The following is a 230,686-nucleotide window of genomic DNA, read 5'->3' as shown; positions in this document are numbered from 1 at the left end:
GATCCGCTCGGCTGCCAACTCGCCGGAAAACGCTTCGAGCCCGCTCATCAGTTCGAAGGTCTCGCGCAACTCCGCCTCGGACATCTTCGACACCGACGCCCCGCGGTTCGGCCAGATCTCGATCAACCCTTCCGCGGCGAGCACCTTCAGTGCTTCCCGCAACGGCGTGCGCGAAATGCCGAGCGTCTCGCACAACTCGCGCTCGTTGAGCTTTTTGCCCGGCTCCAGCACGCCTTCCACGATAAAGCGCCTGATGTGATCGACGACGGTGTCGTGCAGCCGCTGCCGCTCCACCTTTGGCATGAGCGGGGCGCTAGGGGTGTCCGTTTCGAAATCCGAATTTTGCATACAAAAACCCTTATACCCGTTTCAAGCGATTTTATAGGAACCTGATGCCAGAGAAGTTAGCGGGTAAACACCGGTATCTGTAGCGTAGGTTTGCCTTGGGTTTGTCACCGATCTGCTGATATAGTTTTTTGAATGCAAAATTCAATTGGAGAAGACTCATGCTGAAGCTCGACTTTCATCCTGCCGGCCGTCACTTCCTGCAGATTCCGGGGCCGAGCCCCGTGCCGGACCGCATTCTTCGAGCGATGAGCTACCCGACCATCGATCACCGGGGCCCGGAATTCGGCGCGCTCGGCCTGAAGGTGCTCGACGGCATCAAAAAGATCTTCAAGACCCAGCAACCGGTGGTGATCTATCCGGCTTCGGGCACGGGTGCGTGGGAAGCCGCGTTGTCCAACACGCTGAGCCCCGGCGACCACGTCCTGATGTTCGAGACAGGCCATTTCGCGACGCTGTGGAAAAAGATGGCGGAGAGCCTTGGGCTCAAGCCGGAGTTTCTCGGTCTGCCGGGTATCGAAGGCTGGCGCCGTGGCGTGCAACCGCAGTTGATCGAAGCGCGTCTGCGTGAAGACACGCAGCACACGATCAAGGCCGTCTGCGTGGTGCACAACGAAACCTCGACGGGTGTCACGTCCGATATCGCCGCCGTACGCCGCGCGATCGATGCCGCCGGACACCCCGCATTGCTGCTGGTCGACACCATCTCGGGTCTGGCCTGCGCCGACTATCGCCATGACGAATGGGGCGTGGACGTCACCGTGTCGGGCTCGCAAAAGGGCTTGATGCTGCCGCCCGGCATCAGCTTCAACGCGGTTTCGCCAAAAGCCATCGCTGCGAGCAAGCAGGCAAAGCTGCCGCGCAGCTTCTGGGACTGGACCGAGATCATTGAAATGAACAAGTCCGGCTACTGGCCGTACACGCCGAACACGAACCTGCTGTACGGCTTGTCGGAAGCGCTCGACATGATTCTGGGCGAAGGACTGGACAACGTCTTCGCGCGTCACGAACGCCTCGCCGAAGCGAGCCGCCGTGCCGTGCGGGCGTGGGGTCTCGAGATCCAGTGCGCCGATCCCGCCGTGTATAGCCCCGTGCTGACGGGCGTGATGATGCCCGAGGGGATCGACGCCGACGCCGTGCGCAAAACCATCTACGAACGCTTCGACATGTCGCTCGGAACGGGTCTCGGCAAGATGAAAGGCCGCATGTTCCGCATCGGTCATCTGGGCGACTGCAACGACCTTACCTTGCTGGCGACGCTGGCCGGCTGCGAAATGGGTCTGAAACTGGCGGGTGTGCCGGTTGCCGCAAGCGGTTTGCCGGCGGCAATGGAGTGGCTCGCCAGCCAGGCGCCGCGTGCAGGATTGAAGGTCGCGGCCTGAGCCCAGGGGATCAACGTCGCAGCACGCCGTTCCAGGCGCGCGGTCGATACCAGCAACGGAGACGGACGATGAAGCGGTTCCGAGTGACCAGTGCGAGCAGTATCGTTTTAGTAATGCTGTGCATCATGTATTTCATTACCTACCTTGACCGGGTCAACGTCAGTACCGCAGCGGCCGGCTTTGGTAAGGAGTTCCAGCTTTCCCATACGCAGATCGGCCTCGTCTTTTCGGCCTTCGCTTATCCGTACCTCGTGTTTCAGATTATCGGCGGCTGGGTGAGCGACCGGTTCGGCGCACGGCGCACGTTGATCTGCTGCGGCGCGGTGTGGGCGCTGGCCACCATCCTGACGGGCCTGGCCGGGGGCCTGACTTCGTTGCTCGCAGCGCGGTTGTTGCTGGGTTTCGGGGAAGGCGCGACGTTTCCGGCCGCGACCGCGGCCATGGCGCGCTGGGTCGCCAAAGAAAAGCGCGGCTTCGCACAAGGCATCACGCACGCGGCCTCGCGTATCGGCAATGCGGTGGCGCCCGGTGCGATCGTGCTCGTAATGGCGACCTGGGGCTGGCGTCAATCGTTCTACATCTGCGGCGTGCTGAGCCTGGTGTGGGTGATCGTCTGGGCCGTCACCTTTACAGAACATCCGAAGGACCATCCGCGCATCACGACTGACGAACTCGAGGTGCTGCCGCTACCCAAGCCAAAGACGGCGAACATCCCGTGGAAAGCCCTGTTTCGCCGCATGGCGCCGGTCACGATTGTGTACTTCTGCTACGGCTGGACCTTGTGGCTCTTTCTGAGCTGGATTCCGCAGTACTTTCTGCATAGCTACCACCTCGATCTGCAAAAGTCGGCCATCTTCGCCTCGACGGTGTTTTTCGCGGGCGTGCTCGGTGACACGCTTGGCGGCATCGTGACAGACCGGATATTCAGGCGCACTGGAAGTCTGAAACGTGCACGCAGCTGGATGGTGTCCGTCTGCATGCTGTTGACGCTCGCCGTGCTGGTGCCGTTGATGTTCGCGCACAATCTGTATGTCTCCATGGCGTGCCTGTCGGCGGGCTTCTTCTTCGCGGAGATGACGATTGGACCCATGTGGGCCATTCCGATGGACATCGCACCCGAATACTCCGGGACCGCCAGCGGCATGATGAATACCGGTTCGGCTCTGGCGGCGATCATCTCGCCGGTCGTCGGCGGCTTTCTGATTGACCGTTTCGGCAGTTGGGAATTGCCGTTTGTCGGCAGCATGCTATTGATGGGCATTGGCGTCGTCCTCGCCTTCCGCATGCAACCGGAAAGCCGATTCGAAGTGAGCGCGACGCCGGGCACGCAGCCGGCACCTGGCCTCAAGGTGTAAGGGCCCCACTACGCGCAATTTTCAACCACAGAACCGATAACAACGTAACGATGACCTCATCCGACATGTCCCCCTTGAGCCAGCGTCTAGTCGACGCGCGGGCCCGTCACGTGACGCTCGACACCTTGCCGCCGGAACAGGTACCGGCTGACGCCGACGCCGCCTATGCGATCCAGCACGAGATTCTGCGTGTGTCGGGCGCGCAGATTGGTGGCTGGAAGATCGGCGCGAAGTCGGAAACGGGACCGATCCAGGGCGCGCCGCTGCCGGCCGCCGATGTCCATGCCGACGGCGCGAAACTGGCGCGTGATGCATTCGCGCCGCTGGCGCTCGAACTGGAGATTGCGTTTCGCTTTGGCCGCCGCTTCGAGCCGGCCAGCGCGCCATACAGCGAAGCTGAAGTGCTGGCTGGAATCGGATCGTTTGGCACAACCATTGAAGTCGTCGCGAGCCGCTACGCGGCATGGCCGAACGTCGACAAACTCGCGCAACTCGCCGACCTGCAGAATAACGGTGCACTCGTCGTTGGTGAATTCGCGCCTTACCGTGCCGACTTTCCGTTTGTCGCGCCGTCGCTGCGCTTCAGTTTCGAGGGGCGCGACGTCGTGCTCGCCGCCGCGGCCAACCCGGCCGGCGATCCGCGCCGGCTGCTCACGTGGCTCGTCAATCACTCCGCCGTGCATCGAGGCGTGGCCGTTACGCCGGAGATGGTAGTGACGGCCGGTTCGTACACCGGCATGTTTTTCCCGCAGAGCGCAGGCACGGCAAGTGGCCGGATCGAAGGGCTTGCGCCCGTGAGTGTGACGCTCTACTAAAGATTTCTTCGGGCCGACGATATGACGAATGCCGCTTCCCCCTTGCTCGTCAAACCCATTCATCTGGTGCCGTCCAGCGCACGCATGACGACGCCGCTCGCGAGGCGCCTGCGCGAAGCCTTGCATGGCGACGTGCTGTTCGATGCAGCGAGCCGCGGACGTTATGCCACGGATGCGTCGATCTACCAGATCACGCCGATTGGCGTCGTCGTGCCGCGTGACCAGGAAGACCTGCGCCTCACGCTCGAAGTCGCGCGCAGCGAGAAGGTGCCCTTGCTCGCGCGTGGAGCGGGCACGAGCCAGTGCGGGCAAACCGTCGGCGAGGCGCTGGTGATCGACACCAGCAAGTGGCTGAACAATATCGTCGCGTTCGATGCACAAGCGCTGACTGTGACGGTGGAACCCGGCGTCGTGCTGGATCATCTCAACGCCTGGCTCAAGCCGCATGGGCTGTGGTTCCCGGTGGATGTATCGACGGCGGCGCAATGCACGATCGGCGGGATGGCCGGCAACAATTCGTGCGGCTCGCGCTCGATCGAGTACGGCAACATGGTGCACAACGTCGAGGCCATCGAGGCGATCCTCGCCGATGGCAGCGAGGCGCGCTTCGGGTCGCTGCGCGACGCGCCGCAAGGGGCGCGTCTGCAGCAGATCGTCGAAGGCGTGCAGCGCATCGCGCTGCGTGAGCGCGACGAGATTGTCGCGCGCGTGCCGAAGGTGCTGCGGCGCGTGGCGGGCTACAACATCGACGTGTTCGATTGCCAGAATCCGCGTGCGTATACCGATGACGGCGTCGCCAACCTCGCGCACCTGCTGGTCGGCTCGGAAGGCACGCTGGCGTTCAGCCGCCAGTTGACGCTGAAGCTCGCGCCGTTGCCCGCGCACAAGGCGCTTGGCGTGGTCAACTTTCCGACCTTCTGGCAGGCCATGGATTTGACGCAGCACATCGTCAAGCTCAAGCCCGTGGCAGTGGAACTGGTCGACCGCACGATGATCGACCTGGCAATCAGCAATCCGGCGTTTCGTCCGGTCATCGAAAAGGCGCTGGTGGGCCGTCCGGAAGCGATCCTGCTGGTGGAATTCGCCGGCGAGAGCCGCGACGCGCAAGTCGCCGGTCTGAAGCAACTGACCGAACTGATGGCGGATCTCGGCTTGCCGGAATCGGTCGTGCAGATGCCGGACGCGAACGAGCAGAAAGCCTTGTGGGAGGTCCGCAAGGCGGGCCTCAACATCATGATGAGCATGAAGGGCGACGGCAAGCCGGTGTCCTTCATCGAAGACTGCGCGGTGCCGCTCGAACATCTGGCCGAATACACGAGCAAGCTGACCGAAGTGTTCCACCGTCACGGCACGGAGGGCACGTGGTATGCGCATGCGAGCGTCGGCACGCTGCACGTGCGGCCGATTCTGGATATGCGGCGCGACGGCGCGCTCAAGATGCGTGCGATCGCGGAAGAAGCGGCGGCGCTCGTGCAGGAGTACAAGGGTGCGTATTCCGGCGAGCACGGCGATGGGCTGTGCCGCGGCGAATGGGTGGCATGGCAATACGGGCCGCGTCTGAACCAGGCGTTCAGCGAGATCAAGGCGCTGTTCGATCCGGACAATCGCTTCAACCCCGACAAGATCGTGCGACCGCCGAAGATGGACGACGCCGGCAATTTCCGCTTTGCGCCGGGCTATCGCGAGCGCGCGATTCAGACGGCGCTCGACTGGTCCGCATGGAACGTCGAACGTCATCCGCGTACCGGCGAAGAGAGCTTGCCGGGAAGCGGCAGTGACCTGTCCGGCGGCCTCGCCAGGGCCGTCGAGATGTGCAACAACAATGGCCATTGCCGAAAATTCGACGCGGGTACGATGTGTCCGAGTTACCGCGTGACGAAGGACGAGCAGCACGTGACACGTGGCCGGGCCAATACATTGCGTCTCGCGATCTCAGGACAACTCGGCGAGGAAGGGCTGGCGAGCGACGACGTCAAAGACACGCTCGATCTGTGCGTGTCGTGTAAGGGCTGCAAGCGCGATTGTCCGACGGGCGTCGATATGGCGAAGTTCAAGATCGAGGCACGCGCGGCGCGTGTCAAGCGGCAGGGTCTGAGCGTGCGGGACCGGCTGGTGGCATTCATGCCGCGCTATGCACCATTCGCGAGCAAGGTGCCCGGTTTGATGGCGCTGGCCGACAACGTGCCAGTGCTGTCCACGTGGTTCAAGCAGACCGTGGGCTTCGCCCCGCAACGGACGCTGCCGCGCTTCAGCAAGTCGTTCCTCGCGAGCGCGGTAGCAACGGGCACGCGGGAGTCCGCCGGCTCGGCAAAATCGCGCTCGAATGCCGATGGTGCCGTGAAGGAAGTGTTGTTGTTCGTCGATACGTTCAACAACCACATGGAGCCGGAGAATGCGCGTGCTGCGCAGCAGGTGCTGGAGGCGGCGGGCTATGCCGTGCACTTCAATACGCGCGAAGGCGAGCGGCCAGTCTGTTGCGGCCGCACGTTCCTCGCTGCGGGTCTGGTGGACGAAGCGAAACACGAAGCCCGGCGCATGCTGGACATGTTCCGGCCATTTGTCGAACGCGGTGTGCCGATTGTCGGGCTCGAACCGTCGTGTCTGCTGTCGTTGCGCGACGAGTTTCTCCACTATGGCTTCGGCGAGGAAGCGCAGCGGCTTTCGAAGTCGGCATTCCTGTTCGAGGAGTTTCTGGTGCGCGAGCAGAAGGCCGGGCGTCTGACGCTGGAACTCAAGCCGCTTCCTGCGGAAAAAGCCCTCGTGCACGGCCATTGCCATCAGAAGGCCTTCGATGCCTTCACGCCCGTGCAAACCGTCCTGAAGTGGATTCCTGAACTGGAGGTGTCGACGGTCGAATCATCCTGTTGCGGGATGGCCGGCAGTTTCGGTTACGAAGCCGAGCACTACGAGACCTCGCAGGCGATGGCGGAGTTATCGTTGCTGCCGGCGGTCCGCAAGATCGGCGCCGACACGGTGATGGTGGCCGACGGCACCAGTTGCCGGCATCAGATTCTTGATGGCGCCGGCGTGGATGCGGTGCACGTGGCCCGTGTGCTGGCGATGGCGTTGAAGTAACCGCAGCCTTATGCCGCCACGCCGATGGCCTGACGGTACTGCATCGGCGCCACGCCCACCGCTTCGCGGAAGCGGTGGCTGAAGTGGCTCGCGTTGGCATAGCCGCAACGCGCCGCCACCTGGGCGAGCGGCAGCGTGGTGGTGCGCAACAGCAGGCGCGCCCGCTCGACCCGCTGCTGGGCAATCCACGCAGCCGGCGGCAGACCGAACGAGGTGCGGAACATCCGCGCCAGGTGGTACTCCGACAGACAGGCCGTCTCGGCCAGATCGCCGAGCGTCAGCGGCTGGGTCAAATGCGCGTCGATATAGTCGCGCAACCGGCGGCGCGTCGCGACCGACAGGCCGCCCTTTAGCGCGGGGTCCATGCGACTCACCCCTTGCGAGCGCAGTAGCAGGCTCAAGACTTCGTGCGCCGTTTCGTTGGTCCGCAACAGGCCGTCGGCGTCATCCCAGCTTTGGTGGGTCAAGGACTGGCACAGGGTGGCAATGCGGGCGTCTTCGAAATAGGTGCGGTCGGCCAGCGTCACTTCACGCGGTTCCCGGTCGAGTTCCCGCACGGCGCGCTGCGTGAAGTGCTCCGGCAAGAAATACAGGTGCATGAAATGCATCTGACCGCGCACCCACCAGCGCGATTGATGGTCGCCGGGCAGCGCGCAAAGCCGCGTGGGCGCGCCATACAGCCCCGGCATTTTCTGGCGCTCGGTGCGATAACCGCCGTCGATATAGCACGACAGCGTGTGATGACCGGGATTGTCGTAGACGGTTTCGGCCTCTTCGGTCTCGCGGGTCCACTCCGCTATGGCCAGCTGGTCGCCGAGCCAGGCGAAGCGTTGCAGCGTCGCATTGGCGTCGCGCAGCGTGTGACACACCGAGTGAAGGCCAAATGGCGTCTCGGCGGGGTCGATCACGGTGCTGGGCAGACTGGTGTTCACGGCTAGAGAAGGGCGAATGATATGGCGTCCAGTATAGAGCGTGCGGTGCCGCCGCCGCTCGCCCCAGCAAAGAAGTGCGCAATCCTGGACAAGTGAAGGGCGGTTCGCAGGCGCACAGTCGGGCAGTCGAATCCCCGAATTTCATTCCCGCAAGTCTTGCCATGAACCTGTTTCTCTACGCTTTAACCGTCCTGATCTGGGGCAGCACGTGGATCGCCATCAAATGGCAACTCGGGGTGGTGCCGCCGCCGGTGTCGATCGCCTGGCGTTTTGGGCTCGCCGCGCTCATCCTGTTTGCCCTGCTGCGCATCATGCGCCGGCCGATCTGGCCGCCGCGTGCCGCGTGGCGATTCCTGGTGGCGCAGGGGCTGGCGTTGTTCTGCTGCAACTTTCTGTGCTTCTACTACGCCGAGCAGGTTGTGCCGAGTGGTCTGGTGGCGGTGATTTTCTCGATCGCCCCGCTGCTGAATTCGATCAACGGCCGGCTGTTCATGGGACGTCCGCTGCAACCCACGGTTATCCTGGGCGCGTTGCTGGGTCTCTTGGGCATTCTATGTCTGTTCGTGCCGCAGATGGCCGGGCACCTTGGCGACAATGCCGCGTGGCTGGGAATGGGGATCGCGTTCCTCGGTACCTTGTGCTTTTCCACGGGCAGCCTGCTGTCGAGCCGGATGCAATCGATGGGCCTGCACCCGCTCGTCACCAATAGCTGGGCCATGCTGATCGGCGCCAGCATCCTGACCGTGGGGAGCGCCTTGGCCGGCCTGTCGTTCAGAGTCGAACCCGATGTACGGTATCTGGGCGCGCTCGCCTATCTGGCCGTGTTCGGTTCGGTGATCGGCTTCACGGCTTACCTGATGCTGGTCGGACGCATGGGGCCGGAGCGAGCCGCCTATTGCACTGTGCTGTTTCCGATTGTCGCGCTGGCGATATCGACGGTGTTCGAGGGCTATCACTGGACCTTACTGGCCGTCATTGGCCTCGTGCTGGTGGTGGCCGGCAATCTGGTGGCGTTCGATCTGACGCGGCGTGTCTTTGCGCGGAAAATTTTGCCCAACACGTAATATTTGAAAAGATATGCCGGGAAACAGTCCGTAATTTCAATTCAATTGATGCATCTAGAATTGAGATTTCTATTGCCATTCTAAAACGAATTTTTATCGATTAATTTCCACGAAAAATATGCGAGGATGAGTCGCCTTCGCAAGGAAATGATCGTGAAACTGTCTTCTCGCTTCGGCGCGGCCCTGCTCGTTGTTCAAGGCATCTGGCCCTGTGTTGCGCTTGCTCAGGCGCAGCTGACCTATACCACTTCGTGGATCGGCAATAGTTCTGGATTCGGTAACGGAAAATGGATGCAGCAGGATATTCAATCCATCTATGTCGCGGCGAATGGCACGGTTTATACCAATTCGCCATGGGATGAAAGCGGTAGTGAAATCGCTTCCTATCAGAACGGTAATAAGCTCGCGGTAGCCGGCAATACGCACGGCTGGGGCGCCGCTGGCGGCGATGCGGTCGCCAGCAACGACACGTATCTATACGCTGCGATGTCAATTGGCAACGAAAGCAACGCGCTGGTGGGCGCGGACTATCCGCCGCAGAATCAGACGTGGTTCGGCATCACCCGGCGTCTGGTGTCGAACATTGCGCTCGGTGCGCCGTTCGCCTCCGGCATCGGCAACAGCGCGAATGTCACCAAAGACAGTTTTCTACGCGTCGAGGCGGTGACGGCGGGCATCGACGCGGGCATTCGCGGACTTGCCGCCACCGACAGCGAAGTCTACGTAGCCGATACCTACGGCAACCGCATCGTCGTGCTCGACGCGCAAACCATGCGGCAAGTGCGTTCATGGAGCGTGCCGGCACCGGGCCGCATCGTCATCGATACTGACTCGACGCTTTGGGTCATCAGCGGTTTCGATTCGGCGAGCGGTGCGAGTGTCGTGCACTGTTCGAACACCGGCGCGCCGCTGGCGGGGGTCCTGCCGTTGCCGGCCGGCACGATCCCTACCGCGCTTGCCATTGCCCCGTCGGGGCAGATTCTCGTGGCGGACAATAGCCCCTCGCAACAGATCCTCGTGTTCGACAAGATCGGTGGCGGTCAGACGCGACTCGACACGGCGCTCGGCACGCGCGCGGGCCTCTTTCATACGGTTGAAGGCACGCCCGGGAACTGGCGCTTCAACGGCATCACCGGCGTGGGTTTTGATCAGAGCGGCAACTTGTACGTAGGACAGAACGGCGAAGGACCGCGGCCGATCGGTTCAGCGACAGTCGGCGAAGGCGCGGTGCTCGAAAGCTATGGATTCGTTTCGCGGCAACTCAACTGGCGTCTGTATGGGCTGACCTTCGTCGACAGCGGCGACTTCGATCCGGCCAACACCGCTAGCGTGTTTAGTGGTTCGAAACGCTTCTCGCTCGATTACAGCCAGCCCGCCGGGAAGGAATGGTCGTACGCGGGCTTTACGCTGAACCGCTTCGCTTACCCGAACGACCCCTCGTTCCATCTGACTCGCGGCGTGCGCGGCGAGCCGATGGTCCGCCGGATCAATGGCCAGCCGTATCTGTACACGCTCGATCCATACTCGCACTATTTGAGCGTGTATCGCTTCAACACGGACCACGGCGAAGTCGCCATTCCTTCTGGCTTGCTGGCCGAGAATCCGATCCCCGGCACGTGGCCGGCTGGGCAGCCCGCGTACGGCGAGTGGATGTGGCGTGACAGCAATGGAGATGGCGTGCTCGATGCGAACGAGATCACCAGCAACCCGTCCACGGGCAGCACGGTAGGCGACGGTTTCTGGTGGGTGGACAGCGCCAGCAACGTCTGGCTCGCGACACCCGTGAGCGGTATCCGTGAAATGCCGCTGCAGGGCCTCGACCCGTACGGCAATCCGATCTATCAGTACACCGGCGCCAAATGGTTTGCGATGCCGCCGCAGTTCAACCGGCTCGGGCGCCTCGTCTACGTCCCGCAGACCGATACGATGTACGTGACTGGCTTTACGGCCGCGAGTCCATGGAACACGACGCTATGGAAAGAAGCTGGTCCGCTGCTGGCGCGTTACGACAACTGGAGTACGGGCAATCCGTCGTTGATCTACACGATCGCACTGCCGTGGAATACACAAAGCGACCCACCGGTGACGACGGTGGGTGTCGCAGTGGCGGGCCACTATATCTTCGTGGCCGAGTTGTTTACGCAGAAGATCGATGTGTACGATGCGCGCTCAGGTCAGGCGGTCGGTTATATGACGCCCGGCGCGAGTGTGGGCAACACGAGCGGTTGGGTCGATGTCTATCTCGGCATCAACGCGGTGGAGCGCGATAACGGTGAATACGACGTGCTGGTGGAGGACGACGCGCGCGCCAAGATCCTGCTGTATCGGTGGACGCCCGCGCCGTAGCACCTTAGCGCCTTGGTGGCTAAGGGCGCGGCGAATGGACGATCGAACGCGATCGGTATATAACAACGTTAGGGTTCCATTCACCACCGCCATAAAGGGAGACACCTTCCATCATGACGCGCGATGCTTCGCAAAACCAGCAAACGGGCGAAAAGCCCGATATCGAGCACCTCGACGCAGCGATCAACCACGTCGACCAGTTGGTGAGTTCGGGCGGCATTGCATCGGGCGCAGCCAGAGGGCTGTTGTATAGTCTGATCGAGACGCTCGGCACCCTGGTTGGCGACCCGGACCTGCCCGAGCACGCCCGCTCAGGGTATGAAGGCTTGCTGGAAACGGCCCGTGAATTACGGGTCAAGCTTGAACACTGAAATTGGTCTGCGGATTCAGGCTTCCACGCTTTCCTGCGCGGCGAGCGCTTCCAGCAAAGCGTTCGGCGCCGAGGTGATCTGCAGTGTCGGCGTGCCGTGCCAGTCCGCGCAGCGCTGGAATGCGCGCTGAAGGTCGGCGGCGAGTCGGCCGCTGACTCGCACCCCGGGTTCCAGGTGAACCGCCTTCAGTTCGAAGATGCCGCTCGAGCGGTGCGCCTTGGCATCGGCGCGGCCTACCAGTTTGCCGCGGTTCAGAATCGGCAGCACGAAATAGCCGTATTTGCGCTTGGCCGCGGGCGTGTAGCACTCAATCGCATAATCGAAGTCGAAGAGCGCCGCAGCGCGCTTGCGATCCCACACAACCGGATCGAACGGCGACAGCAATGTCGTCACCGTCGAGGCCAGTTTGCCGCTGCTTGCATCGTCGATCAGCGGGGCGAACTCGCGATGCACGAAGGTATCCTGCTTCCATCCGTCTACCCGAACCGGGATCAACTCGCCCTGGTCGGCCAGTGCGTGCAGCGCATCGACATACGGGCGGCGCGGCAGCCGGTAGTAATCGGCCACCCAATCGGCGCGCGCCACGCCTAACGCCCGGCAACTGCGTCGCAGCACTTCCTGGGCGACGGCCTCTGCCGGTTGCAGATCGCGCTTGTCGTTCCAGCCCGGCAGGACGCGCTCCGCCAGATCGTAGACACGATGGAAATTGCGCCGCTCGGCTACCATCAATTGACCGATGGCGAACAGCACTTCGAGGTGCCGCTTCTCCGGCTTCCAGTCCCACCAGCCGTCACTCTTGCCAGTCTCGCGGACGAAGTCCGCCGAGCGCACCGGCCCGTTTGCGCGAATCTGCTCGAGGAGGAGGTCAATCTCTTTGCGGTACTTCTCGTGCCACTCCGCGGCGTATTTCCAGCCCATGCCGCTGGGGTCCAGCATGCGGTGGCGCAGCAGGCCGTAATCCTCGATCGGCACGAAGCAGGCCTCGTGCGACCAGTATTCGAAAAGCTTGCCTTCGGCGAGATGCTCGTCGAGCCATTGCGGCGTGTAGGCACCGAGACGGCTGAACAGAACCAGATAAGGGCTGCGGGCGACGACGTGAATCGTGTCGATCTGCAACTGCGCCATGCGGCGGATCGCATCGAGGACGTCGGCTTTGGTGGCTTTGCGGCGCGGCGGGGTCAACAGACCCTGCGCGGCGAGATGGAGAGTACGGGCGGCAGATAACGGGAGAGTCTTCACGCGGTCGGATCGCTGAGTGGAATGGCACCGGCGCGGTTGGCGCGCTGGAAAAGTAGCGGCGTGAGGCGGACCGACAATGCGTCGCCCAGCCGGACAACCGCTACTTTAGCGCGAACGCGTCATGCACCCAGCGCGACGGCTTCTCCGGTGACCATCGCCAGCATCGTATGGATCTGCGAGACCACGGCGGCTCCCTCGCCGACGGCTGCCGCGACCCGCTTGGTCGAGCCGGCGCGCGCATCGCCGATGGCGAATACGCCATCCACGGTCGTGCCCAGATCGCAGGTGGAGTTCAGGCCTTTCGCACCGGTCAGCACAAAGCCCTTCGAATCGAGCTGCACACCGCAGGTTTGCAGCCATTCCGTGTTGGGGTCCGCACCGGTGAAGAGGAACAGATGACGCGTGTCGAAACGATCCGTGCCATCCGGTAACGGCTCTTTCAATACGACCGATGCAAGGCCGACGTCGTCCGCGTCGAGCTGCCCGATCTCCGTGTTCGGATGCACGAACACATTCGGCAGCGAACGGATCCGGTCGATCAGATAGCGCGACATGGTTGCTTCGAAGCCGCTGCGGCGGATCAGTACGTGCACTTTGGCCGCGTGCGTCGCGAGATAGACAATGGCCTGCCCGGCGGAATTGCCGCCGCCCACCAGCACGATTTCCTCGCGCTTGCACAGCTTGGCTTCGACCGGCGAGGCCCAGTAGTAGACGCCGCGTCCGTCGAAACGCTCGAGTCCTTCAATCGCGGGCCGGCGGTATACCGCACCGCTCGCAATCACGATGGTGCGCGCCTTCACGCTGCCGCCGCACTTGAGTTCGAGGCGGTGCGGCGACTCTTCGCAATGCAAAGCTTTGACCTTGACCGGAATCGCGACGTGCGCGCCGAACTTCTGCGCCTGCACGAACGCGCGGCCAGCCAGCGCCTGACCGGTGATGCCAGTCGGAAAGCCCAGATAGTTTTCGATGCGCGAGCTGGCGCCCGCCTGACCGCCCGGCGCGCGGCTGTCGAGCACGATCACCGAGAGGCCTTCCGAGGCTGCGTACACGGCCGTGGCGAGTCCGGCAGGGCCGGCGCCGACGATGGCCACGTCGTAAATCAGCGACGCGTCGAGCTCGGGAAGCATGCCGAGGCAGGTGGCGAGGTGCGGGTCGCTCGGATGCCGTAGCACGGACCCGTCCGGGCAGATCACCAGCGGCAGATCTTCCGGTTGCGCGCCGAATTGTTCGATCAGGATGAGCGCGTCTTCGTCGCGTTCGTCGATCACCGAATGCGGGTGACCATTGCGCGACAAGAACCCCTGCAGCGAGACGAGCCGCGAGTCATTGCTCTTGCCCACCAGGATCGGGCCACCCGCGCCTTTTTCGATCAGCGAGACGCGCCGCAGAATCAGCGCACGCATGATGCGCTCACCCAGTTCGGCTTCTGCGACGATCAGGGCACGCAGGCGGATAGGCGTAATCAGCAGCGCGTCGACAGGTTGAACCGCCATGCCGCTGACGAGACACACGCGCCCGGACAATTGACCCACTTCGGCGAGGAACTGCCTTGGGCCGCGCTCGGAGACGAGGCGCTCGCGCCCCAATCCGTCGCGTTGGAAAATCTTGACGCGTCCTGCCAGTGTCACGAACATTCCCGCGCCGATATGGCCGGTTTCGAACAGCAGCTGACCCGATTCGAAGTGCTGCACTTCACCGAATTTGCGCAACCTGTCGATTTCTTCCCAGGTGAGGTTGGGGAACATCTGATGTTCCCGCGTCGCGAGCGAGGAGAACGGGGCGTCGGCGACTACAGTTTGTTGTTGTTGTGCTTCGGCTTCTTCAATCTCGACCATCAACCGCTCCTTCTGTTTTTTGGTTCAGCAACGGGTCCAGCGGGCAGCGCGGGCCATCAGCAACCAGTAGCGGCCGGCAGCAACCGGGTGGCAACTGGCGCGTGGCGGCGGGGCGTGTTACACCGCCGGCGCGACGCCAGCATGCACTTCGGGCACCGGCTCTTCGTCCAGCGGTTCGAGTTGCCGGCCGGCGTCGCGCCAGGCGTCGAGACCGCCGCGCAGCGGCAGCACGTCGATGAAGCCCGCTTCGTTGAGTTGTTTGGCCATCCATGCGGCCGAAATTTCATTCGGGCACGAGCAATAAATGACAAGCTTTTGATCCGGCGCGTACTTCGCGATGATTTCGTTGAGCTGACGTTCGTCGGCGAATTGCGTGCCTGGGATCACGAACGGATCGAGCTTGCGCTTTTCGCGCGAGCGGATGTCGAACAGGACCGGCGGCTTGCCGGCCTCGATCAGTTTGTCGAGCTCGTCGATTTCCATGCGGGCCGTGGCCAGCTTTGCGATGAGCTGGCGCCGCCGGATCCAGCGATACGTTGCATAGAGCAGCAGCAACACCAGAATCACGACGCCCGCCATCCGCCCAAGACGGCCCGCGCCAGCCATCAGCATGTCGATCTGCTGCGCGAACATGGCGCCGATGACGAGACCGGTGCCGGACCACAGCGCGGCGCCGATGCTGTCGTAGGTCAGGAAGGTGCGATATTTCGTGCCCATCGCACCGGCCATAGGAATGGAGACGATCGCGAGGCCCGGGACGAATTTCGCCACCGCAAGCACGCGCACGCCCCAGCGGCCGAAGAACCGCTCGGTCTTCTTGACGCAGGAGTCACGCGAGAGCGACAGCTTGCAGAGTGTTTTCAGCGTGTTGCCGCCGTAGATGCGGCCGGCGAGATACCAGACACTATCGCCGATCAGCGTGGCGAAGATCGCCAGGATCAGCACCGCAGCGAGTTGCGTGCCGACAGTGGCCGGGTGCATGGCGGCGGCCGCCCCGAACAGGACGAGGCACGGCATCGCGGGCACAGGCAACCCAAGCGATGCAGCAAGCACATTGGCAAAGACGAGCGCAGGCCCGTACTGCTCGACGAGGTCATGTAGCATTGGCTTACTTCCACAGCCGTTGCCGGTGGGAAGCGAAGATGTAAGTTAACGATTATGGACGCATTTCCGTGACGCGCAAGCGTCCGGTAATGTAGTGCGCGGATGAAGCGGCAGAAGCCCTGCTGGGTCAGGCACGGCGGGTGGAGACGACCGCATGAAGCGAGGTTCCGTCCGGCCAGTTAATGTTTCAAACGAAGCTTCAATGAAGGTGCAGACGAGCTTGCAAGGAAGGCTTGCAGATAGAGTCTGCGGCGAAGCGTGCAGATGAGCGTTGGCGGCCGGCGCGCGGCATTCGCGTGCGCCAGTGTCGCCAACCGGTTAGGTACGATGATTGTGTTGTTCGCCCGGCAATTCGGCGCCGTGCGCACGAATGGTCGCAATCAGTTCCGCGGGCGTGATTTCATAACGCACTTCGCGGTGAATGCCAGGCTTGCGTTCGTCGACTTCGATCAGAAGAATACCCTTGCCGTCTTCTGTCGATTCGAGGCGCAGCGAGCGGAGTTCGCGCGCCGTTGCGTCGTCGTATTCGGTGAGCAGGGCCATTGACCCGGAAGACCCGGTAGTGCGCATCGAAGTTGTCCTCGTTCGTTGTTGATGAAGCCATTGTAAGGGCAGCGTGGCGCGCTGTCTTTTTGCGCCCCGCTGATACCGCGACATCCCACGCACCTCGGAGAGCCGCGCCACGCATTGCGATGCGCGATGCCCACTCCGCAGTGGCAGCCAGTTTAACGCGACTCATTGCGTCGCAAGATGCATTTTTCGTGCCCCGCTGCGGTGCAACGATTCCACGCGATTGTCACGGCCCTGACGCGTGGCGCGGTTAGGCGGTTTATGCGGCGAACGCGCGCAGCTATTTCCTGTAAACGAAGCGACCCGCATCATCGTTGACCGGGGATTCGGGCGCGGTTTTATATTGCGGTGACTTCGTCAGGTATTTTTTGCCGCCTGGATTGCCTGGCGCGCCGGCATGATAGAAATGACGCAGACAAAAAATAGCCCGTCCGATGAAGGACGGGCCATTAAACGCCGTTATTACTCGGGTCAGCCGGCCCCGCACAACCAGGGCGCTGACGGGCATATGCTGAGCCGCACGCGAGTCTTTGTCGAGGTGGGAGTAACGCCGATCTATCAGACTTAAGCGTTGCCGCGCGGCTCGATCTGGGAGCATTAGCGGCCTCACAGTGCGAGGGTCCGCAGAGAGTGCCGGGATCGGCTCCGGCGCGACTTCTGTAAGCGTAAACGGTGGGCGCGCCCGTGTTCGTTCATGTCGTCTGCGTCGCGTTTGACGAGCCCTTCAAAAGCGTTACACTGCGCTGGAAGGTGCGGTGTGGCCTGCAGACATTGCGGCTCGCGATCAGCCTGCGCAGCGGTCTGCCTGTAAAAACAACGCGAACGACCTGACCCGATGCAGAAGATCCTCGACCATACCCAGGCGTCGCTCGCCGAGGCGTTTGCTTCGCTGGCGCGAAACGCGAAACGCCAGCAATCGCTCTATCTGACGGCCATCGTCACGTTGATGGCAATCGTGGTTCTTTCGGCGCTGCTGCTTGCGGTGCTGGCGGCCGGCAAGCAACTGGAATACCGCCGCTCGCTCGCCACGCAATATGCCTCCGACGTCTCGCTGCTCCTGCATCAGGAGCTCTCGTTCCTGCGGCGCACCGAACACACATTGGCCTATTACCAGCACGGCGGCGAGGTACGAAACCTGCCGGATGGCGTCGCAGCGGCGATCCTGCAAACCGGCGTGGCACGGTGCCCGGTCGATGCAGTGGGCGTGCCCTTCGACCTGCTGGTCGCTGAAGCCACGCGCAACGAGTGGGGCTCCGCGCTCAACAACAAACTGCTCTGGCTCTACGGGGCAGGCCAGTCCACGCTCGTGACGCAGCAGGCCATCGAACTCGATCAGCGTGCCATGCTGATCGGGGTGAGCGAAGACTATGCCGTGATCCTGCCGGCGCACGACCCGCGACCAGGTGACCACGCGCCGCGCCTCGAGCCCCCGGACGTGGCCAGGCTGCGCGCCATGCTCGAACATGCGCTGGAGACCGAAACCGGGCGGCGCGTGCCGGCCAAAGGCGAACGGGTGTGGATCGGGCCGTATGTCGATCCATGGCTGAGCGCGCCGGTCATGACTGCCGTCAGTACCTATTACGCAGGCGATGTGCCCACCACGCTCGTGACGATGAGCATTCCCGTGGACGTGTTGATCGGGCGGCTACCGGAGCAACGCCGCGGGGGCACGCTGCTGCTTCTTTCTGATGACCAGCGCGCGGCAGTTTCGTTGCCCACCGGCAGCGCGGCGCTGGAGAGCGACTTACGCGCGATCGCCGCGGATCTTCCGGACGGCGCCTACCGTTACACGCGTCGCGGTGCGGTGATGCGAGAGCAGATCATCCCGGGCTTCGGCTCGCTGGTCGGCTATATCCCGTGGAGCGTGCTGATTACCACGATAGGCTGGCAACTGGGTGCGATTGCAGGTGTGGCGATATTCCTGTTGCTGGGTATTGCGCTCGCCACCCGCTTCTGGGGGCTGCGCCTGTTGCAAACCAGCCATGTCGAAACGGCGCGTATGCTCGAGAGCGAGTCGATCAACCATATCCTCGTCAGCGCCACACCGATTGGTCTGTGCATCGTCCGGCGGAGCGACTATTCAATCCTGATCGCCAATGAGCTCGCGGGCGAGTTGCTGGATATCGAACTGTCTGCGAATACGCTGCCCGCACACATCGTCGCAGCCTTCAAGACCCAGTTTGCCGCGCTACCCAACGCCGTGAGCGAGTCGGAAATCGTGGTATTCGGTGCGCCCGCGCGGCCCGGCAAAAACCATCGGGAGAGCGAACAGTTTCTGCAATTTACGTGCGCACCGGCTCGTTATACCGGTGTCGACGTGCTGTTCTGCGCGATCCTCGATGTCACCGCGCAACACGCGCTTGAGCAACAACTGCGCACCGCGCAGCAGGCCACCGAATCGACGATGCGAGCGCGCTCGACGTTCTTTGCCTCGATGAGCCACGAGATTCGTACCCCGCTCAACGTACTGCTGGGCAATCTGGAATTGCTCTCGCGTACAGCGGGTCTGGAAACGCACGAGCAGCGCTTGCGGTCGCTCGGCACAGCCGCCGAAACATTGCGTCGCGTCGTCAACGATATCCTCGATTTCTCGAAGATCGACGCAGGCGAGTTGAAGCTCGTTAGCGAATCGTTCAGACCCATCGACGACTTCGAAAATCTCGCGCTATCGTATGCGCCGATGGCGGAGGGTCGGCCGATCCGCTTTTATTCGCATTTGTCACCGACGCTGGATCAGGTGCTGAGCGGCGACCGCACGCGTATCGTGCAGATTGTCAATAATCTGCTAAGCAATGCGTATAAATTCACGTCCAGCGGGAAAATCACGCTCAATGCGGAAGTGCAGGAAGACGCGCAGGGACGCAGCATCTTGCATTGCCGCGTCTGCGATTCGGGAATTGGCATGGACCCGGCGGTGGTCGCGCGCATCTTTCATCCGTTTATCCAGGCCGAAACCAGCACGGCTGCCCGCTATGGCGGCACGGGCCTCGGGCTTTCGATCTGCGCGAGCCTGTGCGATTTGATGGGCGGGCATATCGCCGTCGACAGCGTGCAAGGTGTGGGGAGCGGTTTCAGCGTGTCGATTCCGCTCGCGCGTTTGCCTGAAGACCAACGCGTGCCGGTTGCCACACCAGCCCGGCGTGGCAACGCGATGGTGCTGTGTCAGGAAACGGATTCCGCACCGGTTATCGGCGGCTGGCTCGATCGCGCAGGATGGTTCACGCACGGCGTCCGTGCAGTGCGCGCCGCCGAAGACTGGTTGCGTGCCAACCGGCCCGACGTGCTGGTCGTCACCGGCGAATACGGGCTCGATGTCATCGCCGCATTGCGTGCCTTGCAACCGGCGAAGGCGGTCTGGATTACGCGCATGGGTCCCCATCGTCCAACGTTATGCGCTGACGGTGTGTTCGAAGTGAGTGAGTTCAGTCACGTGGCGGTTCTGGCGGCGGTGGAGTTGGCTGCCAGCAAGGATGACGAGGCGTATGCGAGAGCGGCGGTGGACGCCTCGGCGACGCCCGACGCGCTCGCCCGTTCGCCGCTCGCTGGCGTAAGTGGCGCCATGCAGCCGGGTGTGTCGGATGAGCCTGCGTTGCGGGGGCTGGCGATTCTCGTCGCCGAAGACAACCCGCTGAACCAGTCTCTGATAGTCGAGCAATTGACGACGTTGGGATGCGAGCCGATTCTCGCCGGCGACGGCCGCCAGGCGCTGGCGCTGCTCGAGCATACGGAAGTCGATGTTGTCCTGACTGACATCCACATGCCCGTCATGGATGGCTATGAACTGCTCGCGGCGCTGCGTCGCCAGTCGCCGGGTTTGCCGGTGTTCGCGTTCAGTGCAGTCACGGATATGGAGCAAACCGAAGAATGGCATCAGCGCGGCTTCACAGGCTACATTCCCAAGCCGACCTCGCTCGCCGAACTGGAGGCGGCACTCAGCGCGTTGGGCGGGGATGAGGCGCCGGTGGCGGATTCCTCGCGTGAGTCGAGGTCAGACTTGAGGCTCGATCCTGCATCGCAATCACCGGCAGGTTCGCCGGAAGCCTTCGACGCGCAGACCAAGGCACGCTACGTCACGATGCTAAAGGAGCATCTCGGTACCGACCTGCCGAGGTTGTCCGCGATTGTCGAGCAACGCGATCGGCTCGCGCTGCGCGACTGGGCTCATAGCGCAGGGGGCGCGTTTCTGATCGTAGGAGAACCGCAGTTCGCGGCGCAATGCCGTGAACTGCAAAACCTCTGTCACAAGCAGTCGCAGTGGAGCGAGCAGATGGCCGCACTTGCCCTCGCGTTGCATGAGGGTCTTCGCAGTCACTTCGGTCTAGGGGAAGCGTCAGCGTCAATGCACTAGCTCCGTTCTTCCAGGCGATTACTTCATACGTAAGCCTAAAGATTCTTTCCGGCGTGTCGTAAACCACGTTGTCTGGGGCGCATGCATCGCGCATGCGGCCATCTCCCTCGGGTAACTCTGCCCGCCTCAGCCTTGTCTCCACGCCTGACCCAATCTTACGGAATGAGTACGATGAAACGCGTCGTTGTTGCTTTGCTCGTAGGCCTTAGCACGTTGTATGGACCACTTGCCATGGCGGATGAAGTATATGGACAGATCGGCACCGAAGGCGGCGGCGTGGGTTACGGGCATGCGCTCGGCTCGGTCGCCAACGTTCGCGCGGAATTCAACGGCTTCAGTTTCTCCCATAGCTTCAATTCGGGTGGCTTGCACTACGACGGTACGGCGACGCTTGCGCATGGCGGCCTCTACGGCGATTTCTTCCCCGCTCCAGGTGTCGTGCCGTTTCGCTTCACGGCCGGTGTGCTGATTGGCGGCGACAATGTGGATGCGGACGCAACCAGTATGTCGGGCACGTACACCATCAATGGCGTGAAGTATTCGACTCTCGGCGAGAGCATTCACGCGAAGGCGAAATTCCCGGTCGTACGTCCATACCTGGGTATCGGCTTCGGGCATTCGCCGCTTGCCATGAAGGGCTTCTCGATGTTTGTCGATGCCGGCGTCGCCTACGGTAAACCGCGCGTGGACTTCGACGTGCCGGCCGACATCGTCGCCGAAGCAGGGCAGGCAAACGTCGACGCCGAGAAGCAATCGCTGCAGAACACCGCGGACCGCTTGCGCTTTTACCCGATCGTGAAAGTGGGCATTACTTACCACTTCTAACGCGCGGTTCTCACGCGTTTGCAATGTGCGCGGATCCGGCCAGATTCATCCTGGCCGTTTCGCGATGAAGTCGATCTCCACGAGCGCGTCACGTGCGAGGCCCGTGACACCAATGCAGGTTCGGGCAGGCAACGCGTCCTGCGGGAAGTAAGCGCGATAGGCGTCGTTCATCGCCGCGTAATCGCGCTTGAACTCGGTGAGGAAAATGCGTGCCACCAGCACGTGTTGTAGCCCGAGCCCGACACCTTCAAGCACGATCTTCAGATTGTCCATGACGCGCCGGGTCTGCGCGACCACTCCGTCAGGCAGCGAGGCGGCGTCGTCGGTGGGCGAAGTGGGCATCTGTCCCGTCACGAATACCCATCCGTCATCGCTTTCGCTCGCGTGCGAAAACGGGGCTACAGGTGTTGGCGCGTTCGGAATCATCCAGAATGTAGGGCCTTGCGTCATACCTCTTCTCTCCCTTCGCAACGTTGACGTTGAAATAGCCGGGTTTGCCGGTCAGGTCAAAAGTAACCCGCCAAAATGGCTGTGGCTGGCACGACACCACCCTGCGCAATGTCACGCGGGCACCATTTTTTGCATGCTACGATGGTTCGCGACGCAACTGAAGATCGGGCCAACGATGGCAACCCTTTACGACAAGCTGGGCGTTCAGCCGAGCGCCACGGAAGACGAGATCAAGCGGGCATATCGGAAGGCCGCCATGCGCTGGCATCCGGATCGCAACGCCGGCGCGGAAGAGACGGCCCGCGCCGCGTTTCAGGACATCAAGGACGCCTATGGCATCTTGTCCGATACGGCGCAACGTCAGGTGTACGACGCGGTATTTGCCGAGCAGATGCGCGAGTGGGAAGCGCACCACCAGCGTGAAGAGCGAGAACGGGCCGAGCGCGAAGAAGCGGCCCGGGCCGCCGATCAGGCCGTGTACGCGAGGATGGTTTCGCTTGCCATGCGGTTTGCGGACGAAGGCTACAACCGCGACGTGGTATTCGGCGTACTGCTAGGGCACCAGTGCGATACCACCCGCGCAGCGCAGATCGCGGACAGCGTGTTGGCACTGCATGCGTCGCGCCAACAGAAAAGTGTGCCCGAGGAACCGGTCGCGGATGAACCCATGCAGCCAGTCGAGCATGCTGCGGCGCGAGACGATCACACTGCGGCCGCGCAGGGCGGTAGCCTGGGCGGACTGTGGTTTCAATTTTTGAACAGTCTGAAATTCTGAGCGGCGCGCCATGGTAGCCGGCGTCAAAAAAAGAGGGACGTCCCTGCGCTGGCATTGCTTATAGTAGAAGTGTGCCGGATCGGAGAAGAGACGGGTCTGTCGTCTCTTGACGTGCACATTTGACGGGGGAACGGTGCGATGACAACAGCAGCCGGTTCAGCCTACGCGATGTACACGAGCACGCCCGCGTCGCTGCGGGAACTCGCCAACTATCTCGAACTGGCGCTCGACGCCGGTCAGGCCGTAGTCGTCATGCGGTATGGCACGAGTCAACGTTCCGTGTACATCGGCGACCCTGAAAACTCGCTCGACACGCTGTCGAGCAGCGATGCAGTCGCAGCTCATCTTGCCGAGGAGATGCTTGCGCTTACCGCGCCGGGTATGAACCGGATCACCGCCGATGGCCAGGTGTATCGCTTCACGCGAACGCATCGGTATATCGAAGACCGGCAAGCTGTGATTTTTGCGCCGGCGTGAAGTGACTCGCTGACGATCAGCGCTGACCCGCACGCACAAAAACAAAAAGCGAACCGAAGTTCGCTTTTTGAAATGCTGGACTGCCTGCTGGCTGCGAACGAAACGTTACGCGCCGGCCGAGACAGTTGCCACGAATTGCTTGGCAGCCTTGCTAGCCGATTCGTAGGTGGCGTTAGCTGCCGAGAAAGCCGAATTCCACGCGGCTACAGCACCTTCGCTACCCGCCGGGGCATTCTTGGCGAGGCTTTCGATGAAGCCTTGGGTTTCTTTCTGGGCTTTCTGAAACTGTGCCGTGGCTGCGCTCGAGAATTCAGCTTGCGCGCTCGACAGGATTTCATGAACGTGACGACCGTAGGCAGCCGCTTTTTCCGACGCGGGTTGCGACAGGCTCGCCGACAGCGCGATCAGTTCGCTCGGATCTTTCACCGAAATAGCCTTGGTCGCGATAGCTTGCGTTTCGGCCAGCGACGTCTTGGCGGTTTGCAGATTCAGTGCAACCAGCTTTTCGAAGCTTGCAAAAGCCTGGTTCGCGAAGCCGAACAGGGTTTCCAGGCTGGCTTGTTGTGCGGCGATCAATTGTTGGGGGGTAGGCGTGCTCATCACTGCTCCAAAGGGTAAGGCGGCAAGTGCGAGGGGGCTCTGAATACCACAAGATCCGCGCGCCGCAAGGACTGAAGGTTGATTGCTGCAGTGCAACAAAACCCATTGTACGGGGGATTTTTGGGATGTCAACCGATTTCGGTGAGGATCGTGACCCAACGTTGTCTTCACGAAGCGGATCATAGCCCGCGGCCTGCCACCGTGGCATAGTGCGACCCATTCACAGGTGATTGCGGAAAGGAGCCGGATGACGCCGATGAACAGCACCCTTGATTCAGATCAGCAGGACCAGGTTGTTCTGCTGGACGGCGTGCCGAGTCCGGCCGCCGACGCCCCGGAGCCGTTTGTAGTGGCCAATGAGCGGCGTGTCGTGATTGCGTATCGGATCGCCGAGGCGGGGTTCGAGCGCTTCGGTCCGTTCGACGAGGATGACGACCCGTTTTGCGCGGTCGAATTCTCCGCGGCAGCGTTCCATCAATTCGGACCGCCCAACGACGAGGGGCTTCATGCTCACCCACTTGCCGCGCACGGCTTACGCGCCTATTCGGCGCATGAGATCGTGAATTCGTCGCTGGTGGCCGATTCGTGGGGTCCGGATTCGGCCCAGGACGGTTTTCGGCATTACGTCCTGACGTTTCAGGACAGCACGTATGAATGCGTTGCCGCCGATTGCACGGTCGTCGGGATCTACGGCAATGGCGATATTGCCGCGCGGGAAGCGTTTTCGCTGTGTAAGTGAGGCGATAGCGCGCCCACAGCGACATTGAACCTGATGTCGTATCATTCTTTGATGCATTGGCATACGCGACGTGGCTGCCCGATACCTGGCAGAAGTCACGTCGTCAGGTAATTCAATTCGCACTCAGTGGCGACGCAAACGGAGAGCATGATGGCAAAAAGTTATTGGGTTTCGGCGTATCGCAAAGTATTCAAGCCGGAACAACTCGCTGAGTATTCGAAGCTCGCCACTCCGGCGATTCTTGCTGGCGGTGGACGCATTCTCGCTCGCGGAGTCGCGGCCTTTGCTCACGGTGCAGGCATTGCTGAGCGTACCGTCCTGATTGAGTTCGATAGTCTCGAGAAGGCAGTGGCCGCGTTTGAAAGCGCTGAATATCAGGCGGCAGTGAAGGTACTCGGTGACGCCGTCGAACGGGATTTCCGTATCGTCGAAGGCGCGGAGTAAGCGTTTCTCGCGGTAGAACCGTGCAAACGGATGCGGCCGAATCTCATGGAGGTTCGGCCGCACGCATTTCCTACTTGCGCCGATCTGTTTTACGCCCGATGTTCAAGCTGGAACTGCCCCACCACTTCGGCAAGGCGGCTCGCCTGCTCGTGCAGCAGATCGGACGCCCCAGTTGCCTGTTCGACGAGTGATGCGTTCTGCTGGGTCACGTTGTCGAGCTGAGCGACCGCCTGATTGACCTGGAGAATGCCCGCGCTTTGCTCGGACGCGGCCGCCGAAATCTCCCGCAGCGTGTCGGTCACCTTTTGCACGTTCGCGACGATATCCGCCATGGTTGTGCCCGCCCGCTGTACCAGCCGTGTTCCGGCATCGACGCGATTCACGGAGTCGATGATGAGGTCCTTGATCTGCTTGGCCGCCTGGGCGCTGCGTAATGCGAGTGAGCGCACTTCGCCGGCCACGACGGCAAAACCTCGGCCCTGTTCACCGGCGCGGGCGGCTTCGACTGCCGCATTCAGTGCCAGGATGTTCGTCTGAAATGCGATGCCGTCGATCACGCCAATGATGTCCTGGATGCGCGACGACGCGACGGCGATTTCCCCCATGGTTGAAACCACGTCAGCGACCACCGTGCCGCCCTGCTTGGCCACGCTCGATGCCTGTTGAGCCATCTCGCCGGCGCGGCTCGCCGCATCCGCGGAGTTGCGCATCGTTCCCGCCAGTTCTTCCATGGTTCCGGCGGTTTCCTCGAGGCCTGCCGCCGCCTGCTCGGTACGCGCCGACAGATCGCGGTTACCGTGGGAGATTTCCGCCGCAGCCACCTTCACAGAATCGCTCGTGGTACGGATCTCGCGCAGCACGTTCGACAATTTGTCGGCAAAGGCGTTGAACGAAACCGCAATCTGGGCAACCTCGTCGTGACCGTGGACAGGCAGACGTTTGGTCAGGTCGCCATCGCCTGAGCCGATATCGTCCATGGCCGCGCGTACCTCCGAGAGCCGGCGGAAAGCCGACGCCGTTGCCACGCTGCCGAGCAGACCGGCGATCAGGGAAATGACCAGCGCCGCCACCAGCGTCGCACGCACGCTGTTATGCACAGCCGCCATGGCATCGTTCTTGTCGAGCGCGACCACGAGTTGCCAGTTCGTCCCCGCGATGGGTTCCGCCTGAAGCAGTTTGGGCTCCCCGTCCACCTCCACTTCGACCGGGTCAGCATTGGACGACAAACGGTCCAGCGCGGACCGGGTGAGTCCGGCGGAGAGCGTGGTCGCCGGTTTCAGGTCGAACCTGGCTTCCGGGTGGGAAATGATTTTTCCCTGATTGTCGACGATGAAGGCGAAGCTCGCCGGCGAAGGGTGGATCCCGCTGACGATCGCGTCGACGCGGTCGAGATTGACATCGGCGGCTACGACTGCCTTGACCTGTCCGCCGTCCAGAACGGGACGCTCGAAGGTCAGCACCAGCTTCTTGGATATTTCGTCGGTGTAAGGCGTCGGCACAAACAGCTTGCCGGCAGCAACCGCCTCGGGATACCACGAACCCTTGGTCGGATCATAGTCAGGCGGGAAGCCGACGTCGTGGGAGAAAACAGCAACATGCCTGTCGGCCAGACCCACGTAGGCGAGCACGAAGCCGCCCGACGCCTCGAGCTGCTTCAGCGCCCGTACGGGCTCGGTCAGGTCCTCCGGCGTAAAAGCCTCTACCGCCATCGAGCGGGAGGCAATCCACTCGTCGAGAGCCTGGGCATTTCCCTTGGTAATCGTGCGCAGATTTTCTTTTAATGTGGATTCATCGACGCGCGAATTGATGGTGTAAGAAATGATTCCCGAACAAGTGAGCGCGCCCACGACTATGGCGACACACGTCGCAATAATGCGTGCACGCAAGGTTCCCGGCATGGTCATTTTTATATTTATCCAAACGAGTTTCTATTGCCAATCGCGGAACGTTTTACTGCGGTTGGCAGGCGTCCGTGATGGCCTTACGAACTCAGCGAGATCGTCGACTGAGAGCGGCCCCAACGCATTCGATAAGGGAAAACCGTATTTAATCTGTCGCCAAAATAAAACTGTCAATATGCGGGCGGTTTGCCCATCATCTGAAGCGGTTATTTGGCTTCGATAGGGTGCTGGGGATTAGATGTTGTATGTGGGGAATCGACCGGGCGGTCGCCCACCTTGATGAGATGTCAGGTTAGCGCGAGTTTTCGCCCACCTGGTTTGCGCTTGAGATGGTCCTTGATTGCGTCCTCAAATCGATTTGCGGACGCAATCATTCTGCTGACAACGCCAAAATCGAAGTTTGACAGTGCATGAAGTTTGGCTGGTTGTACGCGGAAATCTTACCGAATTCCTGCGGAAGCCGAAACGTCAGGTAAGGGAAATTTGGCTGATTGCATAATTTTGGTAGAAGTTTGACAGTTGCGCGCTATTGCATTCGACGGGAGCCTTGTGCGGCAAGGGTTGCATGGGCCGTGAACGTACAACGGCCGCGTTGGAGGGTTTGCCGAGAACTGGGGCCGTTTGCTAATTGCTCGTTCAGGCGGGAGTAACTGTGGCGTCGACATTGATCCAGGCGGCTCGCCGACTACTTCGCGTTTCGCTATCTCGAATGAGATCGGCGAATGTCTGGTCGACCGTCCCGTAAAGACTCACCATTTGACAGATGCCGTAGATGAGATGCAGGGTGGCAGGCAACGGCTCAAATCTTCCCGTGACACCGAGCTGTCGTCGCCTGTCTCATGTTGAGCGCAAAAAAGCCAACGTGGTCGTGAGGCACGTTGGCCTGAATCAAAATCGTCGGCTAGGGACGACTCCCGGCCGCCGGGCTTAGTATTGAGGCATTTGCTCCGCTTCTTTTCCCACATCAGCGGCGTTCACTTCGTCGTGACGACGCCATCAACCGAAAACTGTGCATCGAACATCGAGTCGCCCGGATAGCCGCCGTCCGCCCAATGCCAGCTCCACACGTCGTCGTTGCTCAGTGCGTAACGCGCGACCGTCGCAGGTTTGCCAAGCAGCCGGCGTACGTCGTCCTTCGACATTCCCGGCACTACTCTCGCGAAATTCTCCGCGGTGAGCGCCTGCGCAATGGTGGACAGCGTGCCGTCTGGCGCAAAGTCGAGCATGTAGGTTCTCGTGCCGTTGGGACCGCGCCAATATTCGCGCCATCGTCGTAATCGTGCATTGAAATCACGGGGCTGCCCGGTTCGATGATTAGGGGACGTTCTACTCGCCCACGATGCCTGCGGTCACTGGTCGGACTTTGCCTGCTGTACCCGCTCAACTCGCATCCGACCGGGCGGCTCGAAATACGTACCGAACCGCACGAGTCCCGCCCTCTTCAGATGGCAGGTCATTTCGTAACTGACCGAGACGCCGGGATCGTCGCTTTCGATGATGTCGACGTCGATCGCACGAATCCGCGGTTCGTATTTCAGCAGCGTGGCTTCCATCTCCTGTTTGAGCAGATGCGACGATGCTGGCAGGGCCTTGAAAATGTTCGTGAGATCGGGCAGCCCGAAATCGGGCAGGTGCTTGAGGGACCCCGCGCGCGCATTCAGGATACGACGGATATTCTGCTGGACGCTCAGGATTTCGAGCGTCCTGTCGTCATGGGCGCTGAGCGGCTCGCCCCCGATGTGGCCAAGCAGCATGTCATACAGGGAAGGGCCAGCCGGCATCGCGCGCTCCTTCAGCTAGTGGCCGGGCTATTTGCGGTACCGGCTGAAACCGGATCACCGCCCGGCCCGTCGACACTTGCCGCATCACCTTGAGCGATAAAGTCGATCACCAGGTTGCCTTCTCCGGACATCGAAAGACTGATCCCGGCTGGCATTGAACCTTCGGCCATCCGCGAGAGCAGCTCGCGCGACACAGCTGGCAGGATGCGCTGGTTCAGGAACGCGTCGACGGTACGCGCACCCGATTCACGCGCGAGGCACAGCTGTGCCAGCGAGTGGGTCAACTCCTCATCGAAGGTGAGCGCGATGCCATACTGGCGGTGCAGGCGTTCGGCGATCTTCGCGACCTTCAGTTGCACAATCAACGCGAGCGCATCGGCATCGAGCGGCCGGTAGACAAGCGTCTGGAAGCGCGCGAGCAGGGCCGGCTGAAAGTGCGCAACGAGCGACGGGTGAATGGCCTCGAGCAACTCGCCCTGCGGGATCGTCGGATTTCCGGCGGTGGCCTCGTCGATCTGCGCGCTGCCGAGGTTGGACGTCATCAGGATCACGCAGTTGCGAAAGTCAATCTCGCGTCCTTCACCGTCGCGCATTGTGCCGCGATCGAAGACCTGATAGAAAATGTCGAGCACATCACGATGCGCCTTCTCGACCTCGTCGAGCAGCACCACGCTGTACGGGCGCTGGCGTACCGCTTCAGTCAGCACCCCACCGCGGCCATAGCCGACGTAGCCTGGCGGCGAGCCTTTGAGCTGGGATACCGTATGCGCTTCCTGGTACTCCGACATGTTGATAGTCGTAAGCGCGGCCTCGCCCCCGAACAGGAGGTCGGCCAGTGCCAGCGCCGTTTCGGTCTTTCCGACCCCGGACGGGACAGCCAGCAGAAACACCCCGAGCGGTGCATGTTCGTTCCTGAGCCCGGCCTTCGCCGTGCGCAGATTTTCCGCGAGTGCGGCAAGCGCGTCGTCCTGCGCCACCACGCGTGCGCCCAGATTCTCCTCTATCGCCAGCAGACTTTTGAGTTCGTCATCGACCAGATTGCCAACAGGCACGCCGGTCCACTCCGCGACGACGCGCGCAATCGCTTGCGCGTCGACGTCCGCAAACACCAGTGGCGTTTTGCCTTGCGCTTCCGAGAGGGCGTGTCGTGCGCCTGCGAGCGCGTCGCCAGGGCTGGCTACGTCACCTGCCGTGCGGCGAATTTCGCGTTCGCAGTGCAGCACGTTGACCAGTTCCAGCTCGTGTGAGTAACGCTGCTGCAGGCTTTCCAGTCCGGCGTTTGCACTCCCGAGCGCTGTGGCCAGGTCGTGGCGCCGCGCATCGACGTCCTGAACCCCTGCCTCGCGATCAGCATCGAGTGTGGCGAGTTCAGTTTCCAATGCGGCGACCAATGCGCGGGCGCGCTGAACTTCAGCCGGCGGCGACTCGAGCCCCATGCGTACGCGGGCTGCGGCAGTGTCGATCAGGTCCACCACCTTGTCGGGCAGTTGCCGCGAGGGAATGTAGCGGCGCGAAAGCTTGACGGCCGCGACAAGTGCTTCGTCACGGATATGCACGTTGTGGTACTTGGCGTATCGGCTCGCCAGTTCGCGCAACATCAGGCACGCTGCGGCATCGTCTGGCTCGTCGACCTTGATGAGCTGGAAGCGTCGCTCGAGTGCGGCATCGCGCTCAAAGTACTCCTTGTATTCGGACCAGGTGGTCGCCGCGATGGTGCGTAGCTCGCCGCGCGCGAGCGCAGGCTTGAGCAGGTTCGCTGCATCGGCCCCGCCGGCGGCGTTGCCGGCGCCGATGATCGTGTGCGCTTCGTCAATAAACAGCAGGATCGGTACCGGCGAGGCTTGCACTTCCTCGATCACGTTCTTCAGGCGCTGTTCGAATTCGCCTTTTACGCCCGCGCCTGCCTGTAGCAGGCCGAGGTCGAGCGTGAGAACTCGTCGCGTCGAACGATGGCTCAAAAAAGTGACGGCTCCGATAAGGGTGGCAGGATAGTAAGAGACTGAACGCCATGACAACTGTTGCAAAGGCGGTCCCAAGTGCCGCATGGTCGCAGCTGGTTCCCGCGCAGACCCGCACGCTGGTACAACGCGCAATTGAGGAAATGCTCCGGCTGGACATCTATGCCGCCGACTATGGCGAGCGGGCCATTGTCGCTATCCAGAACATCGGCCGGGCATGGGGCGGTCAATGTCTGTCGCCGGACTACGAGGGTAGCAAGGTACCGCTCGGGTTCGAATGCGCCGCCGGACACCGTTTCCAGCTGTCCATCGTGGTGCTGCGGCGTGGCGGCTGGTGTCAGGCCTGCCACTACACGCGTGCAACCGTGCACTCGATCGACGAGGCACGCACGCTCGCCGCGCAGCACGGCGGTCTGTGCCTGTCGACCAGTTATCAGAACGGTCGGGCGAAGCTGCGCTGGCGTTGCGCCGCCGGCCATGAATGGCGCGCCAACTTCGAGGGCGTGCTCGGGGGTGACTGGTGCCAAGCCTGTCATTTCGAGCGCATCAAGCCGCGCCAGGAAGATATCGAACGCGCGGCCGTCGAGCGCGGTGGACGATGTCTGTCCGCCTACGTCGACAAGGAAACGCCGCTAGATTGGCAGTGCGCCGAGGGACATACGTGGTCCGCACCATGGTTTCGTGTGAGCAAGGGGCAGTGGTGTCACCGCTGTGCGGTGAAAGCGCGAACCCGCACGATCGAACAGATGCAGGATCTGGCGAAGTCACGCGGCGGGCGATGCCTGTCCACGGCTTACCCCGGAGTGCACGGCAAGCTCGAACTGGAGTGCGCGAAGGGCCACCTGTGGAAGGCCACAGTGAACAGCGTGTGGCGGGGCAGCTGGTGCCCGGAGTGTGCTTGGGAAAGCAGGCGTATGGCTCGCAATCGCCGGCGTAGCAAAGGTGCCGTGCCGATCAGGCTGTGAAACCAGGGCAAGAGGTAACCATGAGCGCATGGCGTTCACGGCCAGACGCACATGAGGAGGAGAGGGACGGTCATGAATGAGCGTGAATGCACGGCCGGCATCGGCGATCTGAAGGGCGTGGTCCGCAATCAACCGCTCGCGCAGGACGCATAGGCGACCGGATTCCCCTTGGAATTCCTCCGGAGCGGGACGGATGACCGTGCAAGCGAAGCGGGCTTTCTTCTAGGGACGGGCGTTCGCGCTTAACGGACCGCGCGCAGACCTTCGCGGCTGTCAGCGAGAAGGAATGTGACGTCTATCCCGAGCACGTGAGCGATGGCCTCGACAGTGTTGATCCTAAGGTCGGGCGCAGACACCTCTATCAGGGAGACGTAGCCTTTAGCAAGGCCGGCTGCCTCTCCGAGCGCCTCTTGTGAAATATTGGTCGACGCCCGAAAGGCCGCGATATTTTCAGCGACGATCGTTAACAGCGCATGGCGGTCTTGGAGCTGCGGAGTCAAGCATGGCGACTTCTCAAGTAGCTGGCTCGGGCCCACGTTCATGAACTGAGCCAGCGAATCGATGGTACTGAGCCGAGCGTTGGCAGCTTTGGTTTCTATCAAAAAAAGCGTATTTCGACTTATACCAGTGGCAGCAGCGGCTTCAACGAGTGTTAAGTTTCTGCTCTCTCGAACTCGTCTTGCGGCGCGCGACAAGCGACCGCTCGCACTACGGTTCTCGGCTTCCTCGTTCTGTTTCGGCATGTAGTCGCCATGCAACTCACACGGACGCCCAATTAGCGTGGGGGGTGATTCTGGAGGCGAGCGCCGCGAAGTGAACTGGCACAACCTCAAGTTTAGGGTTCGTGCGTCGACGGGCTCGGGAAATGCGGTCAATCTTACCGTGCAAGGGTGGTGTGCGGGAACACCGAAGTTTGATTTCAAACTTAAACTCCGGTGTTGTCAGCACATTCATTCAATATCGCAACGGGACTTAAACCAGCCCAGTCGTGTAATACACGGCAATCACAAAAAACACGGCCAGCGTCTTGATGATCGTCACCGCGAAGATGTCGCGATACGACTCGCGGTGCGTCAATCCGGTCACGGCCAGCAGCGTAATCACGGCGCCGTTGTGCGGCAGCGTATCCATGCCGCCGCTTGCCATGGCCACCACGCGGTGCAGCACTTCCATCGGGATATGCGCCGCGGTCGCCGCCTTGATGAAGGTGTCCGACATGGCGGCCAGCGCGATACTCATGCCGCCTGACGCCGACCCGGTAATCCCAGCGAGCGAGCTAACCGACACGGCTGCGTTGACGAGCGGATTAGGAATGCTTTTGAGCGCATCGCTGACCACCAGAAAGCCCGGCAATGCCGCGATCACACCGCCAAAGCCATATTCCGACGCGGTATTGAGCGACGCCAGCAGCGCGCCGCCGACGGCCGCCTTGGTGCCGCTGGCAAAGCGTTCACGCATGCGGCGAAAGGCAGTCAGCATGACCAGCACGATGCCGAGCAACAGTGCGCCTTCCACGGCCCAGATCCCGACCACGGTCTTGATGGCAGTCGTGACGGGTGCGTGAACGCCGGGCAGGACTTCCGGCGCGACTGTGTACGATGCGCCGTACCAGTCGGGGATCAGCTTGGTCAGCGCAAAGTTGGCCACGCCCACCAGCACGAGCGGCGCGACCGCCAGCAGCGGATTCGGCAACTGTTTGGATTCGATGCGTTCCGGTTCGTTGACGAGCGACGTGCCGTAACCCTCGCCCTTCGCCATCGCCGCGCGCCGGCGCCATTCCAGATAGGTCAGGCCGACGACGATGATGAACACCGAGCCGATCGTACCGAGCGCCGGGGCCGCCCACGAGGTGGTCTTGAAGAAGGTGGTCGGGATGATGTTCTGGATTTGCGGCGTGCCCGGCAGCGAATCCATCGTGAACGAGAAGGCGCCCAGCGCGATCGCACCCGGCATCAGGCGCTTCGGAATATTGCTCTGGCGATACAGCTCGGCCGCGAACGGATACACGGCGAACACCACCACGAACAGCGACACGCCACCGTACGTGAGCAGTGCGCACACCGCGACGATTACCGCATTGGCCCGCGAGCGGCCAATGTAGCGGATCGCTGCGGCCACGATGGATTCCGAGAAGCCCGACAGTTCAATGACCTTACCGAACACCGCGCCGAGCATGAACACCGGAAAGTAGAGCTTCACGAAGCCGACCATCTTCTCCATGAAGATGCCGGAGAACACCGGCGCGACAGCAGCGGGATCAGTCAGCAGAACGGCGCCGAGCGCGGCAATCGGCGCGACCAGAATCACGCTGTAGCCGCGATAGGCGGCAAACATGAGAAACGCCAGAGCGGCGAGGACGATGACAAAAGACATTGAGTTTGAGTCTCCAAAACTTGGTTGTTCTACGTGTCCGCACCCGGCGGCACGGCGACCGGCCCGCGAATGCAGGTTCCGTGCCACGCGTGCCAGGCCGGCCTTGCGCCTCGCTTTTGCTGCGCGGCGCCGGGGCGCGGTTCGAGCGATTGTACCGAATCGTCTCCATTCCGGGATGCCGATAACCAAGCCGAGCGCCGGATCGACCGGGAAGGCTTTCTCCGTGGGCTTGCCGGTAATCTCTGCATTGAGATAAGCTTGTCTACAAATAGAGACAACCGCTAGCGTAGCCAGAGACCACGACAGGATGATGAACGACTGGGCAGGACTGCCCGCCAATTACAGCGAGGTGCTGCGACGGGCGATGGAATCGCTGTTTCGGACCTTCGAGAATTTCAGTGAGGGGACGTTCATTGTCGATGCCGACGCGCGCGTGGTGTGGATCAACAAGCGCTACGCCGCACGCTTTGGCTTTGCCGATCCAGACCAGGCAATCGGCCGCGATTGCGAAGCGGTGATTCCCAACAGCTTGATGCGCGAGGTCGTGAAGACCGGCAAGCCGATTCTGCTCGATATTCTCGAAACCGACCGCGAACCGCTCGTCGTCACGCGTCTGCCGTTGAAGGACGACAGCGGCGCGACGGTGGGCGCCGTAGGCTTTGCCCTGTTCGACGAACTGAAGGCGTTGACGCCGCTGTTCTCGCACTATTCGCGGCTGCAGGAGGAGTTGATCGCGACGCGCCAGTCGCTGGCGCAAGCCCGGCGGGCCAAATATACGTTCGCGAGCTTCGTGGGGACGAGCGCGGCGAGTCTCGAGGTTAAACGCCAGGGGCGCCGTGCGGCCCAGGTCGATTCGCCGGTACTGCTGCTCGGCGAGACCGGCACCGGCAAGGAACTGCTGGCGCATGCGATCCATGGCGCGTCGGGGCGGGCCAATCAACCGCTCGTGACGGTCAACGTGGCGGCGATTCCCGACACGTTGCTCGAAGTCGAATTCTTCGGCGCTGCACCCGGCGCCTATACCGGGGCCGATCGCAAGGGGCGGGTTGGGAAATTCGAACTGGCCCATCGCGGCACGCTGTTTCTCGACGAGGTCGGCGATATGCCGCTGCCCTTGCAGGGCAAGCTGCTGCGCGTGCTGCAGGATCACGAGTTCGAGCCGCTCGGGTCGAACCGCATCGTGCGCGCCGACGTGCGCATCATCGCAGCCACTTCGGCCGATTTGCCGGCGCGGGTGGCGGCGGGGCGGTTTCGCGCGGACCTGTTTTATCGCCTGAACGTGCTGACCATTCACGCGCCGCCCTTGCGCGAGCGAATCGCGGATATTGAATCGCTCGCTTACGCGATGCTCGAAGACCTGTCGGCGCGGGTACACGGCGGCGCGCATTTCGAATTGCAGGGCGATGCATTGCGTCTCTTGTGCTCGCACACGTGGCCCGGCAATGTGCGTGAATTGCGCAACACGCTGGAACGCGCGGTGATGTTGTCCGATAGCGAGCGCATCGATGCCGATGCCCTCGCGTCGTTCATCAGTCCGGTGCAGGCGAGTGGCCATGGCGCCAAGGCAACCGCTGTTGCGCAGGGTGGACGGCATGCGTCCATGGCACAGGCGGACGCGGCTCAGCCTTCGTGGGCCGACGCAATGGCCGACTTCGAGAAACGCTTCCTGAGTGAGGCGCTACGCGCCAACGGCGGACGTGTTATTGACGCTGCCGCGCAGATCGGCATGGGACGCGCTACGCTCTACAAGAAAATCGCGGCGTACGGTATTGAAGTCTAGGTAATGACGGTTGCCGCATGGCGAGGTTGACCGCCTTGAGCCGTTGGGTCGATGGTCGATGGTCGATGGTCGATCGATGCAGTCGGAGGTGACATGAAATCCTGGTCTGTCGCAATCCTGCTGTTCCTGCTGAACACTGCGCCTTACGCGCAGGAGCCTGAATTCAAGAACTGGTACAACGACCCGTTTTTCACGCTCTCGCAAGCCTTCGCCGGCTGCCCGGTGCCGCTCGGCCCATTCACGACCCGTGCGGAAATGGAAGACGACGCGCACTATCGTGTCGAGCGCGGCACGACCTGCTGGCTGGCGCACAAGTGCACGAGACCAAACTCCTACATGTACGACGCGGACATTGCAACGGCGATCCGCGCGCACTTCGCCGATACCCATGCCGTCGACGGTACGAGCGTGTGGATTACCGTGCAACGTCGCTTTGTCTACGCAGAGGGATGCGCGCCGCGTGCGTTCGATGTCCATGCGCTGCAACAGCAACTCGAAGCGATCCCGGATGTCGAGCAGGTCTTCATCCGCATTAGTGCCGAGGGGCGCGGGCCGCTTCCCTACAAAACGCTTGCCGCGCCGAATCAACCTCTCGCCGTACCCGCCAGCAATCCCGCGACTCACGAGTGACGCAGTGCAACGTGCGCATGGCACAATCGCTGGGTCCAAGAATTAGAAACGAATCGGGGTTCTCAATGAAACGCAGTGACTCTTTTTCTGCCCGTATAGACCGCGTCGTGCGTACCGCGCTGGGCACAAGCGGACTTGCCTTGCTCGCGACGCTCGCCGGTTGTAGCAGCAGTCCGCCGCTGTTCTTGCCGGACGGTCGTCCGACCACGCTGGTGCAATGTCCGGAAGGCTCGGATTCCTGCGCACAGCAGGCACGCGTCAATTGCGGCGGCCAGTTCGAGGTGGTGCGCCAGTCGAGCGAAAACGGCACGGTCAGTTTGATCTATGCCTGCCCCGTCCGGGCACAGTAGCGCCCCGTCATTGCCCTTCACGCTGGCCTCGCATTAAAGGCGATGGCCAGCGCGTCGATTTAAAACCCGTTGCGATGCATCTGAAGCCAATAGCTGCGGCCAGCTTCGTTGTGGGATCCGCCTTACATTGCATTGCGTTGAATTGCCCGGCGAAAGATAAATACGGTCACAAGCCGGTCATATTGATCAGGGCGTAATGCCAAAATGATGTTTCGGGAATATGTTGTGATGAATGACTCATTTCCGCCTATTTGCTTCTGAAATAGAAAATATAGCGACAGCCTCAACCCCGGTAATCCGAAAGGCTATAAGATTTATTGTCCCGTGTTGCTTTATTGACGAACTCATCTTCTTCAGTGCGGCGGCCAACGGAAGCCTGCGATGCCTGCCTTTATCGTCGTAGCAATACTCCCCGTCGTCGCGTCTGTGGAAAAAACGACAACGTTCTATATGCAGCGACGAAAGGCCTGTGGGAAAAATTTCCGGTCTACGGCGAACGGCATCACGCGGCACATTTCATGCTTTGCATTGGGCTGGACCAGAATTTCCCGGGGAAAGTAAATGAATCACCATCAACTCGAAAAAGACATTGAACATCTCGAACACGTGATTGCGCGCATTTCTGCCGCGGACCGCATTCCGCTGTCTTATTGGCGCGGCCGGCTCAAATCGATACTGGGCGCGGCTATGGTACCGTCGCAGGCAAGCCGTGTGAGAAGGCTCAATGACGCGCTCAACGCGCTTGAGGCAAACGTGGGACTGGCGTCTGTTTCAGGAAATGTGCGGTAACGTTGGGCGGATAGATGCAAAACGTTACGTATCATTTTTACTGAGCGGGCCGACAGTCTGCAAATTCTGCCGATTTGCGCCGGGACCCACCATAGCGACGCAGGCTCACGCGCACTCAGGACAACCGATGCAGACAGCAGGATTTTCCGCGGCAAGACTTGCACAACTAACGAAGGCCATGCAGGGCTATGTGGACCGCGGCGAGGTGTCTGGCGTGGTGACGCTGGCCTGGCGGCATGGCGAGACGGCGCATTTCGAGCCTCTGGGCTGGCGCGACGACGCCGAGCGACTGCCGATGCAGCGCGACACGCTGTTCCGTATCGCCTCCATGACCAAGCCGGTCACGAGCGCGGCGATCATGATGCTGATCGAACAGGACCTGCTTGCGCTCGACGCACCGATCGCCCAATGGCTGCCCGAACTCGCTGCCCCGCGTGTGCTGCGTGATCCAGCGGGACCGCTCGATCAGACCGACGCGGCGCGCACGCCGCCGACGGTGCTCGACCTGCTCACCCACCGCGCTGGCTTCGCGTATCACTTTACGGCCGCAGGCCCGCTTGCCGAGGCCTATGAGGCGGTGTTCAACGGCTTCGAATCGCAGGTCGCGCCTGATGCATGGCTCACGCGCGTCAGCACGTTACCGCTGATGTTTCAGCCGGGCACGCGCTGGCACTACGGTATAGCGACCGACATCCTCGGCGTGCTGATCCAGCGTGTCAGCGGACTGACGCTGGGCGAATTCTTCCGCACCCGCATCTTCGAACCGCTGGGAATGCGCGATACCGCTTTCTGGGTGCCCGAGCCGCAACTCCAGCGTCTGGCGACGGCGTACAGCATCGATCCGGGCACACGCCAGCGGGTCGCCGAGGATCATCCCGCGACGAGCCGCTGGGCCAATCCGAAGCGCTTTCAAGGCGGCGGCGGGGGATTGGTGTCGACTGCAGAAGACTATCTGCAGTTCGCGCGTTTGCTGCTTGGGCGTGGGCGGGTCGGGCAAACGCGTCTGCTCTCGCATCGCTCGGTCGATCTGATGCGCTCCAATTTCCTCAGCCGCGATCAGCGCCGGGTGCCGGCGTTCGGGCATATCGTGTGGGCAGGTCAGGGCTTCGGGCTCGGCTTGTCGATTGTCGACGATCCAGCGCAACAGTTGCCGCTCGGCTATCGATCCACCGGTTCGTTCGGCTGGCCGGGCGCGTACGGCACCAGTTGGCTTGCCGATCCCGTGGAAAACATGATTGGTCTGATGTTGATCCAGCGGCGGGCAATCGAACCCTTTCCAATGCCGGTCGACTTCGAGCGCCGCCTTTATGACGCCATCGACGATTGAGCGTACGCCTCGTTTCGCGGGCCATCAAGCGCGGAACGGATGAACGAGTGCTATCCGGCGCCTTTTCGATCTGATAGGGTCACACTGCAGTTATCCAACCGACTGGAGACCACGCCATATGGCCACATACAAACAATTGACTGCGCAACTCGAAAAGCTTCACAAGGAAGTCGCTGTCGCGCGTGAAAAAGAAATCGAGCAGGCGATTGTCGATATCAAGCAGAAGATTGTGGAATACGGCATTACCGCAGAGGAGCTGGGATTCGCCAGCAAGCGCGTTGGAGCGAAGAAGACGCCGTTGCCGGCAAAATATCGCAACCCGAAAACCGGCGAGACCTGGAGTGGCCGCGGCCGTTCGCCGGGTTGGCTGGCAGGCAAAAATCGCGAACGCTTCCTGATCACGGATTGAGCGTGACGCACTGGATAGCGCGTTCCCGAGCGACGTGCCCGTTCGACGAGTGAAGCGACGGCGTTGACTTTGCGCACCGCCGCGCTGGTCCCGAAAACTCTCACCTTTGATTTCTGTCGCAGCCGTTGAGTCGATACACGGCGCCTTGGTGTGCTTGTCGCCAGGTGCCATGGATGAAGCCGCGAATCCCTACCTGGCAAGCGTTTGCGCGATTTTCTATCAGCGTCTTGCGCGCCACCTGCGCCGTCGCATTCCCGCCCTCCGCGTGACTTTTCGAGCATTTCCCCGCAGGTCCCGAAAACCCTCACCTTAACGTCGAAACTGGCGCAAACGCGTCGATGTGCCCAGGACAAACCCGGAGTTGAGTCCCTCTCATACCCTAGATCAAAAAACATCGATTCATGGTGGCCCATCTCGAATAGCACAATCCGCTCATCCACCCCAACCCTTGACGGGAACAGACATGAGCGTATCGACAGAAAAGCAGTTGTTTATTGGTGAAGGCTTCGAAGGCCCGGGCGTGAATCTCGCGCACATCAACGTATTGGTCGGCCCGCGTAATGGCCCGGCAGGCCAGGCATTCGCCACCGCGCTGTCGACACCGTCCACCGGCCATGCACCGTTCGTGGTGATCGCCCGTCCCGGCATTCCGACCAAGCCGCTGACGCTGTACGTGAACAAGGCGCAGATCGACGGCGACTTCCACGGCAACGCAACGTGGGGTGCATCGCAAGCCGGTATTGCCAAGGCAGTCGCCGAATCGCTCGAAAACGGCACGCTGCCGCCGGAAGCGGAAAACGACTGGGTCGTCGTGTCGGCGAACTGGGTCAATCCGAAGACCGACGATCTCGACGCCGTGTTCGAGAACAACTACCGCGCGTGCAAGAACGCGATCCTCGCAGCAATGAAGGGTCTGCCGCATCGCGACGAAGTGTTCGCAGCCGCGCGCGAAGTGTCGAACCCGTTCTATACGCCGAAGCAACGCTAAAAGCGTCCACTCAAAACGCAGCGGCTCGCGCGCCATTCGAGCAGCGCAGTCGCGGCCCGCAACCTGGTTGCATGGGCGGAAGTCCGCGCTGAAGCGCCAACGCCCGTCGACATTGGAGACAACACAATGGAATACATTCGCCTCGGCCAATCCGGCCTGAAGGTTTCGCGTCTGTGCCTCGGCACGATGAACATGGGCACGCCCGACTGGAAGCCGTGGATTTTCGACGAAGCGCAAAGCGAGCCGATCGTGCGCCACGCGCTGGAAGCGGGCGTGAACTTCATCGACCTCGCTGACTTCTACTCGACCGGTGTTGGCGAAGAAGTGGTGGGCCGAATCCTGAAGCGCATCGCACGCCGTGAAGAGATCGTGGTGACGACCAAGGTCGGCTACGACATGGGCAGCTACCAGAACGCCGGCGGCCATTCGCGCAAGCACATCATGGATGGCATCGACGGCTCGCTCACGCGTCTGGGAATGGATTACGTCGACATCTTCATGCTGCATTTCTTCGACGTGAACACGCCGGTCGAAGAAACCATGAGCGCGATGAACGATATCGTGCGCGCCGGCAAGGCTCGTTATATCGGCGTATCGACCATGTACACGTGGCAGTTCGCCAAGATCATGCAAGTGTGCGAACTGAATGGCTGGCACAAGCCGATCAACATGCAGTTGCAGCTGAACCTCGCGTATCGTGAGGAAGAGCGCGAAATGATTCCGTACTGCGAAGATCAGGGCGTTGGCGTCTCCGTGTTCAGCCCGCTCGCACGCGGCCTGCTGACGAGCGATCCGAATTCGACGCGCAACCAGACCGATTTCTTCACCGCGCAAATGTACGGCGATGCAGCATCGCGTGAGGTTGCGGCGTCGGTGGCGCGTGTGGCGGCGGCGCGTGGCGTGTCCCCGGCGCAGATCGCTCAGGCGTGGGTGCTGAATCACGGTGGTGTCTCGAGCATGCTGGTCGGCGCAGATACGCCGGCGCAATTCGATAGCGCGCTCGCAGCGCTCGACACGAAGCTCTCCAGCGACGAACTCTATGAGCTCGAACGTAACTACACGCCGTGCGATCTGATCAACGATTACACGGCAGGCAAACGCATCGCCCGCGAGTCCCGTCCGGCGCAAGGCGCGTTTGTCCAAACCATGGGTAAAGCAGCATGAGTGAATTTCTCCGTAGTGGGCATTACATCAACGGCGAGTGGCATCAAGGCGCCGAGACGTATGCGGTCTTCAATCCTGCCACGGGCGAGTTGATCGTCGATGTCGCCAAGGGCGGCGCGGCGGAGACAGAGCAAGCAATTGCGGCCGCTCAACGCGCGTTCCCAGCATGGCGTGCCCTGACCGCGAAAGAACGCGGTGCGCGGGTGAAGCGCTGGGGTGAGCTGATGCTCGAGAACCGTGACGCATTGGCTGAGTTGATGTCGCGCGAGCAGGGCAAGCCGCTTGCCGAGGCGAAGGGCGAAGTAGGGTACGCAGCGAGCTTCCTCGAATGGTTCGCGGAAGAAGCGAAGCGCGCTTATGGCGACGTGATTCCGAGCCCGAATCCGAAGGCAAAGATCATCGTGACGCGCGAGCCGATTGGCGTCGTGGCTGCCATCACGCCGTGGAATTTTCCGCTGGCAATGATTACGCGCAAGGCGGGTCCGGCTCTCGCGGCAGGGTGCACCATGGTGCTCAAGCCGTCGGAAGAGACGCCGTTGTCGGCGTTCGCGCTGGCGGTGCTCGCTGAAAAAGCCGGCATTCCGGCCGGTGTGTTCAATATCGTGTCCGGCGACGCAGTGGCGATTGGCGGCGTGCTGACGGCATCGTCGGTGGTCCGCAAGCTGTCGTTCACGGGTTCGACGCGAGTGGGCAAGCTGCTCGCCAAGCAATCCGCGGACACGCTCAAGAAGCTCTCGCTCGAACTCGGCGGCAACGCGCCGTTCATCGTGTTCGACGATGCGGATATCGAGGCTGCGGTTCAAGGCGCAATGGCTTCGAAGTTTCGCAACACGGGGCAGACGTGCGTGTGCGTCAACCGCTTCTACGTGCAGGACGGCGTCTACGATGCTTTCACTCAGGCACTGACGAAGGCCGTGCAGAAGATGCGTGTCGGCAACGCGCTTGAAGGCGATACCGAGCAGGGACCGTTGATCAACGCGGCAGCGTTGAAGAAAGTGGAAACCCATGTCGCAGACGCACTGCAGAAGGGCGCGAAAACCCTGACGGGCGGCAAGCGTCACTCGCTGGGCGGTACGTTCTACGAACCGACCGTGCTGGCCGACGCGTCGCGGTCGATGATGGTCGCGGACGAAGAGACCTTCGGCCCGGTCGCGGCATGCTTCCGCTTCAAGACTGAGGAAGAGGCGATTGCTGCGGCGAACGACACACCGTTCGGCTTGTCCGCGTATTTCTATACGCGCGATCTCGGCCGCGCATGGCGCGTGTCCGAGGCGCTGGAAAGCGGCATGGTGGCGGTCAACGAAGGCATCCTTTCCACGGAAGTGGCGCCGTTTGGCGGCGTGAAGGAATCGGGTCTGGGCCGCGAAGGTTCGAAGTATGGCCTCGATGAGTACATGGAACTGAAGTACACGATGATGGGCGGCCTCGGACGCTAGTCATCGCAATACCGGCAACAAGGATCCGCTTCGCGCTGCGCACGCGCGGAGCGGACGATGCAGTACCGTGCGCGATCCGGCAATACGCTGGCTGCGCACGGCTGCTTCGACAAGTAAGCAAGGAGACAGCGTGAGCAATCAGGACACCCAGGCAACCACCCTCGGCCTCGCCCCCGTCGCGCCGCGTGCAGCGAACACCGCACCCGCGCACGGCCCCATTCCCCTCGACGACGTTCCACTGAACGCGTTTCACATCAAGATCGCCGGTCTGACCTTCGGCGCCCACTTCACTGAAGGCTACGCGCTCGGCACGATCGGTTATGCGCTTGCTTCGCTGAATCGCCAGATGCCGCTCGACGCGTTCTGGACGGGCATGCTCGGCAGTTCCGCGCTGATGGGCATTTTCCTCGGCAGTCTCGTGTTTGGCTGGTTATCAGACAAAATGGGGCGTCAGAAGATCTTCCTGTTGAGCTTCATTATCATCACCGCTGCAGCGTTTGCGCAGTTCTATGTCAAGTCGCCGGTTGAGTTGTGTGCGTTGCGCGTGCTAATCGGCTTTGGGATGGGTGGCGACTTTGCGGTCGGGCACGCGATTCTGGCGGAATTTTCACCTCGCAAGCATCGTGGCACTTTACTCGGGTCGTTCAGCGTGGTGTGGACGGTGGGCTACGTCGTCGCGAATGTCCTGGGTCTGGAATACGCGAACGCGTCGCCGGATGCCTGGCGCTGGCTGCTGGCATCGGCAGGTGTGCCGGCATTGATCGTGTTGCTGCTTCGTATGGGCACGCCGGAGTCGCCGCGCTGGCTGCACGGCAAGGGTCGTATTGCAGAGGCGAAGGCGGTCGTGCTGAAGCACTTCGGTCCCAATGTCACGCTCGACGGTGGTCATGACGAACACTCGACAATGCCGGGCGGCTTCGCGCGTCTCTTCAAGAAAGACCTGATTCGCCGGACAATCTTCAATTGCGCGTTTTTCGTATGTCTCGTGATTCCGTACTTTGCGGTCTACACGTTCCTGCCGACCATTCTCAAGGCAATCCATCTGGACAATGGCTCCAGCGCGGATTTCCTGTTGAACGGGTTTCTCATCCTGGGTGCGTTGATCGGCATCTGGCTCACCATTCAGTTGCCGCGTCGTGTGTTCCTGATCGGATCGTTCGCGGTGACGTGCCTGTCATTGGTGGCGTTGAGTCTGCTGCCGTCGTCGGCGAGCGTGGCAATGATCGTCGCTTTTGCGATTTTCACATTGACGATGTCGGCGTTCTCGAATCTCGTCGGCGTATTTCCGCCGGAGTGTTTTCCGACCGAAGTGCGGGCGTGCGGCGTCGGCCTTGCCATTGCGTGTAGCCGGCTCGGTTCGGCAGTCGGAACGTTTCTGCTGCCGCTTGGCATCGTGCAACTCGGCTTTCACGCCACGATGATGGTGCTAGCCGTGGTGCTTTTGATCGGCATGGTGGTGTCGATTGCATGGGCGCCGGAAACGAAGAATCTGACGCTCAATGAGGCGAGTGGCGCGTGATGGGCTGACAGTTGGACAATCCATTCTGCAGTAAAGCGAAACGGCCGAACGATCATCGTTCGGCCGTTTTCGCATTGGCGTCCGCCCAGAGACCGGCGGCGTTCTTTGCTTTATCGGTGTTGTGCGTTTCACCATCGATGTGCTACCCGACGTAACGGGAGGCGAATTATTTGCGATGGACAATTGATCGGGTATCGCAGATTTTAAAATAAATAAGTTAAATATCTCGGTGCCTGAAAACGGCCTGCCGTCTTAAAACGAAATAATCTGAGTGCGCATACCATTGCTTTGCCGTGTGTCGCACACCGGCGTGAGTGGCTGCTTCCGCTGCACGCACAAGCAGACACCAGCCACGCTGGGGCTGGCGCGGTGATCCTCCGCTCAATCCTACATGTAACGTAGTACAAACCCTACCCAAATAAGAATCGTCTTAGATACTTGAGACTCGTAAATCCATATCATTGATCTGCACCTGAACGATAAGCCAATGATTCGAAACAAAGCCAGTGTTTTCCGGTAATGAACATTGGAGCGATCAGGGACAGACGGCGCAATGTATTAAATGCGAATTCGCCATTTGCATTCGCAATGAACTTTCTAATGTATTGGAGCAACAACATGAAATCATTTTTCCCCGCCTTGGCCGTTGTAACGGGTGGCGTATTGGGTCTTGCATCGCTCGGCGCGCACGCAGCTGACGGCACGATGACCTTCACCGGTACCATCACCGATACCACCTGCTCCATCAATGGCTCGACGTCGGGTACGCCGTCGAACCTCGCGGTCACGCTGCCGACGGTTTCGGCAGGCAGCCTGGCTTCGGCAGGCTCCGTTGCCGGTACGTCCAGCCCGACCCAGATGGTGCTGAATGTCAGCGGGTGCACGGGTACTGCCACCAAGGCGGTTGCCACTTTCGAAAACGGCCCAACAGTCGACCAGACGACCGGCAATCTGGCCAACCAGACCGCGGCTGGTTCGGGCGGCGCTGCGAACGTTCAGGTGCGTCTGCTGAATGCGTCGCTGCTTCCGATCAACATCACGACCGGTGCCAACAACGACATCACCAACAACGGCGCGGACATCAGCAGCGGCACGGCTAGCCTGAAGTATTTCTCCCAGTACTACGCAACGGGCGCGGCTACCGCCGGCGCGGTGAACACGTCGGTGCAATACACGATGCAATACCAGTAAGCGGCAAGCCAAGGCGTTCGCTTAGGCGAACGCCTTTTTAACGCCCCATTTTCAGGATTATTTTTCAAGAGGTGAACGTGATGAAGCTCGGTCGAATTGCGCTAGGAATCGGTTTCGCGTGTGCGTTGCTGGCAGGCAGCGTAGAAGCAAGCGTGACGGTTGGTGGGACGCGCGTGGTCTATCCGCTCGATCAGCGCGAAGTCACGGTCAAGCTGGATAACGACAGTGCGGCGCCTTCATTGGTTCAGGTCTGGATCGACGATGGTCACGCGGACGCCAAGCCGGGCGACATCAAGGTGCCTTTTGTCATGACTCCGCCCATTTTTAGGATGGATGCGAAGAAGTCGCAGAATCTGCGCGTCATTTACACCGGCGATGCCCTCCCACGGGATCGCGAGTCTGTGTTCTGGCTCAATGTACTCGATATTCCTCCTAAGGCAGACAACACGACCGGCGCCAACACACTGCAATTCGCGTATCGCACACGCATCAAGGTGTTCGTACGCCCGCCCAAGCTGCCGGGCACGCCGGAAGCAGCGCCTGCTCAATTGAACTGGACGGTGGTGGCTGCGCCCGACAAAAAAGGCCAGTCAGTCAGCGTATCGAATCCAACGCCGTACTACGTGTCGTTTAGCGAAGTGGGTGTCGAAAGCGGCGGCCGTACTTTCAAGAACGAGAGGGGCGGCATGGTTGCGCCACACGCGACCGAAGTCATTCCAGTCGCAGAGATGAATGGAGTCTCGGCAGGCGCGAAGGTCCACTACACGGCAATCAACGATTACGGCGGCGCCATGGAAGGCGACGCGACGCTCGGTCAATAGACCGAAGCCGTTAGCCGGTCGGGCGGACGCCTTCCGCCTATTGCCATCTTTTTCCCGCACGGCGTGCGTTGCACAGGCAACGCACAGGGACAACGCACGCCTGTCGTAGGCGTTTTAAGCCCGCCAGATCATGAACTCCTCACCTAGTCATTCGGCGCAAATTCGCGCCAGTGCTTCGCCCAGCCCGTTTTGCCTGAGTCCGCTAACGGTCGTCGCCATGTCCGTTTTCGCGGTGCTGGGTGGCGTGCAGTCCGAGGTCGTGCAGGCGTCCGAAACCGATCGTGGCGACGCGGCCGTCTCGTTCGATCCGACCTTTCTTCGTACAGACGCGAACCAACCCGTCGACGTCGAGCGTTTTGCGCGCGGCAACGTGATTTCGCCGGGGGTGTACTCGGTTGACGTGTGGATGAACGGCATCCGCGTAGCGCGCCAGGATGTGCGCTTCGTGGTGGGGAGCGAAGGTGAGGGCGCGCGCCCGTGCTTCAACCGAAAGGTACTGGAGAGCCTCGGCGTCGATTTCGCAAAGGTGAATCGGAGCGCAAGCGATGAGGTCGCAGATGGCGTGACAGACGCCCAGGCGCGCAGCAATGCCAGCATCGATATGGGGGAATGCGTCGACGTCGTCAGCGTCGTGCCAGATGCGAGCGTCGAATTTGACTTCCAGGAGCAAAAGATTGCGTTGTCGGTGCCGCAGAAATACATGCGCGAAGCCGCGCGTGGCTATGTACCACCGGAAATGTGGCAACAGGGTGTGAATGCGGGCTTTGTGAGCTACGACGCCAATACGTATCACACGAGCGGTGCCGGCATCAACTCGACCCAGAGCTATCTGGGCCTCAACGCAGGGGTGAACATCGGCGGCTGGCATTTTCGCCATCAGTCGTCGATCACTTCGGGCACCGGGCGAGGGACGGAGTTTGACAACATCGCGACCTACGTCCAGCACGATGTGACCAGACTCAAGTCGCAGGTGACCGTGGGCGACGCCAACACAACGGGGGATGTGTTCGACAGCGTGGCATTCCGCGGTGTGCAGATCGCCACCGACGACCGCATGCTGCCCGAATCGCTGCGCGGCTACGCACCGGTGGTGCGTGGAACAGCACAGTCAAACGCACGGGTGACGATTCGGCAAAACGGTCAGGTCATCTACGAAACGAATGTCTCGCCGGGTCCGTTCGAGATCAAGGACCTGTATGCCACTGGCTACGGCGGCAATCTCGACGTCACCGTGACTGAAGCGGACGGTCGCACGGAAAAATTCTCGGTGCCCTATGCATCCGTTGCTCAATCGTTGCGTCCGGGTACCACGCGGTTTTCAGTTACCGCAGGGCAGCTGCGTGACAGTTTCCTCGAAACGAAACCCAATTTTGCGCAGTTCACCCTGCAGCGGGGCCTGACGAATACGGTGACGGGTTATGGCGGCGGCGTGGTCGGCAACGGCTATGTGGCGGCTAATATCGGCGCCGCGCTCAACACGAAGTACGGCGCATTTTCAGCAGACGTGACCGGCTCGCAGACGCAGGTCCCCGGCGAGGACTCAATGCGTGGCACCAGCTTGCGGGTTGGCTATAGCAAGTTCATTGATCCGACGGATACCAACATTTCGGTTGCTGCATACCGGTATTCGACAGCGGGCTTCCTGAATCTGTCGGATGCGGCGAATATGCGCGACCAGGCGATGCGCGGCGGCGACCTCAACTCGCTATATCGCCAGCGCAGCCGGCTGCAATTGACTGTAAACCAGAACATCAAGGATCACGGCACGCTGTTCGTGAGTGCGTCGTCCCAGCAGTACTGGAATCGTGGTGGAGTCGACACGTTTTATCAGGCGGGCTATACCGACAGTTTCAAATACGGCACCTACAGCGTCACGGCGGGGCGCACACGTGGCTCGGACGGCAGCATGTCGAACCAGTTCATGCTCAGCACGACACTGCCGCTTGGTCGCAGCCAGCATGCGCCGATGCTCTCGACCAATCTGTCCAGCACGGGCGGCGCGGCGAATATGCAGGCTAATCTCAGCGGGTCGCTGGGTGACAACAATCAGTACTCGTATAACGCGTATGGCACCTACAACACCGGCAGCGGCAGCGCTTCCAACGCGGGCGTGAGCGGCGTGTATCGCGCACCGTACGCGCAGATGACGACGTCGGCCAGTGTGGGTTCGAATTCGAGCCAGGTATCGGCGGGTGTTAGCGGCTCGATCGTCGCGCATCCGGGCGGCGTGACGTTCTCGCAGACGGTGGGCGATACCTTCGGCATCGTCGAGGCGCCGGGCGCGGAAGGCGCGAGCGTGTCGAGCTCGCCGGGCGTTAAGGTCGATGGTCGCGGTTACGCCGTGGTCCCGTACCTGAGTCCGTATAGCCTGAACACGGTGGATATCGATCCGAGGGGCACCTCGACCGATGTCGAGTTCGAATCGACTTCAGAGCAGGCTGTGCCGCGCCTCGGCTCGGTGGTGATGCTCAAGTACAAAACGGTGACGGGGCGTGCGGCATTGATTCATGCGCCGCAGCTTGGCAATAAGGCGTTGCCGTTTGGCGCAGATGTCGTGGATGGGAATGGGCGCACCGTTGGCGTGGTGGCGCAGGACAGTCAGATATTTGCGCGGGGTCTGGAAGATCAGGGTTCGTTGTTCGTATATTGGGGTTCGACAGGGGCTGAACAATGCCGCATTGATTATGTGTTGCCGAAAGCATCGGGTAAGGCGTCACAGCCTTATCTGTCGATCGAGAGCCATTGTGTGGCGAATGGTCGGCCAACACTGACAGCGCAGGATTCGGTTTCGACGGAAGGGACGGTCGCTCAGTGATTGCACTGACTAATCGCCACGGTACTTGACAAGATGCATTCGCTAATCCGAACGGCAAGAAGCGCGCATGTCGTATGCGATGAACGGCGCGAATTGGCCTAATTTCTTAAAGAGCATAGAAATGATTTATTTGAACGATAGAAAATATAGCCGCCCTGTCGGATTAGTTATGCGGTCGTTGGCGATGGCTGGGAAAGCAGTATCGAGGATGGCTATTTTGATCATTGCTGCTTTGAGTTCGGCAACAGTGGCGCATGCTGCATATGTCCGAATCGGTACGGGGGCACCCGTACTTCCGGTAATAACGCTTCCCGCGAATATTAATGTATCAAATAATCCGACGGTGGGGACAGTTTTGCAAAATGTTAATACGCTTCAAGGTCTATATGCATCGACTAACGCCTGTCCCATTAACGAGTCAGTCGTCGTCAACGGAACTGTGGTACCTGGTTACACCAATATCTTTCTAACCAATCTTCCGGGGGTCGGTGTTCGTTTTTCCGTAACCAAGGGGTGGGGTGGCAGCTTTATCACCGTTCCTTACGCAGAAACTTTTAGTGCAAGTAGCTCCAACTCGGGTTATTACATTAAAGTTGAACTCGTTGTTGTCGGCCCCGTCGCAGGCGGTACATTGAGTACGATTCCATCAATAAGCATTTCCTTTTCAGGAACCTGTTTCGATGCGATCACGCAGGTTCAACCGGTGCAGGTTGGCAGCACCGTGACAGCAAGCACTTGCAGCGTCACTACAAATACCCTTTCGGTATCGTTGCCGCCCACGAAGGGGTCTAACTTGCCAAGCGTCGGTTCGACGTTCGGCGATACCAATTTTTCTATTGGTCTAAATTGTGCCGTCGCTGCTAACGCCTATCTGGCATTGTCCGATTCCGCAAATCCCGGCAATACTTCGACGGTATTGAGCCCTGCACCAGGATCAACGGCGACAGGCGTCGGTGTCCAGGTTTCGTCCGGGGCGACCATCTTGGCCTTTGGTCCTGATTCCGCTGCGAACGGACAAGCTCAGACCTGGTCTGCAGGAAAAATGAAAGCAGGTGCGAACACAATTCCGCTGACTGCTCGCTACGTCCGCACCGGCACGGTACGCGGTGGGGCATTAAAAGGGCTTGCAACTTTCACCATGTCGTATCAATAGCGCACGGATGGTGTCGTGACAGGTGGCAGGTGGTCGGGCGGGTACGCGGCGGGTCCTTGAAAGACCTCACCTTCTGGTATTCGAGTTCGACGGTGGGTGAGCAAGGCGACCAGTGTCAACATGCTTGACGAGATGCATGGCTGATCCAGACGGCAAGGACATGCGTGTCGAATGGCATGAAAGACATGCATCGGCGAAATTTTATAGAAAATATCGAAATGATTTATTTGGGTGGTGACAGATATGGCTGCCATGCCGGACTAGTTATGCGATCACTCGCGGCAGCTGGAAAAGCAGTATCAGTGATGATTATATTGATTGTTGCGACTTTGAGTTCAGCGACAGTGGCGCATGCCGAATATGTCCGCCTCGCTTCGGGGCAACCCGTGCTTTCAGCCATAATGCTTTCTCCGAATATTGCGGTGCCGAACGATCCGGCCGTGGGGACAGTTTTACAAAGTGTCAGTGTAAATCGGGGTGTATATGCGTCGACAACCAGTTGTCCGATCAACGAGTCAGTCATCGTCAACGGTCCTGCGGTACCGGATTACTCCAATATTTTCCTGACAAATGTGCCGGGTCTCGGCGTTCGCTATTCCGTAACCAATAGGTGGGGTGGGGGCTATACCTCGGTTCCTTACAGCGACACTTTTAACGCATACAGCAACACCTCAGGTTATTTCGTTAAAGTCGAACTCGTTGTCGTCGGCCCCGTCACAGGCGGCACGCTGGAAACCATTCCATCAATCAGCGTGACCTTTTCAGGAACCTGTTTTGATACGATTACGAAGATTCAACCGGTGCAGGCTGGCAGCATCGTTACGGTCAACACCTGCAGCGTCATTACGACAGCCATTCCAGTGGCGTTGCCGCACGCGGTAATGGCTAGCTTGCCAAGCGTCGGCTCGACGTTCGGCGATACCCATTTTTCTATCGGTATAAAGTGTGCCGCCGCCGCTAACGCTTATCTGGCACTGTCCGATGCCGTCAATCCCGGCAATACTTCGACGGTATTGAGTCCCTCGCCGGAATCAACGGCGGAAGGCGTTGGTTTCCAGATTTCGTCCGGGCCGACCGTTTTGGCCTTTGGTCCTGATTTCGCCGCGAATGGACAAGCTCAGACATGGTTTGCAGGAAGAATGACGGCGGGTGCAAACACCATTCCGCTGACTGCAAGCTACGTCCGCACCGGCCCGATCAACAACGGGATCGTGAAGGGGCTTGCGACTTTCACCATGTCCTACGAATAGCGCCCGAATGGCGTCTCGACAGGTGGCCTCACGGGCCGCCCGGCGCCCCGGGAAAAATCCTCACCGTCCGGCACAGTCCGGGGGATTGGCGACCCGATCGTCACGCATCGGGGTGCGGTAAGCGGCGTGCAGACGCGGGGCGATACGTCCGATGAAGCGCGTCGATCCGGCCTTGCTAGCGATCCTCCGCATCCGCCCCGTCTTCCGCATTTCAATACGCTCGACGCCATGACGTGTATCATTCGTTCCCTGCGCTGTTCTGCGCCGGCATTTCCCGGATTTTCGAACGCTCGTGCGTAGCAAGGCTACGACGCGGCGGGTTTGCCATGGTGAAGCGGGCCCGAAACCCAACTCCCGCAGCTCGACGCCGCCGCGCCAGACGTGGCAGAGCAGAGGCCACAAGCTTCTGAAGACCGCCCGAACCTTTCTCTGTGACCGCCAGACCCGATGTCAGTCTCTGAACTCAAACGCCGCCGCACGTTCGCGGTCATTTCCCACCCGGACGCGGGCAAGACCACGCTGACTGAAAAGCTGCTGCTGTTTTCGGGCGCGATCCAGATCGCCGGTACCGTGAAGGGCCGCAAGAGCAACCGCTATGCGACCTCGGACTGGATGGAGATCGAAAAGCAGCGCGGTATTTCCGTCGCCAGTTCGGTGATGCAGTTCGAGTATGGAGATGCCGTCATCAACCTGCTCGACACGCCGGGCCACGAGGACTTCTCGGAAGACACCTATCGTGTGCTGACCGCGGTCGACGCGGCCGTGATGGTGATCGACGGTGCCAACGGTGTCGAAGCCCAGACGCTGAAGCTCCTCGAAGTGTGCCGCAGCCGTAAGACGCCGATCGTCACCTTCATCAACAAGCTCGACCGCGAAGTGCGTGAGCCGCTCGAACTGCTCGACGAAATCGAGCAGCATCTGGGCGTGGCGGCGGTGCCGTTCACCTGGCCGATCGGCATGGGCAAGGAATTCCAGGGCGTCTACGATCTCCAGCACGACCAGGTCCGCTTGTTCCGCGCCGGTCAGGATAAGGCGGGTGGCGAGGTCGAAACGCTGCACGCGCTGAGCAACGAAGAAGGCGAACGCCGCTTTGGCCATAGCTGGGTCAAGGCGAAAGAAGAGATCGACCTGATTACCGGCGCGTCGCCCGATTTCGATCGCGAGCAGTTCCTGGCCGGCCAGCAATCGCCGGTGCTGTTCGGCTCCGCGATCAACAACTTCGGCGTGAAGGAAATTCTCGACGCGCTGGTCGATCTGGCGCCTCCGCCGTCGGCGCGCATGGCGGTACAGCGAGCCGTCGAGCCGGATGAGCCCAAGTTCACCGGTGTCGTGTTCAAGGTGCAGGCGAACATGGATCTGGCGCACCGCGACCGCGTGGCGTTTATCCGCGTGTGTTCGGGGCATTTCGAGCGCGGCATGGCATTGAAGGTGACGCGTTCCAACAAGACGTTTCGCGCCAACAACGTGGTGACATTCCTGTCGCAGCGGCGTGAGACGGTCAGCGAAGCGTATCCGGGCGACATCATCGGTATTCCGAATCACGGCACGCTCAGCCTCGGCGATACGCTGACCGAAGGCGAGACGCTGCAATTCGTCGGTCTGCCGTTCTTCGCGCCAGAAATCTTCCAGACGGTCGAAGTGGTGGACCCGATGCGCGCCAAGCAACTGGGCGAAGCGCTCAAGCAGCTCGGCGAAGAAGGCGCGATTCAGGTGTTCCGGCCGGTGGTCGGCGGCCTGATGATTCTCGGCGCGGTTGGGCAACTGCAGTTCGAAGTGGTCTCGCACCGCCTGTCCACGGAGTACAAGGTGGACGTGCGCATGGCCTCGGCGCGCTATCGGATGTCGCGGTGGGTGACGTGTGATGACGCCGCCGAGTTACGCCGCTTTACCGATGCCTATTCGGCGCGGATTGCGTTCGATGCATCGAACGCGCCCACTTATCTGGCTTCGCATATTTCCGAGATTGAAGTTGCGCAGAAGGCGTGGCCGAAGATCGTGTTCAATGAGTTGCGCGAGCATTCTGGCGCGCCCTTCAAGAAGGCGATGTAAGCAACGCGGCGGCTGCTGCTGCCGCGCATGGGCCCGCTTCTGCGAGGCGGGTCAGTGCTTCGTCGTGGTGGAAGGCGCGACCATCGCCAGATCAGGAAACGACTCAGTACGTTGCTGACGTTCGCGACGTAATTCCTGTTTCAGGACTTGCCCATTTCGCAAACCCTCGAACAGGTCTGCGTCGAGTTTCGCGTCCGCTTCAGCATGACTGGCAATTTCGTCGAACGTGAAGAGCAGCTTCGCGCGCGTGGCCGGCGACGAATTGCATTGCTCGATGGCCCGTGCCAAAGCGGCAAGCTTGGCAAACTGTTCGACGTTTCGCTGGGCGACCTGCACGGCTTTCTCAAGAATGCCGTCGATCAGTTGATCGCTGTCGAGTGCTTCGGGTGCTGGTTGAGTACCAGCTTCGTGTTCAGTCATGATTCGTCTTCCTTAGACAGGGTTCTGCGCGTCCGGAGGATGAATCAGGCTCTCGCACCCCATCACTGGTATTTTGGCGGCAGCGAAAGTATAGAGCATCGAGCACGTGCATCTTTTACGCATGGCCGAAGTGGCAGATCTGGCCGGTAGGCTAACAGCGTGGAGCTTCACCCCATCTTCAAAACCTCTTCGCGCATCCAGCTCGCAAACGCCTGCACATGCTCGAGCGCGGCATGGCGTGGCGCGACGTCGAGCCAGTAGCCGAACGGCCCGCTCACTTCAATTTCCGAGATTCGCGCGAGGCTGCCATCTGCCAGCTCTTCGACGATCATGTTGCGGTCGACCACCGCCAACCCAGCGCCTTTACGAGCCGCATGAATGGCCTGCTCGAGATTGGAAAATTCGATGCCATTCTCAGCGTAATGCGCCGACATGCCGGCCGTGGCGAGCCAGTTCGGCCACAGATCGAGCCGCGCCTCGTTATGCAGCACATGCAGCGCGGGCAGGCGTTCGAGCAGGATTTCCAGCGGACGGTCGAGCAGATGAGGCGCGCCGACCAGAGTGTGCCGCTCCGTCATCAGCAATTCGGAATGCGCGTCGGGCAGCGCATCGCGGCCAAAGCGGATGTTGCAGTGACAATCTTCCGTCGGCTCAGTCCGGATCGACAGTTCGACATCTGGCAACTCGACTGCCAGCGAGCCGAGACGTGGCGAAAACCACTGCGTCGCAAAAGTAGGCGGCACGGACAGCACGAGGCGGCGCCGTCCTTTGGCGGTCGTGATCTGACGGGTGCCACGCTCGATCGTGTCGAAGGCTTCTGACACACAGGGCAGCAACTGCAAACCCGCCGCGGTCAGCCGGATGCCCTTGTGGTCACGCTCGAACAGCTTCGCGCCGAGCGATTCCTCCAGAATCTTGATCTGCCGGCTCACCGCGCCCTGCGTCACGCACAAGGCGCTGGCTGCGCGGTTGAAGCTCAAATGACGTGCTGTCTCCTCGAAGAAGCGCAACGCGATCAGCGATGGCAAGCGCCGCATACCTTCACCTTCTGTCTTTTCTGGTTGTCCGGTGGCGCGCCGGGCTGGCGCGTCCTTCGACCGATGTCACAGGCGGCGCGTCGTCTCCAACGCGCGCCTTGGCGCGGATTGTCGCATTTCGGACGGCATTTTGAGCGGGCGCAAGCAACAAAAATCGCTCGTCTGGGATCAGGACAAGGCGGCATGCCGCCACAACAGGTCTTGCCGGGTGCCAGGCGCGCAGCGGGCTGACATCGCCTATCCTGAGGGAAACGCGCCTCTTTCCTGCGCCCCTGTCCGACTCGCGGAGTGCCTCGTGACCGTTCGCAACCTCGATGCTCTGTTTCGACCGAAATCCGTCGCTGTCATCGGCGCTTCGCGGCGTCCGCGCAGCACCGGCGCCATGGTGTGGGCGAGTGTGCTAGGCGGGGCCTTCGAGGGGCCCCTCTGGCCCGTGAATCTGAAATACGACACGCTCGATGGTTACACGGTGGTGGCGGACGTTGGCGATCTGCCCGAGGCACCTACGGTGGCATTGATCTGTACACCGCCTGCGACGTGGCCGGAGATCATCCGCAAACTGGGCGGGCTGGGTACGCGGGCCGCGATCATCGTTGGGGAAGTGCAGAGCAACGAAGACCGCAGGGCCCTCAGGCACGCGCTTTCTGCTGCACGCCCGAATCTGTTGCGGATCGTCGGCCCAGGCAGTCTGGGGATCGTCTCGCCGGCGCTGCGTGCCCATCTGGGTGCGCCGGCGTGCCTCGTAAAGGCGGGCGGGGTGGCGTGGGTGTCGCAGTCGAATGCGCTGACGAATGCCGTGCTCGGCTGGGCGTATGCGCGTGGCCTGGGGTTTTCGCACGCGGTGGCGCTCGGCGCCGAGGCAGATGTGGATGCCGGTGACGTGCTCGACTATCTGGCGAGCGACCCAGGAACGCGCGCGATCCTGCTCGAACTCGATACGGTGCGCGCAGCCCGCAAGTTCATGTCGGCGGCGCGCGCGGCGGCGCGCAACAAGCCGGTGCTGGCGTTGCGCTCGGGCCGTGGCGATCCCGTCGACGGTTTGTACACAGCGGCGTTCCGCCGCGCGGGGATGGTGCGCGTCGACTCGCTCGACGATCTGCTCGACGAAATCGAAACCTTGGGTGTGGGCCGGGTCGCGGCAGGAGCGACCGCAACCGTGATCACCAGTGATCGTGGCGTGGCGACCCTTGCCTGTGATGCATTCGCGGCAGCGGGCGACACGCTCGCGCAGTGGCCTGCCGAGGCCACGGAGGCGGTCGTCAAGGCGTTGCCGCACGTGGTGGCAGGCAACCCGCTGCTGCTCGGCGACGACGCGCATGCCGAGCATTTCGGCACGGCTCTGGAGGTGCTCGCCCAGCATCGGGCGACCGGCACGGCGTTCGTGGTCCATGCGTCGACCCATAACGCGCCGGTCGGTGAGGTCGCTCAGGCGCTGATCGCCAAGCAGAAGTTTGCGTATCGCGGGTTGCTGGCGTGTTTCTTCGGTGGGGTGGATGCGGCGACGCGCGACGCGTTGCACGCCCAGGGCATTCCGGTCCATACGACGCCGCAGCGGCTTGCGCGGGCCTTCGCCCGGCTGGTCGACTACCGGCTCGGGCGCGAATTGCTGATGCAGACGCCGGAGGGATTGCCGGCGCAGATCCCGGCAGAGATCGACGCCGCGCAGACCCAGGCGCGCGCGGCGCTGGCGGCGGGCGAGGATGTCCTCACGGAAGAACCGGCGGCGAGCCTGCTGGCGCATTTTGGTCTGGACGTCGAGTCGTGCGAAACGAGCGAAGACAGGATCGTCGACATCGACGTCGAATTGCAGGACGACGACAACTTCGGTCCGGTGTTTCGCTTTACGACGCCATCCGCCGATGGCGTCTCGGCGCCACTGCGGGTCTTCGGCTTGCCGCCGCTCAATCCCATGCTGGCGCGCGATATGGTGACCCGATCCCCGTACGCCCGCGTCGCCGCGCCCGAGCCGGTGCTGGCCGCCTTTACGGCGTTGTCGCAAGCAGTGTGCGACGTGCGCGAGATAGTCGGCCTGAAGCTCGCGTTGCGGGTGTTCCGCGAGCGCACGGTTGTCGTTGCGCCTTCGATACGGCTCGGCGCGAAACGTAGCCGGCTGGCGATCATGCCGTATCCACGCCGCTACGAGGAGACGCTCGACTGGCACGGCTTGTGCATTACGGTGCGCCCAATCCGGCCGGAAGACGAAGCCGCTCATCATGACTTCGTCGAAGCCATGACGCCCGACGACTTGCGTCTGCGATTCTTTGGTGCGGTGGGCAGCTTCGACCATTCGCAACTCGCGCGCATGACGCAGATCGACTACGACCGGGAGATGGCGCTGATCGCAACGATCCCGTGCGAAGAAGGTTTCACGCGCACGCTGGGTGTGGTGCGCGCGGTGGCGGACCCGGATAACGAAACCGCCGAATTCGCTGTGGCGATCCGTTCGGATCAGAAGGGGCGACAGCTCGGCAGGTTGCTGATGGAAAAGATCATCGCGTATGCACGCTCGCGCGGCACGCACTGGCTGGTGGGCGAAGCGTTGCGCGAGAACGGGCCGATGATCGCGCTCGCGCGTGCATGTGGTTTCACGATTACGCCGACCGAAGATCCAGGGGTGGTGGGATTCAGAATGGCGCTGGATGAGGAGGAAGCGGCCGCTTAGCGAGCGGCCGTCGCATTGATGTATTGATGATGGCGCTACGGTGCAAAACGCTGCTGCAAGGCTGCCGCCACGCGCGTCAGCACTTCGTCCCAATCGCCCCGCTGCCGCTGGGTGAAGAGTTGCGCGGTGGGATACCACGGGCTGTCGTCCCGGTCGCGCAGCCAGCGCCAGCAACCGGCGAAACGGTTGAGCAGCCAGACCGGCTTGCCCATTGCCGCGGCCAGATGCGCCACCGAGGTGTCGACAGAGATCACCAGATCGAGATTCGCGATCAGCGCAGCCGTATCGGCGAAGTCGGTGATTTCATCGGTCCAGTCCGTCAACTTCGCCTGGCTCGCCGCGTTGGCGCGTTTCGCCGGGTCATCGGTCTTCTGCAGACTGACCCAGCGGATGTGCGGCAACGCGAGCATTGGAGCGATTTGCTCGGGTGCCAGGCTGCGCACCTTGTCTTCCATCATGCCTGAATGACCGCCTGCCCAGACCACGCCGACACGCGGTAATGCGGGATCGGGCAAGGCTGCGAATCGGGCGCGCCACGACGCGGTGCGGGTGAGATCCGCGTAGAGGTACGGCACGGCGGCGGGGATGTTGTCGAGGCGGGTGCCGAATGCCATGGGTAGCGACATCATGGGACAGTACTCATCCCATTCGTCAATCGAGGTGGACTCGTCGTCGAGCATGACGAGGCCCGGCCAGCGCGAACAAAGCGAGTCTTCATAGAGGCGCCGCAAGGAAGGCGGGCAAACGTAGCCTACGTGCGAAAAGTGTTCCAGCGCGAGCGGCAGGTAGCGGACAAACTGCAGGCTGTCGCCATGTCCCTGCTCGGGAATGACCAGTAGACGTTTAAGATGAGCGCCGCTGTTTTCCGCGCGAGCCGCTGATTCCGGTCGCTCGCCCCGCCATTGCGGCAGCGGAATGTGCGGACGTGCTGCTGGAGCGTGGCTGCCGTCGGTGCTCGCAAAATTCGCCCAGCGGTCTTCGAAGCGCGGCCACGCTTCTTCGTATTGCCCCTTGGCCAGCAAGACTGTTGCAAGATGGGCGCGGGCGCCGCGATAGTCGGGAGCCAGCGTGAGGGCGTGCCTCAGGTGCCACTCGGCTTCGTCGAGTGCGCCGAGATTTCTGGCAATTACGCCCAGGTTGGCGTGCGCCCGCGCGTCGTCGGGTGTGAGTTCGAGCAGCTTGCGATTGCTAACGGCTGCTTCGTCGAGGAACCCCTGCACGAACAGCGTTCCCGCTTCGTAATAGCGCAGCCTGGTCGATCCAGGTTGCAGCGCGAGGCCCTGCCGGGTGGTTTGCAGTGCATGAGCATACGCCTTCTGCCTGATCTGTAGCTCGCAAAGCGTGATGTAGAAGTCGGCATGCGGGTGAACTTCGATCGCACGCTCGAGCCAGTTTTGCGCGACTTCGAACTGGTTCAAGTCGAGCGCGAGTAGTGCACGCAAGTAGAGCGCGCCGGGCCGCTCGGAGTCTTGCTCGAGGATGCGCTCGACGGCTGCTTGCGCGGCGGCGGTATCGCCAGCCTGCCGCGCTGCTTCAGCCTCGTGATACCAGGTTTGGATATCGTCGGATGGTGTGGGAAAGAGGATCGGCATGATGGCAAGGCGGTAAGCATTGCGCGGTCAGTCCGGTGGCTGCGCACGATGAAAGCAACGCGGCATTCTTCGACGTGGACCCCTGACCGGCGCTCTGCGAGGGAGCGGCGCACGCGACGCTGCGTGCGTTCTATCGGGCGTCTATTGTCAGTGCTGCGAAATTGCGCGTCTGTAGGGGCAATCTGATAACGGCAGGAGCGAAGACGGCACAGCGTCGCGGAACCGGCTGTCTTTCATGGCGCGTTCTGGGGCCGTGCCTTTGAGATTCCTCTGAGTGTTTGTAGCGGTCGCTTTCGATATATTTTTCGGCTCCGTCCAGCGACGCCAATTGCGATGCCAGCGACTTCTTCATGTCGTGGCCGCATCCCCTCTTCAGCGCTCATCCAGTGTCATTGGGCGAGTTCGGCTCGCTGGAAATATCAAAACATTTTCGTCGACATTTCAATGGATAACCTTGCCGTCTCCGATCAGTTCATCAAATCCCTGCTGTTCGCATTTCTCGTGAGCGCTGTGTTCATTTTCGTCCTGCAATTGAGCAATCTCATCGACCCGGACCACCTCGTCGGACGCGAAATCGTTGCCTGGCTGGTCGCGACTGTCGCATGCACCGCTGAACCCCTGTTGCGCCATCGTGGCGTGCTGAAAGGCGCCATCGAATGCCAGATCAGCGAGTTCACCAAAGCCAGTGCGCTAGGCCGTGTGATCGGTGCGCCGGCAGGTTGTCTGTTTGCGTGGGCTATTACGATTGTCGGGTCTTAAGCCACGGCTTCTTGCAGCGCTAAAAAAATATCGTCAAGGAAACCGAAGTAAATCGTGAATGATTAAACGGCTTCGGGAAGTCGCTAAAAGCACGGTTGCAGGCGCTTGATCCATCCCCTGATTGTCTCGCGCCGCGACGGCGTTGCGGACGTCGTCTCACCAGATACATTTTCTTGAAAACATATCGTTTCTATCGAAACCTTGGAGCTCTGTTGTCCTTAGCGTTTCTGGCGGCTTGCATGCAACCGCCCGGCATAACCGCTCAGGTTGACCAGGATGCACTGCCCAAGGCAAAAAGGAAGGCTATAACGACGACGAGGCCGCCCGCCACTGAGGACTCGCTGGTCTCGTCGAGACCGCAGGAACCGGCGCGACCGGAAACCGGAACGGCGCCCTCACAGGACCTGAATGACGACACATCGAGCTTCTGGCAATCCGGCGTTGCCTCGTGGTACAGCAACAGGTTTCAAGGCCGCCGCACCGCAAGCGGAGAGCGCTACGACCTGCACGCACTGACGGCGGCACATCGGACGCTTCCGCTCGGTTCCTACGTTCGCGTGACTGCGGTGTCGAGCGCGCGCTCGGTGGTCGTGCGGATCAATGACCGTGGACCGTATGCGCACGGTCGGGTGATCGACCTGTCATACGCCGCGGCGGCAGCGCTCGATTTGCCGCGCGCCGGCACTCTGCTGGTCAGAATCGAAACCGTGACGAGGCAGGAAGCTGGCACCTAATGCCGGACGCCTCACTCGGTTATTTGCCGCGCTGAAGCGCGGCGCGCTCAGGCGGCCAGCTTGGCTGCAGCTTCATCCACCTGGCCGCGCGTCACGGACAATTCTTCGAGCCACGTGTCCGCATAGACAGCGCCGGTTTCGCGTTCGAGCCGTGCGATCGTCGTCGCGCAACGAATGGCGTCCTTCGGCGTCGCGATGAAATCCTTCACTGACTGACCCGCCTTGAACGCGTCGAACAGCGGCACGCGGATATCGTCTGGCAATGCGCGGGTCCACTGGTACGGTTTGCCGTTGTACGTGAACGACGGCGGCAGCACACGTTCCTTCTTGGCGGCCGGGATCAGACCATAGGTACGCGCGGCTTCGCCGATCTGCTCGGGCGAAAACAGCTCGTCAGGGCTGATGGCGAACTGCTGGATGTAGGCTTCCATGGCCTGCATTGCAGCGGCGCGATCGTCGCGCTTTTGCTGTGCACGGGCCACGATGTCGCGCAGTTCGTCGGCTTCCTCGGTGGTGATCGTGAAGCTCGCCTGCTTCTGCTGGAGTTCAGAAAAACGCTGGAATTCGGAATCGGTCAGAAGTTTCGCCATGAGGTATCAAGAGTGCGCGCAGACCAACGCCTGCGCGGCGACATTTTTGAGAGGGTCGCCATTCTAAACCATGCGAGCGGGCTAGCTCGTCCCCTGGCGAAACATCGACAACGCTTCGACCGTTTCCCGCAGCAACACGGTCGCCGCATCCAGCGCCGGCGCGACGTATTCATCAATGCGTCGCAGATAGGGGCACGTCAGTGCGGCGATGGCCTGCCCTGAGGGCCCGAGGACCGGGAACGTCAGATCGGTCACGCCGAAAATCTGCTGGCTGTCTTTCTGCGAGAACCCCGCAGTGCGGATCTGCTCGCAGGTCTCTTCGAGCGCGTCGCGGTCGATTGTGACTTCGCCTTTCACCTTAGTGTGTTCCGCGAGCATATGCGCGCGTTGCTCGGCGGTCTGGAAGGCCAGCATGACGCGGCCGGAGCCGGTATCGATCAGCCCGACGCGCGAACCGAGCCGCACGGACATCCCCCACGTGCCGGGGCCGTCGACCTGGGCAATCACCAGCAGGTTGCCGCGATCGTAGACCACCAGATGGCAGGACTGTTCTGCGCGGTCCGAAAACCGCTGCATCAAAGGGAGGGCTTCGTAGATCAGCCGGTTCATCGGCGGATGGCGATGCGCCAGCGCATACAGCTTCAGACTCAGCGAGTAGCGGTCGCCGCCCGCCGAGCGAACCACGTATTGCCGCGCGACCAGACGCTCGAGCATCCGGTACATCTCGCTCGCGTTGCGCCCCAGCAGCTTGGTGATCTCGGCGCGCGTCAGTCCGTCTTTCTGCTCGGCGAGCAATTCGAGGATATCGAGGCCTTTGTCCAGCGCGGGTGCGCGGTAACGGTCGGCGTCGTCCCTTTCTTCCGCATCCATCATGAGTCGGTTCTCCCCGTGTCGACCGGAGTTCGCGCGTGATCGGCGACTCCTCGTCCCATGCAAAACAGTGCAGGTCTCATTGTTATCCGGCGCGTGAGTGTAGAGCGAGGCCAGCGCAGGCAGGCCAGGGTAAGTCCGGACGGCGGCTGCCGTACACAATCCTTGACTTAGGAAAGTCCGTATATGAATAATACGTTCATTGGTGAATTTACGCACCACCAATATTCATAAGAAAGCGCAGGACGATGTGCCGGCTCCAGGGGAGTCAGGTTCAGGAAGTTCAACAACGCATCAGGAGACAAGCTATGACGTTCGCAAAGGGGCCGCGTGCGGCCCGCCGTTTGATTCAGGGCGCTTTGTCCGTCGGAGTCGCCGCCGCATGTATGGCCGGCCTCGTGACGAGCGGCACGGCCCACGCCGCCGATACCGGCAAGGTCGGACTCGATCTGCCGCTGCTGACCTCCCCGTTCTGGCAGTCGTACAACAACTATCTGCCGGTGTACGCCAAGCAGATGGGTCTGGACATCCTCGCGCCGGTCAACTCGAACGGTGACCCTGCCCAGCAGATCACCGACATGAACAACATCCTCAATCTGGGCGCGAAAGGCATTGTCGTGGGGCCGCTGGATTCGGCCGCGATCAGCCGCGCGCTCGATTCCGCCTCGGGCAAGAACGTGCCGGTGGTGGCAGTGGATGTCGCGCCGACGCAAGGCAAGGTGGCCATGGTGGTGCGCGCCGACAATCACGCGTACGGCGAGATGGCCTGCAAGTACATTGGCGAACACGTGAAGTCCGGCAAGGTGGTGCAGATCATGGGCGATCTGGCGTCCGTGAACGGGCGTGACCGTTCGGAGGCGTTCCGTGCGTGTCTTAAGAAGTATCCGACGCTGTCGCTGCTGGAGATTCCGGCCGCGTGGAAGGGCGATGTCGCAGCCACCGCGCTCGACAGCCTGCTGACTGCCAACCCGGACGTGAAGGCGATTTATATGCAAGCGGGCGGCGTCTATCTGTCGCCGACACTGCAGACGCTGCGCCGCAAGCAGATGCTGTTTCCGGTGGGTGACGCGAAGCACGTCGTGATCGTCAGCAACGACGGCATTCCGCAGGAATTCGACGCCATCCGCAAGGGCGAGATCGACGCCACCGTGTCGCAACCTGCTGACCTGTACGCGAAGTACGGTCTGTACTACGTCAAGGCCGCGCTCGCCGGACAAACCTTCAAGCCGGGTCCGACCGATCACGGCAGCACGATCATCCAGATCGCGCCGGGCATGCTGGAAGACCAGTTGCCTGCGCCGCTCGTGACGAAGGCGAATGTCGACGACAAGAACTTGTGGGGCAACACGGTCAAATGAGCGAGTCCATGCACACGCCTGGCGTTGCGGCGGCCGCTTCAGCCGTGGTCGAAGCGCTGGACGTCACCAAGCGCTTCGGTTCCTACGCCGCACTGAAAGACGTGAGCATCCGCGTGATGCCCGGCGAGTCGCATGCGCTCGTCGGGCGTAACGGCGCCGGCAAATCGACGCTGGTCTCGATTCTCACCGGCCTGCGCAAGCCGGACACCGGCGAGGTACGCTTCGGCGGCGCGGCGGCGCCCTCGCTCGCAGACCGGGACGCGTGGCGCGAGCGCGTCGCCTGCGTCTATCAGCATTCAACCATCATCCGCGATCTCACCGTCGCGGAGAATCTGTTCATCAACCGTCACCCGGAACGGCGCGGCATGATCGACTGGCGCGTCATGCGCCGCGATGCGCGTGCATTGCTCGATCACTGGAAGATCGACGTGCGCGAAGATGCGCGCGCTGGCGATCTGAGCGTCGAGGCCCGTCAGCTCGTGGAGATCGCGCGGGCGCTGTCGTATGGCGCGCGCTTCATCATTCTCGACGAACCGACCGCCCAGCTCGACGGCGATGAAATCAAGCGGCTGTTTCGCCGCATCACCGAATTGCAGCGCGAAGGCGTCACGTTTCTGTTCATCTCGCACCATTTGCAGGAGGTGTATGAGATTTGCCAAGCCGTGACGGTGCTGCGCGATGCGCGGCATATTGTCAGCGCGCCGGTTTCTGCTTTGCCGCGCGAGCAGTTGATCGAAGCCATGACCGGAGAGCGCGGCGGCCTCGCAGTCGCCGACGCTGCCGCGCGTGCGCCGCTTCCCGCAGATACGAAAGTGGCGCTGGAAGTCGCCAGTCTCGTTGGGTCGGATTACGAAGACGTGTCCTTTACGGTGAAGCGCGGCGAAGTGATCGGCCTGACCGGCGCGACGAGCAGCGGCCGCACCAGCGTCGCGGAAGCCATCGCGGGTTTGCGCTCGCCCAAAAGCGGCGATATCCGCGTGGCCGGCCAATCGTTGCCGCACGGCGATGTCCCCGCCGCACTGGCCGCCGGGATTGGCTGCGTGCCCAAGGACCGCCACCACGAAGGTCTGGTGCTGACGCAATCGGTGGCGGAAAACGCCTCCATGACGATCGCACGTCTGCTCGGCAAGTTCGGCCTCACGCCACCTGCAAAGAAGAATGCGTTTGGCCAAAAGATGATCGAGGCGCTCGGCATCGTGGCACCGGGACCGGAGCACGTGGTGTCGGGACTGTCCGGCGGCAACCAGCAAAAGGTGGTGATGGCGCGCGCCTTGGCGACCGATCCGAACGTGCTGGTGCTGATCGACCCGACTGCCGGCGTCGACGTCAAATCGAAAGAAGCGCTGCTGTCCGTCGTGGACCGCGTGCGCGAAGAAGGCAAAGCGGTGCTGGTCGTCTCAGGCGAACTGGACGACCTGCGCACCTGTGACCGCGTGCTGGTCATGTTCCGTGGCCGCGTCGCGGCCGAATTTCCCGCGGGTTGGCAGGACCACGACCTGATCGCATCCGTTGAAGGAGTCAGTCTTCATGAAGAATAGTGTGCCACGCCCTGCATTCGCTGCGGCTCAAGGGCAGGTTGGCGCGCAGGTCGCGCCCGGTCGCCGGGTGCGGATCGAATTCGCCCGGCTGCGCGACCTGGCACTGGTGCCGGCGCTCGCGTTGCTGATTGTGATCGGCGCGTTCGTCAGCCCGAGCTTTTTGACCAGGGCCAACTTGATCAGCGTGCTCGGTGCGTCCGCGGCGCTTGCGCTGGTCGTGCTCGCCGAATCGCTGATTGTGCTGACCGGCAAGTTCGATCTGTCGCTCGAGTCCACCGTGGGGATTGCGCCCGCGGTCGGCGCCATGCTGGTGATGCCGGCAGCGTCCGCAGGATTTGGCTGGCAGTGGCCCGCTGCGGCGGGCTTGCTGGCGATCCTCGTGGTCGGCGCGATCATCGGCTTTATCAACGGCTTTCTGGTGGTCCGCCTGCGGCTGAACGCCTTCATCGTCACGCTCGCCATGCTGATCGTGCTGCGCGGCATGCTGGTGGGCGCCACCAAAGGCGGCACGCTGTTCGACATGCCGCCGTCGTTCTTCACGCTCGCCACCACCATTGTGCTCGGCTTGCCGCTGTCGGTCTGGCTCGCCGCCGTGGCGTTCGCCATCGCCGCTTTCATGCTGCGGTACCATCGGATTGGGCGCGCTTTGTATGCGATTGGCGGCAATCCTGAAGCGGCGCGCGCCGCCGGGATTCGCGTCGAGCGCATCACGTGGGGCGTTTTCGTGCTCGGCAGCGTGCTGGCCTCGCTGGGCGGCCTGATCGTCACCGGCTATGTGGGTGCGATCAACGCGAATCAGGGCAACGGCATGATCTTTACGGTGTTCGCGGCGGCGGTGATCGGCGGCATTTCGCTCGACGGCGGCAAGGGCACGATGCTCGGCGCGCTGTCCGGTGTATTGCTGCTCGGCGTGGTGCAGAATCTGCTGACGCTGGCACAGGTGCCGTCGTTCTGGATTCAGGCCATCTACGGCGCGATCATCCTCGGCTCGCTGATGGTGGCACGCCTGGCGAGCGGCGAAGGTCAGAATTAACCCGCGGGTTTCACGGAGACGTATCTTGAGTAGTCCATTGCATACCGACGCCCGCCTGATCCTGCTAAGTCCGCAGGACAACTGTCTGATCGCGGGAGCGCGGCTCGAAGCCGGCACCGAGATCGAGATTGAAGGCGAGCGCGTGACGCTCGGCAAAACCATCGACCTGGGCCACAAAGTGGCCCGTGGCCCGCTCGCGAAAGACGACAAGGTGCTGCGCTACGGCGCCGTGATCGGCCATGTGACCGGCCCTGTCGCGCGTGGCGAGCATCTGCATACCCACAACCTCGAAAGCGATTACCTGCCCACGTATACCCACGATGCAGGCCACGAATTCGTGCATCATTGACGCGGTCTGATACCGCGCTGGAACGATCATGACTGACACTTCCGCAGCAACGATCCCGTCATCCGCTGGCACGCAGCCGATGCTGCAAGGCTATCCCCGCAGCGACGGCCGCAAGGGTATCCGCAACGTGGTTGCGGTGGCGTACCTTGTCGAATGTGCGCATCACGTGGCGCGCGAGATCGTCACGCAGTTTCGCGAGCCGCTCGACGCATTCGACGATCCGCATGCGCAACGCGACCCCGCCGTGCATCTGATCGGCTTTCCCGGCTGCTATCCGAACAGCTACGCGGAGAAGATGCTTGAACAGCTCACCACGCATCCGAACGTGGGCGCGGTGCTGTTCGTGTCGCTCGGCTGCGAGAGCATGAACAAGCACTACCTGGTGGATGTCGTACGTGCGAGCGGCCGTCCTGTCGAAGTCCTGACGATCCAGGAAAAGGGCGGCACGCGCAGCACGATTCAGTACGGCGTGGACTGGGTGCGCGATGCGCGCAAGCAACTGGCGACGCAGCAGCGCGTGCCCATGGGGCTCGACGAACTCGTGATCGGCACTATTTGCGGCGGCTCGGACGGCACCAGCGGCATCACCGCCAATCCGGCGGTGGGCCGTGCCTTCGATCAACTGATCAAGGCCGGCGCAAGCTGCATCTTCGAAGAGACGGGCGAACTGGTGGGCTGCGAGTTTCATATGAAATCGCGGGCGGCGCGGCCGGAACTGGGCGACGAAATCGTCGCGTGCGTGGCCAAGGCGGCGCGCTATTACTCGATTCTCGGGCACGGCAGCTTCGCAGTGGGCAACGCGGACGGCGGCCTCACCACGCAGGAAGAAAAATCGCTCGGTGCCTATGCGAAGAGCGGGGCGTCGCCGATTGTCGGCATCATCAAACCGGGCGATGTGCCGCCCACCGGCGGCTTGTATCTGCTCGACGTCGTACCGGATGGCGAGCCGCGTTTCGGCTTCCCGAACATCAGCGACAACGCGGAAATCGGCGAACTGATCGCGTGCGGTGCGCACGTGATCCTGTTCACGACCGGACGCGGATCGGTGGTGGGCTCGGCCATTTCGCCGGTCATCAAGGTGTGCGCGAATCCCGCGACCTATCGCAATCTTTCCGGCGACATGGACGTCGACGCCGGCCGGATTCTCGAAGGCCGCGGCACGCTGGAAGAAGTGGGCCGCGAAGTGTTCTACCAGACATTGGCGGTGGCGCAAGGCGCGCCGTCGAAGTCGGAGACGCTCGGTCACCAGGAGTTTATTCTGACGTATAAGACCTTCGAGCCGGTCGGACCGTCGTGCCTGCCGTCGAACGCGGCGCCGGCGCGTCGGGTGGTCGAAATCGCTTCGCATTGATCGACGCCGTGGCGTGAGGCGGCCACCGCACGGCAGGTGGGCCGCCATACGAACAAAAGCAATCAACTTGCATGGGACCCGAGTCGCACGCTGCAGTGCTGACTCGGGTCGACACAGGAGACTTCGCCATGACAGAGGCCGTGGGTTCAAGAGTCGCGCAGCGCCGCACCATCGGCCGGCGCGGATTGCAGGTCACCGGTCTCGGTCTGGGCACCGCGCCGCTGGGTGGCCTGTATAGCGATCTGTCCGACGAACAGGCGTTGGCCACGGTCGCCGCCGCCTACGAGGCAGGCGTGCGCTTTTTCGACACCGCGCCGCACTACGGCCACACCAGGGCGGAACATCGTCTTGGCGATGCGCTGCGCCGCTATCCGCGTGACCAGTATGGGTTGTCCACCAAGACCGGCCGGCGCTTCGTGCCGCGTACCACGCCGTATGACGGCAGCGAAGGTTGGCAAGACCCGCTACCGTTTCAGGCGATCTACGACTACACGCACGCGGGCATCCTGCGTTCGTTCGAAGACAGCCAGCAGCGGCTCGGCATCGTCGAGATCGACATTCTGCTGATCCACGACATTGGCCGGCTCACGCACGGCGAAAAAAATGCGCACTACTGGCAGCAACTGACTGAAGGCGGCGGATTTCGCGCGCTCGACGAATTGCGTTCGGCCGGTATGGTCAAGGCAGTGGGGCTGGGGGTTAACGAAGGGGCGGCGATTCTCGAGATGATGGACGACTTCGACATTGACTGCGCGTTGCTGGCGGGCCGCTATACACTGCTGGAGCAGGCGACGCTCGACGACCTGTTGCCGGCCTGTGAAGCGAGCAACGTAAGTATCCTGTTGGGCGGCGCATTCAACTCGGGAATCCTCGCGCGCGGCGTGCAGGGAGACCTGAAATTCAACTACGCGGCGGCGCCCAAAGAGGTGATCGAACGGGTGGCGCGTCTGGAAGCGGTGTGCCGCGAGTACGATGTGCCGCTGGCGGCCGCCGCGTTGCAGTTCCCGTACGCTCACCCCGCGGTCGCAACGGTGTTGACCGGCGCACGCAGTGTCGAAGAATTGCGCGAGAACGTTGCATCGTTTGAACGACCGATTCCTGTGGAGTTATGGACGGCATTGCGCGACCAAGGTCTGGTGGATCCGCGAGCGCCCGTGCCGAAGGATTGAAGGACCATGCACATCGATGCCCATCAGCACTACTGGGACCCGGCTCGCGACGATTACGGCTGGCTGACGCCGGACTTGAGCGCCTTGTACCGCGCCTTCGGGCCAGCCGATCTCGCGCCGCTGCGCGAGCGCAGCGACGTGCAGCGTACGGTGGTGGTGCAGGCGGCGCCCACGGTCGAGGAAACGCGTTATCTACTGGATCTCGCGCGGGATGAGGCGTCGATTGCGGGCGTGGTCGGATGGGTGCCGATGCGCTCGCACGAGGCGCCTGGCCTGATCGCCGAGCTCGCGCGCCAGCCGAAATTCAAGGGCATTCGCCCGATGCTGCAAGACCTGCCTGACGACGACTGGATCGCCAATCCGGATCTCGCGCCGGCTGTTGAAGCATTGATTGCGCACGATCTCGCTTTCGACGCGCTCATTTTCACGCGCCACGTGGATGCCTTCGAAACCTTCGCCGCGCGATTTCCGACCCTGCGCATGTTGGTCGATCACGGCGCCAAGCCGCCGATCCGCGACGGTCGCAGCGGCTGGCAAAGCTGGGCTGCGGGCATCACCCGTCTCGCGAAGCTGCCGCACGTGCATTGCAAACTCTCAGGACTGGCGACGGAGGCCGCGCCCGACTGGACCGAAGCGACGCTGCGGCCATATGTCGATCATCTGTTGCAGTCGTTCGGCCCGGCACGCCTGATGTGGGGCAGCGACTGGCCGGTGCTCAATCTGAACGGTGACTATCTGCTGTGGCACTCGGTGTCGCAGAACCTGCTCGCCGGCTTGTCCGACGCGCAACGCGACGCGGTGTTCGGTGCGAACGCGATGGCGTTCTATCGTCTGTGATGGTCATTCGAGCTTTCAGGCCGATGCACAGCACATAGTCTTCCGAGGCGCTGAAGCACGGCCGAAACGCCGCTAAAAGCGCGCTGTTGAACGCACATTGCAATACCCGGTATGACTCAACTGCCATTTCCATTTCAACTGGAGCCGTAGATGATACAAAGACTGGCCGGCAAGACGGCCGTAATTACTGCCGCCGGACAAGGTATCGGTCTCGCGACCGCGGAGCTGTTCGCACGCGAAGGTGCGCGCGTGATCGCAACTGACATCAAGATCGATTCGCTCGCCGGCAAGCCGGTCGAAGCGCGCAAGCTCGACGTGCGCGATAGCGCCGCGATCCACGCGCTCGCCGCCGAACTCGGCGCGATCGACGTGCTGTTCAACTGCGCGGGCTATGTGCACGCCGGCTCGATTCTCGAAGCGACGGAAGAAGATTGGGACTTCGCGTTCGATCTGAACGCGAAAGCCATGTACCGCACGATTCGCGCGTTTTTGCCCGGGATGCTGGAGAAGGGCGGCGGGTCGATCATCAACATGTCGTCGGCGGCTTCGAGTGTGAAGGGCGTGCCCAACCGCTTCGTGTACGGTGCGTCGAAGGCCGCTGTGATCGGTTTGACGAAGGCCGTCGCTGCGGATTTCGTCGCGCGTGGTGTACGCTGTAACGCAATCTGCCCGGGCACGGTGGCTTCTCCGTCGCTCGAACAGCGGATTGCGGCGCAGGCTCAGGCGCAAAATGCCAGCATCGACGCGGTGCAGGCGGCCTTTGTCGCCCGCCAGCCGATGGGCCGCGTCGGCAAGCCCGAAGAGATTGCGGCGCTGGCCCTGTATCTGGCCTCCGACGAGTCGGGGTTCACTACCGGCCACGCGCATGTCATCGACGGCGGCTGGTCGAACTGATCTGCAGCGCGTAGGGCACGCGTCGTGCGTGGAAATGGACTCGCCTGTTTTTTCACTGGACACTCTGGATAGAGGGAAGTGCAACGATGAAACTGCTTCGTTATGGACCGAAAGGTCAGGAAAAGCCCGGCCTGCTCGACTCGCAAGGCAAGATTCGCGATCTGTCGGGCGTAGTGGGCGATATTGACGGCGCCACGCTGAGCGATGCCGGCCTTGCCAAACTGCGCGCGCTCGATCCGGCCACGCTGCCGGTGGTCGAGGGCAATCCGCGTCTCGGGCCGTGCGTCGGCAAGATCGGCAAGTTCATCTGCATTGGCTTGAACTACGCGGATCACGCGGCGGAATCGAACCTGCCCGTGCCCACCGAGCCGGTGGTGTTCAACAAGTGGAATAGCGCGATCAGCGGTCCGAACGACAATGTCGAAATTCCGCGCGGCTCGAAGAAGACCGACTGGGAAGTCGAACTCGGCGTGGTGATCGGCAAGCCGGCGAAGTACATCGACGAAGCCAACGCGCTCGACTACGTTGCCGGTTATTGCGTGATCAACGACGTCTCCGAACGCGAATGGCAGATCGAACGCGGCGGCACGTGGGACAAGGGCAAGGGTTTCGATACCTTCGGCCCGATCGGCCCGTGGGTCGTGACGCGCGACGAAGTGGCCGATCCGCAGAACCTTAACCTGTGGCTCGAGGTGGACGGCCATCGCTATCAGAACGGCTCGACCAAGACGATGGTGTTCGGCGTCGCCAAGCTGGTGTCTTATCTGTCGACCTGCATGAGCCTGCAGCCGGGCGACGTGATTTCGACTGGCACGCCGCCGGGAGTCGGCATGGGTGTGAAGCCGAATCCGATCTATCTGAAGCCGGGTCAGACGATCCGTCTCGGCATCGAAGGTCTGGGCGAGCAGCAGCAGACGACTTACGCGGCGGAGTGACGCTGCAAGGCGTGCGGCGCTAACGGCGCTGATGACGCTGTGGCAACGCCGGGTGGTCACGAAGGTCGTTCCCGTTTATCGGGAACGGCCTTTTTTGTTGCGCGACGCCCGTCAAGGGCGTTCCTTGATCAAGACGCGGGCTGGCCGCAGTCAGCGTGGCCGGGTGCCCCTCAACTCGCCGGCACGCTCTCGCCGCCATCGCCGATCCGGTTGATGGTCCCTTGCGCAACGGCGATGAGCCGTTCGCGACCGCCGTCCATCACGAAGACATCGCACTGACAGGTTGCCTGATGACGACCGGCATAGACGACCTGCGCCCGCGCGACCAGCGTGCCGTTCATGGCAGGTCGCAGATAGTTGATCTTGTACTCGCCTGTGACGACCCGCGGTCCAAGCGCCAGCGCCCCGGCGAAGGTGAGTGCATTGTCGGCAAGATAACTGATCACTCCTCCGTGGACGAAGCCGTGTTGTTGCCGCAACTCGTCGCGAATCGGCAGGCATAGCGTCAACTCGGTGGCGCTTGCCTGCATCAGTTCGGCGCCAAGCAGCATGCTGAACGGCTGGGCGTGGAGCGCGCCGCGCGCCCGGTCCAGTAGATCGGTCATTGTCGAATCCTTCGGGGCGATGCCCGTGGTGGGGTCCCTACCCACTCTAGGAAGCGCTAACGCGCCGCGTCAAGGTGAATCACAAAAATGACGGGCACATGATTGTGTGAAACGGTATGCGTTGAAGATGCTCGCTGGGTACGGGGTCGGCTGGCTGGTCGGGCTTCAGACCGGCAACGCCGCGTACGCGGTGGCGAGATGATAAGGAGTCGTAGACGGCATATCGGCGCGTGACACCTCACCTGCAGCCGTCTTGCATTCGTACCATCCCTGCGCGTGCAGAAAGCGCTGCTGGAAGCGTTCGATCTGCCGGGGCAACACGGTGCGTGCGGCCTCGTCGTCGCGCGTGGCCAAGGCGCGCAGATATTCGCTTTGCGCCCAGATCCGCTGTGTGGTGTCCTTGATCCGCCCGGCTTCGTCGAGCGACGCGCAGACCCCGCCTGTCAGCGGATCGACGCCATATTGCTGCGCGAATCCGAATGCGCGTTCGAGCGCTGCGTCGAGACCGGATCCGTCCAGCAGCACACCTGCCTGCTTCACCAGCCAGAACCATTCGAACTGGTGACCGGGCTCGAGACGATTGTCGTCTGCGCCCAACGGCAACTCAGCGATGCAACCGGTCGGCGCATGAACGAAGGTGCGCTCGATGGCATCGGTCAGCCTGCGCAGGGCGGTGTCGAACGCGCTGTCTCCAGTGGCCGCCCGTGCGGCGAGCCAGGCCTCGGTGAGGTGCATCATCGGGTTTTGCACCGGCGTGCCGGTTACGGTCGAAAAGTCCGCATCGAGCGCGGCGTTGAACAGACCTTGTTGCGCGGCAAAGCGGCTTTCGATCAGCTCCGACGTGCTGCGAACGACCGCTAGCGCGTCGGGATTTCCCGAGCGTGCGCCATACTCGGCACACGCAAAGACCAGGAAGGCGTGCGTGTAGAGGTCCTTGGTCGTATCGAGCGGCGCACCGTTTGCATCGACGCTGAAGAACCATCCGCCGCGCTGCTTGTCCTGAAAGTAGTGCACAAGCGTATCGAACAGCACCTGGGCATGAGCCGCTTCACCCGCCTGGGAGAAGACGAATAGTTGGCGCGCACACGCCATTGCGCGGTAGCGGTCGACCGGCAGCGGCCGGTGGTCGTCCGCGCTAACCGACTCGTAGGGCAGCTTCAGTGCCGGATTGAAGCCCGGGCCACGCCAGATCGGCAGAACGACGCGTGCAAAATGATCGCGTAGCGAGGCGGCAAGAGTGAGCGTAGAGGCGGGTGTGTTCATGCTGGGCTGTGAATCGGCTTGGGTAAGATCGTAAAAGGTTTGGCGCCGAAGCCCGTGATGGGCACGGGCACGGCGCGCGACCCAGCATAAAGCAAACCGCCGGCGATGGCACGCCGTCCCGTGCGCAAACGCACGATCTGACATCTGGATAAGGAGGAACGGACATGCTGGGGAACCTCGAACTCGTCTCGCGGCTGGTGTTGGCGGCGGCGCTTGGCAGCGTCATCGGCGTCGAGCGCGAGCGCCTGTCGTGGGCCGCAGGACTGCGCACACACATGCTGGTGTGCGTCGGCTCGGCGCTCATCATGATTGTCTCGGCGTTCGGTTTTGCCGACGCGCTGGGCACCCAGAACGTCGTGCTCGACCCTTCGCGGATGGCCGCGCAGGTCGTCTCCGGCATCGGCTTTCTCGGCGCGGGCTCGATCCTGATGCGCGGCGAGATCGTGCGAGGGCTCACGACCGCGGCGAGCCTGTGGTCGGTGGCGGCGATCGGGCTGGCGGTCGGCGGCGGCATGTACACGGCGTCGATTGCGGCGACCATCATCATCCTCATCATTCTCGCGGGGATCAAACCGCTCGAGCGGCGCTTCATCACGGTCAAGCAGCGGCGTCAGATGACCTTGCTGGTCGAACGCGGCGCGCTGACGTTTCATTCGCTGCATGAGGCGCTCGGCGCGGCAAGCCCGCGCGTCAAACAGTTTGTGATGCAGCAGAGCGACGACGCGCCCGAAAACGACGTGGTGATGATCACGCTGCACCGCGTCTCGACAACCGAATACGCGGCCATTCGCGACCGCTTGCGGCGGCTCCCCTGCGTCAAGGAATTCCGCGAAGACGATTCGACGTCTTAAATCGGCGATTGCCTTTAGCGGGCGTGCATCGCCATGAGACAATGCGGTCTCGAAAAAATTGATGGCATTTTGTAGCGGTGTACGGCGCCCGGTGGCCGGCGACGGCCGCTTCTTTCTCTATGGCAGATACCGCAGCATCCACGCAGTCCCGTACGACCGGCGCCAGCTCGACGAAGCGGCGCACGACCACCGTCTCCACCGAGACCGAAAACAAACTGGCACGCGCTGCCCGCTCGGCGCAGCGCCTGGCGCTTCTGAGCGATGCGTCGCATGACGGCAGCACGCTCGACATGTTCCCCGACGATCCCACCCGAGCCACGCTGGAGGCGATGAATATCGACATCCGCCAAGGCACGCTGCATGGCTTCGAATTGCCGGATGTCGTGCTGGCCGCGGTCGGTGCGCCCGTGAGCCTGGACGGCGCAGCGGGTGCTTCGCCCGAAACGAAGGCCGCGCGCCGGACGTCGCGTGAAAAGATCGAGCCGGCCTATGCCACCGTGCCGCTGGACGGGTTCGAGGGTATCGAGCCGACGCAAGAGGTCAGTATGCCGAAGGATGCGGCCTCGTCCGTGGATTCGGGTCCTGTTGCGCGCGAGGCAGCAGCGGATCCTCTGGCAACGACAAGCGCTTCGCAGACGCCACAGCCTGTCACTCCGATGCTGATTTCGCCGTCGATGGCAGCGGCGAGTCTCGTACGCAGCATTACCGCACGGCGCCAGATGGGCGATCCTTCGCCGGTTGCGACGGACGCTGCAAAACCGGCGGCGGTGCCGCCGCAACGGTTTGCGACGACGTTCGCGAAGGCCGCTGGCGCTTCGCGCGAGGCTGCAGCGGCGAGCGGAAAAGCGTCGGATGACGCGGCGGCTTTGTCTGCGACGGCGCGGGGCGAAGGGTCGGCGGGCGATGCGAAGCCGATGACGAACGGAGCAGCGGGGTTGGCCGGCACGGCTGGAACGTCCTTTAGAACGGATGCGCTGTCGACAGCCGGATTTGCGGGAACAACGGCATCGGCTGCAAAGGCAGGAGCAGCAGCAACTGCAGCAATGGGATCGCCAGCCGCACCCGCACCCGCACCCGCACCCGCACCCGCACCCGCACCCGCACCCGCCAGAACGGCGACGCTGGCCGACCCCGCACGCTCCGCACCATTGCCCCGCTCGAACGCGTCATGTGCGACGTCGCATCAGGATCAAGACACGTCGGCCACCGTGCCCGAACTCGACCGGGCCCGCGCGACGGCATTCGCGGATACCGTCGACGCACTGTACGGCGTGATCTCCGATCAACGCCGTGCGGCGACCGACCACTCGCGCCGAATGAAATGGATGCTGTCGATCGTGGTCGGAGCATTGCTTGCGAGCGTAGCGATCGGCATTGCGCAGACCGTGCTGCTGACGCGTCTCACGCGCGAAACTACCGCGCAACAGCACCGCATTGAACAGTTGATGCAAAACCAGCAGGCGGCGATGGCGAGCCTGCTCGACGCGCACCTGGCCGCGGCGAATTCAGCTGCTACGGCTGCCACAGTTGCACCGCCGTCCGCCGCGTCGACACCGGCGGTGGTGTCTCGTGCTCCTGCTGTGGCGCCTGCCGCCGCCGGTGCGGAGCTGACCGGCAGGCGCAAAGCGCGTGTGCACGCCCACAAAGCAAAAGCGCCGCCGCCCCACTGATCGAAGCCGTTGAGCTGCCCTTTTGGGCAGCTTTCTTGTTGTAATGACGCAACGCAGCATCCCGGAAAGCCATGTGCATGTGACCGCTGCTAAAAAATGTTGCAGCGCACTAGCTTTTGCCTAGGGAAAACCCTATAATGCTTCTTAAGGAAAAACCCTAGCACCAAATCAACCGGGAGTCGCCATGAGCGTTATCTTTGCATTGTTTCAAAAGGTCAGCGACCTCTTTGCGTCGCCGCATCTTCCGATGGACTCGGACTACTCGTACGAAGCGCGTCACCGCGAAGCAGAGCGTCAGCGTCGCGCGCAATCCACGCTGTTCGGTGTCAAGCTGAGCGATTAATTCGCCGAGCCTTGGCGCGGTCAGTCGCGCTGGCTGCGCGCCTTCGCGGGCGCGATGCAGTATTTAAGCCACGGTTTCGCCGTGGCTTTTGTTTTTTTACCGCGTGACTGCGTCGTTGTCTTGTCAGCGGCGCGACCGCTCCCGCACGGCTGTTTGTCGTGCAAGGCGGCCTGATTTCCCATCGCGAAGGGCTAACACCGCTCCAAACCTGCCGGCGTCACGTTCAATCATCTGACGAAATCATCGCGATCAGACTCGCGTCCCAATATTTCCGGGCCGAAATGAATGTAACAACGGCTGACAGTGACCCTACATCAGCTCCGCCTGTTCGCCTTCGCCGAGCCGCCATTGAGCTTGCGCTTTCCCTACGAACAGCCCCGTGCATCGCTCCCCGATTTCTGAAACTTCCTCTTACAAGCGCTCACGTCTTTATGCATTCGGGGCCGCTAAAGTGGTTGTCAAGCGCTGGTGCTAGACAGTGGTTACGGTCACTCGGTCCGGCGACTCAAACTTGAAAGGGAGGTCCAAAATGAAGAAGACATCGCGTTCCATTCTCGCAGTGCTGGTCGCTGGCGGCGCCTTGTTGAGCGGAGGTAGCGCTTTTGCCCAGGCAGACCGCATGGTGATCTCTGCGCCGGGTCCGGTTGTGACCTACGGTCAACCGCAGATGATGCCGGTTGGCGTGCAGATCGACATTGGCTGGCACGGCGATCGTTACTATGATGGCCACCGCTATTGGGCTCATGACGACTGGATGCGCCACCATCCGCACGATCAAGACCCGCGTCGCCATGACGAACATCGTGGGGACCACTATTGATGAAGTGGTAGCGACGCGCTAGAGGTGTCGTCAGATCCAGCGAGGCCGGTCTTTCCGAAAGGGAGACCGGCCTCGTGCTTTTGGGGCGCGCCATTCCTTGATTGCGCTATCCTTACGCGCTTTCAGCGACACGCATCTCGCGCGGCCAAAACGAGCAACTGCAAGAACGCCGCAAGCGTTTGAGCAATTGCACCTCACCACCGCCACTGAAGATGAATCAGGCACACAACCTGCGCCCGGATATCAATCTCAAGACGGTCCCGACAACGCCCTCAGCGACGACGACACGCGATATGAACGACGCCTATTTCTACGACCCGACCCAAGGTCACGGTCTCAAGCACGACCCGTTCAAGGCCATCGTCGCGCCGCGTCTGATTGGCTGGATCTCGACACGCAGCGCCGACGGCTTCATCAACCTCGCGCCCTATAGTTTCTTCGGCGCCTTCGCGAGCTTTCCGGCCATCATCGGTTTCTGCAGCGAGGGTCATAAGGACAGCATCAGCAACATCGAAGCGACCGGCGAATTTGTCTGGAATCTCGCGACGAAACCGTTGGCAGAACAGATGAACCGCAGTTCGGCACCGGTGGGGCCAAAGGTCGACGAATTCGAACTCGCCGGCCTGACTGCCGTGCCGGGCCGCATGGTCGCGGTGCCGCACGTCGGCGAATCGCCTGCGGCGCTCGAATGCAAGTTGCTGCAGATCGTGCGGTTGTACAACCTCGCCGGCGAGGCGATGGACAACTACCTCGCACTCGGCCAGGTCGTCGGCGTCCACATCCAGAACGCTTATATCAAGGACGGTTTGTTCGACACGCAGGCCGCCCAGCCGATCATGCGGGCCGGCTATCGCGCCGACTATGCGCAGATCGGCGAGATGTTCCAGATGTTCCGGCCTACAACCTGAGCCGCGTGCAATCGCCTTAACCTGCGCTCCCCGAAGCTGGAACACTTGATGCTTGAAAACGGCGCTCACCGTGCCGTTTTCCTTGCCTGTTCATCCTACTGGAGCGTGCTCATGTCTACCGAATTCGCCACGCAGTTTTCGCATGTCCGTCCGCAAGACACGACGTATCAGGACCAGGGGCTGCGCGACTTCTTCCTCTACCGCGACCTGGGCATTGCGCAGGCGACCGGCGGCAAGGTGCTCGCCCAACTCGTGAAGGCGAATCATGCACCAGAGGAAGGCACCGGCTGGCACCGTCATGAGGCCGATTTCCACATTGTGATCATGCTGAAGGGCTGGGCCCGCTTCATGTACGGCGACAAGGAGACGCGGGTCGCGGCAGGCGATTGCGTACATCAGGCGCCGGGCATTGTTCATTACCTGTTCGACTACTCGGAAGATATGGAGTACATCGAAATAGTTTCACCAGCCGACTTCAAGTCCATTGACGTCGAAGGTCCGTGCGACGTTCCGGCCTTTACGCCGTGGAAGAGCGTCACGGCGTGACCTGACGCGGGCAACCCCCCGCCGCTATAGGACCGCGCAGCTAAAGCGACGCGACCGTACCCGCACTACGCGCGCAGCAAAGGTTGAACGGCTCTGGCACTTCAAGCCACGTTGCTTCGCGGCGGCGACAGCGCTTCGCCGGTGGATGAAGCTGCGACGGTGCCTGCCGTTACAGCGGAAGCCGCTGGCGCAGCAATCGGCGCCAACGCCACGGGCACGCCAGGCTTGATCGCCATGGCGTGCGCGCTGACTGCCACCGCGCGGGGTTCGTTGTCGTAGATCACCGCACGTACGCGCGGATAGATATGCCGCTCCCAGCGATGACCATTGAACACGCCGTAGTGGCCCACGCCGGTCTGGACATGATGCGTCTTGAGATAGGGCCGCAGCTTGTCGCACATGTCTTGCGCGGCAAGCGTTTGTCCGACTGCGCAGATATCGTCCTTTTCACCCTCGACGGTTAGGAGTGCCGTACGGCGAATCTTTGACGGTTCGATCAGGCGTCCTCGCACTTCCAGTTCATGCAGAGGCAGCGCATGACGCTGAAACACGGTCTCGACCGTCTCCAGATAGAAGTCGGCGGTCAGATCCATCGTTGCAAAGTACTCCTCGTAAAAGACCCGGATCGTGTCTGCCTTGGCCGGATCGCCTTTGGCGCGCTCGTGGTACATCGTCTCGAAGGAGTCGAGGTGGCGGCCGAGATTCATCGCCATGAATGCATTGAGTTGCACGAAGCCCGGATAGACTCGGCGATGCGCGCCGCCAAAGCCAAACGGCACGGCACTGATCAGATTGCGTTCAAACCACTCAATGGGTTTGCTTTTGGCGAGTGCGTTCACCTTGGTCGGGTTGATACGTGTGTCGAGCGGGCCCGCCATTAGCGTCATGCTGGCGGGCTGTGCAGGATGGTCATCCGCAGCCATCAGCGCGACGGCCGCGAGCGCGGCTACCGTGGGCTGACACACCGCCAGCAGATGAGTGCCGGGGCCGATCTTCGCAGTGAAGTCGATCACATGCTGAACGAATTCGTCGAAACCGAAGCGCCCCTGCGACAGCGGCACGTCGCGCGGATTGTGCCAGTCGGTGATATAGACATCATGTTCGGCGAGCATCGTCTTCACGGTGCCGCGCAGCAGCGTCGCGAAGTGGCCGGACATCGGTGCGATCACCAGCACTCGGGGTTGCGCCTGTGAGGGGGCCGTTTCTTTGCGAAAATGCAGCAGCGAGCAAAAGGGCGTGTGGGCGGCCACTTCCTCGATCAGCTTGACGGGCTTGCCGTCCACCTCGATTTCATCGAGGTCGAACGGTGGGCGCACGTGCGTGAGACCTGCCAACTCGATTAGATCGCATGACGCGCGCAGCGAGCGTCCTTGCGGTGTCTCGCCGAACATCGGCCAGGCATTCAGCGAATGATTCATCAGCGCAGCGCTGTGCCGAGCCGGGAGCATCAGGTCAGAGAACGCCTGATATGCGGAATATGCGAACAGGTTCATAGCCTTCGCACGAATGCCAGAAGGGAAGGAGACCGAATAGAGGCAATACATGTGCCAACGCAAACGGGAGTGCCCGGCGTTGCCCCGCGCTGGCATAGCATTTGCGCTATTTCGCCCGGGGTGCCGGTTTTGCCGCGATCTGGTGCGCAGATGCACGAGAGCGTGCATGCGGCGGCCCCGACACACAGTGCGTCACGAACGTGCCTGCACCCATGTGCCACCACAATCGTGCGTCATGCCCAGGAGGAGATTCGTATGGCGAATACCACGCTTACCCTCAGCAGCAAGAACTATTCGTCGTGGTCGCTACGAGGCTGGCTATTGACGAAGTTCAGCGGGTTACCCTTCGAAGAGATCGTGATGCCGGTCGACGACCCCGGCGCACGCGCGGAATTGCTGTTGCTATCGCCATCGATTCTCGTGCCCTGTCTGTTTCATGACGGCATCAAGGTCTGGGACACGCTGGCGATTGCCGAATATCTGAACGAGGTGCAGCCCGAGGCCAAACTGCTGCCGCAAGACCGGCGCGCACGCGCGCATTGCCGCGCGATCAGCGGCGAGATGCATTCGGGCTTTGGCTCGCTACGTTCGGCACTTCCGATGAATCTGAAGGCGCATTTCCCGGGCTTCAAGGTCTGGGCCCGTGCGCAGTCCGATATCGACAGAATTGTCGCCATCTGGCGCGAGTGCCTCGAGCAGTACGGCGGCCCGTTTCTGTTCGGCGAACGCAGCGTCGCGGATGCGATGTATGCGCCGGTGGTGACCCGTTTCGTCACCTACGACGTCAAGCTCGACCCGGATATTGTCGAATACGGGCAGCACATTCTCGCGCTGCCGGAGATGCAGCAGTGGATCGCCGACGCGCAGCAGGAAGTGGACGAAATCGATGAACTGGATGTCGAATTCTGAGGACTGCAACGCGAATGCGCTCGCGAACACGACACGGTGGCGGGTGCGTTGCGCCACCTTGAAGAAGTCAGCCTTGCTCCGCTCAACGCGTGTTCCTGGCCCCGCGCCAGGTGCGCAACAACAGCGCATTGGTGACGACACTGACACTTGAAAACGCCATCGCCGCGCCGGCCAGCATCGGATTCAGCAGGCCGAAAGCGGCGAGCGGAATCCCGATCAGGTTGTAGACGAACGCCCAGAAGAGATTCTGCTGGATCTTGCGCCAGGTGCGGCGCGAGAGGTCGATAGCGTCGGCGACGAGCGCGGGATCGCCCCGCATCAAGGTGATGCCGGCCGCATGCATGGCGACGTCGGTGCCGGTGGCCATCGCGATGCCGAGATCGGCGGCGGCGAGCGCGGGGGCGTCGTTGATGCCGTCGCCTGCCATCGCGACGATGCCGGCGGTGCGGATCTTCAGTTCGCGAATGACGCGGCCCTTGTCTTCCGGCAGCACGTGAGCGTGAAATTCGTCGATGCCGAGCGCGGCCGCCACGCTGGCCGCGCTGCCGTAGTTATCGCCGGTCACGAGGACGCTGCGAATTCCCATTTGTTTGAGCCGCTCGATGGCGCCGCGCGCGGTTGGCTTTACCGTGTCGCCGAAAGCGAGCAAGGCGAGGGCAACCGGCGGTGTGGCCGCGCCGGTTTCACGGCTCGCGAGGCGCATCAGCCACGAGACCGTGTTGCCGGCGCTTTCGAGTTGTTGCGCGCGGGCGGAGAGGTCCGGCGACAGCACCACGCCCAGTTCGTCGAGCCAACGGGTGCTGCCAATTGCCAGCGTCTGGCCGTCGATCTCCGCTTCGACACCGCGGCCCGGCACGGCGCGCGCGCGGGAGGCCGTTGCTGCGAGGGTGTGGCTGGAAGGGGCGCTTACCGGATGGGCGCTGGAAGCCGCTGCCGTGGCGCCGTCGCCGTTCGTCAAACGGTCAGCCATGATCGCGACCGAGCCGTTCGCGTCGTCTGGAATAGAGGCTTCGCCGTCGTCCTTGACGAGCGTTGCGGCATCCTCATACGCCTTCACAACCGCGCGCGCGAGCGGATGATCGCTCTGCCGCTGCACCACCGCGGCGAGCGCCAAAGCCGCGCTGCGTTCAATTCCGATAGGCTCGAACGCGGTCAGTGAGGGTTGGCCCACCGTCAGCGTCCCCGTCTTGTCGAACGCAACGACGTTGACCCGGTGCGCGATTTCGAGCGCTTCGGCGTCCTTGATCAGCACCCCGTGACGCGCCGCGACGCCGGTCCCGGCCATGATGGCCGCCGGGGTCGCGAGACCGAGCGCGCACGGGCAGGCAATCACCAGCACGGCGACGGCGTCCAGGATGGCGGTCTCCGCGCCCGCTCCGGTAATCAACCAGCCGGCCAGCGTCAGCAGGGCAATGACCAGGATCGCGGGCACGAAAATCTCGCTCACGCGGTCGACCAGCCGCTGAATCGGCGCCTTCTCGGCCTGGGCCGTTTCGACGAGGCGAATGATCCGGGCGAGCGTTGTTTCCGCGCCAATCGCTTTCGTCGTGACGGTAATTACCCCTTCGCCGTTGATCGAACCGGCGGTGACCGGATCGTCCGGTTGCTTCGGCACCGGCAGGCTCTCGCCGGTGATCAGCGATTCATCGATGTGGGTGCGGCCTTCCAGCAGCGTGCCGTCCACCGGCACGCGCTCGCCCGGCCGCACAACCACGATCATGCCGACGCGGACCTGCGCCAGTGGCAACTCGTGCTCCTCGTTGCCGACGCGCACGCGCGCCCGCTCGGGCCGCAGCGCGTTCAGCGCGCGGATCGCATCGGTGGTCTGGCGTTTGGCGCGTCCTTCGAGCCACTTGCCGAAGCGCACCAGCGTGATTACCACCGCCGATGCCTCGAAATACAGATGCATCGGGTCGCCCGGATGCATGATGAGTTCATAGACGCTGATGCCATAGGCGGCTGAGGTGCCCAGTGCGACCAGCAAATCCATATTGCTTGCGCCGGCCCGCACGGCGCGGTACGCAGCCTTGTAGAAGCGGGCACCGAAAACCACTTGTACGAGCGTCGCGAGCCCAAACTGCAGCCAGACGGGCACCAGCGTGCTCATGGCGTGCGCGCCGGAGCCGCCGGTGAATCCTTCGCTGACCATCGGCAGCATGAGCGGCAGTGTCAGCAGGGCGCAGATCACCACAGCGGCAAGTTCGCGGCGGATTCGCTGGTGGGCGCGCTCCGCCTCGGACGATGCGGTATCCGGGGCGGTTTCCGCGACGGTGGGCGTCGCCTGATAGCCCGCCTTGGTGACCGCAGCAACCAGCGCGTCGATGCCGATGGCGGCATCGGCGAGGTTGACGGTCGCCTTTTCGGTCGCGAGATTGACGGATACGCTGGCGACGCCGGGCAGCTTCGTCAGCGCCTTTTCGACGCGCATGGCACAGGACGCACACGTCATCCCGCTGATATCGAGTTCCGCGCTGGCCTGCGCCGCGTGCTTGGGAGTGGAGAGGTCGGTCATGGTGAGGTGGGCTCAAGGCGGCAGGTGGCCGCATCATGAGTCCCAGTATTCACCTTCCCACGATGGGAAGGTCAAGGACTCATGCAATTTCTGTTAGAGCCAGATCAGACCCCGGGCCATCCAGCGTCACCGTAGAGCCGGAGCACGCATAACTCGCGTTCAAAAGCATTCAAAACGCCGGCGGCGCATTCAGCATGGCCTCGGCCACGGCTTCCTGCACTTCACTGCCGCTTGCCAGCAATGCTTCGGCTGCACCGCGCCGGTCGCCGGCTTCCTTGTTCTGGCCCAGCTTCCATTTACCGACCAGACGCGTCACTTCAATCTCCAGGCCAACGATCGCGCCCAGCATCTGCGAAATGTAGTCGGCTGGCGCGTCACCCATCTTCCACGGCTTCGGCTCATTGGCCTCCATGGTGCGGGTAAGCCGTGCGACGAGACCGCGCAGAAAGGTTTCGTCGTCATGCACGACGATCTTGCCGTGCGCGTGAACCACCATGTAGTTGTAGGTCGGCACCTGGCGGTGGGTCTCGTGTTTGCTTGGATACCACGACGGGGAAATATAGGCAGCCGGTCCCTGGAAGATCACGAGCGTGTCCGGCCGCTCGGCGACTTCCTTCCAGACTGGATTGGCGCGCGCCACATGAGCCCGCAAGGTACCCAGCGAACCGTTGCCCGCGGCGAATTCGAACGGCAGATGATTCGCGTCGAGACCGTTGGGGCCGGTGGTCACGAGTGTGCCGAACGGCTGGTCGGCGATCAGTTGATGCAGAACCTCGGGACGGTTCTCTTCGAACTGGGCTGGGACGTACATGAGGCGCTCCGGATGCGAAAGGGCGGTGAGTCGTGCGAAAGGTGCGGTTGCAGCTTTGCGCTTGCTGGCTGTCAAGGATACGATACAACCCGTTGTTTGTCGGGATCGAGAAAGGCGGCGCGTTCGCGGTGGGCTGGGGAACCACGCGGGCAGAGCTGCTGACCGACGCATTTCCCTGGACCGTACGTTCTTGCCACCTGAACGAATGATAAAAACTCGCCGAGAACTGTTTTCGCTTCATTGGACCTGCGCCTCGCTCGCAGGCCTCGCCTTCCTCGCCGGCTGTGCTTCGACACCGGTCTACTCACCCAGGCCAACCGGCTGGATCAAGGACGAGGTGGCCGATTCTTACGTGTTCGGCTACCCGCTCGTGCGGATGGAAGCGGCGCGCGACGCTGCTGTCGGCACCGAGCCGGGCCAGGCGCCGCTCAATACCTTGCGCCACACTCAGGCGTTGCCGCCGGTGGGTTCGGCCAATCCGCCCACGCCAGGTCTCGACACGTTCGATTCGAGCGGCTGGCTTGATCTTGGCGCCGAGCCGGTCGTTCTTTCCCTGCCCGATTCGCACGGCCGGTATGTCGACGCACGCGCACTCGATATGTGGACCAACGTGGTCTGGTCGACCAGCGCGCAAACCGGGCCACGTGCCAACGACATCAAGGAGCAGGCGGTGGCCTTCGTGGGTCCCGGCTGGCAGGGCGACTTGCCGAAGAATGTCAAACGCGTCGTCGTGCCGACCCGCAACGCGTGGATCACGGTGCGCATCCAGTCGAACGCCGGGCGCGATGTGACCGCGATCCGCAAGCTTCAACGCGGGGTTCGCCTCGTGTCGCTGAGCGTCTACACGAGCGATGCGCGGTCGGCGTCGATCGCGCCGGGCGGTAACGCCACCGCGGCTGCGGCGTTGGCGGCATCGGGCTCGCCGGCCGCCCAGGTGGCCGCGCTCGACGCGAACGGCTTCTTCAGCCGGCTGGCCGAGGGTTTGCAGGACAACCCGCCCGTACCGGACGATCCGCATGCCTTGAAGATTCTTGCTGACCTTGGTGTGAAGCCGGGCGAGCCGGTCAAACTGCCAGACGCCAGCGACGCAATTGCCGCAGGCATGTCCGATGGCCGCGACCGTGTCGCCGCGCCGCCGTCCAATCTGCTGAGTGTCAACGGCTGGAGCTGGTTCGGCGACGGCGTCGGCAACTACGGACCCGACTACGCGCTGCGTGCCTATGCGGCGTACCGGCAACCGGGTATTGGCACAAAGGACGATGAAGTACGCGCCACTGTCACGCTGGATAGCGACGGCCACGCACTGAACGGCGCGAACCGCTATGTGATCCATTTCGCGGCGAACCAGTTGCCGCCGGTACGGGGCTTCTGGACGATCAGCGCCTATACGAAGGAAGGCGCGCTCGGCGACAGTGCCCCGGCTCGGCTCGCCGTCGGCGATCGCAACGGCGCGCGTCGCAACCGTGACGGGTCGCTCGACGTGACGGTGTCATCGGCGCGGGTGCGTGCGGCGAACTGGCTGCCGGCGCCGCGTACCGACCTCCAGCTCGTGCTGCGCCTGTACGCTCCGAAACCGCAAGCCACTGATGGCAGCTGGCAACCGCCGGCCGTCGTGCGTCAATAAGGCAGTCGATCAAGCAGCGTGTGCGTCGCGCGAGCGCGACGCACACGCCCTCCCGATATTGTTTCTGAACCTGCAACGCGGGTTCGCGGCGTTGCAGCAAGCGTCACAAAACGTGTGACCTCACACGTGTCACACGAAGTTCATGCGCCTCGGGTGATTGTTTGCTTTCGCCTTACATTCCTATCCCGCGCACGCCTCAAGACATATACTTGCCCGAGGCAAGACTCTAGTTATTGCGGCGGGCTTGCCGCCGCATCACTCACGATCGAGCATGGCAAGCCTCAATAAAGCAACCCTGTCGTCTTCCCTGCAAGCCGTGCGCGGTGTCGCGCAGGCGCGTCGTACACGCCGTGTGGTAATCGGCCTGCTGATCTTCTTGGTCGTGTTCGGTCTGCTTGGCTTTTTCGCGGCGCCGCCGTTGATACGCCATATCGCCGAGCAGCAACTCAGTCAGCAACTCGACCGGCCCGCCACGATTGGCCGTATCGCGCTCAATCCCTACACACTCCGGTTCGAAGCCGATCGCATCCATATCGGCGAGCGCGGCGGCGAGGGCGATTTCATCGATATCTCCCGGCTGATCTTGCAGCCTTCATGGAGCTCGCTGTTTCGCGGTGCGCCAATTGTCGACGAAGTACAGGTGGATTCGCCGCGCTTCAATATCGTTCGCTATGACGCGCAGCGCTTTAATTTCACGGATCTGATCGAGAAATTCGCGAAGCAGCCGTCCAAACCGGACAGCAAACCCACGCTGTTTTCCGTCTCGAACATCCGGCTCGAAAACGGCCAGATTACGTTCGACGACCGTCTGCTCGGCGTGAAACATGTCATCGATCAGTGGAAACTCGGCATTCCGTTTATCGCAACGCTGCCGTCCAAGACGGACATCTTCGTTGAACCGCTGCTGCGAGCGCGGATCGACGGCAGTCCGCTCGCCATCGACGGCAAGACCAAGCCGTTTGCCGCGTCACGCGAGTCGGAAGTGTCGCTGCGTTTCGACGGGCTGGATGTGCCGCATATCCTGTCGTATGCGCCGACCAAGCTGCCGGTGACCGTCCAGACGGCCACGCTGTCGACCGATCTCAAGCTCAATTTCGTCATGACCGATAACTCGCCGTCGTTACGCGTGACGGGGACGGTCGATCTGAACGACGTCGATGTGATCGACGAGAACAAGCAACCGTTCTTCACGGCGCACGCGCTTCATGTCGCAGCGGCGACGCTTGAACCGCTGAAGAGCGTGTATCACTTCGACGATATCCGCATCGACACGCCTACGGTCAATCTGGCGCGTGACAAGGACGGCGTGTTGAGCGTCGAACACACGTTTGCGCCGGCTGCGGCGCCGGAGCCCGCCAGCGAAGCGGCATCGGCAAGTGCGGCGGCGCCCGCGAGCGGCGCGGCTAGCGCGCCAGAGGCCGCGTCGGCGGCGGCAGGTTCTGCCAGGGCGCCGGCGCCGCTCGATCTGGCCATCAAACGCTTTGCGCTGAACGACGGCACCGTCAACGTTCAGGATAACGCCGCGTCGAGGCCGGTCGCGCTGGGTATGAAGAGTCTGGCGGTTTCGCTCGCCGACTTCTCGACGGTTGCACCCGCGCCGGCGCGCTACACCGTCAGCACGCAATTCAAGGACAACTCCGGCTCGCTCGACGCGGCCGGGTCATTGGGCCTCGTGGCGAAGCGCGCGGACGCGAAGATCGACCTCAAGTCTTTGACGTTGCCGGTGTTGCAGCCGTATCTCGACAGCATGACGGCCGGGCAGGTGACCGATGGCGCGCTTTCCGCCACGGTCAATCTCAGCGCGAACTGGTCCAGATCGCCGCCGGATATCCAGGTCGGCGAAAGCCAACTGGACCTGCGATCACTGAAGCTGGCAGCTCAGGACAGCAAGGCGACGGTCGTCGCGCTCGAGCAGGGGCAGGTGAGCGTGAAGGCGGTGGACGTGTCGGGGCGCAATGCGGACATCACGGGGATCGACGCCACCGGCCTCGTCATCGATGCGCAGCGTCTGAAGGACGGCAGCATCGACCTCGCAGCGCTTGCCGGGCCGCATCAGAAGGCGCAGCAACGCACGGCCATCCATGCGGTCAAGCAGGCGCAGGAACAGGGGCCCGCATGGCACTACAAAATCGGCGAACTGAGTCTGAAGGATGCAACCGCCAATTTCACCGACAACGCGACGCCGCGTCCGGTCAAACTCAACCTCTCGCCACTGCAACTAAAGGTGCAGCAGATCAGTGACGATCTGAGCCGGCCATTGCCGATCGATCTGCAGGCCACGCTCAATCGCAAAGGCACGCTCGGCGTAACCGGCGACGTCACCGCGACGCCGCTCAAACTCGCGCTGAAAGTGGAGGCGAACCGGCTCGACGCGGCGGCGTTCGAACCGTATTTCGGCGGCGCGCTCAACGCGACGATTGCCAGCGCGATGCTGAACATGAAGGGCGACGTGGCGCTCTCGCAGGCGTCGAAAGCGCTGCAGGTCTCGTATCGCGGCAACGCGGCGTTGGTGGACGTTCGCATGCTCGATAAGGCAACCTCGGACTCGTTCGCGGGATGGGGCTCGCTAGCATTGACGAATCTGAAGGCCACGTATGACGAGCATGGGACCGACGTGGATGCCGCACGCGTGACCTTTTCCAACTTCTACGGCCGCGTGCTGCTGAATGCGCAGGGCAAGCTGAATCTGACAGACGTTGTCGCGCATGAGAGCGGTGCGCCGCAATCTCTGACACGCAGCAAGAGTTCGACTGAGCCGGTGCCGTTGACGCCGGGGACTCGAAGTGTCGGGGCGGAACCGACGGCCCAGGCCTCGGCTCCCGTGACGGCGAGTGTTGTGGAACCCCCCACAAGGGCGTCGACGCCGAAGGCGGCGTCAGCCGCCGCTGCTTCGGGGACGGTCACCGCCGCGGGGCCGCCGTCCAGTCCAGTGAGGTTGCACTTCGGTCAGCTGTTGCTACAGCAGGGCCGCGTGACGTACACGGATAACTTCATCAAGCCGAATTTCACGGCCAACCTGGTGGGCATTCAGGGGACGATTGGTGCGTTCGGCACGCAATCGACCACCTCCGCACCGGTGGATGTCGCGGCCAAACTCGCAGCAAACGGGCCGCTTTCGATCAAGGGCACCGTCAACCCGCTGATCGCCAAGCCGGCGCTCGACTTGACGGCGAGCGCTCACGACATCGAATTGACCAATCTCACCCCTTATTCCGCGAAGTACGCGGGCTATCCAATCACGAAGGGCAAACTCAACGTCGATCTGCACTACAAGCTCGATAACGACCAGTTGAGCGCGAACAATCACATCTTCATCGATCAACTGACGTTCGGCGATCACGTGGAAAATGACACGGCGACCAAGCTGCCGGTGCGTTTTGCGATCTCGCTACTGAAGAATTCGAAGGGTGAGATCGATGTGAATATTCCGGTGTCTGGGTCGTTGTCGAATCCCGAATTCAGCATTGGCGGGTTGATCTGGCATGCGGTGCTGAATCTGTTGGAAAAGGCCGTGACCGCGCCGTTCTCGCTGCTGGCGAACGCGTTTGGCGGGGGTGGCGAGGAAATGGGCTACGTCGAATTCGAACCTGGTTCCGCGAAACTTTCGGATGCCGCCGACACGAAACTCGACACGATTGCCAAGGCGCTGGCGGACAAATCGTCGATTCGCATCGACGTGATCGGGCGCGCCGATCCGAAGGTGGATGAGCCGGCCCTGCGTCAGGCGTATGTGGACGGTCTGGTCAAGCAGGAGAAGATCAAGGACATGGTTGGCAACGGCGCGAGCGTCGACCTGTCGACCGTCACGCTTGATCCCAAGGATTACAGCAAGTACCTGACGAAGGCTTATAAGGATGCAGACTTCAAGAAGCCACGTAATTTCGTGGGCCTGACCAAGAGCTTGCCGGACGAGGACATGAAGAGCGCGCTGGCGGAACATGCGCCGATCAACGACGCCAGTTATCGCGACCTCGCGCAGGAGCGGGCGCAGAGCGTGCAACAGTACTTCGACGGGAAGATCGATAGCAGCCGGGTCTTTATCGTTGCACCGAAGCTGGATGCCGACGGCATCAAAGACAAGGGCGCGACGACGCGGGTGGATTTCGGGTTGAAGTGAAAGACGGGCGTGGCGCGAACTGGGTTGACGCGCCCGCTCGAATCGACCGTTCGAATAGACCATTTGGGTCGGCACCGCCCGTCCGGCGAGACTATAAGAGTTTTCCCATTTCATGCCTAAAGGCATGCCTCCATACTCCCTGCTTCTTACAGAACAAATGCGTTTCAACGCAGGGAACCGATGAATTTTCAGCTAACAATTGTGGCGGCTGCACTAGCTCTAACAGGCTGCGCAAGTCAGGCAGGAAGAGACCAGCTAGGCATTGAAGACTCCACCATTCTCAAGACCGGTATCGGAGCAGCCCAGGACACAGCCTCCGGTGCAGTTACGCCGCAATGGCTGAGTACCTACGCATCCATCACGAGCGGCGGGGATGCCCTCGCCGTGCTTCAACAGCGGCTCGACAAACTGCCGGGCGACACGAACAGCTATTTCCACACGAAAGCTCAATGCTGGATCGACGCGGGGAAAGCCGAATGGGACGCGCACGATCAGTGGGGTTTCGTCGAGGAAGCGATCGGCCAGGCCGCCATGATCACCATTGGGCTGGAAAACAACACAACCCTGTCTGCTGCCAATCCAGAGTTGCGAACTGTATCGACGGTCCGCCCGGACTTGTGGAAGATCGTCAACGTCATCAAGAGCGATCCCGCCACTGCCCGCTGCCCGGACGCACAAGCACCGCTCGCCTGCGCCGAAGTTGAACTGATGCTGGCGGGCCACCACGCATGGACGCGCAATTTTTCAGTTGCGGAGAAGGCGATCCCGGGTATTCAGGGGAACTTGCGCCTGTCGGCAGAAGCGGCGCTTCAATGTGCGGTGCCGAACTCGCCCCTTCCGGCACCAACGGCTGCTGCGGCGCCGCGCATCACACTGCGAGCCGACTCGGCGTTCCGCTTCAACGGGGGCGATGTGTCCGCGCTGCTGCCGGGCGGAAAAGCACAACTGAACGCGGTGGTTGCCGGCTTGCAGCAGGCCAAGGGCATTCGTCAATTGAACATCAGCGGCTACACGGACCGTTTGGGCGGTGATGCCTACAACGAGAAACTGTCGCTGCAACGTGCGTTGACCGTGAAAGACTATCTGATCAAACGTGGGGTGACATTGCCGATCACCGTGACGGGACGCGGTAAAGCGAACGCACTGGTGGAATGCACGCAAGCGCAGCATGACGAACTGGTGGCATGTCTCGGACCGAACCGACGCGTCGAGATAGATTTTCTGCGTGACGCGGGTTGATCGGAAACTAACGCGACGCGCATTTCGCAGGCGAATCGCACGGCACGTCAACCGGTATGACGTTGGGCACGGTTGATACACGACACAATTTCATAGATTGAAAATAATTAATTAGGATAACAACTCAATGACTACTGTTCTGATTATCGACGACCACCCCGCGTTCCGGCTGGTCATCAAGACGCATTTGCTGCAACTGCTTGGTGTTAGCGAAATCCTGGAGGCGGAGAATGGTCAGACTGCAGTCGAGATGGCGCGTCAAAACATGCCGGATCTTGCCATCCTTGATCTCGATATTCCGCGTATCAACGGACTCGAGGTTATCCCGCGTCTGAAGCTGGCTCATGCGTCTATGCGCGTGCTGATTCTATCCGGCCAGGATCCGGCGACTTTCGCGCCGCGCGCCATGCGCTCGGGGGCCCAGGGTTTCGTGGGTAAGTCTCAGGATATGAAGGAGATCATGCGCGGCGTCGAAGCCGTGATGGCGGGTTACACCGTATTCCCAATTAACTCCGGAGGCGCGGGAATGGGGGCAGCGGGTGATCTCACGGAAGAAGAGGATAAGCTCAAGCTGCTCTCCGATAAGGAACTGATGATCCTGCAGATGCTATCGAAAGGGATGTCGAATAAAACAATCGGTGATGCGCTGTTCATGAGTGATAAAACGGTTAGCACATACAAGGGCCGTATTCAGGAGAAGCTTGGTTTGGGTTCGCTCGCCGCGCTAATTGAATTTGCATCACTGCAAAAACTGATCGACTGAGTTAAACCAAGAATGGACATGATGGGTCCGCCCAGTATTAGGGTGCTCGCGCAGCATCGCTCACGCCGGTTTTCTCACTCGGCGCGTGCGGCCTCGATTCGCTTTGCAATCTTGCTTGGCAGCATCGTTGCATTCATATTGCTATGCATTTTTTTTCCGTGCGCCGATGCTGCGCCAGCAGGGGTCGGGAAGACTCAAGCACACTTCGAGATCGATCTGCGCCCGGTTGCAGCGTTAGCCGCGCGCGACGCGGTGGTTGCACGCGATCGCTCTGTCGACAGGCTTTCTCGCCGCACAAGGGGCATCCCTGCCGATGCTTTGGATGCGCTTTCCGCGAGCGAAAACGGCCTGGTGCAGGATGGAATCGCGCAAGGCGAGCGTCATGCCAATACTACGTGGCACGCATTGTTCGCGTTGCTGTGCGCGCTTGCGGCTCTGACGGTCGTCCGGCTCGGCGGATGGTGCCGCGCGCGCATCGCTCCGAAGCGAGCCTTCGCTGCACCGCACCCTATCCAGCTTGCGCAACCATCGGTCGAACCGGCTCAATTCAACGATCACACTTTTCGGCAATTGAGCGCTGCAAAGCCGGCGGAAAGCCCAATTGGCGCTCAAGTCGAAGCATTCGACCGCAACTATCTCGACGCACTGTCGAACGAGGGTATCGATCTCCACACGTTCATACGCGCCTGGCGCCAGTCAATGCTCGAGGATCTCGAGCAAATGCATGCGTTGCGTCGCCGTCATGACACGAGCGGATTGCGGGCTTCGCTGCACCGACTGAGCGGCGCCGTCGGCCTGGTCGGTGCGGGTAGTTTGATGGAAGCACTTCGGCGAGCCAGTGTGGCTCAACCCGCACTGGAAGGGCGCGCAATCGACGCGCTCTGCGAGCGTATGAAAGTGCTGATGAAGCAACTCGACACAGCGATCGAAACCGACCGGAGTAGCTCGTGACGACTCGACCGCTAGCCTTGATCGAGGGCGATCTGACGATTCCGCTGCCACGGCCGTTTGATGGTTTGCCACCTCCGTTTGGAGCGCGCCGGAATCGTATGCACGACGCCGTGCAGCGCGCCGTGCGTCAAACCCCTAAAACGATGCGGCCCAGCCGTTTTCCTCCGGGCGTGAAGCACGTGTTGTTTTACAAGGTGCCGCCGCAACGCGCAGTGACGCAGGACTTTGATGCCTGGATGGCGGAAGCCAAACGCTATCTGGAAATGGGGAAAGTCCGTCCGCGTTCGTCGCGTTCGGATCACGTTCTGGCGGCGACCATCTTCGCCGGTTGCACTATCGCGCTGACGTGGTTGCTGGTGACATGCTCGATGAAGGACGCGGAGAAGGCTAAAGGCGGGGCCGTGGCACCGACGGTTTTGTCTGCCGCGAGTGTTGGCGGTGATCGACCGAAGCCGGTAGTTAAACCGGTCGCTGCAGATGCGCAAACGACCGTCGCGGTCGAGGACTCGCCCGCGCAGATCGTATCGGTTGAGCCGAGTGATACTCCGGTAAAGCCTGCGAACGCGGAAGCACCTCCCGTGGCGTCGCTCAGCCAGGTCGCGTCAGCGTCTCCTGAGGAAGCCGCGTTACCGGGCGCTACGCAAGTCCCGTCGTTGTCTCCTGTTGAGTCGAAGCAGATTGCTCAAACCAAACAGGCGTCGGCGACCGAGCGTCCGCAAGACACGCAAGTGGTGCGGTCGCTTGCGGCTGAGTCGGTACAGGTCGCACAGAGCGCGTCTCCATCCTTCGCGGCCCCAACGTACAGCACGCCCGCCTTGCCCAAGCAAAGTGTGCGACCGGCAGTGCGCGGCGAGGTTACGGTAGCGCAGGCGGCAAAGACGACGAAACGAGTCAAGGTAGCGAGCCTTAGCGAGGCTCACGTGAACGAACGTGTGGCCTTGAACCGGGCAGTTCGTCCCGCGACGTCTCCAGAGGCTTCGATGCAGCCCGAGTGGAGCGCGAGTGCAGCACGCTCGCATAGTGAGCGGTCCACGGACGACATGCCATGGTTGAGCTGGGCTGACCGGCAGCACCGTTCGGCACCGGCCATGCGCGCAGCAACGCCGGTTGACAACAGCTGGAACGACCGCATGACGCAGCGCCGCATCACCGACGATCCCGCCAGTTTCCACACGGATCGGGCCACGCAGTAACGAACCCGCGTAGATGCGCGCGGGACAGTTGGACCCCGTCAGCAATCCTGCCCGCGCAATACACAAAAAAAGCCCGACCAAAGTCGGGCTCTCAAATCGGCTGCGTCCTTTATACAAGGACGCAGCACTTGCAAAACAGCTTGGCTTTACGTTTGCGCAATCACCAGCCTTAAGCAGCCAGCAGCGAACGCAGCACGAACGGCAGAATGCCGCCGTGCTTGTAGTAGTCCACTTCAATCGGCGTATCGATACGCAGCAGCACGGCGACACGCTTTTCCTTGCCGTCCTTGCCACGAATCACCAGCGTCACTTCCTGTTGCGGCTTGAAGTCTGCGCCAAGGCCTTCGATGTCGTAGGTTTCTTCGCCGGTGATACCCAGGGATTGCACACTATCCGAGCCCTTGAACTGCAGCGGCAACACGCCCATACCGACCAGGTTTGAACGGTGGATCCGCTCGAAGCTACGGGCAACCACGGCCTTCACGCCCAGCAGTTGCGTACCCTTGGCAGCCCAATCGCGCGACGAACCCGTACCGTACTCTTCGCCAGCAAACACCACCGTCGGCGTACCCGCGTCGATGTACTTCATCGCTGCGTCATAGATCGACTCTTGCTCGCCGCTCGGCTGGTGAATCGTCAGGCCGCCTTCAACACGCGTGCCGTCTGCCTTCGCCGGGATCATCAGGTTCTTGATCCGGACGTTAGCGAAGGTGCCGCGCATCATCACGTCGTGGTTGCCGCGACGCGAGCCGTAGCTGTTGAAGTCGGCCTTCTGCACGCCGTTTGCCTTCAGCCACTTGCCTGCCGGCGAGTCTTCCTTGATCGAGCCTGCCGGGCTGATGTGGTCGGTCGTCACCGAGTCACCGAAGATGCCCAGTGCACGCGCGTTTTTGACCGCAGCAATGCTGTCAGCCGGCGTCATCGAGAAGTCATTGCCGAAGAACGGCGGCTCTGCGATGTAGGTCGACTTCGGCCAGTCGTACACCTGACCTTCTTCGCCTTCAATCTTGCTCCACAGGTCACCCTTCTTCGTGAGCTGTGCGTAGTTCTTGCGGAACGCTTCTGCGTCCAGCGCGAACTTGAGCAGTTCGTTGACTTCTTCGCTGGTCGGCCAGATGTCGCCCAGGTAGATGTCCTTGCCGCCCTTGCCCTTGCCGACCGGCTCGGTCATCAGATCGCGCGTGATGTTGCCCGCAATGGCGTAGGCCACAACCAGCGGCGGCGACGCCAGGAAGTTGGCGCGAATGTTCGGGTGGATACGCGCTTCGAAGTTACGGTTGCCCGACAGCACAGCCGCCGCGACGATGTCGTTCTTCGTGATCGCTTCGTTCAACTCCGGCGTCAGATCGCCGGCGTTACCGATACAGGTGGTGCAACCATAGGCCGCCAGTTCGAAGCCAAGCTTCGACAGGAACGGCAGCAGGCCGGTCTTCGTCAGGTACTCGGTGACGATACGCGATCCCGGAGCCAACGACGTTTTGATGTGCGGCGCGACCGTCAGGCCAGCTTCCACCGCCTTCTTCGCCAGCAAACCGGCGGCCAGCAGCACGCTCGGGTTCGACGTGTTCGTGCACGACGTGATGGCGGCGATCAGGATGTCGCCGTTCTTCACGTTCACGCCGTTCGTCGTCGTGTATTGCGCGTCCAGATCCGCAGCCTTCTTCGCAAAGCCGTTTTCGCCGACCGGCTTCGAGAACAGGTCACCGAAGGTCGATTTCACGTGACCGATTTCGATACGGTCTTGCGGGCGCTTCGGACCTGCCAGCGACGGCGTCACCGTGCCGAGATCGAGCTTGACGACCTTGGTGTAGTCGATTTCGCCGGCCTTCGGCACGCCGAACAGACCTTGCGCCTTGAAATAGTTTTCGAACGCGGCAATTTCTGCGTCGGTGCGGCCCGTACCCTTGAAGTAATCAATGGTCTTTTCGTCGACCGGGAAGAAGCCCATGGTTGCGCCGTATTCCGGTGCCATGTTACCGATCGTCGCGCGGTCCGGCAGCGACAGCGTACGCGTGCCTTCGCCGAAGAATTCCACGAACTTGCCGACCACCTTCTCTTTACGCAGCAGTTCGGTCACGGTCAGGACGAGGTCGGTTGCCGTCAGGCCTTCGCGCAGCTTGCCCTTCAGTTCGACGCCCACCACGTCCGGTGTCAGGAAGTACACCGGCTGGCCGAGCATGCCCGCTTCCGCTTCGATGCCGCCCACGCCCCAGCCCACCACGCCAATGCCGTTGATCATGGTGGTGTGGCTGTCCGTGCCGACCAGCGTGTCCGGGTAGTACACAGTGTCGCTGCCGTCGGCCTTCTTGTGCACGCCGCGAGCGAGGTACTCGAGGTTCACCTGGTGAACGATGCCGACGCCCGGCGGCACGACCTTGAACGTGTCGAACGCCTGCATGCCCCACTTCATGAACTGGTAGCGCTCGTTGTTGCGCTGAAATTCCAGTTTCATGTTCAGGTCGAGTGCATCTTTCTGACGGAAGTAATCGATCTGCACCGAGTGGTCGACCACCAGATCAACCGGGACCAGCGGTTCGATCGACTTCGGGTTCTTGCCGGCGCGTTGCGCGACACCGCGCATGGCTGCGATGTCGGCGAGCAGAGGCACGCCGGTAAAGTCCTGCAGCACGACGCGCGACACGACGAACGGGATTTCGTCGACGCGCGATGCGGTCGGCTTCCAGTTTGCCAGTTGCGTGATGTGTTCTTCGGCGATCTTCTTGCCGTCGTAATTACGCAGCACCGACTCCAGCACGATACGGATCGAAACCGGCAGGCGGTCGATCTTGATGTTCAGTGCCTTGCCGAGTTGCGGCAGCGAATAAAACTTGCCTTTGCCGGAACCGCTGTCGAATTCCTTGAGCGTTTTGTGGAGGTTGTGGGCCATGGTGTTTTCCTTGGTTTGATCGCGGAACTACAGTACTGAACTAGATGACATACAGATCGACGTATTCATTGACCGGCATGGCTTCGAGCCTTGCCTGATCCAGCGACACATCGAGAATCGCCTGTTGCTGCTTGACCGGAAACCTGCGCGCGAGGTTGGTCTTGAACTTCTCGACCAACAACGGGATGCCGTCTGCACGGCGGCGCTTGTGTCCGATCGGGTATTCGACCACTACCTCGTCGAATGTCGATCCGTCGTTGAATTCGACCGTCAGTGCATTGGCGATCGAACGCTTCTCCGGATCGTGATAATCCTGGGTGAACTGCGGATCTTCCACGCAGCTCATCGTGTCGCGCAGCGCGTCGATGCGCGGATCCTGCGCGACGGAATCTTCGTAATCCGCGGCCGTCAGGCGGCCGTAAATCAGCGGCACCGCGATCATGTACTGGATGCAGTGGTCGCGGTCGGCGGGGTTGTTCAGCGGGCCTTGCTTGTCGATGATGCGGATCGCCGCTTCGTGCGTGCGAATCGTAATCTTGCTGATGTCCGCCACGGTCTTGCCCGCTGCGCGCAGTTGCGCATGCAGCGCCATGGCCGCTTCCACCGCCGTTTGCGAGTGGAATTCGGCCGGAAACGATATCTTGAACAGCACGTTTTCCATCACGTAGGTGCCGTACGGGCGCTGGAACCTGAAGGCGTTGCCGTTGAACAGCACGTCGTAGAAGCCCCACGTCTTCGCGGTCAGCACCGACGGGTAGCCCATCTCGCCGGTCTTCGCGATCAGCGCGAGTCGCACGGCGCGCGAGGTGGCGTCGCCCGCGGCCCACGACTTGCGCGAGCCGGTGTTCGGCGCGTGACGGTAGGTACGCAGCGCCTGGCCATCCACCAACGCCTGCGAGACGGCGTTGATCAGCTCGTCGCGCGTGAGGCCGAGCATCTGGCCAACCACGGCGGTCGAGGCGAGCTTGACGAGCAATACATGATCGAGCCCGACTTTGTTAAACGAGTTCTCGAGCGCGATACAACCCTGAATTTCATGCGCCTTGACCATGGCGGTCAGGACGTCTTTCATCGTCAGCGGCTTCTTGCCGGCGGCGACGGCGTTGCGGGACAGCCAGTCGGCCGTGGCGAGAATTCCGCCCAGGTTATCCGACGGATGCCCCCATTCGGCGGCGAGCCAGGTGTCGTTGAAGTCCAGCCAGCGAATCATGGCGCCGATATTGAAAGCGGCTTGCACAGGATCCAGCTGAAACTGCGTGCCGGGCACCCTGGCGCCGTTGGGGACGATCGTGCCGGGCACGATTGGTCCCATCAGCTTGGTGCAGGCCGGATAGGTGAGCGCCTCGAGTCCGCAGCCGAGCGTATCGATCAGGCAGTTTCGCGCGGTTTCGAGCGCGAGCGTGCTGTTGATCGGGAAATCCAGAACGTAATCGGCAATATCGACCAGGACTGAGTCCGGGTCGGGCCGTACGTTGGATATCGGAGCGGACATCGGGGCCTTCCCTGATAAAGGAAACTTAGTTGTTCGGGTTCTTGATCAGCTCGTTCGATTGCGTCGGAGCCGGTGCGCCTTGCGACATATCAGCCGTCTTGCACTCGTCCGCGAGACGCGAACCGTCGTTGTCCGAGAACAGCATCGCCTTGCTCGGGATCACGACCAGGTCCAGACCTGAAGCGGCGTCGTGGAAACGGTCAGCGCCGGTCGTGGTGGTTTCGCGCGGCAGGTTGTAGTTCTTGCTAGCCCAGTGAACCGTGACGATCTGGTCGCGCTTCATGTCGCCCTTCAGGTCGAACGACAGGCCTTCGTTACACGACCATTTCACTGCACCGTCCGGTACCGGATCGACCTTGGCTTCCTTGGCCGGATTAGCCTTGCGCTTGATCAGGCGCTTCGGAGCCGGCCGCTTCGGCGTGGCCTTCTTGGCGGGGGTCGAGGTCGCGGCAGTGGCCGACGCCGTTTGAGCAGAAGCGTCCGTCGCGGCGATCAGCATCGTCGAGGACAAGGCGCCGACAACGGCGGCGATCAACAGCTTTTTCATGGAATTGCCTTTCTATCTAATATTGGTTAAACAGTGCGCGACTGCAGGTAGAAGCAGCCGCCAGGGGGGAACTGCACGCGCCCTGAAAGCGCACAGCGGACGCTATTTTCTCCTATTTAGCGCCACGAACTTCAAATTCTCTGGACCGGTGTAGTTCGCGCTCGGCCGGATGATCTTGTTGTCGACGCGCTGCTCGATGATGTGCGCGGCCCAGCCGGCCGTGCGGGCGATCACGAAAACCGGCGTGAACATCGCGGTGGGCACGCCCATCATGTGGTACGAGACGGCGCTGAACCAGTCCAGGTTCGGGAACATCTTCTTGGCGTCCCACATCACCGTTTCGAGGCGCTCGGCGATGTCGAACAGCTTCGTGCTGCCGGCTTCCTTCGAGAGCTTCTTCGCCACTTCCTTGATGACCTTGTTGCGCGGATCGGAGATCGTGTATACCGGATGGCCGAAGCCGATCACCACTTCCTTCGCTTCGACGCGGCGGCGGATGTCGGCTTCTGCCTCGTCGGGTGTCTGGTAGCGCGACTGGATTTCAAACGCGACTTCGTTGGCGCCGCCATGCTTCGGGCCGCGCAGCGCGCCGATCGCGCCGGTCAGCGCCGAGTACATGTCGGAGCCCGTGCCGGCGATCACGCGGCCGGTAAAGGTCGACGCGTTGAATTCGTGTTCCGCGTACAGGTTGAGCGACGTATGCATCGCCTCGACCCACGACTTGGACGGCGCCACGCCGTGCAGCAGATGGAGGAAGTGACCGCCGATCGAATCGTCGTCGGTTTCCACCTCGATGCGCTTGCCGTTATGCGAGTAGTGATACCAGTAGAGCAGTATCGAGCCGAGCGAGGCCATCAGCCTGTCGGCGATATCGCGCGCACCGGGCAGGTTGTGATCGTCCTTCTCGGGCAGCACGGTGCCGAGCACCGAGACACCGGTGCGCATCACGTCCATCGGGTGGGCAGCCGCCGGAATCCACTCCAGCGCGGCCTTGACGTTGGCGGGCAGGCCGCGCAGCGCCTTCAGCTTCGCTTTGTAGGCGCTCAGTTCAGCCTGGGTGGGCAGTTTTTCATGCACCAGCAGGTAGGCGATTTCCTCGAATTCGCAGGTGCTGGCGATGTCGAGAATGTCGTAGCCGCGGTAATGCAGGTCGTTGCCGGTCTTGCCGACCGTGCACAGGGCAGTGTTGCCCGCTGTCACGCCCGACAGGGCCACGGATTTCTTCGGCTTGAATGCGCCGGGGGCTCCGTTTTCGCCTGGTGTGCCTGCCGCTTGCGTCTTTTCGCTCATCTCCAGCAGTCTCCTGTATGTCCGCTCATGATGCGGACTCTTGGGTGGAAGCAGTTGTGGCAAAGAGGGGGGCGGCTTCGGCAGGCAGCGGGCGCCCAGTCGAGCGAGCGCGGCGCAACACCGACCAGTAGTAGCGATAGCTCGCGCGGTCGTGCAGTGTGTCGTGATGGCGCGTGGGACCCCACTGCGCGGACTGGGCAGCCAGCAGGATCTCGGTCGCGGTGGCGATCTCGTCTTCACGCGGCGCGAAGGCGGCGACGATGACCGGGACCTGCGCCGGGTGAATGCTCCACATGCGCGTATAGCCGAATTCATTGCGCGCGCGCGTGGCGTCATTGGCCACCACGCCCATATCGCGCACTTCGGTGCTTACGTTGTGCGACGGCACCTTGCCGTGGGCGTGACAGGCCGAGGCGATCTCGAGCTTGGCGCGCCGCACCAGGGGATGATCGAACTGGCCTGGCGAGCGCATTGCGCTGTCGGGAATCGCGCCGTCGTGGGCAGAAACGAAGTCCATCAGGCCGAAGCTGAGCGCCTCCACGCCTGGCAGCGCAGCCAGCTCGAAGGCCCGCGCCAGCGCGCCATGGGTTTCCACCAGCAGCTGCACTGGCACAGCCTGGGCGATGCCGAGCTCACGCCGCGTCGCTTCGATGTACGCGCACATTTCGGCGGCATCCGGGACGCTGCGGATTTTCGGCAGGGTGATATAGGCAGGCGCGCGTCTGGCGGCGCGCAGGATTAGCCGCACGTCGTCGCGCCAATGCGCATGGTTGAAATCGTGAATCCGCACACCGACGCGGCCGAAGCGGTCATGCTCGCCGCCTAGCAGCGACGCCACCAGCTCCGCATGCTCGGCCTCGCGGCCCACCTGGGCGCCGTCCTCGCAATCGAGCGTGATGTCGAATACCGGCCCCAACTCCTGCTGCAATGCGAGCGATTTCAGCATCAGCTTCTCGCTGCCGGCGTAGTGATCGCAGGCAGGTAGCACAGTGGGCGGCGCTTCGCCGTCAAACAGCACTTCGGCGGGTGTGAGGGCGCGCATCTTCAGCGTCAGGGGCGTGTGTGCGTGGGGGAATCAGAAGTAAAAAACCGGAACCCGTCGACAAGCAACGAGTCCCGGCTGGTCTGCATCAGGCGCTTAGCCGAGCAGGTGCTGAACGCCTTCGCGCTCTTCGAGCAGCTCGTTCAGCGTACCGTCCATCTTTTCGCGCGAGAACGCGTCGATTGCCAGACCTTCGACACGCTTGTATTCACCGTTTTCGCATGTCACCGGCACACCGTAGATAATGTCTTCGGGAATGCCATATGAGCCGTCCGACGGAATGCCCATGGTGACCCACTTGCCGTTCGTGCCGAGCACCCAGTCACGCACGTGGTCGATGGCGGCGTTCGCTGCCGACGCTGCCGACGACAGGCCGCGCGCTTCGATGATCGCCGCACCGCGCTTGCCGACGGTCGGAATGAACGTGTTGCGGTTCCATTCGTCGTCGTTGATCAGCTTGGTCAGATCCTGGCCTTCTGCCGTTGCAACGCGGAAATCCGGGTACATCGTGGGTGAGTGGTTGCCCCACACTGCCAGCTTTTCGATCGAAGCGACCGGCTTGCCCGACTTGGCGGCCAGTTGCGACAGCGCGCGGTTGTGGTCCAGACGCAGCATGGCGGTGAAGTTCTTCTTCGGCAGATCCGGCGCCGACTTCATCGCGATGTAAGCATTGGTGTTAGCCGGGTTGCCGACCACCAGAACCTTCACGTCGCGGCTGGCGACTTCGTTCAGCGCGCGGCCTTGCACCGTGAAGATCTCGGCGTTGGCCGACAGCAGATCCTTACGTTCCATGCCTTTCGAACGCGGACGCGCGCCGACCAGCAGGGCGATGTCAGCGTCCTTGAATGCGACCTTGGGATCGTCGGTGATCACGACGCCCTGCAGCAGCGGGAATGCGCAATCATCCAGTTCCATCACGACGCCTTTGACGGCGCCTTGCGCTTGCGGCAGGTCGAGCAATTGCAGGACCACCGGCTGATCCTTGCCGAGCAGGTCGCCATTGGCGATGCGGAATAGCAGGGAGTAAGCGATTTGACCTGCGGCGCCAGTGACGGCAACGCGCTTTGCGGGCTTAGCCATTGAGAATTCTCCAGGACGATGCGTTAGACGCTAGGGAAAACGCCATTCTATATGCGCGTTAGGCGAAGCGTTGTGAAACACGGCGGAATTCACTGTGACGCGAGACCTCAAGCTGAAAGCCGGGGCCGGAAAGCGCGTTGCGGCAAGACCGCCATGCCGGAAATCTGTGCAGCGAAGCGAGGTGCGCGAGACACCGCTGGCCGCTGCATGTGCCGGGCTCCTGCATGGGTGGGTTTCCGAAGCGTCTGACGGACAAAGACCGGCGAATCGAAAGCTGGACCGCGAGAGACAACAGCATGATGCAGAGCGGCTTTCGGTGCCTGTCGGCCTGCCAGGAGTACCCTAAGGTACTCAGGGAAACGCCGCCAGATTACCCTCGAACCCTTGCTCGCCCTGGAGTGTAGGAGTCGGCCCACACAAAGTCAACAGTATCTTATGTCTTATATAAGACATATCTATTGCCGGGAAAGTAATAGACGGCGTATGGGCCTTTATGATGAAATGCGCGCATGAATTCGAACCCGGCGAGCACTGCGAATCCCAACGGCCCCGGCGGCCAGGGAGAGGCCGTGCCCGCTACTGCCGCGCCCGCCACGTCGCCCACTTTCAGCCCGTTATATCAGCAGATCAAGGCGTTGATTACACAGAGCCTCGAATCGGGCGAGTGGAAGCCAGGTGAAATCATTCCGAGCGAGGTCGAACTGGCCGCCCGCTTCAAGGTGAGTCAGGGCACGGTGCGCAAGGCGATCGACGAACTGGCCGCTGACAATCTGCTGGTGCGCCGTCAGGGCAAGGGTACGTTTGTTGCGACGCACAATGAGGATCGCGCCCAGTTTCGTTTTCTCAGGTTACTCGCTGACGACGCCGCCGAACATCCGCACGTCAGCCGCCTGCTCGAATGCCGTCGGCTGCGCGCCTCGGCGGACATCGCGCGTCAGCTCGACCTGAAACCGGCCGACCCAGTGGTCCTGATCAAGCGCCTTTTGCAGTTTGATGGTGAAATCACGGTATTGGACGAAATCTGGCTACCTGGCGTCGTGTTCCGCGGACTCACGCTCGAACGGCTTTCGGAGTACAAGGGGCCGCTCTATGCGATGTTCGAGACGGAGTTCGGCACCCGCATGATCCGGGCGTCCGAGAAGATCCGGGCGGTGGCCGCCGACCCCAGCGTCGCGGAGTTGCTGCACGTGCCGCCTGGGTTTCCGTTGCTATCGGTGGAGCGAGTGTCCTATACCTATGGAGACCGTCCCGTCGAAGTGCGGCGTGGATGGTATGTCACAACTGGGTACTACTATCAGAACGATCTCATTTGAAACCGGCTTGCCGGCGATGCGGATGTTCGCGTTGGATCAGTGTGCTTAAAGGTGACGGGCGGGGCGCGCAGCGCCCTCTTGACGACGCCGCTGTCGCGTGCGTAGCGAAGCTCCGGTGGGGTTTTTCGCTGCAGCGCGATATGAAAAGGCGCTAAAATTGCGGATTGGTGTTACTACATAGTAGGGGTCTAGCATGGCTGAAGCCGTAAAAAAACCGAGGCCGGAGTTCCGGAACATCGGTATCGGGCAAATATTGACGGCGTATCGCCTCCCACTCGCGGGGCGTGTGTCGATTCTTCATCGCTTGAGCGGTGGGCTGCTGTTTGTTTTTCTTCCGTTCCTGCTGTACCTCTTCGATCAAAGCCTTACTTCAGAGCTCAGCTTTGATGTGTTCAAGGGCTTCCTCTCCAACATCATCGTCAAGCTCATCACGCTGGTTCTCGCGTGGGCCTTCCTGTTCCACTTCTGCGCCGGTATCCGTCACCTCGTGATGGACACCCACCATAGCGCGGTGACCAAGGAAAAGGGCAAGCAAACCTCCGTCATCGTACTGGTGGTTTCGTCGCTTCTGACGCTTGCTTTTGCGCTCAAACTCTTCGGAGCATTCTAAAAAAATGGCAGCTAACAACCGAATCGGCCCGAAGCGTCTCGTCGTCGGCGCACATTACGGCCTGCGCGACTGGCTTGCCCAGCGCATTACCGCCGCCATCATGGCGATCTACACGGTCATCCTGCTCGTGTGGTTCTTCGGCGCACAAGAATTTTCGTATGACGGCTGGGCGTCGATCTTCGCGACGCAATGGATGAAGCTCGCCACGTTCGTGACGTTGCTGTCACTGTTCTATCACGCGTGGGTCGGTATTCGTGACATCTGGATGGACTACATCAAGCCCGTCGGTGTGCGCCTCCTGCTTCAGGCCCTGACGATCGTCTGGCTGCTGGCGTGTGCCGGCTACGCCGCGCAGATTCTCTGGAGAGTATAAAAGAATGGCTGCAATCAAAAATTCTCTGCCGCGTCGCAAGTTTGACGTGGTCATCGTCGGCGCAGGCGGCTCGGGGATGCGCGCTTCGCTGCAACTCGCGCGCGCCGGTCTGTCGGTTTGCGTGCTGTCCAAGGTGTTCCCGACACGTTCGCACACGGTGGCGGCTCAAGGTGGCATCGGCGCTTCGCTCGGCAACATGAGCGAAGACAATTGGCACTATCACTTCTACGACACGATCAAGGGTTCCGACTGGCTCGGCGACCAGGACGCGATCGAGTTCATGTGCCGGGAAGCACCGAACGCTGTCTACGAACTGGAACACATGGGCATGCCGTTCGACCGCAATGCGGACGGCACGATCTACCAGCGTCCGTTCGGCGGCCACACGGCCAACTACGGCGAAAAGCCGGTGCAACGCGCTTGCGCGGCTGCTGACCGTACCGGTCACGCGCTGCTGCATACGTTGTATCAGCAAAACGTCGCAGCCAAGACGCAGTTCTTCGTCGAGTGGATGGCGCTGGACCTGATCCGCGACGCCGACGGCGACGTGCTCGGCGTGACCGCGCTGGAAATGGAAACGGGCGACGTCTACATCCTCGAAGGCAAGACCACGCTGTTCGCCACGGGCGGTGCAGGCCGCATCTTCGCGGCATCGACCAACGCGTTCATCAACACGGGCGACGGCCTGGGTATGGCTGCGCGTTCGGGTATCGCGCTGCAAGACATGGAATTCTGGCAATTCCACCCCACCGGCGTGGCCGGCGCGGGCGTGCTGATTACCGAAGGCGTGCGCGGCGAAGGCGGTATCTTGCGTAACTCGAACGGCGAGCGTTTCATGGAACGCTACGCGCCGACGCTGAAGGATCTGGCGCCGCGCGATTTCGTTTCGCGTTCGATGGACCAGGAAATCAAGGAAGGCCGCGGCGTAGGTCCGAACAAGGACCACGTGCTGCTCGACCTGTCGCACATCGGCGCTGAGACGATCATGAAGCGTCTGCCGTCGATCCGCGAAATCGCGCTGAAGTTCGCGAACGTCGATTGCATTAAAGAACCGATCCCGGTTGTGCCGACCATCCACTATCAGATGGGCGGCATTCCGACGAACATTCATGGCCAGGTGGTGGGCACGTCGAAGGGTCACGAAGACCCGGTCAACGGCTTCTATGCGGTCGGCGAATGCTCGTGCGTGTCGGTCCACGGCGCGAACCGGCTGGGCACGAACTCGCTGCTCGACCTGGTGGTGTTCGGCCGCGCGGCCGGCAACCACATCGTCAAGCACGTGAAGGAAATCAAGAATCACAAGCCGCTGCCGGCTGACGCTGCTGACTTCGCGCTGTCGCGTCTCGACAAGCTGGACAAGTCCTCGTCGGGCGAATACACGCAGGACGTCGCAAACGACATCCGCGCCAGCATGCAGGCGCACGCCGGCGTGTTCCGTACCTCCAAGCTGCTGGCCGAGGGTGTGGAGCGTATCCGCGAAGTGGCCGCACGCGTCGACAACATCCACCTAAAGGACAAGTCGAAGGTCTTCAACACGGCACGTGTCGAAGCCCTGGAACTGGCGAACCTGATCGAAGTGGCGCGCGCCACGATGGTGTCGGCAGAAGCGCGCAAGGAAAGCCGTGGTGCGCACGCACAAAACGACTTCGAACATCGCGATGACGAAAACTGGCTGCGCCATACGCTGTGGTTCAGCGAAGGCGATCGCCTCGACTACAAGCCGGTTCACATGCAACCGCTGACCGTCGACTCGGTGCCGCCGAAAGCGCGTACCTTCTAAGGCACAAGTCAAAGGAATTCAGAAATGGCCAAGCGTACATTTGAAATCTATCGCTACGATCCGGACAAGGACGCAGCACCGCGCATGCAATCGTACGAGATCGAAATCGACTCGCACGAACGCATGTTGCTCGACGCGCTGCTCAAGCTGAAAGCGGTCGACGAAACCTTGTCGTTCCGTCGCTCGTGCCGCGAAGGCGTGTGCGGTTCGGACGCAATGAACATCAACGGCAAAAACGGTCTGGCTTGCCTGACCAACATGAACGACCTGCCGCAGAAGATCGTGCTGCGTCCGCTGCCGGGCTTGCCCGTCGTGCGCGACCTGATTTGCGACTTCACGCAGTTCTTCAACCAGTATCACTCGATCAAGCCGTATCTGATCAACGATACGCCGCCGCCGGAAAAGGAACGTCTGCAATCGCCGGAAGAGCGCGAAGAGCTGGATGGCCTGTACGAGTGCATTCTGTGCGCGAGCTGCTCGACGTCGTGCCCGAGCTTCTGGTGGAACCCGGACAAGTTCGTCGGTCCGGCAGGGCTGCTGCAAGCCTATCGTTTCATCGCGGATAGCCGCGACGAAGCGACCGGCGAGCGTCTCGACAATCTGGAAGACCCGTACCGTCTGTTCCGTTGCCATACGATCATGAATTGCGTCGATGTGTGCCCGAAGGGCCTCAATCCGACCAAGGCGATCGGCAAGATCAAGGAATTGATGGTTCGCCGTGCTGTCTGAGATGGAGCAGCAATCGCATCAAGCCGACCCGCTTCGGCGGGCGCGCCTTCGCTGGCGCGCCCGCCGCGGCCTGCTGGAAAACGATCTGATTTTCGAGCGTTTTTTTGGCAAATACGAGCATGACCTCAGCGACGCGGATGTGGGTGCCCTTACGCGCCTGCTCGAGCTGAGCGATAACGACCTGATGGACTTGCTACTCGCGCGCAAGGAACCGGAAGGCGACCTTGCAGACCCGGATGTCGTCCGGGTGCTGGAGCTGCTGCGTACTGCTTGAGAGAAGCCAGTGCGTTGTTCCACGCGTGCAATTATCGAAACCCTGTTTCCATACTTCGATTGAGGATGTGCCATGACCCCGTCAGATGTTAAAGCCACGCTATCGTTCAGCGACAACTCGCCGAGCGTTGAAATGCCGATCTATAAGGGCACGATGGGCCCGGACGTGATCGACATCCGCAAACTGTACGGTCAGACCGGCAAGTTCACCTACGATCCGGGCTTCATGTCGACGGCGGCGTGCAACTCGGCCATCACCTACATCGACGGCGACAAGGGCGAACTGCTGTACCGCGGCTACCCGATCGACGATCTCGCCCAGAATGCGGACTTCCTCGAAACCTGTTACCTGCTGCTGAAGGGCGAACTGCCGAATGAAGCAGAGCGCGACGCGTTCGTTGAGACGGTGACGAAGCACACGATGGTGCACGAGCAGATGCACTTCTTCTTCCGTGGCTTCCGCCGTGACGCACACCCGATGGCGATTCTGGTCGCGGCAGTGGGCGCACTGTCGGCGTTCTATCACGACTCGCTCGACATCAATAACCCGCAGCACCGTGAAGTCTCGGCGATCCGCATGATCGCGAAGCTGCCCACGCTGGTGGCGATGGCGTACAAGTACAGCATCGGCCAGCCGTTCGTGTATCCGAAGAACGAGCTGTCATACAGCGCGAACTTCATGCACATGATGTTTTCGAATCCGTGCGAAGAGTACAAGGTCAACGACGTGCTGGTGCGCGCGCTCGACCGTATCCTGATCCTGCACGCGGATCACGAACAGAACGCTTCCACTTCGACGGTGCGTCTGGCCGGTTCGTCGGGCGCCAATCCGTTTGCGTGTATCGCAGCCGGTATTGCCTGCCTCTGGGGCCCGGCACACGGCGGCGCGAACGAAGCCGCGCTGAACATGCTGGAAGAAATCGGCTCGGTCGACAACATTCCTGAGTTCATCAAGCAGGTGAAGGACAAGAATTCGGGCGTGAAGCTGATGGGCTTCGGTCACCGTGTCTACAAGAACTACGACCCGCGTGCGAAGCTGATGCGCGAAACCTGCCACGAAGTGCTGGAAGAACTGGGTCTGCACGACGACCCGCTGTTCAAGCTGGCCATGGCGCTGGAAAAGATCGCGCTGGAAGACGAATACTTCGTGTCGCGCAAGCTGTACCCGAACGTGGATTTCTACTCGGGTATCGTGCAGCGCGCTCTGGGCATTCCGACCTCGATGTTCACGTGTATCTTCGCGATGGCACGTACGGTGGGCTGGATTGCGCAGTGGAACGAAATGATCGCCGATCCGGAACAGAAGATTGGCCGTCCGCGTCAGCTGTTTGTTGGCGACACGCCGCGTGAAGCGAAGGCGATTTCGGCGCGGTAAGCGGTTACTGGTTGTGGATTTCGAGCAGTGCTCACGGCGGCTCGCGTTACTGTGAGTTGCGCGAAGCAGGGTAGTTAGAGAAGCGCCCCAACGGGTTTATCGTTGGGGCGCTTTTTGTTTTTGGAGTCCACCTCCGGATAGCGATTAACGTGCCATCGAGCGCTTTCCGTTACTCCGCACCGCGTGCCGGGTGCCCCCGATACAGGTATCACCACTACCACCCAACTCCCTGTTTTTTATCGGTTTTTCCCGTGCAGAGCGCGCAAAACACGAGATCAGCGTGGCATAATCAATCGCACACACAGCTTGCCCGCAGTCACCATAACCCCCGCATACCATGGCACAGACTCTCTACGACAAATTGTGGAACACGCACGTGATCCACACGGAAGAAGACGGTACGACGATTCTTTATATCGACCGCCACCTGCTGCACGAAGTCACCAGTCCGCAGGCTTTTGAAGGCCTGAAGCTGGCTGAGCGTCCGGTATGGCGCATCAGCGCGAATCTGGCCGTTTCCGATCACAACGTGCCCACCACAGACCGTAGCCATGGCATCACGGATCCCGTATCGAAGCTGCAGGTCGACACGCTCGATTCGAACTGCGATTCCTACGGCATCACGCAGTTCAAGATGAACGACTTGCGCCAGGGCATCGTGCACATCATCGGGCCGGAACAGGGCGCCACGCTGCCGGGTATGACGATTGTCTGCGGCGACTCGCACACGTCCACACACGGCGCGTTCGGTGCACTCGCGCACGGCATCGGCACGTCGGAAGTCGAGCATGTGCTGGCCACGCAAACGCTCTTGCAAAAGAAGAGCAAGAACATGCTGGTGAAGGTGGAAGGGCCGTTGCCGCGCGGGTGTACCGCGAAGGACATCGTGCTTGCCATCATCGGCAAGATCGGCACGGCAGGCGGCACGGGTTATGCCATCGAGTTCGGCGGTTCGACGATCCGTGCGCTCAGCATGGAAGGCCGTATGACCGTCTGCAACATGGCGATCGAAGCGGGCGCACGCGCCGGCATGGTCGCCGTTGACGACACCACGGTGGACTATCTGAAGGGCCGTCCGTTCTCGCCCGAAGGTGTGGAGTGGGATCAGGCCGTCGAATACTGGAAGCAGTTCAAGTCGGATGAGGGCGCAAAGTTCGATCGCGTCGTTGAACTGAATGCTGCGGAGATCGTGCCGCAAGTCACATGGGGTACGTCGCCGGAAATGGTGACCGCCATCGACGGTCGCGTGCCGGATCCGGAACGCGAAAAAGATCCGGTCAAGCGCGACGCCATGGAACGCGCGCTCAAGTACATGGCGCTCGAGCCGAACGCGCCCATCGAATCCATCAAGCCGGACAAGATTTTCATCGGCTCGTGCACCAACGCGCGCATCGAAGATCTGCGCGCCGCGGCATACGTGGTGCGCAAACTTGGCCGCCGTGTCGCGCCGAACATCCGTCTCGCGATGGTCGTGCCGGGCTCGGGTCTGGTAAAGGCGCAAGCCGAGCATGAAGGTCTGGACAAAGTGTTCACCGACGCAGGTTTTGAATGGCGTGAACCGGGCTGCTCGATGTGCCTCGCCATGAACGCCGACCGGCTGGATCCAGGCGAGCGTTGCGCGTCGACCTCGAATCGCAATTTCGAAGGGCGGCAAGGTGCAGGTGGGCGTACCCACCTCGTGAGCCCCGCCATGGCGGCGGCCGCGGCCATCGAAGGTCACTTCGTCGATATTCGCAAGCTCGGCTAGCCCGCGCTACTTTCGATTCCACCGGCGGCGCGCATTGCGTCGCAGCCGCCGGTCTCTATTTTGGTGGGTGATGGGCCATGGATAAATTCATCGTACATACCGGCGTCGTGGCGCCGCTCGATCGCGCGAACGTCGACACGGACGCGATCATTCCAAAGCAGTTCCTGAAGTCGATCAAACGCACCGGCTTCGGCCCGAACGCGTTCGACGAATGGCGTTACCTCGATCACGGCGAACCGGGCCAGGACAATTCGAAACGTCCGCTGAATCCGGACTTCGTGCTGAACCAGTCGCGTTATCAGGGCGCGTCGATCCTGCTGACGCGTGAGAACTTCGGCTGCGGCAGCTCGCGTGAGCACGCACCGTGGGCGCTCCAGCAGTACGGTTTCCGCGCGATCATCGCATCCAGCTTCGCGGACATCTTCTATAACAATTGCTTCAAGAACGGCCTGCTGCCCATCGTGCTGACCGAGCAGCAGGTTGACCACCTGTTCAACGAGACCTACGCATTCAACGGCTTCAAACTGACCGTCGACCTCGAAGCGCAGATCGTGCGCGTCGGTGATGGCACCGAATATCCGTTCGAAGTGGCGGGTTTTCGCAAGTACTGCCTGCTGAACGGTTTCGACGACATCGGCCTCACGCTGCGTCACGCGGACAAGATTCGTCAGTTCGAAGCTGAGCGTCTGACCAAGCAGCCGTGGCTTGGGCACCGCATCGTCGGCTAACTCTACAAGAAACCAATCAAGGAAATTCGCATGAAGATCGCAGTGTTGCCCGGCGACGGCATCGGTCCGGAAATCGTCAAGGAAGCCGTCAAGGTTCTGAACGTGCTCGGCGAAAAGTTTGAGCTTGAAGAGGCGCCGGTAGGCGGTGCGGGCTACGAAGCCAAGGGCCACCCGCTGCCGGATTCGACGCTCGCGCTGGCGAAGGAAGCTGATGCGATCCTGTTCGGCGCCGTCGGCGACTGGAAGTACGACTCGCTCGAACGTGCGCTGCGTCCGGAGCAGGCCATCCTGGGCTTGCGCAAGCACCTGCAACTGTTCGCGAACTTCCGTCCGGCAATCTGCTATTCGCAACTGACGGCGGCCTCGTCGCTGAAGCCCGAAGTCGTTTCGGGTCTCGACATCCTGATCGTGCGCGAACTGAACGGCGACATTTACTTCGGCACCCCGCGTGGCGTGCGCGAGGCGCCGGATGGTCTGTTTGCCGGCGCGAAGGAAGGCTTCGATACGATGCGCTATTCCGAGCCGGAAGTGCGTCGCATTGCGCACGTCGCGTTCCAGGCCGCGCAAAAGCGCAGCAAGAAAGTGACGTCCGTCGACAAGGCCAACGTGCTCGAGACTTCGCAGTTCTGGCGCGACGTCATGATCGACGTGTCGAAGGAATACGCAGACGTCGAACTGTCGCATATGTACGTGGACAACGCGGCCATGCAACTGGTGAAGGCGCCGAAAGCGTTCGACGTTGTCGTGACCGGCAACATGTTCGGCGACATCCTGTCCGACCAGGCGGCCATGCTGACGGGTTCGATCGGCATGCTGCCCTCGGCTTCGCTCGACAAGAACAACAAGGGCTTGTACGAGCCGTCGCACGGCTCGGCACCTGATATCGCCGGCAAGGGCGTGGCCAATCCGCTGGCCACCATCCTGTCCGCCGCGATGATGTTGCGTTACTCGTTGAACAAGGCCGAACAGGCGGATCGCATCGAAGCGGCCGTCAAGAAGGTGCTGGAACAAGGCTTCCGCACCGGCGACATCCTGACGCCGGGATGCCAGCAGGTCGGCACTGTGGCGATGGGCGATGCCGTCGTGGCGGCGCTCTAAGGTTGTTGCGGTTGTGTTTTGCTTTTGTAACGCGCCGCGAGATTTCGCGGCGCGTGCAGTCGGTTAGTAAGGTTAAGTAGTCAAGCGCGAATGGGCCGCAATCCGGCGCATTCGCGGGTAAGCGCTCAAATCCGGTTTTCGTGTAGACTGTAGCGATGGCGACGATTCCCCAAATCACCTCGATTTCGATCCACCACGGCAAAACGGCCCGTGTGGTTGAGCTCGCCATTACCATCAAAACGATTACCCCGAAAACGATCACGATTCGCTGATCGTCCGTCGTGCCCGCCCATCTTCCCCGCGCGGTCACTGCGGGCAAAGATGCGGGGAAGCCTCCACTCGAAGGGTAAGTGTCATGAACGTAGGTCTCGTAGGTTGGCGCGGCATGGTCGGCAGCGTCCTGATGCAACGTATGCAGCAGGAAGGCGATTTCGATCTGATCGAACCGGTGTTTTTCAGCACCAGCAATGCGGGCGGCAACGCGCCGTCGTTCGCTAAAAACGAGACCAGGCTCAAAGATGCTTCGAGCATTGACGACCTGAAGAAGTGCGACGCGATCATCTCGTGCCAGGGCGGCGACTACACCAATGACGTGTTTCCGAAGCTGCGCGCAGCGGGCTGGAACGGTTACTGGATCGACGCGGCGTCGTCGCTGCGCATGAAGGACGACGCAGTCATCATTCTCGATCCGGTGAATCTGGACGTGATCAAGAACGCGCTCGTCAAAGGTCAGAAGAATTTCATCGGCGGCAACTGCACGGTCAGCCTGATGCTGATGGCGCTGGGCGGTCTGTTCCGCGAAAACCTCGTCGACTGGATGACGGCCATGACGTACCAGGCCGCATCGGGCGCGGGCGCGCAAAACATGCGCGAGCTGCTGCAGCAGATGGGCACGCTGTACGGCTCGGCCAAGGAAGATCTGGCGGATCCGTCGTCGGCCATTCTGGACATCGACCGCCGCGTGTTGGCCGCGATGAACAGCGACCGTATGCCGACCGACCACTTCGGCGTGCCGCTCGCCGGTTCGCTGATTCCGTGGATCGACAAGGATCTCGGCAACGGCATGTCGAAGGAAGAATGGAAGGGCGGCGCGGAAACCAACAAGATTCTCGGCAAGCCGGCTATGGGCACGCCAGGTTCGATCCCGGTAGACGGTCTGTGCGTGCGGATCGGCGCCATGCGCTGCCACTCGCAGGCGCTGACCATCAAGCTGAACAAGGACGTGCCGCTCGACGAAGTGAACAGCATCCTCGCCTCGGGCAACGACTGGGTCAAGGTGGTGCCGAACGAGCGTGAAGCGTCGATCCGCGATCTGTCGCCGGCAGTGGTGACGGGCACGCTGACAGTGCCGGTTGGGCGCCTGCGCAAGCTCGCGATGGGCGGCGAATATCTGTCGGCTTTCACGGTCGGCGACCAGTTGTTGTGGGGTGCCGCGGAGCCGCTGCGTCGGATGCTGCGCATTCTGCTCGACAAGTAAAGTAAACTACGCGCCTACGACGCGTAAAAACTCAAAAAGCGTCGCGCTTGCGCGGCGCTTTTTTCATTGTGTGCTCCGAAAATCTTGTCCCAAACCAACCGCAAACAAGGGCTGAGCGCTGATGCGCCGGTCGTCCCGATGACCGTTCGACTCTCTTCCCTTCACGCTGTGTCGCGCAGTCGCGTGTGTCAGATCGCAGCCGCGGCGGCGCTCGCTTTCGTGCTGACTGGCGGGTCCGCCGCCCGGGCCGCATCCGTAGACGCGGCAAGCGCGCCGGCCGGTGCGTCCGTGCCGCTCGCGGCCGGCAGCCAATATACGATTCATCCTGGACAGTCGCTCAACGATGTCGCGATTGCTGCGACGCAGTCGCACGACCGCGGGACATTGGCGCGCGCCTCCAAAGCCCTGTTCGATGCAAACCCGAATGCGTTTATGTCGCACGATCCGAGCCGTCTGCGGGTGGGATCGGTGCTGACGATTCCGACGCTGGATACGACGGGCGCGGCGGCGGGGGCGTCAGGGGCGTCGGCAGCGTCGGGTGCTGCGGCAAGTTCGAACGCCGCGTCGGGTTCGGCCACGGCTACGGCGGCGACTACGCCAGCTAGCGGCGTGTCGAAGTCAACCGGGGCTGCTCAGGCGAATAGCGCGAGTGCCGCGGTGCATGCCGCTCCGGTTGTGACCGGCCCCGCGAGTGCAGCGCTCCAGGCGAGTTCGGCGATGGCGCCTGTCGCAAGTGCCCCGCTGGCGGGGAGTGCGTCTGCGGGTGCGCCGGGCTCTGTCTCAGCGGCCGCGTCTGAGCCTGCGGCTGTCGGCGGTTCATCGTCAGTGTCCGCTGCCGCGTCTGCTCCTGCGCGAGCGAGCGGTGCGCATGTCTGGGCCGGGACTATCCAGCCTTCGGCCAGTGCGTCGGCGGATGCCTCGGTGGCGCTGTCCTCTGAACCGTCCGCAACGGCGCCGACGGCACAGGCTCCCACTCAGGTTTCCAGTCTGCAGCAGTTACTCGCGCTGAAAAGCCGGGTGCTGATGGAATTGCAGAAGCACGGTATCGGCGGCAAACCCACCCAACCCGTGCAAGCGGGTGCTGTAACGACGGCGGGTGGTCAGGCGAGTGCGGCCGCAGGGACGACGCCCGCTTCCGGCGTGGCGGCCAATGGCAGCACCGCGAACTCGCATGTGACCTCCGGCAATTTCGACTTGTCGCCAGCGAACCTTAGTTTCGCTGCGGCAATTGGCGCGGCCTTGGTGGCGTTGCTGGCCGGGTTCGGACTTCGTCGCCGTAAAGGCCGAGCGACGCGGGGGGATGCCGCTGCAACGGCACGCGCAACGGAGGGGACGGGCTCGTCTCAGGCCGCTTTCTCTCAGGACGACATGGCGCCGCGTGGAGAGGTGGACACGCGTGGGCAGGTCGTGGTTACTGGAGAACCCGCGCAAGACGTGGCGGCCGTGGACGCAGCAGCGACGGAAGCGGCGGCGCGTGCTACAGCGGAGCGCGAGGCCGCTGAGCATGAGGTGGTGGCTCGTGAAGTGGCGGCGCATGGTCTCGCTGTCGGTAACGCTCCGTCGTACGAAATGGCGGAACGTGAAGCCGAGGCGCGTGAGGCAGCCGCTCAGGAAGCGGCAGCGCATCAAGCCGTCGCGGATGAATCGGCGGCACGTGAGGCGGCAGAACGCGGGACCATAGGAGAACGCAAGGCTGGAGCGGGTAGTGGGGCCGTACCAGAAGACGAAGTTGTAGCGGAACACGAAGCCGACGCAGAACGCGAGGCTTCAGCGGAACATGAGGCCATAGCAGAACGCGAAGCCGCAGCAGAACGTGAAGCCGTAACAGAACACGAAGCCACGCCAAACAAGGCCGTCGCAGACGACCCAGCCGTGCCGCCCGCATTCGGTGCGACCGAGCACGCTTCCTCTGAAGCACCGCTTACCGCATCGTCGGAAGACGGGCACGTTCCTGCGCTGAATTCCTTGGAAGAAGTGGCAGGCTCCGCTGCTACGCCTACGGCAGCAGACCAGCAACACGCCGACGTGCCGGCACCGATCCATGTCGACGCAGCATCGGAACAAGGCAGCCATCCGTCGCCGCCGGACGCTGGTCAATCGAATCAGGTTTCAGCCCATTCGCCTGAAGAGCCCACGGCCAGCGCACCTGGCGCTAGCCAAAACCCGCCCGTGCCGCAAATTGATTTTGGCGCGCCCGCATTGTTTGGTGGACTGCAAACGGTCGCCACTTCCGACGAAACCTTCGGTGACGCAGAGCCGTCGTTCAATCCGACGGCATACCAGCAGCCGGAAGCGCCAAAAGAACCCGACGTGCTTGACCTGGCAGCCCACGCAGAAGGCCACGCAGAGACCCAAGCAGCACCTACACCTGCCCAAGACACCGCATTCCCGCCCAACGCGCCATCCGCGGACGCTTCCGCAGAGCCGCCCGCGCCAAGCGGCTTCCCCCGTTCGGCCGTCGACGCGTTCAGCGGCCTCGATTTCGGCCTGCCTCCACGCATCGAGCCGATCGCTCCGCTGGGCGGCCCCGACTCGCTTTCGACGCCACCGGTTGTCGAACCCGAAATCACGGCCCAGCAAGCAGTCCCGCTGGCCCCCGTTATGCCACGCCATGCCGCGGAAGAAATCAACGCGGGCATCGCGGGCTCGGCCGCAGTCGCGGGGTTGGGCGCGGCGCACTTCGGCGCGTTGAATCTGGATTTCGATCTGGAGTTGCCGCCAAGCCCGGCGCAGCCGCTGCCGTCGTTCACGCCGCAAGACCTCGTCCGGATTGCGCGCAACAAGCTCGAACTGGCCTCTGAGTACATCGAACTGGGCGATCTGGCCGGCGCCCGCGCGCTGATTCATGAAGTCATCGACGCGAACGACACCGCCACCCGCACCGAAGCGCGCGCGTTGCTGTCGACGCTGGCGCCGCTGTCGTAATGCCTGCCGTGACACGGATTGCGCTAGGAATCCAGTACGACGGGTCTGCCTTTTGCGGCTGGCAGTCGCAGCCGCATGGCAAGACGGTGCAGGACGCGCTCGAACGGGCGCTGCGCGAGTTCGCGCAGGCGCCGTTGCAGACGATAGTGGCGGGTCGTACGGACACCGGCGTACACGGCCTCGGGCAGGTCGTGCATTTCGACACGGAACTCGATCGCACGGATTTCTCGTGGGTGCGCGGGACCAATGCGTTTCTGCCGAAGACGATTGCGGTGCAGTGGGCCAAACCGATGCCGGACACGTTCCACGCACGCTTCTCGGCATTTGAGCGGACTTACTACTACGCGCTGTATGTCCATCCGGTGCGCTCGCCGATGCTGGCCGCGCGTGCCGGCTGGGTGCATACGCCGCTGGACGTCGAAGCAATGCGCGCCGCGGTTGCCTGTCTGATCGGTCAGCACGACTTTTCGGCGTTCCGCTCGTCGGAGTGTCAGGCGAAAACACCGGTCAAGCACCTCTATCAGATCGACGTGCGCCAGCAAGGCGACTTCATCCACTTCCGTTTTCGCGCCAACGCGTTTTTGCATCACATGGTGCGCAACCTGATGGGCTGTCTCGTGGCGATTGGACGCGGGCGCTACCCGGCCGCGTGGATGGCCGATGTGCTGGCGAGCCGCGATCGGAACCATGCGGCGCCCACCTTTATGCCCGACGGCCTGTATCTCGCGCAGGTGGGCTATCCTGAGGAATTCGCGGTACCCGCCGCGCAGTCGGGTAGCGTGCCGTGGAGCACTGTCTGGACCGAATCGCCGGAATCATGAACTCAACCAACCTGAATCAGCCTGCCGCAGCTGGCGCGAACCAGAAACAGGGCGCGACGCAAGCCGCGGCGCTGCACCGGACCCGCATCAAGTTGTGCGGGCTGTCGAAACCCGAAGACGTGTCGCATGCAATCGACCTCGGCGCGGACGCGATCGGCTTCGTGTTCTATCCGCCCAGCCCGCGCTCGGTTAGCGTCGCGCAGGCGCTGGAACTCGTGCGCGATGTGCCGCCGTTCGTGTCGGTGGTGGGTCTGTTCGTGAATGCGTCGCCCGAATGGATCAGCGAAGTGGTCAGCAATATTCCGCTGACCCTGCTGCAGTTTCACGGCGACGAAACCCCCGAACAGTGCGAAGCGCTCGCCAATATTGCGGGTTTGCCTTGGTTGCGCGCCTTGCGTGTGGGGGCTGATACTCAGCAGGCCGATTTGGTAAAATCGGCGCTTAACTATGCAGCAGCCAGCGGTCTTCTGTTTGACACCCATGTGGAAGGCTATGGCGGCGGCGGGAAGGTTTTCGATTGGTCACTTATTCCAGCAGAGCTCGCGCGTCGGGCCGTTTTGAGTGGTGGGTTGAACGCGCAAAACGTCAGTGATGCGATTCATCGCGTGCGCCCGTACGCGGTCGATGTCTCGAGCGGCATCGAAGTAGCGGGCGCCAAGGGCGTGAAGGATCATGCCCGGATGGCGGCGTTTGTACGCGCGGTGCGCGCGGCGGACGCAGAGTGAATCAGCTGGCGCAGGCTTCGAACGAAGCCGCCCGGCACACTGAGAAGAGTGACATCATGTACAACTTGCCCGATGAACGAGGCCATTTCGGCCAATTTGGCGGCGTATTCGTCGCTGAAACGCTGGTTCACGCACTCAATGAGTTGCGTGAAGCCTACGAAAAATTCCAGAAAGATCCCGAGTTTGTCGCTGAGTACGAGCGCGAACTGAAGTATTTTGTCGGCCGTCCGTCCCCCATTTATCACGCACAGCGTTGGAGCGAGCTGCTCGGTGGCGCGCAAATTTTCCTCAAACGCGAGGATCTGAACCACACCGGCGCCCACAAGATCAACAATGTGATCGGCCAGGCACTGCTCGCGAGGCGTATGGGCAAGAAGCGCGTGATCGCGGAAACCGGCGCAGGCCAGCACGGGGTGGCCACCGCCACGATCGCCGCGCGCTTCGGCATGGAATGCGTGGTCTATATGGGCTCGGAAGACGTCCGCCGGCAGGCCGCCAACGTCTACCGTATGAAATTGCTGGGCGCGACGGTCGTCCCCGTGGAATCGGGTTCCAAGACGCTGAAAGACTCGCTGAACGAAGCGATGCGTGACTGGGTCACCAACGTCGAAAGCACTTTTTACATCATCGGCACGGTGGCGGGCCCGCATCCCTATCCCATGATGGTGCGCGATTTCCAGCGCGTGATCGGCGACGAGTGCAAGGTGCAAATGCCGGAACTGGTCGGCCGCCAGCCGGACGCGGTGATTGCCTGCGTGGGCGGCGGATCGAATGCGATGGGGATCTTTTACCCCTATATCGATGATAAATCGGTGCAGTTGATCGGCGTTGAAGCAGCAGGCGACGGCCTCGATACGGGCCGCCACGCCGCCTCGCTGATCGGCGGTAGTCCGGGCGTGCTGCACGGGAACCGTACCTACCTGCTGCAGGACGAAAACGGCCAGATCATCGAGACGCATTCGGTTTCGGCAGGCCTCGACTATCCTGGCGTCGGTCCCGAGCACGCCTGGCTCCATGAGACCGGCCGTGCGCAATACGTCGGCATCACCGACGAAGAAGCGCTCAAAGGGTTCCACGACTGCTGCCGGATCGAAGGCATCATTCCGGCGCTCGAATCGAGCCACGCGCTGGCCTATGCGACTAAACTCGCGCCGACCTTGCCGAAAGACAAGGTTCTTCTGGTGAACCTGTCGGGCCGAGGCGACAAGGACATGCACACGGTCGCTGAGCGATCGGGTATCACGTTCTGAGCGCCGTGACGATGCGCGACGAGTTCGACGAGCCGCAACCGGCAATAGGCACAGCCGAAGCCGCAATGGTCCCGTCCGAAGAGCAGGCCGGCCAGGCGAAAGCCGAGGCCGGAATGTCCGAGGCGCCGGTAGCGGCGCTTTCGGGTGCTTTGCCGACGGTGCCTGCCGGCATCCAGCTCCTGAACCGCGATTTTCTGACCGATGTGGCGAACCTGCCGGATGGTTCGGTCGACCTGATCCTGGCCGACCCGCCCTATGGGCTCGGCAAGGACTACGGTAACGACTCCGATATGCGCTCGGGCGAGGACTTTGTCGCCTGGACGCGTAGCTGGCTCGAGCTGGCAATTCCGAAGCTCAAGCCGTCCGGTTCGCTGTATATCTTCTGCACGTGGCAGTACGCGCCGGAAATCTTCTCCTTTCTGAAGACGCGTCTGACGATGGTCAACGAGATCATCTGGGACCGGCGCGTGCCGAGCATGGGCGGCACGACCCGCCGCTTTACGTCCGTGCATGACAACATCGGCTTTTTCGCGGTGTCGAAGGATTATTACTTCGATCTCGATCCCGTCCGCATCCCGTACGATGCCGTCACGAAGAAGGCGCGTTCGCGCAAATTGTTCGAGGGCAGCAAGTGGCTGGAGCTTGGCTATAACCCGAAGGACGTCTGGTCGGTATCACGCCTGCATCGGCAACATTCCGAGCGCGTCGACCATCCGACCCAGAAACCTCTGGAAATCGTCGAGCGTATGGTGCTCGCGAGCTGCCCGCCGGGCGGCCGCGTGCTCGATCCGTTCATGGGTAGCGGCACCACGGCAGTCGCTTGCGCACGTCAAAAGCGCGAATTCGTCGGCTATGAAATCAATGAAAGTTACTGCGCGATAGCGCGTGAACGCGTCAGTGCGGCCGCGCAGTTTGCGCCGAACGCAAGCGTCGCGTCGGCGGGTCCGGTCGCTGCCGAGACCTGAGCAAGGCACGGTCTGGCGCCAAACGGCGTGTAACCGCGTTCAAACTCGCTCAAACGACCGCGAACCGCAGCGAAAGCGCAGTTCACTATTTTCGAGAGAATTTCCATGTCCCGTATCGAAAACACATTTGCAGCCTTGGCTGCGCAAGGTAGGAAAGGGTTGATCCCGTTCATGACGGCTGGCGATCCGGATCCGGCCCGCACCGTTGAATTCATGCATGCGCTTGCCGCCGGCGGCGCGGATGTCATCGAACTCGGCGTGCCGTTTTCGGACCCAATGGCGGACGGCCCGGTTATCCAGGCATCGTCGGAGCGCGCTTTGGCGCATGGCGTCTCGCTGCGTGGCGTGCTGGCGGACGTCAAGCAGTTCCGCGAACGTGACGACAAGACACCCGTCGTGCTGATGGGCTACGCCAATCCGATCGAACGGATGGGCGTGGACGCGTTCGCAGAAGCGGCCAGGGATTGCGGCGTCGATGGTGTGCTGGTGGTTGACTATCCACCGGAAGAATCGGTTAGTTTCGCGGAAAAGATGCGATCTTCGGGGATTGATCCGATTTTTCTTCTGGCGCCGACGTCGACCGACGAACGTATCGCCGAGGTCGGCAAAATTGCAAGCGGCTACGTGTACTATGTGTCGCTCAAGGGGGTGACCGGAGCGGCAAATCTGGACGTTTCCAGCATCGCGAGTAAAATCCCGGCCATCAAGTCGCGCGTTCCCCTGCCGGTGGGCGTCGGTTTTGGCATCCGTGACGCCCAGACGGCGCGTTCCGTGGCCGAAGTCTCCGATGCCGTCGTGATCGGCAGCCGTATTGTGCAATTGCTCGAAAAAGCCGCGCCCGACAAGGCCGCCGAAACTCTCACGAGTTTCATCGCGGAAGTGCGCGAGGCGCTGGACAGCATTGGCGCGACCGCCCGATAACCGTTACTTTTTGTCTGCTGTAGGCTGCGCGGCGGGGTTTCATCCCCGCCGTCGTGCGTACCGAAGACCCAGGAAGGAATCAATATGAGCTGGCTCGACAAGCTGCTGCCGCCCAAAATCAAGCAAACCGATCCGAAAAACCGTAAGGGAATTCCGGAAGGCCTGTGGATCAAGTGCCCGTCGTGCGAAGCGGTGCTGTACCGCAACGACGTCGAAGCCAATCTGCACGTTTGCCCGAAGTGCGACCATCACATGCGCATTGGCGCGCGTGAGCGGCTCGACGGCCTGCTCGATCCGGAAGGCCGCTACGAAATCGGTCAGGAAATCGTGCCGGTCGACGCGCTCAAGTTCAAGGACAGCCGCAAGTACCCGGACCGCCTGAAAGAGGCGATGGAAGAAACCGACGAAACCGACGCCATGGTGGTCATGGGCGGCGCGATTCACACCTTGCCGTGCGTGGTGGCGTGTTTCGAGTTCTCGTTCATGGGCGGCTCGATGGGTTCAGTCGTGGGCGAGCGCTTTGCGCGTGGCGCGCAGAACGCGCTCGAGCAGAACGTGCCGTTCATCTGCTTTACCGCTTCGGGCGGCGCGCGGATGCAGGAAAGCCTCTTGTCGCTGATGCAGATGGCCAAAACCACCGCGATGCTGACCAAGCTGTCCGACGCCAAGCTGCCGTTCATCTCGGTGCTGACCGATCCGACCATGGGCGGCGTGTCGGCGAGCTTCGCCTTCCTCGGCGACGTGGTGATCGCGGAACCGAAGGCGCTGATCGGCTTCGCCGGCCCGCGCGTGATCGAACAGACCGTGCGTGAAAAGCTGCCAGAAGGCTTCCAGCGTGCCGAATTCCTGCTGACGAAGGGCGCGGTCGACATGATCGTCGACCGTCGCAAGCTGCGTGAGGAAATTGCCCGCCTGATGGCGCTGATGTCTCGCCAGCCGGCCGACGCGGTGGCCTGAGGCGCCCCGCAACCTCTGCACGGACGCCGTGCGCCGACGCCCGGCGGAGTCAAAAACAGCGCGCCGCGAGCAGTCTTCAAGCGGCGCGCAGTCATTTCCGCGATAATCGCGGTCTCGCTGCAAAGCGATTCGAGAAATTCAGCAGCACCGCCTAACCGACGCATTCCATGACGCCATTCCCCACACTCGACGCGTGGCTCACGCACCTTGAATCCTCGCATCCGGTCGGTATCGACATGGGGCTGACCCGGATTGGCAAGGTGCGCGACGCACTGCAGTTGTCGTTCGACTGTCCGGTGATCACGGTGGGCGGCACCAACGGCAAGGGCTCGACCTGCGCGATTCTCGAAACGATTCTGCTGCGCGCCGGCTACCGCGTGGGTTGCCACACGTCGCCGCACCTGCTCTCGTTCAACGAACGGGCGCGCGTGAACGGCGCGATGGCGAGCGACGCCGACCTGGTACCGCATTTCGAAGCGGTCGAAGCGGCGCGTCTGAGTCTGGCTGAACCGGTCTCGTTGACCTACTTTGAATTCACGACGCTGGCGATCATGCATCTGTTCGCGTCGCGTGGCCTTGACGCGGTGATTCTGGAGGTGGGCCTCGGCGGCCGGCTCGACGCGGTCAATATTCTCGACACTGACTGCGCGATCATTACCAGCATCGACATTGATCACACGGAATACCTCGGCGATACGCGCGAGAAGATCGCTTTTGAAAAGGCCGGCATCTTCCGCGCCGGCAAACCCGCCATCTGCGCCGACCCCGTGCCGCCGCAGACATTGATCGATCACGCAGAGCAGATCGGCGCGGATCTCTGGCTCTTCGGCCGCGATTTTCGCTACGAAGGGCAGGCGGGCAGCGAGCGTCAACAATGGAACTACGTGGGCCGCAGCATGCGCCGTTCGGCGCTCGCCTATCCGGCGCTGCGGGGCGCGAACCAGTTGATCAATACCTCGGCCGCTCTGGCGGGGCTGGAGGCCTTGCGCGACCGTCTGCCGGTTTCCGCGCAGGATATCCGGCTCGGTCTGGCTAATGTCGAACTGCCGGGCCGCTTTCAGGTGCTGCCGGGCAAGCCGTCCATCGTCCTGGACGTCGGTCACAATCCGCACGCAGCCGCCGTGTTGTCGCAGAATCTCGGCAATATGGGCTATTTTCCGTACACGTACGCCGTATTTGGCGCGATGCACGACAAGGACATCGCCGGCGTGATCGAGCATCTGAAGGGGGAGATCGATCACTGGTGCGTGACCGACCTGCCAAGCCCGCGAGCGGCCTCCGCGCAGGATCTGGAGGCGGTTTTGCGGGAGTGCGGCGTGGCCGAGGGCGCGGATAGCAGCGTCACGCGCTACGCTTCGCCTGCGGACGCTTTTCACGACGCGCTAAAGCGAGCCTCGGAGAATGATAGAATCGTGGTTTTCGGAAGTTTCTATACGGTAGCCGGCGTGATGTCCTACCGTAAATCGCAGCAACACTGAACGGGCGGCAGCCTCGAACCAAGCCATTCATGGGAATTTTCTCGTTCGGCAAGAAAGACGACGCGCCTACCCGGCGTGGCGCAACTACGAGTTCCACCCGGGCCGCCCGTGGCGAGCGTGTGGAGCGGCGAACCCGCCGCACGGAACGGCCTGACGCCGATGCAATGTTGCTCGATCCCACGCTGCCCGAAAAGCAGCGCGCGCGTCGTCGCCTGGTGGGCGCGATTGCGATGGTGGTCGCAGCCGTGGTGATTCTGCCCATGGTGCTCGATTCGCATCCGAAGCCGGTCACGGACGACATCGCGATCGATATTCCGAATCGCCCGGCGCCCAAAGCGGCTGCCAACGACGAAGACACCCAGGCCGGTGTCGCACCCGATAATCCGGCGCCCGATAGCGCCAACAGTTCGCTTGCCGCTTCTGGCGTGGCTCCGGCCCCGAAAGCCGCTTCCATGGCGAACGCCATGACGCAGCAGGCTCCTGCCGCGGCACCATCTGGCAAGAGCAGCAAGCCGCAAACGCCGGCAATGGCCGCGAACACAGCGCCTGTCACGCCTGCAGCGCCGACGCCAGTTCCAGCCAAACCGGCCAAACCGATCAAGCCTGCGCCCGCGCCGGTCCAGAGCGCCGCCAACCAGACCGCGAACAGCGCGAACACGACAAACAGTGCAAACAGCACCGAAGCTGCCGCAGCAGATGCCGATTCCGGCACGCCCGCGTCGCCTCCAGGCAGCCGTTTCGCGGTGCAATTGGGAGCGTTCCCAGACGACGCCAGCGCAAAAGCGTGGGCGGTGAAGTTGAAAGCGGCGGGTGTGCCCGCATATACGGAACGTCGGAAGCAGTCGGATGGTACAAGTCAGACGCTGTTGCGCGCGGGCCCATTTGCCGACCGCGCCGCCGCGACGGCTGCGATCGCGAAGGTTCGCGCCGCGGGCCTGACGTCCGGCGCGAACAGCGGCTCGGCACAGTAAGTCGGCGATGTTCACAGCCTTCGACTACGCTGTAATGGCGGTGATTGGGTTGTCGGCCTTGCGGGGCACCTGGCGCGGTTTCCTGTCCGAAGTGTTCGGACTGATCGGCTGGGTTGCAGCGTTTCTGATTGCCTGCCGTTTCGTCGGGTATGTCGTGCCCTATATGCCGGCCAGGTGGCCGGGCGGCGCGCTGACGCAGTGGCTGCTGGCGTTCGCCCTGCTGATCATCGGCGTGATGCTGGTGGTGGGCGTCACCAACGCGCTGCTGAGCCGGCTCGTGCAGGCATCCGGTTTGAGCGGCGTGGACCGCTCGCTGGGTTTGATGTTCGGCCTCGTTCGCGGGGTCATTCTGGTGCTGATTCTGGTCGCCCTCGCAGGCCTGACCGAATTGCCCCAGCAAGAATTCTGGCGCAACGCCTTGCTGCGACCCTACGCGGTCGAAGGCGTGCGCGAACTGAAACCGCTGCTTCCCGAGACACTCGCTGCTTACGTCCGTGTGTGACAAGCAGGCGAGCCGTTCAGGGAATCACGCAGGACATCGGCGCGACCCGGATGCTTCCCCGGCACCGGCCGCCGTTACGAAATTTCGTACCTTTGAAGGACATGCCATGTGCGGCATCGTAGGCGTAGTTTCCCAATCCCCGGTCAATCAGCTGATCTATGACAGCCTGCTGCTTTTGCAGCACCGCGGTCAGGATGCCGCCGGTATTGCCACGGCGGACGGCAGCAATTTCCACATGCATAAGGCCAACGGCATGGTGCGCGACGTGTTCCGCACGCGCAACATGCGCAGCCTGCCCGGCACCACCGGTATCGGCCAGGTGCGCTATCCGACGGCGGGTTCCGCGTCGAGCGAAGAAGAGGCCCAGCCGTTCTACGTGAACGCGCCGTTCGGCATCATCCTCGCTCACAACGGTAACCTGACCAACTGGCAGCAGTTGAAAGACGAGATGTTCCGCGTCGATCGCCGTCACATCAACACCAATTCCGACACCGAAGTGTTGCTCAACGTGCTCGCGCACGAATTGCAACTCTCTAGCTCCGGCCTGCAACTGGATCCGACGGCCGTGTTCAAGGCCGTGTCGGGCGTGCATCGGCGTGTACATGGCTCGTATGCCATCGTCTCGCTGATCGCCGGTTACGGCCTGCTCGCCTTCCGCGACCCGTTCGGCATCCGCCCGCTGTGCCTCGGCAAGCAGGAAACGGCGCATGGCGTCGAGTGGATCGTGGCGTCGGAATCGGTGGCGATCGAAGGGATCGGCTTCGAATTCGTGCGCGACGTGGCGCCGGGCGAAGCGATCTTCATCGACATCGAAGGCAATCTGCACTCGCAGCTTTGCGCGACGCACGCCAGCCTGAACCCGTGCATTTTCGAACTCGTGTACCTCGCGCGTCCGGACTCGGTGCTCGACGGCGTGCCGGTCTACAACGTGCGTCTGCGCATGGGCGACTACCTCGCCGAGAAGATCAAGCGCACGTTGCCGGATGTACCGATCGACGTCGTCATGCCGATTCCCGATTCGTCGCGCCCCGCTGCGATGCAAGTCGCCAAGAAGCTGGGCGTCGAGTATCGCGAGGGCTTCTTCAAGAACCGTTACGTGGGCCGCACCTTCATCATGCCGGGCCAGGCGGTGCGCAAGAAGTCGGTGCGCCAGAAGCTCAACGCCATGGCGATCGAATTCAAGGGCAAGAACGTGCTGATCGTCGACGATTCGATCGTGCGCGGCACCACGTCGCATGAAATCGTGCAGATGGCGCGTGACGCAGGCGCGAACAAGGTCATTTTCGCGTCCGCGGCGCCGCCGGTGAAATTCCCGAACGTCTACGGTATCGACATGCCGACGCGCGGCGAACTCGTCGCCCACGGCCGCACGGATGAAGAAGTGGCGCGCATGATCGGCGCAGATCATCTCGTGTATCAGGACGTTGACGCGCTCAAGCAGGCGGTGCGCGATACCAATCCGGCGCTGAAGGAATTCGAGGCGTCGTGCTTCGACGGCAACTACATCACCGGCGATGTCACCACCGAGTACCTCGATCGCATCGAAACGGCGCGTCTCGCACCGTCCGCGCAATCGGACCGCGACGCCGCCAGCGAAGCAATGGAAGGCGGTGCGCCGCGTTCACAACTGCACTTGCAGTTGTCGGTGGAGTAACGGAGGCACACATGAACGTGGCGCACGGCGGCACATGCACGCAGCGCGCCACGCATGTTAGGATGAAGGCTTGCGTCGATTTGATCTCAGCTTGCGGACGCGGGGCAACCCAAAACAGCTAAAGCGAACGGTGGAAAAAAGCAGTAACCGTCCGCCGCCGCTCCAGCTCTCCCCCGCACATGAAGCCCGCTTATGCCGACGCAAAGCGGGCTTTTTTGTTGCCGGTGCGTTCTTCGGCGTTCATGCAGATAGACGATGAACGTCGAACAGTCAGCGCCGGTCTGTTCAACGTGGCAACACGTGGCGACACCTGGAAAATGGAACTAGAACCAACATGGACGACTCCCTGAATTTCGACACCCTCGCAGTCCGTTCGGGCACGCTGCGCAGCGACTTCAACGAGCATTCGGAAGCGATTTTCCTGACGTCGAGCTTTATGTTCACAAGCGCCGCCGACGCCGCCGAACGCTTCAAGAATTCCGAGGACAATTACACGTACTCGCGCTTCACGAATCCCACGGTCACGATGTTCCAGGATCGGCTGGCCGCGCTCGAAGGCGGCGAGGCGTGCATCGCCACGGCCTCGGGCATGGCCGCGATCATGTCGGTGGTGATGTCGGCGTTGCAGGCGGGCGATCACCTCGTGAGTTCGCGCAGCCTGTTCGGTTCGACGCTGGGCATGTTCTCGCAGATCTTCAGCAAGTTCGGCATTACCACCACGTTTGTCGATCCGACTGATCTCGACGCGTGGAAAAACGCCGTACGGCCGGAAACCAAGATGTTCTTCCTGGAAACGCCGTCGAACCCGCTGACCGAAATCGCGGATATCGAAGCGATCGGCAAGATTGCCAAGGCCGTGAACGCGCTGTTTGTCGTCGACAACTGTTTCTGCAGCCCGGCGCTGCAGCAGCCGCTGAAGCTCGGCGCGGACGTCGTGATGCACTCGGCCACCAAGTTCCTCGACGGCCAGGGCCGTGTGCTCGGCGGCGCGCTGGTCGGCTCGAAGCAGTTCATCATGGAAAAGGTGTTTCCGTTTGTCCGTAGCGCCGGGCCGACACTGTCCGCGTTCAATGCGTGGGTGTTGCTCAAGGGCATGGAAACGCTCACGCTGCGCGTCGAGAAGCAGTCGGATAACGCGCTGGAAATCGCGCGCTGGCTGGAAGCGCATCCGGCCGTGAATCGGGTGTTTTATCCGGGGCTGGAATCGCATCCGCAGCATGCGATTGCCAAACGTCAGCAGAAATCCGGCGGCGCGGTGGTGTCGTTCGAGTTGAAGGGCGAGACGCCCGAAGCGCAACGGGCGAACGCATGGCGCGTGATCGACGGCACGAAGATCTGCTCGATCACCGCCAACCTCGGCGATACGCGTACGACGATCACCCATCCGGCTACGACGACCCACAGCCGCGTTACGCCGGAAGCACGTGCGGCAGCGGGTATTTCGGAAGGGCTGATCCGGCTTGCGGTTGGGCTCGAAAACGCGGGCGATATCCGCAATGATCTGGCGCGCGGGTTGGCAGGTTAAACGGGCGCGGCCGGTGGGCCGCGCAATCGTCAGTCAAGCGTCCATCAAGCGTCCATCGAACGTCGGTTAATGGCGCACGGCGCGCCATTGGCCGGGCGCGAGCCCGAAACGCCGCGTGAAAGCGTGCGTATAGGCGCTCTGATCGCCGAAGCCGACTGCCAGCGCGATATCGGCCAACGACGGACGCGGATCGGCGAGCAAAGTGATCGAGATATCGAGCCGCAGACGTTGCAGATAGCGGTGTGGCGTTTCGCCAAACGCGTCGATGAACACCTGATGGAAGCGCCGCATGCCGAAGCCGCAATGCGTGGCGAGGTCGGCAATCCGCAGCGGTTCCGAGAGATGCGCGCGCAGCCAACGGTCGATACGCGCGAAGTCCAAACCGGCGCGCGGCGTCACGGCTCGCGTCGTGCCGCTGTCTGCCAGCATCGCCGCGCACAGACGCGCGGCAGCCTCCCAATGAAAACGCCGTACGGCCAGATCGTCACCGGCTTGCATGCTTCCCGCTGCGCGGGCGGCGATGCGCTGCGTGAGCTGAGCGAGCGAGGCATCCATAGAAACCGCCCGCGCACGGTCAAACAGACGCTGCGGTACGGCCAGCGAAGCCGCCGGCAGATCCAGCACGAGCTGGCGGTTCTCGCCGACACCCGCGTAGTCGTGCTGCGCGCCAGCGGGAATCAGCCACGCCGACCCGGCGTCGATCACTTGACCGATACCGTCCACCGTCATCGCCATCGCGCCGTCGAGCCCCAGCACGACCTGATGAAAGTCGTGCACATCCGACGCCTCGATTGCGCCATAACGGCGCAACGAAACGCTAGGAGCAGTGACAGCAGCGTGGCTCATTGCGCAACTGCAAAAACTTAAACTTCGAGCAGTTCGACTTCGAACACGAGCGTCGCATTCGGCGGAATCACGCCGCCCGCGCCGCGCACGCCATAGCCGAGTTGCGGCGGAATCGTGAGCTTGCGCACGCCGCCCACCTTCATGCCCTGCACGCCTTCATCCCAGCCCTTGATGACCATGCCGCCGCCCAGTACGAAGGCGAACGGATCGTTACGGTCCTTGCTCGAATCGAACTTCTGGCCGTCGGTCAGCCAGCCGGTGTAGTGCACGCTGACCGTTTTACCGGCGACGGCTTCAGCGCCGGTGCCTTCGGTCAGGTCTTCGTATTTGAGGCCGGATTCGGTAGTCACGGTCGACATGAGTTGCTCCTTCATACAGGTCGTAAAAAGCGACATTGTAGGCGCGTTGGCAGCGCGTCGCCCAGATGCCCCGCCTGGGCGGCGGGTTGTGAGGCGCACGCGAGTCTGCAGAGGCCCGCGCGGAGCGGGTATGCGGCCTGCTTCACGAAGGAGCGTGCCTATAATGACAGTTCCTTCCAACTCCATGCCTTGCCTGAGAGGGCCTCGATCGTGACAACGTCTTCCACCGGAACCGGACCCGGAACCGGCCAGCAGGTCGCTTCCGGCGTCTCCTTGTCCGAACGCACCGCGCATCTGTGCGCGGAGGCTGCGCTATTCATGCGTGACCACGTGCTCTCGCTGGTGTCGCACGACTTGCGTGGTCCGCTGAATGCGATCCATAGCTGGGCCTATGTGCTCGAACGCAAACTCGACGCCAACGACCCGGCCGCGCAGCGCGCCATCGTCGGGATTCGCAGCGGGGTGGACCAGCAGGTCAAGTTGCTGGAATCGATCGTCGATACGACGCGCGCCGGCACCAAGTCCATCGCGCTCGCACGTGGCCCGTTTGCATTGCAGGCGTTGTTCTCGGATTCGGCTGACGAGGTCCGTGCCGGACTCGCACGATCGCGCGGGGTGTCGGTCACATTCGACTCGGGCCTTTCTACCGAGCAGTTCAATGGCGACCGCGAACGTCTTGCCGCTGCGCTGTGGCTAATGCTCACGTTCGCGGTGGAGGCCAGCGCGAACGGCGCCAAGGTCACGCTGGCGTCGAGCGCTGATGCCAGCGCATGGCACGCGGTCGTTACTTACGATGCGACCCTGGCCGCTCTCGACGACGCATCCATGCCGCATTTGCTCGAACCGTTCGCCCGCACTCAGGCGCGTGCGCCGCGCGAAGCGGGACGGATTGCGTGGGTGCTGTCGCTGTGCAAGCGGGTGGCGGAAGCCCACGGCGGGACCTTCGAGCAAGGCGAGATGCAGGACGGTCAAGCCACGACGTTGGCGCTGCACATACCGCTTGTCATGGCTTGACGGACCGGCGACGAGATTTTTGCCGCGTGTCCGGGCTCCAATATTGCTTTCATCGAGCTTTCGCACTCTATACTGACAACTTTTGTTGCCGGAGCCTTCTCTCTTGATTCAGGTCGTCGCCCTCATTGGTGCGTTGCTGGTCGTCGCGCTCAACGGCTTCTTCGTTGCGGCTGAATTCGGCCTCGTGAAACTGCGCCAGACGCGGGTGCAGAGTCTTGCCGCGAGGCACGGCATGCGTGGCCGCCTGCTGGGGAAGGTGCATGGACACCTCGACGCCTACCTGTCCGCCTGTCAGCTCGGCATCACGCTCGCGTCGCTGGGTCTGGGCTGGATCGGCGAGCCGGCGTTCGCTGAACTGCTGACGCCGGTGTTCAAGCTGCTGGGTATCGAGTCGGAAAAGGTCATCCACGGCGTCTCGCTGTTTTTCGCGTTCTCGTGCATCTCGTTCCTGCATATTGTGGTGGGCGAACTGGCGCCGAAATCGCTCGCCATTCGTCAATCCGAGAAGGTGTCGTTGTGGACCGCCACGCCGCTCTATGGCTTCTACTGGGCGATGTACCCGGCAATCTGGTTGCTCAACACCAGCGCGAATGCGGTTCTCCGGCTGGCGGGCTTGACGGCGGATCACGGCGGGGACGCGCATTACTCCACCGAAGAACTGAAGCTGATCCTCCGCGGCCGCCACGCCGCCGTGGCAAGCGGCATGGGCGCGGCGGACGGCGCGTACAGCCAGGACGAATGGAACACCATCGCGCATTCGCTGGATTTCTCGCGCATGACGGTTTCCGATCTGATGCGGCCGGCCTACGAGATGGTGGGGCTGCGGCGCGATCTGTCGTTGCGCGAGAACATGCAGGTGGTCGCACGGCATCGCTTCAGCCGCTATCCGTTGTTCGAGGACGCCTCGGGCGAGCGCGTGGCCGGCATGATCCACCTGAAGGATTTGCTGTTGGCGCGCCACGCGGGCAGCACGCTCGACGATCTCTCGAAGTATGTGCGGCCGGTCCAGTACGTGAAGCCGGACATGCCCGCGCTGGAACTGTTCCGGCGCTTTCGCAAGGGCGCGCCGCATATGGCGCTGGTCGGCCACAAGAACGCCGCGCCGATCGGCTTTCTGACTCTCGACAATCTGCTCGGCGCGCTGGTCGGGCAAATCCACGACGAATTCCGTCAGGGCGATGCCGACTGGACTCGCATGGACGACGGCACGTTGATGGGCAAAGGCAGTTTGCCGGTGGTCTCGCTGGAGCGGGTGCTGGGGATCGACATTGACGAAGGCCGCGCCGAATCGGTCGGCGGGCTGGTGATTCAGGCACTCAACGATCTTCCGAACGAAGGGCAGCGGGTCGAGTTCGATCGCTTCGATATCGTCGTCAAGAAGATGAAGGGACCGCGCATTCTGCTGGTGCGCGTGTATCCGAAAAGCTTCGATGACGAGGGCGGTTGAGCGGAGCTACAACGGTGCTAAAGCGGTGCCTTCTGCGCCTGCATGGTTCATTCGCCGCGCCTCGCGAACTTCAGAGCCCGGGTAAAATCGTCCCCCAACATCATCCGGGGACGCCATGGGATTTTTGCTCGTATTGTGCGTAGGGCTGCTAGCCGGCTTGCTGAGCGGTGTGATCGGCACAGGCTCGTCGATGATGCTGATGCCTGTGCTCGTCATGCTGTTCGGGCCGCAACAGGCCGTGCCGATCATGGCGATCGCCGCGATCATGGGTAATCTGGGCAAGGTCCTCGCATGGTGGCGTGAGATCGACTGGCGCGCCTGTGCCGCTTATTGCTCGACCGCCGTGCCCGGAGCGGCGCTGGGTGTGCGCACGCTGCTCGCGTTGCCGCCGCATGCGGTCGAACTTGCGCTCGGTCTCTTCTTCCTCGCCATGGTCCCCACGCGCCGCTGGCTGGCGCGCCGCTCCGTGCAATTCTCGCTGCTGCATCTCGCGCTGATCGGCGGCGTGGTGGGCTTCCTGACTGGCATCGTGGTTTCGACCGGACCGATCACCGTGCCGGTGTTCATATCGTACGGGCTCATAAAAGGCGCATTTCTCGCGACCGAAGCGGCGGGGTCGCTCGCCGTGTACGGCACCAAAGTCGCGGTGTTCAAACACTTTGGCGCGTTGCCGTTGCAGGTGGTATTCGATGGCCTGATTGCCGGCTCGGCGCTGATGGCGGGCTCGTTTGCGGCGCGCTACGTCGTGCTTCGCACGAGTGCCCGCACCTTCAGGCTGGCGGTCGACGCCCTGATGCTGTCCTCGGGGCTTTCGCTGCTGTGGGCTGCGGCACGCTAGTGGAGCTGCGGCGAGCCCTCAGCCCACCGAAGCCTCGAACACGCGCCGGTAGTTGCCGCCGAGAATCATCCCCACTTCTTCCTTGCTGAAGCCGGCCGTCATCAACACATCGCCTAGCGCCGGCAATTGCTCATAGCTGCGGAATACCGGCGGGTTGATGAAGCCGAGCATGTCGGTACCCAGTCCTACGTGCTCGACGCCGACCAGATCGGCCACGCGCTTCATGCCGTTCGCCATGCCCTGCACATCGTGAAATGTCCCGGAACTCGGCCACACGCCGATCACGCCGCCGGTGCCGGCAACGATGCGGGCGTGGTCCGGTGTGATCAGGCGGCTACGCGCGGAGGGATGAGTCGCCAGTGCCGTATGCGAAAGGATCAGCGGTTTGGTTGTGATATCCGCTGCACGTCTGACGAGGTCGTAAGTACCATGCGCGACATCCACAACGATACCGAGCGAATTGCAGCGGCGCACCACGTCCGCGCCGAAGTCGGTGAGGCCGCCATGAATGGGCGGTTCCGTCTGGATATCGCCGAGTTCGTTGACGCGATAGTGCGTGAGTTGCAGATGGCGCAGTTGATGAAGCGAGTACGCCTCGTCGACGCGCTCGAGCCTGCCTTCCAGAAAGTCGGCGCCTTCCGCGGCGATAATCGCGCAAGGTCCCGCTTTGCCGTTCGCAGCCAGCGATGCCGTGTTCGTCACCACCTGCATCTGCTCCCGCTGGATCAACGCGTGTACGCGGACGAATTCGGCCTGACTGAGGGCATAAAGTTCGCCATCCTCAGGAGTTCGCCACGCTTCGATGCGCTTGCGATCGGCGGTGACGTGCGTCACGGTGGTATCGGTCACGATCGCGAGACAGACGACGTTCATGCCGCCCGCACGCATCGGCGCCGCGAGGGGCACGAACGGACGATTGGCGCCGATTGCCGGATTGCGCGAAACGGTCACGCGGCCGGCGTGGCTGTGCATGTCCATGGTCAGGGTGTCGGCGGTGCGCCAGTTGGAGGCGTTTTCCGGCGTTGGCGCGTCCTGATTACGTGGATCCGATGCGAGCGGGTCCGGTGCCTGAGCGGCGTCGGATTTTTCTGTGTAGCCAGCGAAGCGGCCCGGCGCGCAGGCCGCGAGCCCGAGCGCCGCGCCCGATGCGAGAAACGCGCGACGACTCGCGCTACGTGGCGCCGGGTCCGGCTGGCAATCGAGCGGGCTTGCCTCGACGAGCTGATAGCGCCAGCCGGCGGGGTCGTCGATGAGACGTTGCAGACGTCCCCGGAGTGTAACGGCACGTTCCTGCGATGCACATGGCACCGTGGCGAACACTTCGACGCACGACAGCGGATCGCGCGGCAGGCAGCCGCCACAGCAAGGGGCGTCGGCGGCGAGGACGAAGTAATCGGCTTTGTCCGCGGTGGGATCGAGCGGAATCATCCAGCCGCACAACTCGATCATGGTGCCGTGCAGAGAATCGGCTTCGCCGGTTCGGATACTCGACCAGTCTAGAGGCATCGGCATTCCTGTGGCTTCAGTAACAAGCTGACTTTGCAAAGCCCGGCAAACCGCTCAAGCCCGTGGCACCCCATCCTCCACCAGCACGGCAACCGGCATTGACGCGAGCGCATCGCGCAGCAATAGCAAGCCGTTGTCCTCGACCTTGGGGGCGGCGGTGCTCATCCAGTCGAACAGCGAACGCGAAGTCAGCTCAGCGGGCATTTCCACCGCCGTGTCTTCCCAGCGCGCCGCATCGACGAGTGGCAAATCGCAGCTCCCATCGAGCAAGCCCGCCGCGAGGTGCGTCACGATGACAACCGCCCACGCGTTGCCATGCCTGCGCGCAAACGCGACGACCTTGGCCGCGTGTTTGCCCTTCACGTTCAACGGCAAATACGCGCCTTCGCTCAGCAATTGCGGCAGATGCGCGCGCAGCGCCAGCAAGCGCTGGACGACAGCCAGCTTCACGCGTCCACTCCGCCAGTCGGACAGGAAGTCCGACGGCGGCGTCTCGACCAGCCACGCCGCACGTTGTGCGAAGTCCACGGGCCGCCGGTTGTCGGGATCGACCAGACTGAAATCCCACAACTCAGTGCCCTGATACAGATCGGGCACGCCGGGCGAGGTGAGTCGCAGCACCGTCTGCTGCAAGCTGTTGAGCGCGCCGGCCTGGCTGATTCTGGCGACCAGCGCGGCCAGTTCGTGCAGGAAACCGTCGCGCCGTTGCGGCGCGATGATATCGAACAGGAAGTCGCGGCAGGCCTTCTCGTACGCTTCGTCGGGCGCAAGCCACGACGTGCGCAGCTTCGCTTCGCGCAGCGCCTTCAACTGCCATTGCGCTACCCGTTCGGCGAGCGCCTTGACGCCGGTTTCGTCGTCCGGCGCAAGTTCGAGCGGCCAGCAACCTGCCAGCGTCTGATACAGCATCGCCTCCGCGGCGGGCCCAGGCGCCCAGTCATGATCCGACGCGATCACGGAGCCGTCGAGCGCGCGATGATGCGGCGCGTTCAACATCGACCATGCGCGCAGGGTCGCGTTCCAGTCATGCGCGAATTCACTCAGGACTGCCAGACGTGCACGGACGTCTTCACCGCGCTTGTGATCGTGTGTGGCAGTTGCCAGCATGGCGTGCGGAAAACGGCGCGCGCGTTCGAGGTTGGCGGCGTGAAATTGCTCGACCGAAAGCGCGAACTCGCCCGGGTCAGAACCTACTTCGTTGCGCGACAACAAGCGGCCGTAGCGATAGCAGGCCGTGTCTTCGATCGCTTTTGCCGCCACCGGTGCGGTCAACTGCGAAAACAGCGTCTGCGCCGTGCGACGCGACGCCCCCGCGTGATTGAATTGGGGTTGCCCGGCTGCCCCTTGCGATGCGTTGGCGGCGGTGCCTTGACGAACCGCAGCGACGTCCTCGGCTGCGCCGTTGCCCAACCAGGCGTCGACCTGTTCCAGCACGGCGTAATCGCCAGGCGACAGCGTTTGCCGCGCGCCGGCCAGCGCCTGATTGAAATAGACGTTGTCGGCTTCGGTGCGCAAGGCGCTCTGCGGATAAATGCGGTACACCGGAAAATGCACGACGAGTTCGGTCAGCACGCGTCGTAAGGCGGTGAACGTGAAGTCGCGCGTGGTGATCGAGTCGCGGGCAATCCGGTGTAACGCGCGGGCCGCACGGTCCAGTTCCGCGGAGAGATTTTCCGCAAGGATCTTGCGCCGCGCGGGCAGCGCTTCGTCGGCGAAGCGTCCGCTGCGTCCGGTCAGTTCCGCCCAGTTTGCGGCGAGCGGGCCGGCACCCGCCGGATCGTGCAGCAACGCGCCGACGTCGGTCATGAAGTCGTAGCCGGTGGTGCCGTGAACGGGCCAGTCGTCGCGCAGCGTCTCGCCGCGTCCAAGAATCTTTTCCACCACGATATACGGCTCGCCGTCGCGCAGTTCACCTAGGCGTTGCCGCAGCCGCTGGCAATATTCACGCGGTTCCGCAAGACCGTCCACATGGTCGATCCGCACGCCGTCGATCAGGCCTTCCGCATATAGGCGAAACGGCAGCGCGTGGACCACGTCGAACACTTCGGGCCGTTCAACGCGGATGCCGGCCAGCGTGCTGATATCGAAGAAGCGCCGCCAGTTAACTTCGTCCGACGCGGTGCGCCACCACGCAAGCCTGAAATGCTGGCGCTCGAGCAGCCGATGCAGACGGTCGCGCGAAGCCGGTTCGCCCGGCGCGTAGTGGACCAGTGCCGCTTCAATCGCCGACGTGCCGTTTTGCGCAGCAAACTCGCGCAACGCCTCTCGCGCTTCGGCGGCACGCGGCTGGTCGGCGGGCTGGGTGGTGAGTCCCTGGAAGCGCTCGGCGAGCGCGCTGAGATCCGCGCGTTCGGCGCTTTGCAGGATCGCCGCGTAATCCACCGGACACACAGGGCCGACGTGCGGTCCGTAGCTAGCGTAGAAGCGTCCCGTTTGCGCGGCGAAGCGCAGTTCGATGCGTCCGGCTACGAGTTCGTCCCCGTACGATGCGCCGAGGCACGGCATCAGCACCTTGCCGCGCAGCGCGGGATCGGGCGAATGCCAGTCGATATCGAAATGCCGCGCATACGCGCTATGGCGGCCCCATTCGAGAATATCGAGCCACCATGCATTGCTCGATCCGCCCACGCCCATGTGATTTGGCACCACGTCGACGATCAGTCCCATGCCGCGTTCGCGCAGTTTCTCCACCAGCCGTTTGAGACCGGCTTCGCCGCCGCATTCGGCGCTGATCCGGCTGTAGTCGACGGTGTCGTAACCGTGCATCGAACCGGGCTCGGCAGTCGTCACCGGCGATGCATACAGGTGACTCACACCGAGCGCAGCAAAGTACTCGACGTGCGCGAGTGCGTCATCGAACGTGAAGCCCTTGTGGAACTGAAGCCTGAGAGTGGAACGCGGGACGGTCATGGTGTGTCGGGCCCCGAAGAAGCCGTGGTGGATGCAGCAGCGGAAGCGGCAACGGTATTGCCGCGGGCGCGCTCGACCGCCAGCAGGCGGTCGCAGAAGTTCGGTTCGGCGAACAGCTCGTCCATTGGCAGCGCGAGGCGGCGCCGCCAGTTCGGATGCTCGTCGATCGAGCCCGGCAGATTGGGCTGATCTTCGAGCGCGAGCAGATCCTCGAGCGGATAGGTGACGAGCGGCGTGGGCGTGGCGGCGACGAAGGCGAGCGCTTCATCCACCGGCGCGCTGTCGGGCGGCGGCGCGGGCACGTCCTTCGCGGCCACGCCCGCCTGCTGGAACGCGGCCCACAGCAGCGCGCGATCCTCCGCGCGCTCGGCTTGCGCCACTTCAACCGGATCGCGGCCGTCGGCGCGCGGCAGCGTCTGACCGATGCGGTTGCGCCAGACGATGTCGGCGCCGCGCCACCAGCCGGTAACGGTGGGCAGATCGTGGGTGGTGGTAGTGCCGACTGCGTTGGGGTCCCAGCGTGGTGGCGGCTTGAATCCTTTACCCGATTCGGCGCCTTCGAACCACAGGACGCGAATCCCGGCGATACCGTGTTCGCGCAGCCGCTCACGGAAGCCGGGCGGCACCGTGCCGAGGTCCTCGCCGATCACAATCGAGCGATGCCGCCACGATTCGAGGGCGATCAACCGCAGCATGTCTTCGAGCGGATAGCGCAGATAGGCGCCGTGACGGGCGCTTTCACCTTCCGGCACGAGCCACAGACGGCGCAGGCCGAGGATGTGATCGATGCGGATGCCGCCGGCGTGGGCGAACGCGGCGCGCAGCATGTCGATAAAGGCCGCAAATCCCTGGTTGCGCATGGCGCGTGGCGAGAACGTCGTGAGGCCCCACGCCTGACCGGCCTGATTGATCAGATCCGGCGGCGCACCGACGGACACGCCCTGCAGCATATCGTCGCGATACGACCACGCGTGACTGCCCGCACTATCGCAGCCGACTGCCAGGTCTGCGATCAGCCCCACCGCCATGCCGGCATCGCGCGCCGCATGCTGCGCGTGCGAAAGCCCTTTGGCGGCCAGCCATTGCAGGAACAGATGAAATTCGACTTCGTGCCGATGCGCGTTCGCAAACGCTTCGACTTCCGCGCTGCGCGGATCGCGCAACGCATCGGGCCAGTTGCGCCAGTGGCCGTGCGGCTCGACCTGCGCCAGCTGAACCGCCTGCAACGCCTCGAAGCGCGCGTGATCTTCGAGCGAGCGGCCGCCATGCACGCAGAACGCGTTGAATTCGAGCGCACGGGGCGCGTCCTGGGCCCGGTCGTGCACGCAGAACTGCTCGAATAGCGTGCGCAATACCTTGAGCTTGAGCCGCACGGCCTGCGGCCAGTCGATCAGCGTCAGCCTTTCAAGCTGCGACCATGCGTGGCCGGCCTGATGCGCTTCGATCGCGGCACGCGCGGCCTCGGCGCCGAATACAGCGGCCGGATCGATATGCGTCACGTTGAGCCACAGGCGCGAGGACGGCGAATACGGGCTGAAGCGTTCCGGCTCGGCGCTGAACATGGCATGGGTCGGACTAACGGCGAGTGCGTGTGCGCCGCGCTTCGCGCTTTCTATGGCGAGTTGCGTGAGCGCCGAAAAGTCGCCCACACCGCCGTCGCCCGTTCGGCGCAAGCCGTAGAGCTGGGCGGCCACGCCCCACAGTGGCGGTACAAGCGTGTTCTGCATCGTGCGCCATGCATCGGCCGCGGTGTAGCAGCGCGCTGGCGCCACCGCGAGTGTGATGCGGTGATCGTTGATGTAAAGCGTGTGATAACCGGCTTCGTCGATCGGCGACAGCAGCGCCGCTTCGCCTTTCGGCGCCGTGAAGCGACCGTCGATCTGCGAACCGCTTTCCAGTTCGATGCGGTAGTGGCTGCCGGATTTGATCGCTGCCGCGGGCAGGGCGATGCCGCGTTCGCATTCGGCGGTCATCAGCGGCGGCAGCTTGCGGCCGGACAATTCGGCTTCGAGCGCCGCGGCGCTCTGGCGTATCTGGGCCGCATTGCCGCACGGCAACCCCATGCGGTCGAGCAGCGTGGAGAGCGTGCTTTCGGGAACGTGCTGGAGCGTGCGGTGCGCGTCTTCCCATTCGACCTCGAAGCCCGCGCGAGCGGCGAGGTTGTCAATGGATTCGGTACGTCGGGTGGCATTCATGCGTGCCACTCCCGTTCGATGACCTTGCGCGCATCGTGCGTGTTCGCGTACTCGCAGACATCGCCTGTCAGCCACGCGACGCAGGCATACGGCGGCAAGCGATGCTCCTCCAGATGATCGCGCACGCGCGGCGGCGTTTCGAACACCACCTTTCCTTTGGGGATCTCCGGAAATGGCACTTCGACCTTGTCGAGGTTCAGCGCGATGGCAAGCGTTTCCCCATCGTCGAGCCGCCAGCGTGCGATCAGCGCGTTGGCGTCAGCGCCGTTCTGTGCAGACAACACGGTGGCGCCGAGCGCCTTCGCATGTGCGAGGCGTGGCGTAATCAGCTTCGCCCGCACGGTCAGCGCGGATTTGTAGAAGTGCATCCAGTCGAGCCGTTCGTGCGCGTCAGATTGTGCGGCGGGATCGGCGGGCGGCGATGACGCGGCGAAAGTCTGCGGATGATTCGGATCCGGAATCTGTGCGCGACGCTTTTCGTCGCTAAACGAAGCGAAGCGCGCGAACTCGCGGCGCCGTCCTTCGCGCACGGCGTCCGCCAGGTCGCCGCTGTAGTCGGTGAAGAACAGGAACGGTTGATCGGAGCCGAACTCCTCGTCCATGAACAGCAGCGGAATCTGCGGCGAAAGCAGTAGCAACGCCGTGGCGGCGCGCAACGCATCGGGCGGGCTGAGCTTGCGCAGCCGCTCGCCGAACGCGCGATTGCCGATCTGATCGTGATTCTGCAGGAACATCACGAACGAGGTAGGCGGCACATGAGCGCTGGGTTCGCCGCGCGGCTTGCCGTCGTGGATTGGCGAGGGTTCGCCCTGATACGCGAATCCTTCGGCGAGCACGCGCGCCAGCTTGCGGATCGGCGCATCCGCGAAGGCGTGATAGTAGCCTTCCGTCTCGCCGGTCAGCAGCACATGCAGCGTGTTGTGCGCGTCGTCGTTCCACTGCGCGTCGAAATGCGTTTCGAGCAGGTTGGCGGTGTTGTGCTCGTTTTCAAGCACGAGATGCACGTGACGTCCATGCCGCACCTTGGCGCGGATATGGTCCGAGAGTTCGCGCAGCCATTCGTGGTTGTCGATCGCATGCACTGCATCGAAGCGCAAGCCGTCGAAGCGGTATTCGTTGATCCAGTAGAGCGCGTTGTCGCAGAAGAAATCGCTGACCTCGCTGCGCTCGAAGTCGATGGCTGGACCCCACGGCGTATGCGTGCCTTCGCGAAAGAACGGCTTGGCATACTGCTGCAGATAGTTGCCGTCCGGGCCGAAGTGGTTGTAGACCACGTCGAGGAACACATTGAGCCCGAGACCGTGTGCCGTGTCGATCAACGCCTTCAGTTCCTCGGGACGCCCGTAGGCTGAATCGGGCGCGAACGGCAGCACGCCGTCATAGCCCCAGTTTCGCTGGCCAGGAAAGTCGTTCAACGGCATCAGCTCAATGGCAGTCACACCCAGTTCGGCAAGCGCGGGCAGACGCTGCATGACGCCCGCGTAGCCACCGAGTGCGCCCACATGCACCTCGTACAGCACGGTCTCTTCCCATGGCCGGCCATGCCAATGCGGGTTTTGCCACGTGTAGGCGCGTGGATCGATCACTTCACTCGGGCCGTGTACGTCCTGCGGCTGAAAGCGCGCAGCGGGGTCGGGCACCGCCAGCTGGCCGTCGAGCCGGTAGCGATACAACGTCCCCGCGCCGGCGTCGGCTTCAACTTCGAACCACCCGTTACCGGTGGGCGTCATGTCGAGCGTGACAGGGGTAGCCGGGCCTTCGATCTCCACTTGCACGGACTGGCACGAGGGCGCCCAGAAACGAAAGCGCGTGCGGGGTCGCGCGCTCGCTGCGCCTAGCAGCTGCGCCCCGAACGGCAGGCAATGCGCGTGATGACGCGCATGAGGGTCAATCGGACTTTCGGACATGATTCATCACCATTCGGTTTGGCTCGGCCGCCTCGTGTTCCGGCAACGCTATGTGGACGACTCGCCGTCGGTGGGCGCGCTGATATCTGGCTCAGGCGACAACGCGGTCGACGGCTGCGGGTCAGGCTGTTGTGGCTCAGCCTCCGAACCCGCCCGCCCGGCTGCCGAGCCTGTCGGCCGCGAGACCAGCATGACGAGACTGTGGCCGGCTACTTCCACTTCCGACACCGCCAGCGGGTGAGCGGGCGCATCGGGGTCGGCCGTATCCAGCAGCACTTGCCATTCCAGATGCGGCGCGGGCGGCGCGAAGCGCAACATGCCACCCGAGGCGTTGAGCATCATCAACAATACTTCCGTTTCGTGGTCGACTCCTGCACCCGCGCGGCGCAGCGTCAGCGCGCGTCCTTCCGGGTCTTGCCAGGCCTCGATGGTCAAGGGTAAACCGCGTTCGTCGAACCAGCCGATGTCGCACAGACTGGGCAACACCTCACGGTCACCGAACAGGAAGCGCGTCTCGCGCAGCAACGGATGCTGTTTGCGTAAAGCGATCACGCGTGCGACGAATTCGGTCATTCTGCGACCTTCCTCAGACCCCGCGCGTTCCCAATCGATCCATGATAGTTCGTTGTCCTGGCAGTAAGCGTTGTTATTGCCATGCTGGGTGCGGCACGCTTCGTCGCCGGCGAGCAGCATGGGCGTGCCGAGCGCCATGAACAGCGTCGCGACCAGCGAGCGTGCGACCCGCGCGCGGGTTTCGAGCATCGCCGGATCGTCGCTCGGACCTTCGACACCCCAATTGGAACTGCAGTTCTCGTTATGTCCGTCGTTGTTGTTCTCGCCGTTCACTTCGTTGTGTTTTTGCTCATAGGCCACCATGTCAGCGAGCGTAAAACCGTCGTGGGATGCCACAAAGTTGACCGAAGCCCAAGGCTTTCTAAAGCGGTGATTGAACAGATCGGCCGAGCCGGTCAGACGCGCGGCCAGATCGGGCCGCAGTCCGGCATCGCCACGCCAGAAGCGGCGCACAGTGTCGCGAAAGCGATCGTTCCACTCCGCGAAGCCTGGCGGATGATTACCCAGTTGATAACCGCCCGGTCCAATGTCCCACGGCTCGGAAATCAGCTTGCGTTGCGAGAGGATCGGGTCCTGGCGCAAGGCGTCGAAAAAGCCCGCACCTGGATCGAAGCCGTTATGTTCGCGGCCGAGCGTCACGCCGAGATCGAAACGGAAGCCGTCGATATTGAACGCCGTCGACCAGTAGCGCAGCGAATCCATCACCATTTGCAGCACGCGCGGATGCGGCAGATTCAGCGTGTTGCCGCAACCCGTGTCGTTGATATGGTGGCGTTCGTCGCCGGGCACCAGCCGGTAATAGCTGGCGTTGTCGAGGCCGCGCCACGACACGGTCGGGCCCATTTCGCCGCCTTCGCACGTGTGGTTGTAGACCACGTCGAGAATCACCTCGATGCCCGCTGCATGCAGTTGGCGGACGGCGATGCGCATTTCGTCGAGCCGGTGCGTACTCAGATACGACGGCTCCGGCGCGAAGAACGCCGCGGTGTTGTAACCCCAGTAGTTGCGTAGCCCACGCTCCACGAGGAAGCGGTCGTTCAGGAAGGCGTGCACGGGTAACAGTTCGACCGCGGTCACGCCGAGCTTTTTCAGGTGTCCGATAAATTCCGGCGACGACAACGCCGCAAAGGTGCCGCGTTCGTGTGTGCGCAGATTGGGACGCAGCATCGAGGCGCCACGCACGTGGGTTTCATAGACCACGGTCTCGCCCCACGGGACGTTGGGACGTGTGTCGTGCGACCAGTCGAATGCCTCGTCGATGACGACGCACTTCGGCATGGCCGGCGCCGAATCGCGCCGGTCAATCGACAGATCGAGCCGGTTCGAATGCACGCGGTAGCTGAAGAGCGCATCGGACCAGCGAAACTGGCCGACCAGCTTGCGCGCGTACGGGTCGAGCAACAGCTTGTGCGGATTGAAACGATGGCCGTTCTGCGGCTGGTACGGGCCGTGGGCGCGAAACCCGTATGCAGTGCCGGGATGCGCGTTCGGCAGGTAGCCGTGCCAGACCTCGTCAGTGCACTCCGGCAGCGCGTACCGCTTCAATTCCTTGCGGCCAGTCGGGTCGAACAGGCACAACTCAATCTGCTGGGCATTGGCCGAGAAAACCGCAAAGTTGACACCGAGTCCGTCCCAGCTCGCCCCGAGCGGATAGGGCGAACCCGGCGACAGTCGGTCGGGCAATGCATACATGGTTCCCGTCCTTGTTCTGGTGGTTTGTTTTCTTCGCGGGTGTTCCTTCAGGCGGCTCGCTAGCGTCGCATCACGTGTCCGCGCGCAATACGATCGTCGCGAGCGGCGGCAGGATCAGCGAGGCGGATTGCGGCCTGCCGTGACTCGACATGTCCTCGGTGTGGATCACCCCGGCGTTGCCGAGGTTGGAGCCGCCGTACACGCTGGCGTCGGTGTTGAGAACTTCACTCCAACGACCGGCGACCGGCATGCCGAGGCGATAGCCGTGCCGCGGCACCGGCGTCATATTGCAGACGATCACCAGTTCGCGGCCCGCGCCGTCGACGCGCCGGAAGGCAAATACGCTGTTGTCGGCATCGTCGCCAATCAGCCATTCGAAGCCGCCGGGTTCGCAGTCGAGCGTGTACAGCGCGGGTTCGTCGCAGTAGAGGTGGTTCAGATCGCGCACCAGTTTTTGCGCGCCGTGGTGGAGCGGATCGTCGAGCAGATGCCAATGCGGCGAGCCGTCGTGATCGAATTCCGCCATCTGGCCGAACTCGCCGCCCATGAACAGCAGCTTCTTGCCGGGATGGGTCCACATGAAGCCGAAATACGCGCGCAGGTTCGCGAAGCGTTGCCAACGGTCGCCCGGCATCTTGCCGAGCAGCGAGCCTTTGCCGTGGACGACCTCGTCGTGCGAAAGCGGCAGCACGAAGCACTCCGAATAGGCGTACACCATGCCGAACGTCATGTTGTGATGATGGTAGCGGCGGTACACCGGGTCTTCGTGCATGTAGTGCAGCGTGTCATGCATCCAGCCCATGTTCCACTTGAACTCGAAGCCGAGGCCGCCGTCTTCGACCCGCGCCGTCACGCCGGGCCATGCGGTGGACTCTTCCGCGATCGTGATGGCGCCCGGCACGCCCGGCACATAACCGACTTCGTGATTCAGGCGCTTGAGAAACGCAATCGATTCGAGATTCTCGCGGCCGCCGTAGATGTTCGGCACCCATTCGCCGGCAGCACGTGAATAGTCGCGATACAGCATGGAGGCGACGGCATCCACGCGCAGTCCATCCACGTGATAGCGCTTGAGCCAGGCCAGCCCCGAAGCAATCAGGAACGCGCTCACCTCGTTGCGGCCGAGGTTGTAGATCATCGTGTTCCAGTCCTGGTGATAGCCCTCGCGCGGATCGGAGTGTTCATAGAGCGGCGTGCCGTCGAATTCGATCAGACCATGCGCGTCGTTCGGAAAGTGCGCGGGTACCCAGTCGAGAATGACGCCGAGCCCGGCTTCGTGGGCCCGATTGACGAACTGCGCGAACTGCTCGGGTTTGCCGAAGCGCGCCGACGGCGCAAATTGCCCCAACGGTTGATAACCCCACGAGCCGCCAAATGGATGCTCGGCAATCGGCATGAATTCGACGTGGGTGAATCCCATGCCCTGCACGTACGGGATCAGGCGCTCGGCCAGTTCGGCCCAGTCGAGGCTGCGCTGGCCTTCTTCCGCGATGCGCAGCCAGGACTCGGCATGCACTTCGTAGATGGAGATCGGCGAGCGCGGCGTCTGATTGGCGCCGCGCGACTGAATCCATGCGTCGTCGGTCCACGGAAAGCGTTCGATCTCGTCCACATGCGCGACCACCGACGCGGTGGCGGGCGGCCGTTCGGTCTGCATGGCGCAGGGATCGGCCTTCAGCGGCAACGGATGCCCGTCGCGGGACAGCAGTTCGTATTTGTAGCGCGTGCCCGGGCCGATGCGCGGCACGAACAGTTCCCACACGCCAGCCTGATGGCGCAGACGCATGGGATGCCGACGTCCGTCCCATGAATTGAAGTCGCCGACCACCGAGACGCGTCGCGCGTTCGGCGCCCACACGGCGAAGCGCACGCCAGGCACACCGTCGATCTCCATGGGACGCGAACCGAGGCATTCGAGCACCGCATACGGGTCGCCATGAGCAAGCCGGTGCAGCGGTTCATCGCCGAGCACGGGGCCGAACGAATAGGTGTCCTCGATTTCCTGCAGATGTCCGTGCCAGTCGATGCTCAAACGGTACGGCACGTTCGCGCTGATACGGCCGACGAACAGGCCGTTGGCATGGATCTTCTGCAACTCGCCGAGCGTCGCGCCGTCGGCGCGCGCAATCACGCTGACGTGCGCGGCATTCGGCAGCATGGCGCGGACTTCCGTGCCCGCGTCGGTCTGATGCATGCCGAGCTGCGAAAACGGATCGGGGTGACGTGCTTCGACTAGCGCGTCGAGATCGAGCGGTTGCAGGCCGGCAGTCGGATCGTACTCACTCATAGTCGCCCTCAGCCGGGTTAGGTGGTGTGGCGTGGGCAGAGCCGGACGCCGTTGAATCGTGGGGAGCGCCCGTGTCGCCGAGCAGCCGGCTCGCGAGCGCAGCGAGACCGCGCACCGGCAAGCCCAGCCACGTCGGACGATTGGCGGCCTCGTAGCGGATTTCGTAGGCGGCCTTTTCGATCAGGAAGAGGTCGAGCAGCGCCTGCTCCGAAGCCGGCGCGACGAGCGGTTGGGCTGCCGCGGCGACGGCGTTGCGGTAGGCCGCGAGGAAGCTGTCCGCCGCGTAGCCACGGAAGCGTTCGAACAGCGCGCGCTTGCGATCGGCGGTCGGCTGCGGGGCGCTTTCCGTGGTGGATTGCGCGGCTGCGCTGGCATACGAATACGAGCGTAGCAAACCGGCGACGTCGCGCATCGGGCTCGACTTCTGGCGTCGTTCTTCCAGCGAACGCGCCGGCTCGCCTTCAAAATCGATCAGGTACGCGTCGCCTTGCGCGACCAGCACCTGACCCAGGTGGAAGTCGCCGTGAATGCGCGTGCGCAATGCGCCTGCATCGGCCGGCACCAGTTTCGCGACGGCTTCAGTCAAGGCTTCACGGCGCTCGAGCAGGCTGTGCGCGAGGTCCCGCGTATCGTCGATCAATTGATCGACACGTTGTGCGAGCAGGTCGAGTGCGGAGGTGAGCAAGGCAACCGTGCCGTCGGTCCACGCCTTTACCTGTTCGGGCGTCGCAGCTTCGGGCGCGAAGGCAGGGTCGTCGGACGGGGCGGAGAGCGCCACATGCAGCTCGCCCAGACGTTTGCCGATGACAGCGGCCATCGTCTGATAGCCCTCGATCGCCTGAGCTTCCTTCTCGCGATTCGGCACGGCATCGTCGGCATCGACTGCAAACGCGAGGTCGTCGATGGTGCGGCGCAGGTAATCGAGCGCCCAGTTCCACGCGTCGCCCTGATTGTCGATAAAGCCTTGCAGAATACACAGCGTATGCGGCACGCCGGCCGGATCGACGCGTACCACTTCGCCATACAGCGGCGCGGTGTTGGCGTAACCGATCTTCGTCAGATAGCGGCTGATTTCCGCTTCCGGATGAATTCCGCTGACGAGCCTCCGTACCAGCTTGAGCACCACCGCGTCCGCGATAATCAGCGAACTGTTGCTCTGTTCGGCGGCCAGCCAGCGAATTTCGGGGCGTTCACCGAGGTCGAGTTCGGCGAGCCGGTCAGTCGGCACAAAGCGGATTTCGCTTTTCTGCACGGTGGGCACCACCGCGCGCTCGCGCAGTTTGCGCAAGACGTTGTGCGCGAAGATCGGCAGTGCGAATGCGTCGGTCAGATGACCGACATTGCGGCCGCGACGCACGCGTGCCAACGCCAGTTGCATGAACAACGGCGTGGTGGTTTCGCCGCCCCACGTAATCGCGATCGGCAGCACGTAGCGTTCGGTGTGATCGCCGACATCGGCTTCGATTTCGGTGAAGGCGAAGCCGCCGTTCGGAATCGTCGTGAGCGCAGCAAGATGGACAGCGCGCAAGGGCTGATCTTTCGACGCAAACCAGCGGCGTCGGCTCAACCACGAAGGCAGGACCTCGGATTCGAGCAGCCGGACGTTTTCCGGCGTCGGCCCGACCTGGCCTTCGCGGATCACGATCGTCACGAACTCGGGCAGCGGCTCAGAATGCGCCTGTGCCCAGGTGGGACGTTGCGTGCCCGGGCAGATGAGAAACCACAGGAAGCCGTAGGGCGGAAAGGTCAGCAGATAGGTGAGTTGGCCGATCGCCGGAAACACGGAATCCGCGGTCATTTCAATCGGCACGGAGCCGTTGAATTCGGACAGATCGAGTTCGACCGCCTGCGGCGCGCGTGACAGGTTCGCGACGCACAAAATGGTCGGCTCGCCCGGCAATTCGCGCAGATACGCGAGAATCTTGCGATTGGCCGGCTTCAGGAAGCGGATCGTGCCGCGCCCGAAAGTCTGCTTGGCACGCCGCGTCGCGAGCATGCGGCGCGTCCAGTTCAGCAGCGAGTGGGGATCGCGGCTTTGCGCTTCCACGTTGACCGCGTCGAAGCCGTACAGCGAGCCCATGACCGGCGGCAGCACCAGTTGTTCAGGGTCGGCGCGCGAGAAACCGCCGTTACGGTCCGACGACCATTGCATGGGCGTGCGCACACCGTCGCGGTCGCCCAGGTGGATGTTGTCGCCCATACCGAGTTCGTCGCCGTAATAGATCACAGGCGTGCCGGGCATCGACAGCAGCAGCGAATTGATCAGTTCGATGCGCCGGCGATCGCGCTCCATCAACGGCGCGAGACGGCGCCGGATGCCGAGATTCAGGCGCGCGCGGCGATCGCTGGCGTAGGTATTCCACAAGTAGTCGCGCTCTGAATCCGTGACCATCTCAAGCGTCAGTTCATCGTGATTGCGCAGGAAAATCGCCCACTGGTTGGTTTCCGCAAGGTCAGGCGTTTGCCGCATGATGTCGGTGATCGGAAAACGGTCCTCGCTGGCGATCGACATGTAGATGCGCGGCATCAGCGGGAAGTGGAATGCCATGTGGCATTCGTCTTCGTCGCCGAAATATTCCTTCACGTCCTCCGGCCATTGGTTCGCCTCGGCCAGCAACATCCGGTTCGGATATTCGGCGTCGATGGTGGCGCGGATCTTCTTCAGGATCGAATGCGTCTCCGGCAGGTTTTCGTTGTTGGTGCCTTCGCGTTCCACCAGATACGGCACGGCATCGAGACGCAGCCCGTCGATGCCCATGTCGAGCCAGAACCGCATGACCTGCAGCACCTCTTTCAGCACAGCCGGGTTGTCGAAATTCAGATCGGGCTGGTGCGAATAGAAGCGGTGCCAGTAGTAGGCGCCGGCAACCGGATCGTGGGTCCAGTTCGACGGTTCGCTGTCGATAAAGATGATCCGCGTGCCGAGATACTTCTGGTCCGTGTCGGACCACACGTAGAAGTTGCGATGATTCGAGCCGGGCTTCGCAAGCCGCGCGCGTTGAAACCAGGGATGCTGGTCCGACGTATGGTTGATCACCAGTTCGGTAATCACGCGAATGCCGCGTGCGTGCGCTTCCGTAATGAAGTGCTTGACGTCGGAAAGCTGGCCGTAGTCGGGATGCACATTGCGATAGTCGGCAATGTCGTAGCCGTCGTCACGGCGAGGCGATGGATAGAACGGCAGCAGCCAGATCGCGTTCACGCCGAGTTCGGCGATGTAGTCGAGCTTGGCGATCAGGCCGGGAAAGTCGCCGACGCCGTCGTTGTTGGCGTCGAAGAACGACTTGATATGCACCTGATAAATGATCGCGTCTTTGTACCAGAGCGCGTCGTCGCTCAGCGCCGATACCTTGCCGCGCCGTGCCGGTTTCGCTTTCGCGGCGCGGCTGGCGGTTGCCGCTGTGGCGTGGGCTTGCGACGTGCTCTCGGTCGGGTCGTCACGTTTCATTACGCACCTTCGGTCGGGGGTTCGTAGCCAGCGTCTGCATGGCTGCCGTTGTCGTCGTCTGCGTTGGGAGGCTCGGCGGGCAGTCCGCCAACCGGCGCAATGCGCCAGATGGCAAACGGCATCACACCGGGATTGAGTTGCACGCGTTGCCAGCGGCCATACCACTCGAAGCGTGCGCCGGTCATCTGGTCGACCACTTCGAGCGCCGCCTGATCGTGCAGGTGCCAATGGGTAAAGGTGGCCCACGAAAGCTCCACGTCGGCGCCCTGTTCGTTGAACGGATCGAGATTGATGGCGATGACGATTACGTTGTCGCGCGCTTCGTTGGCTTTCTCGAAGAACAGGATGTGGTCATTGTTCGCCGGCAGGAATGTGACACCCAGATGCGATTGCAGCGCCGGGTTGGCGCGGCGGATCCGGTTCAGGGTGCTGATTTCACCGACGATATTGCCCGGCCGGTTCCAGTCCCACGCACGCAGTTGATACTTTTCGGAATCGAGGTACTCCTCACTGTTAGGCAAGGCAGCGGCCTCGCAGAGTTCGAAGCCGCTATACACACCCCACAGGCCCGATAGCGTGGCCGCGAGGGCCGCGCGCATCAGGAAGCCAGCGCGTCCCCAGGACTGCAGATGCCGCGGGTTGATATCCGGCGTGTTGACGAAGAAATTCGGCCGGTAGTACTCGCGGATGTTGGTCTGCGTGAGTTCGGTCAGATACTCGGTGAAATCGCGCTTCGACTCGCGCCACGTGAAATACGTGTACGACTGCGAAAAGCCGATCTTGCCGAGCCGGTTCATCATGCGCGGTCGCGTGAAGGCCTCGGCGAAGAAGATCGTGTCGGGGTGACGGGCGCGCACGTCGCCGATCATCCATTCCCAGAACGGTAGCGGTTTCGTATGCGGATTGTCGACGCGGAAAATATGCACACCCGCGTCGATCCAGAACAGGATCACGTCGCGCAACGCGAGCCACAGATCGGGTTTGGCGTCGTGCGCATAAAAATCCGGGTTGACGATGTCCTGGTACTTCTTCGGCGGATTCTCGGCATAGCGCAGCGTGCCGTCCGGACGCCATGCGAACCACGTGGGATGTTCCTTGAGCCACGGGTGATCCGGCGAGCACTGGATCGCGAAATCGAGCGCGATCTCGAGGCCATGCTCGTGCGCGGCGGCGAGCATCTGCTTGAAGTCGTCCAGCGTGCCCAGTTGCGGATGGACAGCCGTGTGACCGCCTTCCTCACCGCCGATCGCGTACGGGCTGCCCACGTCACCGGGTTGCGCATTCAGCGTGTTGTTGCGGCCTTTGCGGTTGGCAACGCCGATTGGATGGATCGGCGGGAAGTACAGCACATCGAAACCCATGTCGCGGATACGGGGCAGTTTCTTCGTGACATCCGCGAAGTTGCCGTGCCGCGCTTCGTCGTCGCTCATCGAACGCGGGAAGATTTCGTACCAGCTGGCGAAACGCGCGGCGGTCCGTTCGGCATCGATCCGGTAAATGACAGGGTCGCGCGTCAGGAACGGGCGGTGGCGCGCGGCGGCCATCGCTTTGGCGGTGGTGGGCGAGAGCAGCAGCGCCATGCGCGTATCGAGGTCCGCTTTAGCGAAGACCTTGACGATATGCTCGAGCGGCTCGGTCACGGCGCCTTCCACCGTTTCCACTTCGGCTAGCACCAGAGCAAACAGGTGACTGGCTTCGTCGATTTCAAGCTCGACGGTTTGCCCGGCCTTCAGCTTCTTCTGCACGTGTTCGACCAGCGAGGCGAAGTCGTTGCGCCACGCGATCACAGTGAATTCGTGCCGACCCACCCGTTCGAGCGGGATGCGCGTATGCCACAGATCGTTGCCAGCGGGCGGCGCGGGCAGCATGGGGGCTTCGTGCCAGGCGGTTTCATCGGCCGCGCGCCACACTACCGCGGCGGCGATCTTGTCATGCCCTTCCGCGAAGATTGCCGCCATGACCTCCACGTGCTCGCCGACCGTGCGCTTGACGACGAAGCGCCCGTGGTCGACTGACGGCGTCACGCTTTCGATCGCCACGCGCGGCGCGGCAATGGCTTCCAGCACGGATTTGCGACCGCTGCGCTTGCTCCCTGCCTTGTCGATGGGTGGCGCGAGGCGCACCAGCTTGTCGGCCTGCGCGCTGAAGAGACGGCATGCACCAGGCGCGAGCGTAAACGGTCGCAGGCCGGCGGGCGTCGTCTGGGCGGCGGCATCGAGCGGCACGAAGCAGGTGAAGTTGCCCGGCACGCCGGCAAGAAAGCGCGCGGGATCGACGCGCACCGGCATGCCAAGGTCCGGGTTGATGACGATCAGCGTGGCGTGCTGGCTGTCGCGCAGGTCGAGGTTGTCGCCGCGCAATAGCACGGCGGGGGAGGTACTCGGGCCGCTGAGCGCGCGCAACTCGCCGACGCTTTGCAGCGCTGCGTTAGCGCTCAGTACGGCATTTGCGTGCTTGATGGCATCGGACAGATCGAAGCGCGGCGTTTTCGATAACTCGGCGAACGGTGCGGGGTGGCCGCGTGTGTAGGACATCGGTTGCGCGATGCCGTATTCGAAGCCCATCGGTATCAGCCAGCCGGTGCCGGTTGCCGCCGCGGTGAAAAGCGCGCGGCGATAGGCACGTTCGAGTATCGCGGAGTCGTGGGCGTCATCGAGATCGGCGGCGAGGCGGCTGCCGTAGGGCGCTTCCGGAAAGGCAATCGGCGCGCCGATGCGGCTGAGCGCGGCATGCTCGTCCGTGATCCAGCTGGCGCGGAAGTCCCACCAGCGCACGGAAGAAAACACGCTGTCGAAGCCCGCGCCTTCCAGCTGCAGCAGATCGCCACGCGCGAGACCCGGCGTCGCCGCGAGAAAGCGCACCTCCGGATACTGCGCCCGCACGGCTGCACCAAGCTGGCGCCAGAAGGCGGCCGGCACGCGGTGCGGCGAATCGAATCGAAAGCCGCTCAGACCGGCTTCGGCGAGCGCGAGCAGTTCGCGGGTCCACCAGTCGAGCAGCGCGGCGGTGTTGCCTTCGTTGCCGAAGTTCACATAGGCAACGTTGTCCTCGCGATGCGCATGGCGCGGATCGAGCCGCGCTTCCTCGGATTCGAACGGGTGAAACCAGTCCGGATGTTCGGCGAACTGCGCGCCATCCGCTGCGACCCGATCGATCACCAGGTCCGCCAGCAGGTTCATGCCGTGTTCACGCGCGGCGCCGGCAAGGCTGCGCAGCGCCTCGGGAGCGCCTTGGTGCGCCTCGAAAACCGGATGCAGGCGACGGTGATCGCTGACGATCTGCGCGTGCCCAGCCCGTCCAGGCTGGAACAGCGCACCGATCAGGACATGATCGAAGCCTAGCTCGGCGGCGTGCGCGAACTGCGCAGGCCATGCGTCGAGCGGCCCGACCAGGAGAGAGTGGAGAAAATAGATCCGCGGCGCATACCTTTGTGAAGGTTCCATCGGTCGTTTCCAGATTCGTCCTGCCGCGATGTGGATGCATCGAGATGCGATCACACCGCTCATTGGGGCTTCCAGAGCCGGATATCGCACGCCATCGAAATTCAGCGCGCTACTGGTCAATGTAGTGCAAAGATCGTCTGCCCGCAGGTCAGGAACGAACACTACGCTCGCGCATGCACCAGCTACGCGGTTCTGGACCAGATAAATAAAAAACTAGGCAGCAAGCGTTGTGCCAGCGTGCCGGCTTACGACGGAAAAGGACGGGAAGCGCGGTTGGACGGGGTTGGAGGAGGGTCGCCTCGTGATCAGACGACCTGCGAGGTGGCCGATGGGTAAGCGCGTTTTACACGCAACGGGAGAGGATTGCCCGCTGCGTCCTGGCAACCGGCCCGCCGGCCCGCTGCCGGACGCCACGTTTCGCTTCACGTCACGAACCGAGCAACCCTGCCGCGATATTGACACACAGGCCCAGCACGGCCACGTTGAAGTAGAACGAAAGGATCGATTGCGCCAGCGCGGCACGCCGGATCGAGCGCGAACGCAGCACGACATCCGAAGTCTGCGACGCCACGGCAATCGTGAACGAGAAGTACAGGAAGTCCCAGTAGTTCGGCTGCAGCTTGGTATCGGGGAACAGCAGCGCGGTCTCGTCCGGGTTGGCGTAGTAGAGCCGTGCGTAATGCAGGGTGAAGATGGTCGGAATCAGGAACCAGGCGCCGAACATCGTCAGGCCGGTCAGCAGATAGTGCGCGAGCGTCGACGCGGTGCCGAGGTTTTTCGCCGACGCCAGTTCAAGGACGATAGCCGCGATGCTCGCGAGCGTGGCGAGGCAGATCACGAATAGCACGACGCCGGCGTTTTCGTCGTCGCGTTGCGCGAATTCGCGCACCTCATTTTCATGGGCCTTCGCCATATGCACCCAGATGAGCACGAGGTAGGTCCATATCGCGAGGTCCCACGCGGCCAGCACGCGCACCATCGGCCGCATGTGCGAAGGCACCGCCAACGCGACGATGATACCGATTGCCAGCGCGGCGACCATGCGCGGCCGGTTGCGTAGAACTTGCGGATAAATATTCGTTGGCATGGGCGGTTGAGGTGAGGGAGTCCTGTATGAGCGCAGCACTGTCAAGCAGAAATTGAGCGAGGTCGATTCTACAGCGAGCGTCGAGCACCATTTGTCGAATGGACGCGAGGCGGCTATAGTCGTCTCTCGCAAGTGTCGTGCAACGGCCTTGCGTTGGGCTTTCATTGACGAATGAGACCGCTTGAGCGGCACTGACCAGAGGTTTGGGGCGGACAACCGGCATCACCCGCAGCGGCAATAGTCCATTGAATCATGGGTTCGCTGGTTGAAATTGACTCATCATCTGTGGAGCGCCCGTGACAGATGTCCAGAACAACCATAAGAACGCTGCGCGCCGCGAGGTGACGCAAGTCCAATCCGCCGGCCGCCGCACGTGGCTCCTCGGCACATGCGCGGCCGCTGCCGCGCTGGCGTTCACGAGCGCCGGGCGCTTCGGAGCGCCGTTCGGAATCCCCTTAGCCTTTGCTGACACGCCGCCCGCAGGGGGCGGCCTCGATGCATTCCTCGTTCTTTCGCAGCATCTCACGGGGCGCACAAGCTTCGATCCGATTCTCGGCAAGCGCGTCTATGAGGCGCTCTCCCGCACCGACAGCCAGTTCACGCAAAACGTCGCCGCCCTCAATACCTGGTTGCACGGCCATGGCGGCGTACCGTCGGACACCGTCACGCAAGCATTGCAGGTCGATCAGCCCGCGCTTGCAAAGACCGTCAGCGCCATCATGCGTGGCTGGTATCTCGGCCTGATCGGCGATATGCCGCATGTCCAGGTCGTGGCCTATGAAAACGCGTTGATGTTCGATCCGGTCAAGGACGTGTTGACGGTGCCGTCGTATTGCCGCGACGTGCCGTTCTACTGGACGCAAAAGCCCGCTGGCGCCTAGTGCATGGCATGCCTCTCGAACGTGTCGTGGGTCGCATCATCCGCGCCTGCAGCATGCATCAATCAGCAAGCAACGATAAGCCTGTGAAAGAGGGCAACAATGGCAAATTCCAATTCCGCTGACGTCGTCGTGGTCGGTTCGGGCGTGGCGGGCGGTCTGGTCGCGCATCAGATGGCGCTGGCAGGCGCATCGGTGATCGTGCTTGAAGCCGGGCCGCGTGTGCCGCGCTGGCAGATCGTCGAAAACTTTCGCAATTCTCCAGCCAAGTCCGACTTTGCCACGCCCTATCCTTCGACGCCTTACGCGCCGCATCCCGAGTATTCGCCCGCCAACAATTACCTAATCCAGAAAGGCGACTATCCCTACAATTCGCAGTACGTGCGGCTGGTGGGCGGCACGACATGGCACTGGGCGGCGGCGGCGTGGCGGCTCCTGCCGGCGGATTTCCAGTTGAAGAAACTGTACGGCGTGGGGCGCGATTGGCCTTACCCGTACGAGACGCTGGAGCCCTGGTACGCCGCCGCGGAAGTGCAGCTCGGTGTGTCAGGTCCGGACAGCACGATCGACCTCGGCTCACCGCGTTCGAAACCCTATCCGATGAGCGCGTTGCCATTGTCCTACATGGATCAGCGCTTTAGCGACGTGCTCAACGCGCATGGCTTCAAGGTCGTGCCCGAACCGGTGGCGCGCAACAGCCGGCCTTACAATGCCCGGCCAACCTGTTGCGGCAACAACAACTGCATGCCGATCTGCCCGATCGGCGCCATGTATAACGGCGTCGTCCACGCTGAAAAAGCCGAGCAGGCTGGAGCCAGGCTAATCCCGGAGGCCGTGGTGTACCGCGTCGAAGCGGACAACAAGGGGCTCATTACGGCGGTCCATTACAAGGATCCGAACGGCAACAGCACGCGCGTGAGCGGCAAGCTGTTCGTGCTCGCGGCCAACGGTATCGAAACGCCGAAGCTGATGCTGATGTCGACCTCCGACACATTCCCGCACGGCGTCGGCAACAGTTCCGACCAGGTGGGGCGCAATCTGATGGACCATCCGGGCACGGGCGTGAGCTTTCTGGCGAACGAGCCGCTGTGGCCCGGACGCGGACCGATGGAAATGACCTCGGTGGTGAACTTCCGCGACGGCGCGTTCCGCTCCGACTATGCCGCGAAGAAACTCCATCTTTCCAACGGCGTACCGACGATGTCCGTCACCGCCGCCTTGCTCAAACAAGGTCTCACCGGCGCGGAACTCGACCGCCAGATTCGCGACCGTGCAGCGCGCACGCTGAACATCAACAGCTTCCACGAACATCTCGCCGAACCGCAGAACCGCATCGTGCCCTCGGCGGATCACAAGGATTCGCTCGGCATTGCGCAGCCGGAAATCTACTACTCGATCAACGACTACGTGAAAAAGAGCGCGGCGAATACGCACGAACTGTATGCGCAGATCGCGACGCTGTTCGGCGGCGTTGAAGTGGCGTTCGACGATACCTTCGCGCCGAACAACCACATCATGGGCACGACGATCATGGGCAGCGATCCGGCGGATTCAGTGGTCGATCAGGACTGCCGCACGCACGACCATTCGAATCTGTTCATCGCGAGCAGCGCCGTGATGCCCACCGCTGCCTCGGTGAACTGCACGCTGACGATCGCGGCCTTGTCGTTGAAGCTCGCCGATAAGCTGAAGCATGAAATCTGATCCGAGCCCTGACGGAGAGCCTCAATGACGAACAAAACGTCTCGCGTGCAGCCGGCCGGTTTGCTCGCGCAGCTCATACGCCGTCGCCTTCTACGGGTGGCGACGCTCGCGGCGGCTTTCTCGCTGTTTGCGCTGTGTGTCGCGTGGCATGAAGCTTATGACCGGCCGCGGCACCATGACGACGAATTGCCGATCGCCCAGGCGCTTGCCGATGACGCGGGGCAAGCCGCGCAATCTGCCACTTCCGGACAGCCGTCGACGGACACGCCCGCCGCCGATCCGGATCTGGTCAAGCGCGGCGCCTATCTCGCGCGCGCGGGCGATTGCGTCGCCTGCCACACGGCCGACAAGAGCCGTCCTTTCGCGGGCGGCCTGCCGATCGTCACACCGTTCGGCACGATCTACACACCGAACATCACGCCCGCCCCGGACACCGGCATCGGCCAGTGGACCGACAGCGATTTCCTGCGCGCAATGCAACAGGGCATTGGCAAGAGCGGCGAGCGGCTTTATCCGGCATTTCCGTACGCCGAGTACACGAAGGTCACCGGTCAGGATGTGCAGGCCATCCGCGCGTATCTGAACACGCTTGCGCCAATCCATTACACGCCGCCGAGCAACGAGATGCGTTTTCCGTTCAATCAGCGCTGGCTGATGGTGTTCTGGAATATGTTCAATTTCACCGAAGGCCGCTTCGTGCCCGACCCGAAGCAGAGCGCGAAATGGAATCGCGGCGCGTATCTGGTCGAAGGTCTCGCGCACTGCGAGGAGTGCCATACGCCGCGCAACATTCTGCAGGGTTTGAAGACGACTGACCGCTTCGCCGGCGCGAGCCAGGCCGGCTGGCACGCGTTCAATATCACGCCCGACAAGAATAGCGGCGTGGGGCATTGGAGCGACGACGAGCTGGTCAGCTATCTCTCGACCGGCGCCGTGCCGGGCCGCGCGAATGCAGCGGGTCCGATGGCTCAGGTGGTGGCGGACAGCACGCAGTATCTGAGCGCCGAGGATCTGACTTCGATCGTCACCTATTTGCGCTCCATCACACCTGTGGTGGGCGGTGAAACGCATCCGCGCGACCAGTGGGGCACGCCCGCCAACGACGTGACCGCGCTGCGCGGCACTGAGATTACAGGCGTGAACGGCGCGCAATTGTTCGTCGCCAATTGCGCGTCGTGCCACAGCTGGACCGGGCAAGGTGTGGGCGCGAGCGCGCCCGGCGCGTATCCGTCACTGATTCATAACACGACCGCCGGCGCGAGCGATCCGAACAATCTGGCGATGGTGATACTGCACGGCGTGAGCCGCACCACGAAACAGGCCGATGTGCTGATGCCGGCATTTGGCACAGAACTGACCGACGCTCAGGTGGCCGCAATTTCGAACTACGTGACGCGGCAGTTCGGGAATCCGCAAGCCATGGTGACGACCGAGCAGGTGGCGAACCTGCGCGCCCAGCAACAGTGACCGCTCGATGCCGCATCATGACGCCGCGCTCCGGAAGCCTTTTCCGGAACGCAGCATTCTGGTCGGACAAATGTAAGCTTGCGGCACGGACCGGCGATCTGGCGTCCGAGAAAAGATAGAAAGCGCGCATACGCGCTTTTCGTTGGCGATCTATCATGGTCGCATGACATCCGCTCTCGTCACTGCTGTCGAACATCACGCTGCCAATCGCGCCGGCCGCGACTTTGTCGTAGGCGATTTGCATGGTTGCGTGGATGCATTGCGCTATTTGCTGCGCGAAGTGGCTTTCGAGCCCTCGCGCGACCGGCTGTTTTCCGTCGGCGATCTGATCGATCGCGGCACGCAGTCCGAGGAAGCGTTGGCGCTGCTCGACAAACCGTGGTTCTATGCCGTGCTCGGTAACCACGAGGACACGCTGTGCGCCGTCGCGGAAGGGCGCTTGCGGCGGCAGTGGTGGTACGGCATTGGCGGCTCGTGGGCGGTGCAAATGTCCGATGAGAAGCTGCGCCATTACGCGCAGCGGTTGAGCCGCTTGCCGCTTGCCCGGGTGATCGGCAGCGGCAACGAGCGTTTCAATGTATTGCACGCTGAATTCTTCGGCACCGACGCCGACCTCGATACGGGCGAGTTTTCCGCCGACGAGCGGCAGCAACTGCTATGGGGACGCCAGCTCGCCATGGGCAACGGCGATCCAGGCCGGCAACGCAGCTTGTCGCTGACCTACTGCGGCCACACGCCAATGCGCAGCATCCAGCAGATCGGCGCACAGGTGTTCATCGATACGGGTGCGTTCGGGCCTGGCGGCAAGCTGACGATGGTCGAAGCGCGGCGTCCGCAACGGTGGTCCGTCACGGTCGACATGGCGCGCGCGGAAGGCGCCGCGGCGCTTGCGCTGCCTTGATTCACCCCACCTGATTCAGTTCGAACACCACGTCGACGGCGTTGCCGTTCCAGTTGTATTCCAGATATGCCGCGTGATGGCAATCTTTCAGCAGCGAAGTTCTGAAGGCCGCGAGACATTCGCCGCCTGCATCGCGCACTGACGGATAGGCGATGCCCGGCGCTCCTGCTGCGCGTACCGCCCGCCCCAACGCTTGTCCCGCGAGATAGTCGTGCAGCGACAGGACGTCGGGGTCGAGCGTTGCGTCGTCGCGCAAGTCCACCACCTCGCCACTCGCGATTACCGTGTACAGACGCATCTGCTGACGCATGGGCGCTTCGGCTGTGGCCGCGAGAAACTGGCCGGTGTGATAGCGCGTTTCCGCAATGGCCGTGGCACGCGAACGGGCGCAGTAGAACACGCCGTAGCTGCCGTCCGAGAAGCGGCTGCCGAGCGGGTTCAGATGCGTGAGCGCTGCCATGATCGGCCCGTAACCGGGGCCGAAGCGGCGCTCTTCGCGCGGCACCAGATCGAGTTCACCGACTTCGGTGCGCAGCCGGTCGTTGGTCATGGCTTCGAGCGCGTAAAGCGCCTCGAAGTCTTCCGGTGTGGCGACGCGGTCGAACAGATTCACCGCCGGAAAACGCGTGGGAATCACGCGATACGCGGGCGACCAGTCAAGCGGCGCGACGTGCCAGCGGTCTTGCCAATGCAGTACTGTCACGCCCAGCCGCCTCGCGTTGCGTCGAGATACTGGCGTACGGCGACGAGGTCGCTGATATTGCCGGCGAGCATCCGGTCGAGCGCACGGCGCCCCCCGAATGGCGGTGCACTGTTGGGACGTTTGATCCAGCCGTCGGCAGCCGCCGGTTGTGGCAGCAAGATCTGCAGTGCTTTGTAAATACCGAGCAGCAGCGAAAGTCGCTCGAGCGTGTCGCGTCCCAGCCGGGCCGTTTGCGGATCGTGTTTCCATTTGAAGAAGGTCGAGCGGCCAGGTGTGCCGAGCAGAACGATCTGTTCGTCAGTGCTCAGATCCCAATCGTCCGCGATCTTGAAAAAAGCACGCAAGCCGGCCGCCGACATTTCGGTCAGCGAAGGTTCCGTGATTGGCCGGCGCAGCGGCGGGGCGTCACGGGAGGCACGAGCAGCATGAGGCATGGCGGTGAGTCCTTATCTGTACTTGGTGTCAATATTAGTCCAGATGTGGATTATTGCAAGGGTGGATTGGGTATAATCGCGTCCCAGCAGGAAAAAGACGAGACAGGTAAACGACGTTCAGGAGTGGCGGGCAATGTGGGTACGAGCAGTAGCGGCAGCAGTGGTGGCAGTGGCGTGGTGTGCAGGAACGGCGCAGGCAGCGCAGTACGCTGAGGTGTGGAATCCGCCGGAAGCGAAGCATGCGCCGAAGAAGGTGCATGTGTCTTCGTCTGCGGGTAAAAAGGCCGCGGTTAGGGGGGCGGCCGCCGGCAAGAACAAGCGGCAGACGGTTGAGCCGAAGAAGGCTTCGCTGCACGCCGCGCAGCCAGTTAAATCTCATCCCGGACTCGCTGCGAAGAGCGTGCCGGGTAAAGCGGTTAAGACCGCGCACATCAAGGGTGTGACGGGTAAGCCGGTCAAGGTCGCGCACACGAAGGGCGTCAACGGCGCGCCGACTAAAGCGGTCAAGACAGCGCATGCCAAGGCCGGTCACGTCCAGACTGCGATGCATTCGAAGCCGCAGAAGGTGGCGATCAAACCCGCTTCGACGAAGACCGCTGCCGCAATGGCAAATTCATCGGCGAAAGCTGTTCCCACCGTACCGGCCGCGACGATGGCGAATACGGCGGCGAATTCAGCGGGCGGGAGCCGTGATTTACCGCCAATTCTGCATTGAGCTCACGGCGTTGATGGGTGTTTGATGCTGGGGGGCAGCGGCCGGGCGCGCAGGACTCGCGAGGGCCGCCGCCCGTTATGCAGCCTTGCGCGGTCGGCCGCCCTTCTTACCGTTTTCACGCGCAGCTGTAGATTTCGCTTCTGATTTTGCGCTTCCGCCCACCCGTCCGATATCGCGCATCCAGGCCTTCGAACCAAACACACCGTCTATCAGGGCGTGCACCGAAACTACCTCGTCTAGCGCAGGAAACACGAGTGCCGAGCCCAAGCCAAAAATCTCGATCTCACGAAGATCGGCCGCTGTGGCGTTGTGCAACCCTTCGATGTAGGCGATCGGAACGAGCAACGAAATACCATTGGTAAGCGCGATTTCGAGCCGCTTCGTGCGGGACTTATAGCAGGCCGTGCGCGCGGCGGGCCGCTTCGCGGTTTCGGCTCCCCGTTCGCGGGCAATGCGCCATTCTTCGTGCGTAGTCATGAGTGGATTCCTTTCCATGCGGAGCACAGGAACGGCACCAGTTCGTTCACGCGCTTAGCGAGTTTTTTTGCCTCGCGTTCTGAATAGCCTCGAACCTCGCGAATAGATACTGGGCCGGTTGGGCAATTCAGGTGATAAATTATTTCGCCATCGGGGCCAAGTACATGGACATGTGGCGGTGCGTGGTCATGAGGATAAATGACGACAATTAAACCGTCGATGCGGGCAATGATGCGCATGCTTTCCATTATATACCCTAGCCGGTTGGGTTTTTTATTCTCACCAAAGCGACGCCGCGCCCCTTCCGACCCGCTCACCCCCCGCGCCCCAACCCTTCGGTCAACAACCTCAACGTCTCCACCGAGCGCGGATCGCGCAGCCGCGAATGCAGCGTCACGCGCGATTCCGGCAACTTCGGCAAGCCGAGTCGCGTGCCGACGTCGATCAGCCTGCGTGGCGCCACCCGCCGTGCCAACGGCGCCACGGCAAGCCCAGCCGCGGCCGCGGCCCCGACTGCGGCCACCCCGCCACCGACAAACGCCTCACGCCATGCGACGCGAGCCTCATCCAACGCATGGATCGCGACCGTGCGCACATTGCACGGCGCCGTGAGCAGTGCGAGCGGCAGGGGCTCGCCGATCCGCAATAGCCATTCCGGTGCGGCCAGCCAGCCGAGCGGCTCGCTGAAAAGCACCGTGGCATCGTCACGCGGTGCATCGTCCGGTTCGTAACGGACGATGACGGCATCGAGCCGCCGTTCGTCAAACTGCGCGAGCAGCGCCGCCGACATGCCGAGATGCAATTCGACCACCAGCCCCGGATCGTAGGCATTCAGCTTCGCGAGCAGATCTGGCAGGTCCATGCCCGCGACGTGCTCGCTCAGGCCCAGCGTAAGCCTGCGCCGCTCCACGGACAGCGAACCGAGCGCCCGTTCATGCGCATTCAGCAGGTCGCGCGCGGCGCCGAGAAACGCGATGCCGTCGGCGGAGAGGCGCACCACGCGCGGCGTGCGTTCGACCAGTTGCTTGCCGAGATGTGCCTCTAGCCGCTTGAGCTTCAGGCTGACGGCGGATTGCGTGGTGTCGAGCGCATCGGCCGCCCGGGTAAAGCTGTGCAGATCGGCAACCAGAACGAAGGCGCGCACCGCATCCAGATCGAGTACTTTCATTTCAATTCAAAATAAATGAAATATTCATTGATATCTGTTAATTATGATTGATGCGGCCTAAGCTGTGAACTCAATCTTTTACAAAAGGAGTTTTCATCATGCCGTTCACCCGAATTGCAGTCCGCGCCGGCAAGCCGGCGGCGTACCGGAAGGCGCTCACGCAGGGCATCCATCGTTCGTTGATGGAAATTTTCAACGTGCCGGAAGACGACATCTTCATGGTCGTCACGGAACATGACGAGGACAATTTCTTCTACGGTAAGCACTACCTGGATATCGACCGGAGCGACGATCTTGTTCTGATCCAGATCACAGCGAACAACACGCGCACGGTGGAGTTGAAGAAGGCGCTCTACAAAAGGATCACGGAGCATCTGGCGGAAAATCCGGGCGTGCGCCCGCAGGACGTGTTCGTGAATCTCGTGGATGTGCCGAAGGAGAACTGGTCGTTCGGCAATGGGATCGCGCAATACGCGCCTGTCGTGTGAGTCGCTTCGTGTTTTGACGCGCATGCTATGAGGCAGGCAGGGCGGCCGCCAAGGGGCGGCGGCCCAGCGGCGCCTGCAGGGCTTTAAGAAGGCTCGGGTTTGCTGGGCGATCGATCAGATGCACCTTTGCGGCGGGGCCGTCGTCCGAGGCTCAATCTGACCGCGAATTGACCGCGATACAGCTTGCTGGTTTTCCGTCCATGTAAGATGAAGAGGAGGTTCGCCTTTTCGTACTGTGCGCGGCCTCGTTCGCTCAGAAGATGAGGAATACATGGGCCGGGTGCTCGAAATCGTGCTTGATGTTCCGCAATCGGCATTGCATGCGTGGTGTGTGCAGCACGAAAGGGGCGGTCGCGTCGGTACGGCGCAGCGGCTCGATGCCGCGTTCGTCAAGGCGCTCGACGAATTGCCGCAAGCTGGACAAGCCGGACAAGCTGGACAAGCCGGACAAGCCGGACAAGCCGGACAAGCCGGACAAGCCGGACAAGCAGGGCGCACTGGCTCGCGCGACGGGGAATCGCAGGGCGCCACCTCGCACGTGACGCGCACCCGTTTTCGACAGAGCGACAAGATGGCTGCGGCCGGCTTGCAGATCACGCTGGAGACGTCGCCGGATGCGCGGCGCGTGGTGATCTGTCAGCGGACGGCTTACTCCCCGGGCGTCATGGTGTGCGAGATCGTGTGCGAGACAGCGCTCGATGCCGACGCGTCGATCAGTTGGGCCATTGCAGCCGTCCCTGAGACCTATAGGCATGCGCTGGCGGATGCAGATGATCTCGCGCCGCTCGCCACGCTCACGTGCCAGTGCAATGGCTGGCATTGGCTGGCGGCGGAGGGGATCGCCGTGGAAATCGCTTTCGATCGTTGTGGCGTTGCTAGCGAAGGCGACACGCCACCGTCGCGGGAACTACGTCTGACAACCCCATTCGTCGACGACGCTCCCAGCGCCTCGCTAACTGCGTTGTTCGCGGTAGCGTGCAGATTGGTCAGTACGCTACCTGCCTTTCCGGTTTTGCGCCCGGCACTCGACCGCGCCAGCGACATCGACGCCACGCACGAAGTCACTGAGCCCGCTCGTGCTACGCCCATTGACCTGGCAGGCATCTCGACGCCACAAGCCGCGTTGATCGCGATTGGCCGTAACCTCGCGGATCAGTGGTTCGGCAATGACGCGGGCGTCCGTGACGCTGTTAGCACAGAGTTCGTGCATCAGATGCGGATCGCGCAGCGGCGTCTTAAAACGGCGTTGCGCATCTTTCCTCATTGGGAAGATGACGCGTGGAAGACGCGCGTTGCGCCGGATCTCAAATGGTTGGGCACGGTGCTTGGCGAGGCGCGAGACTGGGACGTGTTCGTCGATTCGACCTTGCCGGCGCTTGCCACCGCAGACGCAGACGCCACACGCTGGACCACGATCCTCGAACGTGCCGACGCGCGGCGTCTCGAAGCACGCGAACGTGTGCAGACAGCCATGAGTTCGGCGCGCTACGCGCAGCTGGCGCTGGCGTGGCTTGAATGGCTGAGTGGATTGGCGTCGCGGGAGCCGCCCGGAAAGATCGTAGAGACTTCATTGCGCGGCTATGCGCAAAAGCGCGTGCATAAATACTACGAGCGTCTGATCAAAGCTCCGAAACTGACCACGCTCGACGAACGCGCTCGGCACAAGGAACGCATTCAAGCCAAGTACTTACGCTATACGCTGGAGTTCTTCGCGTCGATCGCCTCGCAGAAGACCCGCAAGGAAAGCGCGAAAACAGTCGCGCTAATGCAGAGCGTGCTCGGCGACGGCAACGACGCGGCAGTCGCGTTGCGCTATCTTCAGCAGGTCGATGCGGCTCCTTACCAGGCAGGCTTCGCACACGGTTGGTGTGAAGCGTCGAAACGCTACACCGCGCAGGAAGGCGAGCGCTTGCTGCGCAGGTTGCGCAAGCCAAAGATCACGGGCGGAGCGGGCGGGGATTGAAGACGGCATCGCTATAATGAAAGCCCCTTTCTGGCACCTTCCGACATGCCTTCCAAGCCCGCCAATTCCAGTGCGGTAGACCTTGGCGCGACGAACGTCGGCGCTACGTTTGTCCCCGCCGACAACCCTGATGCCACATCTGCTATCCGTGAACCGCTCGAACTCGGCGGCTCCGTGTGGTTTCAGTCCGGCGAGCAGACGCTCGGCGGAGCGTCGCGCATTGCACTGCTGGCGGCAATCGGCGAGACCGGTTCGATTACCGGGGCGGCGAAGGCGGTCGGCATGAGCTACAAGGCTGCCTGGGACGCCATCGACACCATGAACAACCTCGCCGGTGAGCCGCTGGTGGCACGGGCAGCCGGCGGCAAGGGCGGCGGTGGGACGACGCTGACGCCGCGTGCGGTGCGGCTGATCGACACGTTTCATGCGATCGAACATGAGCACCGCCGGTTCCTTGAGCGCGCGGGCGCCGCCATCGACGGTTTCGCGAACGATTGGGCCCTGATCGGGAGAATGGGCATGAAAACGAGCGCGCGTAACCAGTTGTATGGAACGGTTGCCTCGATCAGGCGCGGCGCGGTGAACGACGAGGTTTCGCTGACACTGCCGGGCGGTCAGACGATTGTCTCGGTACTCACGCATGAAAGCACGGAAACGCTGGGTCTCGCGCAGGGTGTCGCGGCGTGGGCCCTGATCAAGGCCTCGTGGGTCATGCTGGTGGTCGAGGAGGGCGGCGCGCCGCTCAAACTGTCCGCGCGCAACCAGTTGCGTGGCACCGTGCACAGCGTGAAGCGCGGCGCGGTCAATGCGGAGGTGTCGATGACGCTCGATGGCGGCATCGTCATCACCGCCGTCGTCACGAATGAAAGCGCCGATACGCTTGGCTTGGCGGAAGGCAAAGCGGCGATCGCGGTCTTCAAGGCATCGAGCGTGATTCTCGGCGTGAGCGATTGATCAACGGCGGTCACGAAGCGCGTACTTTGGATGCGCGTGGACGCAACCCACCTGCACACGGCATGAGCAGCCGCCGTGTCACCTGTCACACGTCGTTGGCGTCCAGAACGGCGGGCGGCGCCAGCGTATTTTGCGTCTGCGACAAAGCCGCGGCGTTTGGTGATTTGTAGTGCCCCGCCTTCCAGCGCGCACGGATGAACGGCCGTTCGTGGCCGGACACCTTGAGGGCGATATGCGTGACCCAGCGCTGCGTGGGCAGATGCACGCCGTGCAGCCCGACGGTCAGCATCAGCAGACTGACGGCGACAGGCACCGCCGATAGCCGACCCGGCTCCGCATCCCACGACCAGCGCACGAACATCAGCGCCGTCACCGCCCCGACGATGCAGCCGGTGATTGCCTCGGACGGCGAATGCGCATCCAGCACCACCCGCGACAGCCCAACCGCGACGCCGGCAGCCAGCCCGAGCAGCACGCCCACCAGACGGATGCCGGGCCGCGCGGGCAACAGCATCAAAAACAGCGCGACCGGATAGACCGCCGTGGAGAGGACGGCGTGACCGCTCAGGCCGGTGAAATCCAGTTCCCGCACGCCAACACCCCAGCCGAGAAACGCCAGTTTGGTCACCGTGACGACGCCGATCGCCGCGCCCAGCAGCAAGAGCCAGCCGGCTGCCATGCGCCACGAATAGCCGAGCGCCAGCCATAGCGCGATCGCAATCGCGAGCGGCAGCGTCAGACCGGCGCCGCCGAGGCTGGTGATCGAATACCACACGTGGAAGGGCAAGTCAGGCATGTGAAGAACCGCGGCAGGTGCCGCGTAGAATCAGGACCATGATGAGTTAACGCGCCAGCCGTGCATCTGGCCGACAGAACATTTAAACGCGCCGTACGCGTTCCCTGCATTTGACTGTCAGTATAGACGGGAGTGCCCGTCGGAGTTTGTCGCGCGATGTTGTGGCAGCGCTTTTGATGCTCAGCAGTGGGTTGGGATTGATGTTATTGTGCAATGCACAACGACCTGCCGTTCAACAGAAAGGTATCGGTCCCTTTTTGCGAGGATCATCAATCAATGGCAAAAAGTCTGACGAAAATCTGGCTGGGCGGTCTGAAACGCCTGCTCTCGATCCAGGCTCAACACGCGCGAGACGTCAAGCGCAATGCTGCGCGACCTGTGCGGCCCACGGGCAAAGCGTCTACCAAGCTCAAACCGGTAAAACCGGCGAGCGCCGTCCGTGCACCCGCCAAGCGTGAAACGCCGCGACCTGGCGCCCGTGAATCGCGGGTCCGGCCGCGCGCTGCCGCCTGGGCGAGCGGGTCGTGGACGCGCTCGTTTCATTCGGCGCCGGCGGCGCCGGGGCGTCTCGTCAATCATCTGCAATATGGGCTGTACGTGCCGCCCGGGACGGCCTCCGCACCGATGCCGCTCGTCGTGATGCTGCACGGCTGCAAGCAATCCATTGACGAATTCGCGGAAGGCACACGCATGAACCTGCTCGCGGACCGTTTTGGTTTTGCGGTGGCCTATCCCGAGCAGTCCAAGCATGTCCACGCACACCGTTGCTGGCATTGGTACGACGGTAGCGACACGGCGGGCGGCGCGGAGGCACTCGCGGTGGTCTCGCTAGTCGATGCGCTGGTGGCCGAGCATGGTTTCGACGGCGAACGGGTGCATGTCGCCGGACTGTCGGCGGGTGCGGGGTTGGCAACGTTACTTGCTACGCGCTATCCGGACCGCTTTGCGGCGGTTGCGCTGCACTCCGGACCGGCATTCGGCGAGGCCCGTTCGGGCATCGCTGCGATGGATGTCATGCGACGCGGCACGCGGCACGACCCGGTCGTGCTGGTCGACGAAGCCCTTGACGTCGCGGCTTATCCGGGTATGCCGGCCATCATTGTTCATGGGGATGCGGATCATGTGGTCTCGCCCGTCAATGCAGAGCAGTTGACGACCGAATTCTTACGGCTGAACGGGCTGCTCGATGCCGAAGGCGAGCGAAAGGCTGGTGAGATGCGCGAGGAACGCAAGGCGGGTGTAGTGATGCGCGACTACGTGAAGGGTGGCCGGCGTGTCGTGCGATTGTGCCGGGTCCAGTCCCTTGGCCACGCGTGGAGCGGTGGCGATGACGCGGTACCGTTTCATTCATCCAAAGGGCCGGATGCAAGCGCCCTGATCTGGGAATTTTTCAGGTATCAGCGGCGGGTGGTGAAGGCTCGTGAAACCGAGAGAACTACCGCCGGAGCCACACCAGGCCGGGCTTAGCGCATATTAACTGGATGCCGGACCGAGCCTGAGCAGGACTAGAGAGGCACCTCAGAAAAAGAGCTTGGCATGCCCTAGGGTTTTCCCTATAATCAGGGTTATCAACTAGGCACTAACCCTATACTTCTTTCGAGATCGACCATGTATCTTCTGAGCCGCTTGTTCCTGTTCCTGACGAAGTCCGCTGACCAGATGGCCAAAGAGCGTAGCGACGCTTATCTGGCTGAAGCCACGGATCTGTACGATCTCGAGTTTCGTATGCGCAAACTCGATCGCGAAGCAACCGTTCGTCATCCCACGTGGATGATCCAGCACTAAGCTGCTGTCAAACGAACCATCGGCGTTGCCGGGGTTCGGGCATGTAAGTGCCCACTATCATTGCTTGCCGAAGCGCGCCAGCGTGCGTTGCCTCGCTTCGGCATGGTCGACAATCGGTGCGGGATAGTCTTTCTCCAGCGTCACGCCGAAATCCGACAACCGATCCGCTCCTGCCAGCCACGGCGCGTGAATCCACTTTGGTGGCACGTTAGCCAGTTGTGGGAGGTAACGCTTGATAAAGCGTCCCTCCGGATCGAATTTTTCCGACTGCGTCACAGGGTTGAAGATGCGGAAATACGGCTGCGCGTCGCAGCCCGTTGATGCCGCCCACTGCCAGCCGCCGTTATTCGCTGAGAAGTCGAAGTCGTTCAGTTGCTCCGCGAAATAACGTTCGCCGAGCCGCCAGTCAATTCCCAAATCCTTCACCAGAAAGCTCGCCGTTACCATGCGTAGACGGTTGTGCATGTAGCCCGTCTGATTGAGCTGCAGCATGGCCGCGTCGACCAGCGGGTAGCCGGTGCGCCCTTCGCACCATGCCGCAAACGCGGCGTCTGCGTGCCGACCCGTTTCCCAGCGCAATGCGTCATATTCGGCTTTGAACGCCGCGCCGCTCGCCAGCTTGGGATGGTGCGACAGGATCATGAAGTAAAAGTCCCGCCAGATCAGCTCCGATAGCCAGATCGCCGCGCCCTGCCCGTCCGGTTGCAGCGAGAGCTCGTGCGCCAGTCGCGCCAGCGTGCGGATCGACACGGTTCCGAAACGCAAATGCATCGACAGATAGCTGGGTCCCTTGGCCGCCGGGAAATCGCGCCGGTCGGCGTAGCTGTCGACGCGGGTGAGGAAATCGTCGAGCAGGTGCTGGGCACCCGTCATGCCGGTGGGCAGCTTCAGATCGGCGAGGTTGCTGGGCGCGAAGCCGAGTTGCTCGAGCGTAGGCAGCCCACGATCGAGCGCGGCAGGCAGCGGCGCCAGATTCGCCAGATACGTTTCAACCGGATACGGCTTGAGATCGAAGGCAGTGAGCTGCTTGAGCCAAGCATTCTTGTACGGCGTGAACACCGTGAACGACTTGCCTTGTCCCGTCAGAATTTCATCGCGCTCGAAGATCACCTGATCCTTGAACGTGATCAGCTCGCGACCTTCTCCGGCCAGCTGCTCGCGTACGGCGTCATCGCGCTCCAGCGCGCCAGGTTCGTAGTCATGATTCGTGAAGACGGCTTCGACCTCGAGCTGCGCGGCGATCGCGGGGATGGCATTGCGCGCGTCGTCGTGCAATACGATCACGCCGCCGCCTCGTTGCCGCAGCGCCTGATCCAGTTCCGCCAGCGCATTGAGGATGAACTCGATCCGCCTGTCTTCAGGAGTGCGATCCGGCTGGCGGGCGCGCCAGGTATCGAGGATCGGCTGCAGGATCGTCGTGTCGAATACGAACACGCACCACACCCGCTGGCAATGCTTCAATGCATAGTAAAGCGCCGCCTGATCGGTGCTGCGCAGATCGCGGCGAAACCAGACGAGGCCGCTATCGAACTCGGTATTCAGGCGTCGGACGCGCGTCATCAGTTTGCCGGTGTGGTGGGCAGATCGGGCGTGTCGGGGGCCGGCACACCGAAGCAGCCACGATAGGTCGCGTAGAACGAGCAGTAAAGCATCGTTGTGACGATGATGGTGGCAGGCATCAACACGGCAACCGCGAAGTCGCCGGCACCGAGCGCCTGCATCAGCGCGGTCAGCCCGAACATGACGGTGGTTTCCACGGCAAACCACAAGGCCCCGAAGACAACAAACGCGCCGCGGTTGCGCCAGCAACTGACGATGCTGAAGAACATCGCCTTGACCGGCGGCACCTCGTGCCATGCCGTCAAAACAGGCGAGAACCAGAACAGCATGGCGACTGGGATATAGAACGCCATGGCGGCGAAAATGCCCATCATAATGTTGCTGTTGAGAATGGTCTCGGGCTCCATGGCGCTGGTGCCCAGCATGACCTTCAGCAGCACGCCGTTATCCGCGAGGGCGGAGCCGGCCAGCACCAGCGCCATGGCGACGAGGTAAAAGCCGCCCAGCACCAGCAGACGCTTCGCGACGACCGAACCATACGAGCGGAACCCGTCCACCAGAATAGTGGGAAACACCGGCTTGCCCGCGATGGTGTCGCGACAGGCCGCCATGAAGCCCACCGCCACACCCGGAATGAAGGCAAGCGGCAGCACGCCGCCTACGTACGGGATCTGCGCAACCAGCGTCATCACCAGCAGATAGGCGAAGAACAGGGTCAGGAAGGCGAGCGGGTTCTTGCGGAACAGCCAGATACCTTGCCGAAACCATACATAGCCGGTCTTCGCGGGAACTTCAATTAGTTGCATGAGGTATGGATGCCTGGAAGTGCAACGCCGGAAAGGCGCTCGCGCAGAATGCGCTCGAAATGGCCCGGGTCGTGCGGCTTGAGCAGTTCGGCCGCACGCGGCATATGAAAATCATACAGGCGTGAGACCCAGAAACGGTAAGCACCGGCGCGCAGCATGTCGCCCCAGTGACGGTTCTCTTCTGGCGTGAACGGACGCACCGTTTGATAGGAGCGCAGCATGGCCTCGACGCGAGTCTCGTCGAGCTTGCCGGTGGTCAGATCGACACACCAGTCGTTGACCGTCACGGCCACGTCGAAGAGCCATTTGTCGCAGCCGGCGAAATAAAAGTCGAAGAAACCGCCGAGGCGCACCTCGTGACCGCTGTCCGGCGCAGCGTGGGCGAACAGCACATTGTCACGGAACAGGTCGCAATGGCACGGGCCTTCGGGCAGCGCCGCGTAATCGGTCGAGGTGAAAAATGCCGCCTGATGGGCGAGTTCCGACGACAGCAGGTCGCGCTGCTCCGCGCTGAGATACGGCAGCACAGTGGGCACGGTTTCCTGCCACCACGGCAGGCTGCGCAGATTCGGCTGATAGCGTAGATAGTCGCGTCCGGCGAGATGCATGCGTGCCAGCATCTGACCCACTTCGATGCAGTGCTCGACGCCCGGCGCCAGTTCCGGACCGCCTTCGAGTTTTGTGACGATGGCCGCGGGTTTGCCGTGCAGCATGCCGAACAGCGCGCCGTCTTCGCGCGGCATGGGGTCGGGCACGGGCACACGGTGAGCCGCCAGATGCTGCATCAGATCGAGGTAGAACGGCAGTTGCTGCGCCGTCAACTTTTCGAAAATCGTGAGGACGTATTGGCCGCGAGTGGTCGTGAGAAAGAAATTGCTGTTTTCAATACCGGACGAGATGCCGCGAAATTCGACGACATCGCCGAGATCGTAATGCCGCATCCATTGCGCGAGTTGAGGTTCGGTAACAGCGGTGAAGACAGCCATGCGGGAGACGTCGGATCAGGTGGTCGGGCTGGCGCAGTGCGGCCAGTGCGGCAAGGTATGGGTTGTTACGACAAGCGGGAGAAGCAGGCTGAAGACCCGGGTAGCCCATGCAGGACGCGAGCGGGGCGAACCGGCGTCCCGCCGCTGGGTCGAACGAACAGTCAGATTCAGTAACTCAGGCTCACGGACGGCAGACGCGTGCTCGGACGGGTGCTGCTGTTTGCGCTCGGCGAGGTGTCCAGCGGCGCGCCCATGTGATAGCTCGTGCCGAGATTCGAGTGCACGTTGATTTCAACCGGCTTGCCCTTGTCGCGGTATTCCGTGATCTCGGTACCGTTCGGGCTCTTTTCATAGAAGCTCGGCAGGCGCGGCTGATTGATTTCGACCTTCGAGCTGACCTCAGCGGCCGGACGGTTGATCGCGGCCAGGTCCGGCAGGCCGGCCTGTTCGTTGGCGGACAAGGGCTTGTCGGGCGGCGGCGGGGCGTCCATTGGCTGGGCAGCCATCGCGGTGTTGGCGATGGCAAGCGCCAGCGCAACGGCGACGGGAAGGAGCGGCTTCATGGTGATTCTCCAATAAGGTGCCCCGATTCTAGCAAATCCAGCTTGGCTCACGGGCGCGATAGCCTTATTTTGCGCCGCTTTCGCACGTCGTGCGCGCGGTGTGCGCGCAATCTGACAGATGCCGATTGGTCGGGCCCCGACGCTCATTCTTTCAAGGTTCCGTGGTATGGTCGATCATCATTTGAGGCGAACGAAGATGAACAACAACACCAATCAGCGCGCGGTGCAGACGCCCGCCAATGAGTTCCCGACCGGGGCCTTCGACGACGCGGCGGACGCCGTCACTCATCTGTCTGCCATCTACGAAGCGAACACCTCTTTTCTGCGCGACGCGTTTGCGCGGTATCGGCGCAATGAGCCGTTCGAGCGGCGGGTGCGCGCGTGTTACCCGTTCGTCAGGGTGTGCACCGAGGTCAATACGCATATCGACTCGCGCCGCTCCTACGGTTTCGTGGCCGGCCCCGGTGTGTTTGAAACCACCGTGACGCGGCCCGACCTGTTCGGCAACTATTATCGCGAGCAGCTTCGGCTGCTGGCGAAGAACCATCATGTCAAGATCGAAGTGGGGGTGTCGGACCAGCCCATCCCGGTCCATTTTGCGTTTGCGGAAGGCATCCATCTGGAAGGCGATCTCGACCGCGAGCGGCTGCTTGGCATTCGCGATGTATTCGATACGCCAGACTTGCGCTTTCTCGACGACCGCATCGTCAACGGCACATACGAGCCAGCACCTGGCGAGCCGCATCCGCTCGCGCTGTTCACGGCGGCGCGGGTCGATTTCTCGCTGCACCGGCTCAAGCACTACACGGCGACGTCGCCCACGCATTGCCAGAATTACGTGCTGTACACGAACTACCAGTTCTACATCGACGAATTCGTCAAGCTGGGCCGCACGATGATGGCTCATACGGACGACGAGGAACTCCGCACTTACCGTAGCGAGTACACGTCGTTCGTCGAGCCGGGCGATGTCATCACCTACAACGCCAACCTCAACGAGCAGGCCGACGAAGGCACGCCGCCGCCGCGTCTGCCGCAGATGCCCGCGTATCACCTGAAGCGCGCCGACGGCAGCGGTATCACGATGATCAACATTGGCGTGGGCCCGTCGAACGCCAAGACGATCACCGATCACATTGCCGTGCTGCGTCCGCATGCGTGGATCATGCTGGGCCACTGCGCCGGTCTGCGTAACACGCAGCGTCTGGGCGACTACGTGCTCGCGCACGGCTATGTGCGCGAGGATCATGTGCTCGACGACGATCTACCCTTGTGGGTGCCGATTCCTGCTCTCGCGGAAGTGCAGGTGGCGCTGGAGCGCGCGGTCGCGCAAGTGACGCAGCTGGATGGCGTCGAGCTCAAACGCGTGATGCGCACCGGCACGGTGGCGAGCGTCGACAACCGCAACTGGGAGTTGCGCGATCATCGCGAGCCCGTGCAGCGTTTGTCGCAAAGCCGCGCCATTGCGCTGGATATGGAGAGCGCGACGATTGCCGCAAACGGCTTCCGGTTCCGGGTGCCCTACGGCACTTTGCTGTGCGTCTCGGACAAGCCCTTGCACGGCGAGCTGAAATTGCCCGGCATGGCGGACCAGTTCTATCGCGCGCAGGTCGATCAGCATCTGCAGATTGGTGTGAAGGCGATGGAGCTGCTGCGTACCAACGGACTGCACCGCTTGCATAGTCGCAAGCTGCGCAGCTTTGCGGAAGTGGCGTTTCAATGATCCGGCAAGCACGCCGATAAGGCGCACGTACCGTCGCCTTTGCAGGTTGTTCCAGAACCCGGTCGCAGCACGACCGGGCTCTGGAATCAGAACTGCCCGAAGCCGGTCAGTCCAATCAGGCTTCCCGCCGCGAGCAGCCACAACGGGTGGATCCGCGTTTTGATCGCCAGCACCGCGCAACATGCGGTGATGACCCATGCGATCAACGTCGTATCCGAAGCATGCGCGATCAACGCCGCACTCGCGGCGACCAGACCCGCGGTCACCGGCACCAGGCCGGCTTGCGCATAGCGCCGCCAGGGCCGGTCCTTGAAGCGCTCCCATGCGTGCAGTGCGAGGATCGTTACGATCGACGAGGGGCCGAACTTCGCCGCCGAGGTCACGAGCATGCCCGCCCAGCCGGCCACGTGCCACCCCACGAGCGTGACGATCATCAGATTCGGACCGGGCGCAGCCTGCGCCAACGCGAAGAGCGCGCTGAACTCGCTGGCGGGCATCCAGTGATGCACATCGACCACCTGGCGTTGCATCTCAGGCAGGATCGTGTTGCCGCCACCGAAGGCCAACAGCGACAACTGACTGAAGATGATGGCGAGTGAGACGAGGGTGTCGTTCATCGTGCGGTCCTCGACGCGAGATAGATGCTCAGCGGTGTGAGGACCAGCATGGTAGGCAGCAACGGAAGGCGCAGCAGTGCGATGGCCAGAAAGCCCAGCATGGCGATGATCGCCGCAACCGGTTTGCGCCACAGCGGCAGCACGATTTTCACCGCCATCGAGATCAGCAACCCGGCCGCTGCGGCAGCGAGGCCTGCAAACAGATGACGGATGTGCGGATCGTTTTGGGTATGTTCGTAGAGTACGCCCAGACCGATCACGACCAGCGACGGGCCCGCGATCAGTCCGAGCAAGCCCGCGAGCGCGCCGGGCAACCCGCGAAAGCGCATGCCGATCGCGACCGACAGGTTGATGACATTGCCGCCCGGCAGGAACTGGCACAGGCCCAGCAGATCGGTGAAGTCGGAACCGGAGAGCCAGCGGCGCTGCTCGACGATCGCGCGCCGCGCGAGCGGCAGCGCGCCGCCGAACGACATCAGCCCGAGGCCGAGAAAGCCGGCGAAGATCTCGCTGACGCTGGGCGGCGGCGCGAGGGCGCCGTCGGCCTCGATTTGCGGGGTGGAGGGGTTGGAGTCCATGTTCTGCGACCGTTTCGTCGAATCACATCACGCGTTCCGGCCTCGGACCCTACAGATAGAACATCCGGTCTTCATCGGACTTCGCGGGATGCGGTTCTGTCTCGTCACGGTCCTCGTAGAACTTCAGCACGGCTTCGAGCACCTGGTCCGGATCGTCGATGACCTGCATCAGGTTCATGTCGTCCGGATTGATGAGACCCATCGGCACGAGCGATTCCTTGAACCAGCCGAGCAGTCCCTTCCAGAATTCCGCGCCCACCAGGATGATCGGCACGTGGCGCGACTTCTTGGTCTGAATGAGCGTGAGCACTTCGGCGAGTTCGTCCAGTGTGCCGAAGCCGCCCGGCATCACGATGACGGCATCCGAGTTCTTCACGAACGTGACCTTGCGCGTGAAGAAGTGACGGAAGCGCAGCGAGATGTCTTGCCACTGGTTGCCCGATTGCTCGTGCGGCAGTTCGATGTTCAGGCCCACTGACGGTGCCTTGCCGGCATGCGCGCCCTTGTTGGCCGCTTCCATGATGCCGGGGCCGCCGCCGGAGATCACGGCAAAGCCCGCGTCCGACAGCTTGCGCGCGATCTGCGTAGCCAGTTTGTAGTACGGAGAGTTCGGTTTCAGGCGCGCCGAGCCGTAAATGCTGACGGCCGGGCGAATCTCCGAGAGGTACTCGGTCGCCTCTATAAACTCTGCCATAATCGTGAACATCTGCCACGATGCGCGGGCCTTCTTGGCCGTTGCGCGCTCTTGATCTGCGAGTGATCGCAGACTCGGAATCACTTTTCTCTTGTTCATAATGCCTGAAGAACGAATCCTGGGGACTGAGCTGGAAGGTAAGACCCTGCTACTGGTTGACGGTTCGAGTTATCTGTATCGGGCCTACCATGCGATGCCTGATCTGCGCGGACCCGACGGCGGACCTACGGGTGCCCTGTACGGAATCATCAACATGCTGCGGCGCATGCGCAAGGAAGTCACAGCAGAGTATAGCGCGTGCGTGTTCGACGCCAAGGGCAAAACGTTTCGCGACGACTGGTATGCCGACTATAAGGCCAACCGTCCGTCGATGCCGGAAGATCTTGCGCAGCAGATCGAGCCGATCCATGGCGCGGTGCGCGCGCTCGGCTGGCCGCTGCTGATGATGGAAGGCGTCGAAGCCGATGACGTGATCGGCACCTTGAGCGTCGCGGCGGAAAAGCGTGGCATGAAGGTGATCGTCTCGACAGGCGACAAGGATCTGGCACAACTCGTCACGGATCATGTCACCCTCATCAATACGATGACCAACGAAACGCTCGACCGTGCCGGCGTGCTGGCGAAATTCGGCGTGCCGCCGGAACGCATTGTCGACTACCTGTCGTTGATCGGCGATACCGTCGACAACGTGCCTGGCGTCGAGAAGTGCGGTCCCAAGACGGCGGTCAAGTGGCTCACGCAGTACGAAACGCTTGATGGCATCGTCGCACATGCAAACGAGATCAAAGGTGCGGTAGGCGACAATCTGCGCAAGGCACTCGACTTTCTGCCCATGGCGCGCAAACTGGTCACCGTCGACACGGCATGCGATCTGGCGCAGCATCTGGTGTCGATCGAGGAAAGCCTGGTCACGCGGCCTGAAGCGCGTGACGAACTGCGTGATGTGTTCGCGCGGCATGGCTTCAAGACCTGGCTGCGGGAAGTCGAGGTCGCTGAGGTGGTGGAAGGCCCCGGCGCGGGCGAGGACGTTGCACCTGTCATCGACGGCGAGCGTCATTACGACACCGTGCAGACGTGGGAACAGTTCGATACGTGGCTTGAAAAGATCAACGCGGCCAAGCTGACCGCTTTCGATACGGAAACCACCGCGCTCGATCCGATGCTTGCGCAACTGGTTGGCATTTCGCTGTCCGTTGAAGCCAACTCCGCCGCGTATATTCCTGTGGGACACCGCGGGCCGGATCATCCGGTCCAGTTGCCGCGCGACGAAGTGCTCGCGAAGCTCAAGCCCTGGCTCGAAAGCGCTGACCACAAGAAAGTCGGCCAGCATATGAAGTACGACGAACAGGTGCTCGCCAACTACGGCATCGTCATGGATGGTATCGAGCACGACACGCTGCTGCAGTCGTATGTGCTGGAATCGCATCGTACGCATGACATGGACAGTCTCGCGCTGCGCCATCTCGGCATCAAGACAATCAAGTACGAAGAGGTGGCGGGCAAGGGCGCGGGGCAGATCGGCTTCGACGAAGTCGCACTCGCCCAGGCCGCGGAATACGCCGCGGAAGACGCGGATATCACCTTGCGTCTGCATCAGGCCTTGTATCCGCAGGTGGCTGCAGACGAGGGCTTGAAGCGCGTCTACAGCGATATCGAGGTGCCCACCTCGCGTGTCTTGCGGAAGATGGAGCGCACGGGCGTATTGATCGACGCGGAAAAGTTGCGACTGCAAAGTAATCAGATCGCCACGCGCCTGATCGAACTGGAAACAGAAGCCTATACACTGGCTGGCGGAGAATTCAATCTCGGCTCGCCCAAGCAGATTGGCCAGATCTTCTTCGAGAAACTGCAATTGCCCGTGGTGAAGAAGACCCCGAGCGGCGCGCCATCCACCGACGAAGAAGTCCTGCAAAAGCTGGCCGAAGATTATCCGTTGCCGAAGCTGCTACTCGAACATCGTGGCCTGTCGAAACTGAAGTCCACCTATACGGACAAACTGCCGCGCATGGTCAATGCGCAGACCGGGCGCGTGCATACCAACTATGCGCAGGCCGTCGCGGTCACCGGGCGGCTCGCCTCGAACGATCCGAACCTGCAGAACATTCCCGTGCGGACCGCGGAAGGCCGGCGCATCCGCGAGGCTTTCATTGCACCGCCGGGTCACAAGCTGGTCTCTGCGGATTATTCGCAGATCGAGCTGCGCATCATGGCGCATATTTCCGGCGACGCTTCACTGCTGCGCGCGTTCGCGCAGGGCGAGGACATCCACCGCGCCACAGCGGCGGAAATTTTCAGCGTGACGCCGCTTGAAGTGTCGAGCGACCAGCGGCGTGTGGCGAAGGTCATCAACTTCGGCTTAATTTACGGCATGAGCGCATTTGGTCTTGCCGCGAACCTGGGCATCACCCGCGATGCGGCGAAGCTTTATATCGACCGCTACTTTGCGCGTTATCCCGGCGTCGCGAGCTATATGGACGAAACCCGCGCGAGCGCGAAGGCTAAAGGCTACGTCGAGACGGTGTTCGGCCGTCGGCTGTGGCTGCCGGAAATCAATGGTGGCAATGGGCCGCGCCGCCAGGCCGCGGAGCGCGCCGCCATCAACGCGCCAATGCAAGGGACCGCCGCCGATCTGATCAAGATGTCGATGATCGCCGTGCAGGACTGGCTCGAAGCGTCGAACACCGGCACGCGCATGATCATGCAGGTGCACGATGAACTGATCCTCGAAGTGCCGGACAGCGAGCTGTCGGAGGTGCGCAAGCGCTTGCCTGAACTGATGTGCGGCGTGGCCGCGCTGAAAGTGCCGCTGGTTGCAGAAGTGGGCGCGGGCGCCAACTGGGAAGAGGCGCATTGAGGCGAGGCCTGAAACCCGGGCCTGAAACTCAGGCCTGAGACCCGGGCCCGCATCTCGGGCGATATCGTCGTGCGCATGTCACACATGCGCACGGATGGCTTGTGGCAAACCGCACTGCTCGCGACAATCTCTGGCAGACGGCTCGTACAAGGATGACGTAGACCGTCTCGACGCACAACCGATCGGCAAACACGGAGAACTACGATGCATCGTTTTATCGTCGTTGGTGGAGGTGCGGGCGGGCTGGAGTTGGCGACGCGTCTTGGCGATCGCTATGCCCCACATAAGAACAAGGGCGTCGTACGCGCACAGGTCACGCTTGTCGATCGTAATCCAACCCATATCTGGAAGCCGCTGCTACACGAGGTCGCCGCCGGCAGCATGGACCCGTTCACGCAGGAACTCGAATATGCCGCGCAGGCGCGCTGGCATGGCTTCGAGTTTCAGCAGGGCGAGCTGGCCGGGCTCGATCGCGCGGCAAAACGCATTACGCTCGCGCCGGTTATCGACGACGACGGTGCAGACCTCCTTCCGGAACGTGTGCTCGACTACGACACACTGGTGGTGGCCATTGGCAGTACGACGCATTTCTTCGGCGTCAAAGGGGCGCCCGAATATTCGCTCGCGCTCGATACTGTCAGCCAGGCCGAGCGCTTTCGCAAGCGCCTGATCGCGGCCTGCATGCGCGCGGAGCATCAGGTACACGAACCGGTGGAGTCGGTGCCTGACGCGTCCGTGCCGTCGACGGAACCGCGCGTTCAGGTAGCGATTGTCGGCGCCGGCGCAACCGGGGTCGAATTGTCTGCGGAATTGCGCAATACGGCGCAGGTGCTATCCGCGTATGGGCTGCATAAGCTCGATCCGCGCCATGACGTCGGCATTGTGCTGATCGAGGCCGGGCCGCGTATTCTGCCTGCGCTGCAGGAGAGGGTCTCCACCGCCACGGCGGAGCTTCTGACCAAGCTGGGCGTCAAGCTGATGACCGGCGAGACGGTGGCGGAGGTCGCGCCGGGGGTCGTGCGGACCGCGAGCGGCAGGGCGATCCGCGCCGATTTGACGGTATGGGCCGCGGGCATCAAGGCGCCGGCCATCCTGAGCCAACTCGACGGCCTGGCGGTCAACCGGCTTGGCCAGCTGATCGTCCGCCCTACGCTGCAGACCGAGGCCGACGACAATGTTTTCGCGCTCGGCGATTGCGCTGCTTGCCCGTGGCCGGGCAATGAACGCAACGTGCCGCCGCGCGCGCAGGCCGCGCACCAGCAAGCGAGCTTCCTGTTGAAAGCACTGGCTGCCAGGCTCGAGAATCAGCCGCTGCCGGAGTTCACCTATCGTGACTTTGGCTCGCTGGTGTCGCTCGGACACTTCAGTGCTGTGGGCAACCTGATGGGCGGGGTGATCGGCGGCAACATGCTGATCGAGGGGCTGTTTGCGCGCTTTATGTACATGTCGCTGTACCGGCTGCATATTGCCGCGCTGCATGGCTACGCGCGGATGGTGCTGGATACCTTCGCGCATTGGCTGCGTCGCACGACGCTGCCACGGGTCAAGCTGCACTGATGAGGGTTGCTGCGGGAGTGGCGCGGGTTGTGCGTCGGCACTGTGGCGCGGTGACACGCTGGCAAGGTGACACGGCACGGGCGCGTTCGAAAGTCGTTCTTTCGCGCCCTCGCTGGGCATGAAAGCGGGTTCACGGGGCTTCCTGCAACGGGATGCACGTAAAGCGTATCCTGTTACCGCTTAGCCGATTGTTTGCGGCTGTTCACTGCCCTACGCCCTTCATTGCCCTTCATTCAAGGAGTGCCGCATGCTGAAACCTGAAGTCGACTGCCTCGTTCCGCACGTCCCGTTCAATCGACGCACGTTCATCAAAGCCGCGCTCGGCACTGGATTTGCCGCGGCCGTGTTGCCGGTATCGGCACAAACCATCCATACCGACAGCGAAGGGCTCGAGGCTGGCGAAGTCGCCGTGCATTCGGGCGACACGCTGGTGCCCGCCTATCGCGCGCAGCCGCTGGGCAAGACTCATTTGCCGGTCATCATCGTCGTGCATGAGATTTTTGGCGTGCATGAGCATATCGCCGATGTTTGCCGGCGGTTCGCGAAGCTTGGCTATCTGGCGATCGCGCCGGATCTCTATGTACGCGAAGGCGATGCGTCGGCGTATCCGAGCATGCAGCAGTTAAACGATCAGTTGGTCAGCAAGGTCCCGGACGAACAGGTGCTGGCCGATCTCGACGCCACCGTCGCATGGGCGGGTGCAAACGGCGGCGACCTGAAGCGGCTTGGCGTCACGGGATTCTGCTGGGGCGGCCGGATCGCGTGGTTGTATGCCGAGCACAATCCGCATGTGAAGGCGGCGGTGGCATGGTACGGACGCGTGGCGGGGAACCATACGGCCAACACGCCGGCCAATCCGATCGATCGGGTGGCCGACCTTCGGGTGCCGGTGCTGGGGCTATACGGTTTGCAGGACCAAAGCATCCCGCAGGACACGCTCGCACAAATGAAACAGGCGATCGCGCAGGGACCGGAGGCCGGGCGCGGCTCGCAGTTCGTCGTCTATGACGATGCTGGGCACGCGTTCTTTGCGGACTACCGGCCCAGCTACAAGAAGGGCGATGCCGAAGACGGCTGGCGCCGCGCGCTGGCCTGGTTCAAGCAGCACGGCGTAGCGTAGGCGCTGCGGCGGCGCGGGCCCTTCATTCCGGGCACCGCCCGCCCATGGCCTTTACGGATTCGCCCCGGTTGCAACCGGCCGGGCCGGATTGGACGTCCACTCGCTCCACGATCCGGCGTAAAGCGCCGCGCCATGCAGACCGGCCACTTCCATCGCCAGTGCATTGACACAGGCCGTGACGCCCGAGCCGCATTGCAGCACGACATGCTCGGGTGCGATGCCGGGCAACAATGCCTGGAATTCTTCGCGTAGCGAATGCGCCGGCTTGAACCGTCCGTCGGCAGTGAGGTTGTCTTTGAAGAAGCGGTTCAGCGCGCCCGGGATATGGCCGCCTACCGGGTCGAGCGTTTCGTTCTCGCCGCGATACCGGTCCGCGGCGCGCGCGTCGATCATCACCCGCTCATGGGTACTCAGATTGCGCTCCACGGCCTGCACGTCGAATGTGACGGCGAGCGGTGCGCCTGCCTTGAAGTCGCCAGCGCTGTGCGGGGCGATATCCTGCGTTAGCGGATGGCCGGCGGCTTGCCAGGCCTGCAGCCCGCCGTCGAGCAAGGCAACCGCATCGTGACCCAGCCAGCGCAGCAGCCACCAGGCACGTGCAGCGTACATGCCGCCTTGCGCATCATAGGCCACCACCTGCTGACCTTGCTTGAGGCCACGCGCGGCCAGCATGGCGGCGAGCTGCGCGCGGTCCGGCAGCGGATGACGGCCATTGGTGCCGGTCTTTGGGCTCGACAGGTCGCGATCCAGATGCAGGTATTGCGCACCGGGCAAGTGACCCGCCGCATAGGCCTGTTCGCCGGCTTCGGTGTCGGCCAGATCGAAACGGCAATCGATCACGAACACGCTGCCAGGTGCCGCGGTGAGCCGTTCGGCAAGATTCGCCGCGGAAATCAGAGTGGTGTAGTGGGTGTGTGGCATGACGGCTCCAGAGACGGGCGATTTCGGCACGGCCAGAGACCGACGACCAGGCGGGCTCGAGCCGTTCGACCGAATGATGTTGTTAGTCTAAACAAAAAAAGACGGGCCGAAGCCCGTCTTTCTGTGATTGCTGTGCTGCCATGAAGCCCTGTGGGCGGCACGGCGCTTGCGCCGCTCAGATCGTGCCGAGCTGGCGCCGCAGAAACTCGTGGAAGTGCTGCATGCCGTCTTCCATCGGGCTTTGATACGGCCCGACCTGCGACTCGCCGCGCTCCATCAGCGCACGGCGGCCAGCGTCCATGCGCTCGGCGATCTCGTCGTCTTCACGCGCGGTTTCCATGTACGCGGCACGTTCGGCCTCGACAAATTCACGCTCGAACAGCGCAATTTCCTCGGGATAGTAGAACTCCACGACATTGGTGGTTTTCTGCGGACCGCGCGGAATCAGCCACGACACCACCAGCACGTGCGGATACCACTCGATCATGATGCCGGGGTAGTACACCATCCAGATGGCGCCGAACTCGGGCGCCTTGCCGTCGCGAAAGCGCAGCACTTCGTCGTGCCACTTGCGATACGTCGGACTGCCCGGTTGTTCCAGATCCTTATGGACGCCCACCGTCTGCACGCTGTACCAGTCGCCGAACTCCCACGTCAGATCGTCGCAATTGACGAAGCTGCCGAGGCCCGGATGGAACGGCGCGACGTGATAGTCCTCGAGGTAGACCTCGATGAAGGACTTCCAGTTGTAATTGCATTCGTGGACTTCGACGTGGTCGAACATGAAGTTCGAGAAGTCGAAATGATGCTTGGTGCCAAGCGACGCCAGATCTTTCGCGACATTGCGCCCGCCGGCTTCGAATAGCAGCCCTTGCCAGTTCTGCAGCGGCGTGGCGCCGAGATTCAGGCAGGGGTTGTCCGCGAAATGCGGTGCGCCGAGGAGTTGACCGTTCAGATCATACGTCCAGCGATGCAGCGGGCAGACAATGTTGTCCGCCTGGCCGCGGCCGTTGAGCATGATGGCCTGGCGGTGGCGGCACACGTTCGACAGCAGTTCGACTTGCGACTGCTTGTTACGGACGAGCACACGCCCCTCGCTCTCGCTGGGCAAGGCAAAATAATTCCCCGCATCCGGCACCATGAGTTCGTGCCCGATGTAGCGAGGACCTTTCTTGAAAAGGGTTTCGATTTCGCGCGTTAGAAGCGCATCGTCAAAGTAAGCCGTGACTGGCAGCTGGCTGTGAACACACCGCAACTGCAATGCATTGCTCAGATTGGACATTCCCACTCCCGATGAAGACGTGAAAGCAGTGAACAACCCAACCATCGAAAGTTTCGATTTAGGGAGCCCGCGATTATACCCGTTTCCCCCTACTTGGGGCGACTAAGTGTCTGATTTGGGTCAAAATTGTGAAGTTGGTTCACAGTTCCCATTCGAGCAAAAAGGATTTTTTTCTGTCAGGCTCTGGGTGAGCCGTAGGGAAAGCCGCTGGAGCCATGGGCGGGGAGCGGGTCGGTTTTGTCGCTTTTGCCGTAGAATGTCCGACTTGTTTTAATTTTGCGACCATTCATGGCGAAGACCGCATCGAAAGATACCGCTGCATCGGCCGCCGAAGGCGCTGACAGCACACCGCTGCCCGAGAACTACGAAGCGGCGCTGGCGGAGCTGGAAGGGCTCGTTGCGCGGATGGAAGGCGGCAGTCTGAGCCTCGAGGAATCGTTGTCCGCCTATCGGCGGGGCGCGGCCCTCGTGACGTTTTGCCAGCAACAGCTGGAAAAGGTCGAGCAACAGGTGCGAGTACTCGATGGCGAGACCCTCAAGCCGCTGCCCATGAGTGGCGCAAACACAGCCGCGACAGAGAGCGGGGACGACCTATGACTTTCGAACAATGGATGCACTCGGTACTCGGGCGCGTCGAGACGGCACTCGAACACTACTTGCCGGCGCCTTCGGTGGAACCGGCGCAACTGCATGAGGCCATGCGGTATGCCGTGCTGGGCGGCGGCAAACGGGTGCGCCCGTTGCTGTGCCACGCGGCGGGCGAACTGACGGGCGCACGCGCCGAATGCCTCGACGCGGCGGCGGCAGCGCTGGAGATGATCCACGTCTACTCGCTGGTGCATGACGACATGCCGTGTATGGACGACGACGCGCTGCGTCGCGGCAAGCCCACGGTGCATGTTAAGTATGATGAACCGACCGCATTGCTGGTTGGCGACGCGCTGCAATCGCAAGCTTTCGTTGCGCTGACGGCCGATGTGCTGGCACCTGCGCAACAGGCCGCGCTGGTCCGCGAGCTGGCGTTGGCGAGCGGCTCGATCGGTATGGCTGGCGGCCAGGCCATCGACCTGGCAAGCGTCGGCCACACGCTGACGCGGGCGCAACTCGAAACGATGCATCGCATGAAGACCGGCGCACTGCTGCGCGCTTCGGTGCGCATGGGTGCACTGGCTGGCGAAACACCCGGCGCGGACGCGATGCGTTCTCTCGACGCATACGCGGCTGCGGTGGGCCTGGCGTTTCAGGTGGTGGACGATATTCTCGACGTCACGACCGATTCTGCGACGCTCGGCAAAACGGCAGGCAAAGATGCGAAGGACGGCAAGCCGACCTACGTGTCGATCATCGGGCTCGAAGCGTCGCGCGAACTCGCAGCGCAACTGCGCACCGATGCCCACGCTGCGATTGCGTCATTTGGCGCACGTGCGCAGCGCCTTGCCGAACTGGCTGATCTGGTGGTGAACCGGGTCAGCTGAACGCGAAAGCCCGCCGCCGCGCATCCGGCGCGATGGATGCGTGCATGAAGTGCGGGCGCGTAAGTTTTCCTACAATGGAACGACGATGTACGACTTGCTGAAAACCATCGACGACCCGGCGGCCCTGCGCCGCCTCGATCGCCGCCAATTGCAACCGCTCGCAGACGAGCTGCGTGCCTACGTGCTCGACAGCGTCTCGAAGACGGGTGGGCACCTCTCGTCCAACCTTGGCACGGTCGAACTGACGATTGCGTTGCACTACGTGTTCGACACGCCGCGCGACCGGATCGTCTGGGATGTCGGCCATCAGACCTATCCGCACAAGATCCTGACCGGTCGCCGCGAGCAGATGCATACGCTGCGGCAATTGGGCGGCATCTCGGGCTTCCCGAAGCGGGACGAGTCGGAATACGACGCCTTCGGCACGGCGCACTCGAGCACGTCGATCTCCGCCGCGCTCGGCATGGCCATTGCCAGCAAGCTGCAAGGCGAAAATCGCACGGGCATCGCCGTGATCGGCGACGGCGCGATGACCGCCGGCATGGCATTCGAAGCCATGAACAGCGCGGGCGTCGAAGAAGACGTGCCGCTGCTCGTGATCCTGAACGACAACGACATGTCGATTTCGCCGCCGGTGGGCGCGCTGAATCGCCATCTGGCACGTCTGATGTCGGGCCGCTTCTACGCCGCCGCGCGTGCCGGCGTGGAGCGCGTGTTGCGCGTCGCGCCGCCGATGCTCGACCTCGCCCGCAAGCTAGAAGAGCACGCGAAGGGCATGATCGTGCCGGCTACGTTGTTCGAAGAATTCGGTTTCAACTACATCGGCCCGATCGACGGTCACGACCTCGACTCGCTGATTCCGACGCTGCAGAACATCAAGGAACTGCGCGGTCCGCAGTTCCTGCACGTGGTGACCAAGAAGGGTCAAGGCTACAAGCTGGCCGAAGCGGATCCGGTGCTTTACCACGGTCCGGGCAAGTTCAATCCGGCTGAAGGCATCAAGCCGTCCACTGCGCCTAGCAAGAAAACCTACACGCAGGTCTTTGGCGAATGGTTGTGCGATGCGGCGGAACTCGACTCCCGCGTTGTCGGTATTACGCCGGCCATGCGCGAAGGCTCGGGCATGGTGGAGTTCGAGAAGCGTTTCCCGGACCGCTATTTCGACGTGGGTATTGCCGAGCAACACGCGGTGACGTTCGCCGCCGGTCTTGCTGCAGACGGCATGAAGCCGGTCGTGGCCATCTACTCGACGTTCCTGCAGCGCGGCTATGACCAGTTGATCCACGACGTCGCCCTGCAAAATCTGCCGGTGATCTTCGCGATCGACCGGGCCGGTCTGGTCGGCGCAGACGGTGCAACCCACGCGGGTGCCTACGACCTCGCATTCATGCGCTGCATTCCGAACATGACGGTGATGGCGGCGTCTGACGAAAACGAATGCCGTCAGATGCTTTACACGGCCTTACAGCAGCCGAACCCGACGGCCGTGCGCTACCCGCGCGGTGCCGGTACGGGCGTCGCGACGGTCAAGCAGATGGCCGCGATTCCCCTGGGCAAGGGCGAAGTGCGTCGCGAAACCGCCCAGCCGGCCGGCAAGCGGATCGCGATTCTGGCGTTCGGCACGATGGTCGCGCCGTCGCTGGCGGCTGCCGAGCAACTGGACGCCACGGTGGCGAACATGCGCTTCGTGAAGCCGATCGACGCCGATCTGGTGCGCCAACTCGCGGAAACCCACGACTACCTCGTCACGGTCGAAGAAGGCTGCGTGATGGGCGGCGCGGGTTCCGCCTGCGTCGAAGCCCTGCTCGCCAGTGGGGTTTTGCGACCCGTACTACAATTGGGCCTCCCCGATCGCTTCATCGATCATGGGGATCCGGCCAAGTTGCTCGCGGCGTGCGGTCTGGACAGCGCAGGAATCGAAAAGTCGATCCGCGAACGCTTCCTGGATCACGCGGCAGGCAAGTCGGTCAAGCGGGTCGCCTGACAGCGTCAGTGAGCGGGTCGCGGGACCGGGCAAGTCGCCGGGGTTTGCAGGCGCTATCGCGACCATAGCGATCTCCAACTGGAATCGGTGGGCCCTCGGGCTCATCATGCAACGCCGGCTCAGGCCGGCGTTCGCCGTTGCGCGTGTCGATCCGTGCGGCGGCTGGGTGCCGCCATCTGTCGCGTTGCGACGGCTCCCGAGGGAGCCCATCCGCACGAGGATTTTCTGCGGGGTGGAATAATTGGGGCGGCTCCGGCGTTCTCATGAAAGGAACAACAACATGAATCAGATGAATCCCGCCTTTGTGATGCCCGACGTGCAAAGTACGGTCGACACCCGCCAGATCCCGATTCAACGGGTCGGCGTGAAGGCCGTGCGTTATCCGCTAACGGTGCGTGTGCAGGGCGGCGATGTGCAGCCGACGGTCGGTACGTGGAACCTCGACGTCCATCTGCCCGCCGAGCAGAAGGGCACGCACATGTCGCGCTTCGTGGCGCTGCTCGAAGAGAACAAGGCGCCGCTGGAGCCGTCGACGTTCCGCACGATGCTGGCGGCGATGCTCGAGAAGCTCGAAGCTGAAGCCGGCCGGATCGAAGTGTCGTTCCCGTATTTCGTCAACAAGACGGCGCCGGTTTCGGGCGTGCAAAGTCTGCTGGACTACGAAGTAACGCTGACTGGCGACACCCGCAACGGCGAGACGCGCGTGTTTCTGAAGGTGCTGGTGCCGGTCACGAGCTTGTGCCCGTGCTCGAAGAAGATCTCGCAATACGGTGCGCACAACCAGCGCTCGCATGTGACGATCAACGCTGAACTGGCTGATGATGTGCCGGTGGAAGAGCTGATTCGGATTGCCGAAGAAGAGGCATCGTGCGAGCTGTGGGGCTTGCTCAAGCGGCCAGATGAGAAGTTCGTCACGGAACGCGCATACGAAAATCCGAAGTTCGTTGAAGACCTGGTGCGCGATGTGGCGCAGCGTCTGAATGCGGATGCGCGAATCGTCGCGTATGTGCTTGAGGCCGAGAACTTCGAATCGATCCACAATCACAGCGCTTATGCGGTGATTGAGCATGACAAGCGGCTCGCTCGCTAAGCGACGCTTTGTTATGACGTGAAAACGGCCGCTTGAGCGGCCGTTTTCTTTTGCAGGCTTTTTGGGCCGGAATTCCGCGTGACGTCCAATTGAACGGTCTGTGCCGAAATCCTCTGAGGGCGGTCAGCGCGCGAGCGAGGTCAGATCCCAGCGCGGCTTCACCGTGAACGCATAGTCTTTGCCCGACTGATCGGGCCAGCGTTGCAGCCGCAGTGCGCCGGCGAGCGCGATCATGGCGCCGTTGTCGGTGCACAGCGCGAGATCCGGGTAGTGCACGTCGAAGCCGCGCTTTTGCGCGGCGGCGGAGAGCGCCTCGCGCAACTGGCGGTTGGCACCCACCCCACCCGCGACCACCAGCCGCTTGAGCTTCGTCTTCTTGAGCGCGGCGAGCGATTTGGCCGCCAGCACATCGACAGCCGCATCGACGAACCCGCGTGCCAGATCGGCCTTGGACTGTTCGCAGATGTTGGCGCCGCCGAGCTTCTTCACGTGCGTCAGCACCGCGGTCTTCAGGCCGCTGAAGCTGAAATCGAGGTCGCCGGAATGCAGCATGGGGCGCGGCAGAACCACCGCGCCGGGCGTGCCGAATTCCGCCAGCCGCGACACTTCGGGGCCGCCCGGATAGCCGAGGCCGAGCAATTTGGCGGTCTTGTCGAAGGCTTCGCCGGCCGCGTCGTCGAGGGTCTCGCCAAGCGTCTCGTAGACGCCAACGTCGGTTACGCGCATCAATTGCGTGTGGCCACCCGATACGAGCAGCGCCACGAACGGAAACGGCGGCGGCTCGTCGACCAGTAGAGGCGACAGCAAGTGACCTTCGAGGTGATGAATGCCGATGGTGGGTTTGTCCCACGCCATGGCGAGCGCGTTAGCGATACTGGCGCCGACCAGCAGCGCGCCCGCCAGTCCCGGACCTTGCGTGTAGGCAATGGCGTCGATTTCGCCGCGCGCCGTGCCCGCGCGCTCCAGCACCTCTTCGAGCAACGGCAGCGCGCGCCGGATATGGTCGCGCGATGCGAGTTCCGGCACGACGCCACCGTACTCCCGGTGCATCGCAATCTGTGAATGCAGCGCGTGCGCAAGTAGCCCGCGCTTCGTGTCGTAGAGCGCGAGACCGGTTTCGTCGCAGGAGCTTTCAATGCCTAGAACGAGCATGATTCGAGGGCCGAAGGGCGCGGCGACATTCCGCTGAATGGCTGTCCGTTCGGACTTGCCGGGATGTTCAGGCGCCCTAAAAAGTGAAAAGGCAAGCCTGAAAGTATAGCAGTGCGGGGCAGGGGCCGCGGGTACAATGCGCGCCATGGAATCCTTCGATATCGCGGTCATTGGCGCGGGTGCGGCCGGTATGATGTGCGCGGCGGTCGCCGGGCAACTCGGACGGCGCGTCGTGCTGATCGATCACTCGCCGCGCCTCGCGGAAAAGATCCGCATTTCCGGCGGTGGCCGCTGCAACTTCACAAATCTGTATGCGGGACCGGCGAATTATCTGTCGGCGAATCCGCATTTCTGCCGCTCGGCGCTCGCGCGTTACACGCCGCGCGATTTCATGACGCTGCTCAAGCGGTACCACGTCACGTGGCACGAAAAGCACAAAGGGCAACTGTTCTGCGATCAGTCGAGCGACGCGGTCATTGATGTGCTGAAAAGCGAGTGCGACGCCGGCGGCATTGCCTGGCGCCAACCGCTCGCCGTCGAGCAGGTGCGGCAAGATGCAGGCGGGGGCTTCACCCTCGATACGCAGGCCGGTCCGATCCGCGCCAAGGCGTTGGTGGTGGCGACCGGCGGCCTGTCGATTCCGAAGATTGGCGCAACCGAATTTGCGTATCGGCTGGCCAAACAGTTCGGCCACAAGCTGATCGACACCCGCCCCGCGCTTGTGCCGCTCACGTTTGCAGCCGCCGACTGGGAGCCGTTCTCGGCGCTCTCAGGCGTTTCACTGGAGGTCCAGCTCGCGACCGGCAACAAGAAAACCGGCGCTGAGTTCGTCGAAGATCTGTTGCTCACCCACCGCGGCCTGTCCGGGCCGGGCGTCCTGCAGATTTCGAGCTACTGGCAACCGGGCGAGCCGATCCACCTCAACCTGCTGCCGGAGCGGGATGCCACAGAGGCGTTGCTGGAAGCGAAAACCAGCACCAAACGACAGATCGCCAACCTGCTCGCCGAATGGGTGCCGACGCGGCTCGCCCACGTCTGGCTGGAAACGCATCAGGTCCCGGCAGAGGCGCGCATCGCCGATTTGCCCGACAAAACGTTGCGGCGGATCGGTGAGGCGCTGTCGCGCTGGACGCTCACGCCGAACGGCACCGAGGGCTACCGGAAGGCCGAGGTGACGCGTGGCGGGGTCGATACGCGCGAGCTGTCGTCGTCGACGATGATGAGCGCTCGTGTACCTGGGCTGTATTTCATCGGCGAGGCGGTCGACGTGACCGGCTGGCTGGGCGGTTACAATTTCCAGTGGGCGTGGGCCTCGGGTGTGGCGGCGGGCCAGGCGGCCGCGGAATATGCCGGCGTAAACTGACCTCAGGGGGCTTGACGCGGCGGTCTCTTTATGAGAAAGGTCTGATATACTCCCCAACCTTTACGAAGTCCCGTTATTGAAAAATGACGATCATCCACGTAAAAGAAAACGAGCCATTTGAAGTCGCCATGCGCCGCTTCAAACGTACGGTTGAAAAGAACGGTCTGTTGACTGAACTGCGAGCGCGCGAGTTTTACGAAAAGCCCACGGCTGAACGCAAGCGCAAGAAGGCATCGGCGGTGAAGCGCCACTTCAAGCAGCTGCGCAGCCAGATGCTGCCAAAGAAGTTTTATTGATTCTGACGTCGCTGCGGTTCCTACGGAGCGTCGGCACGCAACCGGTGGCGGCACGAACTGCCGCCCTATGCGGACAACCTGGCCCTCGGGGTCACCTGGTCAAGCCGCATCTACTCCGCGCATATGCGTCAACCCGCTTGAGGAAGCCGTTCCAAGCGGGTTTTTGTGTTGATGCACGGCGCATGGCCAGATCTTTTTTACATTCCAACGCATTCAGGTGAGTAATGAGTCTCAAGGATCGGATCAACGACGACATGAAGGCCGCCATGCGCGCCCGCGAAACCGAGCGTCTCGGCACTATCCGCCTGCTGCTCGCCGCGATCAAGCAGCGTGAAGTCGACGAGCGCATCGTGCTCGACGACACGGCAATCACCGCGGTCATCGACAAGATGATCAAGCAGCGCAAAGACTCGATCAGCCAGTTCGAGTCCGCGGGCCGGACCGACCTGGTCGAGAAGGAAAGCGCCGAACTCACTATCCTGTCGGCGTATATGCCGGAACAGATGTCGGACGCCGAGATCGCCGCCGAAGTGCAGGCCACGGTCGCGCAAACCGGCGCTGCCGGCCCGCAGGACATGGGCAAGGTGATGGGCGTGCTCAAGCCGAAACTGGCAGGCCGCGCCGACATGACCGCCGTGTCCGGGCTGGTCAAGGCTGCGCTCGCGAAATAATGCGGTGTTCCCGGTCTGTGCGGCCCGTTCCTGGACGGGCTGGCTGCGCAGTCTTCAGGCTTTCAAGGTAGTGCCCCCACTGTGATTCCGCATTCGTTCCTGCAGGATCTGCTGAACCGCGTCGATATCGTCGACGTGGTCGGCAAGTACGTGCAACTGAAAAAGGGCGGCGCTAATTTCATGGGGCTTTGTCCGTTTCATAACGAAAAAAGCCCTTCTTTTACCGTTAGTCCGACTAAGCAGTTCTATCATTGCTTCGGTTGCGGTGCACACGGCACGGCCATTGGCTTTCTCATGGAGCATGCCGGGCTGACGTTTCCCGAAGCGGTCAATGATCTGGCGCAGTCCGTCGGTTTGACGGTGCCGCAGGAACCCTCGCCGAATCAGGGCGGCGGAGGCGGCGGCTATGCGCCGGCGGCGTCGAAAGCTGTCACGACCGCGCTGTCAGATGTGATGCAGGTCGCATGTGATTTTTATCGCAAGCAGTTACGCGGCGCGCCTAACGCGATCCAGTACCTGAAAAAGCGCGGCTTGACGGGGCCGATCGCCGCTCATTTCGGGATCGGATACGCGCCCGACGGTTGGCAGAATCTCGAAGCAGTGTTTCCCAATTACCGGGATGAATCGCTGGTGGACTCGGGACTCGTGATCGTCAGCGAAAAGGCCGACGCTCAGGGGCAAAACCGCCGCTATGACCGTTTTCGCGAGCGGATCATGTTCCCAATCCGCAATGTCAAAGGCCAGGTGATCGGCTTTGGCGGGCGAGTGCTGGAGGGCGGCGAGCCCAAGTATTTGAATTCTCCGGAAACGCCTCTATTTAGCAAAGGTAGCGAGTTGTATGGGCTGTTCGAGGCGCGCCTCGCCATTCGGGAACAGCATTACGTGCTGGTGGTGGAAGGGTACATGGACGTGGTCGCGCTGGCCCAATCAGGGTTCCAGAACGCCGTGGCGACACTTGGTACCGCGTGTACGCCGGTCCATGTGCAGAAATTACTTCGTCAGACCGATACGGTAATTTTTAGCTTCGACGGCGATTCCGCCGGCCGCCGGGCGGCACGCCGGGCGCTGGACGCGTGCCTGCCGCATGCGGCGGACAACCGGACGATCCGCTTCCTGTTCCTGCCGGCCGAGCACGACCCGGACAGCTACGTGCGGGAATTCGGCACGGAGGCGTTTGCCGAACAGGTGGAGCGGGCCATGCCGCTGTCGCAATTCATGCTGAATGAAGTGCTGGCCGGCAAGGAACTGGACCAGCCGGAAGGCCGGGCGCGCGCACTATTCGACGCCAAGCCCCTGTTGCAGGCGTTGCCGGCCAATGCGTTGCGTGCGCAGATCATGCATATGTTCGCCGACCGGCTGGACGTGCCGTTCGACGAAGTGGCCGCGCTGTGCGAAGTGGATTCCCGGATCGCCGCCGCCGCGAGACAGGCGCCGGCTCGCAAGGACCGTCGCAGCGTGACCGGGATCGAGGAAAAGACCTTGCGCAATCTGGTGATGCATCCCCGGACGGTTGCAGGGCTGGACGAAGAGGCCGAACAAGCGTTACTAACCATTACGCGGCACGGCGAATTGTTTGAGGAAGTGACCACGCATGCCCGTGCGCTGGGCGATGCGGCGGAGTTTCAGTTGCTGTCGGACCTCTTGCGAAATGGCGCCAATGCCCCGACTTTCGAGGAAATCTTTCGCAAAATTCTGGACTATGATGAAAACGTTCGGGATTTGCTGCTGAAGGATCCCACGGATACCGCCGTCATAGAGGAACGGCGAGAGCAGGAGCGGATTGTCGGCGAGGAGTTGCAGGCGGCGATCCTGAAGATGCGTTACGACGCCTATTGTGAGCGGCTCGAACAACTTTCGCGGCAATCCAGACATACCGCGGAGGAGTTCGCGGAGTTGACGGATCTGAATCAGAAACGGGCTGACATGAAGCGTCGGCTCGGGCTGTAGAAGGGGTGGGCTGGACCTGGTTTATAATAAAAGGTTATCAGCGGTTTGTTTTCCAGGCAAAAGGCGAAAGGCGATTGCAATGGCAAAGACTACAGGCGGAAAGAAATCGGCAAGCACGGGCTCTGATGAGCCGACCACTGAGGTCACGCGGGCCAGGTCTATTTCTTCCGCGAAAAGAGGGTCTGCCGAAGCCGCCGTGAGCGTGACGCCCGTTGCCCGGACGAAATCCTCGACTTCTTCCGCTGCGAAAGCGGCGTCGGTGAGTACGGTGAAAGCCGCCAAGCCGGTCACGAAGCAGCCGAGTGCCAGAAGCGCAAGGGAAGCGGTTGCCGCCCAGGACGTTGCGGTAGCGCTTGAGTCTTCAGTATCCACGGTTCTACCGGCTGTTGTCCAACAGCCGCGAGTCGAGACTACAGCCGGTACGGCGAACTCCATGACGAAAAAGCTGAACGAAGTATCCGTCGATGACGACGCAACCCCGAGCGAGGAAACTGCTGCTGCCGCTGCTCCGGGCAAACCCGACAAGGCCAAGGCACGCGACCGCCGCGCGAAGGAAAAAGCGCTGCTGAAAGACGCGTTCGCGTCGTCCCAACCCGGTACCGTCGAAGAGCTCGAAGAGCGCCGCTCGAAACTACGCGCGCTGATCAAGCTCGGCAAGGAACGCGGCTTCCTGACCTACGCCGAAATCAACGATCACCTCCCGGACAACTTCACCGAAACCGAGGCGATCGAAGGCATCATCAGCACGTTCAACGACATGGGCGTGGCGGTCTATGAGCAGGCGCCGGATGCCGAAACGCTGCTGCTGAACGACAACGCGCCAGCGGCTTCGTCGGACGACGAAGTCGAAGAGGAAGCCGAAGTCGCGCTGTCCACGGTCGATTCGGAATTTGGCCGCACCACCGACCCGGTCCGCATGTACATGCGTGAAATGGGTACGGTCGAGCTGCTCACGCGCGAAGGCGAAATCGAAATTGCGAAGCGCATCGAAGACGGCCTGAAGCACATGGTGATGGCCATCTCCGCATGCCCGACAACGATCGCCGACATTCTGGCCATGGCCGAGCGTGTCGCGAACGAAGAGATTCGGATCGACGAACTGGTCGACGGACTGATCGACGCCAACGCGGAAGACGCGGACGGCTTCTCCGCGCAGGAAGCGGAAGCGATCGAGAGCGAAGACGAGGAAGTCGAAGAGGAAGAAAGCGAAGACGAGGAAGACGACGACGGCGCGGCGCAAGCCACGGCCAACGCTGCGCAAATGGAAGCGCTGAAGCGTGCCTCGCTCGAAAAGTTCGCCATGATCAGCGAGTGGTTCGACAAGATGCGTCGTGCCTTCGAGAAGGAAGGCTACAAGTCGAAGTCGTATCTGAAGGCTCAGGAAACGATCCAGAACGAGCTGATGACGATTCGTTTTACCGCGCGTACGGTCGAGCGTTTGTGCGACACGCTGCGTGCCCAGGTGGATGAAGTGCGTCAGGTCGAGCGTCAGATCCTGCATACAGTGGTCGACAAGTGCGGCATGCCGCGTGCCGAGTTCATCGCGCGTTTCCCGGGCAGCGAAACGGATCTCGAATGGGCTGACAAGATCGTCGGCGAAGGCCACGCGTATAGCGCAATCCTCACGCGTAACATTCCGGCCATTCGCGAGCAGCAGCAACGTCTGTTGGACTTGCAGGCGCGTGTCGTGCTGCCGCTGAAGGACCTGAAGGAAACCAATCGTCAGATGGCGGCGGGCGAACTGAAGGCGCGTCAGGCCAAGCGTGAAATGACCGAGGCCAACCTGCGTCTGGTGATCTCAATTGCGAAGAAGTATACGAACCGTGGCCTGCAGTTCCTGGATCTGATCCAGGAAGGCAACATTGGCCTGATGAAGGCGGTGGACAAGTTCGAATATCGCCGTGGCTATAAGTTCTCGACCTACGCCACGTGGTGGATCCGTCAGGCCATCACGCGTTCGATTGCGGACCAGGCGCGTACGATCCGCATTCCGGTTCATATGATCGAAACGATCAACAAAATGAACCGCATCTCGCGTCAGATTCTGCAGGAAACCGGTCTCGAGCCGGATCCGGCAACGCTGGCTGAAAAGATGGAGATGCCGGAAGACAAGATCCGCAAGATCATGAAGATCGCGAAAGAGCCGATCTCGATGGAAACGCCGATCGGTGACGACGACGATTCGCATCTGGGCGACTTCATCGAGGATACGAACACCGTTGCGCCGGCCGACGCTGCGTTGCACGCCAGCATGCGCGATGTCGTGAAGGATGTACTCGATTCGCTGACGCCGCGTGAGGCGAAGGTGCTGCGTATGCGTTTCGGTATCGAGATGAGCACCGATCACACGCTTGAAGAAGTCGGCAAGCAATTCGACGTGACGCGCGAACGGATCCGTCAGATCGAGGCGAAGGCGCTGCGCAAGTTGCGTCATCCGAGCCGTTCCGACAAGCTGAAGTCGTTCCTCGAAGGCAATTAATCGAGGGACCTCCGGCTGCTGCAGCGGATACAGGGGCTTCCTGGTCGTTTTGCTGATGCGAAGCGGTCACGGAAGCCCCTTTTTCGTGTAGTATGTCGGCCAATCAGCGGATAGGCCCGGCCTTCAGACCGGGTCTTTTTGTTGGTTTCCAATCTCAGGGCCGGACGCCGTGCTGGTTGCAGGCAGCGGACTCATAATCCGCCTCCGAAAGGACACCGTGGGTTCGACTCCCACCCGGCCCACCAATGACCCTCCCGCCTTTCTCCGGAGCTTCGCTCCGTGCAGTCGAAGCCCTGTGGCATCGTTTGTCTCGTACGCGGGACTTATCAGCCGGATAAATACCTGGCAGTCCGCAGCATGACTCAGGGCGTCTAATCCGCAGTCAGCGCTCAGCACTCGTCGTCTTCCTCTGCGCAGTCGTCATCGCAGCCACCGCTCGTACAGCGGGCAGCACCTATGGCGCATCCCAATCGCAACGGTGTCACCCGTCGTCACACTTGCCGCCCCCGCCCGATTCGCCCACCTGCGAGGTCGTTGCCGCTGGCGCCGAACAAGATTGTTTTCAGAAAGACGAACCATGGCGCGTTCTTTCAACATGATGACGTCATGACGTCATGACGTCATCGGGTCGTCCGACGCCTAAACGACTCATGTCTCGATTGCAGACTTGCAGACGATTGCTAACGCCCAAACGGACGGCATCACACCGCCGTGGAAATGTGCGGTAGCGCACATAAGAAGGCGGCTTGTGCTGGGGGCGTGGGAACCATCACCTATTGTCTGATTTACCGAATCCTGGGATTTAACAATTGACGCGTCACGACCGCAAACAGGAGGAACGGCCATGCCAACCGGTGGGCTTCATCAGGGCGATAACGGCGACGAAGTCAAGACTCTGCAGCAGTCGCTTGCAGCACATGGCTTCAGTCCAGGGGCGATTGACGGCTTATACGGACAAGGAACCGCCGCAGCGGTCATTGCGTTCCAGAAAAGCGAAGGACTACTGCCCGATGGCATAGCGGGACCGCGTACGCTCTCGGCCCTTGGCCTTGCCGATTCGGATCAGTTGCCGTCCGCCATTCCTGCGGTATCCGTCGAGATCGTCAGCCAGATGTTTCCGGTCACGCCAATCGGCAACATCAAAAGCAATTTGCCGCCAGTGCTTTCAGCGCTGCTCGAAAATCGGGTCGCTGACAAGCCCATGGTCTTGATGGCGCTTTCCACCGTGCGTGCCGAGGTGGAATGCTTTCAGCCAATCAGCGAAGGACAATCTCGCTTCAACACGTCGCCGTCGGGCCATCCATTCGACCTTTACGACAACCGCAAAGATCTGGGCAATCAGGGGGCGCCTGACGGGGCGAATTTCAAGGGCCGGGGCTACATCCAGTTGACCGGGCGGCTGAACTACGCCGCGTACGGACCGAAGCTCACGCCGCGCGTCGATCTGGTCGCCAATCCTGACCTCGCTGGCGACCCCGCCATCGCCGCGAATCTACTTGCACTGTTCCTCGCGGACAAGGAACTGGCGATCAAGAACGCTCTTCTCGCCGGGAACATGGCAACGGCAAGGAAACTGGTCAACGGCGGTACGAACGGTCTGGATCGCTTCGAAGACGCTTATCAGCGCGGAACGGCTTTGATCCCCGATTCGCTCGGTAAGTAAAAATGGGCCAAAGGTGAATGCCATGAGTACCACCACTTTCGAAGCTGGGCAGATTCCACCGTCCGATCCCCCGCGCCCCCTCGATCCGCCCGCGCAAGACACCGGCGCCGGCGCAACGGTATCCGCAACTGCAACGTCGTCAGCGCCGGCGGAAAAGCCACCGTCGGGGCAAGCGCCGGAACCTCCGTCCGCGCCTGCGCCTGATCGCGCGGCGTCCACTCAGACAGGGTCGCCTGCGGAACAGTTGATACTGGAGCGGGACCTCAATGAAGCCCTCCTGCTCATGGATTTCATATCGGGGCGGCCAGACGTCCATATATCGGATATTGGTGACATCAAGTATCCAGCCCGGACTGATACTACGGCCCGCGTCGACAATGCGGATCGTGCGGGCAATGAGACCCCGACACTGTCGCCGATTGCGGTGATCAGGCGAATCTGCGCACTGCGGTATCCGCCGGAAGCGAATCTATCCATTGCCGAGCGAGCGGACAATTCCGCATTGCTGCTCTGTGTAAAGGACAAGTTGAATTCAGTGGCCCATCCGGCCAATGGTCTCACGATCGCCTACACGTACATGTTCCTGGAGGAGACGGCGCAGGCTGCGCGCGACGAAGCAAACCTGCGTCTACGTGCTGGCATTGGCGGAAAAGCGACCCGAGCCAGCATCGCGAAGGTCGCCTATCCCGGCCTGATCCCCAGTGCGAAGCGCTTCCGATGTTTCCACAAAAGCGTCGCCCGCGTTGGGGCCGCGATCACCGTCTGTTCGGCGCTCCTTTTGTGGCTGGTCGTATACGGAGTTCAACTCACTTCCCGCTTCGAGCAAGACCAAAAAAGCGCGACGGATCTTAGCACTCAGATATACGCGTTAGCGGACAAGGAAAATGCGGGCGTCACCGCTGACCGGCAAAGTCACGACAGCGTACCGAAACGTTGCAACGGAAAAATCGATGAACAGAGCAATCAGATGCGGCTGCTTTGTAACCAGTGGTCGTACCTGCAAAAACGTTATGAAAAGGCGATCAACGATGTCGGGTCGTTCGCTAACACGTGGCCGTCCGCGTGGCTGATGATTCCGTTTCCTACGGCGCCCACGCTGCAAAACAAGGCTGATGGCGCGAAGGGAACCCAGGAGGATGTGCAGTCCATCACCCTGGTTTTATCGGCATATGCAAGCTATGTGTTGCCGGTGTTATTCGGACTGGTTGGGACCATTGCTTCGTTCCTGCGCGATATCAGCAATCGGATAACCGCGAACATTCTGTCGCCTCGCGACGAGACGCTTGCAATCATCCGCATCATTCTCGGGGCCATTGCGGGACTTGCGGTGGGTCTGTTCTTCACACCCAACTCGTTAGCGGCGCAGATAAGTTCGGGAGCGGGCGTGTTGACGCTTTCGGCGTCCGGAATAGCGTTTCTCGCGGGCTACGGGGCGGACGGATTCTTTCGCATGATCGACGGAATGATTACCCGGGTATTTAGCCTCGACCAGAACCAGAAACCGGTGCACACGAAGTGATTCGCCCGGTCGTTCAATGGCGGCCGCAGCAGAGTGACTGACCGAAGGGGGATTGGATGTCGAAGACCATTGTCTTTTGTGCCGATGGCACGTGGAACGGGCCGGACGAGCAACCTTCAAAGAGCGACGGCAACACCGCTGAAGGCACGCAAAGCTGTGAACCTCAACTGACCAACGTCTGCAAACTATTCGCGTGGCTTGCCGGTGATCTGCAGCCTGCGGGAACGGACTGGGGAGGCGCTGAGATGGAAAGGTCCCTTTCGGACGCTAGCGGCGCGCCTTGTCAGATCGCAAAGTACGTCCACGGCGTAGGCAATTCACAGCAATTGCTCGACAAGGTGGCCGGTGGCGCATTCGGCGTGGGCGTCGTGGCTCGTATTGCGCGCGGCTATACGTATATCTCACGTAACTTCGTGCCGGGTGACAGCATCGTGATCGTCGGCTTCAGCCGGGGCGCGTATACGGCGCGTGCGCTTGCCGGCCTGATCTCCGGCGAGGGGCTGCTGCGGCCGGACCTCGCCGCCCTCGACGACGACACGCGTTACGACACGGCAGTGGCGGCCTGGTACCGCTGGCGGCACGGCCACGAGACAACGGTTCAGAAGATAGCAGATGGCTTCATCGAGCTGCTCGAAATCCACAGCGCGTTTTCCAATGCGCAGAAGCTGGATGACAGTTCCTTTGTGCCGGCGAAAATCACCGCGGTGGCGGTCTGGGATACGGTGGGTTCATTAGGTATCCCGATTTATCACGCAGGTGCCGCGATCGATCTGTTCCGCTTCTGCGATACGGCTATGAGTCCTAACATCAGCCTGGGTGTGCACGCGGTATCGCTTGACGAGCAACGCAAACCGTTCGAACCAACGTTGTGGGACCCCAATCCCAACTTGATACAGGCGGTGTTTCCGGGCGGCCACTGTGATGTCGGCGGAGGCTATCCTGATCATGGTTTGTCCGATGGCCCTCTGCTCTGGGTCGTCGACAGGCTGCAACATCCCGATGTGGGATTGAAGTTCACGCTCCATCCTCCCGTTGACGTCAAGTCCGACCCCCTTGCCGCCCGGCACCGCGAGTGGGTGGGGAGCCCCATGTGGCTGGCCGCCGGTGTTTCTCCGCGAACCATCCCTGCTGCGATGGTTGTCAATGATTCGGTTCGCCAACGTATGAACGGCAAACCTGAAGACCTGTTCGGTACGCAGGGCACGCAGTCACCTTACTCGCCGGGTAATTTGCCGCATCAATAAGGTTCGTTCGTGCGGGCCTCGAAATCAGGCACGGCTGCTTCGTTTTCAAAAATGCATGCATTGCTGCGTCTTGGTATCGATAGCACTGGCGCGGGCGCGATCGTCTGTTCGATGCATGAGCCCGTGGACAGGACAACATCGAAACCCGGGCGTGGGATCGCGTCAAACTGAAAACGGAGGTTTGCGATGAAGGCAACAGCAAAGAATGCCGCTCCACCGGATCAACCGCTTCTCGACCTGACACCCTATGGATATGGCCCGGGCGATTCAGTCAGCGACGTCACGGAAAATGCCGCGGTGACGCATCACACGCTGAAGCTCAAGGGACGCTCGATTGGCTATACGGCGCGGGCGGGACACCTTGTTACCACGCATACCTATAGCTCACGGCCGGGCGCCAAATTGTTCTACGTGTCGTTCACTGCCGATAACCCGACGTCGTCCCCGCGTCCGGTGACCTTTTTCTATAACGGTGGCCCAGGCTCGTCGTCGGTATTCCTGCTGCTGGGTTCGTTCGGACCGAGGCGCATAAAAACGAGCATGCCGAGCTTTACTCCACCGGCTCCGTACGCGCTCGAAGACAACCAGGACAGCTTGCTCGATCAGACCGACCTCGTGTTTATCGATCCAGTGGGAACGGGTTATTCGACCGCGATTGAACCCGGTTGCAATAAGGATTTCTGGGGCGTCGATCAGGATGCGCGCTGTATCAAGCAGTTTATCAAGCGCTATCTGACGGTTTTCAATCGCTGGAACTCGCCCAAATATCTGTTTGGGGAATCGTACGGAACGCCACGTACCTGTGTACTCGCATGGATGTTGCACGAAGATGGTGTGGATCTGAATGGCATTGTGCTGCAGTCGTCGATTCTCGATTACTCGCAGACGGGCAACCCGATCGGTGCGCTGCCAACCTTCGCCGCCAATGCCTGGTTTCACAAGAAGGTAACGGTGTCCCCAGCGCCCCGCAATCTGCCGGGGTTCATGGACAAGGTGATGCAGTTCGCCGACGGCCCGTATGCGAATGCGCTGGACGCATTCCCCACCGTCGATCCTGACGTTCTGCAGCATTTGAGCGATATTCTCGGCATCCCGACTATCGTCCTCAAATACTGGCGACTCGATCCCTTAACGGGAGATGGATCAGTATTCCTGACGAGTTTGCTGATGGACGACGGACTGGCGCTGGGTTCGTATGACGGTCGTGTCACTGGCGTGGACACCGGCATTTCCGAATTCGTGTCACCGGATTCGGGCAGCAACGATCCCACCATGGCGGCTGTGGATGGTGTCTACACAGCAATGTGGAACGTGTACCTCAACGAAGAATTGAAGTACACGTCGATATCGCCATTCATGGACCTCAACGACAAGGCCTTCGAAAACTGGGACTTCAGTCATGTCGATCCGACGGGCGCCCAACGCGGCGGGATCGGCAGTCTCTACACGGCGGGCGATCTGGCGGCGGCAATGTCCGTCAATCCGTATCTAAGGGTGTTTTCGGCAAACGGGTACTACGACGCCGTAACGCCGTTCTTCCAGACCTTGATCAATTTCCAGACCATGCCGGTGGGCAACGCGCAGATCGAAAGCAATCTGACGTTCCACGCGTATCCGTCGGGCCATATGGTCTATCTCGACGATGCGTCGAGAACCGCGATGAAGGCGGACCTCTCTTCGTTCTATGGAGAGGCAAAAGTGCACGCCACCGCGATCAAGGAAGCAGTGAAGCCTGCGCAGACCGCAACGGGGGGCGTTGCGCGCTATCGCAAACGTTCAGGTCGTACGCCGTACTGAGTGACTTGACCCATGCGACGACACACCGAGACGCACGCGGCGGCTTTGGCAACAGGCCGCGTGCAGGTCGTGTGTCCGCGAAAATGCTGGCTTGTTTAACGACAGCGTTCGTACTATTGTTGCTTGCAGGTGCACCGATACTTAGGTGAACTGGGTGCTGCCATGAACGCATAGATGTCGCTACGCGCAGTTTCCAGTCACCACGCCGTTTCCGCATTCAATTCTGCTGGGGAGCGCTATGAATGCGTCGTCTAAGGTGGGCGGTCGAACAAGCGCTGCGGCGAAGCCGAAAGAGAACAACGCTGTCCACCCCTTCGAGCAAGTGCTTCATGACGAACTCAATGAAATCGTCAAGGCGCGGAACGGCCGGACGGAACAGGTCGGTCAACCTGCGCCGGCGGGTCAAGCAACCGCAGGCAGCCTGGCGGATACATTGCGGCGAAGCGAAGCGCTCGACCTCAAGGGTTTGGCATTGTCCGGCGGCGGCATTCGTAGCGCGACCTTTAGTCTCGGCGTCGTGCAGGCCCTTTGCGAGGGCAACGTGCTGCGTCAGTTCGACTATCTCTCCACGGTGTCCGGCGGCGGCTATCTTGGCGGCTGGCTTTCCGCGCAACTTCTCAATCGGTTTCCCTCTGGAAACGTAGCGGAGCTCGAGTCGTTACTCAGTCCGACGGTCTCGCCGGGTGGTCCACCTAAAGCGGTGGAAGATGACTCGATCGGCTTCCTGCGCGAGTACAGCAATTACCTGACGCCACGAGTCGGCTTGTTGAGCACCGACACACTGGCCGCCATCGCAGCGTACGTGCGTAATCTCACGTTGATTCAGGCAATCTTCATTTCGTTGATCGTCGCGGTGCTTTTGTTGCCGCGCTTCGTGTTCTTTCTCGCGAGTTGCGTGCTTCACTGTGAGCTGACGGAGTGGCTTCCAGGGCCGTTGGGCGTGGCGTTGCTCGCTGGAAGTGTCGGCGGAATCGTGCTTAATCTACGCGCGGAGCAGGACAGTCGATGCGCGAAGACCGTATTTGTTTTGAAGTACGTAATGTCGCCGGGCGTACTCGCGGCGTTCCTGATTGCCATTGAGATGGCGAATCCTCGTGGCCTTATCAGAGATTGGGGCATCGGCTGCTGGATAACCTTTTTCATGGTGTTCTACGCGCTCGTTGCATGGGTGCTTCCGGCACAGGATCGGTATCCCGGCGCCGGTGCGGTTAAGGATGGCGGAACATCATCGAGGACTTCTGCGCGCAGGAAACCCGTTGTGCCTCTTTCCAAGCGCCTCATGATCGTATTCGCAGGTCTGCTGGCGGGTGCGGCAGGTGGCGCAGTGCTATTCGTGATCCATCAGGCAACACTCGGGATGAACGATCAGGCATTGTGGTTCGCCGTATCGATTGCGCCGTTCCTGATTCTGCAGGCTTTCGCGCTGACCATCGTGCTGCATCTGGGACTGGTCGGGCGCATCTTCGATTACGACGTGCAGGAGTGGTGGGCGCGCTATGGCGGCTGGCTCCTGGCGATCACGATTGGCGTCGGCGGAATCTTTGCTGCCGGGATCTATGGCGCGGCGCTGGTGGTGTACGGCGGCGCATGGCTCGCCTACGCTGGCGGACCGGGATGGCTGGTCGTATCGCTCTGGGGCGTGATCACGGGCGCGTCAAAAAAGACCGATGGTATGCGCAACTCCTGGATGGAGCGCGCATTGGTCGTGGTGCCGTATGTGTTCATCATAGGACTACTGGTGATCGTCTCGTACGCAATATACCGGTCGCTTCCGGTCGGGTTGACCGCACCCGGCGTGTCGATTGCTTGTGACCCTGTCACGCTGCAGAATCCACGCATGCCGGGGTTTCCGGCCCCGGGACCCAGTTTCGTGCAAGCGGTTGCGGAGGTGTCCAAATGTCTGTCGATGCAGGCGAATCACGCGATAGCGGTGGGTTCATACGCGTTCAATACGGTATGCCTGGCGCTTCTGTTCTTTGCTCTCGTCTGCTTCTTACTGGTATGCCGCGTCGACATCAACCTGTTCTCACTCTATAACTTTTACCGGAACCGGCTGACACGATGCTATCTCGGCGCGTCGCGCGCGGCGGACGGCGAACGGCATCCACATCCGTTCACCGGTTTCGACATCGACGACGATTTTCCGCTCGATCAGCTAGCCGCGAACACGACGCGCGACTTTGCCCAACGCCCCTATCACATCCTCAACACGACGCTGAACATGACATCAGGAGAAAACCTGGCGTGGCAGCAACGCAAGGCCGCATCATTTTTCTTCTCGCCGCTCTACTGCGGATTCCATTTGCCACGAAAGGAGGAACCCGGTCAGCGCAATGGCGGCTTTGCGAAGACGAGCGAGTATATGCGCGGCAAGCACGCGTTCGGACCACTGAACGATTTCGGGCCCATGCTCGGGGGCTCGGTAGCGGTCTCGGGCGCAGCCGTCAGCCCCAACTCCGGCTTTCACACCGATCCTGGCGTTGCGTTTCTGCTTACGCTGTTCAATGTGCGGCTTGGCCGCTGGTGTCCGAATCCGGCATTGGGTAACATGCCGCGGCGATCGAGTCCGATATTTGGCGGGGCGCTGTATCTTAACGAGTTGTTTGGCGCCGCAAACAGTATTTCGAACTACGTTTATCTTTCCGACGGCGGACACTTCGACAATCTCGGCATTTACGAACTCGTTCGGCGGCGCGCAGGCCTCATCGTGCTGTGTGATTGCGGAGAGGATCCCTCATTGCAGTTCGACGACCTGGCCGACACCATCCGAAAGTGCTCGGCTGATCTTGGCGCGGACATCATCATTGATGTCGATCCATTGCGGCGCGAGTCTTGTGACAACCCGCCTCCCTACAGCGGGAGTCACGTGGTGGAAGGCAAGATCCGGTATCCGCGTCTGGAGGGCGACGCGCCCAACGCCCCCGCGTTCGTGGGCAAGCTGATTTTGATCAAGCCCACCTTGTCCAAAGAAATATACGCGTCTGCTCCGGATCTACGTAACTACGCGCTCGTTGAACCCGCGTTTCCGCAGCAGTCCACGGTCGACCAGTGGTTCAACGAGGCGCAATTCGAAAGTTACCGGAAACTCGGCTATCTGATTGGACGTCACCTCCTGAAGAAACACCTCAACGACGGCAGCACGCTTGTCACACGGCTGAACCGCGTGGTCTAGCGGGTCATACGGATTTCAATCTTCGATCCCCAGTTCGTTCTTATACGCGTAGGGATTCCAATGGCACGGAGGGGACTGTGAATCGGCAAAGCCAATTGCGCGTATGCATACTCGCCCTCGTGGGACTCATCAGCATGTGCGCCAGTGCACAGCCTGAATCAGGTCATGTGCTCGATGAAGCAAAGCAGGCGGGCCGGACAGCCGCGTCGTTTCCTCTTGCGGACGATCCCTATTTTCAAGGCATGGACCGGAATATTCCCCTGACTGTGGACGAGATCAAGGGACGCAACATGTGGTTCATGTGGAGCGGAGGTAACGACAGGTTCTGGGACGCCATGACGAAGAGCACGTTCGGTGCCTTCGACATTCTGAAGTCGATCAGCTCCTACCCGAGCCAGGGTCATTCGCGAGACGATCGCTGGAGCTACCTGGGCGTTGTCAACGAGCCTTGCTTCGAGAAGCCTTCCGGTCCTGATCCGCTGCGTTTCGGTTTGTGGCTCGATCAACGGAGTAAAGACTGCGCGGCGGATCCGTTCGAGGACGAAAAGAAGTACCCGGGCGTCAAGATCGGGGCACGTGGCACGACGTTCAGCAGCGGTGACAAGCTGCCGGTCGGATCCTACTACGGCTATGCGACGGGTATTGTCGGTCTGCGTCTTTTCCCCAATCCGGATTTCGACGAGAAGGCCGACAAAGCATGGAACGCGCGCCGTTTCTATGAAGACCCCAAGTACTACAACGATGCCAATCTCATTCGCCCTTATCGCGTGGGCATGACCTGCGCGTTTTGTCACGTCGGTCCGAGCCCGGTACATCCGAGCGCCGATCCAGAGCATCCGCAATGGGTCGATCTGAGTGGCACGGTGGGATCGCAATACATGTGGGTGGATCGACTGTTCATTAACAACGCGTCGAAACCCGAAGGGCAGCAGAACTTCATGTATCAGCTCACGCATACGTGGCGGCCCGGGACCATGGATACGTCGCTTGTGTCTACTGACAACATCAATAATCCGCGGACGATGAACGCACTTTACGACCTGCACGCGCGCCTCGGGAAGGCGCTGACGATCGGGCAGGAGAAGCTGGCAGGTGGGGGGCTCAATAACAAGCAGTTCAACGATTTTGTCACTGACGGTCCCTTCACGAAGTTCTATAAAGCGCCTGACACCGTATGGACTCCGCACGTTCTCAAGGATGGAGCGGATTCGGCCGGCGTGCTGGCGGCATTGAACCGCGTGTATTTGAACATTGGGCTCTTTAGCGAGGAATGGCTGCTCCATTTCAACCCGGTGTTTGGCGGCAAGCCCGTCTCACCTATTCAGATTGCGGTAGCGCAGAAGAATTCGACTTACTGGCAAGTCACAGAAGCCGGTACGTTCGATGTTGCGCAATACCTGCTAGCGGCGACGCAGCCGGACCATTTGAGCGACGCGCCGGGCGGCAAGGCATTTCTCACCGATACCTCCACGGCAAATGGAGCCGCGCTTCTGCAGCATGGCAAGGAAGTATTCGCAGATACCTGCGCGCGCTGCCATTCGAGCAAGGGGCCGCCTGCTCCGGCAAGCCTCAATCTGACCCACTGCGCCGGCCCGAATTATCTCAAGTGCTACAAACGATATTGGCAATGGACGCAAACCAGCGACTACAAGACGCAGATGCGCAAGGTCGTCGATGCGCCCGACTTTCTCGATGGAAATTATCTGTCGAGCGATGCGCGCATTCCGGTTACGCTGTTGCGCACCAACATCTGCAGTCCACTTGCGACCAATGCGATACGCGGCAACATATGGGACAACTTTTCCTCGGAGTCCTACAAGACGCTGCCTTCGGTCGGGTCGGTCACGCTTAACGATCCGTTTACCGGCGAGCGCTGGCAATACGCCATGCCTGATGGCGGGCGTGGCTACACGCGAGTGCCTTCGCTCATCAGTATCTGGTCGACGGCGCCGTTCCTGCTCAACAACACGCTCGGGCCTGCGCAGTTCGATAGCAATCCGTCGGTTGCGAGCCGGATGAACGTGTTCGACCAGTCGATCGAACAGCTTTTGTGGCCGGAGAAGCGGCTGCATGACACGCTTCTGGGCGACAAGGTGCCGGGCTTCATCGACCGAACCTCGGTACGCAGTGAGATATCGATTCCACCCAGCTACCTGCCCAAGGCGTTGGCGCCGTTCAAAGCCGCTTTGGGCAGCCGGGCTAAACATTTTTTCGACTCGGAAGGAAACCTGACGATTGGACCGGTTCCGTCGCAGATCCCCGTCAATCTGCTGGCCAACCTCCGGCCGCTGCCGGAAAGCCGTGATCCCGTGCTTGTCGCGGCCCACATTGGAAACGTCGCGAACCTGCTCTTCACGCTCGGTTACGATCTGCTCACACTGCCGCCGAACGCGACTGACGCCGAACTGCGCGTGAAATACGAGTCCCTGAAAAAGCCGATGCTGGATCTCAGCAAGTGCCCGGACTTCGTAGTCAATCGCGGGCATTACTTTGGTACGGCCGAGTTCAACAACCAGAGTGGGCTGACAGCGGACGAGCGGTCGTTCGGGCAAGAGCCGGTTCTGAGCGACGACGACAAGCGAGCGGTGATCGCATTCCTGAAGACGTTTTGAGAATCAGAAGGCCACGATGCTAATCGGCAATGTCTACTCCTGATGATGAGGAACTCACCGCCCGCAGCATTCCGCGGCGCTTGCGGGGCATCCCGACAGCAGTTCGCGAGCGGGTGTGCGTTGTGAGGTGCGTGCGCGTCGCGAGGTGATTCTCGCGGGCGGTGCGTTCAATACTCCGCAATTGTTGATGCTGTCGGGGATGGGTCCCGCGGAGCACCTGCGGGCGCACGACATCCCCGTGCGCGTGGATCTTCCCGGAGTCGGGAGCAATCTTCAGGACCGCCATGAAGTCGCGGTCGTCAGCCATATGGCGACGTCCTGGAGCGTGCTGAAGGACGCGAAGTTCTCGATTGACGATCCGGTTTATCGTTCGTGGCGCGATTTGCGCAGAGGCGTCTACATCACCAACGGTGCGGCTGCGCTCCACTAACCCGCGCGACATGCCGGTCATCGCCTTTCACTATTTCGAGGAAGGCCGCGGCGAGTCAGGCAATGATATGCGCTCGGTCGTCGAGGCCATCCGGTTTGTGCGCGGGCTAACCGGGCCGCTCGTGGAGCGCGGTTTGATCGCGCAGGAAGAACTTCCTGCCGCGAGCGTTCAGGACGACGCCGACCTGGCCCGCTATGTTCGTGACAATGCGTGGGGTCATCATGCGCCGTGTACGTGCGCCATCGGGGCGCCTTCTGCAGGAGGCGTGCTGGATAGCAGACTTTCTGTGCAGGGGGTACGCGGCTTGCGCGTGGTGGACGCGTCGGTTTTCCCGAAGATTCCGGGATTCTTCCTGGCCAGTGCGATCTACATGGTTGTGGAAAAGCGGCCGAGATGATCCTGAGCGAAGCCGCGCGCACGAAATAGCGGCAGCGGCAGATGCGGGACGTTCATTGTTCAGAGGGTAATCAGATCCTAGAATAGAAGCGTATGGCCGAGCACGCGGCGTGCTCCCTGCTGCGCGACGCAAGCGAGATGACGGCGAGATACGATGAATATATTCAGGTTTCAGGCGGCTACGGAATCGAAGTTCCTCAATGGCTCACCGGCGCTCGGTGCGATTCGCGCATGGCTGGTCGACATGCTTTGCTGGCCGGCCCGATTCGAGGATCCGCAGGTCGAACAGGAATTTACCGAGGACTACGGTCGGCGTTTTGCCGACTTCCGCCGTGCGGCGCTCGTGCTAGGAACGCTGATCTGGGCCTGTTTTGGCTGGTGGGAAATCAGTCTTGCGCAGGGCAGTCCCGTGTTTCGGCCGTATTTTCCGGAGATTTTCGCGTGGCGTTGTGCCGGCACGCTGGGTGCGTCCGTTGGCATTGTGCTGGCCTTCAGGCTGGCTTTCTATCGGGACAACGTAGCACATTGGATCCTGCTGTCGGGGTTGGCGTTCATGTGTGCGTGCCTGTTGATGCAAACGATCCTCGCGCCGCGCCCGTTCAACTTCACGCATTTTTTTGTCGGCTTCTATCTGATTCTGTTTTATCAGTTCGGCTTCCTGCGCCTGCGCGCCAAGGCGACGCTGATCCTGACGACATGCGTGATCGCCGTGATCGTGTTGGCACAACTGTTCACACATGCAGTCGAGCCAGACAATTTCGCAGCAGGCATGTTTTACCTTCTGAACGTCGCTCTGCTCGGCCACAGCGTCAATGTGAATGCCGAGCGGCATGTGCGCGAGCGGTACATCGCTGTCCAGGCGCTGGCGCATAGCAACGACGCCCTGCAGCGCGCCAACGTCGAACTTGCGCAAAAGCATCACGACCTCGAGCGCTCGCGGCGCGATCAGCAGACCAAGTCGGAGGCACTGATTGCCTTACGCGAGCAGCAACGGGAAGCCGCCGAACGGGCGAGCCGGGCCAAATCGCGCTTTCTGGCCGCTGCGGCGCATGATTTGCGGCAGCCGATGCACGCGCTGAACCTTTTTCTCGCCGCTGCGAGCGATGCGCAAGACGCGCGTGACCTCGAAGCGTCGAGCAAACTGATCGGGGAAGCGCGGAAGGCGTCGGTGTTGACCGCGCGCCTCTTCAACGCGGTGCTCGATCTGTCCAAGCTTGAATCGGGGCACGTCAAACCGACCTATACGAGCATCGACCTGAATCGCGCGGTCGAGGAGGCGGTCGAGCAACTCGCACCGTTTGCAGCGAGTCGCGGGGTCGCACTGCGCTATCGGAAGGCACACCACAAGCCCGCGTGGGTGCGGACCGATGCCGACTGGACTCCACGCGTGCTCAGCAACCTCATCTCGAACGGGATCAAGTACGCGGATTCGTCGAAGGCGGGTCGCTGTGCGGTGATCGTGGGGGTGGTACGCATGCCGAACTATGTGCGGCTCGACGTTATCGATAACGGCATAGGCATCGCCACGGAGCATTGGGACGCGATTTTCCAGCCCTTCGTGCAGATTGGAAACCCGGAGCGGGATCGCGAGAAAGGGCTCGGGCTCGGCCTGTCGATCGTCAATGCAGTGGTGTCGCTGCTGGAAGGACACCGGCTCGAACTGAAGTCGATCGAGGGACGAGGCTCGCGCTTCTCGGTGCGCATGCCGTCGGCCGAACTGTTTGCGGTGCCGGATGCCGAGGTGCCGCCCGCCGACGCTGTAGCGGTGCCGTCACCGTCGTCGCTGCGTGGTCTCTACGTGTTGCTGGTGGAGGATGACAGCCTGGTACGCGCGTCGATGGAGGCGTTGCTGGCGCGCTGGGGCGTACTGGCCGATGCAGTTCGTTCGGTGGCCGAGCTCAACGAGCTGCTACAGACCATCGAACGCGTGCCCGATCTGGTTATCACCGACTACCGCTTGCCGGAGCTGTCCACCGCGCACGACGTCATACGTTTGCTGGGCGCGCACTTTTCGCGGCCGGTGCCGTGCCTCGTGGTGACGGGCGAAGCGGGGGTGACCGCCGAGGGTGCGTTGCCCGAGCGCTGCGTGCTGAGCAAACCGCTATCCGCCGACGTATTGATCGCGCGGATGCTCGAAATGACGGATGCGCGCGCCCGCGTGGACTAGACCCCTGCGACCTGCGCGGTGGTTGGAATTTCAATGCCGCGGCGCGCCATTTCGACGATCAGAAAGGTGCGCCGTGCCACGTTGAAGCGGCTCAGCAGGTCGCTGATGTACTCCTTCGCAGTGTTCTCCGTAATGCTCATCTTTCGCGCGATCGCCTTGTTCGACAAGCCCTGCAGGAGGTAGCGCAAGGTTTGCGCGAGACGCGGCGGCAGGTTCAGCGAATCGATCGGAATGCCCTTGTTCGGACCCGGCGACTGGGGGGTATGGCCGCCTTTGCCGAGCACGCTGTTGGGCAGATAGACACGTCCGTTCAGGATGGTCTGCAAGGCTTCCCGGAAAACTGCCCCGCCTTCTTCGCTGGCCTTCGAAATGAAGCCGCCGGCGCCGTTCTTGATGCAGTCCAGCACTGTCTCCCGGTCATCCTGCGCGGACAGCATCACGACATGCACGGCGCGCTCGTGTTCCTGCAGCCAGCGCAGCAGGTCCAGCCCGGTGTGATCGCCGCCAATCTGATAGTCGAGAAAGACGAGATCGTAGGTCTTGTTTTGCAGCCGCTCGACGGCGGCGGCGTACGAGCCGGCTTCGTCGATGTCGAGTGTCGGCTCGGACGCCAGGATGAGGCTCTTCATGGCGAGACGCGTCAGGCCTTCATCTTCTACAAGCAGCACGTGGCGGAAATACAGGTTGTCCATCGTTACCTCTCCAGTCCTGAGCCATGGTACCCGTGTTCGCGCCCGTTGCTATCCCCCCATAGCGGGGGACCCTTCCGGGGCCCCCGTCTGGAGGCGTTTTCCCCTCTCATGGCCGGTTTTGCCAAAGACGCCATCCGCGCAGCATGGAGTCGTTGCAGATCCGACCACAAGGGACTTCGCTATGCGTACGCTATACCCCGGTTTGAAGAGCCTGCTGAACACCTTCGGCTTCGCTTCGGAAGACGAGACACGGTCTAGTCGGTTCAAGCCGGATCCTGAACCGGTGGCGGAGCGGGAAGCAACCCTCCTGGCGGAAATTGTGCGGGCGCGATCGCTCATTAGCCGGATCGAGTCGCGCGGCGTGAAATTCCCCATCCAGATATACGAGGTGCTCGAACAGACCTACGCGGCGTACGAACAGAATCGCTGGACCCTGCAGGTCGATCGGAGCTTCTACAACACCTTGAGCCTGCTGGAGTCGGTCGTACGCCACCGGCGTGGCGCCGCAGCGGGAGGACGTGCATCGCCGGATGCAACCGTCCGCAATAGCGGCAGTCCGGGCTGGACCGTCATCATCAGCAATCGCCGGAAGGTGCTGGACGGGAATTGGTGAGCGGGCGGTGTGGATTGCCCGCAAGGTTCGAGGACAATGCCGGGAGCCCATGTTTGGATTAGAGTGGCATGTGGTTTTTCATCAATCGTCCCTAGAGGCGGAACGACTCCATGCGTGTACCTGATGAATTGACGAAACGACGACTAACACAAGCGCGTCGCCTGTTGGCGATCGCACAAACGGGGCTGCATTACACGACCGGAGCATTCGACAAGGAACGCTACCAGGAATTGCTCGGTCTCGCACAGGACCAGCTTGCCGACCTTGCGGATGTCAGTACCGCCCACGTCGCGCAACTTTTCGCTCATGAAAGAGGTTACGCAAATCCGAAAATCGACGTCCGCTGCGCCGTCTTCAATGAGACCGGCGAGGTGCTGCTCGTGCGCGAAGCCGCGGATGGCCGATGGTCCCTGCCCGGAGGATGGGCCGACATCGGCGCCTCGCCGGGCGAGAATGCGATACGTGAAGTCCGCGAGGAGAGCGGGTACATCGTGACTTTGGCTCGATTGCTCGCGGTGTGGGACATGCCGAAGCACGAACACCCGCCTTCGCTGTTCCACACCTGGAAACTGGTGTTTCTCGGCAACATTGTCGCGGCCGGCGATATTTCCGGCGTGGAAACAGACGCCGTTGGATTCTTTCCGGTCGGGGTGTTGCCGCCGTTATCGCTGGGGCGAATCTTGCCCGAACAGATTCGCAGACTTGACGAACTTCGGCGCAACGGGGAAACGGAGTTTGACTGAGGCAACAGTCGCCAGCTGGATCATCATCTGCGAACGGAACCGGAAAAGAGCACGCGAGTGGCGAAAAATCTGCGAGCGCGCTAGGCTTTGCGTTCACATTACGACGCCCATGCCGAAGGTACCCTAATGACTCTCCACCTGCTGATTCTGGTCGCCGGCATCTGGGCCGGTGCACAGAACGCGCTTGCCGGCGGGGGATCGTTTGTCACCTTGCCCACGCTCATCCTGTCCGGCATGACGCCGCTTGCGGCCAACATCACGTCGACGGTCGCGCTGTTTCCGGGGCAATCGGCCTCGGGGATTGCCGCGGCGAAACTGGTCACCGGCGCGGGCAAGCTTCCGTTCCGGGCTTTGTTCGTGATCAGTCTGGTGGGCGGCGCGCTCGGCGGACTGCTGCTGTTAAGCACACCTTCAAAGGTGTTCGAGCATCTCGTACCCTGGCTCGTGCTGTTCGCCACCGTGATGTTCGCGTGGGGCAGTTTCTTCCGCAAGACCCGTGAAGGAAGCGCCAATCTCGGACCCATCAAGACCTCGGTCGCGCAGCTTGCGATTGCCGTCTACGGTGGTTATTTTGGCGGCGGTATCGGCTTCCTGATGATGGCCGCGCTCTCGATGGCCGGCGTACCCACCCGCAACGCGGCCGCGATCAAGAATGCGCTTGCAGGCGTGATGAATGCGTCCGCCGTGGTGATCTTCGTGATGTCGCCGCAATTGCACTGGATCGCGGCCATCACGATGGGCTGTGGCGCGATCGTGGGGGGCGTGACCGGTTCATGGGCCGTGCAACGTATCAACGAACGGGCGCTGCGGGTCATCGTGGTCTGTATCGGTGTAGCACTCACCATTGGGCTGTTCGTGCGGCCGGTCTGAGCGGCCGCCCCCGGCGGTGACCACGTTTGATTCTCGCGATGGCTCAGGCGAGTGCATCGAAGGCATCGCCTAGGTTTTCGTTATCGGGCGCTCGTTACCTTTGCGTCGGTCCAGCGGGCGCCGGCACGCTGCGTCTGACCGCCCGTGGGCTTCCCGGTGACGATCTGGATGGGCGTGCTGCTGTGGCGCCGGACGTCGGCGGCAACGTCCTGGCTCATCCAGCGCATCCAGCCCGATTTGCGGTCGCCCAGAACAATCAGGTCGGCGTCCACTTCGTTTGCGAACGACGCAATCGCGGAACCGATCGTCACGCCTGACAGGGGTAATGTGACCATGCGAGCGTCCGCAGTGTGGGCATGCTCGTCCAGCATATTCGCCATACGCGTGGCGATGGTGCGTCCGTTTGCCTCCATGGCTTCGACGATCAGACCGACATCGGCATCAAGCGGCCCAAGGAAGCAGGGCGTCGGGTCGACCACGTGCAGCGCAACGATGTGAGCGTCGTATTTGCGGGCGACTTCAATGGCCGACGCCATGACGGTGTCGGACGAATTCGCGCTGACGGCAACGAGGATTTTCGTAAACATAATGAACACCTTCCAGTAATGGGACGCACGACAGCAGTCTCGTGCTGTTCGTGATCCATGGCGATATCGTCGCGCCTCAAAGTAAGGGAAAACCTGGCGCGGCATGGCTTGCCGGAAACAGGCGTGAGCGTCCTTAGCCGGCCAACCTAGTAGGCCCAATATCCGTAGCGTTGCGGATAGCCGTACACGACCGGGGCCGGGGGCGGCGCATACACGACGGGCGGTGCGGCGTAGACCGGGGGCGGGGCGTAGACCGTCGGTTGCGCGGAAATGCTGTTGCCCTTGGACGTCATGCACTGGGCGTAGGCGGCGTCATAACGCGCCTGCAGCCCGGCGGACGAATCCCGCGCCCCGTTTGCACCCGCGGCACTGCCGAGCAGCAGGCCCGCGCCGGCGCCAATGGCTGCGCCAACGCCGGCGTTGCCGGCTGCGGCGCCGAGGAGCGCGCCAGCGGCGGCGCCGCCCAGCGTACCGATCGCGGAACTGCCCACCCCGCTTTGCAACGCGCTTTGCGAAGCCTGGCCGGGATCGTCCGAGTGGAAGGCATAGTCCCGGCATGCGTAATCGTCCTGCTGGAACTGGTTGAGTGGCATGCCCTTCGGCGGCAGCGCGACCACGGACGGGCCGGTGGGCGGCATCACGGCGCAGCCCGTCAATGCGACTGCAACGACAAGCATGGGTGCGGCGACGCGGGTGATTCTTGAGAGGTTCATGATGGTCTCGGTGTTCGGTTCGTGGTTCGATGGAAGCCATCGTAACGAGGCCGAATGAGTACAGAATTAGGTCGAATTCCATCCAGTCGCTGCACGCTCACCCGCGAACCCATCCGCCGGACTACGCTCGCCCTGCCGATTGCGACTTCATTCTCGCGACATCTAATCTGTTTATGGGCAAGGTGATGCCGCAATTCGGTGCGTGCACCCTTGCCGATCCGCACGGTTCCTGGGCATTGCCTTTACAGACGGGCTTTCCAGCGAAATTTTCCGGCTCCCGGCCAATGCATGGAATGGCAGGAGCCTGTGCATTTCGGTCATTGCTTCTCGTTAACCCTCCCTTTTGAGTCGCGGCCTACGCGGTTACTTTCTGGGCGGTCAGGTAGTGGCGCGAATCGGCTGCCACACCTCTGCATCTCTGCATCTCATCCCAGCGCGACGGCGCTTTCTGTGGCATTCGCCAGGCGCGCAGGCTGAAGTGCCGTCTCAAGCGGGTTTTTGAAGGAGTACGGATATGGCACGGATCATTGGAGGCATTGCCGCCTCGCATACGCCCACCATCGGATTTGCTTTCGACAAGAACAAGCGGGACGACCCCGTTTGGGCGCCGATCTTCGAAAATTTTGCGCCAGTGGCAGACTGGCTTGCCGAGAAAAAGCCGGATGTCATCCTCGCCATCTACAACGACCACGTCACGTCGTTTTTCTTCGATCACTACTCGGCGTTCACGCTAGGCGTGGGTCCCGAGTGGCACGTCGCGGACGAGGGCGGCGGCGCGCGCGATCTGCCGCCTATCAACGGGCATCCTGGCCTCGCCGCGCACATCGGCAGTTCGCTCATGGCCGATGAATTCGACATGTCCTTCTTCCAGAACAAGGCGCTCGATCACGGCTGCTTTTCGCCGCTGTCCATGCTGTGTCCGCACAAGCCTGAATGGCCCGTCAAACTGGTACCGCTACAGATGGGCGTGTTGCAGATGCCTATTCCGAGCGCGCGCCGTTTCTACAAGCTTGGCAAGGCGCTCAGGCGTGCAATCGAAAGTTATCCTGAGGATCTGAAGGTCGTGATCCTCGCGACCGGCGGTCTGTCGCATCAGGTACATGGCGAGCGCGCGGGGTTCAACAATACCGAATGGGACCAGCGCTTCCTCGATCTGTTCGAGCGCGATCCGGAGCAACTGGCCGAGATGACCCTCGCCGAATATGCGGAACTCGGTGGCTTCGAGGGCGCGGAAGTGGTCATGTGGCTTGCCATGCGCGGCGCGCTGTCCGCCAATGTCACCTGCAAGCATCGCAGCTACTACCTGCCGTCGATGGCGGGCATCGCGACGGCGATTTACGAAGGCGAGGACCGCGGCACCGATCCTGCAATCGTCGAACGCCACCGGCGTCACATCGAGCATCAGACTGCGGGCATCGAAAAGCTGGAGGGCACTTACCCGTTCACGATCGAAGCGGCCGTGCGGGCGTACCGCATCAACGATTTTCTGCACCGGATGGTGGAGCCCGCGCATCGCACCGCCTTCATGCTCGACGCCGAAGCAAGCTTCGAGGCCGCGGGTCTGAGCGATGAGGAGCGCGACCTGATTCGTCGACGCGACTGGCGCGGCCTGCTGCACTACGGCGTGATCTTCTTCATGCTCGAGAAACTCGGCGCCGTCACCGGCGTATCGAACCTGCATATCTATGCTGCCATGCGCGGGGAAACGCTCGAAGCCTTTCAACGCACACGGAATGCGCCGGGCGCGCTGTACTCGGTAGCAGGCAAAACGGCAGGAAAGCTCGATTGGGACAGTGCGGAGAAAACGAAGACCTGAGACGCGGACATGGCGTCCAGCATGTTAATGACGACGGTGGTCATAGCAACCAACCGGCGCATGGAGACTGCAATTACCTTGCATGAGGCCACGGAAGCGCTGAAGCGCTCACTCTGGCCGACAGGAGACACAGATGGCGAACGGAAAAGCAATTGATATCAAGGCCTTTATCGACGAACGGACAATCTCGCCGTACCAGTGGCTTCTGGTGGCGCTGTGTTTTCTCATCGTGACGACGGACGGCATGGACGTGGCCATCATGGGCTTTGTTGCGCCCTCGATCATCCACGACTGGGGCATCTCGCGTCCCGCGTTCGGCCTGGTGATGAGCTCGGCGCCGATTGGCCTCGTAATCGGTGCCCTGACGGCGGGACCTGCGTCGGATCGTGTCGGGCGCAAACGGGTGCTGATTACCTCCATTTTCCTGTTTGGCGTTTTCACGATCCTGACGGCCTTTACTCATTCGCCGGTGACGATGGCGTTGTTGCGACTGCTGGCGGGGATCGGCCTCGGTGCGGCAATGCCCAACACGACGACCTTGCTATCGGAATACGCCCCTCAGCGCAAGCGCTCGCTGCTGATCACCATCATGTTCACGGGTTTCAACCTGGGTTCGGCGCTGATCGGTTTTGCTGCGGGCTGGCTGATTCCTGAACACGGTTGGCGCTCGGTATTGATTTTCGGCGGAGCGTTGCCGCTGGCGTTGATCCCACTGCAGATCTGGTTGCTGCCGGAATCGGCGCGTCTGCTGGCGGTGCGCGGCGCACCCTCGGCGCGTATCGGCGCCGTGCTTGGACGGGTGTGCGGCGCACGGTTTTCCGGCGACGAAGTCTTCGTCTCCAACGAACCGCCGTTGCCCACGCGAAAGCCGATAGGCGTGCTGTTTTCGCAAGGCTACGGACTCCTGACGGGCGCGCTCTGGGTGACTTATTTCATGGGCTTGCTCGTCATCTATCTGCTGACGGGCTGGCTGCCGACCTTGATGAAAGACGCGGGTTTGACAGTCAGCACAGCCGCCAATGTGACGGCCATGTTCCAGATCGGCGGGACCCTTGGCGCGATTCTCGTCGGCTGGAGCATGGACAAGGTCCGGCCGGCTCCGGTCATCAGCGCTGCCTATGTGGGTGGCGCGGTGTGCGTGCTGGCGCTCGGATGGATCGGCGCGCTCTCTTCTTCGCTTACCTTGCTCGTGTTCGCTGCGGGCTTCTGTATGAGCGGCGCGCAGACCGGTTTGAATGCATTTGCGCCGGGCCGCTATCCGACGGTTGCGCGCGCAACGGGTGTCAGCTGGATGCTCGGTGTGGGACGTTTCGGCAGCATCTTTGGATCTGCGGTGGGCGGCGCGCTGCTCGGACTTGGGTGGCAATTCGGCGCCATTCTGGCGATGCTGGCCATCCCCGCGACCCTCGCGGCGATCGCCATCCTGTTGGCCCAGCGCACACGCGTTGGCGAGGCCGTTCCTCATCCAACCACAGCACACTAAACGCTTCGGCGCGCATGGCAGGCGTGGAACGCGTCGCCCCGCGCCGGTAATCGGACCAGTTTTTTGGAGCGACGATGATTATCGATATTCATGGCCATTACACCACCGCGCCGAAGGCGTTGGAGGCATGGCGCAACCGCCAGATTGCGGGCATCAACAGTCCGGCCGAGAAACCGGCGGTTGCGGAATTGCACATCAGTGACGATGAGTTGCGCGAGTCGATTGAAGGCAACCAGTTAAGGCTTATGCGGGAGCGCGGCCTCGACCTGACCATCTTCAGCCCGCGCGCGAGCTTCATGGCCCATCACATTGGTGACTTCGAAGTCTCCAGTACCTGGGCTGCGATCTGCAATGAGTTGTGTTTTCGGGTGAGCGAACTCTTCCCCGACCATTTCGTTCCAGCGGCGATGTTGCCGCAAAGCCCTGGGGTGGACACGGACACCTGCATTCCTGAACTCGTCAAGTGTGTGGAGCAGTACGGCAATGTGGCGATCAATCTGAATCCGGATCCGTCGGGCGGTCACTGGACCAGCCCGCCGCTGTCGGATCGCTACTGGTATCCCCTCTACGAGAAGATGGTGGAGTACGACATCCCCGCCATGATCCACGTGAGCACGAGCTGCAATGCATGCTTTCACACCACCGGCGCGCACTATCTGAACGCCGATACCACGGCGTTCATGCAGTGCCTCACGTCGGACCTGTTTCGCGATTTCCCCACGCTGCGCTTTGTGATTCCGCATGGTGGCGGCGCGGTCCCTTACCACTGGGGCCGGTTCCGGGGACTCGCCCAGGAGATGAAGAAGCCTTTGCTGAAGGACCATCTGCTGAACAATATTTTCTTTGACACGTGCGTCTACCATCAGCCTGGAATCGATCTGCTTACGCGTGTGATTCCCGTCGACAACATCCTGTTTGCGAGTGAAATGATCGGTGCGGTCCGTGGAATCGATCCAGAAACCGGTCACTATTTCGACGACACCAAACGCTACGTCGAAGCCGCGTATATCGACGCTGATGAGCGGTACAAGATCTACGAGGGTAATGCACGTCGCGCCTATCCACGGCTCGACGCAGCGCTGAAAAGCAAGGGGCACTAAACATGTATGAACTAGGCGTGGTGTATCGCAACATTCAACGTGCGGACGGTGACGTCGCCGCGAGGCTCGGTGAACTCGGCACCGCGACCGTGCACGAAGCCATGGGCCGTACCGGTCTGATGAAGCCGTATATGCGCCCGATCTATGTCGGCGCGCGCGCGGGCGGCACAGTGGTGACGGTCCTGCTGCAACCGGGCGACAATTGGATGCTGCACGTCGCAGCGGAACAGATCCGGCCCGGCGACATTGTCGTGGCGGCCGTGACGACGGATTGCACCGACGGCTACTTCGGTGACCTGCTGGCAACGAGCTTCCAGGCGCGCGGCGCGCGGGGACTGATTATCGATGGTGGCGTGCGCGACGTGCAGGTGCTGACGGAGATGAAGTTTCCGGTGTGGAGCAAAGCCATTTCCGCCAAAGGAACCGTCAAGGCGACGCTGGGTTCCGTGAATATTCCGGTGGTGTGTGCCGGTGCATTAGTGAACCCCGGCGACGTTATCGTGGCTGACGACGACGGTGTGGTCGCCGTGCCCGCAGCGCAGGCGCAAAAGGTGCTGGACAAAGCCGCTGCGCGCGAGGCTTTCGAGGGCGAAAAGCGGGCGAAGCTCGCCTCGGGTGTGCTCGGTCTGGATATGTACAACATGCGTGAGCCGTTGCGGCAAGCTGGATTGCGCTACATCGATTGAGGAAGGGCGGTCACCATGGCCATAAATGAAACCATCCGCCGGCCGATCGCCGGCATCTCTTCGATGGCCACCCGGAACCTGCTGGCGGATCTGGTCGCGCAATACGAACAACGCCAGCATCGGCGCGTCGTGATCGAATCGGTCGGCGGCGTTGCGGCTGCTCGGCGCGTGCAGGAGGGCGAGCGCTTCGATGTCGTGGTGCTTGCCGCTGACGCGATCGACCAGCTCGCGGCAGATGGCCGGATCGTGGCGGGCCGCCGGGTCGACCTGGCCCGTTCAGGAGTCGCAATCGCGGTGGCTGCCGGCGCGCCGCGCCCCGATATCGGCACAGAGGCGGCGTTGCGCGAGGCTATTCTGGCCGCGCGCAGCATCGGCTATTCGACGGGACCTAGCGGGACGCATCTGGTGCGCCTTTTCGAGCAATGGGGTATCGTTGAAGCGCTCGCGCCGCGCATCGTGCAGGCACCGCCTGGCGTGCCGGTTGGTACGCTCGTCGCGGATGGCGAGGTCGAACTTGGCTTTCAGCAATTGAGCGAGATGCTGCACGTGCCGGGCATCGACGTCATTGGCGCTTTGCCGGCAGAAGTGCAGATCGTTACGATCTTCTCGGCTGCGATTTGTACGGTTTCCGATCAATGTGAAGCAGCACAGGCGTTGCTGTCCTTTCTGGCCTCGCCCGAAACTGCCCGGGTCAAGCTCGATCACGGGATGGAGCCGGTGTAACCGGCAGGCTGGTTTCGGAAGTTCTGTCACGGTAGTTCGAGTGTCCAACGAGCAGCGCTCATCCCCATCAGACAATCAGTTTGCGGCCCGGATCTAACGGTCTACGTTATCCGGGCCGCGACTTATGCCTAGAACACGTGCCGGATGCCGATCTGTGCGCCGGTTTCGCTCTGACCTTTACCCGGTGTCACGAACGCCCCTGTCGTAATACTGGCACCCGTCATTTTGTACTGTGCCGTGTTGGAGTTATTCAACCTCGACACCACGGCATAGAGCCGCGTCGCTTTGGAGAGGTCATAGTTGACGATGGCGCTGAACTCGCGCGCCGTGTTGTCCAGCGACGAACTATCCGTGATGAACGCGTATCCGGCACCGAGGCTCAGGAACGGCGTGACGTGGTAATCGGCGGAGAACGAATAGGTGTTGTGGTAGTTGCCTGCCACGTTGCCCACTACGCCGGTCGCTGGATTGTATTTTCCGGCGGGATTCGCGAGCGCGTTGCCGGTGGTCGCGGAGATGATGTCATTGGCCCTGAAAAAGCCGAAGTAAAGCTTCCCCGAACCGTAATCGTAGTTCGCACCCGCGAGGATTTCCTGAACACGGACACTGTTGGTCGGATTAGCCGCATTCAGATAAGCCAACGCAAGATAGGCCGGGCCAACGTTCGACTGGACTGCTGCCTGATAGACCGCATTTCCCGCGGTAGTCCCCGGTTCTCCGCCAACCGAATAATGCAGTTCGACCTGGGTGCCATAGAGTTTCGGCGAGATGTACGCAATATCGTTGTCGACCCGTGCCTGCCAGTTGGCGAAGTTGTTATAGCCGGATCCGTAGGTTGCGGAGCTGAACGCGTCAAGATTGCCGCTCCACGCGAACATGGGCGTATTTTGACGCCCGAGCCTCACTTCGCCGTAAGGCGCTGCAATGCCCACCCAAGCCTGTCTGTCGAAGAACCGATAGGCGTTCTGCATGGCGCCCGTACCTGGATCGAAACCGTTTTCCAGATTGAAGACCGCACGATATCCGCCGCCAAGATCCTCGGATCCCCTTATTCCCCAGCGGCTCGTGAGTTCTCCATTGTTCCCGAGGGCGACGAGCGTCGTACTTTTGCCAGCGACCTTGGTCGACTGATAGCCCACGAATTCGTCGAGTACCCCGTACAAAGTGACGGACGATTGTGCGCGTGCCTGTCCGGCCAGAGTCAGTTCCAGCGCGATTGAAAGGAGTACTACTATTCGTTTTCGATTCATTTTTTGTCTCGTGTTGTTTTTTTAATGCATCAGACCGGGCGTTGCCGAATCACAGACCGGGTTTGGATGCGAGCATTCTTTTTACGGTGAGAGCGAGCGGGATGGTGAAGCAGAAGTGAGACATGAAGCCGCCGATGACCACGGCGGGATCGTAGTAGTTCGGGTGATTATCACCGGCGATCATGATTGCGACGTGCATGGCGATCCACGCGATGATGGCGTAGAACAGGGCAACGAAAGTGGCTTCATATCCGCGGCGGCGGAAATACGGCCAGATCACGGCAAACAGGACACCCCAGGCAATCGCAAACACAAAGTGAATGGCGGTGCCCAGCAAATAGGCCCATATGCCGAGCGCCTCCTGAAAGGCCTTGCCGAAGACGAGACCCGTGGCGTTGCGTGGAATGCCGGCCAGCGGCATCTGGTGTTGCAGCCCCACCCAGATCAGTGCTTCGTAAATCCAGATGCACACCGCGCCGGTTACGCCGCCCACCGCGCCAGCGCGTAGGGTTGCCTTTAGATCCGGCCTGTCTGAAACATTCGACGTCGAATCGCTATTGACGTCATGCCCGCTTACGCTGAAGTTGCCACCCATTTGTCGTCTCCTCAAGTCATGCATATAAAAAATGTCGTACGTGAAGGGTTAAACCGCTTTCACGTGCTTAACTTCATCAACAGGTTCATGCAGTATTCGATACGTCACCGCCGCCGGACGAGCAAGGAAGTGGATCGGATCGGAGCCCAACATATAGAAAACGGGGAGGCAGCGGTAAGTTGGGGTTAACCAGTCACGATGTACAAAGCAGGGCTGATTCAGAACGGTTTCACGTTTGCCGAGGGCCGGGGTATGCTGCTGGAATCCGCGTGGCATAAGCTTCCATTGGTATTGCGAAGCCCCGGCGGGTGCGTGGCTGGAGATCGATGCAGTCTCCAGGTCATAAACAGATCAGATGGCAAAAGAACGAAGTCGCAACCTCTGGCAGGTCACCGTGAGCAACAACGAACTTCTCAACCTGGCGCATCTGCGTGCATTCAAGCTCGTCGCCGACACCGGCAGTGCAACACGCGCCGCGGCGGACCTCTTTCGCGCGCAGTCCGCCGTGACGCGATCCGTGAAGGAACTCGAGTCGGCTCTCGGCGAACCGCTCTTTGAGCGCAAGCCGTCCGGCATGTTGCCCACGCCCACCGGGCGTGCCGTGCTCAAGCGTTGTGAGCGCATCTTCGCTGAAATCGGCGCGCTGGCATTGTGGAGTGCGACGCGGCAAGCGCGTCGTCGTGTTCCCGCCGAAGGCGCGCTACCGGCCTATCTGCTGAACACGCGGCGGCTACAGATATTCGTCGCACTGGCGCGGCATCGGCATATGCCTACTGCGGCAAATTCGTTCGGCATTAGTCAACCCGCGGTGAGCAGTGCGATTCGGGTGCTGGAGAGCGGGTCCGGTTTGCGTCTGTTCCATCGGAGTCCACGCGGCATTCTGCTGACCACCGAGGGTGAAACCTTCCTGCTACATGTGGGGCGGGCCTTGAACGAGTTGCGTCACGTGCCCGACGATATCGCCGAGCTGCACGGCAATATCCAGGGGGCAGTGACAGTGGGCGCGCTGCCGCTTGGTCGCACGTTGATACTCCCCAATGCAATCGAGCGGCTCACAGCACGGCATCCTGGCGTGCGCGTCGTGACGGACGAGAGTGCCTACGAAATGCTGGTGGCCAGGCTACGCGCCGGCGACATTGATTTCATCCTCGGTGCGTTGCGTGACAACGACCCCGGCAGCGGTCTGCACAACGAGCGGTTGATGACAGAAAACATGGTTGCATTGGCTCGTCGCGACCATCCGCTCGCCAATGCGCGAGGACTCACGATCGCGGACTTGCGACACGCCCAGTGGATTCTGCCGCGCAGCAATGCGCCCACCCGCGCACTGTTCGATTCCCAGTTTCGCCGCGCCAAACTCAAGTCACCTATGCCCACGGTCGAAACGGCTGACCTCGCGGTTATCCGCGGACTGCTGCTGCGCACCGATATGGTGGCGGCAGTCTCGGCGCAGCAATTGCACTACGAGTGCGAGTCTGGGCAACTGGTCGTGCTCGATGTTCCATTTCATAACACGGAGCGCAATATCGGTTTGACGTTGCGCGCGGAGGGGACACCGTCTCCCGCGGCACGTGCAGCGATCGATGCAATCCGGCTTGCGGTCGCGGAGCTTGCCGGACCAGGCGTTTTACGCCACTCCAGCGACGCTCGGGTCAGCCGCGTCTTTGATCCAGACTTGCAGAAGCTCCGGTAATTGAAGGTCGTCGCAGGGCATCTGCACACGCTCGTGCGACGGATCGTCAGCGGTTTTGCGAGGTCTAGGTTATTGATTCGATGAATTGACGAAATTCTGTCTTTTTTGAAATCGGCTCTGCCGATCACACTGGCGTCACAATCGGGGCAAAAGCGCTAAAGAAAAATAATAAGTGATGCGTATAAATGCAGGGCATGACACACGCACCGATTGACTTCGAATATCCCGGTGTGGCGCGTCTATTCACGATCCCCACTGGCAATACATTCGGTTCCCATAACGCGAAACATTACAGATTGCCTTCGCTCAAGATTGAATGATTAGACCTCCAGACGGTCGACGACTTCGCAGGATATCTTTCGACCCATCTATAAAACCTTCATATTCGAATGCTCCAATGCTGCGGCGTAACCGAGCTGACAACATGCTGTACTCCTTCAACAAACCGGCTTCTTTCCGTTGACCGATGGATCCGCCGCAGAATATCCGGAGCGCCCCACATGTTTCAAAGAAAAACGCTGTTACCGATTTCGTTCGCGGTGACGTTGCTTGCGCTGGCTGCTTGCGGCAGTAACGTCAAGAGCACGCCCGCAGCGTCCGCACAGGACGAACTGCAGACCGCGACGCCAATCAAGCATGTCGTAGTCATCTTTGGGGAGAACGAATCGTTCGACCACTACTTCGGCACCTACCCGAGCGCGAAGAACCCCTCTGGCGAACCGTCGTTCACCGCCGCATCCGGCACGCCGACGGTCAATGGTTTGACGGCCGCATTGCTGAGCGCGAATCCAACTGTCTCGAACACCGCGAACCCGGCCGGCACCAATATCAATCCGTTCCGCCTCGACCGTACCCAGGCCGGCACGGAGAGCCAGAACCACGGCTACTCGGCGGAACAGCTCGCAGCCGACGGCGGCAAGATGGACCTGTACCCGCTGAATACCGGTAACAACGCGACGGGTTCCACCGGCGAATTCGGCACGCCTGGCCTTGTGATGGGCTACTACGACGGCAACACCGTCACGGCGCTGTGGAACTATGCGCAGAACTTCGCGATGAGCGACAACGCCTATACCGATACCTACGGCCCGTCGACGCCAGGCGCGATTGCCGTGGTATCGGGCCAGCACAATGGCGTCGTGGTCACGAAAAACAACGCTGTGGTGGCAGGCAGCGCGACGGCGAACCCATCGAGCAATGTGGTCTACGATTTGCAGGGCGGCTGGACGCTGGTTGGGGATCTGGATCCGACTGGCGATGCCTGCACGCTAGCGGCCAATCCGTCCAACACAACGGCGACCGCGACGTTGACGTCGAAGAACGTGGGAGATCTGCTCAATTCGGCCAGCATTACCTGGGGCGGTTTCATGGGCGGGTTCAACCTGACCACGGTCAACCCGAACGGCACGACGGGCTGTGCACGGACGACCTTCTCGAGCGTGCTGGGGCAGAGCGAGGGAGACTATGTTCAGCACCACGCGTGGTTCCAGTACTACGCGAGTACGCAGAATCTTGCGCATACCCGTCCGACCTCGGTGGCGCTGATTGGCCATACCGATCCGCTCGACAATACGGCGACGCCGGTGCACCACCAGTATGACGTGAACGACTTCTTCGCCGCAGTGTCCTCCGGCAACTATCCGTCGGTCAGCTTCCTGAAGGCACCTTCTGTGGCCGACGCGCACCCGGGTAACTCGGATCCGCTCGACGAACAGGCCTTCGTGGCGAGCGTGGTGAACTTCCTGCAACAGCAGCCGGACTGGAAGAACACCGCGGTCATCGTCACGTATGACGATTCGGACGGTTGGTACGACCACCAGTTCGCGACGCCCACGACCTCGTCGTTCGACAGCACCACGGTGGAAAGCGCCGGCAACAGCTCGGATAACAAGCGCAGCGTGACCGGTGCCGACCAGGTTACCAGCGCGGGCGTGTGTAACGCGACGGGCGCGGTGCAAGGTGTCGGTGTCAACGGTGGTGCGGTCAACGGCCGCTGCGGTCCGGGCACGCGCATTCCGCTACTCGTTATCTCGCCGTATGCGAAGCCGAACTACGTCGATCACACGCAGATCACGCAGGCATCAGTGGTGCGATTTATTGAGGACAACTGGCTTGGCGGTGCACGTCTTGGCCAAGGTTCGAACGACGCCAGCGCGGGCAGCATCATGAGCCTGTTCAACTTCTCGACGACCACCCCGAATCCGGTGCTGTACCTCGATCCGAGTCAGGGTACCAAGGTCGCTTCGCCGCCGGCGTCCGCTTCCGCGACGCAACCGTCGGTCTGAGCCTCATAAGCCGACACGCTGCACGGTCGGCTCACGTCCCGGTGGCTCACGCTGCCGGGACGATGGTTTTTGGAGAGGCCCGGCTTCGGCCGGGTCCTATGCGTTCTTGATACCTTCTGCGCTTCTCGCTACCTTCACATGTCTACCAGCCCACACTCCACATCGCCATCAGCCGGATCGCCTCTCGTCCCCCAGCCGCCTGGACAAACGAGGCCGCGCGGCCGGGGGCGCCTGTTGGCGGCGGTGGTTGTCGTGCTGTTCGCCATTGCGGGTTTGGGCGGCTACGCGCTGACGTACCCTGAGCGGATGCCCGATGCAGTGGGAGAATATGTCGCGGGTCTGACTGGAGCGAATCCTCATCCGGTACAACTGGTATTGCCGCCGTCCGCTCCTTTGAGTGCTGTCGCTCAACTGGGCCAGCAGATTTTCTACGACACTTCCTTGTCCGCTTCGGGCAAGCAGTCGTGTGCGTCGTGCCATAGCCCCCAACATTCGTACGGACCGCCAAATGATCTGGCTGTGCAGCTAGGCGGTCCGCATCTGGACCAGGCGGGCTACCGTCCGCCGCCGTCGCTCGCCTACCTCTACCGTCAGGCGGTTTTCAGCATCGGACCTGATGCGGCGGATGCCGAGGCACCGCCCGATTTCGCTGCACTTGCATCGGCTGCAAAGGGGACACAGCGTGCCGACAAGGTCGCGGGTCTGGCTCCCGCTGCCCCGGCGATGGTACCTCAAGGCGGTCTGTTCTGGGATGGACGCGCGGATACCTTGCAAAAGCAGGCCATCGGGCCGCTGCTCGATCCGAACGAAATGGCCAATGCGAGTCTTGACGATGTGGCCGCCAAACTAGCCCGCACACCTTACGCCAAAACATTTCAGCAACTGTTCGGAGCGCGGGTTCTCAATGATCCGAAACTGTTCGCGGCGGAGGCCATGTTCGCGGTTGGGCGCTATGAATTCGAGGAACCGTCATTCCACGCGTTCACCAGCAAATACGACTACTGGCTGCAAGGCAAGGCGCGATTGACGCAAACCGAACTGCGGGGCCTGCATCTATTCAACGACTCGAAGAAAGCCAACTGCGCCGGCTGCCATCTGAGCGCGCCGACCGCCGACCATCTGCCGCCGCTTTTCACCGACACGCAATACGAAGCGCTCGGCGTGCCTCGCAACCTCACGCTGGCGCACAACCGCGATCCCAAGGCTTACGATATTGGATTGTGCGGCCCGATCCGCAAGGATCTGGCGACGCAAACGCAGTATTGCTCGATGTTCCTCACGCCGACGCTACGCAACAGTGCCGCGCGGCACATCTACTTCCACAACGGCGTGTATCACGACATGAAGCAGGTGATGGACTTCTACAACCTGCGCAATACGAATCCCGAGAAGATCTATCCGCGCGACGCGTCGGGCAAGGTGATGGTTTTCAACGATGTACCCAAGGAATATCAGGCCAACATCGATTACGCCGATGCGCCGTTCGACGTCAAACCGACCGACAAACCGGCGATGACGGATCAGGACATCAAGGACATCATTGCTTTTATCGGCACGTTGAACGACGGCTACCATCCTGACTGATGGGTGGTTTTGCCGAGATGCCGATTTGCTTCGCCCGGCAGCGGGGTGCTGTGCGTGGCCGATCGGCGACGAAGCGGATGGACGCTCGATATGGCCGTGCAAACGCGGCATCGTTGAGCGATCATTGGGTTTTCTGTCCGCTTCCCGGAGCCTCGCCCATGCAAACAACCGTCGTCTCGAGCTGGAAACAATTTATGGAGCTATCGGCGACGCTCGACGGCTGGGCATTTCGAGGACAACAGGACGCAGAGTGGCCGCTGCTGAGTTCGCTGTCGCGCTATATGCTGGCGTACGTGGCAGATCGCTCCCAGTGGCGCGCGCGCGAGGAGCGCGCGATTCGCATCTTCAGGCGCAAGGCGCACAACTATGTGCAGCATCCGACCCTGCTCGACGACGATCTGCGCTGCCTGAGTCTCATGCAGCACCATGGCGCGCCCACGCGATTGCTCGATTTCACCAAGTCGCCGTTCGTAGCCGCGTTCTTCGCACTCGAACGCTCGGTGTCCGACGTGGCGATCTTCGCGCTCAACACGCCGGTGCTATGGAACAACCGTGCGCTTCCTGAAGGCGCACCCGAACTGACCCGGACGCTGATCGATCCTCGCGTGGACGGAAATCTCGAGAAGTACTTTCTCGACAACAGCAATCCCGTCGTCTGGTTCGGCGAGCCGGAGGAGATGGATGACCGGCTGATCGCGCAGTCGGGTACGTTCGTGGTGCCTGGCGTGATCGACCGGCCGCTGCCCGATATCCTCGACGGCTATGCGAGCGACGACGAACTGCTGCGTAAGATCGTGCTGCCTTCCTCGGTGCGCGGGGATGCCATGAAGTGGCTGTACAGAATGAACATTACGAATGCGTCGCTGTTCCCCGGCCTCGACGGTCTCGCGCGTTCCATTGCAGTGGAGATCGAGATGGTCTGGCCGTCGCCCCCACTGGCGGATTGACGGAGCGTGAGCGGCGTTGCGTGAGGCTTTATATCCCCTTCGCTGCTGTGTGGGTATCGACCGCGATCCCTTGCTGATAGGCGTGGTGAGACGGAGCATCGTCTGGTCGATAAGAGCATCGCGCCAGCAAAGCTTAAAGACGCCGATGCCTAAGAATGCAAAGCAACGCCCTTGACGCTAAAGGCTTAAAGAAGCCGATGCCTAAGAAAGCGGCAGCAACATCTGCTCTGGCTTGCCTAAGCGTCATAGACCCATCTTTGGCTTAGCGAAGCCCATCGAGAGTCTGCTGGACGTTGTGGTCCGGCGGCCTAAAACTTTTTTCGCGAATAGGGTTGACGGGATGGAAAGGGCATCGCATAATTCGCCTCCCGTTTGATGACGGACGCGAAGAAAGCAGAGCTTCTGAGCGAGAGTTCTTTAAAAATTAACAGCCGATAAGTGTGGGCGCTTGATGCGCGACGCGGCGGTGGGTCCTTCGGGGTCTGTCGCAAAAGCGAAAGTATCAAGTCTCACACAGTAATGAAAGGAAAGGTTTTCCTGTTTTCGGACAGGATGATCAATCGTCAGTACGTTGAGTGAGCG

The 230,686-nt window shown here is 61.9% G+C and carries 185 protein-coding genes, 1 tRNA gene and 3 pseudogenes (1 of these 189 cut by a window edge); 126 read left to right on the top strand and 63 right to left on the bottom strand.

What is annotated here, in order from left to right:
* Nucleotides 1-348: the 5' end (the start) of a GntR family transcriptional regulator gene (locus tag P3T43_RS04155; protein WP_429279770.1), read on the bottom strand. The gene continues 378 nt to the left of window position 1, outside the view; 348 of the gene's 726 nt are visible here — the first part of the coding sequence; it begins with the start codon at nt 346-348; its stop codon lies off the left edge, out of view.
* A 158-nt stretch (nt 349-506) separates the two neighbouring features.
* Between P3T43_RS04155 and P3T43_RS04150 the strand changes: the two genes are divergently transcribed.
* The 4 genes from P3T43_RS04150 to P3T43_RS04135 all read left to right on the top strand — a co-directional run bounded on the left by P3T43_RS04150 (nt 507) and on the right by P3T43_RS04135 (nt 6,972).
* Nucleotides 507-1,727: a pyridoxal-phosphate-dependent aminotransferase family protein gene (locus P3T43_RS04150; protein WP_429279769.1), complete on the top strand. Its 1,221-nt coding sequence runs from the start codon at nt 507-509 to the stop codon at nt 1,725-1,727.
* Between the two features lie 68 nt (nt 1,728-1,795).
* The gene (locus P3T43_RS04145) at nt 1,796-3,082 is read left to right on the top strand and encodes an MFS transporter (RefSeq protein ID WP_429279768.1); all 1,287 of its coding nucleotides are present in this window, start codon (nt 1,796-1,798) and stop codon (nt 3,080-3,082) included.
* A gap of 50 nt (nt 3,083-3,132) precedes the next feature.
* Nucleotides 3,133-3,897 (top strand): 2-keto-4-pentenoate hydratase, encoded by a 765-nt coding sequence (locus P3T43_RS04140; RefSeq protein WP_429279767.1) that lies wholly within the window; start codon nt 3,133-3,135, stop codon nt 3,895-3,897.
* 21 nt (nt 3,898-3,918) lie between these two features.
* Nucleotides 3,919-6,972 (top strand): FAD-binding and (Fe-S)-binding domain-containing protein, encoded by a 3,054-nt coding sequence (locus P3T43_RS04135; RefSeq protein WP_429279766.1) that lies wholly within the window; start codon nt 3,919-3,921, stop codon nt 6,970-6,972.
* Nucleotides 6,973-6,980: 8 nt separating this feature from the next.
* Here the strand turns inward: P3T43_RS04135 and P3T43_RS04130 are convergent, their stop codons facing one another.
* Complete coding sequence (locus tag P3T43_RS04130) at nt 6,981-7,904, bottom strand: helix-turn-helix domain-containing protein (protein WP_429279765.1); 924 nt, start codon at nt 7,902-7,904, stop codon at nt 6,981-6,983.
* Between the two features lie 161 nt (nt 7,905-8,065).
* Here P3T43_RS04130 and P3T43_RS04125 point away from each other — a divergent pair, with 161 nt between their 5' ends.
* The 3 genes from P3T43_RS04125 (at nt 8,066) to P3T43_RS04115 (ending at nt 11,685) form a co-directional block, all read left to right on the top strand.
* Nucleotides 8,066-8,968, top strand: coding sequence for a DMT family transporter (locus P3T43_RS04125; protein ID WP_429279764.1), 903 nt, complete (start codon nt 8,066-8,068; stop codon nt 8,966-8,968).
* Between the two features lie 147 nt (nt 8,969-9,115).
* Entirely contained in the window at nt 9,116-11,314 is a 2,199-nt protein-coding gene (locus P3T43_RS04120; protein WP_429280156.1) for a hypothetical protein, read from the top strand.
* Between the two features lie 113 nt (nt 11,315-11,427).
* Nucleotides 11,428-11,685, top strand: a complete 258-nt coding sequence (locus tag P3T43_RS04115; protein ID WP_429279763.1) for a hypothetical protein — start codon at nt 11,428-11,430, stop codon at nt 11,683-11,685.
* Nucleotides 11,686-11,700: 15 nt separating this feature from the next.
* Here P3T43_RS04115 and P3T43_RS04110 read toward each other — a convergent pair whose 3' ends face one another.
* The 4 genes from P3T43_RS04110 to P3T43_RS04095 all read right to left on the bottom strand — a co-directional run bounded on the left by P3T43_RS04110 (nt 11,701) and on the right by P3T43_RS04095 (nt 16,433).
* A complete protein-coding gene (locus P3T43_RS04110) occupies nt 11,701-12,924 on the bottom strand; it encodes a winged helix-turn-helix domain-containing protein (protein WP_429279762.1) in 1,224 nt (407 codons plus the stop codon).
* Nucleotides 12,925-13,043: 119 nt separating this feature from the next.
* Nucleotides 13,044-14,759 carry an FAD-dependent oxidoreductase gene (locus P3T43_RS04105; protein WP_429279761.1) on the bottom strand — a complete coding sequence of 572 codons (1,716 nt, stop codon included), beginning with the start codon at nt 14,757-14,759 and terminating at the stop codon, nt 13,044-13,046.
* A 117-nt stretch (nt 14,760-14,876) separates the two neighbouring features.
* On the bottom strand, nt 14,877-15,863 hold the full coding sequence (locus P3T43_RS04100; protein ID WP_429279760.1) for a DedA family protein/thiosulfate sulfurtransferase GlpE: 987 nt from the start codon (nt 15,861-15,863) through the stop codon (nt 14,877-14,879).
* 318 nt (nt 15,864-16,181) lie between these two features.
* On the bottom strand, nt 16,182-16,433 hold the full coding sequence (locus P3T43_RS04095; protein ID WP_429279759.1) for a hypothetical protein: 252 nt from the start codon (nt 16,431-16,433) through the stop codon (nt 16,182-16,184).
* A 324-nt stretch (nt 16,434-16,757) separates the two neighbouring features.
* On the opposite strand from P3T43_RS04095, the gene P3T43_RS04090 reads away from it, so the two are divergent.
* From P3T43_RS04090 to P3T43_RS04080, 3 genes are all read left to right on the top strand, one after another.
* Nucleotides 16,758-16,859, top strand: coding sequence for an Ada metal-binding domain-containing protein (locus tag P3T43_RS04090; protein ID WP_429280155.1), 102 nt, complete (start codon nt 16,758-16,760; stop codon nt 16,857-16,859).
* A 409-nt stretch (nt 16,860-17,268) separates the two neighbouring features.
* A complete protein-coding gene (locus P3T43_RS04085; protein ID WP_429279758.1) occupies nt 17,269-20,781 on the top strand; it encodes a response regulator in 3,513 nt (1,170 codons plus the stop codon).
* 231 nt (nt 20,782-21,012) lie between these two features.
* The gene (locus P3T43_RS04080) at nt 21,013-21,606 is read left to right on the top strand and encodes a hypothetical protein (protein ID WP_429279757.1); all 594 of its coding nucleotides are present in this window, start codon (nt 21,013-21,015) and stop codon (nt 21,604-21,606) included.
* Between the two features lie 45 nt (nt 21,607-21,651).
* Here P3T43_RS04080 and P3T43_RS04075 read toward each other — a convergent pair whose 3' ends face one another.
* Complete coding sequence (locus P3T43_RS04075; RefSeq protein ID WP_429279756.1) at nt 21,652-22,056, bottom strand: RidA family protein; 405 nt, start codon at nt 22,054-22,056, stop codon at nt 21,652-21,654.
* Nucleotides 22,057-22,231: 175 nt separating this feature from the next.
* Between P3T43_RS04075 and P3T43_RS04070 the strand changes: the two genes are divergently transcribed.
* Nucleotides 22,232-22,831, top strand: coding sequence for a J domain-containing protein (locus tag P3T43_RS04070; RefSeq protein WP_429280154.1), 600 nt, complete (start codon nt 22,232-22,234; stop codon nt 22,829-22,831).
* Between the two features lie 138 nt (nt 22,832-22,969).
* Nucleotides 22,970-23,308: a hypothetical protein gene (locus tag P3T43_RS04065; RefSeq protein ID WP_429279755.1), complete on the top strand. Its 339-nt coding sequence runs from the start codon at nt 22,970-22,972 to the stop codon at nt 23,306-23,308.
* Between the two features lie 105 nt (nt 23,309-23,413).
* Here P3T43_RS04065 and P3T43_RS04060 read toward each other — a convergent pair whose 3' ends face one another.
* Nucleotides 23,414-24,091, bottom strand: coding sequence for a phasin family protein (locus P3T43_RS04060; RefSeq protein ID WP_429279754.1), 678 nt, complete (start codon nt 24,089-24,091; stop codon nt 23,414-23,416).
* Between the two features lie 73 nt (nt 24,092-24,164).
* Here P3T43_RS04060 and P3T43_RS04055 point away from each other — a divergent pair, with 73 nt between their 5' ends.
* Together P3T43_RS04055 and P3T43_RS04050 are read left to right on the top strand one after the other, a co-directional pair.
* Nucleotides 24,165-24,647, top strand: coding sequence for a hypothetical protein (locus tag P3T43_RS04055; RefSeq protein WP_429279753.1), 483 nt, complete (start codon nt 24,165-24,167; stop codon nt 24,645-24,647).
* A 150-nt stretch (nt 24,648-24,797) separates the two neighbouring features.
* Nucleotides 24,798-25,091, top strand: coding sequence for a DUF1330 domain-containing protein (locus P3T43_RS04050; protein WP_429279752.1), 294 nt, complete (start codon nt 24,798-24,800; stop codon nt 25,089-25,091).
* Between the two features lie 89 nt (nt 25,092-25,180).
* Here the strand turns inward: P3T43_RS04050 and P3T43_RS04045 are convergent, their stop codons facing one another.
* From P3T43_RS04045 to P3T43_RS04030, 4 genes and pseudogenes are all read right to left on the bottom strand, one after another.
* Nucleotides 25,181-26,989 carry a methyl-accepting chemotaxis protein gene (locus tag P3T43_RS04045; RefSeq protein WP_429280153.1) on the bottom strand — a complete coding sequence of 603 codons (1,809 nt, stop codon included), beginning with the start codon at nt 26,987-26,989 and terminating at the stop codon, nt 25,181-25,183.
* Between the two features lie 977 nt (nt 26,990-27,966).
* Nucleotides 27,967-28,218 (bottom strand): outer membrane protein assembly factor BamE domain-containing protein, encoded by a 252-nt coding sequence (bamE, locus tag P3T43_RS04040; RefSeq protein WP_429279751.1) that lies wholly within the window; start codon nt 28,216-28,218, stop codon nt 27,967-27,969.
* A 123-nt stretch (nt 28,219-28,341) separates the two neighbouring features.
* On the bottom strand, nt 28,342-28,773 hold the full coding sequence (gene tssE, locus P3T43_RS04035; RefSeq protein ID WP_429279750.1) for a type VI secretion system baseplate subunit TssE: 432 nt from the start codon (nt 28,771-28,773) through the stop codon (nt 28,342-28,344).
* An 11-nt stretch (nt 28,774-28,784) separates the two neighbouring features.
* Nucleotides 28,785-30,710: pseudogene (locus P3T43_RS04030) on the bottom strand (AAA family ATPase); the annotation flags it as partial.
* Between the two features lie 71 nt (nt 30,711-30,781).
* Here P3T43_RS04030 and P3T43_RS04025 point away from each other — a divergent pair.
* Complete coding sequence (locus P3T43_RS04025; RefSeq protein WP_429279749.1) at nt 30,782-31,696, top strand: zinc-ribbon domain-containing protein; 915 nt, start codon at nt 30,782-30,784, stop codon at nt 31,694-31,696.
* 242 nt (nt 31,697-31,938) lie between these two features.
* On the opposite strand, the gene P3T43_RS04020 is transcribed toward P3T43_RS04025, so the two are convergent.
* Both P3T43_RS04020 and P3T43_RS04015 read right to left on the bottom strand, forming a co-directional pair.
* On the bottom strand, nt 31,939-32,439 hold the full coding sequence (locus P3T43_RS04020) for a helix-turn-helix domain-containing protein (protein ID WP_429279748.1): 501 nt from the start codon (nt 32,437-32,439) through the stop codon (nt 31,939-31,941).
* 229 nt (nt 32,440-32,668) lie between these two features.
* The gene (locus tag P3T43_RS04015) at nt 32,669-34,069 is read right to left on the bottom strand and encodes a GntP family permease (protein ID WP_429279747.1); all 1,401 of its coding nucleotides are present in this window, start codon (nt 34,067-34,069) and stop codon (nt 32,669-32,671) included.
* Nucleotides 34,070-34,376: 307 nt separating this feature from the next.
* Here P3T43_RS04015 and P3T43_RS04010 point away from each other — a divergent pair, with 307 nt between their 5' ends.
* The 16 genes from P3T43_RS04010 to P3T43_RS03935 all read left to right on the top strand — a co-directional run bounded on the left by P3T43_RS04010 (nt 34,377) and on the right by P3T43_RS03935 (nt 53,740).
* Nucleotides 34,377-35,849, top strand: coding sequence for a sigma-54 interaction domain-containing protein (locus P3T43_RS04010; protein WP_429279746.1), 1,473 nt, complete (start codon nt 34,377-34,379; stop codon nt 35,847-35,849).
* Nucleotides 35,850-35,942: 93 nt separating this feature from the next.
* Nucleotides 35,943-36,479: a BON domain-containing protein gene (locus tag P3T43_RS04005; RefSeq protein ID WP_429279745.1), complete on the top strand. Its 537-nt coding sequence runs from the start codon at nt 35,943-35,945 to the stop codon at nt 36,477-36,479.
* A gap of 65 nt (nt 36,480-36,544) precedes the next feature.
* Complete coding sequence (locus P3T43_RS04000; RefSeq protein WP_429279744.1) at nt 36,545-36,829, top strand: hypothetical protein; 285 nt, start codon at nt 36,545-36,547, stop codon at nt 36,827-36,829.
* A 561-nt stretch (nt 36,830-37,390) separates the two neighbouring features.
* Nucleotides 37,391-37,618: a hypothetical protein gene (locus tag P3T43_RS03995; protein ID WP_429279743.1), complete on the top strand. Its 228-nt coding sequence runs from the start codon at nt 37,391-37,393 to the stop codon at nt 37,616-37,618.
* A 127-nt stretch (nt 37,619-37,745) separates the two neighbouring features.
* The gene (locus tag P3T43_RS03990) at nt 37,746-38,945 is read left to right on the top strand and encodes a serine hydrolase domain-containing protein (protein WP_429279742.1); all 1,200 of its coding nucleotides are present in this window, start codon (nt 37,746-37,748) and stop codon (nt 38,943-38,945) included.
* Between the two features lie 118 nt (nt 38,946-39,063).
* A complete protein-coding gene (locus tag P3T43_RS03985) occupies nt 39,064-39,354 on the top strand; it encodes an H-NS family nucleoid-associated regulatory protein (RefSeq protein WP_429279741.1) in 291 nt (96 codons plus the stop codon).
* A gap of 463 nt (nt 39,355-39,817) precedes the next feature.
* Entirely contained in the window at nt 39,818-40,342 is a 525-nt protein-coding gene (fae, locus tag P3T43_RS03980; RefSeq protein ID WP_429279740.1) for a formaldehyde-activating enzyme, read from the top strand.
* A gap of 126 nt (nt 40,343-40,468) precedes the next feature.
* Nucleotides 40,469-41,506, top strand: a complete 1,038-nt coding sequence (locus P3T43_RS03975) for an aldo/keto reductase (protein ID WP_429279739.1) — start codon at nt 40,469-40,471, stop codon at nt 41,504-41,506.
* Nucleotides 41,503-42,942, top strand: coding sequence for an NAD-dependent succinate-semialdehyde dehydrogenase (locus tag P3T43_RS03970; RefSeq protein ID WP_429279738.1), 1,440 nt, complete (start codon nt 41,503-41,505; stop codon nt 42,940-42,942). Before P3T43_RS03975 ends, P3T43_RS03970 begins: the two co-directional genes overlap by 4 nt.
* A 130-nt stretch (nt 42,943-43,072) precedes the next feature.
* Nucleotides 43,073-44,461 carry an MFS transporter gene (locus P3T43_RS03965; protein WP_429279737.1) on the top strand — a complete coding sequence of 463 codons (1,389 nt, stop codon included), beginning with the start codon at nt 43,073-43,075 and terminating at the stop codon, nt 44,459-44,461.
* 618 nt (nt 44,462-45,079) lie between these two features.
* Entirely contained in the window at nt 45,080-45,652 is a 573-nt protein-coding gene (locus P3T43_RS03960; RefSeq protein ID WP_429279736.1) for a fimbrial protein, read from the top strand.
* Nucleotides 45,653-45,732: 80 nt separating this feature from the next.
* Nucleotides 45,733-46,473: a fimbrial biogenesis chaperone gene (locus P3T43_RS03955; RefSeq protein WP_429279735.1), complete on the top strand. Its 741-nt coding sequence runs from the start codon at nt 45,733-45,735 to the stop codon at nt 46,471-46,473.
* Between the two features lie 217 nt (nt 46,474-46,690).
* Complete coding sequence (locus P3T43_RS03950; protein ID WP_429279734.1) at nt 46,691-49,288, top strand: fimbria/pilus outer membrane usher protein; 2,598 nt, start codon at nt 46,691-46,693, stop codon at nt 49,286-49,288.
* 67 nt (nt 49,289-49,355) lie between these two features.
* Entirely contained in the window at nt 49,356-50,441 is a 1,086-nt protein-coding gene (locus P3T43_RS03945) for a fimbrial protein (protein ID WP_429279733.1), read from the top strand.
* A gap of 176 nt (nt 50,442-50,617) precedes the next feature.
* On the top strand, nt 50,618-51,691 hold the full coding sequence (locus P3T43_RS03940) for a fimbrial protein (protein ID WP_429279732.1): 1,074 nt from the start codon (nt 50,618-50,620) through the stop codon (nt 51,689-51,691).
* Nucleotides 51,692-52,138: 447 nt separating this feature from the next.
* Nucleotides 52,139-53,740, top strand: coding sequence for a peptide chain release factor 3 (locus tag P3T43_RS03935; RefSeq protein ID WP_429279731.1), 1,602 nt, complete (start codon nt 52,139-52,141; stop codon nt 53,738-53,740).
* A gap of 51 nt (nt 53,741-53,791) precedes the next feature.
* On the opposite strand, the gene P3T43_RS03930 is transcribed toward P3T43_RS03935, so the two are convergent.
* Together P3T43_RS03930 and P3T43_RS03925 are read right to left on the bottom strand one after the other, a co-directional pair.
* Complete coding sequence (locus P3T43_RS03930; RefSeq protein ID WP_429279730.1) at nt 53,792-54,160, bottom strand: hypothetical protein; 369 nt, start codon at nt 54,158-54,160, stop codon at nt 53,792-53,794.
* Between the two features lie 167 nt (nt 54,161-54,327).
* Nucleotides 54,328-55,197: a LysR family transcriptional regulator gene (locus tag P3T43_RS03925; protein ID WP_429279729.1), complete on the bottom strand. Its 870-nt coding sequence runs from the start codon at nt 55,195-55,197 to the stop codon at nt 54,328-54,330.
* Between the two features lie 295 nt (nt 55,198-55,492).
* Here P3T43_RS03925 and P3T43_RS03920 point away from each other — a divergent pair, with 295 nt between their 5' ends.
* Nucleotides 55,493-57,859 (top strand): GNAT family N-acetyltransferase, encoded by a 2,367-nt coding sequence (locus P3T43_RS03920; protein ID WP_429279728.1) that lies wholly within the window; start codon nt 55,493-55,495, stop codon nt 57,857-57,859.
* Between the two features lie 35 nt (nt 57,860-57,894).
* Here the strand turns inward: P3T43_RS03920 and P3T43_RS03915 are convergent, their stop codons facing one another.
* Nucleotides 57,895-59,451: a tetratricopeptide repeat protein gene (locus P3T43_RS03915; RefSeq protein WP_429279727.1), complete on the bottom strand. Its 1,557-nt coding sequence runs from the start codon at nt 59,449-59,451 to the stop codon at nt 57,895-57,897.
* Between the two features lie 444 nt (nt 59,452-59,895).
* On the opposite strand from P3T43_RS03915, the gene P3T43_RS03910 reads away from it, so the two are divergent.
* Both P3T43_RS03910 and P3T43_RS03905 read left to right on the top strand, forming a co-directional pair.
* Nucleotides 59,896-60,210 (top strand): hypothetical protein, encoded by a 315-nt coding sequence (locus P3T43_RS03910; protein WP_429279726.1) that lies wholly within the window; start codon nt 59,896-59,898, stop codon nt 60,208-60,210.
* 239 nt (nt 60,211-60,449) lie between these two features.
* Nucleotides 60,450-60,944: a septal ring lytic transglycosylase RlpA family protein gene (locus P3T43_RS03905; RefSeq protein WP_429279725.1), complete on the top strand. Its 495-nt coding sequence runs from the start codon at nt 60,450-60,452 to the stop codon at nt 60,942-60,944.
* A gap of 47 nt (nt 60,945-60,991) precedes the next feature.
* Here the strand turns inward: P3T43_RS03905 and P3T43_RS03900 are convergent, their stop codons facing one another.
* Together P3T43_RS03900 and P3T43_RS03895 are read right to left on the bottom strand one after the other, a co-directional pair.
* A complete protein-coding gene (locus tag P3T43_RS03900) occupies nt 60,992-61,534 on the bottom strand; it encodes a hypothetical protein (protein WP_429279724.1) in 543 nt (180 codons plus the stop codon).
* A gap of 81 nt (nt 61,535-61,615) precedes the next feature.
* Nucleotides 61,616-62,404 (bottom strand): IclR family transcriptional regulator, encoded by a 789-nt coding sequence (locus P3T43_RS03895; RefSeq protein ID WP_429280152.1) that lies wholly within the window; start codon nt 62,402-62,404, stop codon nt 61,616-61,618.
* A 386-nt stretch (nt 62,405-62,790) separates the two neighbouring features.
* Between P3T43_RS03895 and P3T43_RS03890 the strand changes: the two genes are divergently transcribed.
* From P3T43_RS03890 to P3T43_RS03850, 9 genes are all read left to right on the top strand, one after another.
* On the top strand, nt 62,791-63,762 hold the full coding sequence (locus P3T43_RS03890; protein WP_429280151.1) for a sugar ABC transporter substrate-binding protein: 972 nt from the start codon (nt 62,791-62,793) through the stop codon (nt 63,760-63,762).
* 8 nt (nt 63,763-63,770) lie between these two features.
* Nucleotides 63,771-65,300 carry a sugar ABC transporter ATP-binding protein gene (locus tag P3T43_RS03885; RefSeq protein WP_429279723.1) on the top strand — a complete coding sequence of 510 codons (1,530 nt, stop codon included), beginning with the start codon at nt 63,771-63,773 and terminating at the stop codon, nt 65,298-65,300.
* Nucleotides 65,290-66,333 carry an ABC transporter permease gene (locus P3T43_RS03880; protein ID WP_429279722.1) on the top strand — a complete coding sequence of 348 codons (1,044 nt, stop codon included), beginning with the start codon at nt 65,290-65,292 and terminating at the stop codon, nt 66,331-66,333. Before P3T43_RS03885 ends, P3T43_RS03880 begins: the two co-directional genes overlap by 11 nt.
* A gap of 25 nt (nt 66,334-66,358) precedes the next feature.
* On the top strand, nt 66,359-66,682 hold the full coding sequence (locus P3T43_RS03875; RefSeq protein WP_429279721.1) for a UxaA family hydrolase: 324 nt from the start codon (nt 66,359-66,361) through the stop codon (nt 66,680-66,682).
* Between the two features lie 28 nt (nt 66,683-66,710).
* The gene (locus P3T43_RS03870) at nt 66,711-68,033 is read left to right on the top strand and encodes a UxaA family hydrolase (protein WP_429279720.1); all 1,323 of its coding nucleotides are present in this window, start codon (nt 66,711-66,713) and stop codon (nt 68,031-68,033) included.
* A 128-nt stretch (nt 68,034-68,161) separates the two neighbouring features.
* Entirely contained in the window at nt 68,162-69,202 is a 1,041-nt protein-coding gene (locus tag P3T43_RS03865) for an aldo/keto reductase (RefSeq protein WP_429279719.1), read from the top strand.
* 6 nt (nt 69,203-69,208) lie between these two features.
* On the top strand, nt 69,209-70,039 hold the full coding sequence (locus P3T43_RS03860; RefSeq protein WP_429279718.1) for an amidohydrolase family protein: 831 nt from the start codon (nt 69,209-69,211) through the stop codon (nt 70,037-70,039).
* A gap of 150 nt (nt 70,040-70,189) precedes the next feature.
* Nucleotides 70,190-70,933, top strand: a complete 744-nt coding sequence (locus P3T43_RS03855) for an SDR family oxidoreductase (RefSeq protein ID WP_429279717.1) — start codon at nt 70,190-70,192, stop codon at nt 70,931-70,933.
* A gap of 86 nt (nt 70,934-71,019) precedes the next feature.
* Nucleotides 71,020-71,868: an ureidoglycolate lyase gene (locus P3T43_RS03850; RefSeq protein ID WP_429279716.1), complete on the top strand. Its 849-nt coding sequence runs from the start codon at nt 71,020-71,022 to the stop codon at nt 71,866-71,868.
* Nucleotides 71,869-72,038: 170 nt separating this feature from the next.
* Here the strand turns inward: P3T43_RS03850 and P3T43_RS03845 are convergent, their stop codons facing one another.
* Nucleotides 72,039-72,473 (bottom strand): PaaI family thioesterase, encoded by a 435-nt coding sequence (locus tag P3T43_RS03845; RefSeq protein WP_429279715.1) that lies wholly within the window; start codon nt 72,471-72,473, stop codon nt 72,039-72,041.
* Nucleotides 72,474-72,638: 165 nt separating this feature from the next.
* Entirely contained in the window at nt 72,639-73,736 is a 1,098-nt protein-coding gene (locus P3T43_RS03840; protein WP_429279714.1) for an AGE family epimerase/isomerase, read from the bottom strand.
* 164 nt (nt 73,737-73,900) lie between these two features.
* On the opposite strand from P3T43_RS03840, the gene P3T43_RS03835 reads away from it, so the two are divergent.
* From P3T43_RS03835 to P3T43_RS03810, 6 genes are all read left to right on the top strand, one after another.
* Nucleotides 73,901-74,587, top strand: a complete 687-nt coding sequence (locus tag P3T43_RS03835) for an MgtC/SapB family protein (RefSeq protein ID WP_429279713.1) — start codon at nt 73,901-73,903, stop codon at nt 74,585-74,587.
* A 119-nt stretch (nt 74,588-74,706) separates the two neighbouring features.
* Nucleotides 74,707-76,257 (top strand): hypothetical protein, encoded by a 1,551-nt coding sequence (locus tag P3T43_RS03830; protein WP_429279712.1) that lies wholly within the window; start codon nt 74,707-74,709, stop codon nt 76,255-76,257.
* A gap of 184 nt (nt 76,258-76,441) precedes the next feature.
* Nucleotides 76,442-76,600, top strand: a complete 159-nt coding sequence (locus tag P3T43_RS03825; RefSeq protein ID WP_429279711.1) for a hypothetical protein — start codon at nt 76,442-76,444, stop codon at nt 76,598-76,600.
* Nucleotides 76,601-77,129: 529 nt separating this feature from the next.
* Nucleotides 77,130-77,420: a hypothetical protein gene (locus tag P3T43_RS03820; protein WP_429279710.1), complete on the top strand. Its 291-nt coding sequence runs from the start codon at nt 77,130-77,132 to the stop codon at nt 77,418-77,420.
* A 293-nt stretch (nt 77,421-77,713) separates the two neighbouring features.
* The gene (locus tag P3T43_RS03815) at nt 77,714-78,328 is read left to right on the top strand and encodes a flavin reductase family protein (protein WP_429279709.1); all 615 of its coding nucleotides are present in this window, start codon (nt 77,714-77,716) and stop codon (nt 78,326-78,328) included.
* Between the two features lie 111 nt (nt 78,329-78,439).
* The gene (locus P3T43_RS03810) at nt 78,440-78,874 is read left to right on the top strand and encodes a cupin domain-containing protein (protein ID WP_429279708.1); all 435 of its coding nucleotides are present in this window, start codon (nt 78,440-78,442) and stop codon (nt 78,872-78,874) included.
* Between the two features lie 101 nt (nt 78,875-78,975).
* Here P3T43_RS03810 and P3T43_RS03805 read toward each other — a convergent pair whose 3' ends face one another.
* The gene (locus P3T43_RS03805; protein ID WP_429279707.1) at nt 78,976-80,367 is read right to left on the bottom strand and encodes a polyhydroxyalkanoate depolymerase; all 1,392 of its coding nucleotides are present in this window, start codon (nt 80,365-80,367) and stop codon (nt 78,976-78,978) included.
* Between the two features lie 255 nt (nt 80,368-80,622).
* Between P3T43_RS03805 and P3T43_RS03800 the strand changes: the two genes are divergently transcribed.
* Nucleotides 80,623-81,276: a glutathione S-transferase family protein gene (locus P3T43_RS03800; protein ID WP_429279706.1), complete on the top strand. Its 654-nt coding sequence runs from the start codon at nt 80,623-80,625 to the stop codon at nt 81,274-81,276.
* Between the two features lie 82 nt (nt 81,277-81,358).
* Here the strand turns inward: P3T43_RS03800 and P3T43_RS03795 are convergent, their stop codons facing one another.
* Together P3T43_RS03795 and P3T43_RS03790 are read right to left on the bottom strand one after the other, a co-directional pair.
* Nucleotides 81,359-83,788 carry a heavy metal translocating P-type ATPase gene (locus tag P3T43_RS03795; protein ID WP_429279705.1) on the bottom strand — a complete coding sequence of 810 codons (2,430 nt, stop codon included), beginning with the start codon at nt 83,786-83,788 and terminating at the stop codon, nt 81,359-81,361.
* Nucleotides 83,789-83,957: 169 nt separating this feature from the next.
* Nucleotides 83,958-84,599 (bottom strand): FMN-binding negative transcriptional regulator, encoded by a 642-nt coding sequence (locus P3T43_RS03790; protein WP_429279704.1) that lies wholly within the window; start codon nt 84,597-84,599, stop codon nt 83,958-83,960.
* Between the two features lie 205 nt (nt 84,600-84,804).
* On the opposite strand from P3T43_RS03790, the gene P3T43_RS03785 reads away from it, so the two are divergent.
* The 6 genes from P3T43_RS03785 (at nt 84,805) to P3T43_RS03760 (ending at nt 94,486) form a co-directional block, all read left to right on the top strand.
* Complete coding sequence (locus tag P3T43_RS03785; protein WP_429279703.1) at nt 84,805-86,223, top strand: DUF1254 domain-containing protein; 1,419 nt, start codon at nt 84,805-84,807, stop codon at nt 86,221-86,223.
* Nucleotides 86,224-86,494: 271 nt separating this feature from the next.
* Nucleotides 86,495-90,340 carry a DUF748 domain-containing protein gene (locus tag P3T43_RS03780; protein ID WP_429279702.1) on the top strand — a complete coding sequence of 1,282 codons (3,846 nt, stop codon included), beginning with the start codon at nt 86,495-86,497 and terminating at the stop codon, nt 90,338-90,340.
* A gap of 180 nt (nt 90,341-90,520) precedes the next feature.
* Nucleotides 90,521-91,579 (top strand): OmpA family protein, encoded by a 1,059-nt coding sequence (locus P3T43_RS03775; protein WP_429279701.1) that lies wholly within the window; start codon nt 90,521-90,523, stop codon nt 91,577-91,579.
* A gap of 127 nt (nt 91,580-91,706) precedes the next feature.
* A complete protein-coding gene (locus tag P3T43_RS03770; protein ID WP_429279700.1) occupies nt 91,707-92,342 on the top strand; it encodes a response regulator in 636 nt (211 codons plus the stop codon).
* 318 nt (nt 92,343-92,660) lie between these two features.
* Nucleotides 92,661-93,293, top strand: coding sequence for an Hpt domain-containing protein (locus P3T43_RS03765; RefSeq protein ID WP_429279699.1), 633 nt, complete (start codon nt 92,661-92,663; stop codon nt 93,291-93,293).
* On the top strand, nt 93,290-94,486 hold the full coding sequence (locus P3T43_RS03760) for a hypothetical protein (protein ID WP_429279698.1): 1,197 nt from the start codon (nt 93,290-93,292) through the stop codon (nt 94,484-94,486). Before P3T43_RS03765 ends, P3T43_RS03760 begins: the two co-directional genes overlap by 4 nt.
* Before the next feature lie 169 nt (nt 94,487-94,655).
* Here the strand turns inward: P3T43_RS03760 and acnA are convergent, their stop codons facing one another.
* The 6 genes from acnA to P3T43_RS03730 form a co-directional block, all read right to left on the bottom strand.
* On the bottom strand, nt 94,656-97,373 hold the full coding sequence (gene acnA / locus P3T43_RS03755; protein ID WP_429279697.1) for an aconitate hydratase AcnA: 2,718 nt from the start codon (nt 97,371-97,373) through the stop codon (nt 94,656-94,658).
* Between the two features lie 40 nt (nt 97,374-97,413).
* Nucleotides 97,414-98,865, bottom strand: a complete 1,452-nt coding sequence (locus P3T43_RS03750; protein WP_429279696.1) for a bifunctional 2-methylcitrate dehydratase/aconitate hydratase — start codon at nt 98,863-98,865, stop codon at nt 97,414-97,416.
* A gap of 25 nt (nt 98,866-98,890) precedes the next feature.
* Entirely contained in the window at nt 98,891-99,412 is a 522-nt protein-coding gene (locus tag P3T43_RS03745; RefSeq protein ID WP_429279695.1) for a hypothetical protein, read from the bottom strand.
* A 102-nt stretch (nt 99,413-99,514) separates the two neighbouring features.
* Entirely contained in the window at nt 99,515-100,702 is a 1,188-nt protein-coding gene (gene prpC / locus P3T43_RS03740; RefSeq protein WP_429279694.1) for a bifunctional 2-methylcitrate synthase/citrate synthase, read from the bottom strand.
* A gap of 25 nt (nt 100,703-100,727) precedes the next feature.
* Nucleotides 100,728-101,744, bottom strand: coding sequence for an HpcH/HpaI aldolase/citrate lyase family protein (locus P3T43_RS03735; protein WP_429279693.1), 1,017 nt, complete (start codon nt 101,742-101,744; stop codon nt 100,728-100,730).
* A 96-nt stretch (nt 101,745-101,840) separates the two neighbouring features.
* Nucleotides 101,841-102,824: a malate dehydrogenase gene (locus P3T43_RS03730; protein WP_429279692.1), complete on the bottom strand. Its 984-nt coding sequence runs from the start codon at nt 102,822-102,824 to the stop codon at nt 101,841-101,843.
* A 509-nt stretch (nt 102,825-103,333) separates the two neighbouring features.
* Here P3T43_RS03730 and P3T43_RS03725 point away from each other — a divergent pair.
* From P3T43_RS03725 to P3T43_RS03615, 23 genes are all read left to right on the top strand, one after another.
* The gene (locus P3T43_RS03725; protein ID WP_429279691.1) at nt 103,334-104,137 is read left to right on the top strand and encodes a GntR family transcriptional regulator; all 804 of its coding nucleotides are present in this window, start codon (nt 103,334-103,336) and stop codon (nt 104,135-104,137) included.
* 193 nt (nt 104,138-104,330) lie between these two features.
* Nucleotides 104,331-104,747 carry a succinate dehydrogenase, cytochrome b556 subunit gene (sdhC, locus tag P3T43_RS03720; protein WP_429279690.1) on the top strand — a complete coding sequence of 139 codons (417 nt, stop codon included), beginning with the start codon at nt 104,331-104,333 and terminating at the stop codon, nt 104,745-104,747.
* 4 nt (nt 104,748-104,751) lie between these two features.
* The gene (gene sdhD, locus P3T43_RS03715; RefSeq protein ID WP_429279689.1) at nt 104,752-105,120 is read left to right on the top strand and encodes a succinate dehydrogenase, hydrophobic membrane anchor protein; all 369 of its coding nucleotides are present in this window, start codon (nt 104,752-104,754) and stop codon (nt 105,118-105,120) included.
* Between the two features lie 4 nt (nt 105,121-105,124).
* Nucleotides 105,125-106,900, top strand: a complete 1,776-nt coding sequence (gene sdhA / locus P3T43_RS03710; RefSeq protein ID WP_429279688.1) for a succinate dehydrogenase flavoprotein subunit — start codon at nt 105,125-105,127, stop codon at nt 106,898-106,900.
* A gap of 24 nt (nt 106,901-106,924) precedes the next feature.
* Nucleotides 106,925-107,629 (top strand): succinate dehydrogenase iron-sulfur subunit, encoded by a 705-nt coding sequence (locus tag P3T43_RS03705; RefSeq protein ID WP_074294075.1) that lies wholly within the window; start codon nt 106,925-106,927, stop codon nt 107,627-107,629.
* A 1-nt stretch (nt 107,630) separates the two neighbouring features.
* Nucleotides 107,631-107,903, top strand: coding sequence for a succinate dehydrogenase assembly factor 2 (locus tag P3T43_RS03700; RefSeq protein ID WP_429280150.1), 273 nt, complete (start codon nt 107,631-107,633; stop codon nt 107,901-107,903).
* Nucleotides 107,904-107,975: 72 nt separating this feature from the next.
* Nucleotides 107,976-109,277, top strand: a complete 1,302-nt coding sequence (gene gltA / locus P3T43_RS03695) for a citrate synthase (RefSeq protein WP_429279687.1) — start codon at nt 107,976-107,978, stop codon at nt 109,275-109,277.
* Nucleotides 109,278-109,614: 337 nt separating this feature from the next.
* Nucleotides 109,615-111,024, top strand: a complete 1,410-nt coding sequence (leuC, locus tag P3T43_RS03690; RefSeq protein WP_429279686.1) for a 3-isopropylmalate dehydratase large subunit — start codon at nt 109,615-109,617, stop codon at nt 111,022-111,024.
* A gap of 77 nt (nt 111,025-111,101) precedes the next feature.
* On the top strand, nt 111,102-111,752 hold the full coding sequence (gene leuD / locus P3T43_RS03685) for a 3-isopropylmalate dehydratase small subunit (RefSeq protein ID WP_429279685.1): 651 nt from the start codon (nt 111,102-111,104) through the stop codon (nt 111,750-111,752).
* A gap of 30 nt (nt 111,753-111,782) precedes the next feature.
* Complete coding sequence (leuB, locus tag P3T43_RS03680; protein ID WP_429279684.1) at nt 111,783-112,850, top strand: 3-isopropylmalate dehydrogenase; 1,068 nt, start codon at nt 111,783-111,785, stop codon at nt 112,848-112,850.
* A 355-nt stretch (nt 112,851-113,205) separates the two neighbouring features.
* A complete protein-coding gene (gene asd / locus P3T43_RS03675) occupies nt 113,206-114,327 on the top strand; it encodes an aspartate-semialdehyde dehydrogenase (RefSeq protein WP_429279683.1) in 1,122 nt (373 codons plus the stop codon).
* Nucleotides 114,328-114,465: 138 nt separating this feature from the next.
* Nucleotides 114,466-117,252 carry a FimV/HubP family polar landmark protein gene (locus P3T43_RS03670; protein ID WP_429279682.1) on the top strand — a complete coding sequence of 929 codons (2,787 nt, stop codon included), beginning with the start codon at nt 114,466-114,468 and terminating at the stop codon, nt 117,250-117,252.
* Between the two features lie 8 nt (nt 117,253-117,260).
* Nucleotides 117,261-118,073, top strand: a complete 813-nt coding sequence (gene truA, locus P3T43_RS03665; protein WP_429280149.1) for a tRNA pseudouridine(38-40) synthase TruA — start codon at nt 117,261-117,263, stop codon at nt 118,071-118,073.
* Complete coding sequence (locus tag P3T43_RS03660; protein ID WP_429279681.1) at nt 118,070-118,798, top strand: phosphoribosylanthranilate isomerase; 729 nt, start codon at nt 118,070-118,072, stop codon at nt 118,796-118,798. Before truA ends, P3T43_RS03660 begins: the two co-directional genes overlap by 4 nt.
* Before the next feature lie 56 nt (nt 118,799-118,854).
* Nucleotides 118,855-120,048, top strand: a complete 1,194-nt coding sequence (gene trpB / locus P3T43_RS03655; protein WP_429280148.1) for a tryptophan synthase subunit beta — start codon at nt 118,855-118,857, stop codon at nt 120,046-120,048.
* A 65-nt stretch (nt 120,049-120,113) separates the two neighbouring features.
* Nucleotides 120,114-121,013, top strand: coding sequence for a DNA-methyltransferase (locus P3T43_RS03650; RefSeq protein ID WP_429279680.1), 900 nt, complete (start codon nt 120,114-120,116; stop codon nt 121,011-121,013).
* A 105-nt stretch (nt 121,014-121,118) separates the two neighbouring features.
* A complete protein-coding gene (trpA, locus tag P3T43_RS03645; protein WP_429279679.1) occupies nt 121,119-121,934 on the top strand; it encodes a tryptophan synthase subunit alpha in 816 nt (271 codons plus the stop codon).
* Between the two features lie 84 nt (nt 121,935-122,018).
* On the top strand, nt 122,019-122,891 hold the full coding sequence (gene accD / locus P3T43_RS03640) for an acetyl-CoA carboxylase, carboxyltransferase subunit beta (RefSeq protein WP_074294087.1): 873 nt from the start codon (nt 122,019-122,021) through the stop codon (nt 122,889-122,891).
* Between the two features lie 167 nt (nt 122,892-123,058).
* A complete protein-coding gene (gene folC / locus P3T43_RS03635; protein ID WP_429279678.1) occupies nt 123,059-124,369 on the top strand; it encodes a bifunctional tetrahydrofolate synthase/dihydrofolate synthase in 1,311 nt (436 codons plus the stop codon).
* Nucleotides 124,370-124,398: 29 nt separating this feature from the next.
* Nucleotides 124,399-125,340, top strand: coding sequence for an SPOR domain-containing protein (locus tag P3T43_RS03630; protein ID WP_429279677.1), 942 nt, complete (start codon nt 124,399-124,401; stop codon nt 125,338-125,340).
* 7 nt (nt 125,341-125,347) lie between these two features.
* Nucleotides 125,348-125,842 (top strand): CvpA family protein, encoded by a 495-nt coding sequence (locus tag P3T43_RS03625; RefSeq protein ID WP_429279676.1) that lies wholly within the window; start codon nt 125,348-125,350, stop codon nt 125,840-125,842.
* 106 nt (nt 125,843-125,948) lie between these two features.
* Complete coding sequence (purF, locus tag P3T43_RS03620) at nt 125,949-127,496, top strand: amidophosphoribosyltransferase (protein ID WP_429279675.1); 1,548 nt, start codon at nt 125,949-125,951, stop codon at nt 127,494-127,496.
* A 334-nt stretch (nt 127,497-127,830) separates the two neighbouring features.
* The gene (locus P3T43_RS03615; protein WP_429279674.1) at nt 127,831-129,021 is read left to right on the top strand and encodes an O-succinylhomoserine sulfhydrylase; all 1,191 of its coding nucleotides are present in this window, start codon (nt 127,831-127,833) and stop codon (nt 129,019-129,021) included.
* Between the two features lie 66 nt (nt 129,022-129,087).
* Here the strand turns inward: P3T43_RS03615 and P3T43_RS03610 are convergent, their stop codons facing one another.
* From P3T43_RS03610 to P3T43_RS03600, 3 genes and pseudogenes are all read right to left on the bottom strand, one after another.
* A complete protein-coding gene (locus P3T43_RS03610) occupies nt 129,088-129,450 on the bottom strand; it encodes a helix-turn-helix domain-containing protein (protein WP_429280147.1) in 363 nt (120 codons plus the stop codon).
* 54 nt (nt 129,451-129,504) lie between these two features.
* A pseudogene (locus P3T43_RS03605) lies at nt 129,505-129,924 on the bottom strand (hypothetical protein); the annotation flags it as partial.
* Entirely contained in the window at nt 129,885-130,226 is a 342-nt protein-coding gene (locus tag P3T43_RS03600) for an FKBP-type peptidyl-prolyl cis-trans isomerase (protein ID WP_429272147.1), read from the bottom strand. The pseudogene P3T43_RS03605 and the gene P3T43_RS03600, both read right to left, overlap by 40 nt.
* 210 nt (nt 130,227-130,436) lie before the next feature.
* Between P3T43_RS03600 and P3T43_RS03595 the strand changes: the two genes are divergently transcribed.
* From P3T43_RS03595 to P3T43_RS03585, 3 genes are all read left to right on the top strand, one after another.
* Complete coding sequence (locus P3T43_RS03595) at nt 130,437-131,240, top strand: sensor histidine kinase (protein WP_429279673.1); 804 nt, start codon at nt 130,437-130,439, stop codon at nt 131,238-131,240.
* A 103-nt stretch (nt 131,241-131,343) separates the two neighbouring features.
* Nucleotides 131,344-132,687 carry a hemolysin family protein gene (locus P3T43_RS03590; protein ID WP_429279672.1) on the top strand — a complete coding sequence of 448 codons (1,344 nt, stop codon included), beginning with the start codon at nt 131,344-131,346 and terminating at the stop codon, nt 132,685-132,687.
* A gap of 115 nt (nt 132,688-132,802) precedes the next feature.
* Nucleotides 132,803-133,525 carry a sulfite exporter TauE/SafE family protein gene (locus P3T43_RS03585; RefSeq protein ID WP_429279671.1) on the top strand — a complete coding sequence of 241 codons (723 nt, stop codon included), beginning with the start codon at nt 132,803-132,805 and terminating at the stop codon, nt 133,523-133,525.
* A gap of 18 nt (nt 133,526-133,543) precedes the next feature.
* Here P3T43_RS03585 and P3T43_RS03580 read toward each other — a convergent pair whose 3' ends face one another.
* The 9 genes from P3T43_RS03580 to P3T43_RS03540 all read right to left on the bottom strand — a co-directional run bounded on the left by P3T43_RS03580 (nt 133,544) and on the right by P3T43_RS03540 (nt 154,573).
* Complete coding sequence (locus P3T43_RS03580; RefSeq protein ID WP_429279670.1) at nt 133,544-135,031, bottom strand: dipeptidase; 1,488 nt, start codon at nt 135,029-135,031, stop codon at nt 133,544-133,546.
* Between the two features lie 54 nt (nt 135,032-135,085).
* A complete protein-coding gene (treY, locus tag P3T43_RS03575; RefSeq protein ID WP_429279669.1) occupies nt 135,086-137,941 on the bottom strand; it encodes a malto-oligosyltrehalose synthase in 2,856 nt (951 codons plus the stop codon).
* Nucleotides 137,938-140,136 (bottom strand): 4-alpha-glucanotransferase, encoded by a 2,199-nt coding sequence (gene malQ / locus P3T43_RS03570; RefSeq protein ID WP_429279668.1) that lies wholly within the window; start codon nt 140,134-140,136, stop codon nt 137,938-137,940. The genes treY and malQ overlap by 4 nt, the downstream gene beginning before the upstream one ends.
* Nucleotides 140,133-142,043, bottom strand: a complete 1,911-nt coding sequence (treZ, locus tag P3T43_RS03565) for a malto-oligosyltrehalose trehalohydrolase (RefSeq protein WP_429279667.1) — start codon at nt 142,041-142,043, stop codon at nt 140,133-140,135. Before treZ ends, malQ begins: the two co-directional genes overlap by 4 nt.
* A 48-nt stretch (nt 142,044-142,091) precedes the next feature.
* On the bottom strand, nt 142,092-144,308 hold the full coding sequence (gene glgX, locus P3T43_RS03560) for a glycogen debranching protein GlgX (protein WP_429279666.1): 2,217 nt from the start codon (nt 144,306-144,308) through the stop codon (nt 142,092-142,094).
* Nucleotides 144,309-144,378: 70 nt separating this feature from the next.
* Nucleotides 144,379-146,595 carry a 1,4-alpha-glucan branching protein GlgB gene (gene glgB / locus P3T43_RS03555; RefSeq protein ID WP_429279665.1) on the bottom strand — a complete coding sequence of 739 codons (2,217 nt, stop codon included), beginning with the start codon at nt 146,593-146,595 and terminating at the stop codon, nt 144,379-144,381.
* A complete protein-coding gene (gene treS / locus P3T43_RS03550) occupies nt 146,588-150,043 on the bottom strand; it encodes a maltose alpha-D-glucosyltransferase (protein WP_429279664.1) in 3,456 nt (1,151 codons plus the stop codon). Before treS ends, glgB begins: the two co-directional genes overlap by 8 nt.
* On the bottom strand, nt 150,043-153,486 hold the full coding sequence (locus P3T43_RS03545) for a maltotransferase domain-containing protein (RefSeq protein ID WP_429279663.1): 3,444 nt from the start codon (nt 153,484-153,486) through the stop codon (nt 150,043-150,045). Before P3T43_RS03545 ends, treS begins: the two co-directional genes overlap by 1 nt.
* Nucleotides 153,487-153,913: 427 nt before the next feature.
* Complete coding sequence (locus P3T43_RS03540; RefSeq protein ID WP_429279662.1) at nt 153,914-154,573, bottom strand: DUF1345 domain-containing protein; 660 nt, start codon at nt 154,571-154,573, stop codon at nt 153,914-153,916.
* A 296-nt stretch (nt 154,574-154,869) separates the two neighbouring features.
* On the opposite strand from P3T43_RS03540, the gene P3T43_RS03535 reads away from it, so the two are divergent.
* The 4 genes from P3T43_RS03535 (at nt 154,870) to P3T43_RS03520 (ending at nt 159,523) form a co-directional block, all read left to right on the top strand.
* Complete coding sequence (locus P3T43_RS03535; RefSeq protein ID WP_429279661.1) at nt 154,870-155,454, top strand: sugar dehydrogenase complex small subunit; 585 nt, start codon at nt 154,870-154,872, stop codon at nt 155,452-155,454.
* Between the two features lie 99 nt (nt 155,455-155,553).
* Nucleotides 155,554-157,155 (top strand): GMC family oxidoreductase, encoded by a 1,602-nt coding sequence (locus tag P3T43_RS03530; protein WP_429279660.1) that lies wholly within the window; start codon nt 155,554-155,556, stop codon nt 157,153-157,155.
* Nucleotides 157,156-157,179: 24 nt separating this feature from the next.
* On the top strand, nt 157,180-158,622 hold the full coding sequence (locus P3T43_RS03525; protein WP_429279659.1) for a c-type cytochrome: 1,443 nt from the start codon (nt 157,180-157,182) through the stop codon (nt 158,620-158,622).
* A 163-nt stretch (nt 158,623-158,785) separates the two neighbouring features.
* Nucleotides 158,786-159,523: a metallophosphoesterase gene (locus P3T43_RS03520; protein WP_429279658.1), complete on the top strand. Its 738-nt coding sequence runs from the start codon at nt 158,786-158,788 to the stop codon at nt 159,521-159,523.
* Nucleotide 159,524: 1 nt separating this feature from the next.
* On the opposite strand, the gene P3T43_RS03515 is transcribed toward P3T43_RS03520, so the two are convergent.
* Together P3T43_RS03515 and P3T43_RS03510 are read right to left on the bottom strand one after the other, a co-directional pair.
* Nucleotides 159,525-160,226 (bottom strand): RES family NAD+ phosphorylase, encoded by a 702-nt coding sequence (locus tag P3T43_RS03515; RefSeq protein ID WP_429279657.1) that lies wholly within the window; start codon nt 160,224-160,226, stop codon nt 159,525-159,527.
* On the bottom strand, nt 160,223-160,660 hold the full coding sequence (locus tag P3T43_RS03510) for an MbcA/ParS/Xre antitoxin family protein (RefSeq protein WP_429279656.1): 438 nt from the start codon (nt 160,658-160,660) through the stop codon (nt 160,223-160,225). Before P3T43_RS03510 ends, P3T43_RS03515 begins: the two co-directional genes overlap by 4 nt.
* 133 nt (nt 160,661-160,793) lie before the next feature.
* Between P3T43_RS03510 and P3T43_RS03505 the strand changes: the two genes are divergently transcribed.
* A complete protein-coding gene (locus P3T43_RS03505; protein WP_429279655.1) occupies nt 160,794-161,375 on the top strand; it encodes a hypothetical protein in 582 nt (193 codons plus the stop codon).
* 75 nt (nt 161,376-161,450) lie between these two features.
* Here P3T43_RS03505 and P3T43_RS03500 read toward each other — a convergent pair whose 3' ends face one another.
* The 3 genes from P3T43_RS03500 to P3T43_RS03490 all read right to left on the bottom strand — a co-directional run bounded on the left by P3T43_RS03500 (nt 161,451) and on the right by P3T43_RS03490 (nt 163,020).
* Nucleotides 161,451-161,852, bottom strand: coding sequence for a DUF2442 domain-containing protein (locus tag P3T43_RS03500; RefSeq protein ID WP_429279654.1), 402 nt, complete (start codon nt 161,850-161,852; stop codon nt 161,451-161,453).
* Nucleotides 161,849-162,091, bottom strand: a complete 243-nt coding sequence (locus tag P3T43_RS03495; RefSeq protein WP_429279653.1) for a DUF4160 domain-containing protein — start codon at nt 162,089-162,091, stop codon at nt 161,849-161,851. Before P3T43_RS03495 ends, P3T43_RS03500 begins: the two co-directional genes overlap by 4 nt.
* 74 nt (nt 162,092-162,165) lie before the next feature.
* Entirely contained in the window at nt 162,166-163,020 is an 855-nt protein-coding gene (locus P3T43_RS03490; RefSeq protein ID WP_429279652.1) for a LysR substrate-binding domain-containing protein, read from the bottom strand.
* A 98-nt stretch (nt 163,021-163,118) separates the two neighbouring features.
* On the opposite strand from P3T43_RS03490, the gene P3T43_RS03485 reads away from it, so the two are divergent.
* The 3 genes from P3T43_RS03485 (at nt 163,119) to P3T43_RS03475 (ending at nt 166,425) form a co-directional block, all read left to right on the top strand.
* A complete protein-coding gene (locus P3T43_RS03485) occupies nt 163,119-163,508 on the top strand; it encodes a tautomerase family protein (protein ID WP_429279651.1) in 390 nt (129 codons plus the stop codon).
* Between the two features lie 271 nt (nt 163,509-163,779).
* Nucleotides 163,780-165,471 carry a CHAD domain-containing protein gene (locus P3T43_RS03480; protein ID WP_429279650.1) on the top strand — a complete coding sequence of 564 codons (1,692 nt, stop codon included), beginning with the start codon at nt 163,780-163,782 and terminating at the stop codon, nt 165,469-165,471.
* Nucleotides 165,472-165,516: 45 nt separating this feature from the next.
* Nucleotides 165,517-166,425 (top strand): TOBE domain-containing protein, encoded by a 909-nt coding sequence (locus P3T43_RS03475; protein ID WP_429279649.1) that lies wholly within the window; start codon nt 165,517-165,519, stop codon nt 166,423-166,425.
* An 85-nt stretch (nt 166,426-166,510) separates the two neighbouring features.
* Here P3T43_RS03475 and P3T43_RS03470 read toward each other — a convergent pair whose 3' ends face one another.
* Complete coding sequence (locus P3T43_RS03470) at nt 166,511-167,221, bottom strand: phosphatase PAP2 family protein (protein WP_429279648.1); 711 nt, start codon at nt 167,219-167,221, stop codon at nt 166,511-166,513.
* 276 nt (nt 167,222-167,497) lie between these two features.
* On the opposite strand from P3T43_RS03470, the gene P3T43_RS03465 reads away from it, so the two are divergent.
* Together P3T43_RS03465 and P3T43_RS03460 are read left to right on the top strand one after the other, a co-directional pair.
* Nucleotides 167,498-168,688, top strand: a complete 1,191-nt coding sequence (locus P3T43_RS03465; RefSeq protein WP_429279647.1) for an extracellular catalytic domain type 1 short-chain-length polyhydroxyalkanoate depolymerase — start codon at nt 167,498-167,500, stop codon at nt 168,686-168,688.
* A 141-nt stretch (nt 168,689-168,829) separates the two neighbouring features.
* Entirely contained in the window at nt 168,830-169,006 is a 177-nt protein-coding gene (locus tag P3T43_RS03460; RefSeq protein WP_429279646.1) for a DUF3563 family protein, read from the top strand.
* Between the two features lie 57 nt (nt 169,007-169,063).
* On the opposite strand, the gene P3T43_RS03455 is transcribed toward P3T43_RS03460, so the two are convergent.
* The 4 genes from P3T43_RS03455 to P3T43_RS03440 form a co-directional block, all read right to left on the bottom strand.
* Nucleotides 169,064-170,566, bottom strand: coding sequence for a cryptochrome/photolyase family protein (locus tag P3T43_RS03455; protein WP_429279645.1), 1,503 nt, complete (start codon nt 170,564-170,566; stop codon nt 169,064-169,066).
* Nucleotides 170,566-171,372 (bottom strand): BPSS1780 family membrane protein, encoded by an 807-nt coding sequence (locus tag P3T43_RS03450; protein WP_429279644.1) that lies wholly within the window; start codon nt 171,370-171,372, stop codon nt 170,566-170,568. The genes P3T43_RS03455 and P3T43_RS03450 overlap by 1 nt, the downstream gene beginning before the upstream one ends.
* Entirely contained in the window at nt 171,363-172,358 is a 996-nt protein-coding gene (locus P3T43_RS03445) for a homoserine kinase (RefSeq protein WP_429279643.1), read from the bottom strand. Before P3T43_RS03445 ends, P3T43_RS03450 begins: the two co-directional genes overlap by 10 nt.
* Before the next feature lie 167 nt (nt 172,359-172,525).
* Nucleotides 172,526-172,921, bottom strand: coding sequence for a hypothetical protein (locus P3T43_RS03440; protein WP_429279642.1), 396 nt, complete (start codon nt 172,919-172,921; stop codon nt 172,526-172,528).
* A 196-nt stretch (nt 172,922-173,117) separates the two neighbouring features.
* Here P3T43_RS03440 and P3T43_RS03435 point away from each other — a divergent pair, with 196 nt between their 5' ends.
* Nucleotides 173,118-174,644, top strand: a complete 1,527-nt coding sequence (locus tag P3T43_RS03435) for an AMP nucleosidase (protein ID WP_429279641.1) — start codon at nt 173,118-173,120, stop codon at nt 174,642-174,644.
* 86 nt (nt 174,645-174,730) lie between these two features.
* Here P3T43_RS03435 and P3T43_RS03430 read toward each other — a convergent pair whose 3' ends face one another.
* Genes P3T43_RS03430 through P3T43_RS03420 form a run of 3 tightly spaced genes read right to left on the bottom strand, consistent with a single transcriptional unit; the run spans nt 174,731 to nt 176,632 of the window.
* Nucleotides 174,731-175,261, bottom strand: coding sequence for a chromate transporter (locus tag P3T43_RS03430; RefSeq protein WP_429279640.1), 531 nt, complete (start codon nt 175,259-175,261; stop codon nt 174,731-174,733).
* Complete coding sequence (locus P3T43_RS03425) at nt 175,258-175,839, bottom strand: chromate transporter (RefSeq protein WP_429279639.1); 582 nt, start codon at nt 175,837-175,839, stop codon at nt 175,258-175,260. The genes P3T43_RS03430 and P3T43_RS03425 overlap by 4 nt, the downstream gene beginning before the upstream one ends.
* Before the next feature lie 49 nt (nt 175,840-175,888).
* Complete coding sequence (locus P3T43_RS03420) at nt 175,889-176,632, bottom strand: TIGR00730 family Rossman fold protein (protein ID WP_429279638.1); 744 nt, start codon at nt 176,630-176,632, stop codon at nt 175,889-175,891.
* A gap of 1 nt (nt 176,633) precedes the next feature.
* Between P3T43_RS03420 and polA the strand changes: the two genes are divergently transcribed.
* The 3 genes from polA to P3T43_RS03405 all read left to right on the top strand — a co-directional run bounded on the left by polA (nt 176,634) and on the right by P3T43_RS03405 (nt 182,064).
* Nucleotides 176,634-179,387: a DNA polymerase I gene (gene polA, locus P3T43_RS03415; protein WP_429280146.1), complete on the top strand. Its 2,754-nt coding sequence runs from the start codon at nt 176,634-176,636 to the stop codon at nt 179,385-179,387.
* A gap of 204 nt (nt 179,388-179,591) precedes the next feature.
* On the top strand, nt 179,592-180,944 hold the full coding sequence (locus tag P3T43_RS03410) for an NAD(P)/FAD-dependent oxidoreductase (protein WP_429279637.1): 1,353 nt from the start codon (nt 179,592-179,594) through the stop codon (nt 180,942-180,944).
* Between the two features lie 247 nt (nt 180,945-181,191).
* The gene (locus tag P3T43_RS03405) at nt 181,192-182,064 is read left to right on the top strand and encodes a dienelactone hydrolase family protein (RefSeq protein WP_429279636.1); all 873 of its coding nucleotides are present in this window, start codon (nt 181,192-181,194) and stop codon (nt 182,062-182,064) included.
* Between the two features lie 51 nt (nt 182,065-182,115).
* On the opposite strand, the gene P3T43_RS03400 is transcribed toward P3T43_RS03405, so the two are convergent.
* Together P3T43_RS03400 and P3T43_RS03395 are read right to left on the bottom strand one after the other, a co-directional pair.
* Nucleotides 182,116-182,985, bottom strand: coding sequence for a sulfurtransferase (locus P3T43_RS03400; protein ID WP_429279635.1), 870 nt, complete (start codon nt 182,983-182,985; stop codon nt 182,116-182,118).
* A gap of 175 nt (nt 182,986-183,160) precedes the next feature.
* Nucleotides 183,161-184,267, bottom strand: a complete 1,107-nt coding sequence (locus P3T43_RS03395) for an aromatic ring-hydroxylating oxygenase subunit alpha (RefSeq protein WP_429279634.1) — start codon at nt 184,265-184,267, stop codon at nt 183,161-183,163.
* A 288-nt stretch (nt 184,268-184,555) separates the two neighbouring features.
* On the opposite strand from P3T43_RS03395, the gene P3T43_RS03390 reads away from it, so the two are divergent.
* From P3T43_RS03390 to folE2, 4 genes are all read left to right on the top strand, one after another.
* On the top strand, nt 184,556-184,864 hold the full coding sequence (locus P3T43_RS03390; RefSeq protein WP_429279633.1) for an exodeoxyribonuclease VII small subunit: 309 nt from the start codon (nt 184,556-184,558) through the stop codon (nt 184,862-184,864).
* Nucleotides 184,861-185,742, top strand: a complete 882-nt coding sequence (locus P3T43_RS03385; RefSeq protein ID WP_429279632.1) for a polyprenyl synthetase family protein — start codon at nt 184,861-184,863, stop codon at nt 185,740-185,742. Before P3T43_RS03390 ends, P3T43_RS03385 begins: the two co-directional genes overlap by 4 nt.
* Nucleotides 185,743-185,827: 85 nt before the next feature.
* Nucleotides 185,828-187,726 (top strand): 1-deoxy-D-xylulose-5-phosphate synthase, encoded by a 1,899-nt coding sequence (dxs, locus tag P3T43_RS03380; RefSeq protein ID WP_429279631.1) that lies wholly within the window; start codon nt 185,828-185,830, stop codon nt 187,724-187,726.
* Between the two features lie 280 nt (nt 187,727-188,006).
* Nucleotides 188,007-188,816 carry a GTP cyclohydrolase FolE2 gene (gene folE2 / locus P3T43_RS03375; RefSeq protein ID WP_429279630.1) on the top strand — a complete coding sequence of 270 codons (810 nt, stop codon included), beginning with the start codon at nt 188,007-188,009 and terminating at the stop codon, nt 188,814-188,816.
* Between the two features lie 123 nt (nt 188,817-188,939).
* Here folE2 and tsaD read toward each other — a convergent pair whose 3' ends face one another.
* Nucleotides 188,940-189,968: a tRNA (adenosine(37)-N6)-threonylcarbamoyltransferase complex transferase subunit TsaD gene (gene tsaD, locus P3T43_RS03370; RefSeq protein WP_429279629.1), complete on the bottom strand. Its 1,029-nt coding sequence runs from the start codon at nt 189,966-189,968 to the stop codon at nt 188,940-188,942.
* A gap of 145 nt (nt 189,969-190,113) precedes the next feature.
* On the opposite strand from tsaD, the gene P3T43_RS03365 reads away from it, so the two are divergent.
* The 14 genes and pseudogenes from P3T43_RS03365 (at nt 190,114) to P3T43_RS03300 (ending at nt 211,724) form a co-directional block, all read left to right on the top strand.
* Nucleotides 190,114-191,331 (top strand): NAD(P)/FAD-dependent oxidoreductase, encoded by a 1,218-nt coding sequence (locus P3T43_RS03365; protein ID WP_429279628.1) that lies wholly within the window; start codon nt 190,114-190,116, stop codon nt 191,329-191,331.
* An 83-nt stretch (nt 191,332-191,414) separates the two neighbouring features.
* Nucleotides 191,415-191,627 (top strand): 30S ribosomal protein S21, encoded by a 213-nt coding sequence (rpsU, locus tag P3T43_RS03360; protein WP_429279627.1) that lies wholly within the window; start codon nt 191,415-191,417, stop codon nt 191,625-191,627.
* A gap of 224 nt (nt 191,628-191,851) precedes the next feature.
* The gene (locus P3T43_RS03355; protein ID WP_429279626.1) at nt 191,852-192,298 is read left to right on the top strand and encodes a GatB/YqeY domain-containing protein; all 447 of its coding nucleotides are present in this window, start codon (nt 191,852-191,854) and stop codon (nt 192,296-192,298) included.
* Between the two features lie 81 nt (nt 192,299-192,379).
* On the top strand, nt 192,380-194,245 hold the full coding sequence (dnaG, locus tag P3T43_RS03350; RefSeq protein WP_429279625.1) for a DNA primase: 1,866 nt from the start codon (nt 192,380-192,382) through the stop codon (nt 194,243-194,245).
* A 79-nt stretch (nt 194,246-194,324) separates the two neighbouring features.
* Nucleotides 194,325-196,724 (top strand): RNA polymerase sigma factor RpoD, encoded by a 2,400-nt coding sequence (gene rpoD / locus P3T43_RS03345; RefSeq protein ID WP_429279624.1) that lies wholly within the window; start codon nt 194,325-194,327, stop codon nt 196,722-196,724.
* A gap of 157 nt (nt 196,725-196,881) precedes the next feature.
* A tRNA-Ile gene (locus P3T43_RS03340) sits at nt 196,882-196,969 on the top strand.
* A gap of 599 nt (nt 196,970-197,568) precedes the next feature.
* A complete protein-coding gene (locus P3T43_RS03335; protein ID WP_429279623.1) occupies nt 197,569-198,387 on the top strand; it encodes a peptidoglycan-binding protein in 819 nt (272 codons plus the stop codon).
* A 22-nt stretch (nt 198,388-198,409) separates the two neighbouring features.
* A complete protein-coding gene (locus P3T43_RS03330) occupies nt 198,410-199,906 on the top strand; it encodes a hypothetical protein (protein WP_429279622.1) in 1,497 nt (498 codons plus the stop codon).
* Nucleotides 199,907-199,962: 56 nt separating this feature from the next.
* Nucleotides 199,963-201,150 carry a DUF2235 domain-containing protein gene (locus P3T43_RS03325; RefSeq protein WP_429279621.1) on the top strand — a complete coding sequence of 396 codons (1,188 nt, stop codon included), beginning with the start codon at nt 199,963-199,965 and terminating at the stop codon, nt 201,148-201,150.
* A gap of 186 nt (nt 201,151-201,336) precedes the next feature.
* Nucleotides 201,337-202,947, top strand: coding sequence for a S10 family peptidase (locus tag P3T43_RS03320; protein ID WP_429279620.1), 1,611 nt, complete (start codon nt 201,337-201,339; stop codon nt 202,945-202,947).
* 238 nt (nt 202,948-203,185) lie between these two features.
* Nucleotides 203,186-206,119, top strand: coding sequence for a patatin-like phospholipase family protein (locus tag P3T43_RS03315; protein WP_429279619.1), 2,934 nt, complete (start codon nt 203,186-203,188; stop codon nt 206,117-206,119).
* Between the two features lie 77 nt (nt 206,120-206,196).
* Nucleotides 206,197-208,731, top strand: coding sequence for a hypothetical protein (locus P3T43_RS03310; RefSeq protein ID WP_429279618.1), 2,535 nt, complete (start codon nt 206,197-206,199; stop codon nt 208,729-208,731).
* Between the two features lie 106 nt (nt 208,732-208,837).
* Nucleotides 208,838-209,546: pseudogene (locus P3T43_RS03305) on the top strand (GMC oxidoreductase); the annotation flags it as partial.
* Between the two features lie 165 nt (nt 209,547-209,711).
* The gene (locus P3T43_RS03300) at nt 209,712-211,724 is read left to right on the top strand and encodes an ATP-binding response regulator (protein ID WP_429279617.1); all 2,013 of its coding nucleotides are present in this window, start codon (nt 209,712-209,714) and stop codon (nt 211,722-211,724) included.
* On the opposite strand, the gene P3T43_RS03295 is transcribed toward P3T43_RS03300, so the two are convergent.
* Nucleotides 211,721-212,416: a response regulator gene (locus P3T43_RS03295; RefSeq protein ID WP_429279616.1), complete on the bottom strand. Its 696-nt coding sequence runs from the start codon at nt 212,414-212,416 to the stop codon at nt 211,721-211,723. The genes P3T43_RS03300 and P3T43_RS03295 overlap by 4 nt on opposite strands.
* Nucleotides 212,417-212,597: 181 nt before the next feature.
* On the opposite strand from P3T43_RS03295, the gene P3T43_RS03290 reads away from it, so the two are divergent.
* The 3 genes from P3T43_RS03290 to P3T43_RS03280 all read left to right on the top strand — a co-directional run bounded on the left by P3T43_RS03290 (nt 212,598) and on the right by P3T43_RS03280 (nt 214,642).
* A complete protein-coding gene (locus P3T43_RS03290; RefSeq protein ID WP_429279615.1) occupies nt 212,598-213,029 on the top strand; it encodes a hypothetical protein in 432 nt (143 codons plus the stop codon).
* A gap of 110 nt (nt 213,030-213,139) precedes the next feature.
* Nucleotides 213,140-213,772, top strand: coding sequence for an NUDIX hydrolase (locus P3T43_RS03285; RefSeq protein WP_429279614.1), 633 nt, complete (start codon nt 213,140-213,142; stop codon nt 213,770-213,772).
* A gap of 126 nt (nt 213,773-213,898) precedes the next feature.
* Complete coding sequence (locus tag P3T43_RS03280) at nt 213,899-214,642, top strand: sulfite exporter TauE/SafE family protein (protein ID WP_429279613.1); 744 nt, start codon at nt 213,899-213,901, stop codon at nt 214,640-214,642.
* An 80-nt stretch (nt 214,643-214,722) separates the two neighbouring features.
* Here P3T43_RS03280 and P3T43_RS03275 read toward each other — a convergent pair whose 3' ends face one another.
* Nucleotides 214,723-215,229 carry a universal stress protein gene (locus P3T43_RS03275; RefSeq protein WP_429279612.1) on the bottom strand — a complete coding sequence of 169 codons (507 nt, stop codon included), beginning with the start codon at nt 215,227-215,229 and terminating at the stop codon, nt 214,723-214,725.
* A 146-nt stretch (nt 215,230-215,375) separates the two neighbouring features.
* The gene (locus P3T43_RS03270; RefSeq protein ID WP_429279611.1) at nt 215,376-215,942 is read right to left on the bottom strand and encodes a glycine zipper domain-containing protein; all 567 of its coding nucleotides are present in this window, start codon (nt 215,940-215,942) and stop codon (nt 215,376-215,378) included.
* 514 nt (nt 215,943-216,456) lie between these two features.
* Here P3T43_RS03270 and P3T43_RS03265 point away from each other — a divergent pair.
* The 5 genes from P3T43_RS03265 to P3T43_RS03245 all read left to right on the top strand — a co-directional run bounded on the left by P3T43_RS03265 (nt 216,457) and on the right by P3T43_RS03245 (nt 221,750).
* Nucleotides 216,457-217,758: a gallate dioxygenase gene (locus tag P3T43_RS03265; RefSeq protein ID WP_429279610.1), complete on the top strand. Its 1,302-nt coding sequence runs from the start codon at nt 216,457-216,459 to the stop codon at nt 217,756-217,758.
* A 133-nt stretch (nt 217,759-217,891) separates the two neighbouring features.
* The gene (locus P3T43_RS03260; RefSeq protein WP_429279609.1) at nt 217,892-219,241 is read left to right on the top strand and encodes an MFS transporter; all 1,350 of its coding nucleotides are present in this window, start codon (nt 217,892-217,894) and stop codon (nt 219,239-219,241) included.
* A gap of 74 nt (nt 219,242-219,315) precedes the next feature.
* Nucleotides 219,316-220,341 carry an amidohydrolase family protein gene (locus P3T43_RS03255; RefSeq protein ID WP_429279608.1) on the top strand — a complete coding sequence of 342 codons (1,026 nt, stop codon included), beginning with the start codon at nt 219,316-219,318 and terminating at the stop codon, nt 220,339-220,341.
* A 2-nt stretch (nt 220,342-220,343) separates the two neighbouring features.
* Nucleotides 220,344-221,027 (top strand): 4-carboxy-4-hydroxy-2-oxoadipate aldolase/oxaloacetate decarboxylase, encoded by a 684-nt coding sequence (gene ligK / locus P3T43_RS03250; protein WP_429279607.1) that lies wholly within the window; start codon nt 220,344-220,346, stop codon nt 221,025-221,027.
* 15 nt (nt 221,028-221,042) lie between these two features.
* On the top strand, nt 221,043-221,750 hold the full coding sequence (locus tag P3T43_RS03245; RefSeq protein WP_429279606.1) for a substrate-binding domain-containing protein: 708 nt from the start codon (nt 221,043-221,045) through the stop codon (nt 221,748-221,750).
* Nucleotides 221,751-221,878: 128 nt separating this feature from the next.
* Here the strand turns inward: P3T43_RS03245 and P3T43_RS03240 are convergent, their stop codons facing one another.
* Together P3T43_RS03240 and P3T43_RS03235 are read right to left on the bottom strand one after the other, a co-directional pair.
* Nucleotides 221,879-223,000 carry a porin gene (locus P3T43_RS03240; RefSeq protein WP_429279605.1) on the bottom strand — a complete coding sequence of 374 codons (1,122 nt, stop codon included), beginning with the start codon at nt 222,998-223,000 and terminating at the stop codon, nt 221,879-221,881.
* Nucleotides 223,001-223,049: 49 nt separating this feature from the next.
* Nucleotides 223,050-223,595 carry a hypothetical protein gene (locus P3T43_RS03235; protein ID WP_429279604.1) on the bottom strand — a complete coding sequence of 182 codons (546 nt, stop codon included), beginning with the start codon at nt 223,593-223,595 and terminating at the stop codon, nt 223,050-223,052.
* Between the two features lie 394 nt (nt 223,596-223,989).
* Here P3T43_RS03235 and P3T43_RS03230 point away from each other — a divergent pair, with 394 nt between their 5' ends.
* From P3T43_RS03230 to P3T43_RS03215, 4 genes are all read left to right on the top strand, one after another.
* Nucleotides 223,990-225,288, top strand: coding sequence for a LysR family transcriptional regulator (locus P3T43_RS03230; protein ID WP_429279603.1), 1,299 nt, complete (start codon nt 223,990-223,992; stop codon nt 225,286-225,288).
* A gap of 500 nt (nt 225,289-225,788) precedes the next feature.
* Nucleotides 225,789-227,573: a phospholipase C gene (locus P3T43_RS03225; RefSeq protein ID WP_429279602.1), complete on the top strand. Its 1,785-nt coding sequence runs from the start codon at nt 225,789-225,791 to the stop codon at nt 227,571-227,573.
* Between the two features lie 138 nt (nt 227,574-227,711).
* Nucleotides 227,712-229,157: a cytochrome-c peroxidase gene (locus P3T43_RS03220; RefSeq protein WP_429279601.1), complete on the top strand. Its 1,446-nt coding sequence runs from the start codon at nt 227,712-227,714 to the stop codon at nt 229,155-229,157.
* A gap of 158 nt (nt 229,158-229,315) precedes the next feature.
* Complete coding sequence (locus tag P3T43_RS03215; protein WP_429279600.1) at nt 229,316-230,104, top strand: FRG domain-containing protein; 789 nt, start codon at nt 229,316-229,318, stop codon at nt 230,102-230,104.
* Nucleotides 230,105-230,686: the final 582 nt, after the last annotated feature.

Source organism: Paraburkholderia sp. GAS41 (assembly GCF_050436545.1).
In the GTDB taxonomy this organism is placed as follows: Bacteria; Pseudomonadota; Gammaproteobacteria; order Burkholderiales; family Burkholderiaceae; genus Paraburkholderia.
Note: the sequence above shows the minus strand (reverse complement) of the source record. Positions and strands in the feature narration are given on the sequence as shown.

Bases quoted from the DNA above. Each gene is read 5' to 3' on its own strand.
- P3T43_RS04150 (WP_429279769.1), top strand. From the start codon at position 507: ATGCTGAAGCTCGACTTTCATCCTGCCGGCCGTCACTTCCTGCAGATT.
- P3T43_RS04145 (WP_429279768.1), top strand. From the start codon at position 1,796: ATGAAGCGGTTCCGAGTGACCAGTGCGAGCAGTATCGTTTTAGTAATG.
- P3T43_RS04140 (WP_429279767.1), top strand. From the start codon at position 3,133: ATGACCTCATCCGACATGTCCCCCTTGAGCCAGCGTCTAGTCGACGCG.
- P3T43_RS04135 (WP_429279766.1), top strand. From the start codon at position 3,919: ATGACGAATGCCGCTTCCCCCTTGCTCGTCAAACCCATTCATCTGGTG.
- P3T43_RS04125 (WP_429279764.1), top strand. From the start codon at position 8,066: ATGAACCTGTTTCTCTACGCTTTAACCGTCCTGATCTGGGGCAGCACG.
- P3T43_RS04120 (WP_429280156.1), top strand. From the start codon at position 9,116: ATGATCGTGAAACTGTCTTCTCGCTTCGGCGCGGCCCTGCTCGTTGTT.
- P3T43_RS04115 (WP_429279763.1), top strand. From the start codon at position 11,428: ATGACGCGCGATGCTTCGCAAAACCAGCAAACGGGCGAAAAGCCCGAT.
- P3T43_RS04105 (WP_429279761.1), bottom strand. From the start codon at position 14,759: ATGGTCGAGATTGAAGAAGCCGAAGCACAACAACAACAAACTGTAGTC.
- P3T43_RS04100 (WP_429279760.1), bottom strand. From the start codon at position 15,863: ATGCTACATGACCTCGTCGAGCAGTACGGGCCTGCGCTCGTCTTTGCC.
- P3T43_RS04095 (WP_429279759.1), bottom strand. From the start codon at position 16,433: ATGCGCACTACCGGGTCTTCCGGGTCAATGGCCCTGCTCACCGAATAC.
- P3T43_RS04085 (WP_429279758.1), top strand. From the start codon at position 17,269: ATGCAGAAGATCCTCGACCATACCCAGGCGTCGCTCGCCGAGGCGTTT.
- P3T43_RS04080 (WP_429279757.1), top strand. From the start codon at position 21,013: ATGGCGGATGAAGTATATGGACAGATCGGCACCGAAGGCGGCGGCGTG.
- P3T43_RS04075 (WP_429279756.1), bottom strand. From the start codon at position 22,056: ATGACGCAAGGCCCTACATTCTGGATGATTCCGAACGCGCCAACACCT.
- P3T43_RS04070 (WP_429280154.1), top strand. From the start codon at position 22,232: ATGGCAACCCTTTACGACAAGCTGGGCGTTCAGCCGAGCGCCACGGAA.
- P3T43_RS04065 (WP_429279755.1), top strand. From the start codon at position 22,970: ATGACAACAGCAGCCGGTTCAGCCTACGCGATGTACACGAGCACGCCC.
- P3T43_RS04060 (WP_429279754.1), bottom strand. From the start codon at position 24,091: ATGATCCGCTTCGTGAAGACAACGTTGGGTCACGATCCTCACCGAAAT.
- P3T43_RS04055 (WP_429279753.1), top strand. From the start codon at position 24,165: ATGAACAGCACCCTTGATTCAGATCAGCAGGACCAGGTTGTTCTGCTG.
- P3T43_RS04050 (WP_429279752.1), top strand. From the start codon at position 24,798: ATGGCAAAAAGTTATTGGGTTTCGGCGTATCGCAAAGTATTCAAGCCG.
- P3T43_RS04045 (WP_429280153.1), bottom strand. From the start codon at position 26,989: ATGCCGGGAACCTTGCGTGCACGCATTATTGCGACGTGTGTCGCCATA.
- bamE (WP_429279751.1), bottom strand. From the start codon at position 28,218: ATGCTCGACTTTGCGCCAGACGGCACGCTGTCCACCATTGCGCAGGCG.
- tssE (WP_429279750.1), bottom strand. From the start codon at position 28,773: ATGCCGGCTGGCCCTTCCCTGTATGACATGCTGCTTGGCCACATCGGG.
- P3T43_RS04025 (WP_429279749.1), top strand. From the start codon at position 30,782: ATGACAACTGTTGCAAAGGCGGTCCCAAGTGCCGCATGGTCGCAGCTG.
- P3T43_RS04020 (WP_429279748.1), bottom strand. From the start codon at position 32,439: ATGCCGAAACAGAACGAGGAAGCCGAGAACCGTAGTGCGAGCGGTCGC.
- P3T43_RS04015 (WP_429279747.1), bottom strand. From the start codon at position 34,069: ATGTCTTTTGTCATCGTCCTCGCCGCTCTGGCGTTTCTCATGTTTGCC.
- P3T43_RS04010 (WP_429279746.1), top strand. From the start codon at position 34,377: ATGATGAACGACTGGGCAGGACTGCCCGCCAATTACAGCGAGGTGCTG.
- P3T43_RS04005 (WP_429279745.1), top strand. From the start codon at position 35,943: ATGAAATCCTGGTCTGTCGCAATCCTGCTGTTCCTGCTGAACACTGCG.
- P3T43_RS04000 (WP_429279744.1), top strand. From the start codon at position 36,545: ATGAAACGCAGTGACTCTTTTTCTGCCCGTATAGACCGCGTCGTGCGT.
- P3T43_RS03995 (WP_429279743.1), top strand. From the start codon at position 37,391: ATGAATCACCATCAACTCGAAAAAGACATTGAACATCTCGAACACGTG.
- P3T43_RS03990 (WP_429279742.1), top strand. From the start codon at position 37,746: ATGCAGACAGCAGGATTTTCCGCGGCAAGACTTGCACAACTAACGAAG.
- P3T43_RS03985 (WP_429279741.1), top strand. From the start codon at position 39,064: ATGGCCACATACAAACAATTGACTGCGCAACTCGAAAAGCTTCACAAG.
- fae (WP_429279740.1), top strand. From the start codon at position 39,818: ATGAGCGTATCGACAGAAAAGCAGTTGTTTATTGGTGAAGGCTTCGAA.
- P3T43_RS03975 (WP_429279739.1), top strand. From the start codon at position 40,469: ATGGAATACATTCGCCTCGGCCAATCCGGCCTGAAGGTTTCGCGTCTG.
- P3T43_RS03970 (WP_429279738.1), top strand. From the start codon at position 41,503: ATGAGTGAATTTCTCCGTAGTGGGCATTACATCAACGGCGAGTGGCAT.
- P3T43_RS03960 (WP_429279736.1), top strand. From the start codon at position 45,080: ATGAAATCATTTTTCCCCGCCTTGGCCGTTGTAACGGGTGGCGTATTG.
- P3T43_RS03955 (WP_429279735.1), top strand. From the start codon at position 45,733: ATGAAGCTCGGTCGAATTGCGCTAGGAATCGGTTTCGCGTGTGCGTTG.
- P3T43_RS03950 (WP_429279734.1), top strand. From the start codon at position 46,691: ATGTCCGTTTTCGCGGTGCTGGGTGGCGTGCAGTCCGAGGTCGTGCAG.
- P3T43_RS03945 (WP_429279733.1), top strand. From the start codon at position 49,356: ATGTCGTATGCGATGAACGGCGCGAATTGGCCTAATTTCTTAAAGAGC.
- P3T43_RS03940 (WP_429279732.1), top strand. From the start codon at position 50,618: ATGAAAGACATGCATCGGCGAAATTTTATAGAAAATATCGAAATGATT.
- P3T43_RS03935 (WP_429279731.1), top strand. From the start codon at position 52,139: ATGTCAGTCTCTGAACTCAAACGCCGCCGCACGTTCGCGGTCATTTCC.
- P3T43_RS03930 (WP_429279730.1), bottom strand. From the start codon at position 54,160: ATGACTGAACACGAAGCTGGTACTCAACCAGCACCCGAAGCACTCGAC.
- P3T43_RS03925 (WP_429279729.1), bottom strand. From the start codon at position 55,197: ATGCGGCGCTTGCCATCGCTGATCGCGTTGCGCTTCTTCGAGGAGACA.
- P3T43_RS03915 (WP_429279727.1), bottom strand. From the start codon at position 59,451: ATGCCGATCCTCTTTCCCACACCATCCGACGATATCCAAACCTGGTAT.
- P3T43_RS03910 (WP_429279726.1), top strand. From the start codon at position 59,896: ATGGATAACCTTGCCGTCTCCGATCAGTTCATCAAATCCCTGCTGTTC.
- P3T43_RS03905 (WP_429279725.1), top strand. From the start codon at position 60,450: ATGCAACCGCCCGGCATAACCGCTCAGGTTGACCAGGATGCACTGCCC.
- P3T43_RS03900 (WP_429279724.1), bottom strand. From the start codon at position 61,534: ATGGCGAAACTTCTGACCGATTCCGAATTCCAGCGTTTTTCTGAACTC.
- P3T43_RS03895 (WP_429280152.1), bottom strand. From the start codon at position 62,404: ATGGATGCGGAAGAAAGGGACGACGCCGACCGTTACCGCGCACCCGCG.
- P3T43_RS03890 (WP_429280151.1), top strand. From the start codon at position 62,791: ATGGCCGGCCTCGTGACGAGCGGCACGGCCCACGCCGCCGATACCGGC.
- P3T43_RS03885 (WP_429279723.1), top strand. From the start codon at position 63,771: ATGCACACGCCTGGCGTTGCGGCGGCCGCTTCAGCCGTGGTCGAAGCG.
- P3T43_RS03880 (WP_429279722.1), top strand. From the start codon at position 65,290: ATGAAGAATAGTGTGCCACGCCCTGCATTCGCTGCGGCTCAAGGGCAG.
- P3T43_RS03870 (WP_429279720.1), top strand. From the start codon at position 66,711: ATGACTGACACTTCCGCAGCAACGATCCCGTCATCCGCTGGCACGCAG.
- P3T43_RS03865 (WP_429279719.1), top strand. From the start codon at position 68,162: ATGACAGAGGCCGTGGGTTCAAGAGTCGCGCAGCGCCGCACCATCGGC.
- P3T43_RS03860 (WP_429279718.1), top strand. From the start codon at position 69,209: ATGCACATCGATGCCCATCAGCACTACTGGGACCCGGCTCGCGACGAT.
- P3T43_RS03855 (WP_429279717.1), top strand. From the start codon at position 70,190: ATGATACAAAGACTGGCCGGCAAGACGGCCGTAATTACTGCCGCCGGA.
- P3T43_RS03850 (WP_429279716.1), top strand. From the start codon at position 71,020: ATGAAACTGCTTCGTTATGGACCGAAAGGTCAGGAAAAGCCCGGCCTG.
- P3T43_RS03845 (WP_429279715.1), bottom strand. From the start codon at position 72,473: ATGACCGATCTACTGGACCGGGCGCGCGGCGCGCTCCACGCCCAGCCG.
- P3T43_RS03840 (WP_429279714.1), bottom strand. From the start codon at position 73,736: ATGAACACACCCGCCTCTACGCTCACTCTTGCCGCCTCGCTACGCGAT.
- P3T43_RS03835 (WP_429279713.1), top strand. From the start codon at position 73,901: ATGCTGGGGAACCTCGAACTCGTCTCGCGGCTGGTGTTGGCGGCGGCG.
- P3T43_RS03830 (WP_429279712.1), top strand. From the start codon at position 74,707: ATGGCAGATACCGCAGCATCCACGCAGTCCCGTACGACCGGCGCCAGC.
- P3T43_RS03825 (WP_429279711.1), top strand. From the start codon at position 76,442: ATGAGCGTTATCTTTGCATTGTTTCAAAAGGTCAGCGACCTCTTTGCG.
- P3T43_RS03820 (WP_429279710.1), top strand. From the start codon at position 77,130: ATGAAGAAGACATCGCGTTCCATTCTCGCAGTGCTGGTCGCTGGCGGC.
- P3T43_RS03815 (WP_429279709.1), top strand. From the start codon at position 77,714: ATGAACGACGCCTATTTCTACGACCCGACCCAAGGTCACGGTCTCAAG.
- P3T43_RS03810 (WP_429279708.1), top strand. From the start codon at position 78,440: ATGTCTACCGAATTCGCCACGCAGTTTTCGCATGTCCGTCCGCAAGAC.
- P3T43_RS03805 (WP_429279707.1), bottom strand. From the start codon at position 80,367: ATGAACCTGTTCGCATATTCCGCATATCAGGCGTTCTCTGACCTGATG.
- P3T43_RS03800 (WP_429279706.1), top strand. From the start codon at position 80,623: ATGGCGAATACCACGCTTACCCTCAGCAGCAAGAACTATTCGTCGTGG.
- P3T43_RS03795 (WP_429279705.1), bottom strand. From the start codon at position 83,788: ATGACCGACCTCTCCACTCCCAAGCACGCGGCGCAGGCCAGCGCGGAA.
- P3T43_RS03790 (WP_429279704.1), bottom strand. From the start codon at position 84,599: ATGTACGTCCCAGCCCAGTTCGAAGAGAACCGTCCCGAGGTTCTGCAT.
- P3T43_RS03785 (WP_429279703.1), top strand. From the start codon at position 84,805: ATGATAAAAACTCGCCGAGAACTGTTTTCGCTTCATTGGACCTGCGCC.
- P3T43_RS03780 (WP_429279702.1), top strand. From the start codon at position 86,495: ATGGCAAGCCTCAATAAAGCAACCCTGTCGTCTTCCCTGCAAGCCGTG.
- P3T43_RS03775 (WP_429279701.1), top strand. From the start codon at position 90,521: ATGAATTTTCAGCTAACAATTGTGGCGGCTGCACTAGCTCTAACAGGC.
- P3T43_RS03770 (WP_429279700.1), top strand. From the start codon at position 91,707: ATGACTACTGTTCTGATTATCGACGACCACCCCGCGTTCCGGCTGGTC.
- acnA (WP_429279697.1), bottom strand. From the start codon at position 97,373: ATGGCCCACAACCTCCACAAAACGCTCAAGGAATTCGACAGCGGTTCC.
- P3T43_RS03750 (WP_429279696.1), bottom strand. From the start codon at position 98,865: ATGTCCGCTCCGATATCCAACGTACGGCCCGACCCGGACTCAGTCCTG.
- P3T43_RS03745 (WP_429279695.1), bottom strand. From the start codon at position 99,412: ATGAAAAAGCTGTTGATCGCCGCCGTTGTCGGCGCCTTGTCCTCGACG.
- prpC (WP_429279694.1), bottom strand. From the start codon at position 100,702: ATGAGCGAAAAGACGCAAGCGGCAGGCACACCAGGCGAAAACGGAGCC.
- P3T43_RS03735 (WP_429279693.1), bottom strand. From the start codon at position 101,744: ATGCGCGCCCTCACACCCGCCGAAGTGCTGTTTGACGGCGAAGCGCCG.
- P3T43_RS03730 (WP_429279692.1), bottom strand. From the start codon at position 102,824: ATGGCTAAGCCCGCAAAGCGCGTTGCCGTCACTGGCGCCGCAGGTCAA.
- P3T43_RS03725 (WP_429279691.1), top strand. From the start codon at position 103,334: ATGAATTCGAACCCGGCGAGCACTGCGAATCCCAACGGCCCCGGCGGC.
- sdhC (WP_429279690.1), top strand. From the start codon at position 104,331: ATGGCTGAAGCCGTAAAAAAACCGAGGCCGGAGTTCCGGAACATCGGT.
- sdhD (WP_429279689.1), top strand. From the start codon at position 104,752: ATGGCAGCTAACAACCGAATCGGCCCGAAGCGTCTCGTCGTCGGCGCA.
- sdhA (WP_429279688.1), top strand. From the start codon at position 105,125: ATGGCTGCAATCAAAAATTCTCTGCCGCGTCGCAAGTTTGACGTGGTC.
- P3T43_RS03705 (WP_074294075.1), top strand. From the start codon at position 106,925: ATGGCCAAGCGTACATTTGAAATCTATCGCTACGATCCGGACAAGGAC.
- P3T43_RS03700 (WP_429280150.1), top strand. From the start codon at position 107,631: ATGGAGCAGCAATCGCATCAAGCCGACCCGCTTCGGCGGGCGCGCCTT.
- gltA (WP_429279687.1), top strand. From the start codon at position 107,976: ATGACCCCGTCAGATGTTAAAGCCACGCTATCGTTCAGCGACAACTCG.
- leuC (WP_429279686.1), top strand. From the start codon at position 109,615: ATGGCACAGACTCTCTACGACAAATTGTGGAACACGCACGTGATCCAC.
- leuD (WP_429279685.1), top strand. From the start codon at position 111,102: ATGGATAAATTCATCGTACATACCGGCGTCGTGGCGCCGCTCGATCGC.
- leuB (WP_429279684.1), top strand. From the start codon at position 111,783: ATGAAGATCGCAGTGTTGCCCGGCGACGGCATCGGTCCGGAAATCGTC.
- asd (WP_429279683.1), top strand. From the start codon at position 113,206: ATGAACGTAGGTCTCGTAGGTTGGCGCGGCATGGTCGGCAGCGTCCTG.
- P3T43_RS03670 (WP_429279682.1), top strand. From the start codon at position 114,466: ATGACCGTTCGACTCTCTTCCCTTCACGCTGTGTCGCGCAGTCGCGTG.
- P3T43_RS03660 (WP_429279681.1), top strand. From the start codon at position 118,070: ATGAACTCAACCAACCTGAATCAGCCTGCCGCAGCTGGCGCGAACCAG.
- trpB (WP_429280148.1), top strand. From the start codon at position 118,855: ATGTACAACTTGCCCGATGAACGAGGCCATTTCGGCCAATTTGGCGGC.
- P3T43_RS03650 (WP_429279680.1), top strand. From the start codon at position 120,114: ATGGTCCCGTCCGAAGAGCAGGCCGGCCAGGCGAAAGCCGAGGCCGGA.
- trpA (WP_429279679.1), top strand. From the start codon at position 121,119: ATGTCCCGTATCGAAAACACATTTGCAGCCTTGGCTGCGCAAGGTAGG.
- accD (WP_074294087.1), top strand. From the start codon at position 122,019: ATGAGCTGGCTCGACAAGCTGCTGCCGCCCAAAATCAAGCAAACCGAT.
- folC (WP_429279678.1), top strand. From the start codon at position 123,059: ATGACGCCATTCCCCACACTCGACGCGTGGCTCACGCACCTTGAATCC.
- P3T43_RS03630 (WP_429279677.1), top strand. From the start codon at position 124,399: ATGGGAATTTTCTCGTTCGGCAAGAAAGACGACGCGCCTACCCGGCGT.
- P3T43_RS03625 (WP_429279676.1), top strand. From the start codon at position 125,348: ATGTTCACAGCCTTCGACTACGCTGTAATGGCGGTGATTGGGTTGTCG.
- purF (WP_429279675.1), top strand. From the start codon at position 125,949: ATGTGCGGCATCGTAGGCGTAGTTTCCCAATCCCCGGTCAATCAGCTG.
- P3T43_RS03615 (WP_429279674.1), top strand. From the start codon at position 127,831: ATGGACGACTCCCTGAATTTCGACACCCTCGCAGTCCGTTCGGGCACG.
- P3T43_RS03610 (WP_429280147.1), bottom strand. From the start codon at position 129,450: ATGCTGGCAGACAGCGGCACGACGCGAGCCGTGACGCCGCGCGCCGGT.
- P3T43_RS03600 (WP_429272147.1), bottom strand. From the start codon at position 130,226: ATGTCGACCGTGACTACCGAATCCGGCCTCAAATACGAAGACCTGACC.
- P3T43_RS03585 (WP_429279671.1), top strand. From the start codon at position 132,803: ATGGGATTTTTGCTCGTATTGTGCGTAGGGCTGCTAGCCGGCTTGCTG.
- P3T43_RS03580 (WP_429279670.1), bottom strand. From the start codon at position 135,031: ATGCCTCTAGACTGGTCGAGTATCCGAACCGGCGAAGCCGATTCTCTG.
- treY (WP_429279669.1), bottom strand. From the start codon at position 137,941: ATGACCGTCCCGCGTTCCACTCTCAGGCTTCAGTTCCACAAGGGCTTC.
- malQ (WP_429279668.1), bottom strand. From the start codon at position 140,136: ATGAATGCCACCCGACGTACCGAATCCATTGACAACCTCGCCGCTCGC.
- treZ (WP_429279667.1), bottom strand. From the start codon at position 142,043: ATGTCCGAAAGTCCGATTGACCCTCATGCGCGTCATCACGCGCATTGC.
- glgX (WP_429279666.1), bottom strand. From the start codon at position 144,308: ATGTATGCATTGCCCGACCGACTGTCGCCGGGTTCGCCCTATCCGCTC.
- glgB (WP_429279665.1), bottom strand. From the start codon at position 146,595: ATGAGTGAGTACGATCCGACTGCCGGCCTGCAACCGCTCGATCTCGAC.
- treS (WP_429279664.1), bottom strand. From the start codon at position 150,043: ATGAAACGTGACGACCCGACCGAGAGCACGTCGCAAGCCCACGCCACA.
- P3T43_RS03545 (WP_429279663.1), bottom strand. From the start codon at position 153,486: ATGGAACCTTCACAAAGGTATGCGCCGCGGATCTATTTTCTCCACTCT.
- P3T43_RS03540 (WP_429279662.1), bottom strand. From the start codon at position 154,573: ATGCCAACGAATATTTATCCGCAAGTTCTACGCAACCGGCCGCGCATG.
- P3T43_RS03530 (WP_429279660.1), top strand. From the start codon at position 155,554: ATGGCAAATTCCAATTCCGCTGACGTCGTCGTGGTCGGTTCGGGCGTG.
- P3T43_RS03525 (WP_429279659.1), top strand. From the start codon at position 157,180: ATGACGAACAAAACGTCTCGCGTGCAGCCGGCCGGTTTGCTCGCGCAG.
- P3T43_RS03520 (WP_429279658.1), top strand. From the start codon at position 158,786: ATGACATCCGCTCTCGTCACTGCTGTCGAACATCACGCTGCCAATCGC.
- P3T43_RS03510 (WP_429279656.1), bottom strand. From the start codon at position 160,660: ATGCCTCATGCTGCTCGTGCCTCCCGTGACGCCCCGCCGCTGCGCCGG.
- P3T43_RS03505 (WP_429279655.1), top strand. From the start codon at position 160,794: ATGTGGGTACGAGCAGTAGCGGCAGCAGTGGTGGCAGTGGCGTGGTGT.
- P3T43_RS03500 (WP_429279654.1), bottom strand. From the start codon at position 161,852: ATGACTACGCACGAAGAATGGCGCATTGCCCGCGAACGGGGAGCCGAA.
- P3T43_RS03495 (WP_429279653.1), bottom strand. From the start codon at position 162,091: ATGCGCATCATTGCCCGCATCGACGGTTTAATTGTCGTCATTTATCCT.
- P3T43_RS03490 (WP_429279652.1), bottom strand. From the start codon at position 163,020: ATGAAAGTACTCGATCTGGATGCGGTGCGCGCCTTCGTTCTGGTTGCC.
- P3T43_RS03485 (WP_429279651.1), top strand. From the start codon at position 163,119: ATGCCGTTCACCCGAATTGCAGTCCGCGCCGGCAAGCCGGCGGCGTAC.
- P3T43_RS03480 (WP_429279650.1), top strand. From the start codon at position 163,780: ATGGGCCGGGTGCTCGAAATCGTGCTTGATGTTCCGCAATCGGCATTG.
- P3T43_RS03475 (WP_429279649.1), top strand. From the start codon at position 165,517: ATGCCTTCCAAGCCCGCCAATTCCAGTGCGGTAGACCTTGGCGCGACG.
- P3T43_RS03470 (WP_429279648.1), bottom strand. From the start codon at position 167,221: ATGCCTGACTTGCCCTTCCACGTGTGGTATTCGATCACCAGCCTCGGC.
- P3T43_RS03465 (WP_429279647.1), top strand. From the start codon at position 167,498: ATGGCAAAAAGTCTGACGAAAATCTGGCTGGGCGGTCTGAAACGCCTG.
- P3T43_RS03460 (WP_429279646.1), top strand. From the start codon at position 168,830: ATGTATCTTCTGAGCCGCTTGTTCCTGTTCCTGACGAAGTCCGCTGAC.
- P3T43_RS03455 (WP_429279645.1), bottom strand. From the start codon at position 170,566: ATGACGCGCGTCCGACGCCTGAATACCGAGTTCGATAGCGGCCTCGTC.
- P3T43_RS03450 (WP_429279644.1), bottom strand. From the start codon at position 171,372: ATGCAACTAATTGAAGTTCCCGCGAAGACCGGCTATGTATGGTTTCGG.
- P3T43_RS03445 (WP_429279643.1), bottom strand. From the start codon at position 172,358: ATGGCTGTCTTCACCGCTGTTACCGAACCTCAACTCGCGCAATGGATG.
- P3T43_RS03440 (WP_429279642.1), bottom strand. From the start codon at position 172,921: ATGAAGCCGCTCCTTCCCGTCGCCGTTGCGCTGGCGCTTGCCATCGCC.
- P3T43_RS03435 (WP_429279641.1), top strand. From the start codon at position 173,118: ATGAACAACAACACCAATCAGCGCGCGGTGCAGACGCCCGCCAATGAG.
- P3T43_RS03430 (WP_429279640.1), bottom strand. From the start codon at position 175,261: ATGAACGACACCCTCGTCTCACTCGCCATCATCTTCAGTCAGTTGTCG.
- P3T43_RS03425 (WP_429279639.1), bottom strand. From the start codon at position 175,839: ATGGACTCCAACCCCTCCACCCCGCAAATCGAGGCCGACGGCGCCCTC.
- P3T43_RS03420 (WP_429279638.1), bottom strand. From the start codon at position 176,632: ATGAACAAGAGAAAAGTGATTCCGAGTCTGCGATCACTCGCAGATCAA.
- polA (WP_429280146.1), top strand. From the start codon at position 176,634: ATGCCTGAAGAACGAATCCTGGGGACTGAGCTGGAAGGTAAGACCCTG.
- P3T43_RS03410 (WP_429279637.1), top strand. From the start codon at position 179,592: ATGCATCGTTTTATCGTCGTTGGTGGAGGTGCGGGCGGGCTGGAGTTG.
- P3T43_RS03405 (WP_429279636.1), top strand. From the start codon at position 181,192: ATGCTGAAACCTGAAGTCGACTGCCTCGTTCCGCACGTCCCGTTCAAT.
- P3T43_RS03400 (WP_429279635.1), bottom strand. From the start codon at position 182,985: ATGCCACACACCCACTACACCACTCTGATTTCCGCGGCGAATCTTGCC.
- P3T43_RS03395 (WP_429279634.1), bottom strand. From the start codon at position 184,267: ATGTCCAATCTGAGCAATGCATTGCAGTTGCGGTGTGTTCACAGCCAG.
- P3T43_RS03390 (WP_429279633.1), top strand. From the start codon at position 184,556: ATGGCGAAGACCGCATCGAAAGATACCGCTGCATCGGCCGCCGAAGGC.
- P3T43_RS03385 (WP_429279632.1), top strand. From the start codon at position 184,861: ATGACTTTCGAACAATGGATGCACTCGGTACTCGGGCGCGTCGAGACG.
- dxs (WP_429279631.1), top strand. From the start codon at position 185,828: ATGTACGACTTGCTGAAAACCATCGACGACCCGGCGGCCCTGCGCCGC.
- folE2 (WP_429279630.1), top strand. From the start codon at position 188,007: ATGAATCAGATGAATCCCGCCTTTGTGATGCCCGACGTGCAAAGTACG.
- tsaD (WP_429279629.1), bottom strand. From the start codon at position 189,968: ATGCTCGTTCTAGGCATTGAAAGCTCCTGCGACGAAACCGGTCTCGCG.
- P3T43_RS03365 (WP_429279628.1), top strand. From the start codon at position 190,114: ATGGAATCCTTCGATATCGCGGTCATTGGCGCGGGTGCGGCCGGTATG.
- rpsU (WP_429279627.1), top strand. From the start codon at position 191,415: ATGACGATCATCCACGTAAAAGAAAACGAGCCATTTGAAGTCGCCATG.
- P3T43_RS03355 (WP_429279626.1), top strand. From the start codon at position 191,852: ATGAGTCTCAAGGATCGGATCAACGACGACATGAAGGCCGCCATGCGC.
- rpoD (WP_429279624.1), top strand. From the start codon at position 194,325: ATGGCAAAGACTACAGGCGGAAAGAAATCGGCAAGCACGGGCTCTGAT.
- P3T43_RS03335 (WP_429279623.1), top strand. From the start codon at position 197,569: ATGCCAACCGGTGGGCTTCATCAGGGCGATAACGGCGACGAAGTCAAG.
- P3T43_RS03330 (WP_429279622.1), top strand. From the start codon at position 198,410: ATGAGTACCACCACTTTCGAAGCTGGGCAGATTCCACCGTCCGATCCC.
- P3T43_RS03325 (WP_429279621.1), top strand. From the start codon at position 199,963: ATGTCGAAGACCATTGTCTTTTGTGCCGATGGCACGTGGAACGGGCCG.
- P3T43_RS03320 (WP_429279620.1), top strand. From the start codon at position 201,337: ATGAAGGCAACAGCAAAGAATGCCGCTCCACCGGATCAACCGCTTCTC.
- P3T43_RS03315 (WP_429279619.1), top strand. From the start codon at position 203,186: ATGAATGCGTCGTCTAAGGTGGGCGGTCGAACAAGCGCTGCGGCGAAG.
- P3T43_RS03300 (WP_429279617.1), top strand. From the start codon at position 209,712: ATGAATATATTCAGGTTTCAGGCGGCTACGGAATCGAAGTTCCTCAAT.
- P3T43_RS03295 (WP_429279616.1), bottom strand. From the start codon at position 212,416: ATGGACAACCTGTATTTCCGCCACGTGCTGCTTGTAGAAGATGAAGGC.
- P3T43_RS03290 (WP_429279615.1), top strand. From the start codon at position 212,598: ATGCGTACGCTATACCCCGGTTTGAAGAGCCTGCTGAACACCTTCGGC.
- P3T43_RS03285 (WP_429279614.1), top strand. From the start codon at position 213,140: ATGCGTGTACCTGATGAATTGACGAAACGACGACTAACACAAGCGCGT.
- P3T43_RS03280 (WP_429279613.1), top strand. From the start codon at position 213,899: ATGACTCTCCACCTGCTGATTCTGGTCGCCGGCATCTGGGCCGGTGCA.
- P3T43_RS03275 (WP_429279612.1), bottom strand. From the start codon at position 215,229: ATGTTTACGAAAATCCTCGTTGCCGTCAGCGCGAATTCGTCCGACACC.
- P3T43_RS03270 (WP_429279611.1), bottom strand. From the start codon at position 215,942: ATGAACCTCTCAAGAATCACCCGCGTCGCCGCACCCATGCTTGTCGTT.
- P3T43_RS03265 (WP_429279610.1), top strand. From the start codon at position 216,457: ATGGCACGGATCATTGGAGGCATTGCCGCCTCGCATACGCCCACCATC.
- P3T43_RS03260 (WP_429279609.1), top strand. From the start codon at position 217,892: ATGGCGAACGGAAAAGCAATTGATATCAAGGCCTTTATCGACGAACGG.
- P3T43_RS03255 (WP_429279608.1), top strand. From the start codon at position 219,316: ATGATTATCGATATTCATGGCCATTACACCACCGCGCCGAAGGCGTTG.
- ligK (WP_429279607.1), top strand. From the start codon at position 220,344: ATGTATGAACTAGGCGTGGTGTATCGCAACATTCAACGTGCGGACGGT.
- P3T43_RS03245 (WP_429279606.1), top strand. From the start codon at position 221,043: ATGGCCATAAATGAAACCATCCGCCGGCCGATCGCCGGCATCTCTTCG.
- P3T43_RS03240 (WP_429279605.1), bottom strand. From the start codon at position 223,000: ATGAATCGAAAACGAATAGTAGTACTCCTTTCAATCGCGCTGGAACTG.
- P3T43_RS03235 (WP_429279604.1), bottom strand. From the start codon at position 223,595: ATGGGTGGCAACTTCAGCGTAAGCGGGCATGACGTCAATAGCGATTCG.
- P3T43_RS03225 (WP_429279602.1), top strand. From the start codon at position 225,789: ATGTTTCAAAGAAAAACGCTGTTACCGATTTCGTTCGCGGTGACGTTG.
- P3T43_RS03220 (WP_429279601.1), top strand. From the start codon at position 227,712: ATGTCTACCAGCCCACACTCCACATCGCCATCAGCCGGATCGCCTCTC.
- P3T43_RS03215 (WP_429279600.1), top strand. From the start codon at position 229,316: ATGCAAACAACCGTCGTCTCGAGCTGGAAACAATTTATGGAGCTATCG.